At 65.9% G+C, this 228,209-nt stretch carries 205 protein-coding genes, 1 tRNA gene and 1 pseudogene (2 of these 207 running past the window's edge); 121 read left to right on the forward strand and 86 right to left on the reverse strand.

What is annotated here, in order from left to right; genetic code table 11:
• The 5 genes in view from C7H84_RS00285 to C7H84_RS00305 are tightly spaced (at most 10 nt apart) and all read left to right on the forward strand, a layout consistent with a single transcriptional unit that may run on beyond the window.
• On the forward strand, window positions 1–555 hold the end of the coding sequence (locus tag C7H84_RS00285; RefSeq protein WP_121856862.1) for a nucleotide disphospho-sugar-binding domain-containing protein. Its footprint begins 729 nt before the window's first position; the window shows 555 of its 1,284 coding nt (coding positions 730–1,284); the start codon falls outside the window, past its left edge; its stop codon occupies window positions 553–555.
• The gene (locus tag C7H84_RS00290) at window positions 552–2,144 is read left to right on the forward strand and encodes a DHA2 family efflux MFS transporter permease subunit (RefSeq protein WP_162999175.1); all 1,593 of its coding nucleotides are present in this window, start codon (window positions 552–554) and stop codon (window positions 2,142–2,144) included. The genes C7H84_RS00285 and C7H84_RS00290 overlap by 4 nt, the downstream gene beginning before the upstream one ends.
• 10 nt (window positions 2,145–2,154) lie before the next feature.
• Complete coding sequence (locus tag C7H84_RS00295; protein ID WP_121856863.1) at window positions 2,155–3,093, forward strand: glycosyltransferase family 2 protein; 939 nt, start codon at window positions 2,155–2,157, stop codon at window positions 3,091–3,093.
• An 8-nt stretch (window positions 3,094–3,101) separates the two neighbouring features.
• Window positions 3,102–4,952 carry an efflux transporter outer membrane subunit gene (locus C7H84_RS00300; protein ID WP_121856864.1) on the forward strand — a complete coding sequence of 617 codons (1,851 nt, stop codon included), beginning with the start codon at window positions 3,102–3,104 and terminating at the stop codon, window positions 4,950–4,952.
• A complete protein-coding gene (locus tag C7H84_RS00305; protein ID WP_121856865.1) occupies window positions 4,952–6,142 on the forward strand; it encodes an efflux RND transporter periplasmic adaptor subunit in 1,191 nt (396 codons plus the stop codon). The genes C7H84_RS00300 and C7H84_RS00305 overlap by 1 nt, the downstream gene beginning before the upstream one ends.
• A 250-nt stretch (window positions 6,143–6,392) precedes the next feature.
• Here C7H84_RS00305 and C7H84_RS00310 read toward each other — a convergent pair whose 3' ends face one another.
• The 6 genes from C7H84_RS00310 to C7H84_RS36125 form a co-directional block, all read right to left on the reverse strand.
• Window positions 6,393–7,835: a TolC family protein gene (locus C7H84_RS00310; protein ID WP_121856866.1), complete on the reverse strand. Its 1,443-nt coding sequence runs from the start codon at window positions 7,833–7,835 to the stop codon at window positions 6,393–6,395.
• Window positions 7,832–10,006: a peptidase domain-containing ABC transporter gene (locus tag C7H84_RS00315; protein WP_121856867.1), complete on the reverse strand. Its 2,175-nt coding sequence runs from the start codon at window positions 10,004–10,006 to the stop codon at window positions 7,832–7,834. The genes C7H84_RS00310 and C7H84_RS00315 overlap by 4 nt, the downstream gene beginning before the upstream one ends.
• A gap of 15 nt (window positions 10,007–10,021) precedes the next feature.
• Entirely contained in the window at window positions 10,022–11,299 is a 1,278-nt protein-coding gene (locus tag C7H84_RS00320; protein WP_121857863.1) for an HlyD family efflux transporter periplasmic adaptor subunit, read from the reverse strand.
• A gap of 13 nt (window positions 11,300–11,312) precedes the next feature.
• The gene (locus tag C7H84_RS36120) at window positions 11,313–12,440 is read right to left on the reverse strand and encodes a hypothetical protein (protein ID WP_162999176.1); all 1,128 of its coding nucleotides are present in this window, start codon (window positions 12,438–12,440) and stop codon (window positions 11,313–11,315) included.
• Between the two features lie 103 nt (window positions 12,441–12,543).
• Complete coding sequence (locus tag C7H84_RS00325) at window positions 12,544–13,857, reverse strand: radical SAM protein (protein WP_121856868.1); 1,314 nt, start codon at window positions 13,855–13,857, stop codon at window positions 12,544–12,546.
• Window positions 13,858–13,965: 108 nt separating this feature from the next.
• The gene (locus tag C7H84_RS36125; RefSeq protein WP_162999177.1) at window positions 13,966–14,139 is read right to left on the reverse strand and encodes a hypothetical protein; all 174 of its coding nucleotides are present in this window, start codon (window positions 14,137–14,139) and stop codon (window positions 13,966–13,968) included.
• Window positions 14,140–14,599: 460 nt separating this feature from the next.
• Between C7H84_RS36125 and C7H84_RS00330 the strand changes: the two genes are divergently transcribed.
• A complete protein-coding gene (locus C7H84_RS00330; protein ID WP_121856869.1) occupies window positions 14,600–14,851 on the forward strand; it encodes a hypothetical protein in 252 nt (83 codons plus the stop codon).
• A gap of 313 nt (window positions 14,852–15,164) precedes the next feature.
• Window positions 15,165–16,361 (forward strand): formaldehyde dehydrogenase, glutathione-independent, encoded by a 1,197-nt coding sequence (gene fdhA, locus C7H84_RS00340; protein WP_098551258.1) that lies wholly within the window; start codon window positions 15,165–15,167, stop codon window positions 16,359–16,361.
• 116 nt (window positions 16,362–16,477) lie between these two features.
• On the opposite strand, the gene C7H84_RS00345 is transcribed toward fdhA, so the two are convergent.
• On the reverse strand, window positions 16,478–17,335 hold the full coding sequence (locus C7H84_RS00345) for an ATP-dependent serine protease (protein WP_121856870.1): 858 nt from the start codon (window positions 17,333–17,335) through the stop codon (window positions 16,478–16,480).
• A 7-nt stretch (window positions 17,336–17,342) separates the two neighbouring features.
• Window positions 17,343–18,764 (reverse strand): PLP-dependent aminotransferase family protein, encoded by a 1,422-nt coding sequence (locus C7H84_RS00350; RefSeq protein ID WP_121856871.1) that lies wholly within the window; start codon window positions 18,762–18,764, stop codon window positions 17,343–17,345.
• Window positions 18,765–19,085: 321 nt separating this feature from the next.
• Between C7H84_RS00350 and C7H84_RS00355 the strand changes: the two genes are divergently transcribed.
• Entirely contained in the window at window positions 19,086–20,498 is a 1,413-nt protein-coding gene (locus C7H84_RS00355) for a discoidin domain-containing protein (RefSeq protein ID WP_121856872.1), read from the forward strand.
• Window positions 20,499–20,555: 57 nt separating this feature from the next.
• Here C7H84_RS00355 and C7H84_RS00360 read toward each other — a convergent pair whose 3' ends face one another.
• Window positions 20,556–21,671 carry a GlxA family transcriptional regulator gene (locus tag C7H84_RS00360; protein ID WP_121856873.1) on the reverse strand — a complete coding sequence of 372 codons (1,116 nt, stop codon included), beginning with the start codon at window positions 21,669–21,671 and terminating at the stop codon, window positions 20,556–20,558.
• Between the two features lie 356 nt (window positions 21,672–22,027).
• On the opposite strand from C7H84_RS00360, the gene C7H84_RS00370 reads away from it, so the two are divergent.
• The 11 genes from C7H84_RS00370 (at window position 22,028) to C7H84_RS00420 (ending at window position 36,320) form a co-directional block, all read left to right on the forward strand.
• Complete coding sequence (locus C7H84_RS00370; protein WP_121856875.1) at window positions 22,028–23,302, forward strand: serine hydroxymethyltransferase; 1,275 nt, start codon at window positions 22,028–22,030, stop codon at window positions 23,300–23,302.
• A gap of 39 nt (window positions 23,303–23,341) precedes the next feature.
• A complete protein-coding gene (locus tag C7H84_RS00375; protein ID WP_034186088.1) occupies window positions 23,342–24,313 on the forward strand; it encodes a dipeptidase in 972 nt (323 codons plus the stop codon).
• A 139-nt stretch (window positions 24,314–24,452) separates the two neighbouring features.
• On the forward strand, window positions 24,453–24,986 hold the full coding sequence (locus C7H84_RS00380; RefSeq protein ID WP_121856876.1) for a DUF5943 domain-containing protein: 534 nt from the start codon (window positions 24,453–24,455) through the stop codon (window positions 24,984–24,986).
• A 72-nt stretch (window positions 24,987–25,058) separates the two neighbouring features.
• A complete protein-coding gene (locus C7H84_RS00385) occupies window positions 25,059–27,122 on the forward strand; it encodes an NADH:flavin oxidoreductase (RefSeq protein ID WP_121856877.1) in 2,064 nt (687 codons plus the stop codon).
• Between the two features lie 3 nt (window positions 27,123–27,125).
• The gene (locus C7H84_RS00390; RefSeq protein WP_121856878.1) at window positions 27,126–29,051 is read left to right on the forward strand and encodes a (Fe-S)-binding protein; all 1,926 of its coding nucleotides are present in this window, start codon (window positions 27,126–27,128) and stop codon (window positions 29,049–29,051) included.
• A 4-nt stretch (window positions 29,052–29,055) separates the two neighbouring features.
• On the forward strand, window positions 29,056–30,225 hold the full coding sequence (locus C7H84_RS00395) for an electron transfer flavoprotein subunit alpha/FixB family protein (RefSeq protein WP_121856879.1): 1,170 nt from the start codon (window positions 29,056–29,058) through the stop codon (window positions 30,223–30,225).
• Window positions 30,222–31,007 (forward strand): electron transfer flavoprotein subunit beta/FixA family protein, encoded by a 786-nt coding sequence (locus tag C7H84_RS00400; RefSeq protein WP_121856880.1) that lies wholly within the window; start codon window positions 30,222–30,224, stop codon window positions 31,005–31,007. Before C7H84_RS00395 ends, C7H84_RS00400 begins: the two co-directional genes overlap by 4 nt.
• A 52-nt stretch (window positions 31,008–31,059) precedes the next feature.
• Entirely contained in the window at window positions 31,060–32,301 is a 1,242-nt protein-coding gene (locus tag C7H84_RS00405) for an aromatic ring-hydroxylating dioxygenase subunit alpha (RefSeq protein ID WP_121856881.1), read from the forward strand.
• Between the two features lie 36 nt (window positions 32,302–32,337).
• Window positions 32,338–33,486 carry a hybrid-cluster NAD(P)-dependent oxidoreductase gene (locus C7H84_RS00410; protein WP_121856882.1) on the forward strand — a complete coding sequence of 383 codons (1,149 nt, stop codon included), beginning with the start codon at window positions 32,338–32,340 and terminating at the stop codon, window positions 33,484–33,486.
• 135 nt (window positions 33,487–33,621) lie between these two features.
• Window positions 33,622–34,485 carry a glycine betaine ABC transporter substrate-binding protein gene (locus tag C7H84_RS00415; protein ID WP_121856883.1) on the forward strand — a complete coding sequence of 288 codons (864 nt, stop codon included), beginning with the start codon at window positions 33,622–33,624 and terminating at the stop codon, window positions 34,483–34,485.
• 179 nt (window positions 34,486–34,664) lie between these two features.
• Window positions 34,665–36,320, forward strand: a complete 1,656-nt coding sequence (locus tag C7H84_RS00420) for an APC family permease (protein ID WP_121856884.1) — start codon at window positions 34,665–34,667, stop codon at window positions 36,318–36,320.
• A gap of 148 nt (window positions 36,321–36,468) precedes the next feature.
• Here C7H84_RS00420 and C7H84_RS00425 read toward each other — a convergent pair whose 3' ends face one another.
• Together C7H84_RS00425 and C7H84_RS00430 are read right to left on the reverse strand one after the other, a co-directional pair.
• Window positions 36,469–37,356, reverse strand: coding sequence for a formyltetrahydrofolate deformylase (locus C7H84_RS00425; protein ID WP_121856885.1), 888 nt, complete (start codon window positions 37,354–37,356; stop codon window positions 36,469–36,471).
• Between the two features lie 173 nt (window positions 37,357–37,529).
• A complete protein-coding gene (locus C7H84_RS00430) occupies window positions 37,530–38,456 on the reverse strand; it encodes a LysR family transcriptional regulator (protein WP_121856886.1) in 927 nt (308 codons plus the stop codon).
• A gap of 200 nt (window positions 38,457–38,656) precedes the next feature.
• Between C7H84_RS00430 and betC the strand changes: the two genes are divergently transcribed.
• From betC to C7H84_RS00450, 3 genes are all read left to right on the forward strand, one after another.
• Window positions 38,657–40,192, forward strand: a complete 1,536-nt coding sequence (betC, locus tag C7H84_RS00440; RefSeq protein WP_121856887.1) for a choline-sulfatase — start codon at window positions 38,657–38,659, stop codon at window positions 40,190–40,192.
• A 45-nt stretch (window positions 40,193–40,237) separates the two neighbouring features.
• A complete protein-coding gene (choX, locus tag C7H84_RS00445; RefSeq protein ID WP_121856888.1) occupies window positions 40,238–41,209 on the forward strand; it encodes a choline ABC transporter substrate-binding protein in 972 nt (323 codons plus the stop codon).
• A gap of 252 nt (window positions 41,210–41,461) precedes the next feature.
• On the forward strand, window positions 41,462–42,601 hold the full coding sequence (locus C7H84_RS00450) for a porin (RefSeq protein ID WP_121856889.1): 1,140 nt from the start codon (window positions 41,462–41,464) through the stop codon (window positions 42,599–42,601).
• 154 nt (window positions 42,602–42,755) lie between these two features.
• On the opposite strand, the gene C7H84_RS00455 is transcribed toward C7H84_RS00450, so the two are convergent.
• From C7H84_RS00455 to adhP, 6 genes are all read right to left on the reverse strand, one after another.
• On the reverse strand, window positions 42,756–43,088 hold the full coding sequence (locus C7H84_RS00455) for an RNA-binding protein (RefSeq protein WP_346428364.1): 333 nt from the start codon (window positions 43,086–43,088) through the stop codon (window positions 42,756–42,758).
• Window positions 43,057–43,848, reverse strand: a complete 792-nt coding sequence (gene fabI / locus C7H84_RS00460) for an enoyl-ACP reductase FabI (RefSeq protein WP_121856891.1) — start codon at window positions 43,846–43,848, stop codon at window positions 43,057–43,059. Before fabI ends, C7H84_RS00455 begins: the two co-directional genes overlap by 32 nt.
• 3 nt (window positions 43,849–43,851) lie before the next feature.
• Window positions 43,852–45,030 carry an acetate/propionate family kinase gene (locus tag C7H84_RS00465; protein ID WP_121856892.1) on the reverse strand — a complete coding sequence of 393 codons (1,179 nt, stop codon included), beginning with the start codon at window positions 45,028–45,030 and terminating at the stop codon, window positions 43,852–43,854.
• Between the two features lie 4 nt (window positions 45,031–45,034).
• Window positions 45,035–45,988 carry a phosphate acetyltransferase gene (locus C7H84_RS00470; protein ID WP_276208391.1) on the reverse strand — a complete coding sequence of 318 codons (954 nt, stop codon included), beginning with the start codon at window positions 45,986–45,988 and terminating at the stop codon, window positions 45,035–45,037.
• A gap of 17 nt (window positions 45,989–46,005) precedes the next feature.
• Window positions 46,006–48,357 (reverse strand): DUF3141 domain-containing protein, encoded by a 2,352-nt coding sequence (locus C7H84_RS00475; RefSeq protein ID WP_121856894.1) that lies wholly within the window; start codon window positions 48,355–48,357, stop codon window positions 46,006–46,008.
• Between the two features lie 371 nt (window positions 48,358–48,728).
• Window positions 48,729–49,754 carry an alcohol dehydrogenase AdhP gene (gene adhP / locus C7H84_RS00480; protein ID WP_121856895.1) on the reverse strand — a complete coding sequence of 342 codons (1,026 nt, stop codon included), beginning with the start codon at window positions 49,752–49,754 and terminating at the stop codon, window positions 48,729–48,731.
• A gap of 230 nt (window positions 49,755–49,984) precedes the next feature.
• On the opposite strand from adhP, the gene C7H84_RS00485 reads away from it, so the two are divergent.
• Entirely contained in the window at window positions 49,985–51,235 is a 1,251-nt protein-coding gene (locus C7H84_RS00485; RefSeq protein WP_121856896.1) for an MFS transporter, read from the forward strand.
• A 4-nt stretch (window positions 51,236–51,239) separates the two neighbouring features.
• On the opposite strand, the gene C7H84_RS00490 is transcribed toward C7H84_RS00485, so the two are convergent.
• From C7H84_RS00490 to C7H84_RS00500, 3 genes are all read right to left on the reverse strand, one after another.
• A complete protein-coding gene (locus C7H84_RS00490) occupies window positions 51,240–51,602 on the reverse strand; it encodes a YbjQ family protein (protein ID WP_121856897.1) in 363 nt (120 codons plus the stop codon).
• Window positions 51,603–51,777: 175 nt separating this feature from the next.
• Window positions 51,778–52,722 (reverse strand): GlxA family transcriptional regulator, encoded by a 945-nt coding sequence (locus tag C7H84_RS00495; RefSeq protein WP_121856898.1) that lies wholly within the window; start codon window positions 52,720–52,722, stop codon window positions 51,778–51,780.
• Window positions 52,723–52,846: 124 nt separating this feature from the next.
• A complete protein-coding gene (locus C7H84_RS00500; RefSeq protein ID WP_121856899.1) occupies window positions 52,847–53,830 on the reverse strand; it encodes a helix-turn-helix domain-containing protein in 984 nt (327 codons plus the stop codon).
• Between the two features lie 240 nt (window positions 53,831–54,070).
• On the opposite strand from C7H84_RS00500, the gene C7H84_RS00505 reads away from it, so the two are divergent.
• The 6 genes from C7H84_RS00505 (at window position 54,071) to C7H84_RS00530 (ending at window position 58,049) form a co-directional block, all read left to right on the forward strand.
• A complete protein-coding gene (locus C7H84_RS00505; RefSeq protein WP_121856900.1) occupies window positions 54,071–55,228 on the forward strand; it encodes an amine dehydrogenase large subunit in 1,158 nt (385 codons plus the stop codon).
• Between the two features lie 7 nt (window positions 55,229–55,235).
• Window positions 55,236–55,790, forward strand: coding sequence for a MauE/DoxX family redox-associated membrane protein (locus tag C7H84_RS00510; RefSeq protein ID WP_121856901.1), 555 nt, complete (start codon window positions 55,236–55,238; stop codon window positions 55,788–55,790).
• Window positions 55,787–56,431, forward strand: a complete 645-nt coding sequence (gene mauD, locus C7H84_RS00515) for a methylamine dehydrogenase accessory protein MauD (protein ID WP_121856902.1) — start codon at window positions 55,787–55,789, stop codon at window positions 56,429–56,431. The genes C7H84_RS00510 and mauD overlap by 4 nt, the downstream gene beginning before the upstream one ends.
• Window positions 56,432–56,470: 39 nt before the next feature.
• Window positions 56,471–57,001, forward strand: a complete 531-nt coding sequence (locus C7H84_RS00520) for a methylamine dehydrogenase light chain (RefSeq protein ID WP_121856903.1) — start codon at window positions 56,471–56,473, stop codon at window positions 56,999–57,001.
• On the forward strand, window positions 56,998–57,501 hold the full coding sequence (locus tag C7H84_RS00525; protein WP_121856904.1) for a cytochrome c: 504 nt from the start codon (window positions 56,998–57,000) through the stop codon (window positions 57,499–57,501). The genes C7H84_RS00520 and C7H84_RS00525 overlap by 4 nt, the downstream gene beginning before the upstream one ends.
• 80 nt (window positions 57,502–57,581) lie before the next feature.
• On the forward strand, window positions 57,582–58,049 hold the full coding sequence (locus tag C7H84_RS00530) for a cytochrome c (protein WP_240461938.1): 468 nt from the start codon (window positions 57,582–57,584) through the stop codon (window positions 58,047–58,049).
• A 16-nt stretch (window positions 58,050–58,065) separates the two neighbouring features.
• Here the strand turns inward: C7H84_RS00530 and C7H84_RS00535 are convergent, their stop codons facing one another.
• The 3 genes from C7H84_RS00535 to C7H84_RS00545 form a co-directional block, all read right to left on the reverse strand.
• On the reverse strand, window positions 58,066–59,592 hold the full coding sequence (locus C7H84_RS00535) for a CYTH and CHAD domain-containing protein (protein WP_121856906.1): 1,527 nt from the start codon (window positions 59,590–59,592) through the stop codon (window positions 58,066–58,068).
• A 187-nt stretch (window positions 59,593–59,779) separates the two neighbouring features.
• Window positions 59,780–61,558: a SulP family inorganic anion transporter gene (locus C7H84_RS00540; protein WP_121856907.1), complete on the reverse strand. Its 1,779-nt coding sequence runs from the start codon at window positions 61,556–61,558 to the stop codon at window positions 59,780–59,782.
• A gap of 212 nt (window positions 61,559–61,770) precedes the next feature.
• A complete protein-coding gene (locus C7H84_RS00545) occupies window positions 61,771–62,535 on the reverse strand; it encodes an SDR family oxidoreductase (RefSeq protein WP_121856908.1) in 765 nt (254 codons plus the stop codon).
• 140 nt (window positions 62,536–62,675) lie between these two features.
• Here C7H84_RS00545 and C7H84_RS00550 point away from each other — a divergent pair, with 140 nt between their 5' ends.
• Window positions 62,676–63,584 carry a LysR family transcriptional regulator gene (locus tag C7H84_RS00550; protein ID WP_121856909.1) on the forward strand — a complete coding sequence of 303 codons (909 nt, stop codon included), beginning with the start codon at window positions 62,676–62,678 and terminating at the stop codon, window positions 63,582–63,584.
• Window positions 63,585–63,660: 76 nt separating this feature from the next.
• Here the strand turns inward: C7H84_RS00550 and C7H84_RS00555 are convergent, their stop codons facing one another.
• From C7H84_RS00555 to C7H84_RS00570, 4 genes and pseudogenes are all read right to left on the reverse strand, one after another.
• Window positions 63,661–64,635, reverse strand: coding sequence for an alpha/beta hydrolase (locus C7H84_RS00555; protein WP_121856910.1), 975 nt, complete (start codon window positions 64,633–64,635; stop codon window positions 63,661–63,663).
• An 83-nt stretch (window positions 64,636–64,718) separates the two neighbouring features.
• Window positions 64,719–65,057, reverse strand: coding sequence for a hypothetical protein (locus tag C7H84_RS00560; protein WP_121856911.1), 339 nt, complete (start codon window positions 65,055–65,057; stop codon window positions 64,719–64,721).
• A gap of 43 nt (window positions 65,058–65,100) precedes the next feature.
• Window positions 65,101–65,577 (reverse strand): hypothetical protein, encoded by a 477-nt coding sequence (locus tag C7H84_RS00565; protein ID WP_121856912.1) that lies wholly within the window; start codon window positions 65,575–65,577, stop codon window positions 65,101–65,103.
• Window positions 65,578–65,615: 38 nt separating this feature from the next.
• A pseudogene (locus C7H84_RS00570) lies at window positions 65,616–65,744 on the reverse strand (Tautomerase enzyme); the annotation flags it as partial.
• A gap of 104 nt (window positions 65,745–65,848) precedes the next feature.
• On the opposite strand from C7H84_RS00570, the gene C7H84_RS00575 reads away from it, so the two are divergent.
• The 5 genes from C7H84_RS00575 to C7H84_RS00595 all read left to right on the forward strand — a co-directional run bounded on the left by C7H84_RS00575 (window position 65,849) and on the right by C7H84_RS00595 (window position 71,679).
• Entirely contained in the window at window positions 65,849–66,886 is a 1,038-nt protein-coding gene (locus tag C7H84_RS00575; protein ID WP_121856913.1) for a helix-turn-helix domain-containing protein, read from the forward strand.
• Window positions 66,887–67,088: 202 nt separating this feature from the next.
• Window positions 67,089–68,081: a carbon-nitrogen hydrolase family protein gene (locus C7H84_RS00580; protein WP_121856914.1), complete on the forward strand. Its 993-nt coding sequence runs from the start codon at window positions 67,089–67,091 to the stop codon at window positions 68,079–68,081.
• Between the two features lie 161 nt (window positions 68,082–68,242).
• Complete coding sequence (locus C7H84_RS00585; protein WP_240461940.1) at window positions 68,243–69,547, forward strand: epoxide hydrolase family protein; 1,305 nt, start codon at window positions 68,243–68,245, stop codon at window positions 69,545–69,547.
• Window positions 69,548–69,730: 183 nt separating this feature from the next.
• Window positions 69,731–70,363 (forward strand): LysE family translocator, encoded by a 633-nt coding sequence (locus C7H84_RS00590; protein ID WP_121856916.1) that lies wholly within the window; start codon window positions 69,731–69,733, stop codon window positions 70,361–70,363.
• A 188-nt stretch (window positions 70,364–70,551) separates the two neighbouring features.
• Window positions 70,552–71,679 carry an aminotransferase class V-fold PLP-dependent enzyme gene (locus tag C7H84_RS00595; RefSeq protein WP_121856917.1) on the forward strand — a complete coding sequence of 376 codons (1,128 nt, stop codon included), beginning with the start codon at window positions 70,552–70,554 and terminating at the stop codon, window positions 71,677–71,679.
• Window positions 71,680–71,838: 159 nt separating this feature from the next.
• On the opposite strand, the gene C7H84_RS00600 is transcribed toward C7H84_RS00595, so the two are convergent.
• A complete protein-coding gene (locus tag C7H84_RS00600; protein WP_121857864.1) occupies window positions 71,839–74,139 on the reverse strand; it encodes an NADP-dependent malic enzyme in 2,301 nt (766 codons plus the stop codon).
• 135 nt (window positions 74,140–74,274) lie between these two features.
• Here C7H84_RS00600 and C7H84_RS00605 point away from each other — a divergent pair, with 135 nt between their 5' ends.
• The 7 genes from C7H84_RS00605 to C7H84_RS00640 all read left to right on the forward strand — a co-directional run bounded on the left by C7H84_RS00605 (window position 74,275) and on the right by C7H84_RS00640 (window position 81,359).
• Complete coding sequence (locus C7H84_RS00605) at window positions 74,275–75,246, forward strand: LysR substrate-binding domain-containing protein (protein WP_121856918.1); 972 nt, start codon at window positions 74,275–74,277, stop codon at window positions 75,244–75,246.
• Window positions 75,247–75,565: 319 nt separating this feature from the next.
• Entirely contained in the window at window positions 75,566–76,519 is a 954-nt protein-coding gene (locus C7H84_RS00615; protein WP_121856920.1) for a choline ABC transporter substrate-binding protein, read from the forward strand.
• A gap of 125 nt (window positions 76,520–76,644) precedes the next feature.
• Window positions 76,645–77,574: a 3-keto-5-aminohexanoate cleavage protein gene (locus C7H84_RS00620; protein WP_121856921.1), complete on the forward strand. Its 930-nt coding sequence runs from the start codon at window positions 76,645–76,647 to the stop codon at window positions 77,572–77,574.
• Window positions 77,575–77,663: 89 nt separating this feature from the next.
• Window positions 77,664–78,629 carry an L-carnitine dehydrogenase gene (locus tag C7H84_RS00625; RefSeq protein WP_121856922.1) on the forward strand — a complete coding sequence of 322 codons (966 nt, stop codon included), beginning with the start codon at window positions 77,664–77,666 and terminating at the stop codon, window positions 78,627–78,629.
• Between the two features lie 4 nt (window positions 78,630–78,633).
• Window positions 78,634–79,122, forward strand: coding sequence for a thioesterase family protein (locus C7H84_RS00630; protein ID WP_121856923.1), 489 nt, complete (start codon window positions 78,634–78,636; stop codon window positions 79,120–79,122).
• A 52-nt stretch (window positions 79,123–79,174) separates the two neighbouring features.
• The gene (locus C7H84_RS00635) at window positions 79,175–80,131 is read left to right on the forward strand and encodes an alpha/beta hydrolase (RefSeq protein WP_121856924.1); all 957 of its coding nucleotides are present in this window, start codon (window positions 79,175–79,177) and stop codon (window positions 80,129–80,131) included.
• A 22-nt stretch (window positions 80,132–80,153) separates the two neighbouring features.
• Window positions 80,154–81,359, forward strand: a complete 1,206-nt coding sequence (locus tag C7H84_RS00640; protein WP_121856925.1) for a TauD/TfdA family dioxygenase — start codon at window positions 80,154–80,156, stop codon at window positions 81,357–81,359.
• Between the two features lie 190 nt (window positions 81,360–81,549).
• Here the strand turns inward: C7H84_RS00640 and C7H84_RS00645 are convergent, their stop codons facing one another.
• The 3 genes from C7H84_RS00645 to C7H84_RS00655 all read right to left on the reverse strand — a co-directional run bounded on the left by C7H84_RS00645 (window position 81,550) and on the right by C7H84_RS00655 (window position 83,522).
• On the reverse strand, window positions 81,550–81,852 hold the full coding sequence (locus tag C7H84_RS00645; RefSeq protein WP_121856926.1) for a DUF4148 domain-containing protein: 303 nt from the start codon (window positions 81,850–81,852) through the stop codon (window positions 81,550–81,552).
• Window positions 81,853–82,067: 215 nt separating this feature from the next.
• The gene (locus C7H84_RS00650; protein WP_121856927.1) at window positions 82,068–83,054 is read right to left on the reverse strand and encodes an oxidoreductase; all 987 of its coding nucleotides are present in this window, start codon (window positions 83,052–83,054) and stop codon (window positions 82,068–82,070) included.
• A 177-nt stretch (window positions 83,055–83,231) separates the two neighbouring features.
• Window positions 83,232–83,522 carry a DUF3331 domain-containing protein gene (locus C7H84_RS00655; RefSeq protein WP_121856928.1) on the reverse strand — a complete coding sequence of 97 codons (291 nt, stop codon included), beginning with the start codon at window positions 83,520–83,522 and terminating at the stop codon, window positions 83,232–83,234.
• A gap of 678 nt (window positions 83,523–84,200) precedes the next feature.
• On the opposite strand from C7H84_RS00655, the gene C7H84_RS00660 reads away from it, so the two are divergent.
• From C7H84_RS00660 to C7H84_RS00700, 9 genes are all read left to right on the forward strand, one after another.
• Window positions 84,201–84,965, forward strand: a complete 765-nt coding sequence (locus C7H84_RS00660; RefSeq protein ID WP_121856929.1) for an SDR family oxidoreductase — start codon at window positions 84,201–84,203, stop codon at window positions 84,963–84,965.
• Window positions 84,966–85,061: 96 nt separating this feature from the next.
• Window positions 85,062–85,904, forward strand: coding sequence for an ureidoglycolate lyase (locus C7H84_RS00665; RefSeq protein WP_121856930.1), 843 nt, complete (start codon window positions 85,062–85,064; stop codon window positions 85,902–85,904).
• A 23-nt stretch (window positions 85,905–85,927) separates the two neighbouring features.
• Window positions 85,928–87,205: an L-fuconate dehydratase gene (locus C7H84_RS00670; RefSeq protein WP_121856931.1), complete on the forward strand. Its 1,278-nt coding sequence runs from the start codon at window positions 85,928–85,930 to the stop codon at window positions 87,203–87,205.
• A 74-nt stretch (window positions 87,206–87,279) separates the two neighbouring features.
• The gene (locus C7H84_RS00675) at window positions 87,280–88,056 is read left to right on the forward strand and encodes an SDR family oxidoreductase (protein ID WP_121856932.1); all 777 of its coding nucleotides are present in this window, start codon (window positions 87,280–87,282) and stop codon (window positions 88,054–88,056) included.
• A 12-nt stretch (window positions 88,057–88,068) separates the two neighbouring features.
• Window positions 88,069–89,619: a sugar ABC transporter ATP-binding protein gene (locus C7H84_RS00680; RefSeq protein WP_121856933.1), complete on the forward strand. Its 1,551-nt coding sequence runs from the start codon at window positions 88,069–88,071 to the stop codon at window positions 89,617–89,619.
• 27 nt (window positions 89,620–89,646) lie between these two features.
• Entirely contained in the window at window positions 89,647–90,684 is a 1,038-nt protein-coding gene (locus C7H84_RS00685; protein WP_121856934.1) for an ABC transporter permease, read from the forward strand.
• 134 nt (window positions 90,685–90,818) lie between these two features.
• On the forward strand, window positions 90,819–91,760 hold the full coding sequence (locus tag C7H84_RS00690) for an ABC transporter substrate-binding protein (protein WP_121856935.1): 942 nt from the start codon (window positions 90,819–90,821) through the stop codon (window positions 91,758–91,760).
• A 58-nt stretch (window positions 91,761–91,818) separates the two neighbouring features.
• Window positions 91,819–92,709 (forward strand): amidohydrolase family protein, encoded by an 891-nt coding sequence (locus C7H84_RS00695; protein ID WP_121856936.1) that lies wholly within the window; start codon window positions 91,819–91,821, stop codon window positions 92,707–92,709.
• Window positions 92,710–92,786: 77 nt separating this feature from the next.
• The gene (locus C7H84_RS00700) at window positions 92,787–93,548 is read left to right on the forward strand and encodes a FadR/GntR family transcriptional regulator (RefSeq protein ID WP_121856937.1); all 762 of its coding nucleotides are present in this window, start codon (window positions 92,787–92,789) and stop codon (window positions 93,546–93,548) included.
• A 32-nt stretch (window positions 93,549–93,580) separates the two neighbouring features.
• Here C7H84_RS00700 and C7H84_RS00705 read toward each other — a convergent pair whose 3' ends face one another.
• Window positions 93,581–94,822, reverse strand: coding sequence for an FAD-binding oxidoreductase (locus tag C7H84_RS00705; RefSeq protein WP_121856938.1), 1,242 nt, complete (start codon window positions 94,820–94,822; stop codon window positions 93,581–93,583).
• Window positions 94,823–95,183: 361 nt separating this feature from the next.
• Between C7H84_RS00705 and C7H84_RS00710 the strand changes: the two genes are divergently transcribed.
• The 3 genes from C7H84_RS00710 to C7H84_RS00720 all read left to right on the forward strand — a co-directional run bounded on the left by C7H84_RS00710 (window position 95,184) and on the right by C7H84_RS00720 (window position 97,729).
• On the forward strand, window positions 95,184–95,870 hold the full coding sequence (locus tag C7H84_RS00710) for a YfiR family protein (protein ID WP_121856939.1): 687 nt from the start codon (window positions 95,184–95,186) through the stop codon (window positions 95,868–95,870).
• The gene (locus C7H84_RS00715) at window positions 95,867–97,135 is read left to right on the forward strand and encodes a diguanylate cyclase (RefSeq protein ID WP_121856940.1); all 1,269 of its coding nucleotides are present in this window, start codon (window positions 95,867–95,869) and stop codon (window positions 97,133–97,135) included. The genes C7H84_RS00710 and C7H84_RS00715 overlap by 4 nt, the downstream gene beginning before the upstream one ends.
• Window positions 97,136–97,219: 84 nt before the next feature.
• Entirely contained in the window at window positions 97,220–97,729 is a 510-nt protein-coding gene (locus C7H84_RS00720) for an OmpA family protein (RefSeq protein WP_121856941.1), read from the forward strand.
• Window positions 97,730–97,813: 84 nt separating this feature from the next.
• Here the strand turns inward: C7H84_RS00720 and C7H84_RS00725 are convergent, their stop codons facing one another.
• From C7H84_RS00725 to C7H84_RS00740, 4 genes are read right to left on the reverse strand one after another with little or no spacing between them, the layout of a single operon-like run.
• Window positions 97,814–98,098 (reverse strand): PAAR domain-containing protein, encoded by a 285-nt coding sequence (locus C7H84_RS00725; protein ID WP_121856942.1) that lies wholly within the window; start codon window positions 98,096–98,098, stop codon window positions 97,814–97,816.
• Window positions 98,099–98,114: 16 nt separating this feature from the next.
• Window positions 98,115–99,032 (reverse strand): hypothetical protein, encoded by a 918-nt coding sequence (locus tag C7H84_RS00730; RefSeq protein WP_205611380.1) that lies wholly within the window; start codon window positions 99,030–99,032, stop codon window positions 98,115–98,117.
• 30 nt (window positions 99,033–99,062) lie between these two features.
• On the reverse strand, window positions 99,063–100,217 hold the full coding sequence (locus tag C7H84_RS00735; RefSeq protein ID WP_162999179.1) for a hypothetical protein: 1,155 nt from the start codon (window positions 100,215–100,217) through the stop codon (window positions 99,063–99,065).
• Window positions 100,218–100,227: 10 nt separating this feature from the next.
• Complete coding sequence (locus C7H84_RS00740) at window positions 100,228–102,900, reverse strand: type VI secretion system Vgr family protein (RefSeq protein WP_121856945.1); 2,673 nt, start codon at window positions 102,898–102,900, stop codon at window positions 100,228–100,230.
• 1,080 nt (window positions 102,901–103,980) lie between these two features.
• On the opposite strand from C7H84_RS00740, the gene C7H84_RS00750 reads away from it, so the two are divergent.
• A complete protein-coding gene (locus tag C7H84_RS00750; protein ID WP_121856947.1) occupies window positions 103,981–105,861 on the forward strand; it encodes an ATP-dependent endonuclease in 1,881 nt (626 codons plus the stop codon).
• Between the two features lie 356 nt (window positions 105,862–106,217).
• On the opposite strand, the gene C7H84_RS37030 is transcribed toward C7H84_RS00750, so the two are convergent.
• A complete protein-coding gene (locus C7H84_RS37030) occupies window positions 106,218–106,841 on the reverse strand; it encodes a hypothetical protein (RefSeq protein WP_121856948.1) in 624 nt (207 codons plus the stop codon).
• Window positions 106,842–107,652: 811 nt separating this feature from the next.
• Here C7H84_RS37030 and C7H84_RS00760 point away from each other — a divergent pair.
• The 5 genes from C7H84_RS00760 (at window position 107,653) to C7H84_RS00780 (ending at window position 112,637) form a co-directional block, all read left to right on the forward strand.
• The gene (locus C7H84_RS00760) at window positions 107,653–108,771 is read left to right on the forward strand and encodes a branched-chain amino acid ABC transporter substrate-binding protein (RefSeq protein WP_121856949.1); all 1,119 of its coding nucleotides are present in this window, start codon (window positions 107,653–107,655) and stop codon (window positions 108,769–108,771) included.
• Window positions 108,772–108,956: 185 nt separating this feature from the next.
• A complete protein-coding gene (gene livH / locus C7H84_RS00765) occupies window positions 108,957–109,883 on the forward strand; it encodes a high-affinity branched-chain amino acid ABC transporter permease LivH (RefSeq protein WP_006749488.1) in 927 nt (308 codons plus the stop codon).
• Between the two features lie 11 nt (window positions 109,884–109,894).
• Window positions 109,895–111,166: a high-affinity branched-chain amino acid ABC transporter permease LivM gene (locus C7H84_RS00770; RefSeq protein WP_121856950.1), complete on the forward strand. Its 1,272-nt coding sequence runs from the start codon at window positions 109,895–109,897 to the stop codon at window positions 111,164–111,166.
• A complete protein-coding gene (livG, locus tag C7H84_RS00775; protein WP_121856951.1) occupies window positions 111,163–111,936 on the forward strand; it encodes a high-affinity branched-chain amino acid ABC transporter ATP-binding protein LivG in 774 nt (257 codons plus the stop codon). Before C7H84_RS00770 ends, livG begins: the two co-directional genes overlap by 4 nt.
• Complete coding sequence (locus C7H84_RS00780; RefSeq protein ID WP_006484776.1) at window positions 111,936–112,637, forward strand: ABC transporter ATP-binding protein; 702 nt, start codon at window positions 111,936–111,938, stop codon at window positions 112,635–112,637. The genes livG and C7H84_RS00780 overlap by 1 nt, the downstream gene beginning before the upstream one ends.
• Before the next feature lie 189 nt (window positions 112,638–112,826).
• On the opposite strand, the gene C7H84_RS00785 is transcribed toward C7H84_RS00780, so the two are convergent.
• The 3 genes from C7H84_RS00785 to C7H84_RS00795 form a co-directional block, all read right to left on the reverse strand.
• Complete coding sequence (locus C7H84_RS00785; RefSeq protein ID WP_121856952.1) at window positions 112,827–113,234, reverse strand: DUF2000 domain-containing protein; 408 nt, start codon at window positions 113,232–113,234, stop codon at window positions 112,827–112,829.
• Window positions 113,235–113,278: 44 nt separating this feature from the next.
• Window positions 113,279–114,136 (reverse strand): AraC family transcriptional regulator, encoded by an 858-nt coding sequence (locus C7H84_RS00790; RefSeq protein ID WP_121856953.1) that lies wholly within the window; start codon window positions 114,134–114,136, stop codon window positions 113,279–113,281.
• A gap of 85 nt (window positions 114,137–114,221) precedes the next feature.
• Window positions 114,222–115,523 carry an aspartate aminotransferase family protein gene (locus C7H84_RS00795; RefSeq protein ID WP_121856954.1) on the reverse strand — a complete coding sequence of 434 codons (1,302 nt, stop codon included), beginning with the start codon at window positions 115,521–115,523 and terminating at the stop codon, window positions 114,222–114,224.
• A gap of 77 nt (window positions 115,524–115,600) precedes the next feature.
• On the opposite strand from C7H84_RS00795, the gene C7H84_RS00800 reads away from it, so the two are divergent.
• From C7H84_RS00800 to C7H84_RS00825, 6 genes are all read left to right on the forward strand, one after another.
• A complete protein-coding gene (locus C7H84_RS00800) occupies window positions 115,601–116,485 on the forward strand; it encodes a LysR family transcriptional regulator (RefSeq protein ID WP_205611381.1) in 885 nt (294 codons plus the stop codon).
• Window positions 116,448–117,830, forward strand: coding sequence for a M20 aminoacylase family protein (locus C7H84_RS00805; RefSeq protein WP_240461941.1), 1,383 nt, complete (start codon window positions 116,448–116,450; stop codon window positions 117,828–117,830). Before C7H84_RS00800 ends, C7H84_RS00805 begins: the two co-directional genes overlap by 38 nt.
• 69 nt (window positions 117,831–117,899) lie before the next feature.
• Window positions 117,900–119,579, forward strand: coding sequence for a cation/acetate symporter ActP (locus C7H84_RS00810; RefSeq protein ID WP_121856957.1), 1,680 nt, complete (start codon window positions 117,900–117,902; stop codon window positions 119,577–119,579).
• Between the two features lie 14 nt (window positions 119,580–119,593).
• Window positions 119,594–119,929 (forward strand): DUF485 domain-containing protein, encoded by a 336-nt coding sequence (locus C7H84_RS00815; RefSeq protein WP_121856958.1) that lies wholly within the window; start codon window positions 119,594–119,596, stop codon window positions 119,927–119,929.
• Between the two features lie 295 nt (window positions 119,930–120,224).
• Window positions 120,225–121,295, forward strand: coding sequence for a porin (locus tag C7H84_RS00820; protein WP_121856959.1), 1,071 nt, complete (start codon window positions 120,225–120,227; stop codon window positions 121,293–121,295).
• A gap of 101 nt (window positions 121,296–121,396) precedes the next feature.
• Complete coding sequence (locus tag C7H84_RS00825) at window positions 121,397–122,314, forward strand: LysR family transcriptional regulator (protein ID WP_121856960.1); 918 nt, start codon at window positions 121,397–121,399, stop codon at window positions 122,312–122,314.
• 13 nt (window positions 122,315–122,327) lie between these two features.
• On the opposite strand, the gene C7H84_RS36130 is transcribed toward C7H84_RS00825, so the two are convergent.
• Window positions 122,328–123,413, reverse strand: coding sequence for an IclR family transcriptional regulator (locus C7H84_RS36130; protein WP_162999180.1), 1,086 nt, complete (start codon window positions 123,411–123,413; stop codon window positions 122,328–122,330).
• A gap of 1 nt (window position 123,414) precedes the next feature.
• On the opposite strand from C7H84_RS36130, the gene C7H84_RS00840 reads away from it, so the two are divergent.
• From C7H84_RS00840 to C7H84_RS00875, 8 genes are all read left to right on the forward strand, one after another.
• On the forward strand, window positions 123,415–124,734 hold the full coding sequence (locus tag C7H84_RS00840) for an MFS transporter (RefSeq protein ID WP_121856962.1): 1,320 nt from the start codon (window positions 123,415–123,417) through the stop codon (window positions 124,732–124,734).
• Entirely contained in the window at window positions 124,724–125,215 is a 492-nt protein-coding gene (locus C7H84_RS00845) for a thioesterase family protein (protein WP_121856963.1), read from the forward strand. Before C7H84_RS00840 ends, C7H84_RS00845 begins: the two co-directional genes overlap by 11 nt.
• Window positions 125,216–125,279: 64 nt before the next feature.
• Complete coding sequence (locus tag C7H84_RS00850; RefSeq protein WP_121856964.1) at window positions 125,280–126,203, forward strand: 3-keto-5-aminohexanoate cleavage protein; 924 nt, start codon at window positions 125,280–125,282, stop codon at window positions 126,201–126,203.
• A gap of 220 nt (window positions 126,204–126,423) precedes the next feature.
• The gene (locus C7H84_RS00855; RefSeq protein WP_121856965.1) at window positions 126,424–127,323 is read left to right on the forward strand and encodes a LysR substrate-binding domain-containing protein; all 900 of its coding nucleotides are present in this window, start codon (window positions 126,424–126,426) and stop codon (window positions 127,321–127,323) included.
• A 162-nt stretch (window positions 127,324–127,485) separates the two neighbouring features.
• Complete coding sequence (locus C7H84_RS00860) at window positions 127,486–128,235, forward strand: glucose 1-dehydrogenase (protein WP_121856966.1); 750 nt, start codon at window positions 127,486–127,488, stop codon at window positions 128,233–128,235.
• Window positions 128,236–128,309: 74 nt separating this feature from the next.
• Window positions 128,310–129,635, forward strand: a complete 1,326-nt coding sequence (locus C7H84_RS00865) for an MFS transporter (protein ID WP_121856967.1) — start codon at window positions 128,310–128,312, stop codon at window positions 129,633–129,635.
• 45 nt (window positions 129,636–129,680) lie between these two features.
• A complete protein-coding gene (locus tag C7H84_RS00870) occupies window positions 129,681–130,526 on the forward strand; it encodes a transketolase (protein ID WP_121856968.1) in 846 nt (281 codons plus the stop codon).
• Window positions 130,523–131,521 (forward strand): transketolase family protein, encoded by a 999-nt coding sequence (locus C7H84_RS00875; protein WP_121856969.1) that lies wholly within the window; start codon window positions 130,523–130,525, stop codon window positions 131,519–131,521. The genes C7H84_RS00870 and C7H84_RS00875 overlap by 4 nt, the downstream gene beginning before the upstream one ends.
• Before the next feature lie 109 nt (window positions 131,522–131,630).
• Here C7H84_RS00875 and C7H84_RS00880 read toward each other — a convergent pair.
• Window positions 131,631–131,715: transfer RNA gene (locus C7H84_RS00880), tRNA-Leu, on the reverse strand.
• Between the two features lie 149 nt (window positions 131,716–131,864).
• Here C7H84_RS00880 and C7H84_RS00885 point away from each other — a divergent pair.
• Window positions 131,865–133,190, forward strand: coding sequence for a leucine-rich repeat-containing protein kinase family protein (locus C7H84_RS00885; RefSeq protein ID WP_121856970.1), 1,326 nt, complete (start codon window positions 131,865–131,867; stop codon window positions 133,188–133,190).
• A 55-nt stretch (window positions 133,191–133,245) separates the two neighbouring features.
• On the opposite strand, the gene C7H84_RS00890 is transcribed toward C7H84_RS00885, so the two are convergent.
• The 8 genes from C7H84_RS00890 to C7H84_RS00920 all read right to left on the reverse strand — a co-directional run bounded on the left by C7H84_RS00890 (window position 133,246) and on the right by C7H84_RS00920 (window position 138,692).
• Complete coding sequence (locus tag C7H84_RS00890; RefSeq protein ID WP_121856971.1) at window positions 133,246–133,875, reverse strand: LysE family translocator; 630 nt, start codon at window positions 133,873–133,875, stop codon at window positions 133,246–133,248.
• Between the two features lie 87 nt (window positions 133,876–133,962).
• Complete coding sequence (locus tag C7H84_RS36135) at window positions 133,963–134,139, reverse strand: hypothetical protein (RefSeq protein ID WP_162999181.1); 177 nt, start codon at window positions 134,137–134,139, stop codon at window positions 133,963–133,965.
• A 32-nt stretch (window positions 134,140–134,171) separates the two neighbouring features.
• On the reverse strand, window positions 134,172–134,627 hold the full coding sequence (locus C7H84_RS00895) for a copper chaperone PCu(A)C (RefSeq protein WP_121856972.1): 456 nt from the start codon (window positions 134,625–134,627) through the stop codon (window positions 134,172–134,174).
• A 52-nt stretch (window positions 134,628–134,679) separates the two neighbouring features.
• Entirely contained in the window at window positions 134,680–135,045 is a 366-nt protein-coding gene (copC, locus tag C7H84_RS00900; RefSeq protein WP_121856973.1) for a copper homeostasis periplasmic binding protein CopC, read from the reverse strand.
• Window positions 135,046–135,275: 230 nt separating this feature from the next.
• On the reverse strand, window positions 135,276–135,653 hold the full coding sequence (locus C7H84_RS00905) for a DUF2946 domain-containing protein (RefSeq protein WP_121857865.1): 378 nt from the start codon (window positions 135,651–135,653) through the stop codon (window positions 135,276–135,278).
• A gap of 114 nt (window positions 135,654–135,767) precedes the next feature.
• Window positions 135,768–136,262, reverse strand: coding sequence for an SRPBCC family protein (locus tag C7H84_RS00910; protein ID WP_121856974.1), 495 nt, complete (start codon window positions 136,260–136,262; stop codon window positions 135,768–135,770).
• Between the two features lie 56 nt (window positions 136,263–136,318).
• A complete protein-coding gene (locus tag C7H84_RS00915; RefSeq protein ID WP_121856975.1) occupies window positions 136,319–136,621 on the reverse strand; it encodes a 2Fe-2S iron-sulfur cluster-binding protein in 303 nt (100 codons plus the stop codon).
• Between the two features lie 178 nt (window positions 136,622–136,799).
• Window positions 136,800–138,692, reverse strand: a complete 1,893-nt coding sequence (locus C7H84_RS00920) for a sigma-54-dependent Fis family transcriptional regulator (protein ID WP_121856976.1) — start codon at window positions 138,690–138,692, stop codon at window positions 136,800–136,802.
• A 330-nt stretch (window positions 138,693–139,022) separates the two neighbouring features.
• On the opposite strand from C7H84_RS00920, the gene C7H84_RS00925 reads away from it, so the two are divergent.
• Window positions 139,023–139,214: a DUF2964 family protein gene (locus C7H84_RS00925; RefSeq protein WP_121857866.1), complete on the forward strand. Its 192-nt coding sequence runs from the start codon at window positions 139,023–139,025 to the stop codon at window positions 139,212–139,214.
• A 245-nt stretch (window positions 139,215–139,459) separates the two neighbouring features.
• A complete protein-coding gene (locus C7H84_RS00930) occupies window positions 139,460–139,747 on the forward strand; it encodes a DUF1488 domain-containing protein (RefSeq protein ID WP_121856977.1) in 288 nt (95 codons plus the stop codon).
• A gap of 309 nt (window positions 139,748–140,056) precedes the next feature.
• Here the strand turns inward: C7H84_RS00930 and C7H84_RS00940 are convergent, their stop codons facing one another.
• Window positions 140,057–141,358, reverse strand: a complete 1,302-nt coding sequence (locus C7H84_RS00940; protein WP_121856979.1) for an NCS2 family permease — start codon at window positions 141,356–141,358, stop codon at window positions 140,057–140,059.
• 777 nt (window positions 141,359–142,135) lie between these two features.
• Between C7H84_RS00940 and C7H84_RS00950 the strand changes: the two genes are divergently transcribed.
• Window positions 142,136–142,414 (forward strand): hypothetical protein, encoded by a 279-nt coding sequence (locus tag C7H84_RS00950; protein WP_121857867.1) that lies wholly within the window; start codon window positions 142,136–142,138, stop codon window positions 142,412–142,414.
• 173 nt (window positions 142,415–142,587) lie between these two features.
• Here the strand turns inward: C7H84_RS00950 and C7H84_RS00955 are convergent, their stop codons facing one another.
• The 5 genes from C7H84_RS00955 to C7H84_RS00975 form a co-directional block, all read right to left on the reverse strand.
• The gene (locus tag C7H84_RS00955; RefSeq protein ID WP_121856981.1) at window positions 142,588–142,962 is read right to left on the reverse strand and encodes a DUF2917 domain-containing protein; all 375 of its coding nucleotides are present in this window, start codon (window positions 142,960–142,962) and stop codon (window positions 142,588–142,590) included.
• Between the two features lie 251 nt (window positions 142,963–143,213).
• Window positions 143,214–143,501, reverse strand: coding sequence for a hypothetical protein (locus tag C7H84_RS00960; protein WP_121856982.1), 288 nt, complete (start codon window positions 143,499–143,501; stop codon window positions 143,214–143,216).
• Between the two features lie 125 nt (window positions 143,502–143,626).
• Window positions 143,627–144,532, reverse strand: coding sequence for a metal-dependent hydrolase (locus C7H84_RS00965; RefSeq protein ID WP_121856983.1), 906 nt, complete (start codon window positions 144,530–144,532; stop codon window positions 143,627–143,629).
• A gap of 34 nt (window positions 144,533–144,566) precedes the next feature.
• Window positions 144,567–146,354, reverse strand: coding sequence for an SDR family oxidoreductase (locus C7H84_RS00970; protein ID WP_121857868.1), 1,788 nt, complete (start codon window positions 146,352–146,354; stop codon window positions 144,567–144,569).
• Window positions 146,355–146,401: 47 nt separating this feature from the next.
• On the reverse strand, window positions 146,402–147,301 hold the full coding sequence (locus C7H84_RS00975) for a M24 family metallopeptidase (RefSeq protein ID WP_121856984.1): 900 nt from the start codon (window positions 147,299–147,301) through the stop codon (window positions 146,402–146,404).
• Window positions 147,302–147,812: 511 nt separating this feature from the next.
• Here C7H84_RS00975 and C7H84_RS00980 point away from each other — a divergent pair.
• Entirely contained in the window at window positions 147,813–149,090 is a 1,278-nt protein-coding gene (locus tag C7H84_RS00980; RefSeq protein ID WP_121856985.1) for a haloacid dehalogenase-like hydrolase, read from the forward strand.
• Between the two features lie 100 nt (window positions 149,091–149,190).
• On the opposite strand, the gene C7H84_RS00985 is transcribed toward C7H84_RS00980, so the two are convergent.
• From C7H84_RS00985 to C7H84_RS00995, 3 genes are all read right to left on the reverse strand, one after another.
• On the reverse strand, window positions 149,191–149,964 hold the full coding sequence (locus tag C7H84_RS00985) for a slipin family protein (protein ID WP_121856986.1): 774 nt from the start codon (window positions 149,962–149,964) through the stop codon (window positions 149,191–149,193).
• Window positions 149,961–151,526 (reverse strand): nodulation protein NfeD, encoded by a 1,566-nt coding sequence (locus C7H84_RS00990; protein ID WP_121856987.1) that lies wholly within the window; start codon window positions 151,524–151,526, stop codon window positions 149,961–149,963. The genes C7H84_RS00985 and C7H84_RS00990 overlap by 4 nt, the downstream gene beginning before the upstream one ends.
• A gap of 121 nt (window positions 151,527–151,647) precedes the next feature.
• Window positions 151,648–152,685 carry an AraC family transcriptional regulator gene (locus C7H84_RS00995; RefSeq protein WP_121856988.1) on the reverse strand — a complete coding sequence of 346 codons (1,038 nt, stop codon included), beginning with the start codon at window positions 152,683–152,685 and terminating at the stop codon, window positions 151,648–151,650.
• 136 nt (window positions 152,686–152,821) lie between these two features.
• Here C7H84_RS00995 and C7H84_RS01000 point away from each other — a divergent pair, with 136 nt between their 5' ends.
• The 6 genes from C7H84_RS01000 (at window position 152,822) to C7H84_RS01025 (ending at window position 160,378) form a co-directional block, all read left to right on the forward strand.
• Complete coding sequence (locus tag C7H84_RS01000; protein WP_121856989.1) at window positions 152,822–153,955, forward strand: acyl-CoA dehydrogenase family protein; 1,134 nt, start codon at window positions 152,822–152,824, stop codon at window positions 153,953–153,955.
• A gap of 225 nt (window positions 153,956–154,180) precedes the next feature.
• Window positions 154,181–155,887, forward strand: a complete 1,707-nt coding sequence (locus C7H84_RS01005; RefSeq protein WP_121856990.1) for an AMP-binding protein — start codon at window positions 154,181–154,183, stop codon at window positions 155,885–155,887.
• Window positions 155,888–156,003: 116 nt separating this feature from the next.
• Window positions 156,004–157,533 (forward strand): CoA-acylating methylmalonate-semialdehyde dehydrogenase, encoded by a 1,530-nt coding sequence (locus tag C7H84_RS01010; RefSeq protein ID WP_121856991.1) that lies wholly within the window; start codon window positions 156,004–156,006, stop codon window positions 157,531–157,533.
• Between the two features lie 18 nt (window positions 157,534–157,551).
• Entirely contained in the window at window positions 157,552–158,454 is a 903-nt protein-coding gene (mmsB, locus tag C7H84_RS01015) for a 3-hydroxyisobutyrate dehydrogenase (protein WP_121856992.1), read from the forward strand.
• Complete coding sequence (locus C7H84_RS01020) at window positions 158,451–159,242, forward strand: enoyl-CoA hydratase (protein WP_121856993.1); 792 nt, start codon at window positions 158,451–158,453, stop codon at window positions 159,240–159,242. The genes mmsB and C7H84_RS01020 overlap by 4 nt, the downstream gene beginning before the upstream one ends.
• Window positions 159,239–160,378, forward strand: a complete 1,140-nt coding sequence (locus tag C7H84_RS01025) for an enoyl-CoA hydratase/isomerase family protein (protein WP_121856994.1) — start codon at window positions 159,239–159,241, stop codon at window positions 160,376–160,378. The genes C7H84_RS01020 and C7H84_RS01025 overlap by 4 nt, the downstream gene beginning before the upstream one ends.
• Window positions 160,379–160,444: 66 nt before the next feature.
• Here C7H84_RS01025 and C7H84_RS01030 read toward each other — a convergent pair whose 3' ends face one another.
• Window positions 160,445–161,380: a LysR family transcriptional regulator gene (locus C7H84_RS01030; RefSeq protein ID WP_121856995.1), complete on the reverse strand. Its 936-nt coding sequence runs from the start codon at window positions 161,378–161,380 to the stop codon at window positions 160,445–160,447.
• Window positions 161,381–161,554: 174 nt separating this feature from the next.
• On the opposite strand from C7H84_RS01030, the gene C7H84_RS01035 reads away from it, so the two are divergent.
• Window positions 161,555–163,093, forward strand: coding sequence for an MFS transporter (locus C7H84_RS01035; RefSeq protein ID WP_121856996.1), 1,539 nt, complete (start codon window positions 161,555–161,557; stop codon window positions 163,091–163,093).
• A 103-nt stretch (window positions 163,094–163,196) separates the two neighbouring features.
• Here the strand turns inward: C7H84_RS01035 and C7H84_RS01040 are convergent, their stop codons facing one another.
• Complete coding sequence (locus tag C7H84_RS01040; protein WP_162999182.1) at window positions 163,197–163,883, reverse strand: hypothetical protein; 687 nt, start codon at window positions 163,881–163,883, stop codon at window positions 163,197–163,199.
• A gap of 274 nt (window positions 163,884–164,157) precedes the next feature.
• Here C7H84_RS01040 and C7H84_RS01045 point away from each other — a divergent pair, with 274 nt between their 5' ends.
• Complete coding sequence (locus C7H84_RS01045; RefSeq protein WP_121856998.1) at window positions 164,158–164,889, forward strand: ribonuclease T2; 732 nt, start codon at window positions 164,158–164,160, stop codon at window positions 164,887–164,889.
• Window positions 164,890–164,978: 89 nt separating this feature from the next.
• On the opposite strand, the gene C7H84_RS01050 is transcribed toward C7H84_RS01045, so the two are convergent.
• Window positions 164,979–165,614 (reverse strand): isochorismatase family cysteine hydrolase, encoded by a 636-nt coding sequence (locus C7H84_RS01050; RefSeq protein WP_121856999.1) that lies wholly within the window; start codon window positions 165,612–165,614, stop codon window positions 164,979–164,981.
• Between the two features lie 331 nt (window positions 165,615–165,945).
• On the opposite strand from C7H84_RS01050, the gene C7H84_RS01055 reads away from it, so the two are divergent.
• Window positions 165,946–166,149: a cold-shock protein gene (locus C7H84_RS01055; RefSeq protein WP_006485974.1), complete on the forward strand. Its 204-nt coding sequence runs from the start codon at window positions 165,946–165,948 to the stop codon at window positions 166,147–166,149.
• Window positions 166,150–166,429: 280 nt separating this feature from the next.
• The gene (locus tag C7H84_RS01060) at window positions 166,430–166,654 is read left to right on the forward strand and encodes a hypothetical protein (protein ID WP_121857000.1); all 225 of its coding nucleotides are present in this window, start codon (window positions 166,430–166,432) and stop codon (window positions 166,652–166,654) included.
• A gap of 149 nt (window positions 166,655–166,803) precedes the next feature.
• On the opposite strand, the gene C7H84_RS01065 is transcribed toward C7H84_RS01060, so the two are convergent.
• The gene (locus C7H84_RS01065) at window positions 166,804–167,718 is read right to left on the reverse strand and encodes a glutaminase (RefSeq protein WP_121857001.1); all 915 of its coding nucleotides are present in this window, start codon (window positions 167,716–167,718) and stop codon (window positions 166,804–166,806) included.
• A 223-nt stretch (window positions 167,719–167,941) separates the two neighbouring features.
• On the opposite strand from C7H84_RS01065, the gene C7H84_RS01070 reads away from it, so the two are divergent.
• On the forward strand, window positions 167,942–168,652 hold the full coding sequence (locus C7H84_RS01070) for a response regulator (protein ID WP_121857002.1): 711 nt from the start codon (window positions 167,942–167,944) through the stop codon (window positions 168,650–168,652).
• 43 nt (window positions 168,653–168,695) lie between these two features.
• Entirely contained in the window at window positions 168,696–169,826 is a 1,131-nt protein-coding gene (locus tag C7H84_RS01075; protein WP_121857003.1) for an ATP-binding protein, read from the forward strand.
• Window positions 169,827–169,832: 6 nt separating this feature from the next.
• On the opposite strand, the gene C7H84_RS01080 is transcribed toward C7H84_RS01075, so the two are convergent.
• Complete coding sequence (locus C7H84_RS01080) at window positions 169,833–172,277, reverse strand: patatin-like phospholipase family protein (RefSeq protein ID WP_121857004.1); 2,445 nt, start codon at window positions 172,275–172,277, stop codon at window positions 169,833–169,835.
• Window positions 172,278–172,522: 245 nt separating this feature from the next.
• Between C7H84_RS01080 and C7H84_RS01085 the strand changes: the two genes are divergently transcribed.
• Both C7H84_RS01085 and C7H84_RS01090 read left to right on the forward strand, forming a co-directional pair.
• Window positions 172,523–173,557 (forward strand): rod shape-determining protein, encoded by a 1,035-nt coding sequence (locus tag C7H84_RS01085; protein ID WP_121857005.1) that lies wholly within the window; start codon window positions 172,523–172,525, stop codon window positions 173,555–173,557.
• 197 nt (window positions 173,558–173,754) lie between these two features.
• The gene (locus C7H84_RS01090) at window positions 173,755–174,414 is read left to right on the forward strand and encodes a YdcF family protein (RefSeq protein ID WP_121857006.1); all 660 of its coding nucleotides are present in this window, start codon (window positions 173,755–173,757) and stop codon (window positions 174,412–174,414) included.
• A 146-nt stretch (window positions 174,415–174,560) separates the two neighbouring features.
• Here C7H84_RS01090 and C7H84_RS36140 read toward each other — a convergent pair whose 3' ends face one another.
• Entirely contained in the window at window positions 174,561–174,749 is a 189-nt protein-coding gene (locus tag C7H84_RS36140; RefSeq protein WP_162999183.1) for a hypothetical protein, read from the reverse strand.
• 301 nt (window positions 174,750–175,050) lie between these two features.
• Here C7H84_RS36140 and C7H84_RS01095 point away from each other — a divergent pair, with 301 nt between their 5' ends.
• From C7H84_RS01095 to C7H84_RS01105, 3 genes are all read left to right on the forward strand, one after another.
• A complete protein-coding gene (locus C7H84_RS01095; protein ID WP_121857007.1) occupies window positions 175,051–180,657 on the forward strand; it encodes an autotransporter domain-containing protein in 5,607 nt (1,868 codons plus the stop codon).
• A gap of 171 nt (window positions 180,658–180,828) precedes the next feature.
• Window positions 180,829–183,054: an amylo-alpha-1,6-glucosidase gene (locus C7H84_RS01100; RefSeq protein WP_121857008.1), complete on the forward strand. Its 2,226-nt coding sequence runs from the start codon at window positions 180,829–180,831 to the stop codon at window positions 183,052–183,054.
• A 107-nt stretch (window positions 183,055–183,161) separates the two neighbouring features.
• Window positions 183,162–183,413: a hypothetical protein gene (locus C7H84_RS01105; RefSeq protein WP_121857009.1), complete on the forward strand. Its 252-nt coding sequence runs from the start codon at window positions 183,162–183,164 to the stop codon at window positions 183,411–183,413.
• A gap of 495 nt (window positions 183,414–183,908) precedes the next feature.
• Here C7H84_RS01105 and penR read toward each other — a convergent pair whose 3' ends face one another.
• Window positions 183,909–184,799, reverse strand: a complete 891-nt coding sequence (gene penR, locus C7H84_RS01110; protein ID WP_121857010.1) for a beta-lactamase transcriptional regulator PenR — start codon at window positions 184,797–184,799, stop codon at window positions 183,909–183,911.
• A 116-nt stretch (window positions 184,800–184,915) separates the two neighbouring features.
• Here penR and blaPEN-bcc point away from each other — a divergent pair, with 116 nt between their 5' ends.
• On the forward strand, window positions 184,916–185,809 hold the full coding sequence (gene blaPEN-bcc, locus C7H84_RS01115) for a PEN family class A beta-lactamase, Bcc-type (protein WP_121857011.1): 894 nt from the start codon (window positions 184,916–184,918) through the stop codon (window positions 185,807–185,809).
• Window positions 185,810–186,315: 506 nt separating this feature from the next.
• Here the strand turns inward: blaPEN-bcc and C7H84_RS01125 are convergent.
• The 5 genes from C7H84_RS01125 to C7H84_RS01145 form a co-directional block, all read right to left on the reverse strand.
• Entirely contained in the window at window positions 186,316–186,516 is a 201-nt protein-coding gene (locus tag C7H84_RS01125; protein WP_121857013.1) for a DUF805 domain-containing protein, read from the reverse strand.
• Between the two features lie 585 nt (window positions 186,517–187,101).
• Window positions 187,102–187,470, reverse strand: a complete 369-nt coding sequence (locus tag C7H84_RS01130) for an antibiotic biosynthesis monooxygenase family protein (protein ID WP_121857014.1) — start codon at window positions 187,468–187,470, stop codon at window positions 187,102–187,104.
• Between the two features lie 37 nt (window positions 187,471–187,507).
• Window positions 187,508–187,954 carry a MarR family winged helix-turn-helix transcriptional regulator gene (locus tag C7H84_RS01135; protein WP_121857015.1) on the reverse strand — a complete coding sequence of 149 codons (447 nt, stop codon included), beginning with the start codon at window positions 187,952–187,954 and terminating at the stop codon, window positions 187,508–187,510.
• 253 nt (window positions 187,955–188,207) lie between these two features.
• The gene (locus C7H84_RS01140) at window positions 188,208–189,584 is read right to left on the reverse strand and encodes an ATP-binding protein (protein WP_121857016.1); all 1,377 of its coding nucleotides are present in this window, start codon (window positions 189,582–189,584) and stop codon (window positions 188,208–188,210) included.
• Window positions 189,581–190,243 carry a response regulator gene (locus C7H84_RS01145; RefSeq protein ID WP_121857017.1) on the reverse strand — a complete coding sequence of 221 codons (663 nt, stop codon included), beginning with the start codon at window positions 190,241–190,243 and terminating at the stop codon, window positions 189,581–189,583. The genes C7H84_RS01140 and C7H84_RS01145 overlap by 4 nt, the downstream gene beginning before the upstream one ends.
• A gap of 233 nt (window positions 190,244–190,476) precedes the next feature.
• On the opposite strand from C7H84_RS01145, the gene C7H84_RS01150 reads away from it, so the two are divergent.
• The 5 genes from C7H84_RS01150 to C7H84_RS01170 all read left to right on the forward strand — a co-directional run bounded on the left by C7H84_RS01150 (window position 190,477) and on the right by C7H84_RS01170 (window position 194,709).
• Window positions 190,477–190,830: a NirD/YgiW/YdeI family stress tolerance protein gene (locus C7H84_RS01150; RefSeq protein ID WP_121857018.1), complete on the forward strand. Its 354-nt coding sequence runs from the start codon at window positions 190,477–190,479 to the stop codon at window positions 190,828–190,830.
• Window positions 190,831–190,901: 71 nt separating this feature from the next.
• The gene (locus C7H84_RS01155) at window positions 190,902–191,762 is read left to right on the forward strand and encodes a MurR/RpiR family transcriptional regulator (protein WP_121857019.1); all 861 of its coding nucleotides are present in this window, start codon (window positions 190,902–190,904) and stop codon (window positions 191,760–191,762) included.
• Between the two features lie 164 nt (window positions 191,763–191,926).
• Complete coding sequence (locus tag C7H84_RS01160; protein ID WP_121857020.1) at window positions 191,927–192,787, forward strand: isocitrate lyase/phosphoenolpyruvate mutase family protein; 861 nt, start codon at window positions 191,927–191,929, stop codon at window positions 192,785–192,787.
• Between the two features lie 334 nt (window positions 192,788–193,121).
• Window positions 193,122–193,388, forward strand: coding sequence for a YodC family protein (locus tag C7H84_RS01165; protein WP_121857021.1), 267 nt, complete (start codon window positions 193,122–193,124; stop codon window positions 193,386–193,388).
• A gap of 154 nt (window positions 193,389–193,542) precedes the next feature.
• Entirely contained in the window at window positions 193,543–194,709 is a 1,167-nt protein-coding gene (locus tag C7H84_RS01170; protein WP_121857022.1) for a cytochrome P450, read from the forward strand.
• Window positions 194,710–194,743: 34 nt separating this feature from the next.
• Here C7H84_RS01170 and C7H84_RS01175 read toward each other — a convergent pair whose 3' ends face one another.
• Window positions 194,744–195,070: a superinfection immunity protein gene (locus C7H84_RS01175; RefSeq protein WP_121857023.1), complete on the reverse strand. Its 327-nt coding sequence runs from the start codon at window positions 195,068–195,070 to the stop codon at window positions 194,744–194,746.
• Between the two features lie 91 nt (window positions 195,071–195,161).
• The gene (locus C7H84_RS01180) at window positions 195,162–195,581 is read right to left on the reverse strand and encodes a rhodanese-like domain-containing protein (RefSeq protein ID WP_121857024.1); all 420 of its coding nucleotides are present in this window, start codon (window positions 195,579–195,581) and stop codon (window positions 195,162–195,164) included.
• Window positions 195,582–195,692: 111 nt separating this feature from the next.
• Here C7H84_RS01180 and ftrA point away from each other — a divergent pair, with 111 nt between their 5' ends.
• Window positions 195,693–196,667: a transcriptional regulator FtrA gene (gene ftrA, locus C7H84_RS01185; protein WP_121857025.1), complete on the forward strand. Its 975-nt coding sequence runs from the start codon at window positions 195,693–195,695 to the stop codon at window positions 196,665–196,667.
• Between the two features lie 241 nt (window positions 196,668–196,908).
• A complete protein-coding gene (locus C7H84_RS01190; RefSeq protein ID WP_121857869.1) occupies window positions 196,909–197,625 on the forward strand; it encodes a hypothetical protein in 717 nt (238 codons plus the stop codon).
• A gap of 69 nt (window positions 197,626–197,694) precedes the next feature.
• On the opposite strand, the gene C7H84_RS01195 is transcribed toward C7H84_RS01190, so the two are convergent.
• Window positions 197,695–200,034: an Orn/Lys/Arg decarboxylase N-terminal domain-containing protein gene (locus tag C7H84_RS01195; protein ID WP_121857026.1), complete on the reverse strand. Its 2,340-nt coding sequence runs from the start codon at window positions 200,032–200,034 to the stop codon at window positions 197,695–197,697.
• 2 nt (window positions 200,035–200,036) lie between these two features.
• Window positions 200,037–201,569: an arginine/agmatine antiporter gene (gene adiC / locus C7H84_RS01200; RefSeq protein WP_121857027.1), complete on the reverse strand. Its 1,533-nt coding sequence runs from the start codon at window positions 201,567–201,569 to the stop codon at window positions 200,037–200,039.
• A gap of 154 nt (window positions 201,570–201,723) precedes the next feature.
• On the opposite strand from adiC, the gene C7H84_RS36145 reads away from it, so the two are divergent.
• The 6 genes from C7H84_RS36145 (at window position 201,724) to C7H84_RS01225 (ending at window position 207,466) form a co-directional block, all read left to right on the forward strand.
• Entirely contained in the window at window positions 201,724–201,873 is a 150-nt protein-coding gene (locus C7H84_RS36145) for a hypothetical protein (RefSeq protein WP_162999184.1), read from the forward strand.
• A gap of 129 nt (window positions 201,874–202,002) precedes the next feature.
• Entirely contained in the window at window positions 202,003–203,073 is a 1,071-nt protein-coding gene (locus tag C7H84_RS01205) for a nitronate monooxygenase (protein WP_121857028.1), read from the forward strand.
• Window positions 203,074–203,211: 138 nt separating this feature from the next.
• Entirely contained in the window at window positions 203,212–204,666 is a 1,455-nt protein-coding gene (locus tag C7H84_RS01210) for a M20 family metallopeptidase (protein ID WP_121857029.1), read from the forward strand.
• A gap of 83 nt (window positions 204,667–204,749) precedes the next feature.
• Window positions 204,750–205,859: a malate/lactate/ureidoglycolate dehydrogenase gene (locus C7H84_RS01215; RefSeq protein WP_121857030.1), complete on the forward strand. Its 1,110-nt coding sequence runs from the start codon at window positions 204,750–204,752 to the stop codon at window positions 205,857–205,859.
• Window positions 205,860–205,883: 24 nt separating this feature from the next.
• Window positions 205,884–206,588: a TfoX/Sxy family protein gene (locus tag C7H84_RS01220; RefSeq protein ID WP_121857031.1), complete on the forward strand. Its 705-nt coding sequence runs from the start codon at window positions 205,884–205,886 to the stop codon at window positions 206,586–206,588.
• A gap of 299 nt (window positions 206,589–206,887) precedes the next feature.
• Window positions 206,888–207,466 (forward strand): NnrU family protein, encoded by a 579-nt coding sequence (locus tag C7H84_RS01225; protein ID WP_121857032.1) that lies wholly within the window; start codon window positions 206,888–206,890, stop codon window positions 207,464–207,466.
• Window positions 207,467–207,598: 132 nt separating this feature from the next.
• On the opposite strand, the gene C7H84_RS01230 is transcribed toward C7H84_RS01225, so the two are convergent.
• The 3 genes from C7H84_RS01230 to C7H84_RS01240 form a co-directional block, all read right to left on the reverse strand.
• Window positions 207,599–208,336 carry a sulfite exporter TauE/SafE family protein gene (locus C7H84_RS01230; protein WP_121857033.1) on the reverse strand — a complete coding sequence of 246 codons (738 nt, stop codon included), beginning with the start codon at window positions 208,334–208,336 and terminating at the stop codon, window positions 207,599–207,601.
• Window positions 208,337–208,555: 219 nt separating this feature from the next.
• Complete coding sequence (locus tag C7H84_RS01235) at window positions 208,556–209,134, reverse strand: DUF488 domain-containing protein (RefSeq protein WP_121857034.1); 579 nt, start codon at window positions 209,132–209,134, stop codon at window positions 208,556–208,558.
• Window positions 209,131–209,358 carry a DUF2945 domain-containing protein gene (locus C7H84_RS01240; RefSeq protein WP_121857035.1) on the reverse strand — a complete coding sequence of 76 codons (228 nt, stop codon included), beginning with the start codon at window positions 209,356–209,358 and terminating at the stop codon, window positions 209,131–209,133. Before C7H84_RS01240 ends, C7H84_RS01235 begins: the two co-directional genes overlap by 4 nt.
• A gap of 247 nt (window positions 209,359–209,605) precedes the next feature.
• Between C7H84_RS01240 and C7H84_RS01245 the strand changes: the two genes are divergently transcribed.
• From C7H84_RS01245 to C7H84_RS01255, 3 genes are all read left to right on the forward strand, one after another.
• Window positions 209,606–210,895, forward strand: a complete 1,290-nt coding sequence (locus tag C7H84_RS01245; protein ID WP_121857036.1) for an FAD-binding oxidoreductase — start codon at window positions 209,606–209,608, stop codon at window positions 210,893–210,895.
• Window positions 210,896–210,911: 16 nt separating this feature from the next.
• Entirely contained in the window at window positions 210,912–211,469 is a 558-nt protein-coding gene (locus C7H84_RS01250; protein WP_121857037.1) for an XRE family transcriptional regulator, read from the forward strand.
• Between the two features lie 145 nt (window positions 211,470–211,614).
• Complete coding sequence (locus tag C7H84_RS01255) at window positions 211,615–212,961, forward strand: glutamine synthetase family protein (protein ID WP_121857038.1); 1,347 nt, start codon at window positions 211,615–211,617, stop codon at window positions 212,959–212,961.
• A gap of 41 nt (window positions 212,962–213,002) precedes the next feature.
• Here the strand turns inward: C7H84_RS01255 and C7H84_RS01260 are convergent, their stop codons facing one another.
• The 4 genes from C7H84_RS01260 to C7H84_RS01275 all read right to left on the reverse strand — a co-directional run bounded on the left by C7H84_RS01260 (window position 213,003) and on the right by C7H84_RS01275 (window position 217,494).
• On the reverse strand, window positions 213,003–213,392 hold the full coding sequence (locus C7H84_RS01260; protein WP_121857039.1) for a lysozyme inhibitor LprI family protein: 390 nt from the start codon (window positions 213,390–213,392) through the stop codon (window positions 213,003–213,005).
• A gap of 49 nt (window positions 213,393–213,441) precedes the next feature.
• On the reverse strand, window positions 213,442–214,203 hold the full coding sequence (locus C7H84_RS01265; protein ID WP_121857040.1) for an N-acetylmuramoyl-L-alanine amidase: 762 nt from the start codon (window positions 214,201–214,203) through the stop codon (window positions 213,442–213,444).
• A 157-nt stretch (window positions 214,204–214,360) separates the two neighbouring features.
• Window positions 214,361–215,980: an FAD-dependent oxidoreductase gene (locus C7H84_RS01270; protein WP_121857041.1), complete on the reverse strand. Its 1,620-nt coding sequence runs from the start codon at window positions 215,978–215,980 to the stop codon at window positions 214,361–214,363.
• Entirely contained in the window at window positions 215,980–217,494 is a 1,515-nt protein-coding gene (locus tag C7H84_RS01275) for a polyamine aminopropyltransferase (RefSeq protein WP_121857042.1), read from the reverse strand. The genes C7H84_RS01270 and C7H84_RS01275 overlap by 1 nt, the downstream gene beginning before the upstream one ends.
• Window positions 217,495–217,615: 121 nt before the next feature.
• On the opposite strand from C7H84_RS01275, the gene C7H84_RS01280 reads away from it, so the two are divergent.
• From C7H84_RS01280 to speD, 5 genes are read left to right on the forward strand one after another with little or no spacing between them, the layout of a single operon-like run.
• Entirely contained in the window at window positions 217,616–218,002 is a 387-nt protein-coding gene (locus C7H84_RS01280; RefSeq protein ID WP_121857043.1) for a DUF350 domain-containing protein, read from the forward strand.
• A gap of 26 nt (window positions 218,003–218,028) precedes the next feature.
• The gene (locus C7H84_RS01285) at window positions 218,029–219,090 is read left to right on the forward strand and encodes an SPFH domain-containing protein (protein WP_121857044.1); all 1,062 of its coding nucleotides are present in this window, start codon (window positions 218,029–218,031) and stop codon (window positions 219,088–219,090) included.
• Window positions 219,091–219,099: 9 nt separating this feature from the next.
• Window positions 219,100–220,620: a DUF4178 domain-containing protein gene (locus tag C7H84_RS01290; RefSeq protein WP_121857045.1), complete on the forward strand. Its 1,521-nt coding sequence runs from the start codon at window positions 219,100–219,102 to the stop codon at window positions 220,618–220,620.
• A complete protein-coding gene (locus C7H84_RS36150; RefSeq protein ID WP_162999185.1) occupies window positions 220,620–220,766 on the forward strand; it encodes a hypothetical protein in 147 nt (48 codons plus the stop codon). Before C7H84_RS01290 ends, C7H84_RS36150 begins: the two co-directional genes overlap by 1 nt.
• Window positions 220,763–221,137, forward strand: a complete 375-nt coding sequence (gene speD / locus C7H84_RS01295) for an adenosylmethionine decarboxylase (protein ID WP_121857046.1) — start codon at window positions 220,763–220,765, stop codon at window positions 221,135–221,137. Before C7H84_RS36150 ends, speD begins: the two co-directional genes overlap by 4 nt.
• 7 nt (window positions 221,138–221,144) lie before the next feature.
• Here the strand turns inward: speD and C7H84_RS01300 are convergent, their stop codons facing one another.
• Window positions 221,145–221,600 carry an SRPBCC family protein gene (locus C7H84_RS01300; RefSeq protein ID WP_121857870.1) on the reverse strand — a complete coding sequence of 152 codons (456 nt, stop codon included), beginning with the start codon at window positions 221,598–221,600 and terminating at the stop codon, window positions 221,145–221,147.
• A gap of 185 nt (window positions 221,601–221,785) precedes the next feature.
• Here C7H84_RS01300 and C7H84_RS01305 point away from each other — a divergent pair, with 185 nt between their 5' ends.
• Window positions 221,786–222,826 (forward strand): bifunctional nicotinamide-nucleotide adenylyltransferase/Nudix hydroxylase, encoded by a 1,041-nt coding sequence (locus C7H84_RS01305; RefSeq protein WP_121857047.1) that lies wholly within the window; start codon window positions 221,786–221,788, stop codon window positions 222,824–222,826.
• A gap of 74 nt (window positions 222,827–222,900) precedes the next feature.
• The gene (locus tag C7H84_RS01310; RefSeq protein ID WP_121857048.1) at window positions 222,901–224,334 is read left to right on the forward strand and encodes a nicotinate phosphoribosyltransferase; all 1,434 of its coding nucleotides are present in this window, start codon (window positions 222,901–222,903) and stop codon (window positions 224,332–224,334) included.
• A 43-nt stretch (window positions 224,335–224,377) separates the two neighbouring features.
• On the opposite strand, the gene C7H84_RS01315 is transcribed toward C7H84_RS01310, so the two are convergent.
• A complete protein-coding gene (locus C7H84_RS01315; protein ID WP_121857049.1) occupies window positions 224,378–225,835 on the reverse strand; it encodes a PLP-dependent aminotransferase family protein in 1,458 nt (485 codons plus the stop codon).
• Between the two features lie 126 nt (window positions 225,836–225,961).
• On the opposite strand from C7H84_RS01315, the gene C7H84_RS01320 reads away from it, so the two are divergent.
• Window positions 225,962–226,849 carry a DMT family transporter gene (locus C7H84_RS01320; protein ID WP_121857050.1) on the forward strand — a complete coding sequence of 296 codons (888 nt, stop codon included), beginning with the start codon at window positions 225,962–225,964 and terminating at the stop codon, window positions 226,847–226,849.
• Between the two features lie 63 nt (window positions 226,850–226,912).
• Here C7H84_RS01320 and C7H84_RS01325 read toward each other — a convergent pair whose 3' ends face one another.
• Window positions 226,913–227,530, reverse strand: a complete 618-nt coding sequence (locus C7H84_RS01325) for a hypothetical protein (protein WP_121857051.1) — start codon at window positions 227,528–227,530, stop codon at window positions 226,913–226,915.
• A 70-nt stretch (window positions 227,531–227,600) separates the two neighbouring features.
• A protein-coding gene (locus tag C7H84_RS01330) for a hypothetical protein (RefSeq protein WP_121857052.1) crosses the window boundary here: on the reverse strand, window positions 227,601–228,209 show its 3' portion. It continues 9 nt past the right edge of the window; only the last 609 of its 618 coding nucleotides appear in the window; its start codon lies beyond the right edge, outside the window; the stop codon is at window positions 227,601–227,603.

Here is a 228,209-nt window from a genome sequence, read left to right on the forward strand (position 1 = left end):
GAGTTTCTCCCGGCCGGCGAGCCGCCCGTGGTGTTCACGGCCGGCTCGACGCGCGTCGATCACGCCGCGTATGCGGATGCGGTTGTGCACGCACTGCGCGCCACCGGCGCGCGCGGCATCCTGCTGAGCCCGCACGATGCAGCACCGGACAGCGATCGACTGCTGGTGCGTCGCTTCGTGCCGATGCGCACGCTGCTGCCGCGCTGCCGCGCGCTCGTGCATCATGGCGGGATCGGCACCGCGGCGCTCGCGTTCGAAGCCGGGATTCCGCAGGTGGTGACGCCGTTCGCGCACGACCAGTTCGACAATGCGCAGCGCGTCGCGGCGAGTGGGGCCGGCGTGCGTGTCGATGGGCCGGTCAACGGTGCGCGGCTCGGCGCGGCGCTCGCGCGCGTGCTGGACGAACCCGAGTTCGCGGTGCATGCGGAACGCACGCGTGCGCTGATTCACGCTGCTCCGGACGGTTGCGAGACGGCCGCCGACTACATCGAGCGCTTCGTGCCGAAGCGCGGACGCGCACCCACGCCGGCTCACGTCGCGACGGCGGGCACATGAGCACCGCATCACCGCTTCAGGACACGCCCGCCTTTGATGCGAACGCATCCGTACCCGTGCCCGCCGCCACACAGCCGGTGCGCGGCGCGCGGCTTGCGCTGCTGACGTTCGCGCTGTCGCTCGCCACCTTCATCGAAGTGCTCGATTCGACCGTGACGAACGTCGCGGTGCCGGCGATCTCCGGCAGTCTCGGCGTGTCGAACAGCCAGGGGACGTGGGTGATCAGCTCGTATTCGGTCGCGGCCGCGATCGCCGTGCCGCTGACCGGCTGGCTCGCGCGGCGCGTCGGCGAGCTGCGGCTGTTCGTCGGCGCGGTGCTGCTGTTCACGCTGACGTCGCTGCTGTGCGGGCTCGCGCGCGACCTGCACGTGCTGGTGATCTGCCGCGCGCTGCAGGGGCTGTGCTCGGGACCGATGGTGCCGCTGTCGCAGACGATCCTGTTGCGCACGTTCCCGCCCGACAAGCGCACCGTCGCGCTCGCGCTATGGGCGATGACGGTGTTGCTCGCGCCGATCTTCGGGCCGGTGGTCGGCGGCTGGATCGTCGACAGCTTCTCGTGGCCGTGGATCTTCCTGATCAACCTGCCGATCGGGCTGTTCTCGTTCGCGGTGTGCACCGCGATGCTGCGCCCCGATGCGCAGCGCGGCGAGGCCGGCCCGATCGACGTTCCGGGCATCGTGCTGCTCGTGATCGGCGTCGGCTCGCTGCAGGCGATGCTCGATCTCGGTCACGACAAGGGCTGGTTCGGTTCGCCGCTGATCGTCACGCTCGCGGTGGTCGCGGCGCTCGCGATCGTGTCGCTGCTGATCTGGGAGGCCGGCGAGGCTCATCCGGTCGTCGACCTGAGCCTGTTTCGCGACCGCACGTTCTCGTTCTGTGTACTGATCATCTCGCTCGGGATGATGAGCTTCTCGGTGGTGGGCGTCGTGTTTCCGCTGTGGATGCAGGCGGTGATGGGCTACAACGCGTTCCATGCGGGGCTTGCCACCGCGTCGCTCGGCGTGCTCGCGCTCGTGTTCTCGATCCTCGTCGGCCTGCATGCGCACCGCTTCGACGCGCGCGTGCTCGCGACGTTCGGCTTCGTCGTGTTCGCGGCCGTGCTCGCGTGGGACGCGCATTTCACGCTGAACATGACGTTCGCGCAGATCGCCGCGCCGGGGCTGATCCAGGGGATCGGACTGCCGTGCTTCTTCATTCCGCTCACGGCCGCGACGCTGTCGCGCATTCCGGACGACCGGCTCGCTGCCGCGTCGAGCCTGTCGAATTTCCTGCGCACGCTGTCCGCCGCATTCGGCACCGCGATGAGCGTGACGCTGTGGGACAACCGCGCGACCTATCACTACGACGTCGTGTCGCAATCGGTCACGCACGCATCGGCGAATACGCAGCGCTTCGTGCATACGCTGAACGCGATGGGCGTGGACGGCGTGCGCGAGCTGTCGACGCTGCACCAGGTCGTGATGCAGCAGGCGTACATGATGGCGACGGGCGACATGTTCTGGATGGCAAGCATGACTTGCGTCGTGCTCGCCGCGATGATGTGGCTCACGCGGCCCAAGCGCGGCGCGGCCGCTTCGTTCGGACATTGAGGAGAACGGCATGACGACACTCGGCGCACTCGTGATCCTGTATCACCCGACCGACGCGCAGCTCGCGGCGCTCGACGCGTGGCGGCATGCGTGCGACGCGCTGCTCGTCGTCGACAACACGCCGCAGCCCGATGCGCGGGCCCGCGAGCTGTGTACACGCGACGGCATCGCGCTGCTGCATCACGGCAATCGCGGCGGGATCGCGGGCGCGTACAACGCGGGGCTCGCCGCGCTGTTTCGTGACGGCGCCGATGCGGTCGCGCTGTTCGACCAGGATTCGTCGGTGCCGGCCGCGTATTTCCCGACGATGCGCGATGTCTGCGCGGGGCTCGCCGGGCGCGCATTCCTCGCCGGCCCGCGCATCTTCGACGAGAACGCGCGCAGCTTCCTGCCCGAGCTCGCGACGAACGGCATCGGCTTGCGCCGCCTGCGCATCGAGCCGGGCACGCCGATGCAGCGCTGCGCATTCCTGATTTCGTCGGGCTGCGTCGTGTCGCGCGACGCGTTCGACGTGCTCGGCCGCTTCGACGAGACGCTCTTCATCGATCACGTCGACACCGAGTACAGCTTCCGCGCGCTCGCGCGCAACGTGCCGCTCTATGTCGTGCCGTCGCTGGTGCTGCCGCACCGGATCGGCGCGAAGCAGCGTCACGCGTTCGGCCCTTTCGAAATGACGTCGATGAATCATTCGTGGCAACGGCGCTACTACAGCGCGCGCAATGCGGTGCAGCTCGGCATGCAGTACGGGTTGCGATTTCCGGTGGCGGTCGTGCCGAACCTGCTGACCGTGTGGCAGGTCGTGCAGATTGCGCTCGTCGAGCGCGACAAGCGCGACAAGCTCGCCGCCATCCTGTTCGGCATCGCGGACGGCCTGTTCGGCCGGCTCGGTCCGCTCGAGCGCACGCGGCCGCGTCTGGCCGCGCGCGCGCAGCGCGCGCAGCAGGGGTGAGGGCGGCGATGGAGCGCATCACGAAGACGGCGCGACCGGGACGACCGACGCATCGCGGACAAGCTGGCTGGACGATCGTCGCGACGGCCGCGCTGCTGGCGCTGGGCGGCTGCGTGCCGTCAGGGTTCCTGCCGTCGCTGTCGCTGCGCGCACCGGCCGGCGATGCGCTCGCCCGTACCGCCGGGCCGGGCGCGGAGGGCGCATGGCCCGCGCCCGACTGGGTGAAGCAACTGCAGGATCCGCAGCTCGACGAGTTGGTCGCGGAGGCATCGCAGCACAATCCCGATCTGCAGGTCGCACAGGCGCGGCTGCGGATCGCGCAGTCGCAGCTGCAGCAATTCGATGCGCTGACGGGGCTGACCGGCACGGCCGGCGCGACGGTCAGCCGCGCGCGGATGCCGAAGCCGGGCGACATCGCCGACGTGACGGCCGGCGGATATCGCGTGCCGGTGGAGATCTTCGGCGATCCGGTCGTGTCGCCGTCGTCGGTGTTCGTCGGGCTGAACTACCAGCTCGACCTGTGGGGCAAGAACCGCGCGGCGACGAAGAGCCTGATGTCGCTGCGTGATGCGGCGGGCGTCGAGGCCGAGCAGGTGCGGCTCACGCTCGCCGTCGCGATCGTCACCGTGTACTGCCAGCTCGACCAGGCGTACGCAGCGCGCGACCTGCTGCAGCAGAAGCTGAACATCAGCCAGCGCGTGACGGCCGTGCTGCGCGAGCGCACCGCGCGCGGCCTCGACAACGCTTACGACGCGAGCGACGCGTCGATCAAGCGCAGCCGCCTGCTCGAACAGATCGCGCTGAACGCCGAACAGATCAAGCTCGCGCAATTGCAGCTCGGCGTGCTGTCCGGCCGCGGGCCCGAACGCGGCCTCACTTTGCAGCGGCCGCGCGTCGGCGCGTTCTCCGGTGGCGCGCTGCCGGCGCGGTTGCCAGCCGATCTGCTCGGCCGCCGGCCCGACATCGTCGCCGCGCGATTGCGCGTCGAAGCCGCGTTCGCGAATGCCGATTCGACCCGCGCGCAGTTCTATCCGGACGTGAACCTCGTCGCGCTCGGCGGCGTGTTTGCGTTGACGCCCGCATCGCTGTTCTCGCGCGACGCACTGGCCGGCTCCGTCGGCCCGGCCATCTCGCTGCCGATTTTCGATCGCGGCCGGCTGAAGGCGAAGCTCGGTGCGGACGTCGCGCAGGCCGACGTCGCGATCGGGTTGTACAACAAGACCGTCGACGATGCGCTCGGGCAGGTCGCCCAGATCGTCACGTCGCTGCAGACCGCGCAGACGCTCGTCGCGCAGCAGCAGGACGCCGTTGCCGCCGCGCAGAAGATCGTGCAGATCGCTGCCGACCGCCATCGTCGCGGCGTGCTGATGCAGAAGGACGTCGACGTCGCGGATCTCACGCTGATCGACGAGCGCGCGCAGCTGATCGCGTTGCTCGGCCGGCAGCGAACGCTGCGCGTCGGGCTGGTTGGCGCACTGGGCGGCGGATTCGATGCGGGCGCAACGATCGGATCGGCTTCAGCGTCGGCGCCCGTTGCGCGTACCGCGCAAGCCACCCGGACGAAGCGCGGCGTGCCGGCGAACACCGTTGCCCGCAACGCGACGAACGCGAGCGCGGAAGCGCATCGCGCGACGGGGGCGGCGGCCGGTAACGGCGTCGTGCCGCGAGCCGCACCCAGCGACCCGCCGATCGTGCGTGTGACATCGCGCACTGCGACGGCCGATTCCGCAAGCGTGAGCGCCGGCACCGGCACCAGCACCGGCGCGCGCAGCGCGGTGCCCACCGTCGCCGCCGACGCACGCGCTGCCGCGATCCCGATGTTCCGGCATGACCGTTTGATCGTTACGCAAAGCGACTGATGCACCACGACAATCTCCATACCGCCGCGCAGCCGGCCGCCCTGAACGACCCGGCACTCGACGCGCGCCGCGCGACGCGCCGCAAGCGTTTCATGCTGTTCTTCGCGGTCGTGGCGTTCGCCGCGCTCGTCTGGATCGCGTTCTGGCTGTTGCGCGACCGCTATTACGAGGACACCGACGACGCGTACGTCGCCGGCAGCATCGTGCAGGTTGCTGCGCAGATCCCGGGCGCCGTGACCGACGTGCTGGTCGCCGATACGCAGGCCGTGCGCGCCGGGCAGACGCTCGTGCGGCTCGACGACACCGAAGCGTCCGTCGCGTTCGCGCAGGCGCAGGCGCAGCTCGTGCAGGCCGTGCGGCAGGTCGCGAACGCGAGGATCTCGAACACGATGTACGTGGCGGCCGTGACCGCGCGCCAGGCCGACTTGGCGCTCGCGCAGCGCGCGCTCGCCGCGCGTTCGGGCGCGTCGGTCGAGATCGTCGCGCCGGAAGAACTGGCGCGCGCTCGGGCGGCCGTCGCCGGCGCGCAGGCGAACCTCGCGGCCGCACAGGCGCAGCTCGATGCCGCGCGCGCGCTCGGCAGCAAGCTGCCGATCGATCAGAGCCCGGCGGTCGTGCAGGCGGCCGCGCAGTTCAAGCTCGCGTACCGGAACCTGAAGCGCACGACGATCGTCGCGCCCGTCGACGGCACGATCGGCCAGCGCTCGGTGCAGGTCGGACAGCAGGTCGGGCCCGGCGTGCCGCTGATGTCGATCGTGCAGCTGAACCGGCTGTGGATCGAAGCGAACTTCAAGGAAGGGCAGATCCGTCACATGCGGGTCGGCCAGCCGGTCGACGTGGTGTCGGACCTGTACGGCTCGCGCGTCGTCTATCGCGGTCGCGTGCAGGGCTTCTCGGCAGGCACCGGCAGCGCGTTCTCGATGCTGCCGTCGCAGAACGCGGCCGGCAACTGGATCAAGGTCGTGCAGCGCGTGCCGGTCGTGATCGCGATCGAGCCCGGCGATCTGGCCGCGCATCCGCTGCGCGTCGGGTTGTCGATGCGCGCGACGGTCGACACGCGCAACCGCGACGGCCATGCGCTCGACAGCGAGCCGCCGACGCCGGGTGTCAGCACGCGTATGCACGACGGCGTGGCGAGCGACGCGGAAGCGGCTGCTGCTGCGATCGTTCGCGAGAATCAGGGCGGGTAGTACGCGATCGACCGGCGCGACTGATCGCGTCACCCCGCCGGGCTCCGTGTCTGCGTGTTCCTGCCTTGCACGTTGCCGCCCTCCAGCCTCTTTCCCGCCCCGATTTTCGTGTTTCCGCCATCGATGTCGGCGCCGATCTCATCCGAACGATACGGCGAGCAGGAAGATGCGTCCCATTCTGTGAGGTTTTAAATTTTTCGGGCCAAATATCTCCATCGCCAATGTGGGTTGACGGGAGGATTGGAAATTGTTAAGGACTTTTATCCTCTAATGTCAGCCTACCAAGGCTCGCCGCGAGCTTGAGGCGAGCCGTTCGCCATTTTGATACGGCAGAGACCCTCTGCTTTTCCGCATCGGCGAGTGCCACCTGTGCATTCAACAGTTCCGTGAACGTTCCGACGCCTTCCCTGTAGCGGCCTCGTGCGATATCGAGCGCTCGTTCTGCGTCGTTGAGCAAGTCCCGCGAGTTGGCGAGGTTGGCTGCATTGGTCTGCACGCCGTGATAGCTCTGCCACACGTCAAGTGACACTTCCAGTTCGGCGTCGCGAAGCGCCGCCTCCCGTGCATCGGCCTGCGCCTGTGCCTGCTCGGTGCGATAGCCAGACGCAAAGCCTTCAAACAAGGGAATCGTCAACTGCACGCCAATCATGCTGCTACGGCTGCGTGTTACAGGGATCGACTGCGGCTGCTGTTGATACGACGGATTGTTTTGTGTCAGGCTCGCAACCAGCGAGATGGTTGGACGACCCAGCGCACGGGCGGCGTCGATATTTGCACGGGCGGCATCAAGCATTGCGCTGGCGGCGGCGAGTTTGGGTTGAAACTGCTTTGCTTCGTTGATCAATTGATCGATGCCGGTAGCGATCGCGGCCTGCGCATCCGGATCGCGCTCCGGCGACGCGATCTGCATCGCGGTATTTGCGTCAAGCCCCATTGCGACGGCGAGCCTGCCCGTTGCTCTGTGCACGTCACCTTCTGCGCTGACGCGATCGAGCATCGCACGACGATAGCTCGTACGCGCCTGTAGTTCGTCAGCTAGAGTGCCGGCGCCCGCCGTGTGCTTCGCGCTCGCTTCCGAGAGGCTTTCACTCGCGATTGACTCGCTGCGCTGTGCGGCAGCGAGCGACGCCTGCATGTCGTGCAACGCGTAGAACGCCTGTGCCGTGTTGAAGATCACGGTCTGCAGTGTGTTGTTTTGCGTTGCATTCGCGGCGGCTAGCAACGCGCGCACTTGCCGATGTGTAGCGCTACGCTTGCCGAAGTCGAACAGTACCCAACTCAAATTCAGCATTCTGTACTTGCTAGATGCGTTCTGCGACTGGCTGATCGAATCCGAGCCGAGCGCACTGTAGTCGTAGGTAGTGGATAAAGTGTCGCGTTCAATACCCGCGGTCGCGCTTAGCGTGGGCAGGTATGCGGCACCGACGACGCCGAGCGCGGCCGCCTGCTCCCTCACTTCGCTCCACGCTTGGCGCACGCGCGGGTTTATGCAGATCGCCTGGATGATCGCGTCCTCGAGTTCGAATGGGCGCCCGGCTGGCAGGGCGCGACACGACATACCGTGAAGTAAGGGCGAGGCAGGCGCTTCCGACACGTCACCACGTGTGTCGAACACATCGAGCACTTGTGCGTCGGCTCGATGATGACCAACCAGCGCTATGGCAGATGCAGTGAGCAGCAGGCAGTATTTCATTTGCGGACCTGTTCCGCGAAGTCAGGTGCACGGGTGCTCGCGTCTGGAATACCTGTTACAGGCTGGTCGAGCACGATTCGCCCGTTTTTCAACATTACGACACGTTTGGCCGATGCAATGGTTTCAGGCCGATGCGCGACGATTACACGGGTCATTCGCAATGCGTCCACTGCCGAGTTGACCTGCTGCTCGCGCTGCAGGTCGAGATGGCTTGTGGCTTCGTCGAGCACGAGGATCTTCGGCCGCTTGTAGAGCGCGCGCGCGAGCAGCACCCGCTGCTTCTGCCCGCCCGACAGCACGGTGCCCATATCGCCGACCAACGTGTCATAGCCCATTGGCATAGCGACAATGTCCTCGTGTACGGCAGCGAGTTGCGCGCACTCGGCGATCCACTGTGCGTTCGAGTCCGGATCGAAGAAGCTGATGTTATCGGCGATAGAACCGGCGAAAAGCATGTCATCCTGTAATACGGTACCGACGAGCGCGCGTAGCCGGTCAAGGCCGATCCGGTCGACGTCGACGCCGCCGATCCACACCTTTCCGGTCGTCGGTTTGAGTACCCCGAGCAGCACATTGACGAGCGTCGTCTTGCCGCAACCTGATGCCCCGACGAGCGCAACTGATTCGCCCGAAGCGATCGTAAGCGACACACCGTCGAGTATCGCCGGTTCGCCATCCGCATAACGGAAGCCGATCGCGTCGAATTCGATGCTGGCGGCCAATTTGTCCGTTTTGCCTGGCACGTGGCGCGGACTTGCATCGGGTTCGCGTTGTTCGAACACGATGTCAGCCAGTCGCTCGCCTTGCAATTGCAGCATTTTGACTTCGACGTATTTGTCAATGAGGCTCGCGACTCGGCTGTCGAACTGGCCCTTGTATGCGTTGAACGCCATCAGCACGCCGACTGTAAACTGACCGTCCATTACCATCCGTGCTCCGAGCCAGACGATAATGATGCCCTCGATGCCGAACAAGAGTCCGTTGACCTGTTGGTATAACAATTGCAGCTTCTGTATATGCAGGCCGGCATTGACTTGCTCAACAAGCATCGACAACCAGCTTGCACGGCGCTCATTCTGACGGTTGAACAGCTTGATCGTCTTTACGCCGCGTATCGTCTCGAGAAAATGACTCTCCTGCTTGGCGGCCCGCACGATTTGTTCTTCCGTTGCATGACGCAGCGGGCGATACGAGAGCCATCGCAGTAGTGCGTACAGGGCCATCGTGACGATCGCGACGAGGCCAAGCGTGCTGCTGTAGACGAACATCATCGCGAGTGTGACGATTGTCATCAAGCCGTCGATCACCGCACTCAGGAAAGACGTGGTGAGCGTCTGCTGAATCGTATCGATCGACCCGAATCGAGACATGACGTCGCCGAGATGGCGCCGCTCGAAGTAGCGTACAGGCAGGCTCAGCAGTTGCGTGAACATGTTTGCGCGCCACTGTACGTTGAGTGTCGTGCCGAAATACATCAGTACCCACGCGCGGATTGCGCTCGTCGCCTGCTGCATCAGAAGCAGCAGGCCGAAGCCGAGCGCGAGTACGGTGAGCAGGTCTCGGTCTGCGCTGACAATTACCTCATCGATGACCCACTGCAAGAAGAAAGGGTGCACGAGCGCGAATACTTCGAGCGCGAGAGCAAGTATCAGTATCTGGCCAAGCGAGCGCGAAATGCCCGTCACCGGTCCAACTAGCGTGCGTAGCCTGACGGCAGGCGCCGCTTTACGCGGCTCGAAGCAACTTGTTGGCCACAGCTCCAGCGCGACGCCGGTGAACGAGCGCGATACTACGTCGAGCGGAAGCGTGCGGATGCCTTGTGCGGGATCGTGGATCACTGCGCTTCGGCCACTTACTCCCTTCAACACGACGAAATGGTTGAAGTTCCAATGCAGGATGCACGGTACGCGCAGTTTGGCGAGCTGGTCGAGATCAAGTTTCAGTGCGCGGGCGCCGAGATCAAGTCGCTGCGCGATGTCTACCACGCGGGAGAGATCCGTGCCTTTGAGGGATACTGGAAAGCGACTGCGAAGTGTTGCGACATCTACATGATGGCCGTGGTATCCGGCGATCATCGCGAGGCACGCGAGCCCGCATTCGGTCGCTTCGGTTTGCAGCAGCATCGGCAATTTGCGGCCGATATCGAGCGAGAGACGGTCGAGAATTGACATAGGTAGACAACGGAATCAGAGTTTGCCGGTGACGCTGTAGAGCGGCTCGAGAACCCATTCAAACAAGCGCCGGCGTTCCTGCAATATGTCGGCCTGAAGGGCCACGCCGGATTGCAGCGGTTGCGGCTTGCCGTATACCGTTACTGTTTGTACGTCGAGTGAGGCAGTGACGCGGTAAAACGCACCACCGCCGCGAGCGTCGATAGCCTGTATGCCGCTTGTCGACAGTTCGCCAACGGATAGGGCGGTGCGCGCAATCGACGATACGCGCGCGTGGTACTGACCGAATTTCTGATAGGGATAGGCCCGGTAACGAATCCGTACGGGATCTCCAGGGTGTACGAAGCCGACGGCTGCGCTTGGCACGAATAGGTGGACTTGCCAACGGGCACCATCCGGTACGATGCTTGCGGCCGGACTTGCGCTATCGATCATTTGGCCGGGTTCTGCGATTACGGCAGTCGCTAGGCCGGGTTCGGGCGCGGTGACGAAAAATTCACGCTGAGCTTCGCTCGCGATCATCGACTGCCTGACGTCGATCAGGCTCCGGCTGATCTGCGAGAGTTGATTCTGTTGTTTGAGTGCGAGGCCAGCGAGATCGTTGGCGGTTTCCTTGAGCACTTGGATCACGTTGGTACGCTCGCGCTGCAAGCCGAGAAGTTTCGACTGCTGATCAAGCATGTCGGCCTGCCGCTGCTGCAATTGATCGGTCGAGATATAGTCCTGGGCAAGCAAACGGCGATAGCGGGCCACCCCGTCGGCAGCAATCGACGCGCGTTCGTGCTGAGTCGCGAGCTGAGCGTCGAGACGCGTGACGTCCGCACGCAGGCTGGCAAACTTTGCTTGCAAGGTGTCGCGTTCGTCCCGCTGGAGCAAGCGTGTCTTGTCTATTTCCTGCCGCAGTAAATTCTGGCGTTGGTGCGCTTGTTCGATCAATGCCGCCTGCGTACGACCCTCGGCGGCGCTCTGTAGATCGGCAGAAATAGAATAAAGCACCGTCCCGCGCGTCACATGCTGACCCTCGGTCACGGCCTTGCGCAGCACGACGCCCGAATGCTGTGCATAAACCTTGATGAGACCTGTATCGGGTACGATCACGCCCTCGACCGTAGTGCGCCGTGTGTAGCTACCGAACGTAAACAGTAAAGCCACACCGACTGCCATGAAAGCCATGGTGAATGCGAGTACGGTAAACGAAACGGGGCGCACCAGGAGGATCTTCCCAAGTGTCGATCCACGCTGTGCCGCGAGAGCGTCTGGCCGAAACGGCGATTGTTTGGTATCGCTTGCCACGTTGGTTGACAAACTACTTTGACGGTGAAGGATTGAACGACGCCGCAAAAATGCTTTGCACTCGTGCGGTCAAGAACCATTCCATACCACGCTCGATGATTCCTTGAAGATTTTTAGGCTCTCCTTGGTCGTCTGGGCACGCCAAGAAATGGTCGCCGCATGGAAAATATTCTGTTACAAAAGGGCGATCATGTGCCACGAGGTATGCAATCCCGGCCTCATAGTCAATTGCAGACGCGCTTTGATCGCGTCCTCCTTGAACCAGGTAAAGCTGCGCCTTGGATGCAAGCACGTCTTCTGCCGGCGATGCCTTGCCAATTGTTTGCCAATAGGTTCCATCGTATCCTGCAATTGTCCGGTTTGACTCTTGCCCTAAACCCCGGTGCGCATGCTCCCAACTCGTCAATGTAGACTGTAAACGGTCAAGATAATTATTTGATCCGGTTTCTGGCGCAAAGCTCCAGTTTCCCCAATAAGTTAACGCGGCATGAATCGTCGACAAGGTTTGTCCAATTCCGAATCCGGAAATTAACAGAAGATGGGATACTTCACTCGTTGATTTTGCCAAGCGTGATGCGATAGAAACTCCTTCGGAGCCGGCGACTACCATGAGCGGTTGGCGATTGATCCATCCACGATCTCGCATGTCATCAATGGCGGCTTTTAGTGCATTCAGGCGATCTTGCATATTGGCCATCTTTTTGAATTCCGATGAACATTCAGAGTTTGTTTCGCGGGAAAAGCGCTCATCGATACCTGGATTCTCAAAGACAATCAGGCGGGCTTTTTCTCTAAACTGCAGGGCAAACCCTTCCGGTCCCATCGAGTGCCCTTCGTCAGGCAGTGCAGGAAACGCTCCTGTGCATCCGCTACCCGGTAAAAAAATCACTAATGGCTTGTCCTTTTTCGATATGTCGGACGAGTAATAGCGGATCTTCTGTCCCTCGGGCATGGTGATTTCACTACCGGAGAATGGAAATACAGAAGATATCCCTGTTGGGACTGTAAAATCAACTCTTGGAGTGATGGAGTGAGGGCGGCCATTGATGTTCGTATTTTGACCGTGGGTTAAAATCGGCAACGAAAGAAAGATGGTTATGAATATTTTTATTGCCATGTTATTTGATTGATTGGAGTACATGTCGCCGCCATATGGACGTGTTTGGAGAAAAGGGGAGTCGGTCTCAGATATTGAGCTTTGTAATTTAATGTGGGCTGGATTCGAGGCAATTGGTGGTGTGCTTTTAAATTCGATTCCCGGTCATGTTTTCCTCGATTGTCGCCCAGGGCATGCCGTGTGAAAGCGCAAACTTCCCCAATTCAATGATGACAGCCTGATGACTTGTGCAAAATAGACTTGCATTGCGAAATTTGTTGATGAAGCTGTATCTGTGGAGAACGGATTCTCCAAGGCCGGCTCCGCTTTGGCAGATTCCCTTTGCCCCGCACTGCGAGCAAAATGGTGGTACTTCATCGCAGGCCCGATGAAAATCTGCCACTTTGGGGTGGTTGATGAAATCTGCCAATGTGCTATTCGAAACATTCAATCCAAGATTGAAAAGAGATGGTAGGGTATTGCGAAAATCATCGTCGACGGCGATCTCGCCATTTGCCCGGACCGTCATAGCGACAAACCGGTGCGGAGGTGATTCCGATGCATCGGAGGCACAAATGCGTTTTAGAGGATCGGTAAACTGTCTTACATAGATATTTCGGTCGCTATCGTTGATCCATTCACTTAGTGTGTCCAGTAAAAATTTACTGGTTCCCTCGGTCAGTTTGATATCGGCTGCATCCCTGGTTTGATTGGGCTTCAAGAAGTGGATTCTTTCAATTCCCAGATCGTCTACGAAGTGTCGATATGTCTTGCTGCCATCAAAATCTGGATTTATCACACAAATAACCCCCGCAAATACCCCTTCACACGTTTTGTTTTTTTCTATCAGCATTGCGATTGCCTTCGAAACTGCGGAGTGAGTGCCATTTCCTTTTTTGTCGACTCTGTGAAGATCGTTTTCCCGCGGAGGGCCGTCTAAACTGACGCCTACGGAGACATTGTATTTGGCGAAGATGGAAAGCCATTCTTCATCAAGCAATGTTGCATTTGTCTGAATGCTGATCCTTAGATCGGTTTGGTCAGAGATGCTGTTTCTGAATATTTCGAGCATGTCGCTCATTCGCGACTTTTTCATCAAAAGAGGTTCCCCGCCGTGCAGATCGATTTGTATTTCATCAATCGAATGCGCGCGGGTTGCATCCCGCAAATAGCCGGCAAGAGATTTTGCTGTGTCGATGTTCAGATAAGGAGGTTGACTTGTGTAGTCATGGTTGCTGCCATTGAAGTAGTAGCAGTAAGTGCAGTCGATATTGCATCGCTCGGTAACCTTGAGTATTACTTCCAGTCTGTTTATTTTGTCTATGTTTTTCATTTCTTTGCTGATTTTTAAAAGCGTGGACTCGGTCCAGAATTGATGTCCCAAAGATGCGTCGTTGCGTGGTGCAAGCTTTCGTGCCAGCAGTGATGTGACATGGGATTTCGTAGAAAACGAAATAAACATCGTTATCGACGAATATATCGGTACCGCATGGTGCAGTCACGATTGGTGGCGATACGCCGCAAGGCGTATCGCGCAAGACGTTACCCTAATGGGGTAACGGGATGTCGATTATCGCCAAGCTTTCGACCAGGTGGCGTTGGCGAACCAACCGCGAGAATTGGCTTGCGATGAGGCGCCACCCCCGACCAGGGCAAGCAATTCGGAATCGAGCTCGACGGGAGCCTCGCGTTCTACTTGCTGCGCACCAACCATCATTTCATTTTTGAAAGCATGCAGATCCATTGGATTACCTTTTATCTATGAAAAATTCACACGACTTCAGGCGGAATCAATCCGTTGCGCGCACATCAAGAACGAGGATTGTCACCGCCCGCCTTGTTTCCCGTCAATAAAGAGATGTGCAATTAAGGTGCAATATCATTTATAAGACGGTTCCTTACGTTAGCATTTCAATTTCATTGAGGTCAAGAGTTTTTTTATGGAATTAACGGATATATATGAGATAATATAATCTCGAAATTGACTGGTCGACGCGGGGCGGCTCCCAATTGAATGTCAGTTGACTTGGTCAGGCCGCATGGTGAATGGGAAAATACTCAAAATATTTTCCGAATATTCGGAATGGTATTGGGTCGGCGGTTGTAATTATGAAAGGCGGTGTTGCATAAATTGAATGTGACGATGTGGTAGTCGCCGTGTTCACTACCGCAGACAATGCGAATGGAACATCCGAGTCCGCCATGTGGTCGACCAGAGCCGGGCCGTCGTGCAGGCGGCCGCACAGTTCGCGCTCGCACTCCGGAACCGAAGCGCGACGATCGTCGTGTCGGTCAATAAACGATCGGCCAGCAACCAGATCAAGGTCGTGCAGCGCGTGCCGGTCGAGATTGCGATCGATTTCCGCGATCTGGTTGTGCGTCCGCTCGGGGCGGACGGTCGGTCGCGCGATGGTTGGTACGCGCACCGGGACGCCACTCGGGACAGTCATCGGTGAGAATCAGCGCGAGTAACGGGAATTGGGCCGGCCGGGCGGCCGATCGCGACGATTGGCCTGGAACGCGAGCCCCGGAGCCACGCCCGGCACCTAAAGGCCGCCGCGCCGCTCAGCAAGCCTTCCCGTTTTTGCCACTGTCCCGCCCACCCAACTTTCGCATTTCCGCCATCGATGTCGGCGCCGATCAAACGCATGTCGGGTTTGAGACATCGACGCCCCCGCCTCCGGGACTAATCTCGAACAGCACGTTGCGTGCGTGTCCGCATCCGCCGACGCAGCGCGACGCGATCAAACGAGACATGGAGACAATACGATGAGCAGCAATCGAGGTGTCGTCTATCTTGGGCCGGGCCAGGTCGAGGTCCAGAAGATCGATTATCCGAAGATGGTCGATCCGACCGGCCGCGCGATCGGCCACGGCGTGATCCTGAAAGTGGTCAGCACGAACATCTGCGGTTCCGATCAACATATGGTGCGCGGCCGCACGACCGCCCCGGTCGGTCTCGTGCTCGGTCACGAGATCACGGGCGAAGTGGTCGAAGTGGGCCGCGACGTCGAGACGCTGAAGCTCGGCGATCTCGTGTCGGTGCCGTTCAACGTCGCGTGCGGCCGCTGCGCGATGTGCAAGGACACGCATACGGGCGTCTGCCTGAACGTGAACCCGTCGCGTGCCGGCGGCGCATACGGCTACGTCGACATGGGCGGCTGGATCGGCGGCCAGGCCGAATACGTGCTCGTGCCGTACGCCGACTTCAACCTGCTGAAATTCCCGGATCGCGACCAGGCTATGGCGAAGATCCGCGACCTGACCTGCCTGTCCGACATTCTGCCGACCGGTTATCACGGCGCGGTGAGCGCGGGCGTGAAGCCGGGCTCGACGGTCTACATCGCGGGCGCGGGCCCGGTCGGGATGGCGGCGGCCGCATCGGCGCGCCTGCTCGGCGCGGCGGTGACGATCGTCGGCGACATGAACGCGGAACGCCTCGCGCACGCGCGGGCGATGGGCTTCGAGACGGTCGACCTGTCGAAGGATGCGTCGCTCGGCGAGCAGATCGAACAGATCCTCGGCGTGCCGGAGATCGACTGCGCGGTCGACTGCGTCGGCTTCGAGGCGCACGGCCACGGTTCGTCGGGCCATTCCGAGGAAGCACCCGCGACGGTGCTGAACTCGCTGATGGAAATCACGCGCCCGGCCGGCGCGATCGGCATCCCGGGCCTGTACGTGACGGACGATCCGGGCGCGAAGGACAAGGCCGCGCAGCACGGCAGCCTGAGCATCCGCTTCGGCCTCGGCTGGGCGAAGTCGCACTCGTTCTTCACGGGCCAGACGCCGGTGCTGAAGTACAACCGCAACCTGATGCAGGCCATCCTGTTCGACCGTCTGCCGATCGCGAAGATCGTCAACGTCGAGGTGATCTCGCTCGATCAGGCGCCGGAAGGCTACAAGAAGTTCGATGGCGGCGCACCGCGCAAATTCGTGATCGATCCGCACGGGTTGCTCGCGGCCTGACGCACGAACGGCACGCAAGCAGCGGGCGGCACCGGAAACGGCGCCGCCCGTTTTTTCTGTGGGCATCCGCGACGCGCAGCGCGATCAGCGGGATCGCGCCGAATTCCTGCGCGCGCTCAGTGCCCGCGATAGAGGTCGGCCAATTGAGTCTCGGTCGCGGCAGCCCGGCGCCCGTGATGCGCATGCGCGCTCACGCGGCGGACCGCATGCGGGCGCCGGGCCGGCACTCCGCCTTTCCAGTCGGCCACGCGAATGCCGCTGCGCGCGCTGGCCGGTTCGCGCGCGGGCGGCGCGTGCCGTGCGAGCGTCGTCGTCGCGTGTCCTCCGGTTGCGCGCCCGCTCGCGCGCCGGCTCGTGCCCGTATCGGTGTCGCGCGGTTGCGCGGCTGCGACCGCGACCTGCGTGTCGTCGCTCGGCTGAAGTGCGTCGGCCGGCGCGCGTACGACCGGCGCCGTCGGTGCGTCGCTCCGCTGGAGCGCGTAGGCCTGCGCGGGCGCGACCCCCACCGTCGGTGCGTTGACCGGATGCACGCCGGCGTCGATCGTCGCCGGGCCCGGCGCGCCTTGTCCGCGACAGACGGGATCCGACCGGCACGTCCGGTCGAACGTCACATAGCCGCCGACCAGCAGCACGACGGTAAGAATGCTGAGCAGCGGCGCGCTCGATGGGCGCGGCCGCCGGATCGCCGCGCCGCGTACCGCGGCCGCGATGCGCGACGACCAGTTCGGAACGGGCTGCTCCGAGTGCGGCGGATGGGCGGCATGCGATGACCGTGCCTCGCCGGATCGGTTGTCCAATCGCATGAACGGCCAGTCGCCCAGCCCGCAGACGGGGCACTGCTCGGTGGCGCGGAACGCCATGAAGCCGCATTGCCGGCAGCGCTGGCTGATGGCATCGCGCGACTCCACACGCTGGTTCAGTACGCCGCGCAGCGTATCGCGCGGGCGGACTCTCTGACTGAGCAGGACTCGCATGGTGTTGCTACCTCGTCTGTCGTTGCCGCCCCACGAGCATCCCGATGGTCTGCATCGCGTTCTCGACGGCTGGGGTCCACGGCCGGCCATAGTTCAGCCGGACGTAACGGTGAAAGGCGCCGGTCGCAGAAAAGATCGGCCCGGGCGCGACGCTCACGCCGTGCTCCAGCGCTTCGCTGAACAACTGCATCGCGTCCACGTGTGGCGGCAATTCAATCCACAGGAAATACCCGCCGCGCGGGGCGTACACCTGCGTGTCGGGCGGAAAGTACGCGCGCACGGCGGCCAGCATCTGCGCCTGGTGCGCGGCCAGGTTGCGCCGGAGCCTGCGCAGGAAGCGGTCGTACCCGCCGTTGCGCAAGTAGCTGCAGAGGGCCAGCTGCGCGGGCACGTCGGCGGCCGGCGCGCTCGCGTTCTTCACGGCCCGGATCTGCTTCGCATAGCGTCCGGCCGCGACCCAGCCGATCCGGAAGCCGGGCGCGAGGCACTTCGAGAACGAGCTGCAATGGAGCACGAGCCCGCTGTCGTCGTACAGCTTCGCGGGGCGCGTCGGGGTCGGGCCGAAATGCAGTTCGCCGAATACGTCGTCCTCGATCAGCGGCACCTGGCGCGACGCGAGCAGCTCGATCAGCGCGCGCTTGCGCTCGTCCGACAGTGTCGCGCCGGTCGGGTTGTGGAATGAGGTCATGAACCAGCACGCGCGCACCGGATGCGAGTCGAGCGCTTCGGCGAGTGCATCGAGATCGAGGCCGGTGCGCGGATCGACGGGGATTTCGACGGCGGTCAGATGCAGCTGCTGCACGGCCTGCAGCGCTGCAGGGAACGCAGGGCGTTCGATCGCGACGATGTCGCCGGGGCGCGTGAGCGCCTGCAGGCACAGCGTCAGCGCTTCGGCGGCACCGGTCGTGATGACGATCTCGTCCATCGGCAACGACGCGCCCGCATTCAGGTAGCGCAACGCAATCTGGCGGCGCAGCGCTTCATGGCCCGGCGGCAAGCCGGCCAGCAGTTTCGCGCGGTCCATGCCGCGGGCCGCCGCCGCCATGTATCGCCACAGGCTGCTCATCGGAAACAACGAATAGCTGGCGAACGCGGAGCCGAGCGGCACGATGTCGTCGCGCTTGAGCGAGTCGACCAACTGGAACAGCGTACCGTCGTCGCCGGTCTGCGATGCGCCCGGTTGGCGCGGCACGTCGGGGGCAGCGCGCAGGCGCTTGTCATGAAGGTTCGAAACGAAATAACCGGAACGGGCGCGCGCGGTGATCAGGCCCTCGCTTTCGAGCGTGTAGTACGCGCGAAAAACGGTGGAAGGACTTACACGGTAAGCACGGCATGCCGAACGCACCGTAGGGATGCGTGCACCTGCCGCCAGGTCGCCGCGACGAATCGCGTCGGCAATCGTCTGTGCAAGCTCCGCGTATCGCTTCATGCCTGCCCTCCGGCCGACCGCGGCCGTCGCTAAAAAAAGAGTAGCACGGCCTCCGCCGGGTTCAATCCCGCCCCCCAAACACCGCTGCCTCTTCGCTGATCCGCAAACTATCTGAACAATCTGAGTCTTTTCATCAGACAAGCGAACGGGCATGCTGCGCAAGTTTCATTCCCGAAGCCTGCGCAAGCTTTGTTCCTGCTCCGTGCGCAAGCTTCATTCCCGATGCCTGATCGATACGGAGTCCAACCGGATCAGTGACACCGCGCACCGTGCGCGGAGCCTTGTCTGCGGCGTCTTCACCTTTATCCGGAAGCAACCAGCGTGAAATCGAAGTTTTTGGCCGCGAGCCTCGTGGCCGGCGTCACCCTCAGCATGTTCAGCGGTACCGCAGCAGCAGCCTGCGTCAGCAATCCCCCGACTCAGTCCAACGCATCGTTCCCCGCCGCACTCACCGGCAAACTCGTCTATCACAGCTACGTCACGTACGGCGACGGCACGAGCCAGTTGTTCCTGTACGATTTTTCTGCGCGTACGCTCACGCAGCTGAGCAAGAGCACGTGGGGCATCACTGACCCGATGAACGGCGTGTTCAGCCCCGACGGCAAGTGGCTCGCGTTCATGGGTATCAGCAACGGCGCATGGAACGTGTTCATGCTGCAACTCGGCGCCGGCACGCCGCCCGTCAACCTGACGAACAGCACGGGCGCGACGCGCAACGAGGATCCGAAGTTCAGCAGCGACGGCAAGACGCTCGTGTTCAAGCAGAACGGCGACGTGAAGCAGGGCACGCTGTCGTACACGAGCGCGGGCCCGGTGTTCACGTCGGTCGTGAGCCTGACCAACGCACCGGCCGGCGCGGAATACTCGATGCCGTTCCTCGCGCCCGACGCGAGCGCCGTGTATTACGCGACCGGCACCGGCGCGAACATGGGGCTGATGAAGCGCACGATCGCGACCGGCCAGACCGCCACGTTCGATCATCCGGCCGGGTTGCAGACCTACTATCCGATCGTGCGCGGCGACGGCATGGTGTTCTACGCGCGCTGGAAGGACACGGGCGGCGCCGATCAGATCTATGCGAAGACCGCAGATCCCGCATCGACGCCGAATGCGCTGCCGATCAACGACTGCATCAGCAACAACTCGGATCCGGCACCGGTGACCGGCACGAACTACGTGTTCTTCTCGTCGACGACGGCGGGCGGCTACCAGCTCTACGTCGGCGATGTGACGACCGGCCAGCGCTGGAGCCTGTCGCAGTTCGGCGTGAACGCGGATACGACCAAGGCGAAGCTCGGCTCGAGCTACTACGGCGGCCCGGCTGCCGCGCAGCCGACGCTGCTGTCGCAAGGGCGTCCGGCCAGCGCATCGGCGAGCTACAACGCAACGCTGACGGCGGACAAGGCGTTCGACGGCAACACGACCAGCACGCGCTGGGATTCGCCTGAAGGTACCGGCGTCGATCCGCAGTGGCTCTCCGTCGATCTCGGCGCCGTGAAGAAGATCAGCAGCGTCGATCTCTACTGGGACGCGGGCGCGCTCGTCTACCAGATCCAGACGTCGAACGACAACGCGACATGGACCACGGTCTACTCGACGAACAACGGCGTGTCGTACGGTCACGTCACGCTGCCGAACCTGAACGCGCAGGGGCGCTACGTGCGGATGCTCGGCACGAAGCGCGCGACGCAGTGGGGGTATTCGCTCGACGAGATGCAGGTCTGGGGATCGTAAGCACCCAAGAAAAAGGCGACCTCGAAGGTCGCCTTTTTTATTTTCGCCGCGCGTATTTCACGCATGGATCACATGCGCCGGAAACGCCGGCCCCGCAGCCACCGTGCTCTGCGCGAGCGGCGCGACCTGCTTGCGGCGTTCGCGCGTCGGCGCGACGCCGAACGCATCGCGATAGCTCTTGCTGAAGTGGCACGCCGACTGGAAGCCGCACGCCATCGTGATGTGCATGATCGACATGTCGGTCTGCAGCAGCAGCTCACGCGCGCGGCGCAGCCGAAGCGTCAGGTAATAGTGCGTGGGCGTCATCCCGAGATGCTCGCGGAACAGGCGCTGCAACTGGCGCTGCGACATGTTCGCCAGCCGCGCGAGTTCTTCGCGCGACAGCGGCTCCTCGATGTTGTTCTCCATCAGCGAAATCACTTCGAACAGCGACTTGTTCGCCGAGCCGAGCCGCGCGACGAGCGGCATGCGCTGTTGCGCGCTCGTGTCGCGCACGTGTTCGACGATGAACTGCTCGGCGATCTGCGTGACGCGCGCGGTGCCCACGCGCGCGGCGATCAGGTTCAGCATCATGTCGAGCGGCGCGACGCCGCCCGTGCACGTGATGCGGTCGCGATCGACGACGAACAGTTCCTTCAGGAAGCGCGTGCCCGGAAACTCTTCCTTCAGCGCAGACATGTTTTCCCAGTGAATCGCACACGCATAGCCCTCGAGGAGCCCCGACTTCGCGAGTGCGTACGTGCCCGTGCACAGGCTGCCGAGCGGAAGCCCCATGCGTGCGAAGCGACGCAGCGTCGACAGATGCGCAGGCGTGGTTGCACGCTGCACCTCGATGCCGCCGCACACGAATACGATGTCGGGCTGGCCCACGCATTCGGCGGGGCCCGTGTCGACCGTGAGGCCGTTGCTCGCCGTGACCGGGCCGCCTTCCGGGCTGATCACCGACCAGCGGTAGAGCGGCTGTCCGCTCAGGTAGTTCGCCATCCGAAGCACCTCGATCGCATTGGTGAACGCGATCATCGTGAAGTTCGGTAAGGGCATGAACGCGAAGTGGGACAGCGACGCTGTGCGGTCGGGCGACATGGGGGGCGTTCCTTGAATCTCTAATAGCTTTTGGCCCGAGGCACGGATCGGGCTGCCGTATTGTGTGAGCGAGCGCAACAAGCGTGCCATACGGCTAAACCCTAGCTCCATACGTTGTATGGGCGTCAGAGCGATGTTGCACTGCACCGTAACCGTGACACGTGCACCCCGGACGCGCACCGGGAGCACCGACGGAGTGCCTGTCCATAGGTGAATCGTGCATGCCGTTTTGCTCGGTCATCCAGAAAAGCACGACCGGTCACTTGTACAAAACGGACGCGCATGGCGGAAAAGGCAAAGAACGCGTCTAAATTCATCAATCCGCCGAAAATCCGAACGACAAGAATAGAGCCGTCGGCAGCCTTGCACTGGAAGCACTGGAAACCCAGGTATGGCGGGCCTCGAGCTTCGGTTGCACGCCCCTTATTCTTCGTCACGGACGCACTATGTCGAACACCCAGCCTTTCTTCTCGCAGCCCCTCGCCGAGCGCGACGCGCCGGTGCGCGGCGCCATCCTGAAGGAGCTCGAGCGCCAGCAGTCGCAGGTCGAGCTGATCGCGTCGGAAAACATCGTGTCGCGCGCGGTGCTGGAGGCACAAGGCTCGGTGCTGACCAACAAGTATGCGGAAGGCTATCCGGGCAAGCGTTACTACGGCGGCTGCGAGTTCGCGGACGAAGTCGAGGCGCTGGCGATCGAGCGCGTGAAGCAGATCTTCAACGCCGGCTATGCGAACGTGCAGCCGCACTCGGGCGCGCAGGCGAACGGCTCGGTGATGCTCGCGCTGGCGAAGCCGGGCGACACGGTGCTCGGCATGTCGCTGGACGCCGGCGGCCACCTGACGCACGGCGCGAAGCCGGCGCTGTCGGGCAAGTGGTTCAACGCGGTGCAGTACGGCGTGAACCGCGACACGCTGCGAATCGACTACGAACAGGTTGAAGAACTCGCGCACCAGCACAAGCCGAACCTGATCATCGCCGGCTTCTCGGCATACCCGCGCGCGCTGGACTTCGCACGCTTTCGCGCGATCGCCGACAGCGTCGGCGCGAAGCTGATGGTCGACATGGCGCACATCGCGGGCGTGATTGCCGCGGGCCGTCATGCGAACCCGGTCGAGCATGCGCACGTCGTCACGTCGACCACCCACAAGACGCTGCGCGGCCCGCGCGGCGGCTTCGTGCTGACCAACGACGAAGAGATCGCCAAGAAGATCAACTCGGCCGTGTTCCCCGGCCTGCAGGGCGGCCCGCTGATGCACGTGATCGCCGGCAAGGCCGTCGCGTTCGGCGAAGTGCTGCACGCGGACTTCAAGACCTACATCGACAACGTGCTCGCGAACGCGCAGGCGCTCGGCGAAGTGCTGAAGGCAGGCGGCGTGGATCTCGTGACCGGCGGCACCGACAACCACCTGCTGCTGGTCGACCTGCGCCCGAAGGGCCTGAAGGGTGCGCCGGTCGAGCAGGCGCTGGAACGCGCGGGCATCACCTGCAACAAGAACGGCATTCCGTTCGACACCGAGAAGCCGACCGTCACGTCGGGCATCCGCCTCGGCACGCCGGCCGGCACGACGCGCGGCTTCGGCGTCGCGGAGTTCCGCGAGATCGGCCGCCTGATCCTCGAAGTGTTCGACGCGCTGCGCGCGAACCCGGAAGGCGACCGCGCGACCGAACAGCGCGTGCGCCGCGAGATTTTCGCGCTTTGCGAGCGCTTCCCGATCTACTGATCGACCCCACAAGAACAGTCACACGAGCGAGAGGCAGATATGAGCACGCTGCACCAGGACAGCATCATCATCGACGGCTTGAACATCTCGAAGTTCGAGAAGCCGGTGTTCGAAGACATGCGCAAGGGTGGCATCACCGCCGCGAACTGCACGGTATCGGTGTGGGAGAACTTCACCAAGACCGTCGACAACATCGGCGTGATGAAGAAGAAGATCCGCGACAACGGCGAGCTGCTGACGCTGGTGCGCACGACGGACGACATCTTCCGCGCGAAGAAGGAAGGCAAGACGGGGATCATCCTCGGCTTCCAGAACGCGCACGCGTTCGAGGACAACCTCGGCTACATCGAGGCGTTCGCCGACATGGGCGTGCGCGTCGTGCAGCTCTGCTACAACACGCAGAACCTGGTCGGCACCGGCTGCTACGAGCGCGACGGCGGCCTGTCGGACTTCGGCCGCGAAGTGATCACCGAGATGAACCGCGTCGGCATCATGGTCGACCTGTCGCATGTGGGCGGCAACACGTCGTCGGAAGCGATCGCGTTCTCGAAGAAGCCGGTGTGCTACTCGCACTGCCTGCCGTCGGGCCTGAAGGAACATCCGCGCAACAAGAGCGACGCGCAGCTGAAGGAAATCGCCGACGCGGGCGGCTTCGTCGGCGTGACGATGTTCGCGCCGTTCCTGAAGCGCGGGATCGAAGCGAACATCGACGACTACATCGAGGCGATCGACTACGTCGTGAACCTGATCGGCGAAGACGCGGTCGGCATCGGCACGGACTTCACGCAGGATTTCGCGAAGGAATTCTTCGACATGCTGACGCATGACAAGGGCCGCTATCGCCAGCTGACGAACTTCGGCAAGGTGATCAACCCGGACGGCATCCGCACGATCGGTGAATTCCCGAACCTGACCGCGGCGATGGAACGCCACGGCTGGAAGGAGTCGCGCATCCGCAAGATCATGGGCGAGAACTGGGTGCGCGTGTTCAAGGACGTGTGGGGCGCGTAAGCGCCTGCCGGCCCGACCCGCCAACAGCGATTCAACATTAGAAAAATCGGGACGTGCCCGCGCAAGCCGCGCGGGCACGCGGACGATATCGCGCCTGCGCCTGAGTCGCGCGGCGAATTTTCCTCACGGAGTCACCACGATGCAACCGCAACTGCCGATCAACGTCGATCCCGATACCGGCGTCTGGACCACCGACGCGCTGCCGATGCTGTACGTGCCGCGTCACTTCTTCACGAACAACCACGTCGCCGTCGAGGAAGCGCTCGGCGTCGAAGCGTATGCCGAGATCCTCTACAAGGCCGGCTACAAGTCCGCGTACCACTGGTGCGACAAGGAAGCGAAGCAGCACGGCATCACCGGCATGGCGGTGTTCGAGCACTACCTGAAGCGCCTGTCGCAACGCGGCTGGGGCCTGTTCTCGATCATCGAAGCCGATCCGGCCAGCGCGCGCGCGAAGATCGAACTGCGCCACTCGTCGTTCGTGCTCCAGCAGCCGGGCAAGGAAGGCAAGCTCTGCTACATGTTCGCGGGCTGGTTCGCCGGTGCGATGGACTGGGTCAACGACACGACGCCGGAAGGCAAGAACGCGCCGCGCGCGCAATCGAAGGAAGTGCAGTGTGCGGCCGAGCATCACGACCACTGCGTCTTCGAAGTGTCGCCCATCGCGCACTGACGCTGACGTCACGACACAGCTGCACAACAACACCCGCAACACGAGACATTCGAACGCCAGAGGTCGCCTGCGATGCGTTATCCCCACCTGTTCAAACCCATGCAGCTGAACCAGCTGACGCTGCGCAACCGGATCGTCAGCACCGCGCACGCCGAGGTGTATGCCGAGCCGGGCGGCCTGCCGGGCGACCGCTACATCCGCTATTACGAAGAGAAGGCGAAGGGTGGCGTCGGCCTCGCGATCTGCGGCGGCTCGAGCCCCGTGTCGATCGACAGCCCGCAAGGCTGGTGGAAGTCGGTGAACCTGTCGAACGACAAGATCATCGACCCGCTCACGCGTCTGGCCGACACGATGCACAAGCACGGCGCCAAGATCATGATCCAGGCGACGCACATGGGCCGCCGCTCGTCGTTCCACGGCGAGCACTGGCCGCATCTGATGTCGCCGTCGGGCGTGCGCGAGCCGGTGCACCGCGGCAACGCGAAGATCATCGAGATCGAGGAAATCCGCCGCATCATCGGCGACTTCGCGGCCGCCGCGAAGCGCGTGAAGGCGGCCGGCATGGACGGCATCGAAATCTCGGCCGCGCACCAGCACCTGATCGACCAGTTCTGGAGCAAGCGTTCGAACCATCGCACCGACGAGTGGGGCGGCAGCCTGGAGAACCGTCTGCGCTTCGGCATCGAAGTGCTGACGGCCGTGCGCGAAGCGGTCGGCAAGGACTTCTGCGTCGGCTTGCGGATGTGCGGCGACGAATTCCACGAGGACGGCCTCGATCACGAAGCGCTGAAGGAAATCGCGCAGGCGATGTCCGAGACGGGCCTGGTCGACTACCTGAGCGTGGTCGGCTCGGGCGGCGATACGCACAACACGATCGCCAACTGCATGCCGCCGATGGCGCTGCCGCCGGAGCCGTTCGTGCACCTCGCGGCCGGCATCAAGTCGGTGGTGAAGATCCCCGTGATGCACGCACAGAGCATCCGCGATGCGGGCCAGGCCGAACGCCTGCTCGCGAACGGCATGATCGACCTGGTCGGCATGACGCGCGCGCAGATCGCCGATCCGCACATGGTGATCAAGATCCGCGACGGCCGCGAAGACGAAATCAAGCAGTGCGTGGGCGCGAACTACTGCATCGACCGCCAGTACAACGGCCTCGACGTGCTGTGCATCCAGAACGCCGCGACGTCGCGCGAAGCGACGATGCCGCACATCATCGAGAAGTCGCGCGGCCCGAAGCGCAAGGTGGTGGTGGTCGGCGCCGGCCCCGCGGGCCTCGAGGCCGCACGCGTCGCGAAGCTGCGCGGCCACGACGTCGTGCTGTTCGAGAAGAACACTGAAGTGGGCGGCCAGGTGATGATCGCCGCGAAAGCGCCGCAGCGCGAGCAGATGTCGGGGATCATCCGCTGGTTCGATATGGAAACGAAGCGCCTCGGCGTCGACCGGCGCCTCGGCGTCGCCGCCGACGAGAAGATGATCATGGCCGAGAAGCCGGACATCGTCGTGCTCGCCACCGGCGGTTCGAGCTTCACGTGGCAGGTGCCGGCGTGGGGCGTCGCCGAGGGCCTCGCCGTCAGCTCGTGGGACATCCTGACCGGCAAGGTCGAGCCGAAGCAGAACGTGCTGCTGTTCGACGGCGTGAGCACGCATGCGGGCGCAGGCGTGGCCGACTTCATGGCGAGCCGCGGCTCGAAGGTCGAGGTGGTGACGCCCGACGTGAAGGTCGCCGACGATTGCGGCGGCACGACGTTCCCGATCTTCTATCGCCGCCTGTATGCGCTCGGCGTGATCCCGACGCCGAACACCATGCTCGACCGCGTGTACGAGGAAGACGGCAAGATCATCGCCGTGCTGCGCAACGAATACACCGAAGAGCTCGAAGAGCGCGCGGTCGACCAGGTGGTGATCGAGAACGGTTCGTCGCCGAACGACGAGCTGTACTGGAAGCTGAAGCCGGAGTCGGTGAACCGCGGCCAGATCGATCCGCACACGCTGTTCGCGGCCGAGCCGCAGCCGTGCCTGTCGGAAGAACTGGGCAACGGCCGCTTCCTGCTGTTCCGTGTCGGCGACTGCATCTCGATGCACAACGTCCACGGTGCGATCTACGACTCGCTGCGTCTCGTGAAGGATTTCTAAAAAATGAATCCGGCTTTCCTCATTACCGCACTGCTGTGGCTGTCGGTGGCGGGGCTCGCGTTCGCGGTCGCGAAGCGCTCGTCCTACTGGCGTCTCGGGCGCGCGACGGCGCCCGGCTCGTTCGGCGTCGCGAACCTGTTCGCGATCCCGAAGCGCTACTTCGTCGACCTGCACCACGTGGTGGCCCGCGATCCGTACATCGCGAAGACCCACGTCGCGACCGCCGGCGGCGCGATCGCCGCGCTCGCGCTGGTGTTCGTCAACTACGGCCTCGCGATCTACTCGCCGTGGCTCGACAAGCTGATCTTCCTCGCGGCGCTCGCGATGCTCGTCGGCGTGGTGTTCGTCTGGCGCCGCCGCGCGGCCAAGGACGTGCCGGCCCGCCTGTCGCGCGGCCCGTGGAACGCGCTGCCCTGGCTGCTCGGCTCGTTCGCGCTCGGCCTCGTGCTGTTCATGGTCGTGCCGACCGGTGCGATGTCGGGTGCGTTCGCGGTGCTCTGCGCGCTGTTGATCGGCGCCGGCGCGTTCACGATGACGGTCGGTGCCGCGAAGGGCGGCCCGATGAAGCACGCGATCGCCGGCCTGCTGCACCTCGCGTTCCACCCGCGCCAGGAGCGTTTCGCGGCGACCCGCGATTCGTTCACGGGTAACGGCACGGCCACGCCGCCGACCGCGCTGAAGCTGCCGGACATCCAGCACGAAGAGTACGGCGTCGCGAAGCCGGTCGAATTCCGCTGGAACCAGCTGCTCAGCTTCGATGCGTGCGTGCAGTGCGGCAAGTGCGAAGCCGCGTGCCCCGCGTTCGCGTCGGGCCAGCCGCTGAATCCGAAGAAACTGATCCAGGATCTCGTCGTCGGGATGGCGGGCGGCACCGACGCCGCGTACGCCGGCAGCCCGACGCCGGGCCTCGCGGTCGGCCAGCATCGCGGCGAGCCGAACGGCCCGATCGTGTCCGGCCTGATCGAGGAACAGACGCTGTGGTCGTGCACCACCTGCCGCGCATGCGTGCAGGAGTGCCCGATGCTGATCGAGCACGTCGACGCGATCGTCGACATGCGCCGCAACCGCACGCTGGTGCACGGCACGGTGCCGGGCAAGGGCCAGGAAGTACTCGCGAACCTGCGCGAGACCGGCACGATGGGCGGTTACGACACGGCCGCACGCTACGACTGGTCGGTCGACCTGAACGCACCGGTCGCGCAGCCCGGCAAGCCGGTCGACGTGCTGATCGTCGCGGGTGAAGGCGCGTTCGACATGCGCTATCAGCGCACGCTGCGGGCCTTCATCAAGGTACTGAACAAGGCGGGCGTCGACTATGCGGTGCTCGGCGGAACCGAGACCGACACGGGCGACGTCGCACGCCGCCTCGGCGACGAAGCGACGTTCCAGCAGATGGCGAAGCGCCTGATCGGCACGCTCGGCTCGCTGTCGTACAAGCAGATCGTGACGGCCGACCCGCACGTGATGCACAGCCTGCGCAACGAATACCGCGCGCTCGGCCTGCGCGTGACGGTCAAGCACCACACGACCTACATGGCGGAACTGGCCGACAGCGGCAAGATCGCGCCGAAGGCCGTCGAAGCGCTGAGCGAGAGGCGCACCACGTATCACGATCCGTGCTACCTCGGCCGCTACAACGGCGAGACGGAATCGCCGCGCAAGCTGCTGAAGACGATCGGCATCCAGGTCGTCGAGATGGAGCGCAACGGCATGCGCGGCCGCTGCTGCGGCGGTGGCGGCGGTGCGCCGCTGACCGACATCCCGGGCAAGCAGCGGATTCCCGACATCCGCATCGCCGACGCCCGCGCGATCGGCGCCGACGTGGTCGCGGTCGGTTGCCCGAACTGCACGGCGATGCTCGAAGGCGTCGTGGGCCCGCGCCCCGACGTGCTCGACGTGGCCGAACTCGTTGCCGCCTCGCTGGAGTGAATCGATGAACACGATCAAACGAATCGATCCGCGCCGGCCGTTCATCATCACGGCCGCCGGCCTGAAGCGCATCACGCTCGGCCAGGAAGGCAGCGCCGATGCGAGCGCCGCGCAGTGGTCCGCGCATGGCCACGGCGCCGCGGCCGCGAAGCCGCGCCGCGCGGTGCAGGACCCGAAGCACGTGATGCTGGTGGTCGCGCACACCGAGCGCGGCGCGCTCGACGATCATGCGCGGCAGGCGATCGCCGCCGCCGCGGTGCTCGCCGATGCGCAGACGGAGGTCGCGCTGCTGGCGTTCGGCGAATTGAAGGATGACGCCGCGGAACTCGGCGTCGACAAGCTGATCGAGCTGGTCGACTTCGACCGTCGCTCGTTTGCGCCGGAAAGCGAATTGCAGGCATTGCAGGCATGTGCCGCGGCGCTCGCGCCGAAGCACGTGTTCGTGCCCGACAACGCGACCGGCGACGGCGATCTCGGCCGGCGTTACGCGGCGGCCGCAGGCGCGAGCGTCGCGACCCACGTGGTCGAGATCGACGCGAAGCATGTCGGCGCGTATGCGCAGGCCGGCCGCGCGTTCGCGACGCGCGGGCTGCCCGACGTGATCCTGCTCGCGCAGAACGCGGTCGAAGCCAAACTGCCGTTCGTCGGCGCGGGCGATCGCCTGGCCGCCGACTTCATCCGCCCGGCTGCCGATGCGTCGCAACCGTACCGCGATCTGGGCCTCGAGGAAATCGACGCGGCGCAGGTCGCGCTGGAGGAAGCCGATTTCATCGTGTCGGCCGGCAACGGCGTGTCCGACATCGGCGCGTTCGAACAGCTCGCCGGCGCGTTCGGCGCCGCGATCGGCGCGAGCCGTGTCGCGGTCGACAACGGGCACTTCACGCGCGACAAGCAGGTGGGCGCGACCGGCAAGACCGTCGAGGCGAGCGTGTACATCGCGTTCGGCATCTCCGGCGCGGTGCAGCACTTGCAGGGGATCAAGGATTGCCGTCACGTGATCGCGGTGAACCTCGACGGCAGCGCGCCGATCGCGAAGCGCGCGAACCTGACGGTGGTGGGCGACGCGCAGGCGACGATCGCCGCGCTGATCGAACAGGTGCAGGCCGCGCGCGCGTCGCGCGGACAATCGCCGACCGCGGTCGGCGCCCGTGAAACGGAAGGAGTCGCAGCATGAACGCCCCCCGCCAGTTGCAACGCATCGCGGTGCTCGTGTCCGTGGGCCGGCACCCGGTCAGCGGCACGGCGCGCTACAGCCGCAACGACGCGGCCGCGCTCGAAGTCGGCCGCCAGCTCGCGGAACGGCATCGCGCGCAGCTCGACGTGATCCATGCGGGCGATCCCGCCAATGAAGCGCTCGCCGAATACCTCGCGCTCGGCGCACGCCAGGTCGAGGTGCTGGCGTGCCGCGACGGCGACGATGCCGCGCAGGCGCTCGCCGCGCGCGTCGAAGGCTACGACCTCGTGCTGACCGGCACCCGCGCCGAAGGCGCGTACGACACCGGGATGCTGCCGTATCGCGTCGCTGCGGCGCTCGGCTATCCGCTCGTCGGCTCGGCCGTCGACGTGACGGTCGACGGCGGCCGCGCGGCAGTCCGGCAATTCTTGCCGAAAGGGCTGCGGCGGCGTGTCGACGCGGCGTTGCCGGCGGTCGTCGCGGTCCATCCGCTCGCGAACGTGGCGCCGCTGTACGCGTATGCGCGGCTGCGCGCCGGTGCGATCCGCCCGGCGCTCACGTCGGCCGGCGCGGACGCCGACGCGGGTGCATGGAAGGTCGGTCCGATCGAGCGTAAACCCGTAAAGCTGGTCGCCGCGGAGAAGCGCTCGGGGCATGCCCGGATGCTGTCCGCGACCACGACCGAAAGCCGCGGCGGCAACGTCGTAAATGAAGGGAGTTCAGTCGAAAAAGCACAAGTGATCCTCGCGTATTTGCGCGAGCATCAGCTCATCGACTACTGATTTTGATGCCTGTCGGCAACAACACTGGGACGCAAGGAATCCGGAGCAAACGATGAAAGTATCGGCAGACATTCGCGCACTGATCGAACGCCGCAAGGAAGGCTACAGCCTCGAGGCGCCGTTCTACACGAGCGAGGAAATTTTCGCCCTCGACATGGAGGCGATTTTCCGGCAGCACTGGATCCAGGTCGCGGTCGAACCGGACATTCCCGAGCCGGGCGACTACGTGACCGTGGAACTGGGCAGCGACTCGATCCTGATCGTGCGCGACGACGACATGGAAATCCGCGCGTTCCACAACGTGTGCCGTCACCGCGGCGCGCGTCTGTGCAACGAGGACAAAGGCTCGGTCGGCAACATCGTGTGCCCGTACCACAGCTGGACCTACAACCTCACCGGCCAGCTGATGTTCGCCGAGCACATGGGCGAGAAGTTCGACCGCTGCAAGCACAGCCTGAAGTCGGTGCACCTGCAGAACCTCGCGGGGCTGATCTTCGTGTGCCTCGCCGAGGAGCCGCCGGTCGACTTCGCGCAGCTGCGCGCCGAGATGGAGCCGTACCTGCTGCCGCACGATCTGCCGAACACGAAGATCGCCGCGCAGATCGACATCATCGAGGAAGGCAACTGGAAGCTCACGATGGAGAACAACCGCGAGTGCTATCACTGCGTCGCGAACCATCCGGAGCTGACGATCTCGCTGTACGAATACGGCTTCGGCTACCAGCGTTCCGACGCGAACGCCGAAGGCATGGACGCATTCGCCGAAACCTGCGTGCGCCGCGGCAAGGAGTGGGCCGAGATGGGCCTGCCGTCCGCCGAAATCGAAAAGCTGCTCGACGTGACGGGTTTCCGCACGCAGCGCCTGCCGCTCGATCGTCACGGCGAATCGCAGACGCTCGACGCGAAGGTCGCATCGAAGAAGCTACTCGGCAAGTTCGACCAGGCCGACCTCGGCGGCCTGTCGTTCTGGACGCAGCCGAACTCGTGGCACCACTTCATGAGCGATCACATCGTGACGTTCTCGGTGATTCCGCTGTCGGCCGGCAAGACGCTCGTGCGCACCAAGTGGCTCGTGCACAAGGACGCGAAGGAAGGCATCGACTACGACGTGAAGAACCTGACGGCCGTGTGGAACGCGACCAACGACCAGGATCGCGCGCTCGTCGAGTTCTCGCAGCGCGGCGCGACCAGCAGCGCATACGAGCCGGGCCCGTATTCGCCGTACACGGAAGGTCTCGTCGAAAAATTCTCGGCCTGGTACATCGGCCGGCTCGCCGAAAAAACCGGCGCGTAGTACCCAGCACCACCCAGTACTGAAGCGGAGCTACAGATGATGCGAGATGCGGCCAATTTCGAGCCGGCGGACAGCCGGGTGACCCACCCGGCGTTCTGGAACGCGCTGCCCGAGCGCTGGACGAGCGACGTCGAGGAAACGCTGGTGTGCTGCCACGTTCGGCAGGAAACCCACGACGTGAAGAGCTTCTTCTTCCGTTCGCCGCAAGGCCGTGCGTTCTCGTTCGAGCCGGGGCAGTTCATCACGCTCGAGCTCGACATCGACGGCGAGACGATCAACCGGTGCTACACGATCTCGTCGTCGCCGGCGCGGCCGCACACGATCTCGATCACGGTCAAGCGCGTGCCGGGCGGCAAGGTGTCGAACTGGCTGCACGACAACCTGCAGCCCGGCGCGTCGGTGCGCGTGCTCGGCCCCGCCGGCGAATTCACGTGCGCCCGCCATCCGGCGCGCAAGTACCTGTTCCTGTCGGCCGGTTCGGGCGTCACGCCGCTGATGTCGATGAGCCGCGCGCACCATGATCTCGCCGAGGATCGCGACATCCTGTTCGTGCACAGCGCGCGCACGCCGGACGACATCATCTTCGCGCGCGAGCTCGACCTGATCGCGTCGAACCATACGAACTTCCGCACGTCGTTCGTCGTCGAGCGCGTCGGTGCGCGTACCAACTGGCCGGGCGTCACGGGCTTCCTGACGCTGCCGCTGCTGAAGCTGATCGCCCCTGATTTCATGGAGCGCGAGATCTTCACGTGCGGTCCCGCGCCGTACATGAAGGCCGTGCGCGACCTGCTCGACGAAGCCGGCTTCGATCGCAAGCAGTATCACGAGGAAAGCTTCTCGTTCGAAACGCTCGCGCAGACCGCGAGCGACGAGGTGCTCGCCGAACTCGTGCCGGCCGCCAACGATGGCGACGTCGCGACCCGGCAGTACACGGTCAGCTTCGCGAAGAGCAATCGCGAGATCGCGTGCGGCTCCGAGCAGCACGTGCTCGATGCGGCGCGCCAGTCGGGCGTGCGGCTGCCGGCGTCGTGCACGCAGGGCATGTGTGGCACTTGCAAGGTGAAGCTCGTGTCGGGGCAGGTCGAGATGAAGCACAACGGCGGCATCCGCCAGCGCGAGATCGATCAGGGGATGGTGCTGCTGTGCTGCAGCAAGCCGCTGTCGGATCTCGTGATCGACAAGTAAGTCGCAACAAGCCATCGGCTGTCTGGACGCGTCGCGTCCAGACAAGCATCCGTCGGAAAACAACGATACCGCGGATTTGTGGTTGAAGAACCTAGAGAGGCAACGCGCGGTTTGCGCATATCAAGGAGATCGACCATGAAGCTGTTCGGAAAACTGCTGTGGACTGGCGCCGTGTCGGCGATGGTGGCACTGAGCGCGTCGGCGCTCGCCGATACGAAACCGACGTTGAAGATCGGCTACGTCGAAGGCTGGGACGACAGCGTCGCGACGTCGAACGTCGCGGCCCGCGTGATCGAGAAGAAGCTCGGTTATCAAGTTCAGCTCGTGCCGGTGGCTGCCGGGATCATGTGGCAGGGCGTCGCGCGCGGCGATCTCGACGCAACGCTGTCGGCCTGGCTGCCGGTCACGCACGGCTCCTACTGGAGCGAATACAAGAGCAAGGTCGTCGACGTCGGCGCGAACTTTCCCGACGCGAAGATCGGCCTGATCGTTCCCGATTACGTGAAGGCGAAGAGCATCGAGGATCTGAACGCCGAGAAGAGCAGCTTCGGCGGCCGGATCGTCGGCATCGATGCCGGTGCGGGCGTGATGCGCAAGACCGACGAAGCGATCAAGAACTACGGGCTGAGCTACACGCTGATGCCGAGCTCGGGCAGTGCGATGACGGCCGAACTGTCGCGCTCGGTCGGCGCGAACAAGCCGGTGATCGTGACCGGCTGGGCGCCGCACTGGATGTTCGCGAAGTGGAAGCTGCGCTTCCTCGAGGATCCGAAGAAGGTGTTCGGCGGTGCGGAGCACGTCGACAGCGTCGTGAACCCGCAGCTCGAGACGAAGGCGAAGCCGGTCATCACGTTCCTGAAGAAATTCCAGTGGAAGCCGGGCGAAATCGACAGCGTGATGCTCGCGATCCAGAACGGCTCGAAGCCGGAAGCGGCCGCTGATGCATGGATCGCCGCGCATGCGGACCGCGTGAATTCGTGGACTGAAGGCGCACAGTAATCACCGCGGCGATTCGTCGCGAGAAGCACCATAAAAATACGCCGGGAATGGAACGCAGGAATCCGAAATAATCGTGACTTCATGCGGCCATATCCCGGTTTTCTTTTACTGATTCTGCAAAAAAGCCCGTAAGTTGTTACACTACGGCCCTTGTGCGGAGTCATCACAGGAGGAATTGGATGAGTCAGGCAGGACTGCGTGCGAACCGCACCAGTGATGTTGGAACACCCATCTCACATGATTCGACGGGCCACACGCTGCAGCGTGGCCTGACTTGGAAAGACGCATTCTGGGTAACGAGCGGCGTGCCGGCAGGCGTGCTGTTCACGATCGGCGGCGTATGCACGACGATCGGCCAGCCCGCGTGGGCGATCTGGATCGCCGCGATCACGATGGGGCTGATTCAAAGCGCGACTTATGCGGAAATATCGGGGCTATTTCCCCATAAATCGGGCGGCGCGTCGGTGTATGGCGCGATCGGCTGGGTCCGTTACAGCAAGCTGATTGCCCCGGTTTCCGTGTGGTGCAACTGGCTCGCGTGGTCGCCGATGCTCGCGCTCGGCTGCGGCCTCGCGGCGAGCTATGCGCTCACGAGTCTCTTTCCCGCCAACGCGGCGGTGCTGCAATGGCAGCTCAGGATCGCGGATCTCGGTTTCATCAAGCCGGGTCTGTCTCTGCGAATCAACGCGACGTTCGTCATCGCGACGATTCTGCTTCTCATCACGTTCAAGCTTCAGCATAGCGGCGCATCGAAGGCTGCGCGTACCCAGCGCATTCTCGGCATTGCCTCGCTCACGCCGCTCCTGATTGTCGGCATCGTGCCGTTCATCACCGGCGACGTGCCGATGTCGAACCTGCTGCCGCTGCTGCCGCTCGGTCACGACGCGCAGGGCAATCTCACGGCCGCGACGTTCGGCTCGTGGAACGGGCAGGGCGTGACGATGGCGCTCGGCGCGATGTTCATGGCCGGCTGGGCATCGTACGGTTTCGAAACGGCCGTCTGCTACACGCGTGAATTCCGCGATCCGCGGCGCGACACCGCGAAGGCGATTTTCTGGTCGGGCGCGCTGTGCCTGGTCGTGATGACGCTCGTGCCGATGGCGTTCCAGGGCGCGCTCGGCACGCAGGCGATGCTCGATCCGGCGATCGGCGACGGCACCGGTGTCGCGGCCGCGATGGCGAAGATCGTCGGCGGCGGCGCGTGGGTCGCGAATGCGGTCGTCGTGATGCTGATGCTGTCGATCCTGCTGATCGTGATGACGTCGATGATGGGCTCGTCGCGCACGCTGTACCAGGCATCGGTCGACGGCTGGCTGCCGAAGTACCTGTCGCACGTGAACGAGCACGGCTCGCCCACGCGCGCGATGTGGACCGATCTCGGCTTCAACCTCGTGTTGCTGATGATGTCGGACTACATGACGGTGCTGTCGATCTCGAACGTCTGCTACATGTTGTTCGTATTCCTGAATCTCCAGTCGGGCTGGATCCACCGGATGGATCGCGGCAACTGGGATCGGCCGTTCCGCTGCCCGACCTGGCTGCTCGTCGCCGGTTCGATCTGCGGCTACGCGAACCTCGTCTATGTCGGCGCCGGTGCGAACCTGCAGGGCGAGGGCACGCTGCGCAACGGGCTGATCGCGATGCTGCTGATCGTGCCCGTGTTCCTGTTCCGCCACTACTGGCAGGATCGCGGCCGGTTCCCCGCGCAGATGCAGCACGACATGGAGCTCGAAGTGCCGAAGCGCGCGATGTGGCTGAACCTGATGCCGTATGCGGCGCTGGTTGGCGCCGGGCTCACGATCTGGCTGTCGTATTACTTCGCGTGGGTGAAATAGAAACAAGCGCGTGACGCTTCGCGCGGCAAACCCGGCCACCGCACCCGGGCCGCCGCGCGAAGCGTGTGATGGATGCGATAAAAAAACCGACCGGCTGATGCCGGTCGGTTTTTTTGTTGGCTGCGCGCCGAATGGAAGCGGCGAACGCTTACGGAAACACCACCGTCCGGTCGCCGTTCAGGAACACGCGGCGCTCGATGAATGCCTTCACCGCGCGCGCGAGCGTGATGGACTCGACGTCGCGGCCGACCGCAAGCAGCTGCTCGGGACGCAGCGCATGATCGACGCGCTCGACCACTTGCTCGATGATCGGACCTTCGTCGAGATCGTCGGTCACGAAGTGAGCCGTCGCGCCGATCAGCTTCACGCCGCGCGCATGCGCCTGGTGATACGGCTTCGCGCCCTTGAAGCCGGGCAGGAACGAGTGATGGATGTTGATCGCGCGGTTCGCGAGCTTCGCGCTAGTTTCCAGCGACAGCACCTGCATGTAACGCGCGAGGATCACGAGCTCGGCGCCGCTCGATTCGAAGAAGTCGAGCCACTGCGCTTCCTGCTGCGCCTTGGTGTCGGCCGTGATCGGGAAGTGGCGGAACGGCAGCCCGTGCTGCACGGCGAGCGGCTCGAAGTCGGGATGGTTCGACACGATGCCGACGATGTCCATCTTCAGCTCGCCCATCCGCCAGCGGAACAGCAGGTCGGCGAGGCAGTGCTCGAGCTTCGACACCATGATCAGCACCTTCGGGCGCGCGTTCACGTCGTGGATCGCCCATTGCGCAGCGCCTGCGCCGCCGCCGGCGAGCGCGGCCGCGATCGGCCCGAATTCCTGGCGCAGCGCGTCGATCTGTAGCGTTTCATCCGTCGGATGAAACACGCAGCGCACGAAGAAGTGGTTGCTGAGATCGTCGTCGAACACGTTCAGCGCATCGACATAGCAGCGATGGCGCTCGAGAAAGCCGACGACGGCGGCGACCTGGCCGGCCGCGCTCGGGCACGACAGCGTCAGGACGAATTGATCGGGGCGTGAGTCGGCGGTCATGAGATTCCTCGGATGTCATGGGGCGCGAACCCGCGCGGCGGCGCAGCGGGGCGCCAGGCTACGCGGGTAGCGGGAGGCTCAAGTAAATCAGGACGATTTGGGCGCGGATAGAACCAACGCGCCGTGTGGCTGGTATCGGCGCGCCAGCGCGGCCGGGCCGGCCAGCCCACCCCTCACGCCGGCGCGCACGCATCGAGCAGCCAGCGCCGGAACACGTGGGTCGCGTCCGGCTCGGGCCGCTGCGGCGGCCGCACGAGGAAGTACCCGCGCGACGTGACGACGGGCGCGTCGACGAGCTTCACGAGCTGCCCGGACGCGACGAGCTCGTCGACGAGCGGCGCCCAGCCGAGCGCGACACCCTCGCCGAGCAGCGCCGCATGGATCACCAGCGCATAGCTGTTGAAGGTCACGCCGCGCGCGGCGGCCAGCGCGTCGAGGCCGTGCGCGTCGAACCAGGCGGCCCACGACAGCCAGCGCTCGGGCCGGGTCGCTTGCACGTGCAGCAGCGGCAGCGCGTGCAGATGGTCGGGCCGCGCGACGTGCGGATGCGCATCGCGGAACGCGGGCGAGCAGACGGGCGTGACCGATTCGGGAAAGAGGCGCGCGGCGGTGCACGACGGCCAGTGTCCGTCGCCGAACAGGACCGCGATGTCCGCGTGGTCGCGCTGCGCGTCGTAATCCTGTGACGTGACGACCCGCACGTCGACGTCCGGCATCACGCGCTTCAGGCCCGCGAGGCGCGGCATCAGCCAGTAGGTCGCGAACCCGAAATCCGTGACGATCGTCAGCGTGCCGTGCTCGCGGCGCGCGCGCAGCGTCGCCGTGGCGCCGCGCAACGTGTCGAGGCTCACCCGCACGGCTTCGTACAGGCACTGGCCGTCGCTCGTCAGCGTGACGCCGCGCGGGCTGCGCTCGAACAGCGGCACGCCGAGTTCCGCCTCCAGCTGGAACACCTGCTGGCTCACGGCCGGCTGCGTGGAGCCGAGCTCGCGCGCGGCGGCGGTGAAGCTCTGCAGACGCGCGGCCGATTCGAACGCGCGCAGCGCCTGCATCGACGGTAACGGTTCGGATTTCGACATAAGTCTCTCTAATGGCCCCATAAGGGCCGGACGCCTTCCCGCGCGAATTCGGGCGGGCGATAGTGCTTCGGACGGCACGGCGTTGCAGCCGCCCTTCCGCGATTCTGCCAGTCGCGGAACGTGCGCGCGGCACTTTCTGCAGGCCGCGTCCGTCATGCCGGCTGCGTCGCTGCACGAGCGTCGCGCCGCTCCGTTCCAACACCGATTTCCCCGCGACCGCGATGACGAACCCGACTCCCAACATCCTGATCCTGATGGCCGACCAGCTGACGCCGTTCGCGCTGCCGGCGTACGGCAACCGCGTGGCGCGCACGCCGACGCTCGATCGCCTCGCCGGGCAAGGCGTGGTGTTCGACGCCGCGTACTGCGCGAGCCCGCTGTGCGCGCCGTCGCGTTTCTCGCTGCTGACCGGCAAGCTGCCGTCGGGTATCGGCGCGTACGATAACGCCGCCGAATTACCCGCGCAAACGCTGACCTTCGCGCACTACCTGCGCGCGGGCGGCTACCGGACGATGCTGTCCGGCAAGATGCATTTCTGCGGGCCCGACCAGCTGCACGGTTTCGAGGAGCGGCTCACCACCGACATCTATCCGGCCGACTTCGGCTGGGTGCCCGACTGGGATCGGCCGACCGAGCGGCCGAGCTGGTATCACAACATGAGCTCGGTGCTCGAGGCCGGCCCGTGCGTGCGCACGAACCAGCTCGACTTCGACGACGAGGTCACGTTCGCGGCGAAGCAGAAGCTGTACGACGTCGCGCGCGAACGGGCGGCCGGGCACGATGCGCGGCCGTTCTGCATGGTCGTGTCGCTCACGCATCCGCACGATCCGTACGCGATCACGCGCGAATACTGGGATCTGTACAGCGACGATGAGATCGACATGCCGGCCGTGCGGCTCGATGCCGAGGAAAGCGATCCCCATTCGCAGCGGCTGCGCTTCGTCTGCGAAAACGACCGCACGCCGCCGACCGACGCGCAAATCCGCGCCGCGCGCCGCGCATACTACGGGGCGACGTCCTACGTCGACGCGCAGTTCGGCAGCGTGCTGGCCGCCCTCGAGCAATGCGGATTCGCCGACGACACGATCGTGATCGTCACGTCCGACCACGGCGACATGCTCGGCGAGCGCGGGCTCTGGTACAAGATGACGTTCTTCGAAGGCGGCTGCCGCGTGCCGCTGATCGTCCACGCGCCGAACCGCTTCGACGCCGCGCGCGTGCGCGGGCCCGTGTCGCACGTCGACCTGCTGCCGACGCTCGTCGACCTGGCCGGTGCGGCGCCGGCCGACGGCTGGCCCGACCCGGTCGACGGCGCGAGCCTCGTCCCGCATCTGCAAGGTGCGCCCGCGCACGACGTCGCGCTCGGCGAATATCTCGCGGAAGGCGCGGTCGCGCCGGTCGTGATGATCCGCCGCGGCGACTGGAAGTACGTGCATTGCCCGGCCGACCCCGACCAGCTGTACAACCTGACCGACGATCCGCGCGAGCGCACGAACCTGGCCGGCCAGCCCGAAGCTGCCGACATACTTGCCGCGTTCCGCGACGAGGCCGCGCGGCGCTGGAACCTGCGGGAACTCGATGCGCAGGTGCGCGCGAGCCAGCGGCGGCGCCGCTTCCATTACGCGGCGACGACGCAGGGCCGCATCCAGGCGTGGGACTGGCAGCCGTTCACCGACGCGAGCCAGCGCTACATGCGCAATCACATCGAACTCGACACGCTCGAAGCGATGGCGCGCTTTCCGCGCGTCGGGCGCTGAACGCACCGCATCGCGGACCTTGACGAACGACGGAGGAAGCAGACCATGAAACCGCAATCCCAGGCAGTAATCCGCAGGCTCGGCACGGCGTTCGCCGCGGCCGCGTGCGTGCTGGCGGCGCAGGCGCCCGCACACGCGGCCGATCCGCAGACGTGTCGCGACGTGAAGATGGCCGCGCCCGGCTGGACCGACATCGACGCGACGAACGCGATGGCGGGCGTCGTGCTGAAGGCGCTCGGCTATCGGCAGGACGTCGCGAACCTGTCGGTGCCGATCACGTACCAGGGCTTGAAGAAAGGGCAGGTCGACGTGTTCCTCGGCAACTGGATGCCCGCGCAGGCGCCGCTCGTGAAGCCGTTCGTCGACGAGAAATCGATCGACGTGCTGCACGCGAACCTGAGCGGCGCGAAATTCACGCTGGCCGTGCCCGACTACGTCGCTGCCGCGGGCGTGCACACGTTCGCCGATCTCGCGCGCTACGCGGACCGCTTCGGCGGCAAGATCTACGGGATCGAGCCCGGCGCGCCCGCGAACCAGAACATCAAGCGGATGCTGTCCGACCATGTGCTCGGTTCGGCGAACTGGTCGCTCGTCGAATCGAGCGAGACGGGGATGCTCACGCAGGTCGAGCGCGCGGTGCGCGACAAGCGCTGGATCGTGTTTCTGGCATGGGAGCCGCATCTGATGAACACGAAGTTCCACCTGTCCTACCTGTCGGGCGGCGACGCGTATTTCGGGCCGAACTACGGCGGCGCGACGGTCAACACGGTCGCGCGCACGGGCTTTGCCGACCAGTGCGCGAATCTCGCGCGGCTGTTCAGGCAGATGACGTTCTCCGTCGACGTCGAGAACCGGATGATCGCCGACATGCTCGACCACAAGACGCCGCCCGCGCTCGCGGCGCAGCACGTGCTGAAGGCCGACCCGGCGCTCGTCGAAGCCTGGCTGGACGGCGTGACGACCGCGTCCGGCACGCCCGCGCTGCCGGCCGTGCGCGCCGCGCTCGACGGCCGCTGACCCGCCTTCGGGCGGCCTTTTTACGCGGCCGCCCGTCTACGTGTTTTCCCGAACAGTCGCATCGAGACCATTTGGTGTCGCCTTCAGACGGGTGACCCGAAATATGGGTTTGTATTTTTCGCCAATGGCTCCGTTATTGCGGAAATCGAAATACCGAAGCCAGCGGATGTACCGAATTCGAATCAGCCGGCGTATTGCGGCGCGCGTCAGGCCACGGTTCTTTCCATCGAACGGTTCAGGGGGTAGTCGACAATGAAGCAAAAGAAAGTTGCCGTAGCCGCCGCGCTCGCATGCGCGGCCTGTATCCCGGCCATCGGCCACGCGCAGAGCAGCGTGACGCTGTACGGGATTCTCGATGCTGGCATCACGTACGTGAACAACACGGGCGGTTCGCACGTGGTCAAGTTCGATGACGGCGTCGCCTACGGGAACCGTTTCGGCCTGAAGGGCACGGAAGACCTCGGCGGCGGCCTGAAGGCCGTGTTCACGATCGAAAGCGGGTTCCACCTCGGCAACGGGCAGCTCGGCTTCGGTGGGGCGGAGTTCGGGCGTCAGGCTTATGTCGGCCTGCAGAACGACTGGGGCACGCTGTCGTTCGGTAACCAGCTCGACATCACCAACGAGCTGGTGTCGATCTACAACATCTCCGCGTGGGGCAGCGGCTATGCGATCCACCAGGGCGACTTCGACCGCTTCAACGGCGACCGCCTGCCGAACTCGGTCAAGTTCCTGTCGAACGACCTGAGCGGCTTCAAGTTCGGCGCGATGTACTCGTTCGGCAACGTCGCCGGCAACTTCCACCGCAACAGCGCATGGAGCGCGGGCGCGAGCTTCACGAAGGGCGACTTCTCGATCGGCGCCGCGTACACGCGCCTGAACAACCCGAACGGCATCTATGCGTACGACCCGTATGCGATGATCGGTACGCACACGTTCCTCGGCCAGCAGACCGTCACCGTCGATCCGGCGACCGGCGCGCGCACCGACCTGTTCTCGAACACGGCGATGGACGTCGACAGCCAGGGCACGTTCGGCATCGGCACGAGCTACACGATCGGCAATCTGTCGCTCGACGCGAACTTTTCGTACACGACGATCAAGGGCTTCGGCCAGTCGTCGCACATGCAGGTGTATGAAGGCGGCGGCATGTACCAGTTCACGCCGGCGCTGAGCCTGATCGCGGGCTACCAGCACACGCGCTTCGAAGGCCACCACTGGAACCAGGGTACGGCCGGCCTGCACTACCTGCTGTCGAAGCGCACCGACGTGTACATCTCCGGCGATTACCTGCGCGCGTCGCAGGGCGTCGATGCGGTCATCGGCTACAGCTTCACGCCGTCGACCACGCAGACGCAGGCCGACGTGCGGATCGGGATGCGGCATTCTTTCTGAATGGGGTGAGTGGATCCTTCGACGTCTTCAGCGAGGTCTCTCTTTGGCGCGAACTGCGGTTCGCGCTTTTTTTTATTCTTGAAGGATGTCGCCGCGCATTAGTCGGCTGGTCGCGTTGATTGCTTTTCGCTAAAGCGACTTGACAAAGGACTGCTCATGAAAGGGCATCCCTATAGTCGGAAAGCCACGCGTGCTGCACGGTGATCGCATCGATCGTGTGACCGTTCCAGAACACGTGGTGAATCCTGGCCTGAAGCGTTCGCAGCGCTTCGGGCTGCAGGTCATGAAACCCAAGCAGCACAGCGGGCCGGATTCCGGCACCTGCCATGCGCTCGATGGAGACAAACGGCGGGAAGCCATAGCGGCTCAAAAACCCCTGGATGTCTTCGTCGGAAACAGTGTCTTCGACGGGTTGCAGCAATAGCATAGTCACGATGTCCTTCTCCTGTTCTGTGTCACGCCATGATGTTGACGCCGCCATCGACATACAGCGTTTCTCCGGACACTCTCCGTGCGTACGGCGTGGCGAGGAAAGCGCAGGTGTATCCGACGTCCATGATGTCGACGAGTTCGCCGAGCGGCGCACGATGGGCTGCTTCGTTGAGCAGCAGACCAAAGTCCTTGAGGCCGGAAGCGGCCCGCGTCATGAGCGGACCCGGTGAGATGGCGTGAACGCGGATGCCCTGCGGACCCAGTTCATGGGCGAGGTAACGCGCGCACGCTTCGAGCGCGGCCTTCACCGGCCCCATGACGCTATAGTTCGGCACGACCTTGCTCGCGCCGTGATAGCTCATGGTGAGCAGCGTGCCGCCTTTATCCATGAGAGGCGCGGCAAGCGCGGCCATACGCACGAAGGAATGGCACGAAATGTCCATTGCTTGCGCGAAGCCCCCGCTCGAGCAGTGCAGGAGGCCGCCCTGAAGGTCGTCCTTCGGTGCCCACGCAATCGAGTGCAGCATGATGTCGAGGCGTCCCCAACGCTCACCTATCTCGGCAAACACCGCGTTGAGCTGGTTCGCATCGGCGACGTCGAGCGGCAGGAGCATGTCGGCGTTCAGTTCCTGCGCGATCGGCTCGACCCAGGCTTTCGCCTTTTCCGTGGCATACGTAATCGCAAGGTCAGCGCCGAGTTCGCGAAACGCCTTCGCGCACCCGTATGCAATCGAGTGTTCGTTGGCGATGCCCGTGACGAGCGCCTTCATGCCTTTGAGCGGTGGCCCTGCCTGTCCGCTGTTTTCCGTTGACATCGCTCACTCCACGACCGCGCGTGTATGGCGCGCAATCATCAGTTCTTCGTTGGTCGGAATGACCCACACCGGTATGCCGCTTGAAGCGGTGGTCACGATCGGTCCGCCCTGGAGATTGGCAGCGACGTCCAGTTCGACACCGAGCCACTTCGCTCGCCGCACGACAGCCTCGCGGACCGCCGCCGCATGCTCACCGATACCGCCGGTAAAAACGAGCGCGTCGATGCCGTTCATGGCGGCGGCCAGCGAGCCCAGTTCACGCGAGATGCGATAGACGAAAAGATCGATCGCGAAGCGGGCCCGAGGATCATCGCTTTCGAGCAGCGTGCGCATGTCCGCGGAGACGCCCGATACGCCGAGCAATCCGGACCGGTGATACAGGAGATCCTCCAGCGCACGCGCATCCATGCCACGCTCTTCCATCAGGTACAGCACCACGCCGGGGTCGAGATTGCCGCAGCGGGTGCCCATCGGCAAGCCATCGAGGGCAGTAAAGCCCATCGTGCTGGCCACGCTCGCGCCCGCCACGAGGGCGCACATGCTCGCGCCGTTGCCGAGGTGCGCAACCACGGTGCGCCCCGAGGCCGCCGCGGGTGCGACGTGGGGCAACACGCTGGCGATGTACTCGTACGACAAGCCGTGAAAGCCGTAGCGCCGCACGCCGAGATCCGTGATCGCCGCCGGGAGCGCGAACGCCTGGGCCACGTCGGGCTGCGTGCGGTGGAACGCCGTATCGAAGCACGCCACCTGCGGCACGTCCGGCTGCATCTGGTCGAAAAGACGTATTGACTTCAGGTTATGCGGCTGATGCAGTGGTGCCAGCGGCGTCAGCTTGTCCAGTTCGTCGACCACCGCGGCGGTCACGCGAACCGGCCCGCTGAAGCGCTGCCCGCCGTGTACCACACGATGGCCGACGGCCACCAGCGTGTGTCCTTCGCGGTGCTCCTCGAGGAACCCACCGATGTGTTCGAGCCCGTGCCGATGGTCGAGCGCCGTACCGGCGGTCCACTCCTTCGCGTGGTGCTCGCCGTGACGGTCCAATGCTTCGAATCTTGCGTGCGGCGTATAGAGTCCATCGACCTGGCCATGCACGACCAGCTCCAGCGCACTGCCGTGCTCTTCGAATGCCGAGAACTTGATACTCGACGAGCCGGCGTTGAGGACGAGAATCACGTCTGCCATGGCATCACCCCTCGATCTTCGCCGCCTCGCGCCGCGCGAGGGCAACGAGCGCGGCCACCGCGCACGAGGCGAGGCGGGTAATGAGCGAATCGGCCCGGCTCGTCAGGATGATGGGCACGCGCGCGCCCAGCACGATACCGGCCGCGTCCGCGCCCGCGAGGAAAGACAGGCTTTTGGCCAGCATGTTGCCCGCTTCGAGGTCGGGCACCATGAGCACATTGGCGCGTCCAGCCACCGGCGACTCGATGTGCTTGATGCGTGCCGCCTCGATGTCGATGGCGTTGTCGAGCGCCAGCGGACCGTCGACGAGTGCCCCGGTTACCTGCCCGCGGTCCATCATCTTGCATAGCGCGGCAGCGTCGATCGTGGACGGCACTTTCGGGTTGACTGTCTCCATAGCCGAAAGAATCGCCACCCGCACTTCCGGAAACCGCAAGGCGTGCGCAAGATCGATCGCGTTCTGCAGGATGTCGACTTTATCCTCGAGCGTCGGAGCGATGTTGATCGCCGCGTCGGTCACGATCAGCGGATCCGCATGTCCCGGCACATCCATCACGAAGCAGTGGCTGATGCGCCGGCCCGTGCGCAGCCCCGCATCGCGGCGGACCACCTCGGCCATCAGTTCGTCGGTGTGAAGGCTGCCCTTCATCAGCGCTTCGGCCTTGCCTTCGCGCACGAGCCGGACGGCCGCGGCCGCCGAAGCTTCGCTGAACGGTGTGTCGACGATCGGGTAGTCGGCGATCGGAAGACCGCATTCCGCAGCGACCGAGACGATGCGCGCGCGCGGACCGACGAGCGTGGGCGCGATCAGCCCTTGCCGCGCGGCCTCGACCGCCCCCTGCAAGGAACTCCTGTCGCAGGGGTGAACGACGGCAAGCGGCATGGGCGCGAGGTGACGGCATTGCGCAATGAGCTCGTGATACTTGACGTGTCTGGATTCCATGTCGGGTTCCCTCACTGACGGGTTGGCGGCACTCACGATGCCGTGGCCCGAACGCGCGGTGCGCGGGTCTTTTGGGGCTGCGACTCGAGCGCGATTGTCACGCCGAGCACTGACCGGATGGCGCGCAGCGCCTCTTCCTGCGCGGGTGTCGGCGGGATGCGCAGCACCCGCCGGTCGGCCAGCAGCTTGTCGAGCAAGGTGAGGAGCCGGTTTCGGTCTTCCGGGGTGGCGAGCAGATCGGGCAACGTCCGGATAGCCTGTTGCGGCTCGAAAGTCGCGATGAGTTCCTGCTCCCCGCGAATGCGCCGCCACTCGGCAGGAGGCAAATCCGGCAGGTAGTCGGCATATTCGTCGACCAGTTGCTTGACTGTCTCGATGCGCGATAGCGGCAGCGGCTCGCCCTTCGGTGCGAGGAGGAACGCGGTGCGCGCGACTGCCTCGTTGTAGCCGCCTTGCCGCAGCGAGGCGAGCGCCGCCTGGACGAACGGCAGGCTGCGAGGATCGGCGCCGGCGGACGTGCCGGCCCCCTGCTCGCCGAGGCGGTCCGGGTCGTGCATTGCGAAGAGATTCGCGTAGATGGAGAAGAACAGTGCTTCGACGCCGGCGTCTCGTACCGCCCGGAAGTGGTCGAGCGAGGCGCTGATCAGTTCCGAGCCGCGCTGCTCCACCTTGCGCCAGGGTTCGAGGTCGCTCGAAGGCTGCCGGCCGGCTCTGACGGCATCGGCCGTCGGACCAAGCGCGGCGAGCCACGGGTTCAGATCCGAGAATGCCCAGCGCTGGAGACGCAACGGATGAAAGTCGCGCAACAACCGCGCGGTCGTCTCGTTCGACGCAAACTGAACAAAGGGTTGAACGAACAGCTCGTAGGCTCGCTGGTTGAACTCGGACACCGCCGCCACGGCCTTGAACGGCTTTTCGTCCTCGCGCCGCCACTCGTTCAAATGCTCGACGGCTACTTCCAGCCGGTGCTCGGTGAGCGAGACCTCGTATTCGGTTTTGCCGTCTGCGCCCTTTCCCTCCTTGATCGACATGCCATAGAGGCCCGGCGCAAGCGTCTCGATTGTCTCCAGCACGTTGAAGATCTGCGTGTATTCCTTCTTCGCCACCTTGCCGGAAACGAAGATGCCGAGATGGCCGACGTCCGCGTGCATCAGGGCGACGATGACCTGGCCGCGCGCCTTGATCTCCTCGGTGCTGCTGTATGTGTCGGCGACCCAGTTGAACGCCTGTTGCGGCGGCGTGATGTTGTCGCCCATCGATGCGAAAAGGATGATGGGCGAGCGGATCGCGCGCAGATCGAAGGATTGGCCCGACGGGCCGGACACTTCGCCGGACCACAGCTTGTTGCCGATAAAGAGGTTACGGGTGATCCACTCGATCTCTTCCCGGTTCATCAGGTAGTAGCTGCCCCACCACCGCTCGAACTCGATAAAGCGCGGCGCTTCCGTATCGATGTTGGCGAACACGTTGTAGTACTTGTCCCAGAACGTGTTGGCGGGGTTCAGATACTCGAAGTTGTTCACGAGATGTGCGCCGTCGAACTTGCCGTTGCCAAGATCGGCCGACAGGGACGAGAGCCACGTGCCGCCCAGAATGCCTCCGGCATAACGCATTGGATTGGGCGCCTCATTCTCGCTCCACGCCCCGCTCCAGTAAGACATGGGCGCGCCGTTGACCAGAATGGGACCGGTGTCTTCGGGCGACGAACTGGCAAGCATCATCGCGGCCCAGCCGCCCTGGCAATTTCCGACGATCGCCGGCTTGGGGCTGTCCGGATGCAGTTCGCGCACCTTGCGTACGAACTGCTGCTCGGCCGCGCACACGTCGAGCAGGGTCTGGCCGGGCTCCGGCTCCTGGAAGAACACGACGAAATAGACGGGATGACCCGCGCGCAGCGCAACGCCGACCTGCGAATCGTCCTTGAAGCCCCCGATGCCGGGACCGTGCCCGGCGCGCGGATCGATGATCAGATACGGGCGCTTCTTCACATCGACCACGACACCCTCCGGCGGCCGTATCGACAGGAGCGCGTAGTTGACGGGCCGCTCAAAGTGCCTCGCGTCGAGTACGACGTCATAGTCGAAATGCAACGCCGGCTTGATCCCGGCCTTGTTGCGCTCGATGAACTCGTTGCCGCGTTGACGCAAGGCATCCCAGAACAGGACGGAGCGCTGCGCGAAATCGACCGTATAGTGCCAGGCACCCCATGGTGTGAACTGCGCGAGGTTGGGAAGGGTGAGCGCGGACGTGCCATCACTCCCCTTGATTGCGTCGCTCGTCCTCTGCCCGAACCGTTGCCGCGCCTCTTCCAGGCGATGGTGCAACAGGCGCAGGATCTTCAATGCGATCTCGTGATTGCGTGTCAGCTGTGTAACCTGGTCCATCTCATGAATCTCCTCGAGCGAAGCGACTTAACCTGGCACAACTGCTCATTGCGTTGCCGGGTTGCAGAGAGGCTTGGATGCCGACTGGATTACGGGCAGCATCAAGCACGAACAATCCGTCATCTGACAAATGTGTCATTTATGACAATGACGTCATTGTAAGCCCGCTTGATGACAGGACGGTCGAGTTCAGCGGGTTGCGTCGTTACGCCGCAGCGCGGGAAAATTGCTTGGGAAAACGATCGCGGGGCGTCGCGAAAGGCAGTCCGAGTCGTCGACGATGACCCGATCCCACCGGCCGACAAAATAGCCGCGAGGAGTGATGCGATGCCCGCGAAATCGCGGGCATCGCAAAGCGGACTGTTAGCAGGTCAATCGAACGTCAATACCATTCGGCCGCTGACATTTCCGTTCCGCAGGTCGGTGAAGACCGTGTTGATGTTGTCGAGCCGCTCGCGCTGGATATGGGCGCGGATCTTGCCCTCCGCGGCGAAGTCCAGCGACTCTTGCAGATCGCGCCGCGTTCCCACGATCGAGCCGCGAACCGTGATGCCGTTCAGTACCGTCGAGAAGATAGGCAGTGGAAAATCGCCCGGCGGCAGGCCGTTAAGCGCAACCGTGCCGCCGCGGCGCACCATGCCGAGCGCCTGCGCGAAGGCGCTGCGAGAGACCGCGGTGACGAGCACGCCGTGCACGCCGCCGAGTTCCTTCTGGATGACGGCGGCGGGATCGGTCTTGGATGCGTCGATCGCGAGATGCGCGCCGAGTTCGCGCGCAAGCGCGAGCTTGTCCTCGCTCACGTCGACCGCGACCACGTGAAGCCCCATCGCGATCGCATATTGCACGGCCACGTGGCCGAGACCGCCGATGCCGGAGATCGCCAGCCATTGCCCTGGCCGGGTATCCGTCACGCGGATACCTTTGTAGACCGTGACGCCGGCGCAGAGGATCGGCGCGATTTCGTCGAAGGCGATCTGCTGCGGCAGATGGCCGACGTAGTTGGGATCGGCGAGCACATATTCGGCGTAGGCGCCGTTCACGGAATAGCCGGTGTTCTGTTGGGCATGGCAGAGCGTTTCCCAGCCGCTCTGGCAATGTTCGCAGTAACCGCACGCGGTATAGAGCCACGGCACGCCAACCCGGTCGCCTTCCTTGACGTTCGTGACGCCGCTGCCCGCCGCCGCGACGAAACCCACACCTTCGTGGCCGGGGATGAATGGCAGCGTCGGCTTGACGGGCCAGTCGCCGTCGGCAGCGTGCAGGTCCGTGTGACACACGCCGGACGCCTGGATGCTGACCAGAATCTGTCCCGGCCCTGGCGTGGGTACGGGCACTTCTTCGATACGAAGCGGTTCCCCAAAGGCGTGCACGACGGCCGCCTTCATCGACTGAGCCATGACGTTCTCCTGTGGCGTTGGCATTGCTGCCAGTATTCCCGGAGTACGGCAAAGCGACTTAACGTAGATCAATAGGGCGCATCGAAGCGCAACGGTCCGGCACCACAAGGATGCGTATCTGATGAGCCGGCGCCTGCACCCACAGCCGGCGGGGTTCCGGCGGTTGGCGATATCATCGCGGTTTGACCCGCATTGCGTCCCGCCGATTGCCCGTCTCACACCGCCCGCCGATGACCGCCCCGTTACCCGAATCCGCTTCGCCGCTGCCGTTACCCGCCAACCTGTTCCGTCACGCGCCGTTCCAGCGCTTCTGGGGCACCCGCGTGATGTCGTCGCTTGCGTTCCAGATCCTGTCGGTCGCGATCGGCTGGTACGTCTATGCACTCACGCACAGCGCGTTCGCGCTCGGCCTCGTCGGGCTTGCGCAGTTCGTGCCGATGTTTGCGCTGACGCTCGTCGTCGGGCAGGTGGCCGACCGCTACGACCGCCGTCGCATCGCGACGATCTGCCAGAGCGTCGAGGCGCTGGCCGCCGGCGTGTTCCTGTTCGGCGCGGCGAAAGGCGGGCTCACCGCACCGGGCGTGTATGCGCTCGCGGCGATCGTCGGCACCGCGCGCGCGTTCGAATCGCCGTCGGTGTCGTCGCTGCTGCCGGCCGTCGTGCCGCGCAGCGAGCTGCCGCGCGCGACCGCGTTGTCGACGTCCGCGAACCAGGCCGCGCAGATTCTCGGGCCCGCGTTCGGCGGGCTGCTGTATGGCGTCGGTGCGCCCGTCGCGTTCGGCACGAGCGTGGTCGCGTTCGCGCTCGCGGCCATGCTGAGCGGCACGATTCCGCTGCGCGGCGCGCCGCCGGCACGCGAACCCGTCACGTTGCGTTCGGTGTTTTCCGGCATCGCGTTCATCCGGCGGGAACCGGCCATCCTCGGCGCGCTGTCGCTCGACCTGTTCGCGGTGCTGTTTGGTGGGGCGACCGCGCTGCTGCCGATCTATGCGCGCGACATCCTCCAGGTCGGTCCGTGGGGACTCGGCGCATTGCGCGCGGCGCCGGCCGTCGGTGCGCTCACGGGCACGCTGTGGCTCACGCGGTTTCCGTTGAAAGGGCGGCCGGGCCGCGCGATGTTCGGCGGCGTGATCGCATTCGGCATCGCGACGATCGTGTTCGGGCTGTCGAGCAATTTCGTGCTGTCGCTCGTCGCGCTGGCGGCATTGGGCGCCGCGGACGTGGTGAGCGTCGTCGTGCGACTGTCGCTCGTGCAGCTGCGCACGCCCGACGACATGCTCGGCCGCGTGAGCGCGGTCAACTCGCTGTTCATCGGCACGTCCAACCAGCTCGGCGAATTCGAATCGGGTGTGACGGCTGCGTGGTGGGGCGCGCCGGGCGCGATCGTCGTCGGCGGGGTGGCGACGATCGCCGTCGCGCTGACGTGGATGAAGCTGTTCCCGCAGCTGACGAACATGAAGTCGCTCGAACGCGACGTGTGACGCGTCAGGCGTCCTGCGTCACGCGCACGGCCGTGCCGTAGCAGATGACTTCCGTGACGCCCGAGCCGATCTCGGTCGAGTCGTAGCGCATCGCGACGATCGCATTCGCGCCGAGCTTGCGCGCATCGGCGAGCATCTTGTCGAATGCCTGCTGGCGCGCCTTCTCGCACAGCGACGTATAGAGCGTGATGTTGCCGCCGAAGATCGTCTGCAGCGCCGCGCCGAACGAGCCGACGATCGAGCGCGAGCGCACGATGATGCCCTGCGCGACGCCGAGCGAGCGGACGGTCGTATGGCCGGGCAGGTCGAACGCGGTCGTGACGCGCTCGGGCGACAGCGCGTCGGCGGAGCGGGAGAAATCGGACATGGCGGGGCACCGTGAAGCGGAAGTGATCGAACGACGATTCTATCCGGAACGGGAACCGCGCTCGAACGGGCGCGCGTGACGTCCCGGCCCGCATACCTGCCGCGACGTGCCGAAGCGCGAGGCCGCCACGCGCGTGTTCCGCGCGGTGCGCCGCAGCGTGCGATAGCGAGGGTGTTCAGCGCGTTGCGCGGCGGTCGCTGCGCGGGGTCACGCCGAACCGCGCGCGATACGTGCGCGAGAAATGCGACGGCGATTCGAAGCCGCACGCGACGCACACAGAGGTGATGCTCATGTCGGTCTGCTGCAATAGCTCGCGCGCACGATCGAGGCGCAGGTTCAGGTAGAAGCGCGTCGGCGTGTCGTTCAGCGTCGCGCTGAAGAGGCGCTCGAGCTGGCGCCGCGTGATCGACACGTCCTGCGCGAGCGCGTCGGAGCCGAGCGGGTTTTCCATGTGCCGCTGCATCGTGTCGATCACCTGGATCAGCTTGCGGTTGTGCACGCCATAGCGCGCGGCGATCTCGAGCCGCTGGCTGTCCGAACGCTGGCGGATGCGGCTGACGACGAACTGCTCGGAGATCACGGCCGCGAGCTCGGCGCCGTGCCGCCGGCCGATCAGGTCGAGCATCATGTCGATCGATGCGGTGCCGCCCGCACACGTGATGCGCCGTTCGTCGATCTCGAACAGTTCCTGCGTCGCGTTCAGGCCCGGGTAACGTTCGCGGAAAGCGGCGAGCGCTTCCCAATGCAGCGTGAGCGTTTGCGATGCGTCGAACAGCCCGGCTTCCGCGAGCACGAAACTGCCTGTGTCGATGCCGCCGAGCGTCGCGCCGTGCCGGTTCTGGCGGCGCAGCCAGTCGGCGAGCGCGCGGTCGTAGCATACGAGCGGATCGAAGCCCGCGACGACGAACACCGTCTCGACCTGCGCGACGTCCGCGTATGCGGCTTCGGCGGCGACCGGGATGCCGTTGCTCGCGGCGACGGGCGCGCCGTCCGCGCTGATCACGTGCCAGCGGTACAGCTCGGTGCGGAACCGGTTCGCGACGCGCAGCGGTTCGACCGCCGACATGAAGCCGAGCGCGGAGAAGCCGGGCAGCAACAGGAAATGGAAATCCTCTGGCATCGGAGCGTGGGGTGGAATCGGGATAGTTGTCGCGTGCCGCGCGATGCAGCGCGGCGCGGCGAGCGGTCGGGCAGGCACGCGAGCACCGCGCCCGGCTCGCGCGAGCCGAACGTTCAGAACGGGATTATCGCGGGTTTTGCCCGCGCTCAGCGGTTTTTGCGCCGTACGCCGTCCGGCGCGCGGTGGTCGAAGGCAGTTCGCCGAACTGGGCCTTGTACGCGTTCGCGAAATGCCCGAGGTGGATGAAGCCCCAGCGCGCGGCCGCTTCGCTGATCGGCAGGTCCGACTGCCGCGTGTCGAGCAGCAGGCGGCGCACCTGCGCGAGGCGCAGCGAGCGCGTGTAATTCAGCGGGCCGGTCTGCGCGACCGACTGGAAGCTGTTCTGCATCGTGCGCCGGCTCACGCGCAGCTGCGTGCACAGGCTCAGGATGTCGACGGGTGCTTCCGGATGTTCGATCACGTAGTCGTGTACGCGCCGCACGATGTCCGCATGGCACGCGTGCGTGAGCCGGTTCGGCGGCTCCGGCATCCGGTACGTGAGGAGATCGACGAGCACGTTGCCGACTTCGCCGCGCAGTTCCGACTGCGCACGAGCCGTGTCGAACGTATCGGGTGCCGACAACACGCCTTCGAGCAGCGTCGCGAAGTGCACGCTCGCGCGTTCGCATGCGGCGGCCGGCACGTCGACGACGCCGCGCCGCAGCGTGCGTTCGTCGAACCGTACGTCGGCGGCATCCTCGATCTGCTGCGTCAGCTCGTGATCGACGACCACGCCGATCAGCGACATGTCGTCCGGTGAATGGAGTTCGAAAGGTGCGCCGCCGCGCGCCATCACGATCGTGCCGCGCCCGATGCGCGCATCGCCGAATGCGAACGTGCCGGCACCGGTGAGCGGCATCCCGAACACCGTATGGCCGGGCGGCAGGCGTCCGCGCTGGATGATGCGCACGTTCGCCGCTTCCTGGAACAGCTGCACGCCGTCGAGTTCGACGTGCTTGACTGCGCTGCGATACGAGCCGCAGCCGATCTGGTCGTAACGCTGCTCCCAGCCGCGCAGCGCCTCGGCGTGCCGGTCTGCGTCGTCGAACATCTGATGAAACACGAGCACGGCGCCTCCGGCGATCGTTCGGACCGCGCAAGATTAAACCGACCGCGCGGTCGGTGCAATACGGATGAGCGCCATTCCTCCGAGGGTTTTGGAGGGGAGGGATGGCGCGCGCACGCGGTGCCTTTCAGGCGGTTTTCCAATATCCCGATTCGGCACGCACGCGTTGCCGGTCCGGGTGCTGAACGGATTTATTGTCGAACTACAGTCGCCCCACACAACGTGAATCCAACTGGAGGCGACATGATGACAAGGCGACGCACCGCGGCTTTCGCGGCGACGCTGGCGTTCGCGGCGGCGTGGGGCGGCAGCGCGTACGCGACGGAAAGGCCCGAGGAACTGGTCGTGCAGAAGATGCCGCCGTGGCATCCGCACGAGGTCTACGTCGTCGATATCGCGATGCCGAACATGACCGACGGGCGCATCTACGTATACGACGCCGACGCGAAGAAGCTGCTCGGCCAGATCGACGGCGGCTTCGCGCCGGGCCTCGCGATCTCGCCCGACCACAAGACGAGCTTCATCGCGACGACGTATTTTTCGCGCGGTTCGCACGGCGCGCGCACCGACGTCGTCGAGATGACCGACAACACGACGCTCGATCACGCCGGCGAGATCGCGATTCCGGCGAAGCACGGGCAGCACGTGCCGTCGCCGTACAACACCGCGTTCAGCGCGGACGGCAAGCGGCTGTACGTCGCGAACATCACGCCGGCCGCGTCGGTGACGGTCATCGACGCGGTGTCGAAGCAGGTGCTGTCGGAGATCGACACCGCCGCCTGCGTGCTCGCGTATCCGGCGGGGAACGACCGCTTCGCCGCGCTGTGCGAAAGCGGCAAGGCGCTCACCGTGACGCTCGATGCGAACGGCAAGGAGGTGAAGCGCACGATGTCCGACGCGTTCATCGACGTCGACAACGATCCGGCCTTCATCAACGCGTCGCGCTACCACGGCGGTTATCTGTTCACGACGTATCACGGCAACGTGCGCAGCGCCGATTTCAGCGGCGACAAGCCGGTGTTCGGCAAGTCGTGGTCGTTGCTGAGCGATGCCGAGCGCGCCGAAGGCTGGCGCCCGGGCGGCATGCAGCAGACGGCCGTGCAGGTGAAGCAGAGCCGCTACTACGTGCTGATGCACAAGGGCGGCGACGGCACGCACAAGGATCCCGGCACGCAGGTGTGGGTGTACGACCTGAAGACGAAGCAGCGTGTCGCGCGCTGGGATCTCGCGCAGCTGAAGGTCGATCCGCTCGTGTCGATCCAGGTCAGCGAGGACGACAAGCCGCTGTTCTACGGGCTGACGGGTACGTCCGACCTCGTCGTGATGGACGCGCACAGCGGCAAGCCGCAGCACGTCGAGAAGCAGATCGGCAGTACGCCGACGCTGCTCGTGAACCCGTGAGACCGCGATGACGCTCGATCCCGTACTTGCCACCAGCGCACAGGCAGGCGCTGCCGTCGTCGTGCTGCTCGGTGCCTTCGCGAAGATGCGCCGGCCTGCCGCGTTCCGCCAGGCGCTCGCCGGTTATCGCCTGCTGCCCGATGCGCTCACCGCGCCCGCCGCGTTTGCCATTCCGCTCGCGGAAGTGGTTTGCGCCGCCGCGCTGCTGTTTCCCGATACGCGCATGACCGGTGCGCTCGGCCTGATCGCGTTGCTGCTCGTGTTCGCGGCCGGCATGGCGATCAACATCGTGCGTGGCCATACCGACATCGACTGCGGGTGTTCCGGCTTTGCTGCCGCGCGCGCCGATGCGCCGCGCGGCATCGGCTGGCTGCATGTCGCACGCGCGCTGCTGCTCGTCGCGCTGGCCGCGACCGCGCTCGTCGAGCCGGGCAGCCGCGCGGTCGTGTGGTTCGACTACCTGACGCTGTTCTCTTCCGTATTGCTGATCGTTTGCGCGCTGCTCACCGTCGACGTGCTGCTTGCCAACGGTCCGCGCCTTTCCCACCTGAGGAATTCATGATGCAAACCGCTCTCACCGTTTCCACCGCGCTGCTGTGGGTCGCCGTGCTCGCGCTCGGCGCGATCTGCCTCGCGCTCGTCCGCCAGATCGGCATCCTGTACGAACGCATCATGCCGGCTGGCGCGCTGATGATCGACAAGGGGCCGGCGGTCGGCGCGATCGCCCCGACGTTCGAGCTCACCGATATTCGCGGCTCGCGGCTGAAGGTTGGCGGCATCGATGCAGCGGGCAAGGCGACGCTGCTGTTCTTCCTGTCGCCGACGTGCCCGGTCTGCAAGAAGCTGCTGCCGCTGTTGCCGTCGCTGCAGGCGAGCGAATCGACGCCGGTGAACATCGTGCTCGCCAGCGACGGCGATCTCGACGAGCACACGCGCTTTGCGCAAAAGCACGACCTCGCGCGTTTCCCGTATGTGCTGTCGCAGGAACTCGGCCTCGCGTACCAGATCGGCAAGCTGCCGTACGCGGTGCTGCTCGACGACACCGGCACCGTGCGCGCGAAGGGGCTCGTCAATACCCGCGAGCATCTCGAAAGCCTGTTCGAAGCGAAGGAGCGTGGCGTTGCATCGCTGCAGCAGTTCGTGCACGGCGATCACGACCACGGCGGCCACGGCGGTCGCGAAGAGCACGCGCAGCACGCGTGATCGGCCGACTCTCTTTCAACGTCAACGGAGAACAACGACATGGGCCTGTTTGATTCATGGTTCGAACGGTCGGCACGCGGCGTCGCGCAGCATAGTTCGCGGCGCAGCGCGATGGCGAAGCTCGGCAAGGTGCTGGTGGGATCGGCGATGCTGCCGCTGCTGCCGGTCGATCGCACTGCGTACGCAGCCGATGCGGCGGCTGGTGCATCGGCGGCTTCCGGCGCCAGCGACGATCCACTGAGCTGCGATTACTGGAAATACTGCGCGATCGACGGCTGGCTGTGCAGCTGCTGCGGCGGCACGTCGAGCAGTTGCCCGCCCGGCACGACGCCGTCGCCGATCACGTGGATCGGCACCTGCCGCAATCCGCACGACGGGTCGGACTACATCGTGTCGTACAACGACTGCTGCGGCAAGACGTCGTGTGGCAAGTGCTTCTGCAACCGCAACGAGCGCGAGAAGCCGCTGTACAAGCTGTCGCTGAACAACGACATCAACTGGTGCATGGCGAACGGCAATTCGAATTACCACTGTTCGGTTTCGGTCCTGCTCGGAGCGGCAAAGCAATGAAAGTGAAGCAAGCTGGAAAGATCGTGGCCGCATGCATGGCGGCGGCCGGCGCGTTTTTCGTGCTGCCGGGCGTGGCTGCTGCGCAGCAGGTCGCTCATTACCCGGCCGGCAGGAGCCTGTTCGACGCGCAGTGCGCCGTGTGTCACCAGGCGGGCGGCAAGGGGCAGGACGGCCTTGCGCCGCCGCTGACCGAGTATCCGGGCAAGTACGCGACGGCCGACGCGGGCCGCGCGCAACTCGTCGCGACGCTGTTGCACGGGATGTTCGGCGAGATCAACGTGCACGACAAGCGCTACAACTTCAAGATGCCGTCGTTCGCGAGCGCGAGCGATGACGACATCGCGAACGTGCTCAACTACGTCGTGTTCGACCTCAACGACAAGCATGGCGACGCGAAGCCCTTCACCGCGGCGGATATCCGCGCGGCGCGTGCGAAGGAGATGGACGGTACGGCCGTTCACGCGCAACGTGCGGTCGTGACGAAGGGGCTGGGGTTGTGAATGCCCTTCGGTGCGTGCCGCGCCGCGACGGGGCAGGGCGAGGCGTCCGATATGCGGTGGCGTCGCGGATCGGCCCGATCATGCAGCGTCGTCTATCGTCGTGGCTGGCGGCGGTCGCGGCCGCCGCATCGGCGATTGCCGTTCCCGCACATGCCGACGGCGTGATCGACGCGACGCTCGCACGGCAGCACTGGGTGCTCAACTGCATGGGCTGCCACACGGCGACGGGCGGCGGTATTCCGGGCAAGGTGCCACCGCTCGCGAATTCGCTCGGCTACTTCACGCATCTGCCGGCCGGGCGCGAGTACGTGATGCGTGTGCCCGGCGCGTCGAACTCGGCGCTGTCGGATCAGGATCTCGCCGACGTGCTCAACTGGGTGCTTACGACGATGAACCGCGATGCGCTGCCGCGCGATTTCAAGCCTTATACGGCGGCCGAGATCGCCGCGCATCGGCGCCCAGCGTTTTCCGATGTCGCGACCGTGCGTGCCGGCTTGGTCCGCGCGCTGCATGAGCGCGGGATCGACGCTGTGTCGGAGCGGTACTGATCAGCCTTGTGCCGCTTCAGTGCGGTGGCGCCAGACGTTTGAAGCGCTTCCACAGCTTCTTCAATGGCTGATGATCGGCTGCGACGCGCGCGGCCAGAAAGCCGCGTGCAAAACTCGCGCCCGGTGCGGTGTCGGGTGACCTGCGAGGCAGTGCCTTCAGAAACTGCTCCGCGACGACGGCGTCGTTACGCCAACCGAGGTCGTCCTGAAGCGCGGTCAGCGCGTCGACATACGATCGGACTGCGCGCTTGCGGCACAGCGACGCGAAAAATTCCGTCGCGTATCGAACCTTCTTCGCCGCGATGCGGGCACGGTGACGACGGTGATCGTCCAGATCGGCCAGCCGCTTGCCGCGTTTGATCAGTTTGCGGTGCCGGCGACGCAGCACATCCTCGGCAAACGGCTTCGCTGGCCGCATGATCGCGTCGCGCTGTTGGTCGGACAGCTCGTCTCGCCAACCCTTTCGGTGCAACCATGAAGCAAGCTGCAACGCGAGCCGCGTGTAGCGAACCGACTTGACTGCGTCCGCCGCGCGCTGCCGGTTGTCGGCGGCAATGTGCTCGCACGTGTCGCGCACTGCACGGATCTCGTCCGGCGTGCCGTTCGTGCCGGCATGGTCGAGCGTCGTTCCAGCCAGCACCTCCCAGTCGCGCGCCGCGCCGAGCTCGGAGGCAATCCAGCGCAGTTCGTCGTCAAGGCCGGGATACGCGGGAATCGCCTTCGCGAACAGGTCGAGCGCCGAGCGCAGGCGACGAAGCCCGACACGCATCTGATGGACACTCGACGGATCGTCGCCGGACTCGACGCCGCGCTCATTGGCGTGGACCTGATCCAGGCAATTGCGCGCGATTTCGCAGAATGCGGATTCGATCGAATCGCGTTTCGTCAGTTGTACCGGTTGCGCCTTGACGGCCGGGTGGTGCTCGGCAGCGAGCAGGCCGTAGCCGAGATCGGCCTTGCTTGCGCGATCGATGCGCAAGGGCGCGATTTCCAGTAGTTCGAGTGCGACGCCGTACAGGCTTTCAGGCCGGCCATGTTTGAGCTCCAGTTCGACGGCGGCGATCGGGACCGAATTCGATCCCGCGTCGATCGTCCCCTTGTCGAGCGCAACCTCGATTTCATCGCCGGACGGCAGGCGCAGCGGTAAAACCGTACGCTTGATCCGCGTGACGAATACGGGCTGGAGCCGGGATGCCGTCGCGTCGTCGTGAATCAGCCTGCCGAGATCGCTGTCAGCGGGAATCTGATCGTGCAGCAGCGTCAGATCGGGCACGTCGCCGTCGACGGACATCTCGAACTCATCCCTGTCGAACAGGCCGGCCTGTGTGGATCCTTCCCGCTTCAATGTCTGGATCCTGTCGTTGCCGACCGCGCGTACGCGCAGAGAAGCCGTGCACCGGTGAAATGCCAGCGCGGCCGTATCGAAGTACGTGCTCGTCAGCAGTTGACGTGCCTGACCGCCATCGGCGTTCGCGAGCAATGGCGCATGACGAAACTTCTCCAGGTCCCTGACGGAAACCCGCAGCTTCAACTCTCGTTCCATATCGCCTCCGATGTGGCGCATGACTATCAGACTACACCGGATCGATGAGGTTGCCGACGCGTGCCGATTCACGCATGCGCATCGATTGGCATGCGCGCACCGAGCGCGACGTCATGCGCTGAATCGTCCCTTTTCCGTTTCACGCGTGTGCGCTAGCCCGGCGGTGGCGATCGGTTCCGATCCGTGCTCATCCCGAGGCTTCGTCTTCCCAGTCGTGCCACTCGATCTGATGCGTTTTCAGATATCCGCTTACCGCCTCGCCGACCGTCGGAAAGAAGTTGCCGTCGCCGAACATGCTCAACATTCCGTAATGCTTGAGGCTATCCTTCACGGGACCTTTCAGTTCCGCGAAAACCAGCTTGACCTGCCGCGCCGCCAGCTCGCCATGCAGACGTTCGAGTACATCGGCCGCCGTGAGATCGATATCGGTCACGGGCTCGGCCGCGATGACGATCCAGCGCGCGGGCTCGGGCGACTCGTCGACGGCGCGCAGCACGCGTTCGCGAAAGATCTCGCCATTGGCGAAGAAGAGCGGCGCATCCCAGCGCAGCAGCACGAGCCCGGGCACGCGCCGCGCTTCCGGATGGCGCGACACGTCGTGATAGCCCTTCCTGCCGTCGACCCGCCCGAGCACGGCATCGTAAGGCCGCCACGCGCGCCATAGAAACGCGAGCACCGTGAGCAGCAGCGCGAGTGCAATGCCGTTCACGACACCGAGGGCCGCGACGCCCGCGAAGCACGCCACCGCCTGCACGAACTCGCTCTTGCGCAGCCGATAAAGCCGCACGATGCCGCGCACCTCGACCATGTTGATGCATGCGGCAATCACGACGGCGGCCAGTGCGGATTGCGGCGTGTGCGAAAGCGCGTGCGGCGCGAACAGCAGCAGCGCGGCAACCACGGCGGCAGCCACCACGCCCGTCACCTGCGTCTTCGCGCCCGCCGCCTCCGCGACGGGCGTGCGCGAGCTGCTCGCGCTCACCGCGAACCCTTGCACCAAACCGGCGGCGAGGTTCGCCAGCCCCAGCGCGATGCATTCCTGGTTCCGGTCCACGCGGGTGTCGTTGCGCAATTCGTAGGTACGGGACAGCACGCTGATATCGGTGAACGAAACGAGCGCGATCGCCGCCGCGCTGCCCGCGAGATGCAGCCAGTCGCCGAGGCTCACATTCGGGATGTGCGGCACGGGCAGCCCTTGCGGGACGGCGCCGACGGTCGCGACGCCGGCGCGGCGGGACAGATCGAACCACATCACCGCCACGGTCGCGCCCGCCACCGCAAGCAGCACGCCCGGCACCTTGGGCCAGATTCGCTTGCAGACGAGTATCAGCACGAGTGCGGCGACGCCAAGTGCGAGCGATGTCGCGTTGACCTTCGATGCCGCGATGCCTTCGACGACGTCGCGCACCTGCTCGACGAACGATTCGCCCTTGCCCTTGTAGCCAAGCAGCTTGGGCAACTGTCCGATGCTGATGGTCAGCATGATGCCGTTCAGAAAACCGTACCGGATGGGCAGCGACAGAAGCTCGGTGACGAATCCGAGCCTGAGCGTCCCGACCGCGATGCAGATCGCGCCCGCGAGAACCGCGAGCGCGCCGGCCAGGGCCAGTGCATGGGTGGCGTTGCCGCGCGCAAGCGGCACGATGCTTGCGGCGATCAACGCGACCAGCGCGGAGTCGGGGCCGAGAACGAGGATGCGGCTTGGGCCGAACAGTGCATACGCAAGCATTGCGGCAAACGATGCATAGAGCCCGTTGACGGCGGGCAGGCCGGCTGCTTCCGCGTACGCCATGCCGGCTGGCACGAGGACGGCACTGAGCGTGACGCCGGCAAACAGATCGTGCGGCAACCACGGCAATCGATAGCCACGCACGACGGCGAGCCCGTTGATCCACCGCAGCGGGCCGGCGGCAGGCTTGCGGGGCGGGTGGGCCGTGTGCTGACGGGCTCGGCTTTTGAGGTTCATCGCAGGGCATCAAGGAACCCGGGCGAGTCGTTCGCCAGTTCGCCACGTCCGCCCGTGCCGTTCAGATTACGTTCCCATGTCGCCGGAGCGCAAGCGCGGTTTCACGATATTGCGTTTCAACGCGCAGACCCCGGACGCGGGGACGCGCGGGTGCGCCGGGCGCGACGCGATCGTCCAGACCGCCTCCGTGCCCGGCTCACGTCGCGCCGCGTTCAGATCTGTTGCTGGCCGCCGTCGACGAACAGTTCGATCCCGTTCACGAAGCTCGCATCGTCCGACGCGAGGAACAGTGCCGCGCCCGCAATCTCTTCCGGCTCGCCGAGGCGCCCCGTCGGGATCAGCGAAGCCAGGTAATCGGCGAGACCTTGCCGTTGCGCTTCGTCCTGACCGGCGAGGTCGAGCAGGCCCGGCGTGCGGGTCGCGCCCGGGCTGATCGTGTTCACGCGGATGCGGCGTTCCTTCAGATCGAGAATCCAGTTGCGTGCAAACGCGCGCACCGCCGCCTTCGAAGCCGAATACACGCTGAATGCCGCGGTGCCCGCGCTGCCGGCCGTCGAGCCGGTGAGGATCACCGATGCGCCGTCGGCGAGCAGCGGCAGCGCCTTTTGCACCGTGAACAGCACACCCTTCACGTTGCGATTGAAGGTGTCGTCGAAGTGCTCTTCCGTGATGCTGCCGAACGGGAGCATCGAACCGCCGCCGGCGTTCGCGAACAGCACGTCGAGGCGCCCCTGTTCTTCCTTGATCTGCGCATACAGCGCGTCGAGTTCGTCGAGCTTCGTGGAGTCCACGCGGACGCCCGTCGCGGTGCCACCGGCTGCGCGGATCGCGTCGACCGCGGCAGCGAGTTCGGCCTGGCGGCGGCCGGTGATGTATACGTGTGCGCCTTCGGCGGCGAAGCGCTGTGCGGTGGCGAGGCCGATGCCGCTGGTTGCGCCAGTGACGAGTGCGATCTTGTTGTCGAGCTTGCGTGCCATGGTGTTTCTCCTTGGGTTCGGTACGTGGATGAGGTGTTCGGTGTTACGTGCTGCGATGTAAGGAGAATATCGACGCGGCCGTCTTTTCGAAATAGAATTGATCGCAATCCAACGTTGCAAAAATGAAAAGATGAGGGGAAATGGCCAAGCTGCCTGACTTCGAAGGGCTCGCGATGTTCGCGAAGGTTGCCGAGGAGGGATCGTTCGCGGCGGCGGCGCGCGCGATGGGCGTGTCGGTGGCCACGGTGTCGCGCGGCGTCGCGCGTCTGGAAGACCGCCTGGGCGGCAGGCTGTTCAACCGGACTTCCCGGCAACTCGCGCTCACCGAGTTCGGCAGGACGATCTGTGAAAAGGCCGGCGAGGTGTATCGACATGCCGAGGAGGCGGAAAGCGCGGCGCGCGAGATGGCCGTGCAGCCGCGCGGGCTGGTGCGCCTCGCCGTGCCGATGTCGTTCGGGTTGCGCTGGGTCGCGCCGCTGCTGCCCGGCTTCTTTCGTGCGTACCCCGATGTGTCGATCGACCTGCATCTGTCGGATGCGTCGGTCGACCTGATCGCCGACGGGTTCGATGCCGCGTTGCGGATCGCCGCGCTGCCCGATTCATCGCTGGTCGCGCGGCGGTTGTGCGCGGTGACGCAATACGTGGTGGCGTCGCCCGAGTATCTGAAGCGCGAAGGGCGCCCCGCGCATCCGCGCGAGCTGGTGGAGCGGCCGTGCCTGTCGTACGCGTTTCGTGCGCATAGCGATGTGTGGCGCTTCACGAACGACGCGGGCGACGAGGAGCCGATCATGCCGAGCGGTCCGCTGCGCGTGACGAATGCCGATGCGTTATTGCCGACGCTGCTCGCGGGGCTGGCGATCGCCGAACTGCCCGAGTTCATCGCCGGCGAGTACCTGGCCGACGGCCGTCTTGAAGCGCTCCTGCCCGACTGGTCGCTGACGAAGGGCGGGCTGTATTTCGTCACGCCGTCCGCGCGCGCCCGTCCGGCGAAGGTGGCCGCGCTGTCCGACTATTTCGCCGAACACCTGTCCGAGCCGTCGTGGCGATGACCGAAGTGATCGGTCGGTCGCGATTGAATCGGTTGGCCGGACAGGTGTGTTCTTCCGCAGCGGCGGCGCTTCCGCTCTACTTGATCCCGCAAGCGCGCGCTGCACCGAACGCGGCACGCACTTCGTTCACCGTCTGGTCGGGTGCCTGCAGATGCGGAAAGTGGCCGAGTTCAGGCAGAATCGAGATCTTCGCGCCGGTACGGTCCGCGTACTCGAGGCCCATTTCCTTCTTGATGTAGATATCCTTCTCGCCCCACACGACCTTCACGGGCACTTTCAGCTGCGCCATATTGGCCTCGAAGTCATCCTGGTCTCGCGTAAAGCACGCGTAGTAGTGGAAGAATGCGTCGGCCGCCGTCACGTCACCGTCCCACCCTTTCGCCATATCATCGGTGAATTCCTTGGGCAGCGCGTAGCGCGCTTCGTCCGACATGCCGCGGAAGAACGTGTTTGCGAGGATCTCGTCGCGATTCTTGTTCATTGCAGCACGCACGATGTCGGATGAAGGCGCCGACTTCAGGCCCTGCAGGCTTTCGTACATATATTGCGGCCGGTTGAACGGGGCGAAATCGCCCACGATGATCTCCCTGGCGATATCCGGTTGTTCCAGTGCGGCCAGCAGCGCGGGCAGTGCACCGATATCCGTCGCATAAATCACCAGTTTCGAACCGTCGATACCGGACGCGTGGATATAGTCCGCCAGCACACGCGCATAGTCCTTCGGCGCGTACGAGAAGCGATCGGCGGGCGGCCGCGACGATTGCCCGTAGCCCGGCCAGTCGAACGCATGCACGTCGTAGTCGCTGGAAAGCGATTCGGCGATAGGTGTCCACGCATGCATCGTCTCGGGGAAGCCGTGCAGGAACAGTACGGTGCCCTTCGGGTCGGCAGCACGGTAGACCATATGGCGCAGCGTGATGTCGGCGTTGACCTGCACCTCGCCGACGTAGACCTTTGGTGCCGACGACGATGACGCAGGCACGTTCGGGGAAGCCGGAGTACCCGCTGCTGCTGCGGGGGAGAGGATCGCTTTCGTGGCGGGATTGGACATGATCGTGGTTCTCGTTCAGTGCGGAATTGCGCGGGCAAGGTGCGCTTCGCTGTTTCGGGTTTGGCGGGTGTGCCGGATGCGTTCTACTGACCCACCGGTGGATTCAGAAGCTTGCTCAATGGTTTCAGTGGGCCGATCGGAAGTAGCGAGAACGTCATCAGGTGCGCCTTTCCCAACGGCAATGCCTCCAGCATTTCATGCGCTTGACCGACGTCGGTCACGTTCAGGATGAACGCCACTCCGGCCCGGTCCTGCAGCGAATACCACTGATCGATCTTGCCCTCGAGATACAGCTGGGCCGTCTCGCGGGCTTCGGTCGGAAGAATGGTCTGGACGTATTGCATGTCCGTACCCGGCGAAAAGGTGCCAATCGCCAGTATCTTCGTGGTGGGCGTCGTTGGCATCGGCGCTGAATGTGCCATGGAGACTCCTGCGCAAGCGAGCAGCAAGAATGCTGTCGTCAATTCAAGAAGAGGGCGTTTCATCATGCGCCCCCGGTCGGGCTGGTGGCACGGATGCCGCGTGCAGCGCGGCGGCTTCCGATTCCGACAGATAGAAAGCGCGGAAGCGCTCGTCGACGCGCTCGCGCATCAATTGCGAGAACAGCAGCGCGGCACCGAGCGGACGGTGATTGATGACGACGGAATCCGTCTGGCCCTGATCATTCCTGTGAGCGACGACGACTGTCTCGATCGGCAAGCCGCGAACGCTGGACCGATAGGATTCCAGATAAAGATGGTCGCTGACCATGCCTTTGTAAGCATGCTGCTGGAATTCGTAGAGCGACACCGCATGCTTGATCACGGAGAGAATATCGGCCCGTCCGTCGATCGGGCGTTTCAGCACGGTGGCTTCCAGCGTCGCGTGGTCGGCGAGGTTCGCCAGCCACAGCGGCAGACCGCCAGCGGGCGTCATCGTGGGGGCCGTGTCATTGAATTTCATGCTGGTTACTCCTTGCCCGCGTCGAGCGCGATGCCCGGCTGAACCAGCGGGTTGGCGGGATCGTACCCTTCCGCCCGGATGAGGATGTCGGTCAGCTCCCTGATGAGGCGCGCTTCGGCGTCGGGTGTCAATGCGTGTTCGGGCCACATGGCGTCGATCATCGGCATGGGGTGCTCCTGTCTGCAGTTGATTGGATGTCGCCATCGTCGCCGTTTACGCGCACGCCAGAAAGTGGCAGCATCGCCACTATTCAAGGAAATTCGGACATACGATGGCAATCATCCGCATCTGGGTCTATGACGGCATTCTCGCGTCCGGTGTCGCGGGCCCGGTTGACGTATTCAGTGCCGCGAATCAGTTCCATGCGCGCAGGGCGGCGCCGGGCACGACCGCCGCGCCGGTGTTCGTCTGGCGCGTGGAGTCGCTCGACGGGCTGCCCGTCAAGGCGGCGTCAGGTCAGATCATTCCGGTCGACGGCAAGATCGACCCGCGCAAGCGAGCGGACGCCGTGCTGCTGACGGCGCCTTTCTTTTCGCAGATCGACGAATTCATCGGGCGTCGCGAGCAGTTGAACGAACTGACTTCCGCGCTGCGACGCCAACGCAAGGCCGGCGCGATGCTCGCCGCCTATTGCACTGCCAATTACCTGCTTGCCGAGGCCGGCCTGCTGGATGGCCGCGCTGCTACGACGCACTGGGCGAGAGCGGCGGACTTCGCGCGCCGCTATCCGCGTGTGGAAGTCCGCGCGAACGAACTGCTGCTCGCGCAAGACGGGATCATCTCGGGCGGCTCCGTGACGTCCTATCTGAATCTCGCCGTGCACCTCGTCGAAGCATGCGCCGGCGAACAGCTTGCGACGATGACCGCGAAGGCGCTGTTGATCGACATGAACCGGACATCGCAGGCGTCCTTTGCCACGCTGCTCGACGAACACGGGCATACCGATACACTCGTCGCGCGCGCGCAGCAGCGGATGGAGGCGACCTTGCAGCAAGGATTCCGGCTCGGCGATCTCGCGGCATCGCTTGCCGTCAGCGAACGCACGCTCAATCGTCGTTTCAAGGAAGCCGTCGGGCTCGCGCCGTTGGCGTATCTGCAGAACCTGCGTGTCGAGGTGGCGAAACGTCTGCTGGAAACCCGGCCGATCGGGCTCGAGGATGTGAGTCAGCGCGTGGGTTATGGCGATGTCAGCACGTTCCGGCAGTTGTTCAAGCGCAAGACCGGGTTATCGCCGAGCGAATATCAGATGCAGTTTGCGCGTGCGGCGGCGAAACGCAGCGGAGCCGAGCCAGGCGATCAACGTAGTTGACGCATCGCGACGCCGTGTTACTGCTCGCGTCATTTCCCGGCCGCTCCCTTTTTTGTTTTGGTATCCGGACGTATCGGATACAGACGCAGATACGTAGGCATACATATCGCCGACTTTCGGACACGAACCGGATACGTTCGCCTGCTCCAATGCGCCTGTCGCGAGCGGAACGCCGCTGCGCGCACTCATCAAGGAGCAGAGCATGAAAGTCGTCAAGGCCGCCGCGGTTCAGTTCAGCCCGGTGCTCTACAGTCGTGAAGCGACCGTCGCCAAGGTCGTGCAGAAGATCCACCAGCTCGGCCAGCAAGGCGTGCAGTTCGCCACCTTTCCCGAAACGGTCATCCCCTATTACCCGTACTTCGCGGCCGTTCAGACGGGCATCGAACTGCTGTCCGGTACCGAGCACCTTCGGCTGCTGGAACAGGCCGTGACCGTGCCGTCCGCTGCGACCGACGCAATCGGCGAAGCCGCACGCAAGGCCGGCATGGTCGTGTCCATCGGCGTCAACGAGCGCGATGGCGGTACGCTGTACAACACGCAGTTGCTGTTCGACGCGGACGGGAAACTGATCCAGCGCCGCCGCAAGATCACGCCGACGCATTTCGAGCGCATGATCTGGGGGCAGGGCGATGGCTCGGGCCTGCGCGCCGTCGACAGCGCCGTCGGTCGCATCGGCCAGCTTGCGTGCTTCGAGCACAACAATCCGCTCGCGCGCTACGCGATGATCGCCGACGGCGAGCAGATTCATTCGGCGATGTATCCGGGTTCGGCCTTCGGCGAGGGCTTCGCGCAGCGCATGGAGATCAACATCCGACAGCATGCGCTCGAGTCCGGCGCGTTCGTCGTCAATGCAACGGCGTGGCTGGATGCCGACCAGCAGGCGCAAATCATGAAGGACACCGGTTGCGCTATCGGCCCGATCTCGGGCGGCTGCTTCACGACGATCGTCTCCCCCGACGGCATGCTGATGGCCGAGCCGCTCCGAACTGGCGAGGGCGAAGTCATCGTCGACCTCGACTTCACGCAGATCGACCGCCGCAAGCTGCTGATGGATGCGGCCGGCCACTATAACCGTTCCGAACTGCTCAGCTTGATGATCGACCGTACGCCGACCGCGCATGTCCATGAACGCGTCGCGCACCCGATGAGCAATCACGAGCAGGCCGCGGACGAGACGCGCGCGCTGGTTGCGTGATGCGGCGACCTCGGCGCATGAAGGCGCTTTTTTTTGATTCAAACATGTGCATATGCATAAAGCAATGCCGTGAAGTTTCTCTTTGAAAGGTGTGCGATATGACAGCGAATGCTTCCCCCGATCGACCCCTGCAATCCTCGTCACGCCGGCACTTTGTCGGTATGGCCGCCGCCGCACTTGCAGCCGGGTCGCTGCCCCGTCTCGCCTTCGCGGATGCCAGTCCGGCGCTCGGCACCGTTACGGAGCCCGCGAACGGCGACAGGTCCGCGATTCGCCCGTTCCGCGTTCATGTGCCCGATGCGCAACTTGCCGACATGCGGCATCGCATCAACGCGACGCGCTGGCCGGACCGCGAGACCGTGGCCGACGAGTCGCAGGGGATTCAGCTTGCGACCATTCAGGGGCTCGCGCAGTACTGGGCGACCGGCTATGACTGGCGCAAATGCGAAGCGCGGCTGAATTCGTATCCGCAGTTCGTGACCGAGATCGACGGGCTGGACATTCATTTCATCCATGTGCGATCGAAGCATGAGAATGCGATGCCGTTGATCGTGACCCACGGCTGGCCGGGCTCCATCATCGAGCAGTTCAAGATCATCGGGCCGCTCGTCGATCCGACGGCGTACGGTGCGCCGGCGTCGGATGCGTTCCACCTCGTGATCCCGTCGCTGCCCGGCTATGGCTTTTCGGCGAGACCCACGACAACGGGATGGGGCCCCGAGCGCACGGCGCGCGCCTGGGTCACGCTGATGAAGCGGCTCGGCTACGCGCGCTTTGCGTCGCAGGGCGGCGATCTCGGCGGCATCGTCACGAACATCATGGCGAAACAGGCGCCGCCCGAGCTGATGGGCATTCATGTGAATTTCCCGGCGTCCGTGCCGGCGGAGATCCTGAAGTCGCTGACGGCCGGCGATCCGGCGCCTGCCGGCTCGTCGGACGAGGAGCGGCACGCGTATGAGCAGCTGAGCGCCAATTTCAAGCGGAAGCGCGGCTACGCGATTGAAATGGGCACGCGGCCGCAGACGCTGTACGGACTCGCCGATTCGCCCGTCGCGCTGGCTTCCTGGCTGCTCGACCACGGCGACGGTTACGGCCAGCCCGCGGCGGCCCTGAGCGCGGCCGTGCTCGGTCGCGCGGTCAACGGCCACTCGGCCGGCGCGCTGACGCGCGACGACGTACTCGACGACATCACGCTTTACTGGCTGACCAACACGGGTATCTCGGCGGCGCGCTTCTATTGGGAGTCCCATGCGAACTTCTTCCTCGCGGCCGATGTGAGCGTGCCTGCCGCCGTGAGCGCGTTCCCGGGAGAAAATTACCAGGCGCCGAGAAGCTGGACCGAGCGGGCTTATCGCAACCTGATTTACTTCAACAAGCCTGAGACGGGTGGCCACTTCGCGGCATGGGAGGAACCGACGATCTTCGCGAACGAAGTGCGCGCCGGGTTGAGATCGTTGCGTTCCTGACGTGCGAAGCGCTCCGCCGCGCTTGCGGTGGAGCGCGTCGACAACGGCGCGATCGCGCACCGAGCATATCGACGCGGTCTCGCCAGCTTGTCTGAAATTCAGCGAAAGATGGCCATATTGCCACTTCCACGGGATTCGCCCGTATCCGATCATCCGGCGAACTTCCGTTGCTGGAACTCGAACATGACGACCAATACCTACTTCGCGACGAACCTGCTGCTCGCCTACGCAGCGTATTTCATCGGTACCGCGAGCCCCGGGCCGAGCAATCTCGCCATCATGTCGATCGCTGCCAATCACGGCCGAAAGGCGGCGTTGACGTTCTCGCTCGGCGTCTTGTCGGGCTCGATGTTCTGGGCGACGGTGGCCATGCTGGGCGTATCGGCCGCGCTGATCGCGTGTTCCCAATTCATCATCGCAGTCAGGATTTTCGGCGGCTTGTATCTGTTGTGGCTCGCGTTCAAGTCGGCACGCAGTGCGCTCGATTGCGCGCCGCACTCCGTACCGGGAACGGCGCGAGCGCCGACGTCGACGAGCATTTACTGCCGCGGTGCGCTGCTCCATCTCACCAATCCGAAAGCGATCCTCGTGTGGGTTTCGATCGTCGCGCTGTCGTCGAACGGCACGCGGCCGGCCCATGGTGCACTGATCGCGGGTTGCGCGGCGATCGGATGCGGGGTGTTCGCCGGTTATGCATTGCTGTTTTCGATGGAGTCGGTTCGAAGGATCTACATGCGAACCCACCGCGCGCTGGATGGATGTCTGGCCGTCGTGTTCGGGGTCGTCGGTATCAGGTTGCTGGTGACGCGCCCGTAGCGAGCGTCTACCCGCCGCTCGAACGACACGGGATGTGCCGTGAATGAGGCAACCGCCGAAATTCCCACGAGCGAACAGCTTTCGTTAGAATCGTTCGTCTATCAGAAGAAAGAAGCGTTGCCTCAGCGCGGCGGCATCGGTCACGAATGCCGCTCGCGCCCATCCCACGTCCTTTACCGGAGACGAACGTGCCAGGATTACTCCCCGATGTCGACCGCGACGGGCTTCTCGAATACTCGGTCGTGTACACCGACCGGTCGATCAATCACATGTCGCAGCGCTTTCAACGCGTGATGCGCGATATTTCCGCCGCGCTGAAAAAGGTCTACAACGCGAAGGCCGTTGCTATCGTGCCGGGCAGCGGGACATTCGGCATGGAAGCCGTGGCCCGGCAGTTCGCGACGAACAAGAAGTGCCTGGTCATCCGCAACGGCTGGTTCAGCTTCCGCTGGTCGCAGATTTTCGACATGGGCAGCATTCCGTCCGAGTCGATCGTGTTGAAGGCGCGTCCGGTCGAAGCGGGCAGGCAGGCCGCGTTTGCGCCGGCGCCGATCGACGAAGTCGTCGCCGCGATTCGCGAGCACAAGCCGGATCTGGTGTTTGCGCCGCACGTCGAAACCGCATCCGGAATAATGCTGCCCGATGGCTACCTGCGTGCGGTGGCCGACGCCGTGCACGCGGTCGGCGGCATGTTCGTGCTCGACTGCATCGCGTCCGGCACGATCTGGGTCGACATGGAGGCGAGCGGCGTCGACGTGCTGATCAGCGCGCCGCAGAAGGGCTGGAGTGCTTCGCCCGGTTGCGCGCTGGTGATGCTGGGCGCGCTCGCGCGCGAGCGAATCGATGCGACGACCAGCACCAGCTTCGCATGCGATCTGCGCAAGTGGCTACAGATCATGGAAGCGTACGAGAGCGGCGGGTTCGCGTACCACGCGACGATGCCCACCGACAGCCTCGCGACGCTGCGCGATGTCATCCAGGAAACGGAAGCGTACGGTTTCGACAAGGTGAGGGCGGAACAGCTCGAACTCGGCACGCGGATTCGCGCGTTGCTGGCGGAGAAGGGGTTCAGGAGCGTGGCGGCTCAGGGCTTCGAGGCACCGGGCGTCGTCGTGAGTTACACGGACGACGACGACATCCGGTCCGGCAAGAAATTCGTCGATGTCGGCATGCAGATCGCGGCCGGCGTGCCGTTGCAGTGCGACGAGCCGGCCGATTTCAAGACATTCCGGATTGGCTTGTTCGGGCTCGACAAGCTGCATGATGTCGATGCGGCGGTCGCGCGGTTTGCGAGTGCGCTGGAGCGGGTGCTGTAGCGCGTTTTTGGTCAGAGCGGACGTTGCGGCGCATGACGTGACGAGATCGATCCGATCAAGAACATCGATGCGCCGTGCGTTCTGAATGTCGAATCCAGTGCTCTCCGCAGAACAGGGCCGGCCGCAGCCGGCCCCGTCAAGCGATTACACCGACCGCACTCAACCCGCGACGTTCCGATTCGCCTCGATCACCGTCAACGCCGTCATGTTCACGATCCGTCGCACGGTCGCGCTCGACGTGAGGATGTTCACCGGCGCATTGACGCCCAGCAGGAACGGCCCGACCGCGACGTTGCTGCCGGCCTCGGTCTTCAGCAGGTTATAGGCGATATTCCCCGCGTCGACGTTCGGACACACGAGCAGGTTCGCCGCGCCCTTCAGCGGCGACATCGGCAGCAACCGCGCGCGCAGTGCTTCGTCGAGCGCGCAGTCGCCGTGCATCTCGCCATCGGCCTCGATATCCGGCGCCTGTGTGCGAATGATCTCCAGCGCCCGGCGCATCTTCACGCCCGACGCCGCGCTCCCCGACCCGAAGTTCGAGCGCGACAGCAGCGCCGCCTTCGGCGTGAGATTCAGCCATTCCATCTGACGCGCGGCCGCGATCGTGAATTCGGCGATCTGCTCGGCATCCGGATTGTCGTTCACGTGCGTATCCACCAGCGCGACGGTCCGCTGATTGAGCAGCAGGATGTTCATCGCCGCGTAGGTCGATGCATCGGGTTTCCTGCCGATCACTTCGTCGACGAAGCGCAGGTGATTGTGATACTCGCCAACCGTTCCGCAGATCATCCCGTCCGCATCGCCGAGCCGCACCATCATCGCGCCGATCAGCGTCAGGCGACGCCGCATTTCGACGCGCGCCATTTCCTTCGAGATGCCGTCGCGGCAGCGCAGCTCCCAATACGTGGTCCAGTATTGCGGGAAGCGCTCGTCGTATTCCGGATTGGTCACCTCGACGTCCTGACCGAGCCGCAGACGCAGGCCGAAGCGCTCGATGCGCGCGAGCAGCACCTCCGGACGACCGACCAGGATCGGACGCGCGAGCTTCTCGTCGACGATCACCTGCACCGCGCGCAGCACGCGCTCGTCTTCGCCTTCGGTGAACACGATGCGCGCCTTGCCGCCGTCGCGCACGAGCTGGCGCGCGGTCGCGAACAGCGGCTTCATGAACGCGCCCGAGTGGTAGACGAACTGCTGCAACTGCTCGACATACGCGTCGAGATCCGCGAGCGGGCGCGTTGCCACGCCGCCTTCGATCGCCGCCTTCGCCACGGCCGGTGCGATACGCACGATCAGGCGCGGATCGAACGGCTTCGGAATCAGGTATTGCGGACCGAACGACACCTCGTCGCCACCGTAGGCCGCCGCGACGATATCGTTCTGCTCTTCCTGAGCGAGGCCGGCGATCGCGTGCACCGCGGCGATTTCCATTTCGCGGGTGATGGTCGTTGCACCCACATCGAGTGCGCCGCGGAAGATGTATGGAAAGCACAGGACGTTGTTGACCTGGTTCGGGAAGTCCGAGCGGCCGGTCGCGATCACGACGTCGTCGCGCGTTGCATGCGCGAGTTCCGGGAAGATTTCCGGCGTCGGGTTGGCGAGCGCGAGAATCAGCGGACGCGGGCCCATCGCCTTCAGCATCTCGGCGCTCAGGATGCCGCCGACCGACAGCCCGAGGAACACGTCGGCGCCGCCGATAACTTCGGACAGCTTGCGCGCATCGGTGTCCTGCGCGAAGCGTTCCTTGGCCGGGTCCATCAGCGTGGTCCGGCCGCGATAGACGACGCCTTCGATATCGGTCGCCCACACGTTTTCGATCGGCAGCCCGAGGTCGACGAGCAGGTCGAGGCAGGCGAGCGCCGCCGCGCCGGCACCCGACGTCACGACCTTCACTTCCTTGATCGACTTGCCGACCACCTTCAGCCCGTTGATGAACGCGGCGGCCACGGTGATCGCGGTGCCGTGCTGGTCGTCGTGGAAGACGGGAATCTTCATCCGCTCGCGCAGCTTGCGCTCGACGGTGAAGCACTCCGGCGCCTTGATGTCCTCGAGGTTGATCCCGCCGAACGTCGGTTCGAGGCCGGCGATGATGTCGACGAGCTTGTCCGGATCGGTCTCGTTGATCTCGATGTCGAACACGTCGATGCCGGCGAACTTCTTGAACAGCACGGCCTTGCCTTCCATGACCGGCTTCGACGCGAGCGCGCCGATGTTGCCCAGACCCAGCACGGCGGTGCCGTTGGTGATGACGCCCACCAGATTCCCGCGGCTCGTGAAGCGGTGCGCGTTCAGCGGCTCGGCCGCGATCGACTCGCAGACGCTTGCGACGCCGGGCGTGTAGGCCAGCGCGAGATCGCGCTGGGTCACGAGCGGCTTGCTGGCGACGACGGAGATCTTCCCCGGGGTCGGAAACTCGTGATAGTCGTACGCGGCCTGCTGCTGGGTCTCTGTCTGTTTCATGTTCTTGGGTCCGGGCGTGCGCGCCAGGCCAGTCCCGACGCGATCCATGAAGCCATTCTAGGGATCGGCCATAACGCGATGATTCTGTTTTAATATCGGCCCATCACTTTTTCATGATGGTATGGCCGTCCGGCAATGACATTCGACGCAAACGACGTGGTCCGGCGCCTTGGCGCGCGCCTGAAGATGCGGCACCTGATGCTGTTGCTGCAGATCCAGCAGCACGGGTCGCTGACGCGCGTCGCCGAGCACATGGCCAGCAGCCAGCCGGCGGTCACGAACGCGCTGTCCGAGCTGGAAAGCATGTTCGGCACGCCGCTGTTCGAGCGCTCGTCGCGCGGAATGCGGCCGACCGCGCTCGGCGCGGTCGTGCTGGAGCGCGCCAAGGCGATGCTCAAGGATCTCGACCATCTCGCCCGCGAGATGGAGGCGGTCGCGGCCGGCCATGCGGCCCACCTGCATATCGGCGTGATTCCGTTTATTTCGGGCCAGATGCTGTCGGCGGCGTTGAAGCGGCTGCAATCACGGATGGAGCGGCGCCTGACGGTGACGATCCACGAAGGCACCAGCGACCAGTTGCTGCTGCAGTTGAAGGACCACAGCGTCGACCTCGTGATCGGGCGCGCATCGTCGACCGTCGAACTGGGGCAGGTGTCGTTCGAGGTGCTGTACCAGCAGCAGCCGCGGATGATTGCGAGCCGCCGGCTTGCCGCGAAACTGGCGCGCACGAAGCTCGACTGGGAGAAGCTGCACGCGCTGGACTGGATTCTCGGCGCGCCGCATACGCCGATGCGCGAGCAGGTGACCGACCTGTTCCTGTCGGCCGGGATCCCGCCGCCCGTGCCGATCGTCGAAAGCTACTCGTCGAAGCTGATCGGCGAAATGATCGCGTCGAGCGACGACGCGGTGTCGATCGTGCCGGCCGATATCGCGGAAGAAATGGTGCGCATTGCCGGCGTCGCGATCGTGCCGTATTCGCTGGTCTGGACGCTGCCGCCGATCGCGCTGTTCACGCGTTCCGCCGAAGCGCACGCGCCGACGCGGGATTTGCTGGTCCAGGCGCTGCGCGAGATCTGCCGGGAAACCTACGTCGAAGTGCCGCGATAGTGCTGCACGAGCCGGTTCGAACCCGAGTGGCCGGCAGCCGCATCGCACACGCTCGAATCCCGCAGCCGGCGCGCGCCCGCCTTACATTCCCGACGCCGCATCCGGACAAACCCGTCTCCGTGGACGCCCGCCACAAACCCAGGCCCTGCAAGCCCTGGCCCGCGCATAGTGGTTTCCACCCATAGTCGCAAATAGTCAAGAACAGGTCGCCGGCGGTCGTCTTGCGGCCAATATGGCTCGTTACTTTTACTCCCACGATGCAGGCCGGGACGCACTCCGCGAATCCGCCGGACATCGGTCCAACCGAAAAGGGGAAACCATGAAGTCGACAAAGATCGCCGCGTTCGTCGCGGCCGTACTGGCGACCGGCGCATTTGCGACCGCGGCGCAGGCCGAAACGGATGCAGCGACCTGCCGCAACGTGCGTTTCGCGGACATCGGCTGGACCGACATCACGTCGACCACGGCGCTCGCGTCGACGGTATTCGAAGGGCTCGGCTACAAGCCGACGACGACCATCGCGTCGGTGCCGATCTCGTTCGCCGGCCTGAAGAGCAAGCAGCTCGACATCTCGCTCGGCTACTGGTGGCCGGTGCAGCAAAAGCAGCTTCAGCCGTTCCTCGACAGCAAGTCGATCAACGTGGTCGAGCCGCCGAACCTGTCGGGCGCGAAGGCGACGCTCGCGGTGCCGAGCTATGAATACCAGGCCGGCCTGAAGTCCTTCGACGACATCGCGAAGCACCGCGCGGAGCTCGACGGCAAGATCTACGGGATCGAGCCGGGCAGCAGCGCGAACGCGACGATCCAGAAGATGATCGACACGAACCAGTACGGCCTGGGCGGCTTCAAGCTGGTGGAATCGAGCGAGGCGGGGATGCTCGTCACGGTCGAGCGTGCGATCCGCGAGAAGAAGTGGGTCGTGTTTCTCGGCTGGGAGCCGCATCCGATGAACATCCAGATCAGCATGAACTACCTGTCGGGCGGCGACGCGTCGTTCGGCCCGAACTACGGCGAAGCGCGCGTGTACACGCTGACGGCACCCGACTTCATCACGCGCTGCCCGAATGCGGGCAAGCTCGTCGAGAACCTGCGCTTCTCGACGCAGCTCGAGAACCAGCTGATGCAGTCGGTGATGAACAAGACGAAGCCGGCGGACGCCGCGAAGGCGTACCTGAAGAAGAATCCGCAGGTGCTCGACGCATGGCTCGCCGGCGTCAAGACCTTCGACGGCAAGGACGGCCTGCCTGCCGTGAAGTCCTACCTCGGCCTGTAACGTCCCGCGCGCGCCGCAAGCAGGCGGCGCGCAGTGACGAATCATCTGCAGTGCGACATAAATAGCGCGGCACGAACAGAATCAAGCAGCGAATCAAGCACCTGAATCAAACGAGGGCTCTCAGCATGAACAACGAAGTCATCATCACCTGCGCGGTCACCGGCGCGGGCGACACGGTCGGCAAGCATCCGGCGATTCCGGTCACGCCGAAGGAAATCGCCGCGGCGGCGATCGAAGCCGCGAAGGGCGGCGCGACGGTCGCGCACTGCCACGTGCGCGATCCGCAGACGGGCCGCGGCAGTCGCGATCCGAACCTGTACCGCGAAGTGGTCGATCGGATCCGCTCGGCCGACGTCGACGTGATCATCAACCTGACGGCCGGCATGGGCGGCGATCTGGAAATCGGCCCGGGCGAAGACCCGATGCGCTTCGGCAAGGGCACCGATCTCGTCGGCGGCCTGACGCGCCTCGCGCACGTCGAGGAACTGCTGCCGGAAATCTGCACGCTCGACTGCGGCACGCTGAATTTCGGCGACGGCGACTACATCTACGTGTCGACGCCCGCGCAACTGCGCGCCGGCGCCAAGCGCATCCAGGAGCTCGGCGTGAAGCCGGAGCTGGAAATCTTCGATACGGGCCACCTGTGGTTCGCGAAGCAATTGCTGAAGGAAGGGCTCCTCGACGATCCGCCGCTGTTCCAGCTGTGCCTCGGCATTCCGTGGGGCGCGCCGGCCGACACCGGCACGATGAAGGCGATGGTCGACAACCTGCCGCCGGGCGCGCACTGGGCCGGCTTCGGGATCGGCCGCATGCAGATGCCGATGGTCGCGCAGGCGATGCTGCTCGGCGGGCACGTGCGCGTCGGCCTCGAAGACAACATCTGGCTCGATCGCGGCGTGCATGCGACCAACGGCACGCTCGTCGAGCGTGCGCGTGAAATCATCGAGCGCCTCGGCGCCCGCGTGCTGACGCCGGCCGAAGGGCGCCGCAAGCTCGGCCTGCCGGCGCGCGGCGAGCGTCTGCTCGAACGCCGCGCGGTGGCCGAGTTCGCGTGAGTTCGAACGCCTGATTCCGATTCAAAGCGGCGGTGCGCGCACGAGCGCGAGCGCCGCCCGATTCCCCTCGATTTGAAGGATGCGTTGACATGGCAGTGAAGACCGACATCAAGACGTTCGCCGCGATCGGCACCGGCGTGATCGGCAGCGGATGGATTTGCCGTGCGCTCGCGCACGGTCTGGACGTGGTCGTGTGGGACCCGGCGCCGGGCGCGGAAGAGCGGTTGCGCGCGAGCGTCGCGAATGCGTGGCCCGCGCTGGAGCGCGTCGGCCTCGCGCCGGGCGCCGATCGCGCGCGCCTGCGTTTCGAAGCGACGATCGAAGCTTGCGTCGCTGACGCGGACTTCATCCAGGAAAGCGCGCCCGAGCGCGAGGCGCTGAAGCTCGAACTGCACGAGCAGATCAGCCGCGCGGCGAAGCCGGACGCGATCATTGCGTCGTCGACGTCGGGGCTGCTGCCGACCGACTTCTATGCGCGTGCGGTGCATCCGGAGCGCTGCGTGGTCGGCCATCCGTTCAATCCGGTCTACCTGCTGCCGCTCGTCGAGGTGCTCGGCGGCGCGCGCACGTCGCCCGAAGCGGTCGAGGCCGCGATGGAGATCTATCGCAAGCTCGGCATGCGGCCGCTGCACGTGCGCAAGGAAGTGCCGGGCTTCATCGCGGACCGGCTGCTCGAGGCGTTGTGGCGCGAGGCGCTGCATCTCGTCAACGAAGGCGTTGCGACGACCGGCGAGATCGACGACGCGATCCGCTTCGGCGCGGGCATCCGCTGGTCGTTCATGGGCACGTTCCTGACCTATACGCTGGCCGGCGGCGACGCGGGCATGCGACACTTCATGCAGCAGTTCGGCCCCGCGCTCGAACTGCCGTGGACGAAGCTGGTCGCGCCCACGCTGACCGACGAACTGATCGACAGCGTCGTCGAAGGCACGAGCGAACAGCAGGGCACGCGCAGCATCAAGGAACTCGAACGCTATCGCGACGAGTGCATTACCGAGGTGCTGAAGGCGGTCGCCGCGGTGAAGGCGCGGCACGGTATGCGATTCGAGGACTGAGAACATGACCGGCGATACCCCGCTGACGATCTACCGCGACGTCGTGCGGCCCGAATGGGTCGACTACAACGGGCACCTGCGCGATGCGTTCTATCTGCTGATCTTCAGCTTCGCGACCGATGCGCTGCTGGACCGCATCGGTCTCGACGACGCCACGCGCCGCGAGCGGGGCCGCTCGGTCTATACGCTCGAAGCGCACGTGAACTATCTGCAGGAAATCAAGGAAGGCGCGCGCGTGCGGGTCGATGCGCGGGTGTTCGCGCACGACGCGAAGCGCGTGCACCTTTATCTCGAACTGTTCGCGGACGGGCACGACGGCGCGGTGTCGGCGAGCGAGCAGATGCTGCTGCACGTCGACACGCGCGACGGCGCGAAATCGGCGCCGTTCGATGAAGACGTCGCCGCGCGCGTGGCCGAGCTGCATGCGTTGCAGCGCGATTGCGCGGCACCCGCGTATGCGGGGCGCGTAATCGGATTGCCGCCGCGCCGTTAGTGCGGCCACGTTCTACGTCAAACGTTCAACTCTCGACCGCGGAGCGCCCACGATGCTCGAACCGGAAATCGCGGCGTTCGTCGCAGCCGTCGACGCGTGGTATCCGGCCGACACGGCGGTGCATTCGCCCGACGAACAGCGCCGTGTCTACGATCGCTTCGCGACCGCCTGGACACCCGCGGAACTGCCGGCCGGCATCGTGCAGCACGACGCGGTATGGCACGCACCCGACGGACACGCGATCGCGTTGCGGCGCTACGCGCCTGCACACGGTGAGCCGCGCGGCACCGTGCTGTTCTTTCATGGCGGCGGCTTCGTCGTCGGTTCTCTCGACAGCCACGCACTGATCACCGCGCAACTGGCGGCCGACACGGGGCTGGCCGTGATCGCGGTCGACTACCGGCTCGCGCCCGAGCACCGCGCACCGGCCGCGCTCGAGGATTGCCTGGCCGTCACGCGCGCCGCGCGCGACGCGGCGCACTGGCCGTTCGACGCCTGCGCACGACCGCTGACGCTCGTGGGCGACAGCGCGGGCGGCAATCTCGCCGCGGCCGTTGCGACAGCGCTGCGCGATGCCGGAGAAGGCGGCATCGACGGGATCGCACTCGTGTATCCGATGCTCGGCCTCGAACCGCAATCGCCGGCGCGCGAAACGGAAGCGCATGCGCCGATGCTGACGCTCGACGACGTCCGTCGCTATCGCGCGTTGTACTGGGGTGAGGCGGCCGAAGCCGCGTTGCACGACGATCCGCTGCTGCGCGCGTCGGTGCCGCTCGCGGCGTCGCGTTTCGACGGGCTGCCGCCGATGCTCGCGATCGGTGCGGAACACGATCCGCTGCGCGACGATGCGCGTGTCTATGTCGAACGCATCCGCGCGGCCGGCGGTGCCGCGCGTTACTGGATGGGAGAGGGTCTGGTGCACGGCTGCTGGCGCGCGCTCGGAACGAGCCCGCAGGCTGCGCGGATGCACCGGATGATCGGCGGGTTTCTGCTCGCACCACACGGGTAGCGGGCATTTCCGGGAGGCAACGATGCAGGCAGCGCAACAGCGTATCGAGGACTGGCGGACGTTTTCCGCCGATGCGGCCATCGCGGCGGCGACGATCGGCGATGGAGCGGTGGACGTCGAGTGGAGCGACGCGCGACGATCGCCGTTTCACTTCGACTGGTTGCGCGACAACTGCGCGTGTTCCGCGTGCGTGCATGTGCTCACGCGCGAACAGGTGTTCGAGATCGCCGATGCACGTGACGATCTGTCCGCCGTTGCCGCGCATGTCGAAACCGATGGCGCACTGCACGTCGAGTGGAACGACGGGCATCGCAGCACATGGTCGCCCGGATGGTTGCGTGCGCATGCCTACGACGATGCGTCGCGCGCCGAGCGCCACGCGGCACACGCGCGGCACGTGTGGACCGGCGACGATCCGACGGCGATCGGCGTGTTCGCGTGGCGCGACGTGATCGAGGACGACGGCGCGTTGCTCGCATGGCTCTCCGCGCTGCAGCGCACCGGGCTGACGCTCGTCGAAGGCGTGCCTGCCGAGCGCGGGCGGGTCGACGAGATCGCGCGCCGTATCGGCCTGATCCGCGAAAGCAATTTCGGCGTGCTGTTCGACGTCGAATCGAAACCGCGTCCGAACAGCAATGCCTACACGTCGCTCAATCTGCCGCCGCACACTGACCTGCCGACGCGCGAGTTGCAGCCCGGCGTGCAGTTCCTGCATTGCCTCGCGAACGATGCGACCGGTGGCGACAGCATCTTCCTCGACGGCTTCGCGCTCACCGATGCATTGCGGCGCGAGCATCCGGCCGATTTCGAGCACCTTGCGTCGACCCCGTTCGAGTTCTGGAACAAGAGCGCGACCAGCGACTACCGCTGTTCGGCGCCGGTGATCGGGCTCGATGCGCGCGGCAACGTGACCGAGGTGCGGGTCGCGAACTTCCTGCGCGGCCCGCTCGATGCGCCGGCCGGATCGGTCGCGGCCGTCTACCGCGCGTACCGGCGGTTTCTCGCGCTCGCGCGCGAGCCGCGTTTCCGCGTGCAGCGCCGGCTGCGCGCGGGCGACATGTGGGCATTCGACAACCGGCGCGTGCTGCATGCGCGTACCGAGTTCGATCCGTCGACGGGCCGCCGGCATCTGCAGGGCTGCTACGTCGATCGCGATGAATTGCTGTCGCGGTGGCGCGTGCTGTCGCGCGGCAAGCTTGCCGCGCCTGCGCCCGCCATGCCGCGCTGAGCGGCCGCGCACGCCTGTCGCCTTCCGTATGCGAAAAAGCGCCCGGACGCAGCGCGCCCGGGCGAAGCCTCCCGTTGCCGGGCGGCGGAGGTATGCGTGTCACAAAAAAAGACGAGCCCGCATGACGGGCTCGTCCGGATACAGCTTCGTCGCGCGATGCGCGGTGCGCCCCCGTTCAGGGCGCGTCGGCTTACTGGCCGAAGAAGACCGAGTCGCGAGCGTTCGACGACGCTGCGGCAGCCGGGGCGCCCGAGTGGACGACCGGCGCCGGTTGTGCGCCGTAGCCGCTGGCGTCGGCACCATGAACACGCGCTTCCGCCGACTGGATGTCGTTCGGGTAGTACGGGCTCGACACGCCCGGCTTGTAGCCGGCTTGTTCGAGTTGAACCAGTTCGTTGCGCACTTGTGCGCGGGTCACGGTGCTTTGCGCGAAAGCGCTGAACGAAGCGGACAGGGCGACAGCGGCAATAACTGCGGAAACGAGCGATTTCATGATGACCTCCGGTGTTTTATTGGGTTCGCTTGCGACACCATGTCTGCAGCGATTGACTAAATCTTAGTCACCGGGTCGTTCAGGGTAAACGCTGGTTTTGACGATAGATTGTTTCCAGACTGGTAACAGTGGGCGGCCGAATCAAGCTTTCATCGAGCTTTCGTTTTCGTAATTGTAATAAGTATGAGGAATGCGAACGCAACGAAGCACGCGGTTCAGCGCAGCTCGGCTGCCGTGTCGAACGGCTTCGCCAGCGATCGCCCGGCCGGTATCTCCGAACTCAGGAAACGCACGCCGGTTGCGGCTTCCGACGCTTCCCACAGCAACGCTGCGACGGCCACGTCGCGCGCCGCACGCGGCACGCTCGCGGGCGCCGGCAGGCCGCGCGACTCGAACCAGCCGGACGGTCCGATATATGAGCCGCCGGTCAGGTCGGGCGACGTCGCCGCATGAATTGCCGGCAGCGCGCCCTGGTCGGCCGGTTGCGCGAGATAACGGTTCGCCGCGCGCATCAGCGCGGCACGGGTCGGTGAACTGTCCATCGCGGGGCCCGCGAACTGCAGGTTGGTCGCCGCGTAGCCGGGATGCGCGGCGACGCTGATCCCCGCGAACGCCGCGCGCTGGAAGCGGCGCTGCAGTTCGATCGCGAACACGAGGTTCGCGAGCTTGCTGTCGCAGTACGCGAGATAGCGGTTGTAGCGCTGCTCGGCGCGCAGGTCGTCGACGCGGATCCGGCCGCCGCGGTTGAAGCCGCTCGACATCGTCACGACACGAGCCCGGCGCGCGGCGCGCAGCGCGGGCAGCAGGTGGCCGGTCAGCGCGAAATGGCCGAGGTGATTGGTGCCGAACTGCATCTCGAAGCCGTCGCGCGTGTGCCGCAGCGGCAGGAACATCACGCCGGCGTTGTTGCAGAGGATGTCGACGCGCCCGTGGCGCTCGGAGACGTCGGCGGCGAAGCGCTGGATCGACGCGAGATCGGCGAGGTCGAGCGGATCGACTTCGACCCGGGCGGCGGGATGGAGCCGGCGGATTGCAGCGGCGGCCTGCGCGGCGCGGGCGGCATCGCGGCAGCCCATCACGACGGTCGCGCCCTTGGCGGCCAGTGTTTCCGCAATATGCCAGCCGAGGCCGCTGTTGGCGCCGGTCACGACCGCGACCTTGCCGCCTTGCGCCGGGACGTGGCGCGCGCTCCATGCATGCATGTCTGCCTCCATCGGCGTGGCCGGGCGCCACGACGCGTGATCGTTACATTGAGTGGTGTAACGATAGTCCGCGCAGACGGGTCAGACAAGCAGGGGAATTAGACCGGCGCTTCTAGGGCGGGCATGCAGCGCATGCAGAGCGTGCAGCCGGTCCCCGCGCGCATCAGCCGATGGGTGTCAGCGGCTGCCGGCCAGCGCGAGCACTTCGGCGGCGGAGATCATTGCGGCGGCGTTCGCGGGCGCCGGGCGCTCGGCCGGGCGGAAGACTTCATCGCCGCGCTGGATGACCTGGCGCGACAGCGCGCAAGTGCCGGTGCGCTGCGCGAAGCGGCGCCGCCAGCGCTGTTCGCCGTAATGGCAGCGGCCGGGTTCAACCCAGCGAACGACGAGCAGCGTATCGGAACGTTCGAGAATTTCGACGTGAACGTCGGCGGAATCGAGCGCAGGCAGGGATTTGGAGGCCTTCATTTTGCCGTTTCCTAAAGCTCGTGCGGTTTCGGCCGTGGCAGTGGATGTCACTACCCGAGGGCGAATCCGTAGCGGTTTCCATGAGTGGTGCGCTAAATGTAAGCGTCTGTGACCGGAAAAAACATCCTGTCTGGCTCAAATTACCTTTTGCCGATTTAGAAACAATCGCCGCGCATTTTCTTGAAAAAGCAGCGACAAAAGTGCCCCGGACGCGAACGTCCGGGGCACGAAACGGGCCCAAGCCCCCGTGGCTGCTCGCTCAGCCACGTGGACACCGCGGGGGACGGAGGTGCCCGTCAGAGATCGGCGACGGGCGGGGTGCGGTGTGCCGGGAAGCGCGGGCCGGCAACACCATGATCGCGCGCGCACCCCGTTGAGATCCTGACGGGAACATGACATTTTGGTCAGTTTCGACGGTCGAGGTGTCACTGCGTCGCGTGTGCGTTCCGCGCAGACCCGCGCCAGTATTGGCGTTGCGGAACAAAACGCTGATCGGCCGAACTTGAAAAAGACGGACATGGAAGCCGCCCCATCGTCTTTCCGCCCGATTCTCCCGCTCGGGAAAACACTGAATCCCGCGATCGTGACAAATGCGGAATCTGTCCTATTATTGGTTGGACCTTTGGTCCTTTGTGCCAATCGGCCGCCGGGTGGGCCGCATTTTCGGGAGACGTGCTCATGAGATTGCAGGGCAAGCGCGCACTGGTGACGGCGGCCGGGCAGGGTATCGGCCGCGCGACCGCGTTGCGGTTCGCGAGCGAGGGCGCCGACGTGCTGGCGACCGACATCAACGAAGCCGCGCTCGCGCAGCTCGCGACCGACGCCGAACGCGCGGGCGGCCGGCTGCGCACGCGGCGGCTCGACGTGACGGACGCGGGCGAGGTCGCGGCGCTCGCCGCGCAGGAACGCGCGTTCGACGTGCTGTTCAACTGCGCGGGCTTCGTGCACCACGGCTCGATCCTCGACTGCGACGACGACGCATGGGCGTTCTCGCTGAACCTGAACGTCACGTCGATGTACCGGCTGATCCGCGCGCTGCTGCCGGCGATGCTGGACGCGGGCGGCGCGTCGATCATCAACATGGCGTCGGCCGCGTCGAGCGTGAAGGGCGTGCCGAACCGCTTCGTCTACGGCACGACCAAGGCGGCCGTGATCGGCCTGACCAAGTCGGTTGCCGCCGATTTCGTCGAGCAGCGCATTCGCTGCAACGCGATCTGCCCGGGCACGATCGAATCGCCGTCGCTGGAGCAGCGCATCGCCGAACAGGCGCGCACGCGTCAGGTGTCGATCGACACCGTGCGCCAGGCGTTCGTCGCGCGCCAGCCGATGGGCCGGATCGGCACCGCGGACGAAGTCGCCGCGCTCGCGCTGTATCTCGCGTCCGACGAAGCGGCGTTCACCACCGGCGCGATTCACCTGATCGATGGCGGCTGGTCAAACTGACCGTGTCTAGCCGACCGCGTCTAGCCGACCGCGTCTAGCCGACCGCGTCAAACTGACCACGCGTCCCCATTCACTTTCCGATTCCGCTAAGACGACATGAAACTGCTGAGATTTGGCGACAAACACCATGAAAAGCCGGGCCTGCTCGATGCGCAGGGGAACATCCGCGACCTGTCGGGCGTGATCGACGACGTCGCCGGCGAGGCGCTCACGCCTGCGTCGCTCGCACGGCTGCGCGACATCGCCCCGGCGTCGCTGCCGATCGTCCAAGGCACGCCGCGGCTCGGCCCATGCGTGGGCCGCGTCGGCAAGTTCATCTGCATCGGGCTCAACTATTCCGACCACGCGGCCGAATCGGGGATGGAAGTCCCGAAGGAGCCGGTCGTGTTCGGCAAATGGACGAGCGCGATCTCGGGGCCGAACGACGATGTCGAGATTCCGCGCGGCTCGGAGAAGACCGACTGGGAAGTCGAGCTCGGCGTGGTGATCGGCCAGGGCGGCCGCTATATCGACGAAGCCGACGCGCTGTCGCACGTTGCCGGCTACTGCGTGGTGAACGACGTGTCGGAGCGCGAATACCAGCTCGAGCGCGGCGGCACGTGGGACAAGGGCAAGGGCAACGACACGTTCGGCCCGCTCGGGCCCTGGCTCGTGACGGCGGACGAAGTGCCCGATCCGCACGCGCTGCGGTTGTGGCTGGAAGTGGACGGCCACCGCTACCAGAACGGCACGACCGCGACGATGGTGTTCCGCGTGCCGCACCTGATCAGCTACCTGAGCCGCTTCATGAGCCTGCAGCCGGGCGACGTGATCTCGACCGGCACGCCGCCGGGCGTGGGCCTCGGCCAGAAGCCGCCCGTCTATCTGCGCGCCGGGCAGGTGATCACGCTCGGCATCGACGGGCTCGGCGAGCAGCGCCAGCGCACCGTGCAGGCCTGATTCCCTTTAACGGACCGTTCGCCATGCCTATCATTCGATCGATGCGCGTCCTCGACGTGCGCTTCCCGACCTCGCGCCAGCTCGACGGCTCCGATGCGATGAATCCGGACCCCGACTATTCGGCCGCGTACGTCGTGCTCGAAACCGACCACGACGGCCTCGAAGGTCACGGGCTCACGTTCACCATCGGGCGCGGCAACGAAATCTGCTGCGCGGCAATCGACGCGATGCGTCACCTCGTCGTCGGCCTCGACCTCGACTGGATCCGCGAGGACATGGGCCGCTTCTGGCGGCACGTGACGTCGGACAGCCAGTTGCGCTGGATCGGCCCCGACAAGGGCGCGATCCACCTGGCGACGGGCGCCGTCGTCAACGCGGTGTGGGATCTAAGGGCGAAGGCCGTCGGCAAGCCGCTGTGGCGGCTCGTCGCCGACATGAGCCCCGAGGAAATCGTGCGCGCGATCGATTTCCGCTACCTGACCGACTGCCTGACGCAGGACGAGGCGCTCGAGCTGCTGCGCCGGCAGGCACCGGGCAAGGCGGCGCGGATCGCGGCGCTCGAGCGCGACGGCTACCCGTGCTACACGACGTCGGCCGGCTGGCTCGGCTACAGCGACGACAAGCTGCGCCGGTTGTGCCACGAGGCAGTGGACGCCGGGTTCGAGTACGTGAAGCTGAAGGTCGGCGCGAACCTGGACGACGACATCCGCCGCGTGACGATCGCGCGCGAGGTGATCGGCCCCGATCGCAAGCTGATGATCGACGCGAACCAGGTGTGGGAAGTCGATGAAGCGATCGACTGGGTGCGTGAGCTCTCGTTCGCGAAGCCGTGGTTCATCGAGGAGCCGACGAGCCCCGACGACGTCGAAGGGCATCGCAAGATCCGCGAGGCGATCGGCCCCGTGCAGGTCGCGACCGGCGAGATGTGCCAGAACCGCGTGCTGTTCAAGCAGTTCATCGAGCGCGGCGCGATCGACGTCGTGCAGATCGATGCATGCCGGCTCGGCGGCGTGAACGAGATTCTCGCGGTGCTGCTGCTGGCCGCGAAGTACGGGCTTCCCGTGTGTCCGCACGCGGGCGGCGTCGGGCTGTGCGAGTACGTGCAGCATCTGTCGATGATCGACTACGTGTGCATTTCCGGCACGAAGGAAGGGCGCGTGACCGAATACGTCGATCACCTGCACGAGCATTTCGTCGAGCCGTGCGTCGTGCGCGGCGCGGCGTACATGCCGCCGACGGCGCCCGGCTTCTCGATCGAGATGAAGCCCGAATCGCTCGAGCAGTACCGGTTCCGCGGCTGAAGCACGCAGCACGCGGCACGGCGATGCACCGCGCGCGGCGTGCGCGGCGACAACATGAACGACGGAGACGCGAAGTGGATTTGAATCTGCAAGACAAGGTCGTGATCGTGACCGGCGGCGCGTCGGGCATCGGCGCCGCGATCTCGATGCGGCTGGCCGGCGAAGGCGCGATTCCGGTGGTGTTCGCGCGTCACGCACCGGACGACGGCTTCTGGCGCGAACTCACGCAGAAACAGCCGCGCGCCGCATGCGTGACCGTCGAACTGCAGGACGACGCGCAATGCCGCGACGGCGTCGCGCAGACCATCGCACGTTTCGGCCGCATCGACGGGCTCGTCAACAACGCGGGCATCAACGACAGCATCGGGCTCGATGCCGGCCGCGACGCGTTCGTCGCCTCGCTCGAACGCAACCTGATCCACTACTACGTGATGGCGCATTACTGCGTGCCGCATCTGAAAGCCACACGCGGCGCGATCGTCAACATCTCTTCGAAAACGGCCGTGACCGGGCAGGGCAACACGAGCGGCTATTGCGCGTCGAAGGGCGCGCAGCTCGCGCTGACGCGCGAATGGGCAGTCGCGTTGCGCAACGACGGCGTGCGCGTGAACGCGGTGATCCCGGCCGAAGTGATGACACCGCTCTATCAGAGCTGGATCGCCGGCTTCGACGATCCGCACGCGAAGGTCGCGGAAATCGCCGGCAAGGTGCCGCTCGGCAAGCGCTTCACGACCGCCGACGAGATTGCCGACACGGCCGTGTTCCTGCTGTCGGAGCGTGCATCGCACACGACGGGCCAGTGGCTGTTCGTCGACGGTGGCTACACGCATCTCGATCGCGCGATCGGCTGAGGGCGGCGAGCCATGCAACCCGACCTGAACCCGACGACCGCCGCATCCGCCGCCGCCGCGTTGATCGAACTGACCGGCGTCAGCAAGCGCTTTCCCGGCGTGCAGGCGCTCGACGACTGCCACTTCGACCTGCGCGCCGGTGAAGTGCATGCGCTGATGGGCGAGAACGGCGCCGGCAAATCGACGCTGATGAAGATCCTCGCAGGCGTGTACCAGAAGGATGAAGGCGAGATCCGGATGGACGGCCGCGCGGTGGAGATCGCCGATCCGCGCGCCGCGCAGGCGCTCGGGATCGGCATCATCCATCAGGAACTGAACCTGATGAACCACCTGAGCGTCGCGCAGAACATCTTCATCGGCCGCGAGCCGCGCGGCCGCTTCGGCGTGTTCGTCGACGAAGAGAAACTCAACCGCGACGCCGCCGCGATCTTCGCGCGGATGCGGCTCGATCTCGATCCGCGTACGCAGGTCGGCCGGCTGACGGTCGCGAAGCAGCAGATGGTCGAGATCGCGAAGGCGCTGTCGTTCGATTCGCGCGTGCTGATCATGGATGAGCCGACCGCCGCGCTGAACAACGCGGAAATCGCCGAGCTGTTCCGGATCATCCGCGACCTGCGCGCGCACGGTGTCGGCATCGTCTACATCTCGCACAAGATGGACGAACTGCGCCAGATCGCCGATCGCGTGACGGTGATGCGCGACGGCAAGTACGTCGCGACGGTGCCGATGGCCGACACGTCGATGGACGCGATCATCGCGATGATGGTCGGCCGTCAGCTCGATACGCAGTACCGCACGCCGCCCGATACGTCGCAACACGACATCGCGCTCGAGGTGCGCGGCCTGTCGCGCGGCCGCGCGATTCGCGACGTCGGCTTCACGCTGCGGCGCGGCGAGATTCTTGGCTTCGCCGGATTGATGGGCGCGGGCCGCACCGAGGTCGCGCGTGCGGTGTTCGGCGCGGACCCGGTCGACGCGGGCGAGATCCGCGTGCATGGCAAGACCGTGACGATCCGCACGCCGGCCGACGCGGTCAGGCACGGCATCGGCTACCTGTCGGAGGATCGCAAGCATTTCGGGCTCGCGGTCGGGATGGACGTGCAGAACAACATCGCGCTGTCGAGCATGCGGCGTTTCGTGCGCCGCGGGCTGTTCCTCGATGCGCGCGAGATGCGCGACACCGCGCAGTCGTATGTGCGGCAGCTCGCGATCCGCACGCCGTCGGTCGCGCAGCCCGCGCGGCTGCTGTCGGGCGGCAACCAGCAGAAGATCGTGATCGCGAAGTGGCTGTTGCGCGACTGCGACATCCTGTTCTTCGACGAGCCGACGCGCGGCATCGACGTCGGCGCGAAAAGCGAGATCTACAAGCTGCTCGACGCGCTCGCCGCCGACGGCAAGGCGATCGTGATGATCTCGTCGGAGTTGTCCGAGGTCCTCCGGATGAGCCACCGGATTCTCGTGATGTGCGAAGGGCGTGTGACGGGGGAATTGCGCGCGGCCGACGCCACGCAGGAAAAGATCATGCAGCTCGCGACGCAGCGCGAGTCGACCGTATTGTCCTGAATCAGACGCTCAGACGCTTACCCGACCATGCCGAACGATACGCATCCCGTCCCGCCCCTGGCCACCGGCGACACGCCGGCCGGCGCACCGGGCCTACGTGCCCGCTTCTTCAACCCGGCCGCGCGGCAGAAGCTCCTCGCATTCGCGAGCCTCGTGCTGCTGATCGTGTTCTTCAGCTTCGCGTCGTCGAACTTCCTCGAAGTCGACAACCTCGTGTCGATCCTGCAGGCCACCGCCGTCAACGGCGTGCTGGCCGTCGCATGTACCTACGTGATCATCACGTCGGGCATCGACCTGTCGGTCGGCACGCTGATGACGTTCTGCGCGGTGATGGCCGGCGTCGTGCTGACCAAGTGGGGCATGCCGCTGCCGCTCGGGATCCTGGCCGCGCTGTGCTTCGGCGCGTTGTCGGGCAGCGTGTCGGGCTTCGTGATCGCGAAGATGAAGGTGCCGCCGTTCATCGCGACGCTCGGCATGATGATGCTGCTCAAGGGGCTGTCGCTCGTGATCTCCGGTACGCGGCCGATCTACTTCAACGACACGCCGGGCTTCACGTCGATCGCGCAGGATTCGCTGATCGGCAACCTGATTCCCGCGCTGCCGATTCCGAACGCGGTGCTGATCCTGTTCCTCGTCGCGATCGGCGCGTCGATCGTGCTGAACCGCACCATCTTCGGCCGCTACACGTTCGCGCTCGGCAGCAACGAGGAAGCGCTGCGGCTGTCCGGCGTGAACGTCGACGCGTGGAAGATCGCGGTGTACACATTCAGCGGCGCGGTGTGCGGGATCGCCGGGCTGCTGATCGCGTCGCGGCTGAACTCCGCGCAGCCCGCGCTCGGGCAGGGCTACGAGCTCGATGCGATCGCGGCCGTCGTGATCGGCGGCACGTCGCTGTCGGGCGGCGCGGGCAGCATCGTCGGCACCATCATCGGCGCGTTCATCATGAGCGTGCTGACCAACGGCCTGCGCATCATGTCGGTTGCGCAGGAATGGCAGACGGTCGTGACCGGCGTGATCATCATCCTGGCCGTCTACGTGGACATCCTGCGCCGGCGCCGCCGCTGACGCATGCACGCTTGCACGCATGCACGCTCGCACGCTCGCACGCTCGCACGCAAGAAGGAACGAACTCAGACACAAAGGCGCTTCACCGCCGGCCGGGCCGGCATCTCAGTCGATACCAACCAAGGAGACGCGAAGTGATCAGGAGCAAGGTGTTGAACGCGATCGTCGGGCTGACGTTCGCCGTCGGCGTGACGGCCGGTGCGCAGGCGCAGGAAACCTACATCCCGCTGATCTCGAAGGGCTTCCAGCATCAGTTCTGGCAGGCCGTGAAATCCGGCGCGACGCAGGCGGCGAAAGATTACAAGGTGAGGGTGACGTTCGAAGGCCCTGAGACCGAGGCGATGGTCGACAAGCAGATCGACATGCTGTCCGCCGCGATCGCGAAGAAGCCGGCCGCGGTCGGCTTCGCTGCGCTCGACAGCAAGGCCGCGCTGCCGCTGCTGAAGAAGGCGCAGGCCGAGAAGATCCCGGTGATCGCGTTCGACTCGGGCGTCGACAGCGACATCCCGGTGACCACCGCCACGACCAACAACAAGGCCGCCGCGTCGCTCGCCGCCGACAAGCTTGCCGCGCTGATCGGCGACGAAGGCGAGGTCGCCGTGGTCGCGCACGACCAGACGAGCCGCACCGGCATTGATCGACGCGACGGTTTTCTCGAACGGATGAAGTCCGCGCACCCGAAGGTGCAGATCGTGACCGTTCAGTACGGCGAGGGCGATCAGCTGAAGTCCACCGAAGTGACGAAGTCGATCCTGCAGGGGTATCCGAAGCTCAAGGGCATCTTCGGCACCAACGAAGGCTCGGCGATCGGCGTGGTGAACGGCGTGCGCGAGATGAAGCGCAAGGTCGTGATCGTCGGCTACGATTCGGGCAAGCAGCAGAAGGACGCGATCCGCAGCGGGCTGATGGCCGGCGCGATCACGCAGAACCCGGTCGGGATCGGCTACAAGACCGTCGAAGCGGCCGTGAAGGCGATCAAGGGCGAGAAGCTGCCGAAGGTCATCGATACCGGTTTCTATTGGTACGACAAGACCAACATCGACGACCCGAAGATCACGGCGGTGCTTTACGACTGAGCGTGACGCGGCGTGATGTGACGCGACACGGCGCGTGACGGCGAAACACGAGGACACCATGGGCGCAGTGCGTATCGATTCCCATCAGCACTTCTGGCGTTACCGCGCGGCCGACTACCCGTGGATCGGCGCGGGGATGGGCGTGCTCGCCCGCGACTACCTGCCCGACGCGCTGTGGCCGCAGATGCATGCGCAGGCGCTCGATGCATCGATCGCGGTGCAGGCGCGCGCCGGGCGCGACGAGACGGCGTTTCTGCTCGATCTCGCCCGCGACGATGCGCGCATCGCGGCCGTGGTCGGCTGGGAGGATCTCGGTGCGCCGGAACTCGCCGATCGTGTTGCCGAATGGGCGAGCCCGAAGCTGCGCGGCTTTCGTCACCAGGTGCAGGACGAAGCCGATGTCGCCGCGTTCGTCGAGGCGCCCGCGTTCAATCGCGGCGTCGCGTGGCTGCAGAAGAACGGCTACGTGTACGACGTGCTCGTGTTCGAACGTCAGTTGCCGGACGTGCGTGCGTTCTGCGCGCGGCACGATGCGCATTGGCTCGTGCTCGATCATGCGGGCAAGCCTGCGCTCGCCGAATTCGACCGCGACGCCAGCGCGCTCTCTCGCTGGCGTGCCGGATTACGCGAGCTGGGCGCGCTGCCGCACGTGGTGTGCAAGCTGTCGGGGCTCGTGACCGAGGCGGACTGGCGACGAGGTTTGCGCGAGCGGGACATCCGGCACATCGAGCAATGCCTCGATGCGGCGCTCGACGCGTTCGGTCCGCAGCGGCTGATGTTCGGGTCCGACTGGCCCGTGTGCCTGCTCGCGGCGTCGTATGACGAAGTGGCATCGCTGGTCGAACGCTGGGCCGCGGCGCGGTTGTCGGTGGCCGAGCGCAACGCGTTGTGGGGTGGCACCGCCGCGCGTTGTTATGCGGTGCCGGGCGCTTCGAAGCCCGGCATATAGAATAGGCGCGAACGGCCTGACACACGCGCGTCTTTCGTCACACCGTCCGCAACGCAACCGCTTACCTGTATCAACGTATGTCCATCCAGCCGATTCAGAACCGCCGCCTGTACCAGCAGATCGCCGACAAGCTCAGCACGATGATCGAGTCCGGCGATTTCCCGCCGGGCAGCTACCTGCCGCCCGAGCGTGAACTGGCCGAGCGGTTCGGCGTGTCGCGCACATCGGTGCGCGAGGCGCTGATCGCGCTCGAGGTGAACGGGCTCGTCAGCGTGCGCGTCGGCGACGGCGTGAAGGTGCGTCAACCCGAGGCAGCCGCCGCACCGGTGCCGCAGATCGATACGAAGGTCGCGCCGTTCTCGATCGTCGAGATCGATCCGGAGCTCGGCATCGAGCTCGACCTCGATACTGAAATCCCGCCGTTCGCGCTGTTGCAGGCGCGCCGGCTGATCGAGCCGGAGGCCGCGGCGCTCGCCGCGCAGCATGGTTCGGACGCGCAGATCGAAGGGATCCGCGACGCGTTCCTGCGCAACCAGGAAGACAACCGCAGCGGTTCGCTCACGCATCCGGGCGACCGGCTGTTTCATATCCGTATCGCGGAAGCGAGCGACAACCCCGCGTATGCGCTGATGATCAAACAGTTGCTCGCGCACAAGTACGACCCGATGTTCCAGCGGCTGCAATCGCTGTACATGCCGAACGACATGCCGCACCGGTCGGAGCTCGAACACCGCGCGATTCTCGATGCGATCCGCGCGCGCGACCCCGAGGCCGCGCGCCGCGCGATGGCCGAGCATCTTGATGAAGTGATCGAGATCTTCGGCCGCGCGCTCGACTGAGCGCGGGCGGCCAGGCGTTCAGACGTCAAGGATCAGAAGCGGTCCGCGCGGTAGGGCGTCGGGTCGGTGAACGGTGTGTCGCCCGTCATCATTTCGGCGAGCAGGCGGCCGGAGACGGGGCCGAGCGTCAGCCCGTGATGGTTGTGCCCGAACGAGAACCACAGCCCGCGATGCGCGGGCGCGGGGCCGATCACCGGCCGCATGTCGGGCGTGCAGGGGCGGAAGCCGAGCCACGGTTGCGGATCGAGCCGCTCGCCGAAGCCGAACACCGGGCGCGCGATGCGCTCCGCGCGATCGAGCTGCACACCCGTCGGTGGCAGGCCGCGCCGCGCGATTTCCACACCGGTGGTCAGCCGCAAGCCGCGCCGCATCGGCGCGATCACGTAGCCGTATTCGCGATCGACGATCGGCGCCGATGGCGTGCCGCGTTCGGACGGCGCGTAGTGCATGTGATAGCCGCGTTTCTCGCGCAGCGGAATCTTGTAGCCGAACTTGCCGAACACCGTGTCGGACCACGGGCCGAGCGCGACGACCACGGCCGGCGCGGCGATCTTGCCGTCGTCCGTCGTGACCTGCCAGCCGGGCGACAGCGCGTCGAGGCTCGCGGCATCGCCGGTGAGCAGCGTGCCGCCGCCTTGCACGAACAGTTGCGCGTAGGTTTTGACCAGCGCGGACGGATCGACGACGCTTTTCGGATCGAGCCAGTGCAGCGCGCCGCAGAAGCCCGGTGCGAGGCTCGGCTCCTGCGCGCGGAGTGCGGCGGCATCGAGCGGCGTGATGCCGAGCCCGTGGCGGCGCGCGGTGAGCCCTGCATCGGCGACCGCACGCTCGAACGCGGCCGCCGTGCGGAACGCTTCCATCCAGCCGCTTGCGCGCACCAGTTCGCCGGCGCCGGCGCGGGCGATCAGCGCGTCGTGCTCGACGATGCAGCGCTCGATCAGCGGCAGCATGTCGCGCGACGCTGCTGCGTGACGCATCGGCGCCGACTCCCACCAGAAACGCGCGAGCCAGGGCGCGAATGCCGGCAGCGACGTGCTGTGCCAGTAGAGATCGGTCGAGCGGTTCAGCGCGTAGCGCATCAGCGTGAACGGGCTGCGCGGGAACGGATACGGTTCGATCGACGAGCGCTCGATCAGCCCGGCATTGCCGAAGCTGGTTCCTTCGCCGGGCGCGCTGCGATCGACGAGAGCGACCTTGCGGCCGCGATCCTGCAGGTGCAGCGCGGCGGAGACGCCGACGATGCCCGCGCCCAGAACGATTACGTCGAAGTCCATCGTGTGAGTGGCCGGTAGCGGGGCGCTTGGCCGCGGTGCGGTGTGTGCGCCCAGGTTGGAGATCGTATGAAGTGAAAGCATACTCGCGGCGGCGTGACGTACCAAGAGGTGCGCGCTGTCGACATAGCGCGGGTGGCCCGTGCGCGATGGTTCGCGGCCAGCCGACAAGCGGCGATGTCACGCACGCGATATCGCGCATCTTTTCCGCGTACCGTATGACGTAAATAGCGGGTGTATCCCACTGGTTTCGGATACGAACTTCTACCTAAGATGGAAGGAATTCATGCGTGCGATAGGGTGCGGGCACGCGCATGACAAGTAGGCAGCCGCACCGGGAACGACGGCAGCACATGTTTCGATCATGGATGCGAGTGTGTGCGCGGCGGCTGCGAGTCCTGCAGCCGCATCGACGCCAGCGGGCGCGGCGGCAGTTGCTGCGCGGAAGGCGTCCGGCCGATCTGGCCGAGTCGCCACGCTACGCCACGCGCTCGTCGCAATCGTTTGCGCTCTGAGTGCTTCGCCGGCCGTCCTCGCGGCGCCGGCCGATGCGGATGTGCCGGTCGACACGCTGCGGATCTCCAAGCCGACAAGTCCCGCGTTTTCGTCACACGACTCAGCCGTGCGTCAGGTCGTGCTCGGCATCGTCAGCTTCACGCGCTGGCCGACGACACCCGTTCGCCTGCATCTGTGCGTGACGGGCCGCCCCGACTACGCGGGCGGACTGACCGACACGTTGCAAGCCGGCTCGACCGTGCTCGACGTGGAGCGCGTCAGTTCCGACGATCCCGCGCTCGGTCTGGCATGCGACGTCGTCTATCTCGGCGCCCTCGGCAACGATGAGCGAATGCGGGTGCGGGCCGCGGTGGCCGGCCACCCGGTCTTGACCATCGCCGAACACGATATGTCGTGCACCGCGGGTGCGATGTTCTGCCTCACGGTCGAAGGCGATCACGTGACGTTCGACATCAATCTCGACGCCGTCGCGCGCAGCGGTGTGCGCGTGCATCCGAATGTGCTCGGTCTCGCGCGGCGGACCCTGACGCCATGACACGCTTCGCTCCCCGCATCTCGCCTTCCCGTGTGCCGCGCCCGACGCTGCAAAGCGTGCTGCGCCGCGCGCATTTGCGCCTCGCGTTCGTCGCGGTCACGATGGCTGCGGTGTCGTTGATCGTCGTTGCCGTGATCGCGTTGCGCGCGTATGCCGGCAACAACCTGACCCTGCTGGCCCGCTCACTCGGTTATACCGTCGAGGCTGCGCTCGTGTTCGGCGACCACGTCGCGGCGCACGAGGCCATTGCAACCATCGCGAACGACGAGGACGTCGCGCGGATCGTCGTCACCGACGGCAAAGGCCGGTTGTTCACGATGTGGACGCTGCCCGCCGCAGACCGGATTGCCCGGCTCGAGCGCGGCGTCGCCAATCTTGCGCTGCCCGGGCCCGTGACCGTTCCGGTGATGCACGACGGTGTCGTCGTCGGTCAGGTCGTCGTGCGTGGCCGCGGGCATCAGTTCTTCGGATTCCTGCTCGGTGGTATCGGCGGCATTCTCGGCTGTCTGACCGTCAGCGTGATCGGCGCTTACGTGAGTTCGAAGCGTTTGCTGCGCAACATCGTCGCGCCGCTGCGCGCGCTCGCCGGCGTCGCGCACGCCGTGCGGCGCGAGCGGGCGTTCGCGCGGCGCGTGGAGCCCGCGATGATCGCGGAATTGAACCAGCTCGGCGACGACTTCAATGCGCTGCTCGACGAATTGGAAGACTGGCAGAACACGCTGCGCGACGAGAACGCCTCGCTCGAATACAAGGCGACGCACGACGCGCTCACCGGGTTGCCGAACCGCGTGCAGTTCGAGTCGCGTCTGTCGCTTGCGCTGTGCGACGCCGTGGTGACGGGGCAGCGGGTCGCCGTCCTGTATCTCGATTGCGACCGCTTCAAGGAGATCAACGATTGTCTCGGGCACGATGCGGGCGATGCGGTGCTGGTTGGCGTCGCGAAGCGGTTGCGCATGCAAGTGCGCGAGACCGATCTCGTCGCGCGCCTGGGCGGCGATGAATTTGCGGTGATGCTGGCGGCAGTGCGCGAAGCGGACGCCGTGAGCCGGATCGCCGACGCGATTGTGTCCGGCATGGTGCTGTCGATCGAGCTTTCTGACGGACGCATGGTGGCCACCATGATGAGTGCCGGCGTTGCACTGTATCCCGACCATGCGTCCGACGCGATCGGCTTGCTGCGGGCGGCCGATGCCGCGATGTACCGCGCCAAGCGTGCGCGACCGGGGTCGTGGCAGTTGGCGGAAGGCGTGGTCGGGCGGGTTTGATGTGTATCGTTTCGCGCCGCGGGCGAGGCCGCGGCGGCGGGATAAAAAGCGCACGCGACGCGGGCGCATGGGAAGGGGACCGTTATGAAAAGCACGTTGCCTGTGAGCATTGGGAGAATGTGCGTCGGGAGCGCGGTGTTGCTGTGCCTGCTGCTTGCCGGGTGCCATACGCCGCCGCTGCATCGGGGGCTCACGCAGACGCAGGTCACGGCGCTGAAGTCGGCCGGGTTTCAGGAGACTGAGCAGGGGTTCGAGTTCGGGTCAGCCGGGCCGATTTTGTTCGATTTCGATCGGTATAACCTGAAGCCGGATGTCAGGCGGATCGTTGAGCGGATCGGCAAGACGTTGAAGTCGGCAGGGATCAACGGGGTCCGGGTTTATGGGTACTCGGATGACGAGGGGATTGCTGCTTATGACCTCGAGTTGTCGAAGCGGCGGGCGGAAGTGGTGGCGGTCGAATTGGTGGATGTGGGGCTGGACGGAAAGCAGATTGCGGTCGTCGGGAAGGGGAAGAGCGATCCGGTGGGGGATAACCGGACGCCAGCCGGGAGGATGCAGAATCGGAGGGCGGCGATTGTGGTTTCGCCGCGGTGAGGGATTCAGTCAGGGCGCCGCAAGTTCGATCGATACTCGGACTTCCTCCGGAGAGAAAGCAGTCCGGAAAACGAACATGGTCAATCAGTCACCTGGAGCAGGCTGCGCAATGAGAATAGCGCCACAGGTCGTTTTATGCCCTTCCAAGGCCATCGGCTGCCCGAAATCCTCGCACCCGTCGAGCCCCTCGGCGATTTCAAAGAGATGTGGCGGGCAAAGCGGGCAGGTCACCTGATCCCCTTTGCGTGCAATCGCAACCTTGGCCTCGCTCCAAGTGGAGGACGGGCTGCCTGAAATCACCTTGCCGCCGTGGCTTGTCGTATCGCCGACCACGATCTGCGCTCTTCCGTGCAAGTTCGCTCGTTGCATCTCCTAGCCCTCCCGATCATTGAGTGTCGCCAGCTTTGGCCGAAAAGTCGGGGGCTTCAAACGGCGGCGGCAGATATGTCGTGTCGATCGTGTAGCCCAGAGCCGTTAATTCCGCTTCATGTTTCGCGCGTTCCGCCCTTGCCGGCGTCAATTCATCAGACAGGTATTTCTTCCATTGCCTCCGGCGTTCAACGCTATCAGCAAAATATGGCGTGTAATTGTCAGATGCGGTGCTTATCTGAATATCTGTCAAGTAATATCCCGTGTCATGAGTCGACGATTGATACGACAGAGATAGTGTCAAAAATACGCCGTCGGTATAAAAAAGCCACCTCGGCTCAGACGCAATCAATTTCTTCCATTCTTCTACGGTCGGCGTATAGGTCGAATCGATCGAATAAAGGCCCCCGGGTTTTGCCAAGGCATAAACCGTTGCCTCTTTGCCGACGAGCCGCGGATCGGAGGTTTCGATATACCTCTTCCATCCCGCGGCTCTCAGTTTTGCCAGCAGGGCCGCAATCTTGTCGCGCGCGTCTTCATACGAGGTCGTGCCCGAAGGCGAGATGTTGAAATTGACATCCCAATTATCAACTCCGCTTTCCGGACTGTCTTTGTCTCCCAACCCTGTTGCGATCGTGACATTGTCAAGATCAAAGGAGTGCTGTCCTTGACTGTATTTCACCCGTCCCAGCTGCTTTGGATCGTCCCAGTGCATCTGATACGCATAGACGCCGGACGGGTGATTCATTGTAGAAAATCCTTGAGCAACGGCATCCGATTTTCCGTCTGCACCGAATTTAATAGTGACAACCTGAGGCGACATCGTTTTGTCCTTTCCATTTCGAGCGGCTGTTGATGCATAAATTGCAGCGCACAAAGCGACTGCTGCAAAAATACACCACCAGATTCTCATTGATCTGCGTTTAAGCAACATAGGCATTGTCGCCTTTATATGAAAAATCAATCATGTCAGGCCGCCCATGGCAGCGATTGCCTTCAGCTCGCTCATCATGTAGGCACGCTGCTTTTGCATCAAAAAGTGGAATAACTTGCCAGTATCTTTGATCCATGCCATTCGTTGTGCGTAATCCTCGAGGATAAGCTCCTTCGGCGCGTTCGAGCGATATTGCATGTCGGACGTTTCGTCCTTCGCCGTGAAGCTGAGCTGCAGAGGTGGAATCAGCGCGTGAAATGCACGTGCTGGCGCGGCCCACCACTTATCAGAACTGGTTGCCTCATCCATCGTTCTTTGGAATTTTAGCTTGCTGATAAATGCTTTGTCGTTATAGATCAACCCTTGCAACACCTCGCCCTGTTCATGCTGTGCCATAACCCACAGATGGTTGAACGCAAAGGAAGCCTTCTTCTTTTCACTTGCGGTCTCTTCCCATTGCTTGACAAGGTCGAATCCGATGGACACGCGCGGAGTCCATTTGAAGTAACCCGGATTCTCGGCGTCGGAACCAAGAAATTTACCGGTTCCTGCGTCGTCCATTGAGGCGCTGGCTTCATTGACCACCGGGCACTTGGGCACGACGTCGCTTGCCCACTGCTGGCGCATCAAGTTCTTCTGGACCGTGGGATGGTACTGCCGGCTATCGCGCTGTTTCGCACACGCCTGGAACGCAGCTGGATCCGCCGCATATCCGTAGCACCAGGTCAACAGGTCGTTATATATCCACAGGTTGCCTTTGCCGAGTCCCTCGTGGACGATGCCCATGCCGGGCACCTTGTCCACCTGCCAGCTTTCCAGATTGGCCGAAACCTGTTTGGCAGCGAACGCCCCCAGCCCCGTCCAATAGAACCGACCAACCTTGTCTTTTTCCCCGAGGTGAAAATCTTCGAGGAACATGCGCGCGTAGCTTGACGCTACCCGGCGGGCTCGCGCGCCATAGTTCTTCCCCACAAACGATGCATCGCCGGGCTCGATCTTGGTGTCAGAAATGGTGTGTGAACTGAATCGATAGTCGGGCGTTCCGTCTTTCAGGATGGGCGTACGGGTATCCAACTGGGCCATCGCATATTGATGGGCGAGCGACCAGATGATTTTGCAATCACAATTCGCATCGATACACGTGTTGCTTTGCGGATTCGTCGTGTTTTCTGCAAGATTAGCCATTGCCGAGCCTTTATTTTTCTGCGTCCGTGAAGAGTTCGTCCCAGTGGATGCCGAACTTTACGTTCTCTTCCTGTTTGGTATTCAGGGTCGCCGAACGGCCCAGATGATTGGTTTGGAACACATGTTCCCCGGAGTCGCTCGTCATTCGGTAGGCGACGCCTGGCAACGATCGCCCTGACGGCGTCAGCATCCTGAACGTCTGGTCGTTTGCCTCGACGGCAGGTGTACCGTTCGGCGCTACTCCCATCGGCTTGGGTGGCATGTTGCTTACCTGCGCGTTGACCTCGTACATTCCGCCGCCCACCGTAATCTTGCCGGTCTTGAGGCTGATATAGCTGTCGCCGCCATGCAGCATCACTTCCTCAGTTGCCTTGATCGTAATTCGGTTTGCCGTCTGGGTGATCTCAAGTTTTGCTAGCAGATTGAGGTTTTTCTGCAGAGCCTTGATGTCAATGTCTCCGGCATAGGACACCATCCGGATGCCGAGCTTGTATGCAAACAGGCGGATTGCATTTCGCGCAGTAGCCAACAGGCTGCTGCCGCTACTCATGCTGAGATGTGCGCCACTCGTGAGCGCCGTATGTTCTCCGCTCGCGAGATGGGTAGTGCCTGCCGTTGTCGCTTCAATCCCGACGGGAGAGGCGAAAACCAGATGGGGCTTCGATAGTTCGGGAAACGCCTCTGCTCCTTGCGTCCCGCCTGAGCCCCTGATTTCGTCACTCTGCTTCTGAAGCGCCTTGGCGACCTCGGGCTGGTCCTGTCCGTCTTGCGCCTGTGCCTGAATCGCGGCGTTGGCAAGCGTGTCATGTAGATCCCGTGCCTGTACCAGACGCTGCACGGTCTCGCCCATATCTTTGACGGCGGCTGTCGCGCCCGAGCGTGTCTCGGTCGTGACTAACATTCCCTGGTTCGCCCGCAGCACGCCCCACGAATCGGTTGCGAGCTCCCAGCCGATGCCGCGCGCTTCCGCACGTCCGGCATGGCCATCAATTCGGGTGTTGTAGCCGACGACCAGCCGGGATTGTTGATGGTCGCTCGCGACCTGTACCTGAAGCTTGCCCGGCGTGTCGTCGGCTACGATCTGGTTCGCCATCGTGCTGGCCAGATCGCGTGAGCGCAGCCCCGAAAGAGCATGGTTATCCGGTAGCTTCCATTGCACAACGTTGATGCCGTTCGGCACCCGGCCAGTGACGAGAGGGCGATCCGGACATCCGTCCAGGAACGACACAACGACCTCGTCGCCGATGCGCGGGAGGTGAATCATGCCGAACCCATGACTCGCCCACGGCTGACTCACGCGTACCCAGCACGAGCTGCGCGTGTCGCGTTGGCCGATACGATCCCAGTGGAATTGAACCTTGATCCGACCCAACTCGTCCGTATAAACGCTTTGCTCTTTCGGGCCGACCACCGTGGCCGTTTGCATTTGCATGACTGGCTTGTGGTGCTCGAACGGACTGCGGTAGGGCACGGATTTGCGTTGCGCCTCTAGCTCAATCAGAAAGAAGCCTTCTGAGCCATCGTGATGCAATATCCGCGATGGGCGTCCTCCGTCCCGAGTCGCCGACGCTTGAGCCAACTGGTCTTGCAAACTTCCCGGAAGGTTTGCGTGATGGTCTGATGCCGGGAGATTGTTCTCGATCAGCCAAACCACTTCGACAATGGCGAACACGTTGCGGTCGGTGGCGTCGCGATCGTGCTCCGGATGTCCGACGAGCGAAAACGATCGTCCTGCATCGGCTTCGCGGAGGCCTCCTTTGCCATGGAATCGCTTCGCGCGGGACTCCCACTCTTCCATATGCACTTTGGACAAGTGATCGCCGCGCTCCTGCTCCAGATACGTGTACGAGCCGGTGTACTCATACATCTCCAACTGCGCCGGCAACTCGTGCGATACCGTCGGGATGTGAGTGCCTTTTGGATTGGCAAGCGGCGATGGATTCTTGTAGTCGTACGTGCGCGTGGCCAGCGCTGCACTATGGAGGGTTCGCTCGCTGGACCAGTGAACCAGCGCGTCGACCTCACTGTTCGTTCCGTCGCGGGAGAAATGCACCGATTGTGCCGCGAGCGGCTCGCACGTATCGAGCCGGTCAGTGATAGTCAGCGTATGGGATTTCCCGTCCTCGGCCTGCTTCCAGATCGTGAACAGGCCTTCCTCCTCCATCAAGCGATGGGCGAAGTTCCAGTCGTTCTCGTACTGAGTGCAATACGACCTGGGCGGCAGCTGTTTCGACAGCGCAAAGTCGAACCGGCCTTTGGCTTGCGCATGGGCGTTGAATACATCCCTGAGAATTTCATCGACAGGCTTGTCCTGCCAGATACGCTGATCGCGACGAAATTTCAGGAAATGCATCCATGAGGCGAAGCTGATCTGGTAGCTGGTCAGGCCGCCTTCCGATCCCAGCCGTCGCACCGCGTAGGCGTAGCCGTGCCGGGGAAGGTAGGAGCGGTTGGTTTGCTGGATCCAGAGGGTAACGGGTTTGCCGATCAGCTCTTTCAGCTTGAGGTCGCTGCGCGTTGATACGACATCAACCGTGAAATCGAAATGCCGACCAAGCCGTGAACGGCCCACAGCGCGCTGCGGCAGCAATTCGTTGTCCCCCAGCGGGGTGTCGAGTTTCAGTAGGCGGTCCTGCTGGATCAGCCCGCCTTGAATCGCCCTCACGATATCTTGCACACTCATCCCAATCCCTCTTTATTGCTTTTGTGTGCCTGTTGCCGAGACGGCGCAGGCTCTCTCAGCTGCGATTCTACAGGGGAATGAGTAGGGATTAGCTCGGGGAGGAGACTCTCCAGCCCATGGCGCTGAACGGATACCGAACTTTGAGAACTGGCCGGAACTGATCCCAGGGAAGGTAGCGGCGCGGGTTTGTCGGCATCTATCACGAGGATACGTCGGCAATCGGTTGCGAGTTTAACCGGACGATGCAACTGAGCTCAGCATCCCTCCTGGTTCACAGAATTTTGCTTCGCTGTTCCCGCGGCGATAGTCGAAAACCGGGTACATGACATAGTTATTGGCGTCTTGGCTAGACGATGCGCCGACAGTACTTCGGTCCTTCGATGTGGCCCGACAGGGGCTCGCTGGTCGCTGTGGAGCGATCGACCGCGACTTCATATGAACTTCCCCGTGAACCTTCCCTAAATGTCCTATCCTTCTATCGGCAATTACGCCATGCTGGCGGAGATGGAGGTAAAAAATGCCTGTTTATCTGAATCTAAACGGCGGCTCGGGGATTTCGTCGTATGAAACGGGGCCCGACTTTATCAATGTGACATTTGCGGAGGGAATATTCCGAACCTACTCGTACACCCATGCTAGGCCTGGTGCCACACACGTCGAGGCAATGAAGAGACTAGCAATTCAAGGCTATGGGCTTAACGCATACATCAACAGCAATCCTGCGGTGAAACACGGTTACGCGTCCAGGGCCTAGGGGAAAACGCGCCGGGAACGACCGGCGCGCAGTTCGTTGCGTTTGCTGAACACGGCCGCAGCCTTGATAAGGCGGAGAGGCGCCAACACCCGAGCCTAATCGGAAGTTGACCGCGGCACTGCGCAGCTTCCAAACGTGCGGATCGTCGAAGGGAAGGCCCCGCAGAAACTCGCACCCGGTCGGTTTTTTGCCACGATGGTAAAGCATGTCCTTCGCCGCGCCGGTCAACATGCACGAGGAAGTGCGACGGCGTCGTCATTCGCCTGAGTTCCAATAACGACTGTCTCTGTAGTCTTCGGAAAAGATACAAGGAGCCGGAATCAGCAATGAAGATCCAATCCGTTCGCATAAGAAACTTCCGCACCTTGAAGGACGTGACGATCCCCTTCGATTCCGTCACGACATTCATCGGACCGAACGGTACCGGGAAGTCAACTGTGCTTCGCGCGCTCGACTGGTACTTTAACGGTAAGCCTGTCTCACTGACGGACAAGGACTGTTCCTTCGGGGTCACTACTGAGAACATCGAGGTTCAAGTCACGTTCACCGATCTAACCGCGAAGGACCACGAAGCACTTGGCAAGTACGCGCCGGAGGGTGTTGCCACATTCACGGCATGGAAGCGCCGATCACCTGACGGCTCAGAGGTGCTTTCGGCGAATGCGAAGGGCTTTCCAGAATTCAACGCAATCAAAGCAGCAGGTGGTGCGGCAGCAAAAAAGGAACTGTATGCAGATCTCCGCAGTAGCCGTTCGGATCTGAACCTCCCCCCAGCCAATACAGGTACAGCCGTCGATCAGGCGATGACGGCCTGGGAGTCCTCCCATACGGGTCAGCTTGTCGACGCCCCCGAGGCGCTGCAAACCAATTTCTTCGGCTTCAACAGCGGGGGCAAGATGAGCGGCCTCTTTGACTTCGTCCTAGTCACTGCCGATCTTCGCGCAAGTGAGGAATCTACCGACGGCAAAGCAAGCATCATTGGTCGAATCCTTGAGCGTTCAGTTGATCGTGCTGCTGCTGACGATGAGATCGCAACGATCGTCGAAGAGTCGCGCGCGAAGCAGCAGAAAGTCTACGAGGAAAAGTTTAAGGCACAGCTGGAAGTCATGACGACGCAGCTCAACGGGGTACTCACTTCTTACACGCCAGGTCGGGCTGTCACGGTTTCTCCTGCCGAAGTCGAACTCAAGGCCCCACGGACCACGTTCGAAGTGGCCGTGCTCGATGGTGAAACCGAGACAGCTGTGGAGCGACAGGGGCATGGCTTTCAGCGCACGCTTTTGATCTCCGCGCTCCAACTCTTGGCGCAGTCAGGTGCAGCGTCGGCAGAGGGTGTGATCTGCCTAGCGATCGAGGAGCCGGAACTTTATCAGCACCCGATACAAGCCCAAACCTTTGCGAAGGTACTGAGGTCGCTCGCCGAGAATGCCAGCAAGCGTATCCAAGTAACCTATGCAACTCATAGCCCGTACTTCCTCGAGGCTCGATATTTCAACCAGATCAGGCGATTGACGAGGTCGTCCGAGGCGACGCCGGTGGTCACTGTCCATTTCGCCACGATCGACGAGGTGAAGACGAAACTCGATGGAACGGTAGATGCCGATCAGGTTGGTCGTCAACTCGATGGCATCGTCACGAATCGCCTCTCTGTCGCGTTGTTCGCAGCACGAGTTCTGCTAGTCGAGGGGGATACAGAGGGGGCCGTGTTCTACGGAATCGGCGATCGGGACGCCGTGGGGCGCCTCGAATCCCAGGGACTGTCGATTATCTCGGCCGGAGGCAAAGGTGGAATCCCGCTTGCTCATGCCATTCTTACCTGTCTTGGGATTCCGACCTACGTACTCTTCGACGGAGACAGCGGCTTCGAAGCGCGGGCGAAAGCTGCGGGCAAAAATCAGACCGCTATAGATGGTGATCGCAAGAAGTTTTCGACGGAGAACCGTCGACTACTGAAATACCTCGGTGAAACAGAGGTTGATTTCCCATCGGAACAGGTCGGGGATCGCGTGGCGACGCTAAGCGACCACCTTGAGACCTATCTGGAGTCCAACTGGGCCGAGTGGGTCACGTCGTGTGCGGCGATTGAGGCCGCTGCCGGAATCCAACTCGCAAAAAGTCAATATGCTTACCGGACTGCGACGCTTGAGGCGAGCGGAGCTGTTCCGGAGATGCTCAAACAAATTCTCACAAAGGCGAGAGGCGCGTAGGCATGAATGAAATCATCTGCCGCACACTGCGGGAAAGCATTCAAGCTTGATGAAGCTCGTTAGCGGTCGAGCCGGGGAGGCTGGTCATTACGACGATGTGAGATGCGGCCGCCGCGCTGCATATCGGTGCGATTCGTCTGGAGGCGAATCGGCCGATCGGCTAGTGTGGCGGAACAACTACATCCCGGCCATGATCGTCGTTGAGCCGGCGATAGAAAAGGCCGCGCAGAAAGCACCGCTCGGCCTAGTCGAATTTCGACACGCTCAAATACGAGTCCCAAATCTGCGTGCGTCCGTGCCGCGCAAAGCCGCACATCAAGCCGGGTAGGGCAGCCGCCACCGGCCACCACTAAACATCACCAAGCGATATTGCAAGACGACCGCGCCGTCCCCGCACCGCCAGTAGCCGTGCAATGCGACCCCGCGCCGTCGTCATAGAACGTTCGCGCTTCGGGCTGCGGCACTGACGGATCGTACGGATTCGGCGCACCGTGTGGCCCACGCGCGGCATCGAAAGGCCGCGTCGGCGCATACGAATTCCACCCGCCAGGCGCATGCGACCCATTGGCCCGCAGATATTCATTCCAGTTCAACTCACGCTGTTCGTGCCTCGGCAACATGCGACCGAAGCCATCGCTCCCGCCCGCGCCGAGTTCGACACGATTCGAAGGCCATACAGAATCTCGAGATTGATGTTCCGCCGACGGTAGCGGCTCGAGCGTGTCGCCCGAAACCCGCAACGGCCGCGTGTCCGGCGTATCGAACGGACTACGTTCGACCGGCGCCGCGTACTTCACACGCCGCGTCGTTCTAGGAACCGCTCGCCCATCATCCCGAGCCACAGCTCGGCGTTCCGAACGAAACACGTTGGCGCCGCCCGCACGATCGACCAGCGAATCGTGGCTCGAAGCGTTGGCAGTGGAAACAGCAAGCGCACAAGCAAGCGCGGCGGCAGAAGAAATGCGAAAAGGATGATTCATCGGCGATCCGAACCAGGTGATAAGCGATGGGAAAAAACGGCAGATCACTGGCTGGCGGCTGGGCGACGGATGGGCGTCGAAGCGGCCCTGAAGCGACTACGAAGTGCGGTGGACGCGACTCGCAGGGAGGCTGGCTGGATTGCAGAGGCGAGTTCGCATTATTTCACAAACATAACAATGAGCTTTCGTCATCTCCGTAAACGTTGGCATACAGAAGGATTCCCGGCTCCACCCCGGTGCCCCGCATCGGTGCACGCCCACACAACCCTCAGCCAACTGATTTAAATAGATCCGGCCCTTTAAAACAAAAACCCGTACACCACATGACCACAAATCTCCAAAAGCCATACGCAGAAAGGAGTCAATCCACAACCGCGGCAAAAATCGCAACCCAATTGCACCCGCCGCAAACGTTCCCGCCCGGATAGGTTGCTCCCCAATCGCCACCCACTCCACCACCCAGTTTCTCCGTGTTTTCCCTCATAGAAGCGGCATTTTTGACAGACGATTTAAAAACCCCCATATAATTTCGGCTGCCTTGCCAACAGCTGTCGGACCATCCCTCCGAACGAGCGATTTGGCAAGCGGGGCAGGCGAAACGCTTGCGCAATGCAAGACGCATCACGATGTCTTTCCGAACCAGACGTCCCCTTTGGGGGACTGCAAGAGCCGGGCCCCGCTACGCATCATCCATCCGCAGGTCCGTCTTCATGTGTCTCGGGCGTGTCCCATGTCCTCGCCCCGGGTGCTGTTCGATTGCGCAAGTCATGCCGCCTTTGCCCGTATGACTAACAACATCGAGGAGCTCCTGATGACGCTGTCCCGTCTTACGTCCATTTCCGTCGCCGCCGTGCTGTTCGCCGCCGGCGCCGCCGCCGCGCAAGCGGACACCGTGAAGATCGCCATCGCTGGTCCGATGAGCGGCTCGGTCGCCCAATACGGCGACATGGTGAAGGCCGGCGCACTGACCGCGATCGAACAGATCAACGCAGCCGGCGGTGCGGGCGGCAACAAGTTTGAAGTCGTGATGATGGACGACGCATGCGAACCGAAGCAGGCCGTTGCCGTCGCCAACAAGATCGTCAGCCAGAAGATCAAGTACGTGATCGGCCATGTGTGCTCGGGTTCGACGATCCCCGCATCCGACATCTACGAAAACGAAGGCATCGTGATGGTCACGCCGTCGGCCACCGCGCCGCAGCTGACGGAAGGCAAGAAGCGCCACTTCGTGTTCCGCACGATCGGCCGTGACGACCAGCAAGGCCCGGCCGCCGCGCACTACATCATCAACAGCGTGAAGCCGAAGAAGGTCGCGGTCCTGCACGACAAGCAGTCGTACGGCCAGGGCATCGCATCGTCGGTGAAGAAGGACCTCGAAGCCGCGAAGATCCCGGTCGTGCTGTTCGAAGGCGTCAACGCCGGCGATTCGGACTACTCGGCGATCATCACGAAGCTGAAGTCGCAAGGCGTCGACTTCGTCTACTTCGGCGGCTACCACCCGGAAATGGGCCTGCTGATGCGCCAGGCGCGCGAGCAGGGCGTGAAGGCGACGTTCATGGGCCCTGAAGGCGTGGGCAACAAGGACGTGACGGCGATCGCCGGCCCGGCTTCGGAAGGCATGCTGGTCACGCTGCCGGCCGACTTCTCGGCCGACCCGGCCAACGCAGCGCTCGTGAAGGCGTTCGCGGACAAGAAGCGCGACGCGAACGGCCCGTTCCAGATGCCGTCGTACGCAGCGGTGAAGATCATCGCCGACGCGATCGCCGGCGCGAAGACGACGGACCCGACGAAGGTCGCCGCGTACATGCACAAGACGACGTTCGACACGCCGATCGGCAAGGTCGCGTATGACGCCCAGGGCGACCTGAAGGCGTTCAAGTTCGTCGTCTACACGTGGCACAAGGACGCGACGAAGACCGCCGCCCGGTAATAACGAAGTACCCGCCCGCGCACCCGCCCTGTCCGCGACCCGGACGGGGCGCGTGCGCATTTGACCGCGCATTCCCCGTGTGCGGCCAAAGCAGGCGGCCCGAGACGACACCGTGCGTTGCGCGCGGGCGAACGCCGTGATCCGGCGACGGCCTGCGACACAGCGCCAACGGGAGCTTCCCGCACATGACTGACTTCTTTCCTCAATTCGCCCAGCAGCTGGTCAACGGCCTGACGCTGGGTGCGATCTATGCGTTGATCGCCATCGGCTATTCGATGGTCTACGGCATCATCGGCATGATCAACTTCGCCCACGGCGAGATCTACATGATCGGCGCGTACGTGGGTCTCGTTACCCTCACGGCCATCGGCATCTCCGCCGGCTATCCGCTGCCGCTCGTGCTCGGCGCCGCACTGATCGTGTCGGTGATCGTCACGGGCCTGTACGGCTTCGCGGTCGAGCGCGTCGCGTATCGGCCGCTGCGCGGCGGCCCGCGCCTCGTGCCGCTGATATCCGCGATCGGCATGTCGATCTTCCTGCAGAACTACGTGCAGATCGGCCAGGGCGCGCGCGACGTATCGGTGCCGGTGCTGATCTCCGGCGCATTCGAGATCCATCTCGGCGGCGACTTCGACGTGACGATTCCGTATGCGCGTCTGCTGATCGTATGCGTGACGCTCGTGCTGATGATCGCGCTCACGCTGTTCATCTCGCATTCGCGGATGGGCCGCGCGTGCCGCGCGTGCGCCGAAGACATGAAGATGGCGAACCTGCTCGGCATCGACACGAACCGCGTGATCTCGTTCACGTTCGTGCTCGGCGCGATGCTGGCGGCCGTCGGCGGCGTGCTGATCGGGCTGACGATCGGCAAGCTGAATCCGTATATCGGCTTCGTCGCGGGCATCAAGGCGTTCACCGCCGCGGTGCTCGGCGGGATCGGCAGCATCCCGGGCGCGATGCTCGGCGGCGTGCTGCTGGGCCTCGCTGAAACCTTCGCCGCAGGTTACATGCCGGCCGAGTACAAGGACGTGGTCGCGTTCGGCCTGCTCGTGCTGATCCTGCTCTTCCGCCCGACCGGCCTGCTCGGCAAGTCGGACATCGAAAAGGTCTGAGGGAGACGCAGATGAGTCAAGTCATTTCCATTCGCCGCCCGGCCGCCGACGCTTCGGTCGGTCAGGCGCTGAAGAATGCCGTGGCCGCCGCGTTGCTGACGGCGATCCTCACGATTCCGGTGCTCGGCCTGCAGCTGAAGCTCGACGGGTATCAGGTGGTGCTGACGCCGCACTGGCGTCCGGTGTGGATCGCGGTCGCGGCGGTGTTCCTGTTCCAGCTGTTCAAGCCGTGGCTCGTGCGTGCGAAAACGGCGGTGAAGTTGCCGGCGATGCCCGCGATGGGCGCGCAGCAGCAGCGCGTGATCATCTGGGTGATGCTCGCGGTCGGGTTCGTGTGGCCGTTCTTCGGTTCGCGCGGCGCCGTGGACGTCGCGACGCTCGCGCTGATCTACGTGATCCTCGGCCTCGGGCTGAACATCGTGGTGGGTTTCGCGGGGCTGCTGGATCTCGGCTATGTCGGGTTCTACGCGGTCGGCGGCTATACGTACGCGATGCTGAACCAGTATTTCGGGCTGTCGTTCTGGGAGTGTCTGCCGATCGCCGCGATCGCCGCGGCGACCTTCGGCTTCCTGCTCGGTTTCCCGGTGCTGCGCCTGCGCGGCGACTATCTGGCGATCGTCACGCTCGGCTTCGGCGAAATCATCCGCCTGCTCGCGAACAACCTGACGAGCTTCACCGGCGGCCCGGACGGCATCTCGAGCATTCCGAAGCCGACGGTGTTCGGCTTCGAGATGGCGCGCTCGGCGAGCGTCGAAGGCGCGAAGACCTTCCATGAGCTGATCGGGCTGGAATACAGCGGCGAGCACATGGTGATCTTCCTGTACCTGATCGCGCTGGTGCTGGTCGGCTTCACGCTGTTCGTGACGAGCCGCCTGATCCGCATGCCGATGGGCCGCGCATGGGAAGCGCTGCGCGACGACGAGATCGCGTGCCGTTCGCTCGGCCTGAACCCGACGCGGATCAAGCTGTCGGCGTTCACGCTCGGCGCGGCGTTCGCGGGCATCGGTGGCGCGTTCTTCGCGGCGCGTCAGGGCCTCGTGAATCCTGAATCGTTCACCTTCATCGAATCGGCGCTGATCCTCGCGATCGTCGTGCTCGGCGGGATGGGTTCGCAGCTCGGCGTGATTCTCGCGGCGATCCTGCTGACCGTGCTGCCGGAAGTCGCACGCGGCTTTGCCGAGTACCGGATGCTGATCTTCGGTCTGGTGATGGTGTTGATGATGATGTGGCGTCCGCAGGGCCTGCTGCCCGCGAGCCGTCCCCACGTGGAGCTGCCGCAATGAGCGCGAATGCAGAATTGTTGAAGGTCGCCGGGCTGCAGATGCGCTTCGGCGGGTTGCTCGCGGTGGACGGCATCGATTTCGACGTGCGTCGCAACGAGGTGTTCGCGATCATCGGGCCGAACGGCGCGGGCAAGACCACGGTGTTCAACTGCGTCGGCGGCTTCTACAAGCCGACCGGCGGCGACGTCGTGCTCGACGGCCACGCGATCGCCGGGCTGCCGAGCCACCAGATCGCGTTGAAGGGCCTGGTGCGCACGTTCCAGAACATCCGGCTGTTCAAGTCGCTGACGGTCGTTGAGAACCTGCTCGTCGCGCAGCATCGCAAGGTGAAGGCCGGGCTGCTGCCGGGCCTGTTCTCGACGCCCGCGTATCGTCGCGCCGAGAAGGAAGCGCTCGAACGCGCGGCCGTGTGGCTCGACCGGATGGGGCTGAGGTCGGTCGCCAACCGGCAGGCCGGCACGCTGTCGTACGGGCACCAGCGGCGTCTGGAGATCGCGCGCTGCATGATCACCGAGCCGCGGTTGTTGATGCTCGACGAGCCGGCGGCCGGCCTCAACCCGCAGGAAAAGATCGAGCTGCAGCACCTGATCGACAAGCTGCGCCACGAGTTCGGCGTGTCGGTACTGCTGATCGAACACGACATGAGCCTCGTGATGGGCGTGTCGGACCGCATCCTCGTGATGGAGCACGGCCGGCCGATCGTGATCGGCACGCCGGAAGCGGTCCGCAACGACCCGCGCGTGATCAAGGCGTATCTGGGGGAAGAGTGATGTTGAAGCTGGAACAGGTCCATACGCACTACGGCGCGGTCGAGGCGCTCGCGGGCGTGTCGATCGAGGTGAACAAGGGCGAGATCGTCACGCTGATCGGCAGCAACGGCGCCGGCAAGACGACGCTGATGATGACCGTATGCGGCACGCCGCGCGCATCGTCGGGCCGCGTGCTGTTCGAGGGCAACGACATCACCGCGATGTCGACGCACCAGATCATGCGGCAGGGGATGGCGATCTCGCCGGAAGGGCGGCGCGTGTTCCCGAGTTTGACCGTGCTCGAGAACCTGAAGATGGGCGGCTTCTTCGCGAGCCGTCACGAGATCGACGACGGCATCGAGCACGTGTTCAAGCTGTTTCCGCGTTTGAAGGAACGCGCGGCGCAGCGGGCCGGCACGATGTCGGGCGGCGAGCAGCAGATGCTGGCGATCGGCCGTGCGCTGATGAGCAAGCCGCGTTTGCTGCTGCTCGACGAGCCGACGCTCGGCCTCGCGCCGCTCGTGATCGCGCAGATCTTCGACATCATCCGCACGATCCGCGACGAAGGCGTCACGGTGTTCCTGGTCGAGCAGAACGCGAACAAGGCGCTCGGCGTGGCCGATCGCGGTTATGTGCTCGAAACGGGGCGCGTGGTGCTGGCCGACACGGGGGCGAACCTGCTCGCGAACGATCGGATCAAGCAGGCGTACCTCGGCGGTTGACGAAGGAAGCCGCCGGCCTGCAATAGGCCGGCGGCCGACTGTGGTCTTGTAGCCGATTTGGCTTCGATCGTAGCAAATTCGGCTACATTCGGCGGGGGATGTGGTTCATGCCTCTGCGGTGAACGAGTGCTTTGTCAGCGCAACCATCGCTGATGGTGGACCTTCAGCAGCGGCATTGCACGTCGCTGTTCACGCGTGCAGCGCCAACCCCTTCACGGCCTTGTCCACGGCCTTCTTCGGCCCGTGCAACGCAAGGCCGACCAAATCCAGATTCGCTGCATCCTCTGCGCGAAACACGTCGCGGTTGGCCGCGTCGTGCCCGGTCGAAAACATCGCGCGCACGTACGGCACGATCCTGACGTCGCGCGCCAACGCATGCCGATGCGCGGCCTGCAAACCGTTCAAATCGGCCGCGAACACCAGCATCGGCTGGCCGAACATGCGGCCGTAGCGATTCCCCGCGGCATCTTCGTAAGGCTCGCCGAGCGCTTCGGGCGCGCCGGCCGCGACGCCCGTCGCGAGAAACGCGACCACGTTGAGTTTCTGCCACGCCGCGAGATCGTCGCGCACGATCAATGCCACCTTCGTATCGAACATGAGTGCTCCTCGTTGAAGCACTCATGATCGGCTGGTGCGCGCGATCAGTCTGGAACGTTTGTGCACATCTGCCGATAGGCGGCGGGCGTCATCCGGTACGCGCGGCGGAACCAGCGGCCGAGATGGCTCTGGTCGGCGAAGCCGACATCGGCGGCGGCCTGTGCGGGCGTGCGGCCGGCTGCGAGCAGTCTGCGTGCCGCGCGTAACCGCAAGCGCACGAGGTACGCGTGTGGCGACGTACCGAACGCGCGCTGGAACATCCGTGTGAGCCGGAACCGGTCGATGCCGGCGACGCTCGCGAGTTCGTCGAGGCCGATGTTGCCTTCCATGTGTTCGTGCAGCAGGTCGCGCACGCGTGCGATCGCGGGCGGCACGACGCCGCTTTCCAGCGCGAGCGGGCCGCCCAGCTGGCTGCCGAGGCGCATCAGCAGGCGGTCGAGCGTCTGGTCGCGCGCGAGCCGGCCTTCGTTGTCGTGGATCGCGAAGAAAGCGTTCCGGATCGCATCGACGAGGCCGCGATCGTCGACGAGCGTGTGGCCGAACGTGGCTTCGACGCTACCGAGGCCCGGCAGGTCGAGCCGGCGCGCGGCGCGCTCGACCCACGTTTGCGGCAGGTACAGCATCCCGTACGTGAAGCCGCCGGCTTCGGGCGCATGGCCGTCGTGCATCGCGCCGGGTTCGATCAGGATCGCGCGCCCCGGCACGCTCGTGTGCAGCGACCGATGGCACTGGAAGCGCTGGACGCCTTGTTCCGTGAAGCCGATCAGCATGTCGTCGTGGTCGTGCGGATCGTACGCATGGCCGCTGAAATGCGCGCGCAGGCTTTCGATCCCCGTTTCCGCATCGCGGCGCGCGACGAGCCAGTGCTCGTTCGTGCCGGTGTCGTTCGCCGCGCTTGTCATCGTTCGCCTCGCTGCCCGTCGTTGCCTGCCGGACAGTGTACGCAGTTCGTGCGCGCACCGTGCGGCACCGACGGGGTAGACGCGGTTACAGCGCGCGCGTAATCGCCTGCTCAAGCAGCGACAGCCCGAGATCGATTTCCGCGTCACTGACGGTCAGCGGCGGCGCGATCCGGAACACGCCGCCCATCCCGGGCAGTTGCACGATGTTCATGCTGAGCCCGAGGTTCATGCACTCGCGCGTGATCTTCGCGCCGAGGCCGTCGGCCGGTTCCTTCGTGCGCCGATCCTTGACGATCTCGACGCCGAGCAGCAGCCCGCGTCCGCGCACGTCGCCGATGCAGTCGAAGCGCTCCATCAGGTCGAGCAGCCCGCGTCGCAGCCGGTCGCCCATCACGTTCGCGCGCTGCACGAGGCCGTCGCGCTGCACCACGTCGAGCACGCGCAGGCCAACCGCGGCCGGCAGCGGGTCCGACACGTGCGTCGTGTAGAACAGGTAGCCAAGTTCGTGCGCGCGTTCCTCGATGGCCGCGGACGTGACCATCGCCGCGAGCGGCAGCCCGGCGCCGAGCGTCTTCGACAGCGTGAGGATGTCGGGCGTCACGCCGTCGTGCTGGCACGCGAACATCGTGCCGGTGCGGCCGACGCCCGTCTGCGCTTCGTCGAGGATCAGCAGCATCCCGCGTTCTTCGCACTTGCGCTTGAGCGCCGCCATGTAGCCTTCCGGCAATTCGATGATGCCGCCCGAGCTGAGGATCGGCTCCGCGATGAACGCGGCGAGGTTGCCGCTCGACTGGCGATCGATCAGGTCGAATGCGTAGTCGAGCTCGGCGAGGTAGTCGTAGCTGCCGTTGCGCTCGAAGCGCGGCCGGTACGTGAACGGCGCCGGAATCGCGAACGAGCCGACGGCGGCCGGGCCGACGCCCTTGCGGCCCGCGCTGTACGTGGCGGACGCCGCCGCGCCCGTCATCCCGTGCCACGACTGCGCGAAGCCGACGATCTCGTACTTGCCGGTGACGAGCTTCGCCATCCGGATCGCCGCTTCGTTCGATTCCGCGCCGGTGCTCAGCAGCAATGCGCGATCGAGCCCGGGCGGCGTGATGTCGGCGAGGCGCGTCGCGAGATCGACGACCGGGCGCGACAGCATCCCGCTGAACAGGTGATCGAGCTTGGCCGCGTATTCGCCGATGACGGCAACGATCTCCGGATGGCTGTGCCCGAGCACCGCGCTCATCTGTCCCGACGTGAAATCGAGGATCGCGCGGCCGTCGGCATCGTAGACGAAGCTGCCTTGCGCGCGCTCGATGATCATCGGCTCGAACGTGCCGCCGTAGCGGACCAGATGCTGCCTGGCGTTGTGCCAGAAGGTTGCGTCGTCGTTCAGGGACATCGGGCTTCTCCGCACAAGGGCCAGGGATCGCTTGCAGTCTAGGCGCCGGTCTGGTTTTATGGAAACGAATAGTTCTTATGCAAGGTAGAAAAGGAGCTAATACCTTGGCACGTTCGCTCGATATCGACCTGCTGCGCTCGTTCGTCGTGATAGCCGAAGTGCGCGCGCTCAGCCGCGCGGCGGCGCGGGTCGGCCGTACGCAATCCGCGCTGAGCCAGCAAATGCGGCGGCTCGAGGAAATCGTCGACCAGCCGCTGTTCCAGCGCACCGGGCGCGGCGTCGTGCTGACGCATCCCGGCGAGCGGCTGCTCGTGCATGCGCAGCGCATCCTGCGGCAGCACGACGAGGCAATGGCCGATCTGTGCGGCACCGGGCTGTCGGGCACCATCCGGTTCGGTTGTCCGGACGATTACGCGGAGGTCTGGCTGCCGTCGCTGCTGCGCCAGTTCTCGAGCCAGCATCCACAGGCGATCGTCGAGGTCGTGTGCGGGCCGACGCCGCGGCTGATCGAACAACTCGACAAGCGGGCGGTGGATCTCGCGATGATTTCCGTGCCGGACGACGGTTCGAGCAACGACTTCATCCGCCGCGAGCAACTGGTGTGGATCGGTTATCCGGGGCTCGATGCCGCACAGTTCGATCCGTTGCCGCTCGCGTTGTCCGATCCCGATACGCTCGATCACATCGCCGCGTGCGACGCGCTGGATCACGCGGGGCGCGGTTATCGCGTCGCGTATGCGAGCAGCAGCCTCGCGGGGCTGATCGCGCTGGTCCGTTCGGGGCAGGCGTTCGCGGTGATGACGCAAACGGCCGTGCCGGGCGATCTGGCGATCGTCGCCGGGGATCGTGGGCTCCCGCCGCTGCCGGCGGTGAGCATCACGCTACGGTTCGACCGCAAGCGGCCGTCGCATCTGACGGCGGCGTTTGCCGAGCATATCCGCGCGGTATTGCCGGGGCTGTGACCAGGAGGGCGCGACGCGGGTCCCGCCATCGTCGCGTCTATGCACGCTTTGCATAGGAAATGCCGCAACTTTGCATTGGACCGCATATTTTGCGGTTTCTAGAATCGGGCGAACGTTGAGCCTTGTTCGAAAGGTTCATTCCGCAACACCGCGCGTGCCGCGCGGCAGCAACCCGAGGAATAGCCCGATGCAGATCAGTTCACCCGTCGCCGCCCTGTCCGAGGACATGAAAGTGTGGCGCCGACAGATTCACAGTCGCCCGGAAATCGCGTTTCAGGAAACCGGCACCGCTGCGTTCGTTACCGAGTTGCTGCGATCGTTCGGCATCGAAACGCACACGGGAATCGGCCGCACCGGCGTGGTGGGCGTGATTGACGGCAACGGCGGGCCGGGGCCCACGATTGCGCTGCGCGCCGACATGGACGCGCTGCCGATCCAGGAAGAAGGCCGGCCGGTTTATCGTTCGGTCCATCACGGACTGTTTCATGGTTGCGGTCACGATGGACACACCGCGATTCTGCTCGGCACAGCGAAGCTGCTTGCGGGTCATCGTCAGTTCAAGGGGCGCGTGGTGCTGGTATTCCAGCCGGCCGAGGAAATCGTTAAAGGCAGTCAGGCGATGCTGGACGATCAGTTGCTCGAGCGTTTCCCGTTCGATGAAATCTACGGGTTGCACAATCATCCGGCGCTTCAACCGGGACAAATCGGCGTGCGCATCGGATCGCAACTTGCCGCGGTGGACTTCTTCTCGATCGGGATTCACGGTACCGGGAGCCATGGCGGAACGCCGCATCGCAGCGTCGATCCAATCGCCATCGGCGCGTTGCTCGTCACGGCATTGCAGACCATCGTCAGTCGCTCGATCGACCCGCTTGACAGCGCGGTTCTGAGTATCTGCCAGTTCATCGCGGGTGCGACGGCCAACGTCATTCCCGACCGCGCGTCGCTGCAGGGCACCACGCGCGCGCTATCCCCGTCGGCGCGCGAACGCGTGCACCGCCGTCTGCGCGAGATCTGCGAGGGCGTCGCGCTGTCGCATGGCTGCACGATCGATCTCGACATTTCTCACGGCACGCCACCCACGATCAACGCGGAAGCGCCGGCACGATGCGTCATCGCGGCCGCCGATACCGTGGTCGGTGCCGCGAACGTGCTGACCGACGTCGCGCCGCTGATGGCGGGCGACGACGTCGCGCGCTTTCTCGAGGCACGGCCCGGTTGCTACTTCTTTCTCGGGCAGGGCGGCCCCATGTGCCATCACCCGGAATACGACTTCAACGATGACGTGGCGCCGATCGGTGTCGCGATCTTCGACGAGGTCGTCCGGCGTCGTATCGGCGTCTGAAAGAAGGGGCGCGCGGCCGAATCGATGCTGCGCGACCGGAACATTCATAAAAGACTGGAGGAGAACATCATGGGACACGGATCGTTTCGCGTCCGGCGGCTGGCGTCCGCCCTGCCGGCAGGTGTGTGCGCCGTGCTTGCGCCAGGCGCTGCAAGTGCGGCCAATGCGCCGGCGCGGAGTGTCGCAAGCGGATATACGCTTGCGCCGTTCTTGATCTTCGTCGCGTTGACGCTCGGTATCACGTATTGGGCATCGCGTCGCAACCGCTCGGTGTCGCAGTTTTATACGGCAGGCGGCGGCATCACGCCGCTGCAGAACGGCTTCGCGCTCGCTGGCGACTATATGTCCGCATCGTCGTTCCTCGGCGCGGTCGGCATGATGGCCGGTTCCGGCTATGACTCGATCATCTACGGTGTCGGCACGCTGATCGGCTGGCCGATTCTGTTGTTTCTCGTCGCGGAACCGCTGCGCAATCTCGGGCGCTTCACGCTGGCGGACGTCGTCGCATTTCGTCTTGAAGAACGTCCGGTACGGATGCTGGCCGCGGTGAATTCGCTGGTAATCGTCCTGTTCTATCTCGTCATCCAGCTCGTGGGCGCCGGCAAACTGATCCAGCTGTTGTTCGGCGTGCCTTACACGGTCGCGATGCTGGCGGTCGGAGTGCTGGTGCTGGTTTATGTACTGATCGGCGGTATGCTGGCCACGACCTGGGTGCAGATCGTGAAGGCGGGACTGATGATCGCGATCGGGACTTATCTGTCATTCAAGGTGTTGCAGGCGACCGGCTTCAGCGCGAACCGGCTGATCGACGCGGTCGTGCAGTCCCATCCGGCCGGCGCGGCCGTGCTGGCGCCCAGCCGTCTCGTGACGAACCCCATTGACGCGATTTCGCTCGGCATGTCGCTGATATTCGGCATGGTGGGCCTGCCGCATATCCTGAGCCGCCTGTTCACGGTGCGCGATGGCGCCGCGGCCCGGCAATCGGCTTTCTATGCGACGGGACTCATCGCGTGGTTCTATACCGCGGTCGTTGTGATCGGTGCCGGTGCGATCGTGTTCGTGCTCGGCAATCCGGCATTTCTCGACTCGCAGACGCACATGCTGATCGGTGGCGGGAACATGGCAGCGATGCATCTGAGCCATTATTTCGGCGGCGATGTATTCCTCGGCATCATGTCCGCGGTGGCGTTCGCCACGATCCTGGCGGTCGTCTCGGGGCTCACGATCTCGGGCGCGTCGGCGGTCGGACACGATCTGTACAAGCGAATCATATGCAGGGGATCCGCCGATCCGGTGCGCGAGCTGACGGTATCGCGCTGGGCGACGTTCGCGTTGGTGGCGACTGCATTGTTGCTGTCGCATCTCGTGCAGAACCTCAACATCAGTTTCATGGTCGGACTCGCGTTCTCCATTTCAGCGAGCACCAACTTCCCGATCCTGATGCTGTCGATGTTCTGGCGGGGGCTGACGACGCGCGGCGTACTGGCCGGCGGGATCGTCGGATTGTCGTCGTCGGTCGGGCTCCTCGTCACCGGTCCGACGATCTGGGTCGGTATTCTGAAGCACGACCACGCGCTCTTTCCATACGCGAATCCCACGTTGTTCTCGATGACGTTGGCATTCGGCGTCGCGTGGCTCGCGTCGATCGCCGATTCATCCGCTCGCGGGGCCGCGGAACGTGCACGCTTCGATGCGCAGATGTTCCGCAGCGCGACCGGCATTGGCATCAGCGCCGCCCAAAATCACTGACCGCCGGAGCCAACATGTCGAACGTCAATCATCCGACAGCGATTTCAGACAGCCTTGCTGCAAACGCCGATGCAGACATGCCTGCACCTGACGTGCTCCGTCTGGTTCGGCGCCGTACGTGCTTGAGCATGGGCATGAGCGTGCTCGTGTTGGGCGTCTACTTTGCATTCATCCTGATCGTCGCGTTTGCGCCGAAACTGCTGACACGATCCGTCGCGGCGGGCTCGCCGATGACGACCGGGATCGTCGTCGGCATCGGGCTTTACTGGTTTTGCGCGATCGCGACGGGCCTATACGTCTGGATTGCGGATCGATGGATCGATCCGCTCGTTTGCCGTATGGCGCGATGAGCGCGATGCCGGCCCGCTCGAAGGCATCGCCGCCGCGGGGTGCTTCGCCATAGTGCGCGGCCGAATCCGCATGGCTCATGCCATCGGCAGTAAAACCGTGTCTCCTTGAGCGCGTCTCGGTCATCGAACTGATACGCGCTTTTTTTGATGACGAGATGTTGGAAACAATGTCCGTATCGGCGTATTTCATCGAGAAGTCAGCATGAAGATGATTCGTCGTGCGAATTGAAACGGCCGGAATGATCTCATCCGGCGGATTGTGTGCCCGATTCCGGGAAAATTTCAAAACCAGGTGATGGAAGAGATGGATCATAAAAAATCAATGAGGAGACTGGCCGCCGCCACCCTGGCGCTTGTATGCGCAATGAGCGCTGATGATGCTTGCGCGCAGAGCTCGGTGGTCATGTACGGCATTCTGGACATCGGCATGCAGAGCCTGACGAACGCCGGAACGAGCGGAAAATCTTCGTTTGGCATGCTGGGCAGTGCGTTCCTGCCTTCACGTTTCGGCTTCAAGGGCGACGAGGATCTCGGCGGCGGGTATGGTGCGATCTTTCAACTTGAAAACGGCTTCGATCTCGGCAAGGGCACGCTCGTGACGCCGGGCACGTTGTTCAACCGGCTGTCCAGCGTCGGGCTGCGTTCGCCTTATGGGCGGCTGACGTTCGGGCGCCAGTACAGCGTGCAGTTCGACAAGACGGTGCTCTACGATCCGACGTATTTCGCGAACGATTCGGCGCTTTCGCTGAACCTGATCCCGCTTGCGACGCTGAGGCTGAACAATTCCGTGAAGTTTCAGTCCGATCCGTTTTACGGATTCAATATCGAGGCCGAATATGGTTTCGGGCAGCAGTTGCCCGGCAACGCGCTCGCAGGGCGCTACGTCGGCGCGGCTCTGGAATATGTCCGGGGAGCGCTTGCCGCTCGCGTGTTGTATGAGCAGAGCCGGGGTGCGAACATCGGCGGTGTCGATGCATCCGGGCGGGTCGACGAGCGTTATGGTGCGGCGTTCCGTTATACGGTTGGCGGCGTGACGCTTTCCGCAGGCGTCACGCGTGTGCTGGGAGATCTGCAGTTGACACCGCGCGGCACGGCTTACTGGGGTAGTGCGAAGGGTTTTGCGACACCGACGATCCAATGGTACGTGCTCGGCGGCCGTTACGATTATCAGCGTGCGCCGGAACATCCGATGCTGTTCGTGGTTGGCAGCGAGTATTTGCTGTCGAAGGCGACGTTTCTGTACGCGCATGTCGGCACGGCCTGGAATTCCGGGGAGAGCGCGTTCGGTGTCAACAGCTTTTCGAGTGTGGGCCAGCCTGGCAAGAGCCAGGTCGGGGTGAGCGTCGGTATCCATCACAGGTTCTGACCCGTGCGTGCGCGGCCGTCGCGATCGAGCCGGACGCGCACACGCTGCGACTATACTTGCCGCTTCCGGGCAGGGCGCTGCCCTTGAATGCCGGGCTTCCAATGAATCTTCGCAAACTGCAACACGTCCTCGCGCTCGCTCAACACCAGACTTTCAGTCGCGCTTGCGCGGAAGTGCACCTGAGTCAATCCGCGTTGTCTCGCAGCATTCAGTCGATCGAAACGGAGTTCGGTTTTGCGCTGTTCGACCGCGGTGCACAACGCATCACGTTGACGCCGTTCGGCAAGGTATTCGTCGAGCGGGCACGCCGGATCGATTTCGAGGTACGCGAACTCAGGCGCGACCTTGCACTGCTCGAGCGTGGGGAGTTCGGCGATATCTGCATCGGCCTGGGCGCGACACCGGCCGCCTTGCTCAGGCAACCGATCCTGACTTTCGGCGCCGTCAATGCGCCCGACGTTCGCGTGGTGCTCAAGCGAGGCAATACCGCCGACTTGCTCGGCATGTTGCTGGCCGAGCGCATCGACATGTTCGTCGGCGATATCGCATCACTGACGCCGCAGCCGGATATCGCGATCACGCCGCTGCCGAGATGGCGGGCTGCATTCTTTTGTGGCCGGGCGCATCCGCTCGGTGGCTTGGCCTGCGTGTCGCCGGGAGCGTTGCTGGACTACCCGATCGGATGCACGCACCTGTCGAAGTATGCACTCGAGGATCTTCATCAGCATCTCGGATTTTCGATCGGCGATCGAATCAAGCTTCAGAGCGACGATTTCGGTGAACTGGAAGCGGCGGCGGCCGTCAGCGATGTCGTCATTCTCGGCAGCCTGCCGGTGTTCGACGAAGCGGTCCGGGCAGGGAGGCTGCACGCGATACCGCTCAATCCGCCACTGGCCGGGTCGGCTCGTTTCGGGATCGTCGTGCTCGCGGGCCGGACCCAGTCGGTCACGATGCTCAGAATCAATTCGCTGGTGCAGGACGTGTTCGATAAATTTGCGGAGGAGTCGGCTTCGAAGTGAGGCCTGCTCCCGGTTACGCACGTTCCTGAAACGCCTGCGCGATTTGCTGCGCATGCTTCTGCATCGAACGGACGAAGCGTTTGATGTTGCCGTCGGTCATGCGCGACGCGATGGCGCCGAGGCCGATTGCGCCGATCGTCTCGCCGGTATCGGTGACGATCGGAACACTGATGCCGCGATAGTGCGTGTTCTGGAGATCGACGTCGAGGCAGCCGAACCCGTAGCGGCGGCAATGGGCGACGCGTGCGCGAATCTCCTGCACCGTGGTGCCGAACGCGGCGAAGCGCCGGGCGTTGCGGGCGAGAAGTGCATCGAGCTCCGCGCGCGACATCGTATGCATCAGCGCGATGCCGCCGATACTGACGCCGAGCGGGCGCCGGTTGCCGACATCCACGTAGAGAATTTTCGCCGGGTTATCGCCCGCACGGCGGTCGACGCAGATCGAATCGAGCGCGTTGCGCGCGGTCAGGAATACCGTTTCGCCGAAGCTGCTGCGCAATGCGTCCAGATGCGGTGATGCAAGGGTCCTGACGGGAAAGCGATTGCGGCGTGACAACGCGAGCAGGAACACCTCCTGGCCCACGTAGTAACGGCGCTCTCCCGGCGGCTTTTCCACGAGCCCCTGGTCGACGAGCGTTGCGAGCAGGCGATGCACGGTAGCCGGCGCCAGCGCGAGTTCCTCGGCGATTTCACTCAGCCGTCTTCCCTGATCCTGGCCGATCGCCACCGCGCCGAGGATTTGCGCGACCCGCTCCGTGCTGCGCACGATTTCGTGTCTGCCCGATACAGGGCCGTCGTCGTCACCGGCACGCTCCGGTCTGACCGCTCTCTCCACTTTCCGTCCCGTCGTCATTGCCGTTGCCCGAATTGCATGATCGCCTGCACCCGTTTGCCGCGGAAGCCGCTTTTTCGCGCCGCTCTTTCGGCATGCGTGATTTTTCCGACAGGCGGAATTTTGCGTCGTTCCCGGATTGTTGCACGGTTCCCGCGTTACTACACTGAGCCTGCCGATGACCGAACGAAAACAACGTGGTCGGCACGATATCCAGACATTCGATCCGGCATGCGTGCTCGTGCGCAAGGCCGGAAGAGGAGACAAGATGCAATCGACCATTGCCGTGCCGGACGCGGTGCCGTCCGACCGTGCCGACCGGGTATTTCGCAAGATCATGTGGCGCGTGATGCCGTTGGTCTTCCTCGGCTACATGTGTGCTTTCCTGGACCGCATCAACATCGGCTATGCGCAGCTGCAGATGAAGGACGCGCTGGGCTTTTCCGATTCCGTGTACGGGCTGGGCGCCGGCATCTTCTTCGTGAGTTATCTGTTGTGCGAAGTACCGAGCAACATGTTGTTCGAGCGGCTGGGAGCGCGCAGGACGTTCCTGCGCATCATGCTGCTTTGGGGGCTGACGTCGGCCGCCACGATGTTCGTTCGAACGCCGCTGCAGTTCTATGTGATGCGCTTCCTGCTCGGCGTGTTCGAGGCCGGTTTTTTCCCGGGCGTGATTCTTTATCTCGGCTACTGGTTCACGCCCGAATGGCGCGGGCGCGCGACCAGCGCGTTTCTGTTCGCGTTGCCGGTGGCGGGTGTCGTGGGCGGTCCGTTGTCCGGCACCATCATCCGCGGCATGAACGGCATCGGCGGGCTGGCCGGCTGGCAATGGTGTTTCCTGCTCGAAGGGTTGCCGACGGTGTTCGTCGGCCTGCTTTGCTATCGATTCCTGTCCGACACACCGGAAGCGGCGCGATGGCTGAGCGCCGACGAAAAGCGTGTCGTCGCGGCGGCGCTGCCTCCCAGGAACGCGGGCAGGCACGGCGGGTGGCCGGCGATTCGCGACGCGCTGTCCGATGTGCGCGTGTACTCGCTCGGCTTGGTCTATTTCGCGATCGCGTGCGGCTCGTATGCATTCACCTTCTGGCTGCCGATGCTGATCAAGGGGCTCGGCGTGAACGATCCGGCGACGATCGGCTGGTATGCGCTGCCGCCGTATGCCGCGGGTGCGATCGGCACGTGGGCCGTCGCGGCCCGCTCGGACGGACGGCACGAGCGGCGCACGTACATCGTCGCGTCGATGCTGATCGCGGCCGTTGCGTTGGCGGCGACCACGCTGGCAAGCCATTCGCTGGTCGTGTCGCTCGCGCTCCTGTGTGCGACCAATTTCTTCCTGATGGGCGCCGGCGTGGTGTTCTGGGCCGTGCCGTCCGCCGTGCTGCCGGCGCAAAGCGCGGCGGCGGGCATCGCGCTCGTCAGCAGCATCGGCATTCTCGGCGGATTTTTCAGTCCGGCGCTGATCGGCCTGACGCGCGATCTCACCGGCAGCCTGTCGGGCGGATTGCAGTTGATGAGCGTGATTCTCGTCGTCGGCGCGGGCATCGCGCGAGTGGCGATCAAACGAGGCATTGCGCACGATGTTCGATGATCGAGGAGCCATCTTGAACCCTTCCCGCGACACCGCGTTCCGACGCGAACGCATCATCCGCTTTCACCACTGCGACCCCGCGGGGATCGTGTTCTATCCGCAATATCTGGTGATGCTCCACGCGTTCATCGAATCCTGGTTCGACGAGGGCCTGGAAGAGCCGTACGGGCATTTCATCGGACAGCAGCGCCTGGGCATTCCCGTCGTACAGCTCGAATGCGCGTTCCTCGCGCCGAGCCGCCTCGGCGACCGGGTCGATTTCTCGCTCGCGGTCGGGCGGCTGGGAACGAGTTCGATCGAACTCCTGCTGGAAGTGTGCGGGCGCGCGCGGGACGGCACGCCGGAGGTGCGCATGAAGGCGCACCAGACCGTCGTCCTGGTGTCGCTCGATACGCACCGTCCCGTGCCGCTGCCGCCGTCGCTGCGCGAGCGTATGTCCGGCTTTCTTCGCCCGGCCGGCGTGGTGGACGGTTGCGGGTAGGCATGGGCCCGCTCCAGCGGTCGCAATGCAATCAAATTTCAAACGAAGCGGAAAGGAAACGAAGATGGCAAACCGAAAAGTAATCGTGCTCGTCGCGCCGACGGGCGGCATGGCGTTCAAGTCGCAGAATCCGAAGCTGCCGACCCAGCCCGAGGAAATCGCGCGGGACGTCTACGACTGCTACAACGCGGGCGCCAGCGTCGCGGCGATCCATGCCCGCCTGCCGAACGATCTCGCGACCTGCAACGCGGAGATCTACCGCGACATCAATACGCGCATTCGCGCGAAATGCGACATCGTGATCAACAATTCGACGGGCGGCGGCATCCATGGCGACATGGTGAAGCCGTTCGAGGACGGCCTGCTCGATACCGTGTGGAGCGAGCGCCTGAAGGGAATGGATGCAGGGGCGGAGATGTGTACGCTCGACGCGTGCACGATGAACGCGACGTTCAACGGCACCGAAGTGCTGCTCAACACGCCGCCGTCGCGTTGTCGCGAACTCGCCGAAGGGATGAAGCAACGCGGGATCAAGCCGGAATGGGAGGTGTTCAATCCGGCCCATATTCTGCAGGACGTCGCGAGCCTGATCGAACAGGGGTTTGACGAACCGCCTTATATCGTGAACATGGTGCTCAACGCGCATCGCGGGTTCCAGAACGCGATGCCGTACACGCCGCGCGTGCTGCAGTCGATGGTCGATCTGCTGCCGAAGGACAGCCTGTTCTGCGTGAGCGGGATCGGCCCCGCTCAACTGCCGGCCGGGATCAATGCGCTGCTGCTCGGCGGGGCGATCATCCGGGTCGGCCTCGAAGACAATCTCTATTACCGGCAGGGCGAATTGACGACCAACGTTGCGCTGGTCGAGCGAACCGTGCGGCTGCTGAGGGAAATGGACTACGACGTCGCGTCGCCGGCCGAAGCGCGTCAGATGCTCGGCCTGCCGCGCAAGGACACGCGCGCACGTCCGCAATTCTCGGTGGTCTGACGATTTGCCGGGTTTCCGTTGATGGCCGTGGTGCTGACGTCTCCCGGCAAGCTCCAGCGCATTGCGGCGCTGCGAAGCGCCGGGTCGTGCCGGGCGCGATGGTCGCACCACGTCTGGATCTAGAATTGATGCCTGATCGCCCGACATGCCGCTGCCCGGACGATGTTCCGATATCGCAGCCGGCCTGTCGGGCGTACCGCTCTCTTCAACGGATTCCAACATGCGCATTCCACCGCTCAAGGCGATCATCGCGTTCGAAAGCGTGGCCCGGACCAAAAGCGTCAATCGCGCGGCGGACGAGCTGGGCCTGACCGCGTCCGCCGTGAGTCACCAGCTCAGCAACCTCGAATCGCAGATCGGTCAGCCGTTGTTCCAGCGCTCGGGGCGCGGCCTCGTCCTCACACCGACCGGTGAACGCTACCTGGCCGACGTCACGGGCTCGCTCGCCGACCTGAGCCGCGCGACCGAGCGCGCATCGAGCCGCACCGAGGTCGATATCCTGCGCGTGCATTCGAGCCCGAGCTTCGGGCTGATGTGGCTGCTGCCGCGGCTGTCGTCGTTTCAGGAGGCGAACGGCGATATCCAGCTGAACCTCGCGTGTTCTTACGAAAACGTGTCGTTCTCGAACGGCTTCTACGATATCGATGTGCGGCACGGCTACGGGAACTGGGACAACCTCGAGGTGAAGACGGTCCGCGGCGAATTCATCGCGCCGCTAGCGTCGCCGCAGTACCTCGAACGGCATCCGGTGAACGCGCCGGAAGACCTGCTCGCACATCGTCTGATCTATTCCGAAACGCCGCTGGTGCAGTGGAAGCAGTGGTTCGGCCGCACGGGCGTGCCGCTTGCCGCGCAGAAGACGTTCGACTTCTCGTTCGATCGCTCGTACATGTCGCTCGAAACCGCCGCGCTTGGCCTCGGCATCGCGCTCGAAAGCCTGATGCTCGCGTCGGTGAAGATCCGCGAAGGGCTGCTGGTGCCGGTGTTCGACGACACCCATGCGGTGGAAGTCAGCGCGCATCACCTCGTTTACCCGCGGCAGAACGCGGAGCTGCCGCGCGTGAAGCGCTTCCTCGCGTGGATCGAGCGCGAGGTCGCCACGCAGGGCCGGGCGGGCTGAACGCCGCGCATCCGGCCTGCGCGCGATATTGCGTTGCAGCACGCCGCGATGGCCCGCGGCGACATCTGAAATTTTCTCAACTATGGCTGAGCGTTTCCGCGTTGATGCGGGTGTCGGGCGAGCCGACACTCTGCACACACACATCAATACAGGAGACGAACGATGTTGCTCGACCACAAGACCATCATCGTGACCGGTGCCGCGTCGCCACGCGGAATCGGCAAGGCCACGGCCCGCGCACTGGCCGCCCAAGGCGCCCACATTGCGATTCTCGATCTGCGCCGGGAAGACGCGGAGGCCGCCGCCGCCGACCTCGGCCCGGGCCACCTCGGCCTGGCCTGCGACGTGACCGACCGCGACGCGTGCGTGGCGGCAGCCCGGGCAACGCTGGAGCGCTTCGGCCGCATCGACGGCCTCGTGAACAACGCCGGCATCACCCAGCCGGTGCGGACGCTGGACATTGCGGCGCGCGACTTCGATGCGATCGTCGACGTGAACCTGCGCGGCACGCTGTACATGTCGCAGGCGGTGCTGCCGGCGATGAAGGAGCAGCGCGGCGGCAGCATCGTGTGCATGTCGTCGGTGTCCGCGCAGCGCGGCGGCGGCATCTTCGGCGGCCCGCACTACAGCGCCGCGAAGGCCGGCGTGCTCGGCCTCGCGAAGGCGATGGCGCGCGAATTCGGCGCCGATCATATCCGCATCAATTCGATCACGCCGGGCCTGATCCAGACCGACATCACCGGCGACAAGCTGACGCCCGCGATGCGCGAGGACATCATCAAGGGCATTCCGCTCGGCCGCCTCGGCGATGCCGACGACGTCGCCAATGCGTGCCTGTTCCTGCTGAGCGACCTGTCGAGCTACCTGACCGGCATCACGCTCGACGTCAATGGCGGGATGCTGATCCACTGACAACGGCGCCGCGACACGCGCGGCGCCGCCCATCATGCACCCGGGACAACCCGGGGCCGTGGCAGGAGACAAACATGAGAGCAAAGTACCCCGCATCGCCGGCTCAGGCCGAGATGCTGCAACGGGACGACGCGCAGACGTTCGAAGCGGCGACCTATGCGAAGGTCGCGCGCCGGCTGATCCCGTTCCTGATGTTGTGCTATCTCGGCGCCTATCTCGACCGCGTCAACGTCGGATTCGCGAAGCTGCAGATGCTGAGCGACCTGCGTTTCAGCGAGACGGTGTACGGGATGGGCGCAGGCATTTTCTTTCTCGGCTACTTTCTGTTCGAAGTGCCAAGCAACCTGATCCTGCATCGAGTCGGCGCGCGCCGCTGGCTCGCGCGCATCATGCTGACCTGGGCGGTGATCTCGGCGAGCTTCGTGTTCGTCAAGTCGCCCACCGCGTTCTACGTGCTGCGATTTCTGCTCGGCGTCGCCGAAGCCGGCTTCGCGCCGGGCGTGATTCTGTACCTCACGTACTGGTTCCCGTCGGCGCGGCGCGCGAAGGCGCTGTCGCTGTTTTTCATGGCGATTCCGCTCGCCGGGATCATCGGCGGGCCGCTGTCCGGCGCGATCATGCACTCGCTGCACGGCGCAATGTCGCTGGCCGGCTGGAAATGGCTGTTCCTGCTCGAAGCGCTGCCGTCGCTCGTGCTGGGCGTCGCGATCCTGCTGTATCTCGACGACGGCATTGACCGCGCGAAGTGGCTCACCGACGCAGAAAAGGCCTTGCTGACGCGCAATGTGACGGCCGACGCGGAGCACACGACCGCGCACCTGTCGATTCGCGCGTTCGCCGCCGACCGTCGTCTGTGGCTGATGGCCGCGATCTACTTCTGCGTCGTGCTCGGGCAGTACGGCCTCACGTTCTGGCTGCCGACGATCATTCGCAAGGCCGGTGTCGCCGATCCGTTGTGGGTGGGGCTGTTCACTGCGATTCCGTATGCGTGCGCGATCGTCGCGCTGCCGCTGATCGGCATGAGCGCGGATCGCCGTCGCGAGCGCCGCTTCCATCTCGCGGTGCCGATGCTGGTCGCGGCGGCCGGCTTCGCGACGTTGCCGATGCTCGGCAGCGTCGGCGCGTCGATCGTGTGCCTGAGCATTGCGTCGGCCGGCATCCTCGCGTCGTCGTCGCAGTTCTGGTCGCTGCCGACGGCGCTGCTGGGCGGAATGTCGGCGGCAGCCGGAATCGCCGCGGTCAACTGCTTCGCGAACCTGGCGGGCTTCTTCTCGCCGGCGATCGTCGGCTGGCTGAACGACCTGACCGGCAAGTCCACCGCGGGGCTGCTCTTCATCTCCGTCGCGATCACGGTCGGCGCACTGCTGGTGTTCTTCGTGCCCCGATCCGTCAATCGCTGATTCGTTTTCCTACCCATTCCTTCCGACCCGATACTGGAGTTATCGATGGATACCGAAACCGTCCATGAAGCGGTCACGCTCGCCGAGCGCGCGTACCGCATCCGCAGAAACGCCGTGCTGATGGGTGAAGTGCAGGGCCAGGGCTATGTCGGCCAGGCGCTCGACATCGCCGACGTGCTGGCCGTCGCGTACTTCGGCGCGATGCGCTATCGCCCCGAGGATCCCGAGTGGGAAGGGCGCGACCGCTTCCTGCTGTCGAACGGCCACTACGCGATCGCGCTGTACGCGGCGCTGTTCGAAGCCGGCATCCTGCCGGCCGACGAACTCGAAACCTACGGCAGCGACGACAGTCGTTTGCCGATGTCCGGGATGGCGAGTTATACGCCCGGGATGGAGATGTCCGGCGGCTCGCTCGGGCAGGGGCTGACGATTGCGGTCGGTCGTTGTCTCGGCCTCAAGCGAAACGGCTCGGATGCATTCGTCTATACGCTGTTCTCGGACGGCGAACTCGACGAAGGCGCGATCTGGGAAGGGTTGATGTCGGCCGCGCACTGGAAGCTCGACAACCTGATCGCGATCGTCGACGTGAACAACCAGCAGGCCGACGGTCCGTCGACGCAAGTCATGGCGTTCGAGCCGCTGGTCGACAAGCTGGAAGCGTTCGGGTGGTACACGCAACGCGTGGACGGCAACGACGTCGACGCGGTGAAGCGCGCGTTCGACAATGCGCGCCGGCACGACAAGCCGCAGCCGCGCATCATCGTCTGCGACACGAAGATGGGGTGCGGCGTGCCGTTCCTCGAAGCACGCGAGAAGAGCCATTTCATTCGCGTCGATGCGCACGAGTGGAAGCTCGCGCTCGACGCACTCGAAGCAGGGAGACACGCATGAGCACCGTCGACAACAAGCCGCGCCTGAAGACTTCCGCGATGATCGCGTCCATCGCGGCCGACGGGCAGGCGACCCGCGCCGCGCCGTTCGGCCATGCGCTCGCGAAACTCGCGCGCACGAACGGCAACGTGATCGGCATGACGGCCGATCTCGGCAAGTACACCGACCTGCATATATTCGCGAAGGAATTTCCCGAGCGTTACTACCAGATGGGGATGGCCGAGCAACTGCTGATGGGGGCCGCTGCCGGATTCGCGCACGAAGGCGCGCAGCCGTTCGTCACGACCTACGCGGTATTCGCGACGCGCCGCGCGTACGACTTCATTCACCAGGCGATCGCCGAGGACAACCTCGACGTGAAGCTGGTGTGCGCGTTGCCGGGCCTCACGACCGGTTACGGGCCGAGCCATCAGGCGGCCGAGGATCTCGCGCTGATGCGTGCGATGCCGAACATGACCGTGATCGATCCGTGCGACGCGCTGGACATCGAGCAGATGGTGCCGGCGATCGCGGCGCACAAGGGGCCGGTGTACGCGCGGCTGCTGCGTGGCAACGTGCCGGCCGTGCTCGACGAATACGATTACCGGTTCGAACTCGGCAAGGCCAAGCTGCTGCGCGACGGCAACGATGTGCTGCTGATCTCGTCCGGGATCATGACGATGCGCGCGCTGGAGGTTGCGAAGGCGCTGGAGGCCGATCGCGTCGATGTGGCGGTGCTGCACGTGCCGACGATCAAGCCGCTCGATACGGCGACCATCGTTCGCGAGGCGGCGCGCAGCGGGCGCATGGTGATCGTCGCCGAAAATCATACGACGATCGGCGGGCTCGGCGAAGCCGTCGCGACTGCGTTGCTCGGGGCCGGCGTCATCGTGCCGTTCCGCCAGATCGCGCTGCCGGATGCGTATCTCGCCGCAGGCGCGTTGCCGACGCTGCACGATCGTTACGGGATCTCGACGGGGGCGATGCGGGCGAACATCAAGTCGTGGCTCGGGTGATCGCTTGACGTGCCAGCGGATCGTCCGCAGCGCACCGTAAACAAAAAAAACCGCGAAGCCTTACGCTGTCGCGGTTTTTTTATGCCCGAAATACGGTAAAAACCGCATTTGGTGCCGACGGCGAGACTCGAACTCGCACAGCTTTCGCCACTACCCCCTCAAGATAGCGTGTCTACCAATTTCACCACGTCGGCACTTCGGTACTGCAAGGGCCGCAATTCTAGCGTTACATGACGCGTTTGTGAAGGGGGCATGACACGATTGTCGGGTCGGCGCACGCGATCCCGGTAAAATTCGTCGGATCGATCGGCCCGCGATCGCAATCGCAACCCGCTTTCTCCCCGTGACGACGACCCTCGAACAACTGCAGGCCGGCCAACTGTCGGGTGCCCGCCAACTCAAGCTCGCGTGCGGGCTGACCGAATTTCCGCGCGAAATCTTTGATCTGGCGGACACGCTCGAAGTGCTCGACCTGTCCGGCAATGCGCTGTCCGCGCTGCCGGACGACCTGCCGCGGCTGCATCGCCTGCGCATCCTGTTCGCGTCCGGTAATCGCTTTACCGAATTTCCGGAGGTGCTCGGCGCGTGCGCGCAACTCGACATGATCGGCTTCAAGGCGAACCGGATTCGCACGGTGCCGCGCGGCTCGCTGCCGCGCGCGCTGCGCTGGCTGATCCTGACCGACAATGAAATCGACGCACTGCCCGCCGAGATCGGCGCTTGCTCGCGCCTGCAGAAACTGATGCTCGCAGGCAACCAATTGCGTGCGTTGCCGGCGGAAATGGCCGCATGCCGTTCGCTGGAACTGGTGCGGCTGTCGGCGAACCGGCTCGATGCGTTGCCGGACTGGCTGTTGCGCCTGCCGCGCCTCGCGTGGCTCGCGTGTGCGGGCAATCCGTTCGGCGCCGCGCCGGAGGCGGCCGCATCGGCCGAGCCGAACGTGGTGGACATCGACTGGACGTCGCTCAACTGCGACGAGAAGCTCGGCGAAGGCGCATCGGGCGTGATCTACCGCGCGCAGTGGCGGGCGGACGGGCAGCCGGCGCGAGCGGTCGCGGTCAAGCTGTTCAAGGGCGCGGTGACGAGCGACGGCCTGCCCGACTGCGAAATGGCCGCATGCCTGCACGCGGGGCGCCACCCGAACATGATTCCGGTGATCGGCAAGGTGCGCGGTCATCCGGACGGCACGCACGGCCTCGTGATGGAACTCGTCGATCCGGCACTGACGAATCTCGCGGGGCCGCCGAGCTTCGCGTCCTGCACACGCGACGTGTATGCGGCCGATGCGCGGTTCGCGCCGGCCGACGCCGCGCGGATCGCGCTTGGCATCGCGTCGGTGGCCGCGCATCTGCATGCGCGCGGCATCATGCACGGCGACCTGTACGCGCACAACATCCTGCACGACGGCGCGGGCGGCGCGCTGCTCGGCGATTTCGGCGCGGCTTCGCTCTACGACGTGAACGACCGCGTGCGTGCGGCGCGGCTCGAGCGGCTGGAAGTCAGGGCGTTCGGTTATCTGCTGTGCGAGTTGCGGGAACGCTGCGAGCCGCGGGCGTGGGAAGGCTCGGACGCGCTGGAAAAGCTGGTTGCCGCTTGCCTGAACGAGGAGATCGATGCGCGGCCGTCGTTCGACCAGATTGTGGCCACGCTGGCCGCATCGATCGACTGACGGTCTGGTCCGCGCCGCGGCGCCGGCAGTCGCCGTGCCGGCGCGGCGTTTGCGCTTACGCTTGTCGCGCGGTCAGCAGCTTGATCCCGAGCCCGACGAACAGCAGCCCGCTCGCGCGCTTGGCCGCGCGTACCCACGGACTGACGCCGAAGCCGCGATGCAGCCGGCGCACGCCGAACGAATAGACGCTGTGCACCACGACGACGGTGCACGCAATCGTCGCGTACATCACGACGAACTGCATCGCGAGCGGGTGATCATGCGCGATGAATTGCGGCATGAACGCCGACAAAAAGATCATCGTCTTCGGATTGCTGCCCGACACGAACAGCGCTTCGCGGAACAGCTTCGTACGATCGGGCTCGACGAGCGCGGCGGCGCTGTCCGGCGAACGTCCGCGACGATCGCCGCGCAGTTGCCGGATGCCCAAAAAGATCAGATACGCGGCACCGACGATTTTCATCGCGACGAACAGCGGCGGCATCGCGACCAGCACCGCGCCGACGCCGAGCGCGACCAGCATGACGACCACGCCCTGCGCGACGAGATTGCCGGCGATCGTCGCGGCGGTGCCGCGCGAGCCGTAGCGCACCGTGTTGCGGATCACGAGCAGCACGTTCGGGCCCGGCGACAGCGTCGTCGCGAGATAGGCTGCGGCAAACAACATCCAGGTCTGAACGGACATGCGGCGCTCCGGGAAGGCGGGTTATGCGGTCGGGGTGAATCCGTGCATGATGCCACGGCTGTGCGCTGCTCACCCCGACGCATCGCGTCAACGCGCGTCGCGCACGCAGTATGCGGCGATCGACGCCGGCGAATCGATCGCGGACGGCCGTGTCATCCACGCAATCCACGCCGCCCATAATCCGCAGGCGATCAACACGGCGATATTCAGCGGCGTCCGATAGCGGACGATCAGGTCGGACAGCGGCAAGCGTTCGTTGCTCATGTGCGTCTCCGTCGGTGGTTGCGCAGGCCGCGTTACAGGCCGGTGTAGGACGGCGCCTTCGCGTCGCAGGTCACGGACACCGTCGAGCCGTCGGCGAAATGCAGCTTGAACGGCACCTTCGCGCCCGGCGCGACAGGCTTGCGCGCATCCTCCAGCATCACGTGATAGCTCTTCGGCTTGAAGGTCACCGCGCCGTGCGCGGGTACGTCGACCGCGTCGACGTGAACCATCTTCGCGGTGCTGGCGGCCGTCTGCGTTTGGTGAATCATCGCCATTCCGTACGCGGGCGTGTCGATGCCCGTGAGCGTGACGGGCTTGTCGCCGTCGTTCTTCAGCGTGAAGTAGCCGGACGACGGCACCGCAGCCGGCATCGTGCGGATCCAGCACGCATCGGCGTGGACGGGCGATGCGGCGAACGTGGCGGGCGCCTGCAGCGCCAGCAGTGCCAGCAGTGCGAAAAGCAGACTGGTCGGAATCGAACGTTTCATTGATTTTTTTCCTGATCGGGTATCGAAGTGCGCCGCACGGGCAGCGTGCGCGTTACTTCACCGTGAACGTGTAGTGGCCTTGCGTGCGATGGCCGTCGCTGGCCACCGCGATCCACGTGACCGTGTACGTGCCGGCCGCGAGGTTCGTCAGCCCGACATGCATCCGCTTCCGGTTGCCGGCATCGACCGCGGATTTCCCATCGGCGACCGACTGGCCGTGGCCGTCGGTGACGGCGATCGAGCTGAATGCCGGCTCGAGCGTTTCGCTGAAGTCGAGCGTGACCGCGTGCGGCGCGCTCGACAGCGCGGCGTCGGCGGCCGGGTCGAGGGTTTTCAGGTGCGCATGCGCGTGGGCGGCCTGGGCGATGACGAAGCCGAGTGCGACGAGTGCGCCGCGAAGGAAAGCAGTGGTTTTCATGACGGAATAGCCCGATTGAGAATGGCAAGGAGAACGATTCGTTCGACGATCGAGCGCGCGTTCGCGTGTGTGTTCGCGCTACCGCCGGAAGCGGGCGAGCGCACGCACGGCACGACGCCGCGAGCAAGACGGTCGAACATGAGGGTCCTTCGAAACGTGGCACGGCATGCACGCGCATGGCGCGTGCGGACCGCGCGATGCGTTACGGCATCACGCGCGGTGACGACGAATCAGGATTCGAACGGCGGGGCGCGCGGTTGCGCGGCCGTCAGCGGCAGTGCGCGGCGCAGGCTGTCGAAGCGGGTCGCTGCGCGATGCTGCAGAGGGTGAATGTTGGCCGCGAACGTGAGTTCGGGCACGGGCAGGGCGGGCGTATGGGCAAGCAGGTTGCAATAGCCGCAAGCCTGCAGATGGGCGTGCAGGCTCTTCGATGATGTATCGCCGGCGTGGTCGCCGTCAGCCGGCGCGGCGGTGCAGTAACCGGAGAGCAGCGCGTCGACGCGGCCTTGCGTCGTCAGCGCCTGCGAGATCGTCGGCGCGAGCGCCGTCATCAGGATGGCGAGCATCCCGATCAGACTGACGATCTTCCGGAGACGACGACTCAGCATGCGTTGCGCGGCGGCGTAGGAACGGCGATGGAGCGGATTATGCCACGCAGCCGCCGCGCGGGCATGCGGGCGCATCGATACCGGGCATGACGCGCGGCGCGGGCGGTGGCGTGCTTACGCGTGCTTCGCCAGATATTTCGTGATCAGCATCATCTGCGCGGCCCAGCCGTGATCGTTCATCTCGCGCGCTTTCGCGCGACGCGCTTCGATCAGCTGGTCGAAGCCCGTTTCGGTGATCGTCAGCTGCGTGCCGCCGTGTGTTTCCGCGAGCGCGAACGTGACGAGCGTCATCGGCTCGGATGTGTAGTCGAAGTTCGGATCGATCGCGAACGGATGCCAGCGAAAGGCGAACAGTTGCTTCGGCTCGATCCGATCGACGACGATTTCGAACACCGCGCCCGCATACGGCTCCTGCGCCTTGGCGACGTCGTCGTCGACGCGCGTCGGCGTAATGCGGCCGAACAGCGACTGGCCGGCCACGAACGGTCCGTCGAAATTCACGCCGAACCAGGTGCCGAATTCCCCCGCATTGCTGACTGCATCCCACACGCGCGCCAGCGGCGCGGCGAGCACCGCTTCCTTCTCGATGCGATCGGTTGATTGGGTCATCACGTTCTCCAGGCAGGCAGCATCGTTGCAGAGCGACGCGCGGGCGCGCGCCGCGTTCAGTCAATCATTTCCGCGTCCGGCACGTCGAGCACGACGTCGGAGGTCGCGACGGCCACGCACGGCAGCGTATAGCCATCGGCCTTTTCCTCGCGGCTCAGCCCCGGCCATTCGATCGTGTAGCGTACGCTGCCGCTGACGATCCTGCACAGGCAGCTGCGGCACGTGCCGTTGCGGCACGAACGCGGCAGCCGGATGTTGGCGAACGCGGCGGCTTCGAGCAACGTCAGCGAATCGGGGGCGTCGAACGTCGCACCGAGCGGCTCGATGCGCACGAGAGGCGGGTGGTCGGGATCGGTCATGGGTCGAGGCGGGGGCGGCGAATCGGCGGCAAGGAATCGGGGGCAAGGAATCGGCGGCAAGCGATCGGCCGCAAGACAAGGCAAGACGAGCCAACGCGAAGCAAGGCAACGCGAAGCAAGCGCCAAGCATACCCGAAGCCGCATGCGGCCGGCGCCCGCGGGCAGCCGGTCCGCGACGTCAGTGCCGCCGCAGGTAGCGGTACACGGTATTACGTGCGAGCCCGAGCTCGCGCGCGGCGGCCGACACGTTGCCGCCGTGCCGCGCGAGCACCGCGTCGATTACCGCGGCCTGGTGGCTTTGCAGCGTCGTCGCTTCGCGCGTGTCGGCCGGTGCGGCTTGCGCTGCCGGCGCGTCGTCGCAATCGAGCCAGAAATCGTCGGGCAGATGCGCGAGCGTGATTTCGGCTTCGTCTTCGGCGAGCATGCCGGCCGTGCGCAGCACGTTGGTCATTTGCCGCAGGTTGCCGGGCCAGCGGTGCCGCATGAACGCGTCGAGCACGTCCGTCGACAGGCGGGTCGGCATCGGCTCGCTGCGCGCGAGCCGCGCGAGGATCCGCTCGACCAGCGCGGACAGGTCGGTGCGCGCGGCGAGCGGGGGAAGCGTGACCGCGAGCCCGTTGATCCGGTAGAACAGGTCTTCGCGGAACGTGCCTTCGGCGATCATCGCGCGCAGATCGCGGTGGGTCGCGCACACCACGCGCACGTCCACCGGCACCGCGCGTGCGCCGCCGAGCGGCATCACCGCGCGCTCCTGCAGCACGCGCATCAGCCTGACCTGCTGCGCGAGCGGCATGTCGCCGATTTCGTCGAGGAACAGCGTGCCGCCGTCGGCCTGCACGATCTTGCCCGGGCTGCCGCGCTTGCGCGCGCCGGTGAACGCGCCATCCTCGTAGCCGAACAATTCGGCCTCGATCAGCGAATCCGGCAGCGCCGCGCAGTTGACGGCGACGAACGGGCCGTCCGCGCGCGGGGAGGCCTGGTGCAGCGCCCGCGCGAGCCATTCCTTGCCGGTGCCGGTCTGGCCGAGGATCAGCAGCGGCAAGTCGCGTCCGCGGATCTTCGCGACGCGTTCGAGCACGGCGGCCATCCGCGCGTCGCCGGTGTCGAGCGTCGCGAACGTGATCGCGTCAGGGTCCGGCGCCCGCGTGCGCAACGCGGCAGGCGCGGGCGGCGTGACGGCGACGGTCGTCTTGTGCGTTTCCGCGAATTCGCAGCGTGCGAGCACGCGTACGCCGGTCGACAGCGTGAGCCGGAACGGCGCGCCGGGTGCGCGGGCCGCCTGCTGCGCGAGCTGGCCGAAATGCATCCCGAACAGCGCATCGCAGCCTTGATGCTGCAATGCATCGAAGGTCGCGCCGAGCTGGAATTGTGCGCTGCGGTTCGCGGCGATCAGTCCGCCGTCGGGGCCGAACGCGACGAGCCCGGCGAACAGCGAGTCGACGCAGTCCTCGTGCGCGTGAAAGCGCAGGCGCAGCGCTTCCGCGCACTGGTTCGCGAACAGGTGGTTCTCGATCAGCTGCGCGGACATGCGCACGAGCGCGAGCGTATGGGGGCTGAAGCCGCGCGGGTCGCCGCTCACGTCGAGCGTGCCGAGCGTCCGGCCGAACGAGTCGATGATCGGTGCGCACGAGCAGGTGAGGATATGGTTCGCGCGCAGGAAATGTTCGGCACCGTGCACGGCGACGGCCTGGCCGGAGGCGAGCGCGGTGCCGATCGCGTTGGTGCCGCGTGCGCCTTCGGCCCACGATACGCCGGTGCAGAGCGCGACGCGGTTCGCCTTCTCGATGAAGTCCGCGTCGCCGATGCTGTGCAGGATCACGCCGGCGGCGTCGGTGAGCAGCACGAGGCTTTGCGTATCGGCGATCTGCGCGTGGAGGTCCTCCATCACGGGGCGCGCGTGCGCGAACAGCGCGTGGTTCGTGTCGAGCAGTTCGCGCAGCGCGAGTCGCGACAGCGGCGAGAAATCGGGGCGCTCGTGTGCGCGCAGGCCGACCGCCGTCGAACGCGCATGCGCCTGCGCGAGCAGGTCGATGCGGCCCGCCGTCGCGGGCAGCACGAAAGATTGAGGCATGTGTTGTCTCCTGTCGGCCGCGTCGGCGCTTCAGCGCCGACTACGGCCCCATGCTTCGCGGTCGGCCCCGGTTGGCCCGTTGGCCCTGACTCCGGCACCCGACGCTTCGCGGCCGCACCACCTTGCCGCTCCGCACCGCATCACCGGCCACCCGGCCGCCGCGATGGCTATCGCGTCATCATACAAGCGCCGCGCGCGTTGCGCGACCGCGTATAAAAACCCCTTGCTTTTAAACGGCCGCCTGCAATGATGGAATTGGAACGCGCACGCGCCGTGTTCCGCATCGCAACATGCATGCGACGCGACATGCATCCGTTCGGGAGACGCATCATGGTTCGGACGGAACTGAGAGTCGTGCTGGCGGCCATCGCCACCTTCATCATGCTCGCCGGCATCGCCGTGGCGATCCACGGTCTGCTGTTCGACTTGATCACGGCAGTGCAATACGGAGCGGCCGCGATCGCGGTCGGCGCCACGACCGCCGCGATCGCGCTGAACGTGTGGCCGACCGATCCTCACTGACGCTGCTCCAAAAAACGGTGCCGAATGTCGCGCTGGTCTGATGAAAATGCGCGTCGGAACGACGCACCTCGCAAAATTTGCCTCCTGCGCGAAACCGTCTAAAGTGGAATGCAACCGGCATGCATTGTCCGCGCCATAACCCCGTGGATCGTGCCTCTGCCGGCGAGCCCGCGTACATTTTCGTCCGGCCGGTGGCGGACGACGGACGCGGTCATTTGCTTTCTACCGGACGAAAGGCGGCTCCCATGCAGATTCATTTCACGGATGAGAAACCCGAGTATTCGGGGCGCGACCTGATGCTTGGGTTTACGGCGCTGGTCAATGGCGAGCGCGTCCAATGTCAGATTACCGCCGAGGCGCTGGAGGACCATTTCGGTGCGGCATCGCCGCGCTTCGAGGACATGGTCGGTGCATACGACACGCACCGCGAGCGCATCGAGGCGGCCGCACGGCGGCTGTTGTCCGAGACGCGCGCGCAATGCGTGACGCTGCGCAGCGGCTACGTGCGCTTCTACGAGGCGAACTGGCGCTGAAACGGACGACCGGCAGCGACGGAGCGGGCGCCGAATACCGGCGCCCGTGTCATATCCGGACGGGCGTCGCAGCGAGCGGCGCGCATGCGCGCGGCGCTTCGCGGGTTCGAGCGCGTTCGTCATTGGCTTGCCCGATCTCGCTGGCTATCGTTCGAACGTGCCCGCACCGTGCAATCCGGTCAATCGATTCGGATCGCGTGACGATTCCGTCGAGCACGATCGCCGCATCGCGCGTGCGGTACCCGCAAACAAAAACGCCACCCGAAGGTGGCGTGTTTTCATCGGGCCGAGCGCGCCGAAGCGCGAGCGTCACTCGCTGCCGAGATAGAAGAAGCGGAACAGGAACACCGCCGCGATGACCCATACGATCGGTTTGACCGTGCGGGCCTGGCCCGTCAGCAGCTTCAGCCCGCCGTATGCGATGAAGCCGAACGCGACGCCGTTCGCGATCGAGTAGGTGAACGGCATCAGCAGCGCGGTCAACGCGGCCGGCACGGCTTCGGTCGCATCGTCCCACGGCACGTCGACCATCTCGCGCAGCATCAGGCACGACACGTACAGCAGCGCGGGCGCGGTCGCGTAGCCCGGCACGACGCCGGCAAGCGGCGCGATGAACAGGCACGCGAGGAACAGCACGGCGACCGTGATCGCCGTCACGCCGGTGCGGCCGCCGGCCTGCACGCCCGATGCGCTTTCGATATACGCGGTGGTCGACGACGTGCCGAGCACCGAGCCCGCGACGATCGCGGTGCTGTCGGCGAGCAGCGCCTTGTTCAGGCGGTTCATCTTGCCTTCGACGAGCAGGCCCGCGCGGTTCGCGACGCCCATCAGCGTGCCGGTCGCATCGAACAGCTCGACGAGGAAGAACACGAGGATCACGTTGATGACGCCGGTCGACAGCGCGGCGCCGATGTCGAGCTTGAACAGCGTCGCGTCGATCGACGGCGGTGCGGAGAACACGCCGTGGAACTGGTTGCCGCCGAAGAAGAACGACAGGACCGTGACGCCGATGATGCCGATCAGGATCGCGCCGCGCACGCGCAGGTGGTCGAGCGTGACGATCGTGAAGAAGCCGATGATCGCGAGGATCGTCGTGGGCTTGTGCAGGTCGCCGAGCGTGACGAGCGTGGCCGGGCTGCCGACGATCACGCCCGACGTCTTCAGCGAGATGATGCCGAGGAACAGGCCGATGCCGGCGGTGATCGAGATGCGCAGCGATTTCGGAATGCCGTTGACGATCGCTTCGCGCACGCGGAACAGCGTGACGAGCAGGAACAGGCAGCCGGAGATGAACACCGCGCCGAGCGCGGCCTGCCACGTGAAACCCATTCCCTTGACGACGGTGTACGCGAAATACGCGTTCAGGCCCATGCCGGGTGCGCACGCGATCGGGTAGTTCGCGTAGAGCCCCATGATGATCGATGCCAGTGCCGCGACGAGGCAGGTCGCGACGAACACGGATTCCTTCGGCATGCCGGCGTCGCCGAGGATCGCGGGGTTCACGAAGATGATGTAGGCCATCGTCAGGAACGTGGTGACGCCCGCGAGTATTTCGGTGCGGAAGTCGGTGCCGGCTTCAGCGAAGCCGAAATACCGCTTGATGGATTCCATGAAGGCGTTTCTCCGGTCAGGTTGTCGTGTTGCTTGTTGTTTGGGCCGAATTGTTATAAGGCCAGCGCGCGGCGGGGCTACTGTAACCAGCCACTAATGTCACGCTATCGGCGGATTGTAATAGCGCGGATAGCTCCGACGATATAGTCGCGGGGCGCGATCGGCGTGTTCGCGCGAACGGTCGGACCGGCCGGCCGCGCGACGACGGCGCGCATTTTACCGGTTCGGACGAAGCGGGCAGGAAGAAACGACGGAAGCGAGGATGGAAACGTTTCGATGACGCGCGGGCCATGCCGGCCGATGCGGGCGCAACGGCATCGCGCACGCCGCGGACGAAGCCGCCACGCGAAGACATGCGACTGAGCATCCGCATGCACGACGGATTCCAGGCTGGACGCCACGCGCACGCATGTGCGAACGCGCGCACAAGGCCGGTGCAGCTGCGCGGCGGCGTGCGGCGGACCTTCATCAGCCCGGGGCGATCCCAGATATCGGGCTATCCTGCTCCGAAGCCGTCCCGTCCGCAACCATCATTTTGCGATGCGGGGCCGACTGTGGTTTCTGTGTAAAAGAATGCAAGACGTCATCGCGTAAACCGGCAAGTGTTTCTACGATAGATACACCGCGCACACACGCCGGCCGGTTGTTGCCGACGCGGGGGAGTCGCAGTCCGTGCGGGCCATGCGGTGAAGTGCGGTGACGGTCGTGGCGCATGCGGGCAGGCGCGACCGATTGCGATTGCCCGATGCGGGTTCGTCCGTAATCACGGAGGTCAGCATGTTGAACTGGATCAGCCGTTGGGCAATGCGGCACGCCCCTACGCCGGAAAAAACCGCTGCATCGATGCTCGTGACGGCGCGCATGGAATTGTTCTCAGCCGAACAGCGCGTCATCGATGCCAAATTACAAGCGGATTACTGGCGCACACGTGTGTCATTTCTCGAGGAGGTGCAGAAGCAAGGCATCGACCCGTGGGTGACCTCGCAGGCGGCGCAACGCCCCGACCTCGATTCCACGCCTCGTAGCACGGGCCCGCGTCTCGCCGCCAGCACCTGATGCACATGATGCATGTGAAGGTTGCGCACGGCGCGCGATCGCTCGCGGCACGCATGCGCGTGCCGCGACTTTCGATGCGCACCCGCGACGCAGGGCGCCGCGGGTGCGTCTGTTTCCGGATGCGTTGATTCCGCGCGTTCCGGCTTCCCGGTGCGCGCGGGCTTCGCGCATCGTCAATCCCTTCTTCGCCATCGTCCGACGAGCAAACGTTTCACTTGCGCGAGCGTGCGCTTCAGTCGTTCGCCGCGCCGCACGTACGCCGTCGTGATCGACGCTTCGGCCGGCCGGTCGTCATCGGTGCCGAGCCAGATCCGATCGCCGCGCGCGATGCGCAGCACGTCGCCGGGTTGCACCCAGTAGTCGTCGACGCTCGGCGGACGCGTGATCCACAGCGGCGCGCCGTGCGCACGAATTTCCGCATCGCTCGGCGCGCGCCACGTGAGGGTCGTGCGCGGCGCGACCGCGAAACGGATCACGACGGTCGGTAACGTGATCGCGCCGGCGCGGCGCGAAGCGGGACGTTCGAACAACGGGCTTGCCTGGTCCATCGTCTTCTCCATTCGTTAGCCGGACGGATGACGCGCACCAGAACAAAAAGGCCTCATCCGTTTCCGGTGAGGCCTTGTGTGACATGCGGTACTGCTCGGATGCTAACGCACAAGCGCCTCCCGTGACTCATTCTTTCGAATGTTCACCGGGCAATGATTCGCGATGGCGATGAGCTTGAACGTAGGCATGCGAACGAGTTTGTCGATGTCGTACGGCGTTGTCAACGACTATTTTCGAGATACGTCGCGGATCACGCGTCGCGCTGCGCGAGGCCGTTCACGAGCAGTTCGGACAGCAGGCCCGTCATCCCGTCCGGATGCGTGGCGGCGCGAGCCTTCAGCTGTTCGACGAGTTCGGCGTTGAGCTTGCACGCGAACGGCACGAGGCCCTGTTCCTGGTCGAGCTTGCGCTGCGCGCGGCGATCGAGCTTCGCCGCGTCCTCTGCGCCCTTGCCGAAGCGCGCGGAGCTGGACTGCTTCAGCGCGTGCGTCAGCTTGAGCGCCTTGTTCTTTTCGAGATCGGTTTTCTTCATGGCCATCGCGGCACCTCCGGGAAATGAAGCCGCGATTGTACGCATTTCGGCGGGCGATGCCCGCCGGGGCCGCTACCAACCCGCCGGCGACATCGCTCAGGCAGCCGCTCATGCAGTTATCCAGGAGCCCCTTACGCACCCTTCGCCGTGCCCCAGTTGCCGCCGTGCGCGGCCGCCTGCGCGGCCGGCGAGCGCGCCAGATACGCGAGCGCCTGTTCGGTCGAGCCTTCGTGGTGCGGCGTATAGCCCGGCTTGAAATAGCGCAGCGCCGCGCCGATCACCTTCCAGAACGACGGCAGATGCCCGCGCCGCGATCCCTTCCACCAGGACAGCACGAAACCCGGATAGCGGCCGGCGGCGGGATCGCGCCGATACATGAACTTCGCGCCGCTCGTGATGAAGTAGAGCAGCAGCACGATCACGAACGCCATGTGCAGGCAGCGCTCGGCGTATCTGCCGCCCATGTGGTTGTAGATGTCGAACGCGACGGTCCGGTGCTCGACTTCCTCCGCGCCGTGCCAGCGCAGCAGGTCGACCATCGTCGGGTCCGCACGGCCTTCGTCGAGCCCGTGCGCGTTGAGCACCCAGTTGCCGAGATAGCCGAAGAAATGCTCGAGCGACGCGATCACCGCGAGCTGCTGCCGCAGCCAGAAGCGCGTGTGGCCGATCTTCAGCCCGAACGGCGCTTCGCCGAGCACGCGCGTGAACAGCCAGTTGAGCTTCCGCGTGAACGGCTTGGTGTCGATTCCGTGCCGGTCGTAGTAGTGCTTGAGCACGCCGCCGTGCGAGCGCGAATGCACGGCTTCCTGGCGCAGGAAGCCCTCGGCCTCGTCGCGCAGGCGCGCATCGGTGATGTGCGGCAGCGCCTTGTTGTACACGCGGCAGAACCACAGCTCGCCTTCCGGGAACAGCAGGTTCAGCGTGTTGATGATGTGCGTGCTGCCCGGGTCGTTCGGCACCCAGGTGATCGGCGTGTCGCTGAAGTCGAACTTCACGTGCCGGGCCTTGATCTTGTGATAGTCGGCGGTATCGGTCATCTGTGTCTCCGTTCCTGTGCGGCGGCCTGTGCCGTCAATGCGATGCCATGCTGATGCGGGCGAGCATCCGGCCGAGCCACGGCATGAAGCGGCCGACGAAGCGCAGCGCATGCGCCTCCGTGCCCACCGCGACGACCGGCCGGTTGCGCAGCACGCCGTCGACCATCGCCCGCGCGACGGTTTCCGGCTTCAGGCCGCGCATCTGGTACAGCTTCGTCGCGCGTTTGCGCAGCCGTGCCTCGTCCTGGGCGTTGGCGCCCGCGTATTGCGTCGACGCCATGATCCCGGTCTCCGCGAAGCCCGGGCATACGGCCGTCACGCCGATGCCTTGCTCCGCCAGTTCCGCGCGCATGCATTCGCTGAGCATCAGCACGGCGGCCTTGGTCGTCGCGTACGCGGGCAGGTCGCGCGACGGCCCGAACGCGGCGGCCGACGCGGTGTTGACGATGTGGCCGCCGGTGCCGCGCGCGGCCATCTGCTGCGCGAACAGCCGCGAGCCGTGGATCACGCCCCACAGGTTCACGTGCAGGATGCGCTCCCAATGCCGCGCGCTCGTGTCGAGGATGCCGCCGGCCATGCCGATGCCCGCGTTGTTGATCACGATGTCCGCGCCGCCGAGCGCGCTGCCGACCCACGCGGCGAGCGCTTCCATCTCGTCGGCGGAGCCGACGTCCACGCGTTTCGCATGCGCTTGCGCGCCGGTCAGCCCGAGCAGCAGCGCGGTGCGCTCCGCGCTCGCGAGATCGATGTCGCACGCGACGACGGTTGCGCCTTCGCGCGCGAACGCGAGCGCCGCGCAGCGGCCGATGCCGCTGCCCGCGCCGGTGACGACCGCGACCTTGCCGCTGAAGCGGCCGCTGGTCGCGCGGCGGCGTGCATTCGCGAGCGCGGGCGGTTCGTCGCCCGACTCGACTGCATCGATCAGCTGCTCGGCGAGGCTCGCGAAGCGCGCGGGATCGGCGAGCGGCAGCCAGTGGCCCGCCGCGACTTCACGGCGGTAGTACTGCGGCACCCAGCGCGACAGGTTCTCGGACAGCGCCGGGCTCACGTACTTGTCGCCGAGCGGCACGATCGTCTGCACCGGCGCATGCGCGTAGCGCTCGCGCGGCGCGAACAGGCAGCGGATGAAGTTCGCGCGATAGAGACGCACACCGCGCGCGCCGTCGTCGGCCTGCGTCGCGCGCGGTGTGGCCGGCGTCTTCTCGATCCGGCGCAGCAGGCGCGGCCATGCGCGGCCGAGCCACAGCCGCCAGCCGAGTTCGGGGATGAACGGCAGGTGGAACAGGTACACGTACCACGAGCGCACGAGCTGACCGCCGAGTTTGCCGAGCGACGCGGGCGTCGGGCGCAGCACGCGTTCGCGCAGCCAGAAGCCGACGTGATCGAGGCACGGCCCCGAGCATGACGTGTACGACGCGATGCGGCCGGCAAGCCGCGGATCCGTGACGAATTCCCAGCCCTGGATCGAGCCCCAGTCATGGGCGATCAGGTGCACCGCGCGGCCGGGGCAGAGCGTATCGATCACCGCGATGAAATCGTCGGTCAGCTTCGCGAGGTGATAGTCGGCCGTGCGCTTCGGCACGCCGGACAGGCCCGCGCCGCGCACGTCGTACGCGATCACGTAGTGCTTGCGCGCGAGCAGCGGCGCGACCTGCTGCCACACGCTGCTGTCGTCCGGGTAGCCGTGCACGAGCACGACCGGCGAGCGGGCCGGGTCGCCCCAGGTGCGGACCGCGAGCGTCAGGTCGCCGGAGGCGACGGCCGTCTCGCTGTGAACCGATTCGAACAGGGCCAGCGGCGCTTCGTCGGATAGAGGCTGCATCGTGAGTCCGTCGTTCAGGGATTCGGGTGGAGGGCGTGTGGAATGCGTCAGGCGGCGGCCGGCGCGTTCGCCGCGGCCGGCGTGCATTCGGCCTGGCGGCGCTGCCAGCGGCGCACGTGCGGCAGGTCGTCGTCGAGCCAGTACGCGTCATCGTCGGTGATCACCAGCAGTTCCTCGAATTTGGCGCCGACGCCGGCGAAGCCGAGATGCGGCTCGACGGCCCACAGGCCGGGCACCGGCGCGTGCTCGGAGCGGCGGTCGATCGACCACAGCGGCGACCAGCCCTGCTGCTTCGCCGCGCGGCCCTGGTCGAGCAGCAGGTTGCGCGTCGCGTTCAGCCCGAAGCGCGCGACGAAGCGCGGCTTCGACAGCTTGTGGATCTTCGCGACGCGATGTGCGAGCACCTTGAACGGATACGCCTTGTGGCGCGGTTCGACGCCCTGGCGGCGGCACAGCGCGTCGACTGCCTGCGCGACCTCGGCCATCGAGCGGCGCTCCTTCACGAGCCGCACGATCAGGTCGCGGTGGTCCATCAGGTCGTCCTGCAACTGTTCGAGGATCGGGTTGTGACCGAGGCAGTGCGCGTAGCCGACGTCCGCCACGATGCCGTCGAGCACGGGCGCGACGTCGAGGATCACGGGCATGTCGGCTTCGAGCTGGCGGTTGCTCGGGAAGAACGCGAGGTTGAAGCCAGCCATGTGTTTGAGGCCGGAGAAGCCTTCGAACGCGGTGCGATCGCCGAACCACGCGAACGGCTTGTGCAGCCAGTCGTGCACGCCGTTGTCCTGCAGCCATTCGGTCAGGAGGCGCGCGGCTTCCTTCTCGGTGATGCCGGGGTAGAGCATTGCGCCGACGGTTTCGACGCAGCGGTACGCCAGCTGCTGCACCGCGCGGAATTGCGGCAGCTCGTCGAGGTGGACTTCCGGCAACGGGTGGTGGGCGGTCATGAGGCGTCTCCATATGTCGGCCCGCGCTTGCGTCTCGGTGCGACGCGGGTCCTGTGCAAGGCTCGGGTGCCGATCCAGAATCCCATCCGCCGGTAATCCTTTGGGCAGATTATTCAGTCAGCATTTAATGTGCCATTGAGTGATGTAATCATCATAGCCGGTTCGACGCCGTGCGCCAGCCCCCGGAGGTGAGGGCTTCTCCTAATGAAGGGTCGAAATGGAGGGGAAGCTCTAGTTTCCGGGGCGCGGGGCCGGATGGCCGTCGTTGCGCACGCGTCTCGAGCGAGGAGAGCCGGCCCGGCAGCGGCCCGCGAAGGTCCGGCGCGGGCCCGGGATGTCGCGCCGAATCAACTCCCCGTCGCGTCGCGGCGCGACGCTGTCAAATTGCCGAAATATTTTCGTCACATCATTCGTCCCCGATTCGAAGCCGTTGCGGCCTCGCGGGACGGGTGTGCCGCGCGTCGCGCGGGGCAGCGCCCAAGCCGATTCGACATTTCAACGGAGAGAGACCATGCAACGCCGCCAGTTCATGAACACCCTTGCCGCGGCGACCGCTGCGACGCCGCTGATGCTCAAGGCCGGCATCGCCGGCGCGAAGAGCGCGACCGCGCCGGACGCGCTGGACCCGGGCCGCTGGTCGTCGTTCAACGCCGCGCGCCTGCAGGCGGTGCTCGACCAGCATGGCGTCGCGAGCGCGCGCTACAACCCGAAGCGCCGCCCGTATGCGGTGTTCGACTGGGACAACACGTGCATCATGAACGACTGCGAAGAGGCGTTGCTGATGTACCAGATCAACCATCTGCAGTACAAGCTGACGCCGGACGAGTTCGTCGCCGTGATGTGGAAGGACGTGCCGAAGGGCGCGTTCATGAAGGACTACACGACCGTCGACGGCAAGCCGGTGACGATGGAGGACCTCGCCGCCGACGTCGAATCCGACTACCGCTGGCTGCATGCGAACTACAAGGGCTTCGCCGGCGACAAGAGCCTCGACGAGATTCGCGAGACCGACCAGTTCAAGGATTTTCGCGCGAAGCTGTACTTCATGTACGACGCGATCTGCGACACGCATCCGCTCGAAGTCGGCTACAAGTGGATCATCTACTTCTACAAGAACATGACGACCGCCGAGCTGCAGGCGATGGCGGAAGCGTCGAACAACTACGGGATCGGCGACGCGCTGCGCAAGGTCCGCTACGAAAGCCCGAAGGCGCTGCCGGGCAAGGCCGGCGTGGTGGCCGATACGCATTTCCACGGCATCCGCATTCACGAGGAAATCCGCGCGGTGATGCATACGCTGCGTGCGAACGGCATCGACGTGTACGTGAGCACCGCGTCGCTCGACGATGTCGTGCGCGTATTCGCAGGCAATCCGAACTATGGCTACGGCGTGCCGCCCGAGAACGTGATCGGCCTGCGGCTCGACATGCAGGACGGCAAGTACACGAGCACCTATCCGGCCGGCTGGCATTTCAACTGGGGGCCCGGCAAGACGGTGGGCATCCGCAACGTCCTCGCGTCGCAGAAGGGCTACGGCCCGCTGCTGGTGTTCGGCGACAGCGACGGCGACGCATGGATGCTGCGCGATTTCAAGGACACGGCGGCCGGCGTGATCGTCAACCGGATGAAGAAGGGCGAGATCGGCGCGGACAGCAAGCTCGCGGCCGAACAGATCGGCAACCCGGACGCGCGCTTCCTGCTGCAGGGTCGCGACGAGCACACGGGCCTGATGATCCCGGACGAGAAGTCGATCAAGTACGGCAAGGCCGAGCGCAAGCTGCTGGCCTGACGCGGGCCGGGCGACGGGCGACGGCACCCGGCCGCCGCGGCCCCGCGCCCATCGGCCTCGGCCTCGGCCGGCGCCCCGTGCGGGCCGCCACGCGCGCGTCTCAATGCTCGCGCGGCGCCCCCAACCGTTCCAGCAACGCGCCCAGCAGATCGACCGGCAGCGGAAACACGATCGTCGAATTCTTGTCCGCCGCGATCGTCGTCAGCGTCTGCAGGTAGCGCAGCTGCATCGCCTGCGGCTGCTGCGCGAGCCGCTGCGCGGCCTGCAGCAGCTTCTCCGACGCCTGCAGCTCGCCTTCCGCGTGTATCACCTTCGCGCGCCGCTCGCGTTCGGCTTCGGCCTGCCGCGCGATCGCGCGGATCATCGTCTCGTTCAGGTCGACGTGCTTGATCTCGACGGTCGATACCTTGATCCCCCATGCATCGGTCTGCGCGTCGAGCGTCTTCTGGATATCGGCGTTCAATTGCTCGCGCTCGGCCAGCAGCGCGTCGAGTTCGTGCTTGCCGAGCACCGCGCGCAGCGTCGTCTGCGCGAGCTGGCTGGTCGCCTCGACGTAGCGCGCGACCTGGATCACGGCCTTCTCCGGATCGACGACGCGGAAATACACGACCGCATTGACCTTCACCGACACGTTGTCGCGCGTGATCACGTCCTGCGACGGCACGTCGAACACGACGGTGCGCAGGTCGATCCGCACGACCTGCTGCACGATCGGGATGATCAGCACGAGCCCCGGCCCCTTCACCTTCCAGAACCGGCCGAGCATGAACACGACGCCGCGCTCGTATTCGCGGAAGATGCGGATCGCCGACGCGGCGAGCACCACGACGAAAACGATCAGGACCCCGCTGAAACCGAACGTGTAACCGATCATGAAGTTTCTCCTTGGTGGGGTTCGAGCGGCCGCGCGTCGTACAGCGGCGCGACGGTGAGCGTCAGTCCGTGCCGGCCGGTCACCCGCACGCGGCAGCCGGCGGCGAGCGGCTCGCTGCTCGCGACGCGCCAGCGTTCGCCGTGCACCAGCGCCCAGCCGGCCGCCGACGGCGCGGGGCCGGCGGAGCCGTGCGGCTGGTCCGGATGCAGGCCGTCGTCGAGCACTTCGCCGACACTGCCGAGCATCGCCTCGGCGCCCGTCACGACCGGCCGCCGCCGCGCGCGCAGCGCGACGCCCGACACGACGGCGACGAGCAGCCCGCCGCCGACCGCAAGGCCCGCGATCACCGGCCACGGAATGCCGTAGCCGGGCACGTCGGTGTCGATCAGCATCAGCGCGCCGATCGTGAACGACACGATTCCGCCGAAACCGAGCACGCCGAAGGTCGGCAGGAACGCCTCGGCGACGAGGCAGCCGAGCCCGAGCAGCACGAGCCCGAGGCCCGCATAGCTGATCGGCAGCAACTGCATCGCGAACAGCCCGACCAGCAGGCAGATCGTGCCGGCCACGCCCGGCAGCACGAAGCCCGGGTTCGCGAATTCGAAGAACAGCCCGTAGATGCCGATCGTCAGCAGGATCAGCGCGACGTTGGGATCCGCGATGATCGACAGGAAGCGGCTGCGCCAGTCGGGCATGAGCACGACGAGCGGCGCGTGCGCGGTCGCGAGGCGCAGCGTGCCGGCGGTCGTCGTCACGCTGCGGCCGTCGAGCTGGCGCGCGAGATCGGCCGGATCCTGCGCGATCACATCGACGACATGCTGCGCCCGCGCCTCGTTCGCCGACAGGCTCACGGCTTCGCGCACCGCGCGCTCGGCCCAGTCGGCATTGCGGCCGCGCAACTGCGCGAGGCCGCGGATGTATGCGGCGGCGTCCTGAGTCGCCTTGCGGATTTCGGTCGATTGCGTGTCGTTCGGCAACTCGGCGGGTGTCGAGGGCGCGCCGGATGCGCCCGATGCACCGGCAGCGCCCGAGGTCCCGGCAGGCGAAGGCTTCGGCGTCCCCGGTGTACCCGGCGTCCCGCCGATCCCGAACTGCACCGGCGAAGCCGCACCGAGGTTGGTGCCGGGCGCCATCGCGGCGACGTGGCTCGCATAGACGATATAGGTGCCCGCACTCGCCGCCCGCGCGCCGCCGGGCGCGACGAACGCCGCCACGGGCACCGGCGAGCCGAGGATCGCCTTGATGATCTGCCGCATCGACGTGTCGAGGCCGCCGGGTGTATCGAGCTGCAGGATGGCGAGGGGCGCGTGCTCGTGGGCCGCGCGGTCGAGCGAGCGCACGATGAAGTCGGCGCTGGCCGGCCCGATCGCGCCGTTGACCGGAATCACGACCACCGGCGGCGCGGCGGCGGGCGCGGCGGGGCCCGGAGCGGCAACCGCCGCGCATACGACGAGCAGCGCCGCGAACAGCGCGGCGCGGGCGACCCGCGCGGAAAGCGGGTGACGGGGACGGCCGCCGGGCGAGACAGACGCTGGCGGCGGCCCATGACGGTGAATGCGCATCGGGGCGTCCGGGCGGCGCGCGGGCGCGCGCCGTCCGGCCCGCGGAAAGGGCGTTGGCCCGATATTTGAAGATTAGGCGGTTTCGGCGGAAAGCGCGAAGGCGGGGCAGGAACGGCTGCGCTCAGCCGCCGGCGCCGCCGCCCCGTGCCAGCGCTTCTTCCCGGTACTCGGCCGGGCTGCGCCCGCTCCATTTGCGAAACGCGCGGTAGAACGCGCTCGGTTCGGCGAAGCCGGCGGCGGCCGCGACGTCGGCGATCGTGCGCGACGGATCGGCCAGCGCCTCGAACGCGAGGTCGCGCCGCAGCGTGTCCTTGATCGACTGATACGCATGGCCTTCCTGGTGCAGCTTGCGGCGCAGCGTCGCCTCGGCCACGTGCAGCCGCGCGGCCATTCCGCCGGCGCCGGGCCACGAGGCGGGCGGCATCCCGCGCAGCACCGTGCGTACGCGCTGCGCGAGCGCGTTCGGGTTGCGGTACTTGACGATGAAGCTGGCCGGCGCGTTGCGCAGGAACGTCTTCAGCGTCTTCGCGGTCTGCACGACCGGCAGCGTCGCGAATTCGGGATCGAAGTCGACATACGAATCGGGCTGGTTGAAACGCATGTCGTCGCACAGCATCGACGGATATTCGTGATCGGCCGGCGGCGTGTCGCAGCGGAAGCTCGCATGCAGCACCGGAATGCGCCGCCCGATCAGCCAGCACGTGAGTCCGTACACGATGATGAAATAGGTCGCGTACGTGAACATCGCGGGCGCTGCCGCGCTGTTGCGGTGCACGAAGCGCAGCCGCACGCGCTGCGGATTGGCGTCGAGCTCCGCGTGCAGGTCGTCCAGCACGCAGTGCATGAAATTCACCGCACGCGCCATCGCATGGAGCCCGTCCTGCGCGGACAGCGCGGCCTGGCTCATCGCGATGAAGCTGCCGCTGCGCATCGGATGGCGATCCTGGCCGAAAAACTCGTCGTCGAGCGCGCGTGCGATCGCATTCCACAACGCGCCGTATTGCTGCGCGGACACGCGCGCACGCGGCTGCTCGAGCAGCGCCGGCGCGATGCCGGCCTGCGCGAGCAGCGGCTCGGCCGCGACGCCGCGCCGGGTGGCGAGCGCGACGCTGTAAGCGACGAGACTGATCGCGACGGTTCCCTTGTCTTCCTGCTTCATCGAAGCCGCCGGTATGGCAAAAACGCTCAGTGTAAATGAGCGGCGCGAGCATCGAACAGTCGTGCATGCTTGCCTACACTTGTTGCATCGAAACGAAAGGTCGGTCGCGGCAGCGGCCGCGGGAGACAGCAGCGCCATGGACGAGCTTTACACCGAAGACCAGCGGATGATCCGCGACGCCGCACGCGCATTTGCCACCGAGGTGCTGGCACCGAACGCCGCGCAGTGGGATCACGACGCGCACCTGCCCGACGCGGTCGTCGCGCAGCTCGGCGAACTCGGCCTGCTCGGGATGATCGTGCCGCAGGAGCTGGGCGGCGCGTATACGGATTACGTCGCCTACGCGCTGGCGATGGAAGAGATCGCTGCCGGCGACGCCGCCTGCGCGACGATGATGAGCGTGCACAACTCGGTCGGCTGCGGGCCGATCCTCGGCTTCGGCACGCCCGCGCAGAAGGATCGCTGGCTGGCCGAGATGGCGGCGGGCCGCGTGATCGGCGCGTTCTGCCTGACCGAGCCGCAGGCCGGCTCCGAGGCGCACAACCTGCGCACGCGGGCGGAGCTGCGCGACGGCAAGTGGGTGCTCAACGGCGCGAAGCAGTTCGTGACCAACGGCCAGCGTGCCGGCGTCGCGATCGTTTTTGCCATGACCGACCCGGAAGCCGGCAAGCGCGGCATTTCCGCGTTCCTGGTGCCGACCGACACGCCGGGCTTCATCGTCGGCAAGCCCGAGAAGAAGATGGGCATCCGCGCGTCCGACACGTGCCCGATCACGTTCGAGAACTGCGCGATTCCGGAAGAAAACCTGCTCGGCAATCGCGGCGAAGGGCTGAAGATCGCACTGTCGAACCTCGAAGGCGGGCGCATCGGCATCGCCGCGCAGGCGCTCGGCATCGCGCGCGCCGCGTTCGACAAGGCGCGCCGCTATGCGGGCGAGCGCGTGCAGTTCGGCAAGCCGATCGCCGAGCACCAGGCGATCCAGCAGAAGCTCGCCGACATGGCCACGCAGATCAACGCGGCGCGCCTGCTCGTGCATCACGCGGCGAAGCTGCGCACGGCCGGGCTGCCGTGCCTGTCGGAAGCGTCGCAGGCGAAGCTGTTCGCATCCGAGATGGCCGAGCGCGTGTGTTCGGACGCGATCCAGATCCACGGCGGCTACGGCTACCTCGCCGATTACGAAGTCGAGCGACATTATCGCGATGCGCGCATCACGCAGATTTACGAAGGCACCAGCGAAGTGCAGCGGATGGTGATCGCGCGACAGCAGTGAGTCGCGGTGCGCGCCATCCGGAACCACGCAAATCAACAAACCGGCAAGCGAAGCCGGCGACCGAAGCAGGCAAACGAAGCAGGCAAACGAAGCAGGCACGAGGGCAGCGCGGCAAACGCGGCACGCAACGACGTGACCGTGCGCCGCGGCAACACGGAACCGGGCATGCGCTGCAGCACATGCGCCGGTTGACCGCTGGGCATGGAGACTGGACGGAGACGACACATGACGGTACAGGCATTCCTGGACGCACGCGACTTCCTGCTGCGCCATCGCACCGACTACGAAACCGCTTACCGCGATTTCGAATGGCCGGTGCTCGAGGCGTTCAACTGGGCGCTCGACTACTTCGACCCGATGGCGCGCGGCAACGACCAGCCCGCGCTATGGATCGTCGATGCGGCAACCGGTACGGGCGACCCGTATTCGTTCGCGCAGATGTCCGAGCGCTCGTCGCGGATCGCGAACTGGCTGCGCGGCATCGGCGTCGTGCGCGGCGACCGGATGCTGCTGATGCTGCCGAACCGTGTCGAGCTGTGGGACGCGATGCTCGCCGCGATGAAGCTCGGCGCGATCGTGCTGCCCGCCACCACGCAACTGTCGGCCGACGACGTGCGCGATCGCGTGCAGATCGGCGGCGCGACCTACGCGATCGTCGACGAAAACGAAACCGCGAAATTCGAGCAGGACGGCCTCGGCCTCAAGCAGAAGATCGTCGCCGGCGCGCCGCGCGAAGGCTGGCTCGCGATGAACGACGGCTACGCGGCGAGCGCCATATTCGAGCCGGACGCCGTCACGCACGCGAACGATCCGATGCTGCTGTACTTCACGTCGGGCACGACGTCGAAGCCGAAGCTCGTCGAGCACACGCATCGCACCTACCCGGTCGGGCACCTGTCGACGATGTACTGGGTCGGCCTGCAGCCGGGCGACATCCACTGGAACATCAGCTCGCCGGGTTGGGCGAAGCATGCGTGGAGCTGCTTCTTCGCGCCGTGGAATGCGCAGGCGTGCGTGTTCGCATTCAACTACGCGCGCTTCGAGCCGAAGGTCGTGCTCGACGCGCTCGTCAAATACCGGGTGACCACGCTGTGCGCGCCGCCGACCGTGTGGCGCATGCTCGTGCAGCAGCCGCTCGCGTCGTTCGACGTGAAGCTGCGCGAGATCGTCGGCGCGGGCGAGCCGCTGAATCCCGAGGTCATCGAGCGCGTGAAGAAGGCGTGGGGCATCACGATTCGCGACGGCTACGGCCAGACCGAGACGACCTGCCTGATCGGCAACTCGCCGGGGCAGCCGGTCGTCGCCGGCTCGATGGGCCGGCCGCTGCCCGGCTACCGGATCGCGCTGCTCGATCCGGACGGCGCGCCCGTCAGCGAAGGCGAAGTCGCGCTGCCGATCGGCGATGGCGCGACGCGCCCGGTCGGGCTGATGAAAGGCTATGCGAACAACCCCGACGCGACGGCCCACGCGATGCGCGACGGCCACTACCGCACGTCGGACATCGCGATGCGCGGCGACGACGGCTACTACGTGTACATCGGCCGCGCGGACGACGTGTTCAAGTCGTCCGACTACCGGCTGAGCCCGTTCGAACTCGAAAGCGTGCTGATCGAGCATCCGGCGATCGCGGAAGCGGCCGTCGTGCCGAGCCCGGACCCGCTGCGGCTGTCGGTGCCGAAGACTTTCATCACGCTGCGCCAGGGCTACGAGGAAAGCCCGGCGCTCGCGCTGGAGATCTTCCGCTTCTCGCGCGAGAAGCTCGCGCCGTACAAGCGCATCCGCCGGCTGCAATTCGCGGAACTGCCGAAGACCATCTCGGGGAAGATCCGCCGCGTCGAGCTGCGCCGCCGCGAGATCGAGCGCGGCGACGATGCAACCACGCGAATGCCTGGCGAATACTGGGAAGAGGATTTCGCCAGCGAACTGAAATGACCGGTCGCGGGCCGTGTGCGCCACCTTTTCCGGCGCGCGCTCCGCAGCCTGTGACTGAACCGAACCGGCCGCGCGTGGCATCACGCCACGCGGCCCACTGCAAGGAGACTGCACTGATGAACGCGAATCCGACGCCCCGTTCGGGGCAAGACGTGCCGACGGTCAAGCTGCTGATCGACGGCGCCTTCGTCGAGTCCACCACGAGCGAGTGGCGCGACATCGTCAACCCGGCGACGCAGCAGGTACTGGCGCGCGTGCCGTTCGCGACCGTTGCGGAAGTCGACGCGGCCGTGCAGGCCGCGCACGCCGCATACGCAACGTGGAAGAACACGCCGATCGCCGCGCGCATGCGCATCATGCTGAAGTTCCAGGATCTCGTGCGCGCGAACCAGCAGCGCATCGCGAAGACGCTGACCGCCGAGCAGGGCAAGACGATTCCCGACGCGGAAGGCGACATCTTCCGCGGCCTCGAAGTCGTCGAACACGCCTGCTCGATCGGCACGCTGCAGCTCGGCGAATTCGCGGAGAACGTCGCGGGCGGCGTCGACACCTACACGCTGCGCCAGCCGCTCGGCGTGTGTGCCGGCATCACGCCGTTCAACTTCCCCGCGATGATTCCGCTGTGGATGTTCCCGATGGCGATCGTGTGCGGCAACACGTTCGTGCTGAAGCCGTCGGAGCAGGATCCGCTGTCGACGATGGAGCTCGTCGAACTGGCGATCGAAGCCGGCGTGCCGAAGGGCGTGCTGAACGTCGTGCACGGCGGCAAGGAAGTCGTCGATGCGATCTGCACGCATCCGCTCGTGAAGGCGATCTCGTTCGTCGGCTCGACCGCCGTCGGCACGCACGTGTACAACCTCGGCAGCCAGCACGGCAAGCGCGTGCAGTCGATGATGGGCGCGAAGAATCACGCGGTCGTGTTGCCCGACGCGCACCGCGAGCAGGCGGTCAACGCGCTGGTTGGCGCCGGCTTCGGCGCGGCCGGCCAGCGCTGCATGGCGACGTCGGTCGTCGTGCTCGTCGGCAAGGCCCGCGAATGGCTGCCGGACATCGTCGCGAAGGCCAAGACGCTGAAGGTCAACGCCGGCTCGGAAGCCGGCACCGACGTCGGCCCGGTCGTGTCGCGCGGCGCGAAGGCGCGCATCCTGTCGCTGATCGACGCGGGCATCAAGGAAGGCGCGAAGCTCGAACTCGACGGCCGCGACGTGAAGGTCGCCGGCTTCGACGAAGGCAACTTCATCGGGCCGACGATTTTCTCCGGCGTGACGCCCGACATGACGGTCTACACGCATGAAATCTTCGGGCCCGTGCTGGTCGTGATGGAAGTCGACACGCTCGACGAAGCGATCGCGCTGGTCAACGCGAACCCGATGGGCAACGGCGTGGGCATCTTCACGCAGAGCGGCGCGGCCGCGCGCAAGTTCCAGAGCGAGATCGACGTCGGCCAGGTCGGCATCAACATCCCGATTCCGGTGCCGGTACCGTTCTTCAGCTTCACCGGTTCGCGCGGCTCCAAGCTTGGCGATCTCGGCCCGTACGGCAAGCAGGTCGTGCAGTTCTATACGCAGACGAAGACGGTCACCGCGCGCTGGTTCGACGACGACACGACGGCCGCCCCGGTGAACACGACGATCCGGCTGCATTGAGCCGAGAAGGAGACGAACATGAAGATCGGTTTTATCGGACTGGGTCACATGGGTGCGCCGATGGCGCTGAACCTGCTGAAGGCCGGCCATGACGTGCATGCGTTCGACCTGAGCGCCGATGCATTGCGCGCGTTGCAGGACGCCGGCGCGCAGGTGGCCGCGTCGCCGCGCGATGCGGCGTCGGGCGCGACGTTCGTGATCACGATGCTGCCGGCCGCACCGCACGTGCGCTCGGTGCTCGCCGGCGAGAACGGCGTGCTGGCCGGTCTCGGCGCCGGCGCGACCGTGATCGATTCGAGCACGATCGACCCGGCGAGCGCGCAGGCATTCGGCGCGCTCGTGCGCGAGCACGGCGGTGCGTTCGTCGATGCGCCGGTGTCGGGCGGCACGGGCGGCGCGGCGGCCGGCACGCTGACCTTCATGGTCGGCGGCAGCGACGCGGATTTCGAGCGCGTGAAGCCGGTGCTCGCCGGGATGGGCAAGAACATCGTCCATTGCGGCGCGACGGGCATGGGGCAGGTCGCGAAGGTCTGCAACAACCTCGTGCTGGGCATCTCGATGGCGGCCGTGTCGGAGGCGATGTCGCTCGGCGTCGCGCTCGGCATCGACCCGAAGGTGCTGGCCGGCATCGTCAACACGTCGACGGGCCGCTGCTGGAGCTCGGACACCTACAACCCGTATCCGGGCGTGATCGACACCGCGCCATCGTCGCGCGGCTACAGCGGCGGCTTCGGCACCGACCTGATGCTGAAGGATCTCGGCCTCGCGAACGACGCCGCGAAGCAGGCGCGCCAGCCCGTCTATCTCGGCGCGCTCGCGCAGCAGCTGTACCAGACGATGAGCAGCCGCGGCGACGGGCAACTCGATTTCTCGGCGGTGATCCGCCTGTACCAACCGGCCACGAAGAAGGACGCGTCATGATCGAACTGGACTACGTCGACGACGGCGAGATCGCGTGCGCGACGCTCAAGCGTCCGCCCGCGAACGCCTTTACCGCCGACGGGCTGCAGCAGCTGCAGGAAATCGTTGCTGCCCTGAACGCGAACCCGCGCGTGCGCGCGCTGGTGATCACCGGCGACGGCCCGAAGTTCTTCAGCGCGGGCGCCGATCTCAACACGTTCGCCGACGGCGACCGCGCGGTCGCGCGTGCGATGGCCGCGCGCTTCGGTGCGGCATTCGAGGCGCTGCATGATGCACGCGTCGTGACGATCGCGGCGATCAACGGCTATGCGATGGGCGGCGGGCTCGAATGCGCGCTCGCGTGCGACCTGCGGATCGCCGAGACGCACGCGCAGATGGCGCTGCCCGAGCCGTCGGTCGGCCTGCTGCCGTGCGGGCTCGGCACGCAGACGCTGCCCTGGCTCGTCGGCGAAGGCTGGGCGAAGAAGATCATCCTGGCCGGCACGCGTGTCGATGCCGCTACCGCGCTGCGAATCGGCCTCGTCGAGGACGTGGTCGAAAGCGGCAAAGCACGCGATGCGGCGCTGGCGCTCGCGCGCAACGTCGCGCGGCAGAGCCCGCACGCGGTTGCGTACAGCAAGGAGCTGATCGGCCTCGCGCGCCGCGGCGTGCCGCGCAGCGCGGCGCTCGCGGTCGAGCGCGAGCGTTTCGTCGACCTGTTCGACACGAACGATCCGCGCGAAGGCGTGGCCGCGTTTCTTGGCAAGCGCGCGCCGCAATGGCACACCGACGGGGAGTCGCAACGATGAGCACGCCTGCCATGACTCAAGACAGCTTCGCGCAACCGGCACCGGAGGTGCTGTTCCGCGTCGTCAACCGCGTCGCGCTCATTACGCTGAACCGGCCGGCCGCGCTCAACGCGTTGTCGTATCCGATGATCGGCGAGCTGGCCGCGCTCCTCGAGCGCTGCCGCACCGATGACCAGATCGTTGCCGTCGTGTTGCGCGGCGCGGGCGAGAAGGGTTTCTGCGCGGGCGGCGACGTGCGCGCGCTTTACAAGATGGTCGCGCAGCGCGAGACGTGGCTGCCGTTCTTCGTCGACGAATACCGGCTCGACTACGCGATCCATACGTTTCCGAAACCGGTCGTCGCGCTGATGGACGGCGTGACGATGGGCGGCGGGATGGGGCTCGCGCAAGGTTCGGCGCTGCGCGTCGCGACCGAGCGCAGCAAGATCGCGATGCCCGAGACGCGCATCGGCCTCGTGCCCGACGTCGGCGCGACGCATTTCCTGTCGCGCATGCCGGTCGAACTCGAGCTGTACATCGGGCTGACGGGCGCCATGCTGTCGGGCGCCGACGCGCTGAGCGCGAAGCTCGCGGACCTGTGCGTGCCGTCGTCGTGGCTCGATACGTTCGAGACGCGCATCGAGAGCGTCAAGTGGGACGGCGACGTGCTGCCGGCGCTGCGCAAGGTGTTCGAGCCGCCGTGCAACGTCGTGCCGCATGCGGCGCTCGACACGCAGATGGCGTGGATCGTCCGGCACTTCGACAAGCGCTCGACCGTCGAGCGGATCGTCGCGACGCTGAAGCAGGAGCTCGCGCGCGACGAGCTGTCGCGCGAGCATCGCCAGTGGCTGCAGGCCACGCTCGATGCGCTTGCCGGCCATTCGCCGACGATGCTGTGCGTGACGCGCGAAGCGCTGTTGCGCGGCCGCCAGATGACGCTCGCCGAGTCGTTCCGGATGGAGCTCGGCATCGTCGCGCGTGCGATCGAGGAGGGCGATTTCTGCGAAGGCGTGCGCGCGCATCTCGTCGACAAGGATCGCAAGCCGCGCTGGGCACCGGCGTCGCTCGTCGAACTGCGCGCCGAGCGCGTGCGGCATTTCCTGACGTCACCGTGGAAGCTGTTCGCGCATCCGCTCGCCGATCTCGGCGCGGCGTGACGTGACGTGCAGTGATGTGATGTGATGTGATGTGATGATCCGGCGCGCCCGTGCGGCGCGTCGGTTTCAACCTGCTTTCTTGATGCTTGCGTGCTCCGGACGCTCGATCATCGGCGGCACCGCCTGTACGAGCGCATCGATCACGCAGCGCGTCTTGCGCGGCAGGTAGCGCGTTTTCGGCCAGATCGCGTGAATGTCGCCTTCGCAGACGAAGCAGCGGTCGAGCACGACCACCATCTCGCCGCGCTTCACGTACTGATCGAGCAGCCAGCTCGGCAGCCACGCGATGCCGAACCCCGATGCGCCTGCCGCGGCGATCGCCTGCACGTCGTCGAAACTGAGCTGGTGCGGCATGTCGATGTGAACCGCCGAGCCGTCCGGCGCACGCAGGTACCACGGCTGCACGACGCCCGAGCGTGAATACGCGATCGTGCGGTGGTTTTTCAGATCGTCGAGCGATTGCGGTATGCCGTAGCGCGCGAGATACGACGGCGCCGCGCCGAGACTCCCGTATTGCGTGCCGAGCCGGCGCACGGCGAGGCTCGTGCTGTCCGCGAGCGTGCCGATCCGCACCGCGAGATCGATTCCTTCTTCAACCAGATCGACGAACCGGTCGGTGATCGACACGTCGATTCGCAGATGCGGATAGGTGCGCGCGAGATCGAGCACGATCGGCGTCACGCAGTGATGCCCGAACGCGAGCGGCACGCTGAGCCGCAGCTTGCCGCGCGCTTCGTTGCGGCCGCAATCGAGATCGGCTTCGGCCGCTTCGAGTTCCGACAACGCGCGCACGCAGCGGTCGTAATACGCCTGACCGTCGTCGGTCAGGCTCTGGCTGCGTGTCGTGCGCTGCAGCAGCCGCGCGCCCAGGCGCTTCTCGAGCCGCGCGATCGCCTTGCCGACCGCCGAGCGCGTCATGTCGAGCCGTTCCGCGGCGAGCGCGAAGCTGCCGGATTCCACTACCTGGACGAAGGTCGTCACGCCGTCGAGTCTGTCGGTCATAGCGGTTTGTGCGGATTGTGTCCTGGGATTCCCCAGTCTGGAGACGGCGGTGCGTCAATGGGGACGGAAGTTCTCACTATAGTACCGATTCCCGCCTAGCGCGCATCGCCGGCCTGCCGGCCGCACGCGGCGCATCACACTCATCAGGAGGCGCGCGGCCCGCGCGCAATACACATGACGCTATCGGACTCCCGCAGGAATGCGGTCGCGCTCGCGGCCGTCTGTCTCACGTCGCTGCTGTTCGGCCTCGAGATCTCGAGCGTGCCGGTGATCCTGCCGACGCTCGAACACGTGCTGCATGGCGACTTCAACGGCATGCAGTGGATCATGAACGCGTACACGATCGCGTGCACGACGGTGCTGATGGCCGCCGGCACGCTCGCCGACCGGTTCGGCCGCAAGCGCGTGTACGTGATCGGCACCGTGCTGTTCGGCGCGACGTCGTTGCTGTGCGGGCTCGCGCCGAACGTGCCGGTGCTGGTCGCCGGCCGGCTGCTGCAGGGCGCGAGCGGCGGCGCGATGCTGATCTGCCAGATCGCGGTGCTGTCGCACCAGTTCCGCGAAGGGCGCGAGCGCGGCCGTGCGTTCGGGATCTGGGGCATCGTGTTCGGGATCGGTCTTGGCTTCGGACCGATCGTCGGCGGTGCGATCGTTGCGCTCGCGAGCTGGCCGTGGGTGTTCCTCGTTCACGCGCCGCTCGCGGCCGTCGCGCTCGTGCTGATCGGCGGCGCGGTGCAGGAGTCGCGCGATCCGCATGCGGGCTCGCTCGACGTCGCGGGCATCGTCACGCTGTCGCTCGCGGTGCTCGGCTTCGCGTTCTACATCACGCAGAGCGCGGAGCTGGGGCTCACGAGCGCGGCCGGCTTGGGCGTGCTCGGCGCGACCGTGCTCGCACTCGCCGGCTTCTTCGTTGCGGAACGCACGAGCGCGCGGCCGATGTTCGACTTCTCCGTGTTCCGGATTCGCGCGTTCACCGGCGCGATCTTCGGCTCGATGGGGATGAACTTCAGCTTCTGGCCGTTCATGATCTACCTGCCGATCTGGTTCCAGGTCGCGCTCGGTTACGACAGCGTGACGGCCGGCCTCGCGCTGCTCGCGTACACGCTGCCGACGCTCGTCGCGCCGCCGTTCGGCGAGCGGCTCGCGCTGCGCTACGGGCCCGGCGTCGTGATTCCGGGCGGCCTATTTACGATCGCCGCAGGATTCGCGCTGATGCGGATCGGCAGCGGCATCGAGCATGCGAGCTGGATCACGATGCTGCCGGGCTGCGTCGTCGCCGGCATCGGGCTCGGGCTCACCAACACACCGGTCACGAACACGACCACGGGCGCGGTGCCGAGTTCGCGCGCCGGGATGGCGTCGGGCATCGACATGAGCGCGCGGATGATCTCGCTCGCGCTGAACATCGCGACGATGGGTTTCGTGCTGGTCGCGGGAATCGTCGCGAGCCTGAAGGGCGGTGTTGCGGGTGCGATCGATGCGGGGACGCTGCGCACGCTCGCGCAGCAGATCGCGTCGGGTCGCACCGACGGGCTGCAGGCGATCGCACCGGCGCTTGCGCAAGCGGATCCGACCGGCGCGGCGCTGCACGCGGCACTCGTGCAGGGGTTCGGCTGGGTGATGGTCTATGGCGCGGCCGGCGTGGCCGTGCTTGCAACCGCGAGTGCGGTGGCGTTTGCGCCGGCGCGGCGCCGGGCGACGGTGTGCGAGTGATGGAGCGGGTCGGAGTGCCGCTTCCGCGCGGACGATTTCCGGCGACGCATAGCGCCCGGCGGCTTGCCGAGCAGCCGCGTTGCGCAATGAACGAAAGGGGCAGTCATTCCCGTGATGCCTGGATCACGAAGAGCGCGACCGGGACCAGCTTCGCGCCGTCAAGGGCAAGCTCGCCGTCGTCGGTGACGGTGATCGGCGTCGACTGCATCGCGAGATTCAAGCCTGCGATCGCCATCGTCACGTGCCGCGCGTAGATCGTGTACGGTCGCTCGAGCAGTTGCGCGGTCATCCCGGATGGCACGTCGAAACCTTGTGTGGAATAGCGCATTCCGCCGATCCGGCCTTCGAGTGCGAGACCGTCCTGCGCGTCGGCGAATCCGTCGACGGCCGCAGCCAGCCGGTCGCCCGTCGTAGCGCCGCCCGGCAGCACGACGCGGTAGTGGCCTGCGACATGGCCGCCTACGGCCCGGAATCCGGCAAACGTCCAGCGCAGCGATGTCCGGTAGCTGGACGACAGCGCTGAACGCAATGTGTCCGGGAGGGTGAGGACGAAGTGGACGGGCCGACCGAGCACGATCAGCTTGGTCCGGTCTTCCGTGATCATGAAACCGGATACCGCTTCGTCGTATGGCTGTTCCCGGATCATCTCCGTCTCGAGTAACCGATCCAACGGATCCTCGTGAGACTGTGGTTCAGCGCGGGACTGCGGCGTGTGGCAGCCCGACAGCGACACGAAACCCGCGGCCAAAGCGGCGGCGAGCCAGTATCGGCATGCGATCGATGTGGTCATTGATTTGTCCCGTCTCGTGCGGTTCACTTTATGGCGCCCTCGTTGCTGGATTCTGGCGTATCCACTGCGCGTTGTCGAATGGGAAATCCTCCGCGGCGCGGCCGAGCGCAAGTTGCTCGCACCGGTTCGTGATCCTGCGGTAACAAGCGCGGCACTACGAATTCCTTCGTGCACCTTCATATTCATGCCACGTTGCGTCGGCAACAATCGCGGGCAGACATTCGACAATCTTGCGGCGCATCCCGCGACCGCAAGCCTTTTCCGAGGAAACGCCATGCTCAAGACGCTCGCCCGCGCCGCGGCCGTACTCGCCGTCGCATCCGCCTCGCTGCCCGCCGGCGCACAGACCAGCTACGACTACCTGTTGCTCGCCGCGTCGTGGGAACCCGGCTTCTGCGCGTCGCACGACACGCCGGAGTGCACGAACCTCGCCGGCACGTACGCGGCGACGAGCCTGTCGCTGCACGGCCTGTGGCCGGACAAGTACGACGGCAACCAGCCGTTCTACTGCGGGGTGCCGCAGAGCGACGTCGATCTCGACAACGCGCACCAGTGGTGCAGCATGGACGCGTATCCGATCAGCACGTCGACCCGCAACACGCTGTCGACGTACATGCCGGGCGTGGCGTCGTGTCTCGACAAGCACGAATGGTTCAAGCACGGCACGTGCTCGAACTCGGCGTCGCCGGATACGTACTGGAACGACGCGACCGGCATGATCAGCCGGCTCGGCAACACGTCGTTCAACGCGTTCCTGCAGGCGAACGCGGGCAAGACGGTCACGCGTAACCAGTTGCTGTCGGCGTTCGAGGGCGCGTTCGGCAGCAATACGCGCAGCGCCGTGTCGCTGAAGTGCACGAAGACCAACGGCGTCAGCTATTTCACCGAAGCGTGGATCGCGGTGAAGACGAGCGCGACCGCGCAGTTCCCGAGCGCGGCATCGGTCGTGACGGACGGGAATACGCAGGGGACGTGTCCGACGTCGGGCGTGTTCATCGCGAAGTAACGCGCGAACTCGTGCGGTATGCGCCGGCCGGAAGCGTTCCGGCCGGCGTTGCCATGGGGCTGCGCGGACGTGATGCGGACGTTGCGCGGCTACGCGAGCAACCGCAGTGCGTCGGCGAGCGACAGCACCGTCGTGCGCGTCTCGAACGCCGTTGCGAACAGATGTTCGTGCACGACCTGATCCGGGTCGTAGCAGCAGTCCTTCACCGTGTACAGCCGGAAATCCGCATCGCTTGCGTGCGCAACCGACGACAGCACCACGCCGGTCGACGCAATCCCGACCAGGATCAGCGTATCGATACCGCGGGCAATCAGCCGCGCCTGCAGGTCGGTGCGGAAGAACACGCTGGCGCGATGCGCGATAGTCAGCGGCTCGCTGTCGAGCCGGCCGAGCTCCGGGCACGGGCCGTCGTCGACGAACAGGCCGAGCTGCTTGATCCCTTGCCCGTTCTTGTTGCGCGGGCTCACTTCCGGATAGCCGGGGCTGAAGTGCAGATTCGCGAAACAGACGTGGACGCCGCTGGCTCGCGCCGCGTCGCACAGCTTGCGCGTGTTGGCGAGCAGCGCAGGGGCGACCGACGGGAAGAGGCCGAGGATGTCGGTCTGGTAGTGCATCACGATCAGCGCCGTTTGCGCCGGCACGATCGGGGGAATCGGCGCGGGCGTGCGGCTGTCCGCGCCTGCGTGGTGAGTCGTTGCGAGATCTGAAGCGTGATCCGGATGCATGACTGATGCTCTCCCATGAGTCACTTCGGTATTTTCAGGAAATCGACTGCGCCGCGTGCGGCGTCAATCATTCGAATTTACAGCTACGGGGCCATATCGCGTCGGCCCCCGCATCGCCCCCAAGCGGACCGCCGAGCGACACAGTTACAAGATAACCATTGACTCCGCGCTTCCTGGCCGTTAGTGTGTAGGTCGAAGTCCAAGAAGTCCGATTGCTGTTCATCAATTGCTCGCTCCCCCAAGCGGTATTCGTTGTCCTCTCCCTCCTTGACGCTTCAAGCGCTCTCTTCATCAGAGCAAATTTTCCTATTTTTTTCTTCAAGGATTCATCATGGATACCGGTATCGTTAAGTGGTTCAACGACAGCAAAGGCTTTGGCTTCATCACCCCGGACAACGGCGGCGACGATCTTTTCGCGCACTTCTCGGAAATCCGTGCCGACGGCTTCAAGACGCTCGCTGAAAACCAGAAAGTGAGCTTCGAAACGAAGCAAGGCCCGAAGGGTCTGCAAGCGGCCAACATCAAGCCGCTGTAAGTCAAGTTTGAAGGGCCCGGCCTCCCAATACGGACGCCGGGTCGCAGCGACACCCTCACGGAGCGTAGTCTCCTAAAGTTGGCGCGATCCCCGCTGGCTGCATCGGTTTATTCCGCAGCTTGCCGCGCGCCACATGCCTCGTTGCACTTCAATCTCCCCTCCGGCAGCAACGCCTTTTCGCGCTTTCCGACTGCTTCAGATTCAGCTCGCAATGGCTTTGAATCGGTGCACATCGTGCACGGCACGCGCGCACTCGAACATCATTAAAATTAAAATGCAAATGCAACACAACCGAATTCAACAGTACAACGGCTATGCCGTCCAACCCTCGGCGCATCGCTTGCCCGACGGTAGTTTTTCATCCAACCTGCTGCTCGAACGCATCGATAGCGCACGCGCGGAAGGCCGCTACCAGTTCTATTCGCTCGATTACTTCCGCAGCGAACGACAGGCGCTGCAGCACTCGGCACGCTGGGCGCGCAACTGGATCGACACGCGCGGTTAAACGCGACGTCCGGCAGCGTAGTCTTGCGCGAGCGCCATTGCGCTCGTGCTTTCCTTTCGATGGTCCGGTGCTGACGATCGACCGAGGTCGGTGAGGTGAAGGCCTGCCGCGTTGCGCCTCATGAGGCGCGCGAGGCTTCATTCACCGCGTCAGAAAATCGACCGCTCGGTATACGTCGTCAACCACTCCAGCGCCAGCGTCCCCGCCAACGAGTTCCCGTTCGCGTCGAGCCCCGGCGCCCACACGCACACGGCCATTTCGCCCGGCAGCACCGCGACGATCCCGCCGCCGACACCGCTCTTGGCGGGCAATCCCACGCGATAAACGAAGTCGCCCGCCGCGTCATAAGTGCCGCAGGTCAGCATCAGTGCCGAGAGCCGCTTCGCCGAGCTTGCATCGACGATCCGCTCGCCGGTAACGGGCGCGACACCACCATTTGCAAGAAACAGCGCGGCTTGCGCGAGCTCGACGCAGTTCATCTCGATCGCGCACTGCCGGCAGTACGCGTCCACCACGGTATCGGGCGGCATCTGCATGTTGCCGAAGCTCGCCATGAAATGCGCCATCGCGCGGTTGCGTTCCGCGTGCTGCAGCTCCGACTGCGCCACGCGCGAATCGTAGTCGAGCTCGGTCGAGCCGATCAGCCGCCGCACGAATTCGACGAGCGCGGTTTCCGCTTTGACGAAACGCCGGCACAGCACGTCGGTGACGACCAGCGCGCCGGCATTGATGAACGGGTTGCGCGGCTTGCCGCGTTCGCTTTCGAGCTGCACCAGCGAATTGAACGCGGTGCCCGACGGCTCGCGGCCGACCCGCTCCCAAAGCGCATCGCCGAGCATCTGGAAGGCCAGCGTGCACGCGAACAGCTTCGAGATGCTCTGGATCGAAAAGCGCTCGCGCGCGTCGCCGACCGTGTAAACGTTTCCGTCGAGCGTCACGACGGCCATCCCGAACTTGTCGGCGGGCACTTTCGCGAGCTCGGGAATGTAGTCGGCGACGCGTCCCTGGCCGATCCAGGGGGCGAGTTCGGTATGAATGCGTTCGAGGATCGGCTGGTAGTTCATTGCGTGCGAGGCAGGGCGGGCGCGCGGCCCGGATTTCGGAGAGCCCGTATGGAACCGTTTCGGCGCCGGTTCGTCAAGCGCGACATCAATCGCGCCCTTATTTCTCAAGTCGCCAAACGGGCAATCGGCGGGCGCAGTATCATGCGGTACGTTTCGGCCGCTGGCCGGCAGCCGGCGCAAGCCGCCGCCGCCGCGGTCTCCTCGTCCGATCCGACCGTTACCCATGTCTTTTCGCATCCTGCTCGTCGAAGACGACACCCGCTTGTCCACGCTGATCGCCGGCTACCTGCGCAAGAACGACTATGAAGTCGACACTGTGCTGCACGGTGACGCCGCCGTGCCGGCGATCCTGTCCACGCGCCCGGATCTCGTCATTCTCGACGTGAACCTGCCGGGCAAGGACGGCTTCGAGATCTGCCGCGAGGCGCGCAAGGAGTACGACGGCGTGATCATCATGGTGACGGCGCGCGACGAGCCGTTCGACGAGCTGCTCGGCCTCGAGTTCGGCGCCGACGACTACGTGCACAAGCCGGTCGAGCCGCGCATCCTGCTTGCACGAATCAAGGCGCAGCTGCGCCGCGTCCCCGCGCGCACGGCCGAAGGTGCCGCGCCGCAGCCGGAGCGCTACACGTTCGGCCAGTTCTCGATCGATCGCACCGACCGCTCGGTGGTGCTGCCCGGCGGCGCCTCGCCCGACCTCACGTCGGCCGAGTTCGACCTGCTGTGGGTGCTGGTGTGCCATGCCGGGGAAGTCGTCAGCCGCGACGACCTGATGCTGCAACTGCGCGGCGTCGAGTTCGACGGCCTCGACCGCACGATCGACGGACGCATCTCGAAGCTGCGCCGCAAGCTGCACGACGATGCGGGCAACCCGCAACGGATCAAGACGATCCGCAGCAAGGGTTACCAGTTCAGCAAACATGCGTGGGAATGACATCGCGTCGTCCCCGCGCGTTGCACGATAGCCGGAAGCCGCGATGATCCGACGCACCCCTTCACACCCCGATGCCGCGCCGCTTTCGCCGCCGCGCTATGTCAAATGGCGCTGGCTGCATTTCCGCCGCGCGTGGACGGACACGCGCGCCGACCGCATTCCGAGCTGGTCGCGCCTGTACGTGCGCACCTACCTGCACCTGCTTGGCCTCGTGCTGCTGACCGCGCTGGTGCCGGCGCTCGCGCTGTGCGTCGTGTTGTCGCCGCAAGTGGTGTGGCATGCGTTCGACGCGCTGCCGGGCGATATCTGGATCGTGCTCGCGTTCGTGTTCGCCGCGCCGGCGCTCGCCGCGTACCGGTGGATGCGGCCGGTCTGGTCCGATCTGGTGATGGTGCGCGAGCGCGCGATCGACTTCACCGGCGGGCGCTTCAACACGCGCGCGCGGGAGTCGCACAGCGTGATCATCGGGCCGCTGGCGCGCACGCTGAATGCGCTCGCGATGCGCATGGAGCGGCTGATCGCCGCGCAGCGCGACCTGACGAACGGGATTTCGCACGAGCTGCGCACGCCGCTCGCGCGCGTGCGCTTCGCGCTGGAGATGCTGCGCGAACCGGGTTCCGCCGCCGAATACCACGGTGCGCTGGAGAGCATCGCGCAGGACGTGACCGAGCTCGAGGAACTGATCGACATGAGCCTCACGTACGCGCGGCTCGAATACAGTTCGCTGCAGTCGAACCTCGAGCTGACCGCGCCGGTCGCGTGGTTCGAGCACCAGGTCAGCGACGCGCAACTGCTGTATCCGGAGCGCGCGATCGAGTCGCGCATCGCGATCGCGTCGGACCTGCGCGTGAAGATGGACCGGCGGCTGATGTCGTACGCGATGCGCAACCTGCTGCGCAATGCGAGCAAATATGCGGCATCGCGGATCATCGTAGGGATCGCGATCGAGCACGGCAACATCGCGATCTTCGTCGAGGACGACGGCCCCGGCGTGCCGGAGAGCGAACGCGAACGGATCTTCGATGCGTTCGTGCGGCTCGACCGCCGCACCGGCGGCTACGGGCTCGGCCTCGCGATCACGCGGCAGGTGCTGCACGCGCACAACGGCCGGATCGCGGTCGTCGATCCGGTCGAACTCGGCGGCGCACGCTTCGAGATCAGCTGGCCGATCTGAGCGCCGTCAATACGTGCGGCCCAGCTGCAGGTAGATGTTGCGCCTGCCGCCCGGGGCGAGCGCGATTCCCATGTACACCGGCCCGAACGCGGTCGACAGGCTCGTGAAGAACGTATAGCTCTGCTTGAGCGTGCCGCCGCCGACCTTCTCGCCGCTCGACCACACGTTGCCGATCTCCGCGCTGGCGCCGATCGACAGCGCCTTGACCGGCGACGCGTTGAACGTCATCAGCTGGTTCATGTACGTCACGTTGCCGTACGCGAGCTCGTTGCCGTTCAGCTGGTCCGCCGCATAGGCGGCCAGATGCTGGAAGCCGCCGAGCGTGAAGTTGAACGCGTTGATCAGGTTGGTGCCGCCGATGCTCTTGCCGCCCTCGATCGTCGCGCTGACGCTGTGCCGCCCGAACTGCTGCGCGATCATCGCCTTGCCGTAGATGTCGGTATAGGGCGTGTTGGAGATCGCACTGTCGAACTCCTGCGCCGACTGGCTGTTGTGCGACAGCAGCGAGCGTTCGACGCGGAACTCGGTGTAGTAGCCGCGGCGCGGGAACATCGGGTCGTCGAGCTGGTCGATGACGAGCCGCGCGCGGGCGATCAGCGCCTGCGACGTGAAACTCGGCCACAGCAGCGTCGAGACGGTGCCGTCGTCGTTCGTGAACGGCAGGTTGTAGTTCGGCGAGCCGTGTCCGCTCGCATAGCCGAGGCCGATCCGGAAATCGCCGAGCCGCCCGATCGGCAAGCCGAAGTCGAGCCCGGCGCGTGCCGTCTGCATCAGGTACTGGTTCAGCTTCACGTCGCCGCTGTTGTCGTAGAGGTTCGCGTAGCGGCGCTGATATTCGGCGTACGGCGACACGTAGTAGCCATACGTCGACGACAACGGCTGGCGCAGCTCGACCCGCGCCGACTGCAGGTCGCTGCCGATCGTCGTATCCGCGCGGAATTCGAGCCCCGACTCGGTGAGCCACGGCCGCCGGTAGCCGATCCGCAGGCGGAAGCCGCCCTCGTCGGTCGAACTGCTCGACATCCCGAGGCCGAACAGCAGGAAATTCGGCCCCCAGTATTTCTCGCGCGCATCGATCTCGAGCACGTTCTCGTTGCCGTGGCTCACGATCTGCTGCGTCACGCTCTCGAAATTGCCGCCGGTGGTCAGCCCGAGCAGGTCCTGGCTGACGGTCGCCGGATCGTACGTGTCGCCCGGCTTCACGTGCAGCGCGTCGCTCACCACGCGCTTCGGCACGCCGCCGTTCGTACGGATCTCGACGCGCGTGATGCGGATCGGCGGCGGCAGCGGCTGCGCGTGTGCGGACCGGTAGGCCGCGTACTGTTCCGGCGTGAGCGCAAAGCGCTTGAGCCGCGGCAGCGCGGCGGTCGCGGCGGCCGCGCCGGCGGCGATCGCCTGCTTCGCGTTCTGGAAATCGGTGAACGCGAGCGCGCCGAGGTCGGGCGTGAGCAACACGTCCTGCGCGGCGAGCTGCTTGCGCTGCGACGCGACGTTCTGGCGGATCAGGATGCCGACCATCTGCTGCATCACGTCGGCCGGCGACGCGAGTGCGTCGAGCGGACGCAACTGCGAGCCGATGTCGACCGCGATCACCACCTTCGCCCCCATCTGCCGCGCGGTGTCCACCGGCAGGTTGCTGACGAGCCCGCCGTCGACGAGCGCGCGGCCGTTGATCTCGGCCGGCGCGAACAGGCCGGGCATCGCCATGCTCGCGCGAATCGCGAGCGGCAGCGAACCGCGCTCGAGCACGACCATCTGGCCCGTCTGCAGGTCGGTCGCGACCGCGCGGTACGGGATCGGCAACTGGTCGAACGGCTGGTTGGTCGGCACGGCGGCCGTCCAGTTCGCGAGCAGTGCCTGCAGCCGGTTGCCCTGCACGAGGCCGACCGGCGCCTTCACGCCTTTCTTGCCGAAGCCGAGCGTCAGGCCATTGATGTACAGGCGTTCGTCCTCGCGGCTGCTTTGCGGCAGCTCCGCGCGATCGGTCACGTCGAACGCGATGTCGGCGAGGTTCACCTCCGACAGCTTCGTTTGCATCTCGTCGGCGGCCATCCCGCTCGCATACAGGCCGCCGACCACGGCGCCCATGCTGGTGCCGGCGATGCAGTCGATCGGGATGCGGTTCTCCTCGAGCACCTTCAGCACGCCCAGATGCGCGTAGCCGCGCGCGCCGCCGCCGGACAGCACGAGGCCGATCGGCGGCCGGCCGGCCGGACCGCCGTCGGCGTTGCAGGTCGGCACGGATGCGGCGGCGGGCGCAGCCGACGCGGCGGGAGCGGCGGCCGTCATGGCGGTCGCGGCCGGTGCGGCGGCAGGGGCCATCGGTGCGGCCTGGGTGGCGGTGTCGGCGGCCGGCAAGGGCTGCGCGGCAGCGGTGCAGCACCAGAGCGCAACGAGCGTAGCGCCGACCTGGCGCACTCCCAGCCAGCGGAGAGAAGCGGTCGCTGTCATGTGGAATACCTGGGGTGATCGAGCGTCGGACGCCTGCCGGGAGCAGGCAAGACCGAGAGATTACCGTGTTTTACAAGCGCAGCGCGAGAGCCCGATGCGTAGCCGTACGCAGCCCGAAATGCATTGTCGGCAATTTCGTCGCGAAAAAATCACGGGAATTGCCTAAAGTATCGGAACGATTTGCCGCTAAATCCGTGATGGGGCGGCGCGGCCGCTTCGGCCGGTTTGTTCAAAAAAGGCTTGATATGTCGACACCGCTGTTCGGAAAGTTGTTTGCGCAACCCGTTGCGATCGACCCTGGAACGGCGAGTACGCGGATTTATACGCACGAGCGCGGCGTGGTGCTGAACCAGCCGTCGGTTGTCTGCTTCCGCAAGGCCGGCGCGTCCGACGCGCGCCCGACGCTCGAAGCGGTCGGCGAACGCGCGAAGGCGCTGCTCGGCCGCGAGCCGGGGCATCTCGAGGCCGTGCGGCCCATGCAGCACGGCGTGATCGCCGATGCGCACGCCGCCGAGCAGATGATTCGCAGCTTCATCGACATGTCGCGCACGCGTTCGCGCTTCAGCCGCCGGGTCGAGGTCACGCTGTGCGTGCCGTCGGATGCGACGCCGGTCGAGCGCCGCGCGATTCGCGAGGCCGCGTTCGCGGCCGGTGTATCGGACGTCGAACTGATCGAGGAAGCGCTCGCCGCCGGCCTCGGCGCCGGCTTGCCGGTGACCGAGCCGGTCGGTTCGATGGTCGTCGACATCGGCGGCGGCACGACCGAAGTCGCGGTGATCTCGCTCGGCGGCATCGTCTATCGCGAGTCGATCCGCGTCGGCGGCAACCAGTTCGACGCGGCGATCGTCAACCACGTGCGCAACCTGTACGGTGTGCTGCTCGGCGAGCAGACCGCCGAGCGCGTGAAGAAAACCATCGGCTCGGCCACCAGCGCCGTGCCGCGCACGTCGACGCGCGCGATCGGGCGCGGCGTCAAGGACGGCCTGCCGCGCTCGATCGAGCTGTCGAACCACGACGTGGCGGACGCGCTGGCCGCGCCGCTCAAGCAGGTGATCGGCGCGGTGAAGTCGGTGCTGGAAAACGCGCCGGCCGAACTCGTGACCGACATCGCGCATCGCGGGGTGGTGCTGACCGGCGGCGGCGCGTTGCTCGCGGATCTCGAACGGCTGCTGCGCGACGAGACCGGGCTGACCGCGCGGATCGCCGACGAGCCGGCCACCTGCGCGGTGCGCGGCGCCGGCGAGGCGATGGGTCGGCTCGCGATGTGTCCGGCGGACTGAGGTCCGCCACGCACAGCGACATTTCTTCAAAGTTTCTCGAACCCCGAACCGCTCGCATTCCGACTGTCGCCTGATGGCGCCGGACCCCGCGCGACACATGGTGCCGGAGTCGCTGCCTGGACAGGCCCGCGTACGCCGTGGCAGCATGCCGGGCCGCGTGCCGCACTCGCGGCCGCTTCTCCTGGAGTCGGACCAAATTGAACCAGCGTTTCAAGCGGGGCCCGGCGGCCCGCATCGGCCGTGTGCTGGCCGCGTTCGCGTGCCTGTGGATCGTCGCGGCCATCGCGCTCGTCGCCGCCGGGATGCGGATGCCGAGCGCGCCGGCCGACGTCGCGGTGATCTTCGGCAATGCGCTCGACGACAACGGTGCGCCGAAGCCCGTGCTCGCGGCGCGGCTCGACGTGGGCGTGCGCTGCTATCGCAGTGGCCAGTGTCCGGCGTTTCTCGTCAGCGGCGCGATCGACGGCCCGGGCCTGAACGAGGCGACCGCGATGCGCGACTATCTGGTCGCGCGCGGCGTGCCGGCCGAGCGGATCACCGTCGACGACCGGGGCGACAACACGCTCGCGACCGCGCAGCACACGTACGCGTACCTGCAGGCGCATCGGCTGTCGCGCGTGCTGATCGTCAGCCAGTATTACCACCTCGCGCGGGCGCGCCTCGCGTTCGAGCGGGTCGGCATCGCGCGCGCGAACATTTCCGCCGCGTATCCGCGCCAATTCCAGTTGCGCGATATTTATTCGAGCTGGCGGGAAGTGCCCGCCTACGCGATTTATGCGCTGCGTCTGTGGCTTGATCCGGACGCGCGGCCGATGTCGTTCCGGCCAATGCTTTATTTGATGCGCCTTTTTTCGTAATCCGGCGAGGTGCCCGGGAATCGCTCGGCTCGACGATTTTCACTCGTATTTGCCAGTGGCGACGGCATGCGCTCCGAATTCGAAAGCGTCTTTCGGGGATTCTGAGAAAGTGTGAAACCGGTTCGGCGAACAACGACAAATCCGGATTATTTGCGCTGACTGCCGTTATCGTCATCGATATTGCGGTGCGACAATCCGCCGTGTGATTCGGCAAAAATCATCGGTATTTTCGCGGGTCTCGCCGCATCGGTAGCTTTTGCCCAGAATTCGCCCCGATTGCCGGAGAATCCCCCAATCTCGATCGTTTCGCGTCTTTGCCTGAGTAAAAAATACATATTTCATCGGCCGCGCTCGGATTGCTGAACATCGACTGGAAAACCGTGTTCTTTTGATATAGCCTTGTCTGACAAAAAGCAGGGCGGTAATCAAATCAACAGAAAGTCGCTGCATAAAAACCAAGGGGCCACGGTCATGTCATCCGGTTAGTTTTGCGTTCGCAAACGAGAATCGATTAAACCGCAGTTCGTCCACGAATAAACCGACGTCGTTCCGCGACCGCCGGAGGGCACGCTTTCGTCCCGCATTTTCCGCCGTCGCCGGTCCGATTCAGCGGTCATGCTGATGACGAGGGGAAGCATGAACATTGCGCATTCGAATTCGAAGAAGAGCGGAGAGCCGTTGCCGAGATTCCTGTTGCCGACCGGCGTGTTCCTGGCACTGTCGGGGGCGGGCATCGTGCCGGCGTACGCGACCTGCAGCCAGGCGGGCACCACCGTGACCTGCTCGGGCGTCGCGAATCCGCTGGCGCCGAGCTTTTCGAGCAACGCGAACAACATCAACGCGACCGTCAACCCGGGCGCGAGCGTCGGCGTGCTGCTCGGCGTCGGCGGCACGGCGATGTCGCTGACGGGCAACAACGCCACGCTGACCAACAACGGCACGATCGACCCGTCGGCGCTTGGCTCCGGGCTCGGCATACTGTCGAGCGGCGCGGTGGTCGGCAACGCGGCGGCGAGCACCACGACCGTGACCAACAACGGCACGATGTTCGGCTCCACCGGCGTCGCGATCAGCGGCGTGACGGGCATGGCGCTGTCGGTCCAGAACGGCACGGGCGGCGTGTCCAACATCAGCAACACAGGCACGATCGGCTCCACTCCGCTGGTCGGAGCAACGCTCACCGGTGCCGATGCGCCCGTGGTGGCCGCCTACGGCGGCGGCCAGGTGAACATGTCGAACAGCGGGACGATCACCGGGCGCGTTTCGTTCGGCTCGAACGGCACGCCTGGACAGGGCAATACGTTCACCAACTCGGGCGTGATCAACGGCAGCGTGTCGATGGGCGCGAACAGCACCAACACGTTCAATGCGGTGACGGGCTCGCAGGTCAACACGGCGGGCGGCACCGGCGGCGCGTTCAACATCACGGTCGGGCCGGTCACGCTCGGCATCGCGGCGACGGGCATCGTCGACGGCGGCGCGGGCGGCAACAACACCCTCAACCTGCAGCAGGGGGCCGCCGCGAACGGCACGATCGCGGTCAACAACTACATCAACTTCAATCACCTGAACGTCCAGACCGGCAACTGGACGATCAACGGCGCGTCCACCGCGCAGGACGCGACGCTGTCGGGCGGCGTCGCGATCGTCAACGACAACGCGTCGCTCGGCACCGGCACCATCACCGGCAATGGCGGCGCGCTGCAGGCTGGCACGCCCGCGCTCGACCTCTCCAACAACGTGTCGCTCGCCGGCGGACTGACGGTGCAGGGCACGACCGGGATCACGCTGTCGGGCACGGTGTCGGGCGGTGGCGCGCTGACGAAGAACGACAGCGGCACGCTGACGCTGTCGGGCGCGAACAGCTACACGGGCGGCACGAACCTGAACGCCGGCGGCCTGGTGGTCGGCAATAACGCGGCGCTCGGCGCGGGCGCGCTGAACGTCAATGCACCGGCGTCGCTCGATGCGAGCGCAAACGTGACGCTCGCCAACATGGTCAATCTCGGCACCGGCGCGGCGCTGACGATCGGCGGCAGCAACGATCTCGGGCTGATCGGGACGATCGCCGGGGCGGGCGGCCTCGTGAAGAGCGGTGCGGCGACGCTTACGCTGAGCGGCGTGAACACCTACACGGGCGGCACGACGATCAACAGCGGCACGCTCGCACTGAGCGGCGCCGGCAGCCTCGCGGCGAACGGCACGGTGAACCTGACCGGCGCGGGCGCGACGTTCGATCTGACCGGCGCGGCGGTCGCGCAGACGATCGGCTCGCTGGCCGGTGCGGCTGGCACGAACGTGAATCTGGGCAGCAATTCGCTCACCCTCGGCGGGACGGGTAACGCGACCTACGCGGGCACGATCGGCGGTGCGGGCAGCGTGACGCTGTCGGGCACCGGCACGCAGGCGCTGACCGGCACGAACGTCTATACCGGCGGCACGAACCTGAACGGCGGCAACCTCGTCGTCGGCAACAGCGCGGCACTGGGCATCGGCGCGGTGAACGTCAACGGCTCCTCGACGCTCGATGCGACCGCCAACGTGTCGCTCGCGAACGGCGTCAACATCGCCACCGGCACGACGCTGACGGTCGTTGGCAGCACCAGCCTCGGGCTTGGTGGCACGGTCTCGGGCGGGGGCGGCCTCGTGAAGAACGGCGCGGCGACGCTGACGCTGAACGGCGCGAACAATTACACGGGCGGTACGACGCTGAACGCGGGCGCGCTCGTGCTCGGCAATGCGTCGGCGCTCGGCACCGGCGCGCTGAACGTGGGCGGCGCGGCGACGCTCGATGCGAACACGAACGTGTCGGTTGCGAACGCAATCAATCTCGGCACGGGCACGGCGCTTACGCTCGGGGGCAGCAACGCGCTCGGGTTGAGCGGCGCGATTTCCGGCGCGGGCGCGCTCGTTAAGGATGGCGCGGCGACCGTGACGCTGACCGGCGCGAACACCTACACGGGCGGCACGACGATCAATGCGGGCACGCTGGCGATCGGCGCGGGCGGCAGCGTCGCTGCAACCGGCGCGGTGAACCTCGCGAACGCCGGTGCGGCGCTCGACGTGGGCGGCGCGTCGGCTGCGCAGTCGATCGGCGCGTTGACCGGCGTGGCGGGCACGACGGTGAATCTCGGTGCCAATGCGCTGACGCTGGGCGGGACGGCCAGCGGCACGTTCAGCGGTGCGATCGGCGGCACCGGCAGCCTGACGCTCGCCGGCACCGGCACGCAGACGCTGAACGGCGCGAGCACCTATTCGGGCGGCACGACGCTGAACAGCGGCGCACTGGTACTCGGCAACGCCGCAGCACTCGGCACCGGCTCGTTGAACGTCGGCGGCGCGGCGACGCTCGATACGAATACGAGCCTCGCGGTCGGCAACGCGATCGCGCTCGGCGCGGGCGCGACGCTCACGCTCGGCGGCAGCAATGCGCTCGGGCTGAGCGGGCCAATCTCCGGCGCGGGCGCGCTCGTGAAGGACGGCGCCACGACGACCACGTTGACGGGCGCGAGCACCGCCACCGGCAGCACGACGATCAACGCAGGCACGCTGGCGCTCGGCGCGGGCGGCAGTTTCGCGTCGACCGGCGCGATGAACCTTGCGAGCGCGGGGGCAACGCTCGACCTGAGCGGTGCGTCGGGCGCGCAGACGTTCGGTGCGTTGTCGGGTGTGGCCGGCAGCAACGTGAACCTCGGCGCCAACGCGCTGACGCTGGGCGGGACGGCCAGCGGCACGTTCGGTGGCACGATCGGCGGCACCGGCAGCCTGACGGTGGCCGGCACCGGTACGCAGACGCTGACCGGCGCGAACACCTATTCGGGCGGCACGACGCTGAACAGCGGCGCCCTGGTACTCGGCAACGCGGCCGCACTCGGCACCGGCGCGCTGAACGTCGGCGGCGCGGCGACGCTCGATACGAACGCGAACCTGGCGGTGGCGAACGCAGTCGATCTCGGCACCGGCGCGACGCTCACGCTCGGCGGCAGCAACGCACTCGGGCTGAGCGGGGCAATCTCGGGCGCGGGCGCGCTCGTGAAGGACGGCGCGGCGACCACGACGCTGACCGGCGCGAACACCTACACGGGCGGCACGACGATCAACGCCGGCACGCTCGCGCTTGGCGCGGGCGGCAGCCTCGCGTCGACCGGCCCGATGAATCTCGCGGGCACCGGCACGACGCTCGATCTCAGCGGCGCGTCGGGCGCGCAGACGCTCGGTGCGCTGTCGGGCGTGGCCGGCAGCACCGTGAGCCTCGGCAGCAACGCGCTGACGCTGGGCGGGACGGCCAGCGGCACGTTCGCCGGCGTGATCGGCGGCAGCGGCGGGCTGACGGTCGCGGGCACCGGCATCCAGACGCTGACCGGCAGCAACACGTACACGGGCGGTACGACGATCGCGTCGGGCGGCACGCTGCAGCTCGGCAACGGCGGCACGTCGGGCAGCGTGGTCGGCAACGTCGTCGACAACGGCGCGCTGATCGTCAACCAGTCCGCCAACGTGACGCTCGCGAGCGTGCTGTCCGGCACCGGTTCGCTGACGCAGGCGGGCAGCGGCCAGTTGACGCTGACCGGCACGAACACGCTGAGCGGGCCGACCACCGTTGCCGCGGGCACGCTGGCCGTCGACGGCTCGCTCGGCCAGTCGACCGTGACCGTGCAGAGCGGCGCGACGCTGACGGGCACCGGTACGGTCGGCGGCCTCATCGTGCAGAGCGGCGCGTTCGCGGCCGCGGCGCAACCGGGCGCGGCGCTGAACGTCGCGGGCAACGTGACGTTCCAGCCCGGCTCGACGCTGCAGGTCGCGGTCACGCCGCAGCAGGCCGGCAGTGTGGCCGCGGGCGGTACGGCCACGCTGAACGGCGGCACCGTGCAGGTGCTCGCGAACCAGGCGAGCTACCAGCCGACCACGAAGTACACGATCCTCAGCGCGTCGTCGGGCGTGCAGGGCACCTTCAGCCAGGTGAATTCGAACTACGCGTTCCTGATGCCGACGCTCAGCTACGATCCGAACCACGTGTACCTGCAGCTCGTCGCGAACGGCACGTCGCTGCCGGATGTCGCGACGTCGCCGAACCAGCGCGCGGTCGCGACCGCGATCGGTGCGCTCGGTGCGGGCAATCCGCTGTACGACACGGTGCTGACGACCGATGCGACCACCGCGCGCCGAGCCTACGGGCTGCTCGACGGCGAACTGCAGGCGAGCATGAAGAGCATGCTGCTGCTCGACAGCCGCTACGTGCGCGATGCCGTGACCGATCGCGTGCGCCAGGGCCTCGCGCCCGGATCGGGGCCGCTCGCCGCGCTGTCGTCCGGCGGTGCCGCGCTGTGCGGCGACAACACGGCCGGCGCGACCGACCCGACGCTGCCGCCGGAGCGCCGGATCGGCTCGCGCGAAGGCTGCTACGGCGGCACGCCGTATCAGCCGGTGGTGTGGGGGCAGGCATTCGGCGGCCGCAGCCGACTCGCGGGCGACGGCAACGCGTCGTCGATCAACCGCAGCATGACGGGCTTCATCGCCGGTGCCGACATGGCGCTCAGCGACAAGTGGCGCGCCGGCCTCGCCGCGGGCGTCACGCACAGCTCGCTCGACAACGACCAGAGCGCGTCGGCGGCGGTCAACAGCTACTACCTGTCGCTGTACGGCGGCGCGCAGTACGGCGCGCTCGGCGTGCGCGGCGGCGCGTCGTACACGTGGTACCGGATCAACAGCGACCGCTATCCGGGCTTCGCGGGCTTCTCCGATCACGATTCGGCCGGCTACAACGCGCATTCGGCGCAGGTGTTCGGCGAAGTCGGCTATGCGGTGCCGGTCGGGCCGGTCGCGCTTGAACCGTTCGCGGGGCTGGCGTACGTGAACCTGCACACCGACGGTTATACGGAAAGCGGCGGTGCGGCCGCGCTGCAGGCCGGCGGCCAGACGACCCACGTCGGCTTCTCGACGCTCGGCCTGCGCGCCGCGTCGCAGCTCGGCGCGATCGCGAGCGGCACGTTCACCGCACGCGGGACGGTTGGCTGGCGGCATGCGTTCGGCAACGTGCGGCCGTCGTCAGCGTTCACGTTCGCGCACGGCGGCACGTCGTTCCAGGTGTCGGGCGTGCCGATTGCGCGCGACAGCGCGGTGCTCGAAGCGGGCATCGACGCGACCATCACGAAACGCCTGACGCTCGGCCTCACGCTCAGCGGCCAGTACGGCAGCGGCGTGCGCGACAACGCGGTGCTCGGCAATCTCTTGTGGAAATTCTGACCGGCATGTAACCCGCGTTGATCCGTGCCTGCATGGATGCGGCGCGATGCGACGATTCGATGGTCGCATCGCGCCGTATCGCTTCGTCGCTGCGCGCGCGCCCCGTTCTGTCCTATCCTGTGCGAAACAGGCGACGCGCACCGCGCGTTGCGCCTCGACACAGGAGCATCGATGCCGAATCACGCCGAAGCCACCACGACGCAGGCGCCGCAAGTCGCGCCTGTCCCCGCGAACCGGGCTACAGGCCCGGCCTTCATCGCGCCCGAAGCCGATCCGCACGCGCTGGCGCGCAACAACCAGTACGTGCTCAAATCCGGCGACGCATTCGTCGTCAGCGACGCGCTCGGCGACATCGGCGGTCATGACGACGGCCTGTTCGTCGACGACATGCGGGTGCTGTCGACCTGGCGCCTGACCTTCGGCGGCCGCGCGCCGTCGCTGCTGTCGGGCGCGACGAGCGCGGACAACGCGTCGTTCACGGCGCACCTGACGAACCGCCCGCTGCCGCCGCTCGGCGGCCGCGAGACGCCCGAGGGCGTGATCCACATCGAACGGGAGCGCGTGCTCGCGGGCGACGTGCTGTACGAAGCGCTGACACTGACGAACTACGGTGAGAGCGACGCCGAGGTGCCGCTGTCGCTGTCGTTCGCGGCGGATTTCAAGGACATGTTCGAAGTGCGCGGCACGCAGCGTCCGAAGCGCGGCACGGTGGCGGCGCCGCGCGTCGACGCCGGCGCGGTGCGGTTGCGCTACGACGGCCTCGACGAAGTCGAGCGCAACGTGACCGTGCATTTCTCGCCGGCGCCCGACGCGCTGTCGGTCGATCGTGCCGATTATTCGCTGACGATCGCCGCGCAGGCGTGCGTGTCGATCTACCTGACCGTCGACGCGACGCTCGGCTCGACGCACGCCGGCGCCGGCGCGGGATGCGGCCGTGTCGCGCTGCGCACCGCGCTGGTCGGCGTGCATCGCGAGATGCGCGCGCGCCGCGAGTCGATGGCGCGCGTGCACACCGGCAATCCGCTGTTCGACGCGTGGCTCGACCGCTCGCTCGCGGATCTCGGGCTGCTCACGACCCAGCTCGACACCGGGCCGTATCCGTATGCGGGCATTCCGTGGTTCTCGACGCCGTTCGGCCGCGACGCGATCATCACGTCGCTGCAGATGCTGTGGCTGCAGCCGTCGCTCGCGCGCGGCGTGCTGCGTTTTCTCGCCGAGCACCAGGCGCGCGAGACGTCCGCGTTCCGCGATGCGGAGCCGGGCAAGATCATGCACGAATTCCGCCGCAGCGAGATGGCCGCGACGGGCGAGGTGCCGTTCGCGCTGTATTACGGCGGCGTCGACACGACTCCGCTGTTCATCGTGCTCGCGGGCGCGTACGTCGAACATACCGGCGACGATGCGCTGATCGACGAACTGTGGCCCGCGCTCGAGCGCGCCGCGCAGTGGTTGAGCGACAAGTGCGACCGCAATCCGTACGGGCTGCTCGATTACCAGCGCACGTCGGAGCGCGGCCTTGCGAACCAGGGCTGGAAGGACAGCCAGGATTCGGTGTTCCACGCGGACGGCCGTTTCCCCGACGGGCCGATCGCGCTCGTCGAAGTGCAGGCCTATGCGTGCGCGGCGTTCGATGCGATGGCGATGTGTTCGCACCGGCGCGGCCACGCGGTCGAGGCGACGCGCTACGCATTGCGCGCGAGGGCGCTGCGCGATCAGGTCGAAGCGCTGTTCTGGATGCCGGAAGGGCAGTTCTACGGGATCGCGCTCGACGGTCACGGCGACCTGTGCCGCGTGTTCGCGTCGAACGCCGGCCATCTGCTCGCATTCGGTCTGCCCGACCCGGAACGCGGCGCGGCGATCGCCGCCGTGCTCGGCTCGGCGCTGTTCCAGACGGGCTGGGGCATCCGCACGCTCGCGGCCGGCCAGCCGCGCTTCAACCCGATGGCTTATCACAACGGTTCGGTGTGGCCGCACGACAATGCGCTGATCGCGCGCGGGCTCGCGCGCTACGGCGACAAGACGGCGTCGGTGAACCTGCTGCGCGCGCTGTTCGAAGCGGCGGTGAGCTTCGAGATGCGGCTGCCGGAGCTGTTCTGCGGGTTCCCGCGCCGGCGCGGCGAGCCGCCGACCGCCTATCCGGTCGCGTGCCTGCCGCAGGCGTGGGCGGCCGGTGCGCCGTTCATGATGCTGCAGGCGTGTCTCGGCGTGAGCGTCGACGCGGCGCGCCGCGAGGTGCGGGTCGAGCGCCCGGCGCTGCCGGAAGGCGTCGACTGGCTGCGCATCGACGACCTGCGGGTCGGCGACGAAACCGTCACGCTGACGTTCCGTCGCGTCGATGGCCAGGTGGTCGCGGCGGCGGAGCAGCCCGGCCGCGTGAAGGTGGTCGCGGTGTTGTGATGCAGCTGGCGTGTGGCTGCGCGGATCTTGCGCGATGTCGCGCCACGGCCGCGCACAGCGGCATAGAATCGTGACATGACCCTTGAACGATGGCGGAGGCACCTACGATGACGACCGACAATCGGCCCGACGACGGCGAGCACAAGCTCGAGCATCTGGAAGCGGCGGTCGACCACCTGCACAAGTCGATCGAGTCGCAGAGCATCGCGGCGGGCGCGGCGAAGGGCATCCTGTTCAGCCTGATCGAAACGCTCGGCGCGCTGATCGGCGATCCCGACCTGCCCGAACATGCGCGCTCCGGTTACGAGGCGCTGCGCGACAAGGCGAGCGAATTGCGCCGCGGGCTCGACCGGCATTGACGAACCGGCGGGGCCGGCGTCGGCCGCACGGCCCGCGCCGGTGCTGCCCGATCCTGCGCAGCGCACACAAAACCCCGTGCGCTCAACGAGTTAGCTATCTGGTGCGCAGGATATCCACAAGCTTGCCAACACAATCTGTGGAGAACTGGCGGGCGCCGAACCGGCCCCGCCGAGCGTGCCGCGAGGGCACTCGAGGTGCCGCGCCGTTGACCTGCCGCGGCCGATCTACTGAATCTCCTTTTGTATCAATGTGTTACGTGTCACATTGGTGGAATATCCACAGGCTTGCCAACAAAATCTGTGGATAAGTATGACGTGATTGCTTCCTGAGGGTTGTGGATCGCGCGTGCCGCGGCCGGTCCGCCGACGCCCGTCCACCCTGGCTGCCCGCCGCGTGCATCGGCACGGTAATGCGTGCCCGATCAACGAGTTAGGCTCCGGGTACCCAGGATATCCACATCCTTGCCAACAAAATCTGTGGACAAGCGGGGGCCGTCATTCGAGCGGTGCCGCATCGGCCGCTTCCGCGACGATCCAGTCGCGAAACAGCGTCATCGCCGGCGTGAGCGGCTTCGACTTCAGCGACGTGAGCCAATAGCCGCCCGCGCGTACGTCGATGTCGAGCGGCCGCGCGAGCAGGCCGAGCTGCAGCTCGCGCGCGAACATGCAGGCCGGCGCGAGCGCGACGCCGGCGCCTTGCATCGCGGCTTCGACCATCAGCCGCGACGAATCGAACACGGGCCCGTTGACCGACCACGGTTTGAGCTGCGCGGCGTCGAACCAGCCGAGCCATTCGTCGGTGCGGTATGAGCGCAGCAGCGTTTCGTTCGCGAGATCGGCCGGCCGCGCGAGGCGCCGCGCGATTTCCGGCGCGCACAGCGCGGTGAGCGGGGCGTCGAGCAGACGCTCGTTGCGCGTTGCCGGCCAGTTGCCTTCGCCGAAGCGGATCGCGAAATCGAGGCCCTCGGCCGCGAGGTCGACGACGTTGTTGTTGGTCCGCAGCCGCAGCTCGACGAACGGGTGCGTGTCGCCGAACCGTTTCAGCCGTGGCATTAGCCAGCCTATGGCAAAGGTGCCGACCGCGCCGAGCGTCAGCACCTCGTGAAAGCGTCCGCCTTCGAACTGCTTGAGCACGGTTTCGATCCGGCTGAATGCGTCGCTGAGCACGGGCAGCAACGCGCGTCCTTCGTCGGTGAGCCCGAGGCCGCGCGGCAGCCGCGTGAACAGCGTACAGCCGAGGCGTTCCTCGAGCGAGCGCACCTGCTGGCTGACGGCGGCCTGCGTGACGCTCAGCTCGAGGCCGGCGCGCGTGAAGTTCAGGTGGCGCGCCGACGATTCGAACGCGCGCAGCGCATTCAGCGGAAGATGAGGACGGAGCTTCGTCATAAGAATTTCTTGTATCAGCGCTCAATTATCGTTGCTTGTCAGGCAACCGTAAAGTCACGATAGTGCTGTCTCGCCGGCCGGCCGTCTTGCATCCATTCCATCACGAGAGACATCACATGACCTACTCATCGCACCGTCGAACCCTGTTGCTGGCCGCCGCGATGGCGCCGCTCGTCCTGACCGTCACCGCATGCGCGTCGCCGCGGACCGCCGCGCAGGAGGTTGCGTCCGCGAAGTCGTTTGCCTCGCTCGAACGCGCGGCCGGCGGCCGTCTCGGCGTGTGCGCGATCGACACCGCGAGCGGCCGGCGTGCGCTGCATCGCGCGGACGAACGCTTCCCGTTCTGCAGCACGTTCAAGGCGATGCTGAGTGCGGCGGTGCTCGCGCAGAGCGTCGAGCATCCGGGGCTGCTGCAGCAGCGCGTGACGTACGGGCAGGCGGATCTCGTCAACTATTCGCCGGTGTCGAGCAAGCATGTCGGCACCGGGATGACCGTCGCCGAATTATGCGAGGCGGCGATCCAGTACAGCGACAACGCGGCTGCCAACCTCGCAATGAAGCTGCTCGGCGGACCGGCGGCGGTGACCGCGTATGCGCGCACGATCGGCGACGACACGTTCCGGCTCGATCGCTGGGAGACCGAACTGAACACCGCGTTGCCGGGCGACCTGCGCGACACGACGACGCCGGCCGCGATGGCCGCGAGCCTGCGCGTGCTCACGCTCGGCGATGCGCTGCCGCCCGCGCAGCGTGCGCAGCTCGTCGCATGGCTGCGCGGCAACAAGGTTGGCGACAAGCGGATTCGCGCGGGCGTGCCGGCCGGGTCGCAGGTGGCCGACAAGACCGGCACCGGCGACTACGGGACGACGAACGACGCAGGCGTGATCTGGCTGCCGTCGCGCGCGCCGATCGTGCTCGCCGTGTATTACACGCAGACGCGTGCCGATGCGAAGGCGAAGGACGACGTGATCGCGGCTGCCGCGCGTATCGCGGTCGCGACGTTCGCCTGAGCGGGCGGCGCGGTGTGCTGTATCGACGAATAATGCACGCCGTGCCGCAGTCGTGATCGGGATGTCGAAACGTTGCGCGATCAACGACTTAGGTCACGCATGCTCAGGATATCCACATCCTTGCCAACAAAAATTGTGGACAAGCCTGCGAGCGTTCGCATTCATGGCGAAGCGCGTGCGGCGATGGCATCCCGCAGGCCGCGCGCAGCCCTGTCTGCACGGTTCGAATCGGCGCCGACAAAGCCTTTCGGATCAAGCGCTTGAGCACGGTATGCGCAGGCTATCCACACGCTTGCCAACAAAATCTGTGGACAAGCGGCGCGCGCGACGTGCAACGCGGCGCAGCGCATGACGTTGCGCGAGCAGCGTTTTGCCGGTCGCCTGCCGCATTCGAAGCGGCGGCGACAAAGCCTTTCGGATCAAGCGCTTGATCGCGGTATGCGCAGGCTATCCACATGCTTGCCAACAAAATCTGTGGACAAGCCGGCGCGGCGCGTGCGCGATGTTCAGCCGTGCCGATCGTCGAGCGCGGGCCAGCGTGCGAACGCGAACACCCACAACATCACGAAGTTCAGGATCGGAACGAACATCGTCAGGATCCACCAGCCCGAATGTCCGGTACGCCGAACGATCCGGGCATACGGATAAAGGACGATCGCGACGAGCACGAGCGACACGAGCAACTGCCATGCGGTGACGTGTTCCATGGTCTTCCCCGAAATGGTGCGGCGTGGTCCGATGCGGGCGGAATGGCTTGGCCCGAAGTGCCGTCGCGTGACCTCTGGTGAAGCATGGTCGCGTGCGGCTCGTGTGATCGTGACGCGTCGCGTGGCCGGCCGTCAAGGCGTCGACATGCATCGACGGTGGGGCGGGCAAGTGCCGCCGTTGCGCCGGATCATCCGTCGGCGCACGCACGCGAACGTCGCGCTGCCGAAACGGTGACGCGGCGCGTGAATCATTGGCCGATCAACGGGTTAGCCGATGCGTGCGCAGGATATCCACAAGCTTGCCAACAAAATCTGTGGGTAAGTGGCGCGACGCTCACGTTGTCCATTGCCGCGGCGCCGACGTGGCATCGTGATGCGTTCCGCGGCGAAGCGGCGCGTGTGATCGCTCGACCAGCGCCGCATCTGCATCACGCGTGCCAAAGTCCGCCGGATCAAGGGCTTAGCGTTGCGGTGCGCAGGATATCCACAAGCTTGCCAACATTTTCTGTGGAGAACTTCCGCGTGGCGTTCGCGCCGCGCGGCACAGGGTGCAAACCGTGCGCCGCGCGCGCTTCGCGCGTGGGTTCACGCGGTACAAATGCCGGCCACGGCGACCTTCTGGAACAAGTGCGGGCTCGCGACGGCGGACGAAGGATACGCCGACAGTTTCGCGACGAAGTCCGGATGCGTGAAGGCCGCGCGGAACGCGTCGGTCGATTCCCAGACCGCATAGTTGAAGTAGGTCGGGCTATCGCCGAGCGCGCGATGCAGTTGCGTCGAGATGAATCCCGGCTGCCGTTTCATGAACGCGGCGTCGTCCTTCCACACGGCCAGGAAGTCGGCTTCGTCGGCCGGATCCAGCGTGAAGACGTTGACGAGCACGGCGGGTTCCGCGGCGATGCCGAGCTGCTGCTGGATCGGAAAGGCCGGGTCCATCGGTTTGAAATGAGGCATGGGGCACTCCTTGTGGATGAAGGGGGCGATGGCGCGATCACGCTTGCCCGTTCGGCGCATGCGCGTCGCACATGGCCGACAGCACGCGAATTGCCGCATCCAGATCGGCCGCACCGAACTGGCCGGAGATGTCGCGGACATGCTGCTGCCATTGCCCGACCACCGCTTCATAGGCGGCCGCGCCGCGCGTGGTCAGTGCATACAGCGGCGAGCGCTTGTGCGTCGGGTTCGGCAGCGGCTGCACCAGCCCTTCTTCGGTGAGCACGTTGATCTGCTTCAGGACGGCCTGCCGCGTGATGCCCATCGCTTCGGCGATCTGCGGGATGTTGGGGGCTTCCGGCGCCAGCGAGATGGCGCCCAACACTTGCCAGCGCGCGCTGGTCAGGCCGTGCGGCGCGGCAAAGGTATTGCCCCATTCGATCAGCAGGCCGTTCAGCCGGAAGACGGACAGCGCGACGGCAGTCAACTTGGCGGGTTTCGTCATGATCGAGATACGGGATGAATTGACAACTACTTTACGTAATCGACAACTGGTTGTCAGTGTGGATTGAACCTCGCCGTGACTGAGGGCCGGAAGTCGCGCCGACGCGGGCGCCTTTCTGACCTGGATTGGCGCATTCGCTGCGCACGCGTGCCAAACCCTTTCGGATCAACGGCTTGTCGCCGTTAGCGGGCGGTTGTCCACAAGCTTGCCAACACAATCTGTGGAAAAGCCGGCCCGCCGGCGAATGTGAATGTCAGGCCGGCACGGGAAAGCGCACCGTCACGGTCAGTCCGCGCCCGCCCTGCGTCGTGCCGAGCGCGACCGTCGCGCCGTGCTGCTCGGCGATTCGCTTGACGATCGACAGCCCGAGCCCGCTGCCCGACGACGTGACCGCCTGCGCGCCTTCGCCGCGATAGAAGCGCTCCCAGACGTCCGTGCGTTCGGCTTCCGGGATGCCGGGGCCGTCGTCGGCGACTTCGAGCACGGGCGTCGCGCCGTCGAAGCGCGCCGATACGTCGACGCGCGCGCCGTCGCCCGCATAGCGGATCGCGTTGTCGACCAGGTTGTTCAGCAGCACGCGCAACGTGTCGAGATTGCCGGCGGCCATCACCGGCGACGATACGATCGCGCCGAGGTCGATCCGGTGCGCATCGGCGACGCGCGTTCGATCGGCGACCACCGAGCGGCACAGCGCGGCGAGATCGACGGGCGCGGATGCCGACGCGGACGCTTGCGCATCGGGTTCGAGACGCGCGAGCGTCAGCAACTGTTCGGCGAGGTGGGCGAGGCGCGTCGTGCCCGCGTGAATCTGCGCGAGGATCTGCTCGCGTTCGTCGGACGTCGCCGCGCGCCGCAGCAGTTGCGACTGGATCGACAGCCCCATGATCGGCGTGCGCAATTCGTGCGCGGCATCGGCGATGAAGTGGCGCTGCAGCGTGAATGAGCGGTCGAGCCGCGCGAGCAGGTCGTTGATCGCTTCGGCGAGCGGGCGCACCTCGTTCGGCATCGACGCGACGTCGACCGGTTCCAGATTGTTCGCATTCCTGCGCTTCAGGCCGGATGCGATCGTGCGCAGCGGCCGCAGCCCCGCGCCGATGCCGAACCACAGCCCGATCGCGAGCACCGGCAGCATCGAGAACACCGGCCACAGCAGGTGCACCGCGATGCCCGCGATCGCTTCCCAGCGCGCATGGCGCGCCTGTGCGAGCCGGATCGTCGTGCCGCCGCGTTCGGTCACATAGGTGCGCCACGGCTGGCCGCCGACGTCGATGCTCGCGATGCCGGTTCGCGCGGGCGGCGGCAGCGCCGATTCGCGATCGGTCGAATACACCAGCGTGCCGTTGCGCCAGACCTGCAGCAGCACGGCGTCGGGATCGCTGGCCTCGAAACCGTGCTTGCCGTTGTCGTTATTGCGGAACGACAGCTCGCCGTTCGGGCCGACGGCGATCTGCTTCGACATGCTGCGCATCTGGTCGTCCAGCAGATCGTCGAGTTCGCGCAGCGCGCCCCAGTAGGTGCCCGCGCTCGCGACCAGCCCGATCACGCACGCGGCGGGCAGCAGCCACATCAGCAGGCGCCGTCGCAGCGACGCGCTGCGCCAGCGCGCGATCGCATGTTCCATGCTCGTCATGCGCCGTCACCGATCCGGTAGCCGACGCCGCGCACCGTGCGAATCATGTCGTGGCCAAGCTTCTTGCGCAGGTTGTGGATGTGCACCTGCACGGCGTTGCTCTCGATTTCCTCGCCCCAGCTGTACAGCCGTTCCTCGAACTGTTCGCGCGAGATCACCGCGCCCGGGTCGCGCATCAGTTCGTGCAGCAGCACGAATTCCTTCGGCGACAGCGTGACTTCGTCGTCGTTGAGCCAGACCAGGTGCTTGATCGGATCGAGCCGCAGCGGGCCGATCGCGAGCGTGGTTTGCGCGCGGCCCGCATGGCGGCGGTTGACCGCGCGGATGCGGGCGAGCAGTTCCTCGAGCACGAACGGCTTCACGAGGTAGTCGTCGGCGCCGCTGTCGAGGCCCGCGATGCGCTCGGACACGCCGTCGCGCGCGGTGATGATGATCGCGGGCAGGGTTTCGTCGCGGCGGCGCAGCGACGCGAGCACCGACAGGCCGTCGCGGTTCGGCAGCCCGAGGTCGAGCAGCAGCAGGCCGTAGCCGGTCGAGCGCAGTGCGAGCGACGCGGCGTCGCCGTCCTTCACCCAGTCGACCGCGAAGCCTTCCTGTTTGAGGCCCTGTTCGAGCCCGCTGCCGATCAGCGGATCGTCCTCGACGAGCAGTACGCGCATGGATTCGTGTCTGTTGGCGGGCGTGGTGCCCGGGGGTTCCCATGATAAGCGCAGGTGTCTTAGGCGGAGCTTAAACGGCCGAGGCCGCTCGCGCTTTCGTACACGTCCGATGCGGCACCGTGTCGCCTCGGCGCGGTCTTCAGGTTTGCTTAATCTTACGGTCCGTAATCTGGGCCCGCCGCGTTCAACGGAGCGCGGCATCCCATCGAAGAAAAGGAACGAGGAACGCCATCATGAAACACCTGACCAGAATCCTGACGATCGCGCTCGCGCTGCTGCCGGCCGCCGTCTACGCGCAGTACACCGGGCCGTCAGCGCTAACGACCACCACCGTGAAGGAGCTCCTCGCGAACGGCAAGGACGATCAGCACGTGCAGTTGCAAGGGCGCATCGTCAAGCACGTCGGCGGCGAGGATTACGAGTTCGCCGATGCGACGGGCACGATTCGCGTCGAGATCGACCACAAGCTGTGGGCAGCCGGCCAGCCCGTCAGCGACAAGAACGAAGTAAAGCTGACCGGCGAGTTCGAGCGCAAATGGTCGGGCCGCGTGAAGGTCGACGCCGACCATGTCGAAGTGGTGCGCTGACCGACGTACCGGTACACCGGTGCGGACGGGGCCGGTGATACCATGGACGACCGGTTCCCGTTCCCACCAAGATGGCTGCCAATTTCGATGAACTCGCGTCCCGGATCCGGGCACAATTTTCCGAACTGAGCCCGCAATTCCAGGCGGGCGCTGCATTTCTGCTCGATCATCCCGACGAAGTCGCCACCTCGTCGATGCGCAAGGTCGCGCAGCGCGCGCAGGTTCAACCCGCGTCGCTCGTGCGGCTCGCGCAGCAATTCGGTTTTCCCGGCTGGAACGAGCTGCGCGACCTGTGCGTCGCGCGCGTGCGCACGCGTCCGGAACCGCTCACGCAGCGTGCGCGTTCGCTCGTGCGGCCCGACGCGAAAGCAACGCTCGCGCACGACCTGCTTGCCGCCCAGCAACACAATCTTGCCGCGACCGCCGCGCAGAACGAGCACACGCTCGTCGAGGCCGCGAAGCTGCTCCGCAAGGCACCGCACGTGCATGTCGCGGGCTTCCGGTCGTGTTATCCGGTCGCGTTCGGGTTCGTGTACGGCTACCGGTTGTTCCGGCCGACGGTGTCGCTGCTCAACGGCGTCGCCGGCTCGCTCGAGATGGAGCTGCGCACGATCGCGAAGCAGAGCGTGACCGTGATCATCAGCTTCGCGCCGTATTCCGCGGAAGCGCAGCGCGTCGCGCAAGCGGCGAAGACGCAGGGCAGCAAGATCGTCGCGATCACCGACAGCGCGGTGTCGCCGATCGCGCTGCATGCGGATGCGCAGCTGATCTTCACGCACGAGAGCCCGTCGTTCTTCCCGTCGCTGGTCGCCGCGCATGCGATGGCCGAGGCGCTGGTCGCGCAGTTGCTCGCGCTCGAAGGCAGCGATGCAATCGCGACGCTCGAGCGCACGGAAGCGGAGCTGCATGCGAAGGGCGCGTATGTCGTGTAGCCGCGCGTGCGGCCTGGCGTTTCGTTCCCGGCTGTGACGAAGAAGCTTGGTGCCTGACGAGCCCGAACGGCCGCGTGCCGCCGACATCGACATTTCGCTGCACCCTGAACCGTTCCGGTATCGCACGCGCGTATGCTGGCGTCTCCAGTCCCGAGGAGACGACGATGTCCGCATCCAACCTGCAATTCCGCCAAGCCGAAGCGTTCCGGGCGCTGCATGCGCGCCCCGGCGCGTTCATCATCCCGAACCCGTGGGATGCCGGTTCCGCGCGGCTGCTCGCGATGGCCGGCTTCGAATCGCTCGCTACCACGAGCGCCGGTTTTGCCTATACGAGGGGACTGCCCGACAACGCGATCGGCCGTGACGAGATGCTCGCTCACATCGCCGAGATCGTCGCCGCCGGCGGCCTGCCGGTCAGCGCCGATCTCGAGAACGGTTTCGGCGACGCGCCCGACATGGTTGCGGAGACGATCCGGCTCGCCGCGCAAGCCGGCGCGGTGGGCGGCTCGATCGAGGACGCGACCGGCCGAGCCGACGCACCGATCTATCCGCACGCTGCGGCGGTCGAGCGCATTGCGGCGGCGGTCGACGCGGCGCGCGCGTTGTCGTTTCCGTTCACGCTGACCGCGCGCTGCGAGAACTACCTGCACGGCCGCCGCGACCTCGCCGACACGATCGCGCGGCTGGTCGCCTATCGCGACGCGGGCGCCGACGTGCTGTACGCGCCGGGCCTGACCGATCCCGACGACATCGCGGCAGTCACGCGCGCGGTCGGCGCGCCGGTCAATGTCGTGATGGGGCTGCAGGGCGGATTGCTGAGCCTCGACGCGCTGGCGGCGCTCGGCGTGAAGCGCGTCAGCGTCGGCGGCGCGCTGGCGCGGACCGCGCTCGGCGCGTTCCTGCGCGCGGCGACCGAAATGGCGCGCGACGGCACGTTCACGTTCGCGCAAGATGCGGTGCCGGGTCGCGATCTCGACCGCTGGTTTTCGGGGTCGGATAATTCGCCGGTTTCGTTTGCGCGATGACCCCGAAAAATGGGAACGTTTCCAGCTGAAACCTGATTGATCGTAATCAATCGAAATCGCCGGCGATTTAAACTCCGCTGACGGCGCGAAATACTTCGTATATTCTCCGCATTCCGGCCGTTCGACCGGAACCGGCGCGCGAGCCGCGCCGGTTCTGGCGATCGGCCATCCGCCAGATGCACCGATCCCGCGTATTGTTGCGATTCTCCGACCGCGTCATTTTTCGGTTTTATGGAGTTGCCGATTATTTTTCGAATTGGTAATCTGCTGCACCGTCAAAACGACGGTATCGGCGGGCCGCCGAAAAATGAATATATAAAATATCGAGAGTGCGATGACGATCCGAGCTAATCACCGCAGTGGCTTTCGCGTCGGCGATGTCGTGACGCTGAAAACCGGAGGACCGCGCATGACCGTCACCTACGCCGGGCCGGTCGTGTTCGACGATGCCGACTGGCTGATCTGCCAGTGGTTCGACGACAGCGGCCATTTCCGGCAGGAAATGTTTCATCACGAAACGGTCGTGCCGGAGCCGCGGGCGATTTCCGCGGGGCGCGTCCGCTTGCGCATGCAGGCGCACCGGTACCGTTCAGCCGCCTGATACCACGTTGATCAACGGTCGGCGCCCTCTGCCGGCCGTGCACTGCTGCGCCACTGCAGTCTTTCGTACTCGCATCACCGCGACGTCCGCGACGTCCGCGACATTTCACGTCATCCCGAAACATCCGGCCGCCCCGCGCCCCGATACTGCACGCATGAACCCGACCGATCCGATTGCCGCGGTCACGCACCGCGATCCCTATCCCTATTACGCGACGCTCGTCGACGGGCCGCCGCTCGCGTTCGACGCCACGCTCGGCCTGTGGGTCGCGAGCCGGGCGGCGAGCGTGACGGCCGTGCTCGGCCACCCGGCGTGCCGCGTCAGGCCGCTCGATGCGCCGGTGCCGCCCGCGTTGCGCGGCACGACCGCGGGTGCGCTGTTCGGCGAACTGGTGCGCATGAACGATGGCGCGCTACGGCACGACGCGCCGAAAGCGGCGCTGCGCGCGGCGTGCGCGCCGATCGACGCGAACGCGTTGCGCGAGCGTGCCGCGCAACTCGCCGGCAGCCGGCTGCGCGCGCCGTACGACGCGCAGGCGTTGAACGCATGGTGTCTGACGGTGCCCGTGTGCGCGGTCGCCGATCTGCTCGGCTTCGACGACGCGCAGCTCGACGACATTGCCGCGCTGGTCGTCGATTTCGTCGCCGCGCTGTCACCGTTGTCGGATGCGGCCGCACTGGCGCGGGCGAGCGAAGCCGCGCGGCAACTGCTCGACCGGATGACGGAACGCGTCGCGCGCACGCGCGCGCAGGACGGTTCATGGGTTGCGGCGATTCAGCAGGCGGCCCATGCCGCGGGCTGGCACGCGAGCGGTGCGCTCGTCGCGAATCTCGTCGGGTTGCTGTCGCAGACGTGCGAGGCCACGGCCGCCTGGCTCGGCAACGTGCTGGTCGCGTGCGACGGTGCGGGCGGCGAGCGCGCGTTGCCGGATGCCGCGGCGCTCGACGCATTCGTCGCCGAGGTCGGCCGATTCGATGCGCCGGTGCAGAACACGCGCCGTTTCGTCGCGTTGCGCACGACGATCGAAGGCGTGACCGTCGAGGCCGGTGCGGCGATCCTGGTCGTGCTGGCAGCGGCGAACCGCGATCCGGCCGTGCATCGCGAGCCGGATCGGCTGCTGCCCGACCGCGCGGCGGGGCCGAACTTCGGTTTCGGCACGGGGCCGCACGCCTGCCCGGGCGAGCGGATCGCGCGGGCGGTGACGGCGGGGGCGTTCGCGGCGTGGTTGCGCGCGGGCGGTGACGCGCCGCGCGGCAGGCTGGTGTGGGACTACCGGGCGTCGACCAACGTCAGGATGCCGAAGTTCGGCGCGGCGGCGTAAGCGAAAAAAACGGAATGGCGGGGAATCGTGGCACTCAGCGGCAGCCTTGCTTCTCGGCCCATTGCTGCTGGGCCGCGACGCGCCGCTGCTCGCGTTCGACGAGACCGGTCGAAAAGGTCCGCATGCTGATGCCGCGCCGCTTCGCGAGGATGGTTTGCGCGACGTCGGTTTGCGGGTTCGGCTGGCATGCCCAGTACAGTGTCATCAGCCAGCCGATGCCCGTCCACGCGAACAGGGCGTTGAACATCGCGATCATCAGCTTGTCGTGCCGGCCGCGCCGGTCGGCGATGACGGCCGGGAGAAAATAGAGCGCGATCGCTGCGACCGAACCGGCCATCTGAATCAGAACTGCGTGTTGCATGTTGCTGCTCCCGTCTGAACTACAGTGAGACCGATTGTCGCGCTTTTTCTGTTGGTGTGCCGGAAATTGATTGTTGCGTTATTAACGACGATCAGCGCACGACAGCGTCCTCCCGCTGCACATCGTTGCTCAGCGCGAAACCTTCGTCGAGCCAGCCGGTGACGCCGCCGATCATCAGCTTCACCGGACGGCCGAGGCGCGCGAGCCGGATCGCGCCGCGCGCCGCGCCGTTGCAGTGCGGGCCTGCGCAGTAGACGACGAACAGCGTGTCGGCCGGATAGTCGGCGAGCTTGCCGGCGACGATCTTGCGGTGCGGCAGGTTGCGCGCGCCCGGCACGTGGCCGGCGGCAAATTGCTCCGGACTCCGGACGTCGAGCAGCACGAAGTCGGGCGCGCCGGACGCCAGCGCGTCGTGGGTGTCCCAGCAATCGGTCTCGAAGCGCAGCAACGCTTCGAAGTGCGCGAGGGCGGCGGCGCTGTCGGCGGCCGGGACGTCGGTAACGTATGACATGAAAGGCGCTCCTGAAGGGCGGCGCGGAATGCGCCGGAATGAAGGGCAGTATCGCGGTTCGGCGGCCGTCGTGGCAGTGGCGCGATCGACAAGTTCCGGTAACATCGCGCCATGAACGATCATCTCGTCGTCGCGCTCGCCTACGATCGCCTCTGCACCTTCGAATTCGGCTGCGTGGTCGAACTGTTCGCGCTCGAGCGCCCGGAACTCGGCGTCGACTGGTATCGCTTCGCCGTCTGCGCGAGCGAGCCGGGGCCGGTGCGCGCGGCGGGCGGCATCACGGTCGCCGCGCCATACCGCCTTGCGACCCTCGATCGCGCGGACACCATCGTGATTCCCGGCTGGCGCGATCCCGACGAACTGCCGCCCGAACCGCTGCTGAAGAAGTTGCGGGCCGCGCATCGCCGCGGCGCGCGGCTCTGTTCGATCTGCTCGGGCGTGTTCGTGCTTGCGGCGGCCGGCGTGCTCGACGGGCTCACCGTGACGACGCACTGGCGCTACGCGGAGCGCCTGCAGGCACGCTATCCGGCGCTGCGCGTGAATCCCGATGCGCTGTACGTCGACGAAGGGCAGATCGTCACGTCGGCGGGCTCGGCGGCGGGGCTCGACATGCTGCTGCATCTCGTGCGCCGCGATCACGGCGGCGCGATCGCGAACCGCGTCGCGCAACGCCTCGTGCTGCCGCCGCATCGCGACGGCGGCCAGGCGCAGTTCGTGCCGCGCCCGGTGGCGCCGGGCGGCAGCGACCGGCTCGCAAAGCTGATCGACTGGATGCGCGCGCATGCGGCCGAGCCGCACACGCTCGCGTCGCTGGCCGCGCAGGCCGCTATGAGCACGCGCACGCTGCAGCGGCAGTTCGCGGACGCGACGGGGATGTCGCCGCTCGCGTGGCTGATCCGCGAACGCGTGAACGTCGCGAAGGACATGCTCGAAGCGCATCCCGCGCTGTCGCTCGCGCAGATCGCCGCGCGTGCGGGGTTCGGCTCCGAAGAGTCGTTGCGCCGGCATTTCCGGCGCGTCGCGGCGACGAGCCCTGCCGCATATCGGCGCGGGATGGATCGCGGCGTGAGGCCCACGGACGCGTGAGCGCAAGCGCACGCGCGCCTTGGCACCACCACCGGTTGCCGGCGCGCGTCGACCAACCAACCGAACGATCGATTCGGGTCGACCTCTATAGCAGCGGCGCCCGGCCGCCGCTCACTTCTGGCTGACTTCAAGCGCGCGTAAGATGGCGGTCGCCGTGCGTCATCCTGTTCACGCGGGCCGCGCGTCGCGCGCCGCTGCAGGAAGCCGCCATTCATCCATTACAACGACAAGGACAATGATCATGGGCCTGCTGGGCAAGCTGTTCGGAAAGAAACCACGAGACGAAGCGGAATCGCCCGCGCCTGCCGGGAACGACGCATCGGACGACGCGAACGGGCAAAGCGGCCCCGACATCGCGCCGGAACTCGCCCCCGCACTGCAGGCATTCCAGGCCGGCCGGCACGAGGCCGCGATCGCGGCCGCCGCGCCGCATGCGGAGCGGCTGGCCGATGCGGCGCGCCTGTGCGCGCTGTCGTATTCGGCGATGAAGCGTTATTCGGAGGCATTTCCGTACTGGCTCGCGCTGTTCGGCCATGAGCCGAGCGCGCACAACGCGGTGCAGCTCGCGACGACGTCCGTGATGTGCGACGAGGTGGAGCGCGGCGAAGCGTGGATGCAGAAGGCCGCGGAGGTCAATCACGACACGCACGAGCAATCGGACGTCGCCGCGCGCGTGAACTTCATTTCCGCGCTGATGCAAAGCGGCCACCTGCGCGAAGCGCTGCCGCATCTCGCGTGGGTGCGCGACGTGTACGGCCACGTGTGCATCACCGATTCGACCTTCCTCTACATGCGCGGCATTCCGCTCTTTTCCGCGTTCCTCGAAAACAGCCTCGAGATCCTGAAGGCCACGCAGCCGGCCGACGCGATCGTGGCCTGGTACGGCGAACTGACGGGCAAGCTCGACGAGGAAGGGGAAGCGCAGCTGGCCGCGTGGGTCGGTCAGTTGCCGGCGTAACCGGCCGTGCTTCATGATGGGTTGCGACGCCGGCCGTAACGTGCCGGCGCGGCGTCGCAACGCGCACGCTCAGCGCGTGTTGGCCTTGCGGTCGGCCTGCCGGATACACGCGATCCGGTACACGCCGTCGTCCACTTCGACGCCGTGCGTATCGTGCGTGAAGCCGGGGAAGCGCAGGTCGTATTGCTCGAGCGCCTTCAGGTAGCCGAGCAGCGGGCCGTCGGCCGGGCCCGCGTTCTCGCCGGGCATCAGCAGCGGAATGCCGGGCGGGTAGGGCACGACGCCCGTCGCGACGGTGCGGCCCGCCATCTCGGAGAGCTCGAGCATCTCGATGTCGTTGTGCACCAGATGTTCGAACGCCTCGGCCGGGCTGAAGTCGGGCTGCGGCAGCGTCGAGAAGCCGCGCGACATCATCTCGGTCGTCTTCAGGTCGCTCATCGCGCTGAACATCAGGTCGCACAGCTCGCGCAGCCCTAGCTTGCCGTAGCGGTCCGGATAGCGCGCGACGAGCGCCGGCAGCGCCTGTTCGAGCGGCGCGTTGGCGTCGTAGTCGCGCTTGAAGTCGAGCAGCGTGTTGACGAGCGTGCCCCACTTGCCCTTCGTCACGCCGAGCGAGAACAGGAACAGGATCGTGAAGTCGGTCGTCTTCTCGACCACGATCCCGTGCCGGTCCAGATACGCGGTGACGACCGACGCCGGAATGCCGACCGGCATCAGGCTGCCGTTCGGCGCGACGCCCGGCGTGACGATCGACACCTTGATCGGATCCAGCATGCAGTAGTTGTCTTCGATGTTGCCGAAACCGTGCCACGCATCGCCCGGATGCAGCACCCAGCACGACGGATCGGTGGCGAGCAGCGTTTCGTCGGCCTCGTGGAAGCGCACGCGCCGGCCGGTCTTGCGATCGACGACGGTGTCCGGCTGCCAGCCGTTGAAGAACCAGTCGTCGTTCTCGTCGCACTCCGCGTGCAGCCGCGCGAGCATCCGGCGGAACGATACGGCCTCGCGGATCGCGTCGGTCGTCAGCGCCTCGCCGCCGGGGCCATCCATCATCGCGGCGCTCACGTCGTTCGACGCGATGATCGCGTAGTTCGGCGACGTCGACGCATGCATCATGTACGCCTCGTTGAAGCGCGCATGCTCGATCGGGTTGCGGCCGTCGCGCACGTGAATGAACGATGCCTGCGACAGCGCGGCGAGCAGCTTGTGGGTCGACTGCGTCGCGAACACGGTCGGCTTGCTCGCGTCGTGCTGCGACGGATCGCCGTGCATCGCGTGACGATCGCGGTAGATCGGGTTGAAGCGCGCGTAGCCGTACCACGCTTCGTCGAAATGCAACCGGTCGACGCTCTGGCCGAGCAGTTCCTCGACGCGCGCGACGTTGTAGCAGAGGCCGTCGTACGTCGAGTTCGTGATCAGCGCATGCACGGGCGTCGGATCGATGCCGTCGCGGCCGCACACGAGCGGGTTCGCGTCGATCGCGAGCCGCACGGCCGCGGCAGTGAGGCGTTCCGGCATGATCGGCCCGATGATCCCGTAGTGGTTGCGCGACGGGATCAGGTAGGTCGGAATCGCGCCGGACATCGTCATCGCATGCTCGGCCGACTTGTGGCAGTTGCGGTCGCACAGCGCGACCTGGTTGCGCGTGACGCTCGCCATCAGGATCACGCGGTTCGACATCGACGAACCATTCGTTACGTGATACGTGCGGTGTGCGCCGAACACGCGCGCCGCGTAGCGTTCGCTTTCGCCGATCGGGCCCGAGTGGTCGAGCAGCGAGCCGAGTTCGCCGACCGAGATCGACAGGTCCGAGCGGAACAGCGCTTCACCGAAGAACTCGAAGTATGCGCGGCCGACCGGCGATTTCAGGAACGCGGTGCCGCCCGTGTGGCCGGGTGTGTGCCACGAGTATTCGTACACGCGCGAGAACTGCGCGAGCGCGCGGAACATCGGCGGCAGCACCGTCTCGCGATAGCGCTCGATCGCCGCGACGATCCGGCCGCCGATGAACGCGGTTGTGTCCTCCAGCATCCAGATGAAGTCGTCGGCCTTGCGCATCGCGTCGACCGGAATCGCGGCCGCGCTCGCGCGGCTCGCGAGCAGGAACACCGGCACCGTCGCATTGCGCGCGCGCATCGCGTCGAGTACGGCCTGCGCGGGTGCGTGATCCGGATCGTTGTCGAGTTCCCAGTTGAGCAGCAGGCACTGGATCGCGGGATCGGCGTCGACCACCGCGCGCGCGTCTTCGGCCGAGGTCGCGATCACGACGTCGACGAGCCGCGCGCGTAATTCCTCGGCGAGCGCGGTGGCCGCGCGTCCGGTGGCCGTGCGTTCGTCGATGTCGTGCTGCACGAGCAGTGCCTTCATGCCGAGGCGGCGGAATGCCGGTTGGGTCAAGGAAGCGGTCATGGTTATTCCCCCGTTTGCTGGGTTGCCTGGACGTTCGCGGCCGCGGCCGGCGAGCGTGCGTGAAGGATGTCGGCCTCGTGTCGGCCCACGGAGATCCAGAAGGTCGCGACGAGTGCGACGATGGTCACGCCGAGCGCGAAGTAACGCACCCAGCGCGGCGAGCGGCCGCCCGGATGGATGTGGGTTTCCTCGATCTCGCGCTGGCGGTTGATCGACAGCTCGTAGAACACGATCGTCGCGATCACGAAGATCAGCGACCAGCGCGTCTGCTGGCCGTCGGAGCCGACCATCGCCCATAGTGCGTAGACCGCGCCGATCAGGCCGACGATCGTGTAGAAGGTGAACTGGTGCGACGGCATCTTGCCGTAGCCGAGCACCTTGATCGCGATGCACGAGTAGATGTACGGCAACAGCGTCATGATCACGGCGATCGACGCGATCTTGCCGAACTGCTCGCTCGCGCTCGGCGACATCGTCGCGAGCACCTGCACCGACATGATGACCGCGACGATCGCGAGGCCCGCCGACGGCACGTTCTTCGAATTGACGCGCGCGAACACGCCGGCGAACAGGCCGTCGTCGGCGGCGGCCTTCGCGGTCTGGCCGACCAGCAGCGTCCAGCCTGCGAGCGAGCCGAGGCAGCCGAGCGCCGCGCAGATTGCCACTGCATTGGCGGCGGTGTCGCCGAGCGCGAGGCGCGCGGCATCCGCGAACGGCGCGCTGGACGCGAGCAGCGCCTTGTTCGGGATCATCCCCATGATCACGGTCGAGCTGAGCACGTAGCAGACGGCCGCGAGCACGACGCCGCCGACGGTCGCGATCGGCACGTTGCGCGACGGGTTCTCGACCACGCCGGCCGACACCGACGCGCTCTCGACGCCGATGAACGCCCACAGCGTGAAGTTCAGCGTCGCGCCGATCGCGCTGAAGCTGCTCGCGCCCGACACGTTCCAGCCGGCGAAATACACGTCCTTGCTGAACCAGAACCAGCCGAACACGGCCATCCCGAGGATCGGCACGAGCGCGAAGATCGTCGTGACGGACTGCACGCGGCCGACCACGGTCGGCCCGAGGATGTTCGCGTACGTGAACAGCCAGATCACGAAGATCTGCGCAAGCGCGAACACGAGCGGGTCGTGCAGGACCGGGAAGAAGTGCGTCAGGTAACCGAGGCCGGCGACCGCGAGCCCGACGTTGCCGAGCACGTTCGCGAGCCAGTAGATCAGGTTGGTCTGGTAGCCCATGTACGGGCCGAACGACTTGCGCGCATACGCGTAGGGCCCGCCGGCGGCCGGGTCGATCGCGGCGAGCTTCGCGAACACCAGCGCGAGCGACACGGCGCCGACCACGGTGATCAGCCAGCCGAAGATCGCGATGCCGCCGGTCGCCGCGAGGTTCGCGGGCAGCATGAAGACGCCGGAGCCCATCATGTTGCCGGCGACCATCAGCGTGGCCGGAATGACGCCGATTTTCGGCGCGGAAGCCGCGGCTGGCGCGGCGGCGGAACGGGAAGAGGACGAGCTGGCATCGGACATGCGAGGCTCCTTGACAAGACGTGATGCGGTTGAGGTGGCGCGGCCCTGCGCCGGTCGACGATTCCGGAATGGATTGCCGTTTTATTAAACGAGGGTCATGTTATATCGTTAATTGGTTGGGTAATGGTGTTGATGAACTTTAATGAGTTAAATATTGACGGAGATCATTGAGATTGGTGAAATGGTTTGTCGAAATGGCATTGTTTTCGGGCGATCGGTCGGTCTGGCTGAAGTGACCGACAGGCGCGATGATGGAAAATCGAGAATGACTGAATCGTTATTGCTGGGGAATCCGGATTTTTGAGGCTGTTAAATGGACTCGTGAGGTAAATAGCGCGTCCACTCATTATCGAATTTCTCGGTTATTATCTGGCGCGTTAAAGCTCGAAGTGCGTCGCCGACGTGCTTGACGGTTCTTTTGTTCCGAGGAGTGATGTCGATGCTGCCTTCCCGTTTGCCACTGATCCAGGCCCCGATGGTGGGTTCGTCGAGCGCGCTTGCGATTGCCGTCTGCGAAGCGGGCGGGCTCGGCTCGCTCGCATGCGCGGCGCTTGGCCCGCAGCAATTGCGCGACGAGATCGCGGCGATTCGCGCGAACACGCCGGCGCCGTTCAACGTCAACTTCTTCTGTCATACGCCGCCCGCGCCGGACGCCGCGGCCGACGCGCGCTGGCGCGCGGCGCTAGCCGGCTACTATGTGGAAGCCGGGCTCGATCCGGCGGACGCGAAAAGCGGCGCAGGTCGCGCACCGTTCGATGACGCGATGTGTGCGGTCGTCGAGGAGCTGCGGCCGGCCGTCGTGAGCTTTCATTTCGGGTTGCCGGACGACGCGCTTCTGGAGCGCGTGCGCCGCACCGGGGCGCAGGTCGTGTCGTCGGCGACGACCGTCGAGGAGGCGCGCTGGCTCGATACGCGCGGCGTCGATGCGATCGTCGCGCAGGGCGCCGAGGCAGGCGGGCATCGCGGGATGTTCCTGACCGACGACATCCACGCGCAGCCCGGCCTCTTCGCGCTGCTGCCGCAGATCGTCGACGCGGTGCGCGCGCCGGTGATCGCTGCTGGCGCGATTGCCGACGGCCGCGGCATCGCGGCCGCGTTCGCGCTCGGCGCACGCGTGGTGCAGATCGGCACCGGCTACCTGCTGACGCCGCAGGCCGGCCGCTCGGCGCAGCATCGCGCGGCGGTGCGGGCCGCGCGCGACGACGGTACACGCTTGACCAACCTGTACACGGGCCGCCCCGCGCGCGGCCTGCTGACCCGCTTCATGCGCGAGCAGGGGCCGATGAGCGCACTGGCGCCCACGTTCCCCCTCGCGACGGCCGCTGTCGATCCGCTGCGCGGCGCGTTCGAGCGGCAAGGGCGCGACGATTTCTCGCTGCTGTGGTCCGGCGAGGCAGCGGCGCTCGCGCGGGAAGAGGATGCCGGCGCGTTGACCCGGCGCCTGTGGGATGACGCGCTGACGTGTGCGGCGGCGCTGCGCGCCGCATTGCCGGCCGGCGACTGAACCGAAGCGGAACGGGCTCCGGAAAGGACGGCGAAAGCCTGCCTGCGGCGGCCCTCGCGAACGGGATCGGAAACGACCCCGGGCCCGCGCCCATCGGCGTATCATCCGGTTTTCGTCAGCCCTATCCAGGCCCCCACCATGACCTCCGTCGACACTACCCCCGTCCTCGACCATGACAAGCTCGTTACCTTCGTCGAGCGCAAGTGGAACGATGAAATCCTCCACGCACTGACCGACTACATCGCGATCCCCGCGAAGAGTCCCGCATTCGACCCCGACTGGGCGAAACGCGGGTATCTCGATCGGGTCGTCACCGACGCCGCGCAGTGGGCCGAACGCCAGCCGGTGAAAGGCCTGAAGCTCGAGATCGTGCGCCTGCCCGGCCGCACGCCGGTGATCTTCTTCGAAACCCCCGCCACGCGCTCCGGCAGCACCGACACGATCCTGCTGTACGGCCACCTCGACAAGCAGCCCGAATTCGACGGCTGGCGCGCGGACCTCGGCCCGTGGACCCCGAAGTTCGAGAACGGCAAGCTGTACGGCCGCGGCGGCGCGGACGACGGCTACGCGATCTACGCGAGCCTCGCGGCGCTCGGCGCGCTCGACGAGCAGGGCGTCGAACGGCCGCGCTGCGTCGGCCTGATCGAGACCTGCGAGGAGTCGGGCAGCTACGACCTGCTGCCGTACGTCGACGCGCTGCGCGACCGGCTCGGCCAGGTGTCGCTCGTCGTGTGCCTCGATTCGGGCGCCGGCAACTATGACCAGATGTGGCTTACGACGTCGCTGCGCGGGCTGGTGTCCGGCGACCTGCAGGTCGAGGTGCTCGAGGAAGGCGTTCACTCGGGCGTGTTCGGCGGCATCGCGCCGTCGAGCTTCCGCGTGATGCGCCAGCTGTTCGAGCGTCTGGAAGACGCGAAGAACGGCAACCTGTTGCCGGGCGTGTTCCATTGCGAGATTCCCGACAGCCGCGTGCGTGAAGCCGATGCGGCAGCCGCGATTCTCGGCGACGCCGTGTGGAAGGGCCTGCCGTGGGCATGCGGCGCGGATGGCAAGCCGGTGTTGCCGACCACGACCGATCCGCGCGAATCGCTGCTGAATTCGACGTGGCGTCCGTCGCTGTCGGTGACCGGCGCGTCGGGCCTGCCGGCACTCGCCGACGCGGGCAACGTGCTGCGTCCGCGCACCGCGTTCAAGCTGTCGCTGCGACTGCCGCCGCTCGTCGATGCCGCGCAGGCCGTGCAGCAACTGAAGGAACTGCTCGAACTCGATCCGCCGTACAACGCGAAGGTCACGTTCAAGCCGGACCCGGGCGCCGCGACCGGCTGGAGCGCACCCGATCTCGCGCCGTGGCTCGCGTCGTCGCTCGATGCCGCGTCGCGCCGCCACTTCGGCGCGGACTGTGCATACATGGGCCTCGGCGGCACGATCCCGCTGATGAACGTGTTGCAGGCCGGCTTTCCGGCCGCGCAGTTCATGGTGTGCGGCGTGCTTGGGCCGAAGTCGAATGCGCACGGTCCGAACGAGTTCCTGCACGTGCCGTACGCAAAGAAGCTGACCGCCGCGGTGGCGGACGTGATTGCGTCCGCGCGCTGAGCGTTCGCGCGGGTCGTGCCGATCAGTTGTGTCGATTCGCGCCGACCCGACCGGATTCCACTTGACCTGATGGAGCCTTGCCGATGACCGCACTGCCGACACCCGCTACCGAAGCGCTGCGCATGCGCGCCGAACCGCTGCATGCATTCGTCGCGGCACTGTGGGAGCGGGCCGGCAGCAGCGAGCGCGAGGCGCGGCTCGTCGCCGATCACCTGGTCGGCGCGAATCTGGCCGGTCACGATTCGCACGGGATCGGGATGATCCCGAACTACGTCGCATCGTGGCGGGAAGCGCAGTTGCAGTTGAACGGGCACGCGTCGATCGTTCGCGACTGCGGCGCGGTGCTCAGCATCGACGGCGGGCGCGGCTTCGGCCAGGTGATCGCGTTCGAGGCGATGGTCGAAGGGATCGAGCGCGCACGCCGCATGGGCATCTGCGCGATCGGGCTGCGCGACGTCCATCACCTCGGCCGCATCGGGCACTGGGCCGAGCAATGCGCGCGCTCGGGGCTCGTGTCGTTCCATTTCGTCAACGTGCCGGGCGACTTGCTCGTCGCGCCGCTGCACGGCACCGATCCGCGCTTCGGCACGAATCCGTTTTGCGCCGCGTATCCGCGCGCGGGCCAATCGCCGCTGCTGCTCGATTTCGCGACGAGCGCGATCGCGTACGGCAAGACGCGCGTCGCGTACAACCAGGGCAAGCGCGTGCCGGCCGGGTCGCTGATCGATCATCGTGGCCAGCCGACCGACGACCCGGCCGTGATGCACGAGCAGCCGTTCGGCTCGCTGCTGCCGTTCGGTCTGCACAAGGGCTATGCGCTGGCCGCGATGTGCGAGATCTTCGGCGGCGCGCTGGTCGGCGGCCATACGACCTACGGCGACACGCTGCAGAAGACGAGCGCGATCGTCAACGGGATGCTGTCGGTGCTGATCGATCCGAACGCGTTCGATGCGGCCGATGCGCAGCGTGAGGCCGATGCGTTCGTTGCGTGGGCGAAGGCGTCGCCGCGAGCGGGCGATGCGCCGGTGCAGATGCCCGGCGAGGCGGAGGAAGCGAGCCGAGCCGCACGCGGGGCGGACGGCATTCCGGTCGATCGTGCGACGTGGCGGCAGATTCGCGAGAGCGCCACGGTGGTCGGGTTCGACGATGCGCAACTCGATGTGTGGACGCAGCGCTGTATCGACGCTGCCTGACCGACCCGCGAACGAGGGCAAGCGATGAGTTGGCAGGCGGACAAGGCGCACGGCGAAGAGATCGCCTATCAGATCGCGAGCCTCGGCCGTGTCGAGGTCACGCGGTTCTTCAGCGGCGCGGCGATGCGGCTCGACGGCGTGATGTTCGGGTTTCTCGCGCGCGGGTCGCTGTTTCTGCGTGTCGATGACGTGAACCGGCCCGCGTTCGTCGCGGCGGGGATGGGGCCGTTTTCGTACACGGGGCGCACGCGTACGGTCGCGCTCGAAGGCTATTACGAAACGCCGGCCGACGTGCTCGAGGATGCGGGCGCACTGTTCGACTGGTGTCGCGGTGCGTATCGCGCGGCGCTGCTGGCGGGGGCGCCGAAGCGCAAGGCGAAGGCGGTGCGGGCGCAGGAACCGGGAGTGTCGTCGAGCACCGCGCGGAAGCGCTCGGCGAAGGCGGCGTCGACACCGGTGCATGCGCTGGAATCCGAAGCGGTCGCGACGCCCGCGCCGAAGCCCGCGAAGAAGAACGCAGCGTTGAAGCCCGCGAAAGCGCCGGAATCCGAACCGGTATCAAAACCTGCGGCGAAGCGTCGGACCACGGCGAAAGCGGCGCCCAAGCCACCGTCCGAGTCGAAAACGGCTGCGGCCTCGAAACCGGCACCGAAGCGGCGCGCAAAACCGCCCGTAAAGGCGGCATCGAAAGCCGCCGCGCAATCCGCGCCGAAGCGCGAGCGTCCGTAGTCCGGTCAGAGCGTCGCCACGGCGTCGGGATTTCCGTCGTCTTTTCATTCCGATTCACCGGTCACGCGCAACGCACAACGCGTGCGAAACGCGCCACCGCCTCTCGATACACGAAAACAGCAACCCGGCCGCCCGCATATTCCCCAAGCTTCACAACGGCGGCCGTGGCGTTTATGATCGGCGCGGATCGCGCCCGCGTCCGGCGCGACCCGTGCCGGCCCTGACAGCGGCTCCGCGAACGGCGCATCGAACGCCGCGCGGCATACCTCCCCCCTCATCGTTCCAGACGGAGACAATCGATGCTCGTCCTGATTCTCGGTTTAGCGATCTTTCTCGGCGTGCACTCGATCCGGATCGTGGCCGACGGCTGGCGTGCCGCGATGATCGCGCGCGTCGGCGAGAAGAGCTGGAAGGCGGGCTATTCGATTGCGTCGATCGTCGGCGTCGTGCTGATCATCCTCGGCTACGCGGTCGCGCGCGGGAACGCGACGCTGCTGTGGGTGTCGCCCGTCGGCGTCCGTCACCTGACCGGCATGCTCACCGCGGTCGCGTTCGTGCTGATCGCCGCGTCGCACGTGCCGCGCAACCGGATCAAGGCGCTCGCCGGACATCCGATGGTGGCCGGCGTGATGGTGTGGGCAGTCGCGCATCTGCTCGTCAACGGCACCGTGCATGCGGCCGTGCTGTTCGGCGCGTTCTTCGTATGGTCGCTCATCCAGTTCATCGTGTCGCGCACGCGCGATCGTCGCGACGGCGTCCGCTATCCTGCCGGACGTCTGTCCGGCGACCTCATCGCCGTCGTGGCCGGCCTCGTCGCATGGGCGGTATTTGCGCTGTTCCTGCACGGCCCGTTGATCGGCGTGCGACCGTTCGGTTGAGCGCGCATGCCATGCAGTGCGGCATGGCGGAGATAGCAGAACGGCACCTTGCGGATTGCTGATCCGGATTGCTGATCAATCGAGATCGTTGCGGAGGAACGTATCCCGCGACGGCGGCGCGATGCGCGTGCGTCAGATCGGCTTGACGAACAACCCGATGGTCAGCGCGACACCGATGCAGACGATCGCGATGCGCAGCACGCGTTCGTTCACGCGGTGCAGCGCCCATGCGCCGAGCAGGCCCCCGACGATTGCGCCACCGCCGAGCGCGATCGCCTCACGCCAGTGCAACTGCGGCGAAGTCACGAACAACACGACGGCCGATGCGTTCATCACGCCCGCGAGCGCGTTCTTGGTCGACATCGCGTGGCGCGGCGACAGGCCGGCCATCGTCAGCGCGGCCATCATCAGGAACCCGATGCCGCCGCCGAAGTAGCCGCCGTAGATCGCGATCAGGAACTGCGAGACCGCGGCCGTGACGGGGCCGAGATGTTGGTTACCGGCGCCGGGCTTGCGGAAGAAGCTGCCCCACGCGAACACGACCGTCGCGAACAGCACGAGCCACGGCACGAGGTGCGAGAAGATCGACGACGGGGTTTTCAGCAGCAGCAGCCCGCCGAGTGCGCCGCCGACCACGCTGATCGCGAACAGCGCGCGAAACGACAGCTTGCCCGCGCCGGTCACCATGTTCCGGCTGGCCCAGCCCGTCGTGACCTGGCCGGGGAACAGCGCGACCGTCGATGTGATGTTTGCTGCGAGCGGCGACATTCCCGATACGATCAGCGCGGGCAGCGTGACGAACGAGCCGCCGCCCGCAAGGGCGTTCTGCAGGCCGGCCCACAGGCCGGCGACGATGATGAGGGCGAGCATCGGAGGGGGAGCGGAGAGGTGGCGGGGCGCGCGGGCCGGCGAGGGCACGTGCGGCGGTCGCAAGATGGTAATGCAGGATCGTGGCGCCGCAAAGCCTCGCGAACGATGGGGGTTTGGGGCCTGCGCGGCGCGCTTCCACGGCTCTCAGGCGTTGTGGGGGGCATTGCGTGTTTCATCGCATCACGTCATCGCCGCGCCGCACGCATCGCTGATGTCGCATCACTCGTCCGGCTGCGCGGCAGCTTCTTCCGTTGCCGCATCGCCTTCGACGTCCGGATAGACGATCGTGCCGTCGTCGCGAATTACCGCGCCGGCCGTCAGGCGCGCGGGCTCCACGCGGTTCTTGCCCATGATGTGCAGCACCGTTTCGCCGCGCGCGATCAGGTAGTCGGACACGATGCGCCGATGACAGCGCCACCACACGGCTTCCGAACACATGATCGCGCAGCGCTGCGCGTGCCCTTGCGCGATCAACTGGCCGAGGCCCGTTCGAAACTCGGGTGACAGCGCGTAGTCGGCGTAGCGGTGGAAGCTGCGATTGGTCCAGAAGCCGTTGACCTCGTCGGGCAAGCCGCGCGACTTGCCGCGCAGGCCGCCGAGTTCCGCGATGTGCGCGTAGCGGATGTCGGCCGTGGCTAGTGCGTCGGGCAGCGTCGCTTCGTTGAACTGCGGATTCGTGCGCGAGCGCGTCATCTTGCGGATATCGGCGAGCAGCGCGATGTCGACCGCGTCGAGCATCTCGACGAACTCGTCGAGCGTGCGGTTCGAATGACCGATCGTGTAGAACGGGAGCGTCACGTGTCGTCCTTGCCGGCAATGCGCTCGAGCACGCGGCCGCGGTGTGCTGCGATGTGGTCGGTGCGGTCGCTCTTGATCTCGTATTGCGGATCGCCGGGCGACGCGCGGTGGCGATGGCCCTTGTAGTCGAAATCCTGCGTGTGGATCGCGATGATCGTGCCCGTCACGTAGCCGGCTTCCGAATTCCAGCGGACGTGGTCGCCGAGCTTGAATGGCGTCGACATGCGGGGAACCTCCTTGCATCGATGCGGGGTGGTCGGTCATTGCCGGATTCATTATCGGCGCTGGCCACGCACGGGAAAAGATGCAGACGGCCGAGTCGTGCCGGGCTGCGGGTGCAAGCGTCGTGCCGGCGGCCGAAGCGCTTTCGTTCCCCCAACAGTGACGGTTTTTGTTCCGTCGCTTGCCTCCGTGAAATTGCCGTGCTAATTTTTCATGAAATTCACCGGAAAAAATTTCACGGGAGTCCGCATGTTCGTGCAGTCCGACCGTCACGTCGCGAGCTACTACGCCGGTACCTACCCGGCGCCGATTCCGCAGCGTCCCGAGCTGGACGAGCGCATCGACGCCGACGTGCTGGTCGTCGGCGCCGGCTTCAGCGGGCTACACACGGCGTTGCGCCTCGCGCTCGCGGGCAAGCGCGTGGTCGTGCTCGAAGCGAGCCGCGTCGCGTGGGCGGCATCGGGCCGCAACGGCGGGCAGGCGCTGCTCGGCTGGTCGTGCGACATGCAGCCGCTCGAGGATGCGCTCGGCCGCGACGGCGCGCGCGTGCTGTGGGACAGCATGCGCTGGGCCGCGGCCGAAGTGCGCGAACTGCCCGCGCGTCACGGCTTCGACATCGACTACCGGCCCGGCAGCCTGTGGGCAGCGGTGCGTCCGCGTCGCGTCGCGATGCTCGCGCACGCCCGCGACGAAGCCGCGCAGCGCTGGGGCTACGACCGGTTGCGCGTGATCGGGCAGGACGAGATGCCCGAATGGATCGGCAGCGCGCGCTATCGCGCGGCACTCTACGATCCCGAGGCCGGGCACCTGAATCCGCTGAAGCTCGCGCTCGGTCTCGCGCAGACGATCGAACGGGCGGGTGGCCGCATCTTCGAGCAGAGCCGCGTGCTCGACTGTCGTGAATCGGCCGGCGGCCATGTCGCACGCACCGCACACGGCGAAGTGCGCGCGGATGTGGTGGTGCTCGCGTGCAACGCGTACGTCGACCGGCTCGATCCCGAACTGTCGCGCCGGCTGCTGCCGGTCGGCACCTACCAGGTCGCGACCGCGCCGCTTCCACCGGACGTCGCTCGCTCGCTGCTGCCGCAGAACAGTTGCGTGATCGACAACCAGTTCGTGCCCGACTACTTCCGCGTGAGCCCCGACAACCGCCTGCTGTTCGGCGGCGGCTGTACGTATCTCGGCGGGATTCCGGCCGACATCGCCGCCGCGACGCGTCCGCATCTCGAACGCGTATTCCCGCAGTTGAGCGGCGTGCCGCTCGACTACGTGTGGGGCGGCCACATCGACATCAGCATGCGTCGCACACCCGACATCGGCCGCCGCGGCCAGCGCTTCTGGCTGCAGGGCTTCTCGGGGCACGGCGTGCTGCCGACGCTCGCCGGCGCGCGTGCGGTCGCCGATGCCGTACTCGGCGACGATCGGCTGCTCGCGCAGTACCAGCGCATCCGCAATCCGCGCTTCCCCGGCGGCGATCGCCTCGCCGCGCCGCTGGAAGCGCTCGGCAAGGCCTGGTACCGTTTGCGCGATACCGTCTGACGCACCGGAATTCATCATGAACGAACAGGAAGAAATAGAAAGTCTGGCGATCCTGATCCGCGACCTGCGCAAGCATCGCAAGGTCACGCTCAACGATCTCGCGGAACGGATCGGCCGCTCGGTCGGCTTTCTGTCGCAGGTCGAGCGCGGGCTGTCGCGCCCGACGGTCGCGGATCTCACTGCGATCGGCGAGGCGCTCGGCGTGCCGACCACGTATTTCTACAGCTTGAGCAAGCCGCGCAGCGTGCCGTGGGTCACGCGGCCCGACGAGCGGCGCACCGTGTATTACGCGGCCGGCATCACGGACATCCTCGTGTCGCCGAACATGCGTTCGCGCTTCTCGATCCTCGAGAGTCATCTCGCGCCCGGCGCGAGCAGCGGTGAACGCTCCGTCGACGACAGTGACGAGCAGGGCGGTTTCGTGCTCGAAGGCGAGCTGACGATCTGGATCGACGGCGACGACACGCCCGTCACGCTCGGCCCCAACGACGCGTTTCAGCTTCCGGCGCACCAGCGGTTTCGTTACGCGAACCTGGGTGACGTGCCGACGCGCGTGATCTGGGTGTTCACCTGAGTTAGCGGGGCGGCCTGACGGCCGCTTCAGCGACATGCTGGTTTGCAGTACTGATCGACATCGTACATGCGACAGGCCGCATGACGATGAGTCCGGTTCGCCGCGCCGCGGCACCGCCATACAAAGACATGGAAAAGGATGAGACATGGCTGACGTCGTTCCCGTGCTGGTCGATGAAGTCCGCGCATTCCGGCAGGCGCATCCCGAGATCCGTTACGTCGACCTGATCTGTCTCGACCTGCCCGGCCATTTCTACGGCAAGCGCTATCCGATCGATGCGCTCGAGAAGGTCGCGTCGGGCTCGCTGCTGAAGCTGCCGCAGAACTGCGTGCTGCTCGGCACGCAGGGCGGTCTCTACAAGATCGGCGATTACTGCTTCAACGATGGCGACCCCGATGCGCCGCGCCGGCTGATTCCCGGCACGCTGAAGCTGGTGCGCTGGGAGCGGCAGCCGCTCGCGCAGATGCTGATCAGCTCCGACGGCACGGACGCCCCGATCGAATTCGAGCCGCGCGAGGTGCTCGCGCGCGTGCTGCGGCGGTTCGCGGCGCGCGGGATCCGGCCGGTCGTCGCGTTCGAGCTCGAGTTCTACCTGTTCGCCGCGCAGCTCGCGGACGGGATGCCGCAGTATCCGCGCGATCGCCTGAGCGACGACCGCGACGACCAGCCGAACATGCATATCGAACGCCTGTCGCGGTTCTCCGACGTGCTGCACGAGATGGTCGAGGCCGCGTGCGAGCAGGGCGTCGACGCGACGGTGATCACGGCCGAGCTCGGGCCCGGTCAGTTCGAGATCAACTTCGGCCATACCGACGACGCGTTGCGCGCGGCCGACTGGTCGGCGCTGTTCTGCCGCAGCACGCGCGGCGTCGCGTTGCAGCACGGCTATCGCGCAAGCTTCATGGGCAAGCCGTATCTGCACGCGCCGGGCAGCGGGATGCACGTGCACGTGAGCCTGTACGACGATGCGGGCCGCAACCTGCTCGCCGCGGACGAACAGCGGCCGCTGCGGCACGCGGTGGCCGGCTGCCTTGCGCTGCTGCCGCATTGCATGCCGGTGTTCGCACCGAATCACAATGCGTTCCGCCGCTACGGGTCGATGGTGAATGCGGCGAGCCGGGCAAGCTGGGGCTTCGAGGATCGCGACGCGTGCATCCGGATTCCGGAATCGGATGCGCGCAACCTGCGCATCGAGCATCGCCTCGCGAGCGCGGATGCGAATCCATACCTGGTGCTCGCGGCGATTCTCGCCGGCATGGAGCATGGGCTCGATGCGCGGCGCGAGCCGATCGCGCCGCTCAACGACGATCGCGGCAGCGGGATCGATTTCCCGAAGGAGATGCTGTCGGCGGTCGCCGAGATGCAGGATCACGCGGCCGTGCGCGATGGCCTCGGCAGCGAGTTCGTGATGGTGTATTGCGAGAACAAACGGCAGGAGGAACTGGATTTTCGCAACGAGATCGGTGCGCGGGAGTATCGATGGTTTCTGTGACGTGCCGCGAAGCGATTCGCGGCACGTCACGCGGGACGCGTTTACTGGCCCAGCTTCGCCGTCACACAGCCCGTGCTCGAACATTCGCGCTCGCGTTCGCGCAGGAACGACAGGCGCGATTGCGTCAGGTCGATCGCGCACTGCAGGTTCACGAGATAGCCATCGTCGCGCGTTTCGCTGCAGCGGTCGTCGCGCTGCTTCATCCATGCGAGCTGGCCCGTCTTCAGCTTCGCCTGCTGGTCGCCGCTCAGTTGCTTGCGCACGCGGCCGTACTCGTCGTTCAGTTCGCGGTCGACCTGCGAGAACTCGTTGCTGCTGCAGTACACCTGGTCGAACGCGCTGCGCGGTTTCCCGCAACCGGCCGCCTGCGCGGCGAACGGCACGGCAAGCGCGACCAGCGCGCAGGATACGAGCAGATTCTTCTTCTTCATGATGATGCTCCTCACTGGGTGAAAAACGTTGAAACCGATCGGCGTCGCGTTACTTGGCCGCCGTACACGCATCGATCCCCCCCGCGATCGCAGTGGCGAGACGCTGGATCGTCTCGCGCTGCGCGAGACGCTTTTCCTCGTCGGGATTGACGATCACGCCGGCCTCGACCAGCACGGCCGGGATCGGCGCGGTACGCAGCACGACGAGATCGTCGAAGCGGTGGATGCCGAGTTGCGGATCGATCAGCGGGCGGTTCTCGCCCTTGATCGCCTGCGCGTGATACAGCGACGGCCGTTCGCCGGCCGCGACCAGCCGCTCGGCGATCGCCTTCGCGCAACGCAGGCTTTCCGCGTAGTGCGGATTGCGCTCCGACACGAACACGGCGAAGCCGCGGAATTCGCGTTGCCGGCCCGCGTCGATGAACTGCTGCTGCATCGAATCGTGATGGATCGACACGAACAGGTTCGCGTCGGGCGCCTGCGTCGAACGCTGGTCGAGCGCGATCTCGCGGCCGTCGGCCGACGTGCGCAGCACGCGATCGCCGTGCGCGGCGAGCTTCTCGGCAACAGCGGCGGACAGGTCGAGGTTGTACCGGTATTCGACGCGGCCGCTCGCGCCGGTTGCGCCGGGATGGGCCGGCGTATGGCCGGTGTCGACGACGATGTAGCGGGCCGACGCCGGTTGCGCGTCGACACTTGCGGCCTCGGCCGCATGCAGTGCCAGCGGCGCGCCCAGCAGCGGCGCGCATGCGAGCAGGCGCACGGCGGCACGCACGAACGGGCGAAGGCGTCGAACGGTTCGGTTTGTCATTGTTGTTGTCGAGGAGGGCGTTGCTGCGCTGCGAAGCGTGGAGCGTGCGGTGCAGCCGGCCTGCTCAATGCAGTCGGAATGTCGCGCGATTATAGCGGTTGCCGGCGGCGGCGCAATGACGGAATGCGCGCTGCCGCGCGCGTCGAAAAACCCGCGCTCAGGCGAGCACGCGCCGGGCCGCGAGCATGCCCCAGTACGATGCTTCCTCGAACAGCGACAGCCCGGACAGGTCCGCATGCGCGAATACCACCGGGCCGTCGGCGTCGCGCAGCGCGAGCAGCCCCGGCCGGCTCAGGAAGCCGACGTCGGGCGTCGCCATCGCGTGGCCGCGCACGGTAATCTCGAGCGCGGTTGCATGCTTCCACAACTCGCGTCCGTACACGGCTTGCAGGTCGCTCGCTGCCTGCTCGCGCAGCGCGTCGGGCTGCGCCTGCGCGAGCCAGCGGCGCGTGTCGTCCGGCGTGCGCGTGCTCAGCGCCTGATAGGCGGAGAACACGGAACGGGTCGGCGGCGACATCCGGATCGACTGGTGCGTCGACACGACGTAGCCGAGCCCCGCACCGTCGTAGACGACGTTGTCCCACGCGAGCGGCACACCGGCTTCCTCGGCCGGCATCCCGTCGAGCAGGAAGTTGGACACGAGCCACGGCGCGCGCGGCGGCAGGTCGCGCGCGGGCTCGAAGCCGTATGCGGACAACTGCGGAAACACGCGTGCCGCGACGAACAGCGGCATCGCGCTGACGACGCGCCGCGCTTTCAGCATGAACGTCGACAACGTGCCGTCGTCGGCGACGCGCGCGCACAGCACGTCGACGCCGCCCGCGCGTTCGCTGGCACGAACGGCGAAGCCGTCTCGCGACCACGCATTCGAACCGGTGCGCGCGCTGATCGAACCGCCCAGCTTCGTCACCATCGTGTGCAGCCCGTCGGGCCAGGTCAGCACCGCGCCGTCGCTCGCATTGCGCGCGCGGCCGCCGCGCGACGAGAAGTAGTGAAGCCCCGCCCACGCGGACACATGCTCGTAGCCCGCGCCGTAGTCGTCGCGGCAGCAGTAGTTCAGATACCAGTGCAGCGCGGCGGCGGTGTAGCCTTCGTCGAGCAGCCACTGTCTGAACGAACGCCGGTCGAGCGCGCGCCAGCGCGGGTCGCGCGACGATTCCGCGATCGGGATGCAGAACACCTTGCGGCCGTCCGCGCCGCGCGCGGTGCGCAAGCCTTCCGTGTACGCGAAGAAGCGCGTCTGCTGCGCGAGCGCGTCGGCGTCGAGGCCGGCGCTGGGCACGATGCCGTCCTGCCACTGCCCGCCGATGAACAGGCGTTCGTCGGGCGCGTGCACGAGCGCGCGCTCGTCGTACACGGGTTGGGCGGAGAACGGCGCGGATTCGATCACGCCGAGATCGGCGAGCATGTCGCGCAGATGCGCGGATTCGAGCGACGGCAGCGGCAGGTAGTGCGCACCCTTCGGATAGCCGAGCTCGCCGAAACGGCCGCCGGCCGCATTGCCGCCGAATTCCGGGCCGGCGAGCACGACGAAACGTTTGTGACCGGCGCGCGCGAGTTGCCACGCACACGACAAACCGGCCACGCCGGCGCCGAGGATCGCGACGTCGGTCTCGATCGTGCCGGACGGCGGCGGCAGCGTTGCGTGGTCGCGCAGTGCGTGGCCTTCGCGCATGCCGGGGTAGCCTACGCGCGGCGTCGTCTCGATCCAGCCGGTGCGGCCGCATGCGGCGAGCGACGCGGCCGCGGACGCGACGAGGAACGTGCGGCGATCCATCAGCGCAGCACGTGCTTCCAGTCGTCGTCGAAGCGGCGCACGAGCGGCTGGTCGTTGAGTTCGTTCGGCGACATCGGCAGCGCCGGCATGTCGGCCGGGAAGTGGAACATCTCGGCGGCCGTCTGCGCGTCGAGCCAGCGCGTCGGCACCGAGTAATGCGTCGGCACGGTGAAGTCGCGGCGCTTGCCGGCGATCACGAAGCCCCAGTCGCCGAACGACGGCACGTAGCAGTGGTACGGCCAGGTGTTGAGCCCGGCTTCGTGCAGCGTCGCGATGATCGTCCAGTACGCATGCGGCGCGAAATACGGCGACGTCGACTGGATCACCGCATAGCCGTTCTCCGACAGGTGACGCGCCAGCAGCCGGAACACGGGCACCGAATACAGCCGGCCGAGCCCGAAGTTGGTCGGATCGGGGAAGTCGACGACGATCGCGTCGTACACGTCGGCGTTCGATTCGAGCCAGCGCACGGCGTCGTCGTTGATCACCTGCACGCGCGGGTCCTTCAGCGCGCCCTGGTTCAGCTTCACGAGCGGCGCCGAAGTCGAGAACAGCTTCGTCATCGCGGGATCGAGATCGACGAGCGTGATCCGCTCGAGGTTGCGGTGCTTGAGCAGTTCATGCACCGCGAGGCCGTCGCCGCCGCCGAGCACGAGCACGCGCTTCGCCCACGGCAGCGCGTCGATCGTCGGATGAATCAGCGCCTCGTGATAGCGATGCTCGTCGCGCGACGAGAACTGCAGGTTGCCGTTCAGGTACAGCCGCATGTCGTCGTGCCACTGCGTGAGCACGATCCGCTGGTACGGCGTGGTTTCGGAATAGATCGTCTCGTCGCCGTACACGCCCTGCTCGGCCCAGTGCGTGATGCGGTCCGACAGCGCGAAGCCGGCCACGAGCAGCCCGATCACGAGCGACGCGCGCATCAGCTTGCCGCGCACGTTGCGGATCTCGTCGCGGAACAGGTGCGTGGTCCACAGCGCGACGAACGCGTTCAGCAGCCCGAACAGGAAGCTCGTGCGCAACAGGCCGAGGCGCGGCGCGAGCACGAGCGGGAAGATCAGCGATACGGCGAGCGAGCCGAGATAGTCGAACGTCAGCACTTCGCTGACGGTATGGCGGAACGCCTGGCGGCGCTGCTGGAACGCGCGCATCACGAGCGGGATCTCCATCCCGATCAGCAGGCCGAGCGCGAGCACGAGCGCGTAGAGCGCCGCGCGGAACGGCGCGGCCAGCCACGCGAACACCGCGAACAGGAGCGCTGCCGACACGCCGCCGAGCAGGCCGACGAGCAGCTCGATGTCGACGAAGCGGTCGAGCACGTCGTCGTCCTCGACGAATTTCGCGAGCCACGAGCCGATCCCCATCGCGAACAGATAGCAGCCGATCACCGACGAGAACTGCAGGATCGAGTCGCCGAGCAGGTAGCTCGACAATGCGCTGCTGATCAGTTCGTAGCCGAGCCCGCACGACGCGAGCACGAGGATCGACAGGACGAGCGCGCGCTTATGCGGCATGGCGCGTCCGTTGTGCAGTGTTCGTCAATGTGGATATACTGGCGCGGATTTTCGCGGGGCGGCCTGCCGTGGGCCGACCTGCGACGGGGCGGCGAACCGAGCACAAAATCCGAGGAAAAGAATGAATAGTGCCTATCTTTATGCGGTTCATTTACTGTCGGCGTTCGTGCTGCTTTTTGTGTTCGCGGCAGTGTACCTGAAGGTCACCCCGTTCGACGAACTGGCGCTGATCCGCGACGGCAACGCGGCCGCCACGCTGTCGTTCGGCGGCGCGTTGGTCGGCTTCTGCCTGACGCTCGCGTCCAGCATCGCGCACAACTCGACGCTCGGCGAAGTCGTGCTGTGGGCCGTCGGCGCGATGGCCGTGCAGCTCGTCACCTATGCGGTGCTGACCCGCCTGATTTCCGGCATGAATCATGCAATCGAGGATCGCAACGTCGCGATGGGCGGCCTGATGGGCACCGCGTCGCTCGTCGTCGGCATCATCAATGCCGCCTGCCTGACCTGACGCGCCACGCGCTCGAGGAGACCGACATGAGTCTGGGTTCGTTTATCCGCAAGCAGTTCATCGACGTCCTGCAATGGACGGAAGACACCGACGGCGTGCTGGTCTGGCGCTATCCGATGGAAGACCAGGAGATCCAGTACGGCGGCCAGCTGACCGTGCGCGAGACGCAGGTCGCGATCTTCGTCAACGAAGGCAAGGTCGCCGACGTGTTCCAGCCCGGGCTGTACAAGCTGGAAACGCGCACGCTGCCGGTGCTCACGTACCTGAAGAACTGGGACAAGTTCTTTCAGTCGCCTTTCAAGTCGGACGTCTACTTCTTCAGCACGCGGCTGCAGCTCGGCCGCCGCTGGGGCACCGCACAGCCGGTGACGATCCGCGATCGCGAATTCGGCTTCGTACAGGTGCGCGCGTTCGGCATCTACTCGTACCGGATCGTCGATGCGGCCGCGTTCCACCGCGAGGTGAGCGGCACGCGCGCACAGTACACGGTCGACGATCTCGAGCAACAGCTGCGCAACCTGGTCGTGACCGCGATGAGCACGACGTTCGGCTCGGCCGACGTGCCGTTCGTCGACATGGCCGCGAACCAGACACTGCTGTCGCAGCGCGTCGCCGACGCGCTGGTGCCGGTGTTCACGCGCTACGGGCTCGCGCTCGATGCGTTCGCGGTCGAAAGCGTGTCGCTGCCGGCCGAGCTGCAGAAGGCGCTCGACCTGCGGATCGGTGCGGGGATGGCCGGCGATCTCGCCCGCGCGACGCAATACCAGACCGCACAGGCGATCCCGCTCGCCGCGCAGAACCCCGGCGGCATCGCGGGCGTCGGCGCAGGGCTGGCTGCCGGCGCGGCGATCGGGCAGGCGATGGCCGGTCAGATCGCGGGCGCCGCGCAACCGGCACAGGCCGCACCGCCCGCGCCCGTCGCGGCACCGGTTGCCGCCGCGCAGCCGGCCGCTCCGGCCGCCCAGGCCGAGACGACGGATTACGTGCAACGCCTCGAACAGCTGAAGGCGCTGCTCGACAAGGGCCTCGTGACCGAAGAAGACTACTCGCGCGCGAAGGCGGAAATCCTCGCGAAGCTCACCCGGTAAGCGTCGCGCATGTTCAGTACTTCGTGCCCCCAGTGCGGCGCGCCGGTCGAGTTTCGCTCGGCGGCGGCGGTCATGGCCGTCTGTGCGTTCTGCCGCAGCACGCTGCTCAAGCGTGGTGCCGACGTCGAACGTATCGGCGAGCTCGCCACGGTGCTCGACGATGCATCGCCGATCCAGATCGGCACGGCCGGACGCTACGGCAAGCGCACGTTCACCGTGCTCGGCCGCATCCAGATGACCTACGACGCCGGCGTGTGGAGCGAGTGGTACGTCGTATTCGACGACGGCGCGTTCGGTTGGTTGTCCGATGCGTCGGGCCAGTACGCAGTCACCGTGCGCGAGCCCGACGATGCGTCGGGCGGCGCGTGGCCCGCGTTCAACACGCTCGAACCCGGCATGCGGATCGATCACGGCGGCCGCGCGTACCTCGTGTCCGACGTGCGTACCGCACGCTGCACGGGCGGCGACGGCGAGTTGCCGTTCCGCGTCGATGCGGGCTGGGAAGCGCGCGTGGTCGACCTGCGCACCGGCAACGCATTCGCGACCTACGACTATTCGGATGCCGACGCGAATGGCGGGAGCCCGGCCGTCTATACGGGCGAGGCGATTGAGTTCGACGCACTCGCGTTCACGGGGCTGCGCGATGCCGACACCGACACGCGCGAGCCACGCGGCGCGCAGATGGTGCCGTTCGCGTGCCCGAGCTGCGGCGCGTCGCTGTCGTATGCGCCGAACGTGGCCGACTACGTCGTATGCGGCAGCTGTCACACGGGCGTGCAGTGCACGGCCGAGCAGCAGACTGTGTTCGCCGCGCAGCGCAAGCTCGATGCGGTGAAGGGCGCGCTGGAACTCGGCGCGATCGGCACGTTCGACGGCGTGAAGTACACGGTGATCGGCATGATGCGTTGCCGCGTGCCGGATGACGACGGCACGTGGGACGAATACCTGCTGCTGAATCCGAAGCGCGGCTTCCTGTGGCTCGTGCAGAGCGAAGGGCGCTGGGAGCGCGTGCAGGTGCTCGATCACTGGCCGACGATCGGCGGCGAGTCCGACATCGTCGACGGCGGCAAGACGTATCGGCTGCGCGAAGCGTACGACGCCGAAGTGGTGTACGTGGTCGGCGCGTTCAACTGGCGTGTGCAGGTCGGCGACCGCACGGCGATTGCCGACTACGGCTGGCAGAAGGACAAGCTCACGCGCGAGCGCAGCGCCGCTGAAATCGTCTGGTCGCGTGCGCGGCCGCTGTCGGCGAGCGCGCTGGCCGAACGCTTCGCGACACCGGCGCTCGCCAAGGAAGCGGTTGCGGGCGCAACGGGTTCGGCCGGTGCGTCGACTGGCCTGTTCGGCACGAAACATCCGCACAGCTTCGCGCCGCTGCCGATCGTGTTCAGCGCGCTGCTGGTGATCTTCAACATGGGTTCGCTGTTCTCGTTCAGCGGCCGTTCCGTCTACGTGCTGGTCGGCCTGCTCGTACTGTGGCTGCCCGAATGGCTGTGGAAGAGCTTCGCATCGGACGGGGGCAACGCGTAATGCGCTACATCGTCTACGGTCTGTACGGGCTGATCGTCGTCACGTTGTTCAGCTGCGCGTCGATCGGCGGCAGCGGCTCGGGCGGCGGCGGGTGGGGCAGTTCGTCGGCGCGCAGCGGCTACTCGTCGTACGGGGCGCACAAGTGACGGCGCGCGACGGTCTCGTTGCGCCGCACGCGACGCTCGGCTCGCACGTGCTGGCCGATCTCGCCGGCATCGACGCGGCGCTGCTGCGCGATGCCGCGCGGCTCGAGGCGATTCTCACCGACGCTGCGCGGCAGGCCGGCGCGCGCGTGATCGGCGCGCATTTTCATCATTTCGGTGGCGAGCATGGCGTGACGGGCGTCGTGCTCCTCGCTGAATCGCACATCACGATTCATACGTGGCCCGAGCACGGCTTCGCGGCCGTCGACGCGTTCATGTGCGGCGCCGCGCGCGCGGCCGATGCGGTCGATGCGATCGCCGCCGCGCTCGGCACGCACGCGCAGGTACGGCAGCAGGTGGCGCGCGGCGCGTGAGCGACGCTCAATAGTGCGGCAACGCTTCGGCTTCGGCCCAGCGCTTGAACGAGTCGAGACGCCGGCGCGTGTGTACGAGATAGAACGCGCCGATCAGCGGTTCGAGCAGCCAGCGCAGCCACGTCGGCTGCGCGCGGAAGTGGTACGTAAACTTCACCTCGGTCGTGTCCGCCGTGCGCTCGGTGAAATTCCAGCTGCCGCTGAAGCGTTCGAGCACCTTCGGCCCGTCGACCATTTCGACGGCCGCGACCTGCGGCGGGCGGTACGAGGTGTAGCGCGACACCATCGTCGCGCCCGACTGGCTGCGGCAGAACGCATCGACGCCGACGTCGGCCGCCATTCCGTCGAGCAGATACGCGTCGGAGAGGAAACTGTCCCACACGAGCCGCCGCGCGTAGTCCTGCGACCACGTGAAGAGGCGTCTGCGATCGACGCCGACGATCCGGCTGACTGAGATCCTCATGATGGGTGGCAGGCGCAACGGCATGGATTGGGATGAAATCGAGTGTACCGCGCCAAAACTGCGCATTTCTTCAGACTTCGTCAAGTCGAGCGCATGCTCGATTGATCTTCTCCGGGAATTCCCCTACGATTGATTCCATGCCTTCGGGAAAGACCCGAAGCGTTTCAATCTCTTGAGGGAGCCTCATGAGTACGCAACAGAACCGGCGCTTCGACGCGCTCGTTTTCATTGGTCGTTTCCAGCCCCCGCATCGTGGTCACCTGAACGTGCTGAAGTCGGCACTGAGCCGGGCCGAGCGCGTGTGCGTGCTGATCGGGTCGACCGACAAGCCGCGCACCATCAAGGATCCGTTCTCGTTCGACGAGCGCCGCCAGATGCTGGCTTCGCTGCTCGATCCGTCCGAGCGCGACCGCGTGACGGTCGCGCCCGTGCAGGATTCGACGTACAACGACGGCGACTGGGTGCGCTGGGTGCAGGATGCCGTGGCCGCCGCGCTCGGCGACGTCGCGCAACGCAAGGTCGGGCTGATCGGCCACGAGAAGGACGCCACATCGTATTACCTGCGGATGTTCCCGCAATGGGAGCTCGTCGACGTCGATGCGACCGAAGACATCTCCGCCACCGAAATCCGCGACCAGTATTTCGCCGAACGCACGAACAGCTTCGTGCAGTGGGCGGTGCCGGAACCGGTGTTCGGCTGGCTCGAACGTTTCCGCACGCAGCCGGAATTCGCGCAGCTGAAGGCCGAGGCCGAATTCATCGCGGGTTATCGCAAGGCCTGGTCGGCCGCGCCGTACCCGGTCACGTTCGTGACGGTCGATGCGGTGGTCGTGCATTCGGGCCATATCCTGCTCGTGCGCCGGCGCAGCGAACCGGGCCGCGGCCTGTGGGCGCTGCCGGGCGGGTTCGTGAATCAGGACGAGCGGCTCGACGCGGCGTGCATCCGCGAACTGCGCGAGGAAACCGGCCTGAAGCTGCCGGAGCCCGTGCTGCGCGGCTCGATCAAGGATCGCCAGGTGTTCGATCATCCGACCCGCTCGCTGCGCGGCCGCACGATCACGCACGCGTGCCTGTTCAACTTCCCGACCGGCGAGCTGCCGCGCGTGAAGGGCAGCGACGACGCCGACAAGGCGCGCTGGGTGCCGCTCAACGAATTCGCGCAGATGCGCAACGTGATGTTCGAGGATCACTTCGAGATCGCGTATCACTTCCTGGGGAAGCTGTGATCTGCTGATTCCCCGGATTCCGGTCCGCCGCGACAGACGCGGCGGCACATCAACGGCCTAGAGGAGCTCTAGCCATGCAAAACGATCCCGGCGGCTTTGCCGCGGTTCTCGCCAATCCGATCCTCAATACGGATTCGTACAAGGCTTCCCACTTCCTGCAATATCCGCCCGACGCGCAGGCGATGTTCTCGTACATCGAATCGCGCGGCGGCCGCTACGACCGTACGCTGTTCTTCGGCCTACAGATGCTGCTGAAGGAATATCTGTGCCGCCCGATCACGCACGCGATGATCGATGACGCGCGCGACTTCTTCGCGGTGCATGGCGAACCGTTCAACGAGGACGGGTGGCGGTATATCGTCGCGCACTACGACGGCTACCTGCCGGTGAGGATTCGCGCGGTGCCGGAAGGGTCGATCGTGCCCGTGCACAACGTGCTGATGACCGTCGAATGCGATGACTCTAAGGTGTTCTGGCTTGCGTCGTATCTCGAGACGATGCTGTTGCGTGTGTGGTACCCGGTGACGGTCGCGACGCGCAGCTGGCACCTGCGGCAGACGATCCGCCGTTTTCTCGAGAAGACCGACGACGATCTCGCGCTGTTGCCGTTCAAGCTGCACGACTTCGGCGCGCGCGGCGTGTCGAGCGCGGAATCGGCCGCGATCGGCGGCGCGGCGCATCTCGTGAGTTTCATGGGTTCGGATACGGTGCTCGGCGTGCTCGCCGCGAACCGCTTCTACCGCGAGCCGATGGCAGCGTACTCGGTGCCGGCGGCCGAGCACAGCACGATCACGTCGTGGGGGCGTGAGGGCGAGATCGACGCTTACCGGAATATGATCAGTCGCTTCGGTTTGCCGGGTGCGATCGTATCAGTCGTGTCGGACTCCTATGATCTGTTCGCCGCGCTTGAAATGTGGGGTGGCCCGCTGCGTCAGGCGGTGCTCGCTTCGGGCGCGACGCTCGTCGTGCGTCCCGATTCGGGCGACCCGGTCGCGATCGTGCTGCAGACCGTGCGCGCGCTCGATGCATCGTTCGGCTCCACCGTGAACGGCAAGGCGCGGCGCGTGCTGAACCGCGTGCGCGTGATCCAGGGCGACGGCGTCGACGAGCAATCGATCGACGCGATTCTCGCCGCGCTCGACGACGCTGGTTATGCGGCCGGCAACGTCGTATTCGGGATGGGCGGCGCGCTGCTGCAGCGGGTGAATCGCGATACCCAGCGCTTCGCGATGAAGTGCTCGGCGATCCGGCGTGGCGACGTGTGGCACGACGTTCGCAAGGACCCGGTCACCGATCTGGGCAAGCGTTCGAAGCAGGGGCGGCTGACGTTGCTGCGCAACCGGCGCACCGGTGAGTATCGGACGGTCGCGTTGCCGGTCGCATGGGACGATCGTGCGCTCGAAGGCGAGTGGGACGATGCGCTCGAAACGGTGTTCGATACGGGGCGGTTGTTGGTCGATGCCACGTTCGCCGAAGTTCGGGCGAGGGCGCACGCGGCGGAGGCTTGACGATGGGCGGCGGGGCGATCGCTCACCCCGCCGCCTTCGGTGGTCATCGTTCGCTGGCCAGTGTGCGGCCGCTTCGCTCCGCCATCCGTACCGCCTCCATCGCCCGCGCCAACGCATCGAACACGGCCGGCCCCTTGCAGCGCGACACGTTGAAGCGCATGAACGACGTCGCGCTGTGCGACGCACTGAACACGTTGCCGGGCGCAAGCACTACGTCGTGGTCCAGCGCATGGCGCGCGACGCGCGCGGCATCGAGCCCGTCCGGGAACTCGGCCCACACGAACAATCCGCCGCGCGGCTCCGTCCAGATCCCGAGTCCGGCACGCGCAAGCCGCCGGATCGTTTCGCCCATCGCGTCAGCAAGCTGCGCGCGCAGGCTGTCGAGATGACGCCGGTACGTGCCGTCGACCAGCAGTCGGTGCACGAAGTTCGCGCCGATCTGCGCGTTGCCGAACGACGTTGCGAGCTTCAGGTCGACGAGCGCGTCGATCCATTCAGGGCGCGCGGCAATATAGCCGCAGCGGATCGCGGCCGACAGCGTCTTCGAGAAACTGCCGATCGACACCACGCGCGACAACCCGTCGAATGCCGCGAGGCGCGGCGCGGGCGTGCTCTCGAAATCCGCGAAGATGTCGTCCTCGACGATCAGCAGGCCGTGCTCGGCCGCGAGCGTCAGCAGCCGATGCGCGACGGGCGGCGCGAGCGTCGCGCCGGTCGGGTTGTGCAGCGCCGCGTTCGTGATGTACAGGCGCGGCCGGTGTTCGGCGAGTACCTGCTCGAAGCGCGCGAGATCGGGGCCGTTCGGCGTATACGGCACGCTCACGATCCGCGCGCGATGCGCGCGCAGCAACGCCTGGAAATTGAAATAGCACGGGTCGTCGAGCACGACGGTGTCGCCGGGCTCAAGCAGCAGCCGGCACACGAGATCGAGCGCATGCGTACCGCCGTCGGTCAGCATGATCTGCGTCGGTTCCGCATGGACGCCGTGCTGCGCGAGCCGCCACGCGAGCTGCTGGCGCAACGCGGGCAGGCCGAGCGGCGTCGCGTAGTCGGTCAGCGCATCGGGCTCGTCGCGCGACACCGCACGCAATGCGCGACGCAGGCTTTCGTCCGGCAGCCACGACGACGGCAGCCAGCCGCAGCCGGGCTTCACGGAACTCGGCGCCGCCTCGAGCGACTGGCGCGACAGCCACAGCGGATCGAGTTCGCGATCGAGGCGCGGGCCGAGTTCGGCGAGCGCGAGCGGCGGCGCGTGGCCCGACACGTAGAAGCCGGAGCCGCGCCGCGCGACGAGCACGCCTTCGCTCGCCAGCCGCTCGTAGGCGTCGACGACGGTCGACTTCGACACGTGCAGCGCGTCGGCCATCATCCGGATCGAAGGCACGCGCGCGCCGGGCATCAGCGCGCGGCTCGCGATCCGCGCGCGCAGCGTGTCCATCACGGTTTCCACGCGCGTACGCGACGGCGCGGGCGGGGCAGGGGTCGGCACGGAACGGCTCATGGCGAGAAGGAACTGTACGGCCGCTTGTCCAGTACAGTTTGTCCGAATTGTATTGGGCTGTAGCTTACGCGCTTTTCGCGCGCGGCGGATCATCGGGCATCAACCTTTTCTCGACCAGGATTTCCCGTGCAAAAGACGACCGACGGATGGCTCAGCGGCCTGCTGGGCGTGATCATCTTCAGCGGCTCGCTGCCGGCGACGCGTGTCGCCGTGCAAGGGCTCGACCCGCTGTTCCTCACGTTCGCACGCGCGACGATCGCCGGCGTGCTCGGCCTGAGCTTGCTCGTCGCGCTCAAGCAGAGGCGGCCGACGCGTGCCGAGACGGCATCGCTCGTGATCGTCGCGCTCGGGGTCGTGGTCGGTTTTCCGTTGCTGACCGCGCTGGCGCTGAAGCACGTGACGTCCGCGCACGCGATCGTGTTCGTCGGGCTGCTGCCGCTCGCGACCGCGCTGTTCGGCGTATGGCGCGGCGGCGAACGGCCGCGGCTGCCGTTCTGGATCTTCTCGCTGCTCGGCAGCGGCGCGGTGGCCGCGTTCGCGCTGCGCAACGGCGGTCAGGCGTCGGTCGTCGGCGATGCGCTGATGCTGGCCGCGATCGTCGCGTGCGGGCTCGGCTATGCGGAAGGCGCGCGCCTGTCGCGCCAGCTCGGTGGCTGGCAGGTGATCTCGTGGGCGCTCGTGCTGTCGCTGCCGGTGATGCTGCCGCTCACATGGTTCACGTGGCCGGCGACGTTCGACGGCGTCGACGCCGCCGCGCTGTGGGGCCTCGCGTACGTGTCGCTGTTCAGCATGCTGATCGGCTTCGTGTTCTGGTACCGCGGCCTCGCGCTCGGCGGGATCGCGGGCGTCGGCCAGCTGCAGCTGCTGCAGCCGTTCTTCGGCTTCCTGCTCGCGGCCGGCCTGCTGCACGAGACGGTGCCGCCGTCGATGCTCGTCGTGACGGTCGTCGTGGTTGGCTGCGTGGCGGGTGCGAAGTACTTCTCGAAGATGGCGCCGGTGCGGCGCGCGAGCTGATTCATGCATCGCGCACGCGCGACGACGTGACGGGTGCCCCGTTCGCCGTCGCGCGTACGCCGTTTACCCCATCACCACGTTCGCGAGCCGGAACTGGTACGCGGTCGCGGTCGTGCCGCTGCCGCCACCCGTCATTACGATGTCGGCGCTCTTGATCCCGAGCAGCGACAGTTCGGTGTTGATGTCGGACAGCACGGCCGAATTCATCACCGCGCCCTGCTCGATCTGCGATGCGGTGCCGATCCACAGTGTCGGCTTGAACTCGAACACGGCCTTCTGGCCCGGCACGATGCCCGTCTTGTGCGCGAGCAGCCGGTTGTCCTTGAATACCGACGCGGTGATCGCCCCCTGGCTCAGGTCGTTGCGCAGCTGGATCTCGCGCGAAGTCGGCGCCGGCCCGGCCAGCGCGAGCACGTTGCCCGACGTCGAGCGCGATACGTTGAAGACCTGTCCGTTGTCCGCGCGCTTTTGCGGCATGTAGTTGCCGTCGGCATCGCTCGCGGAGACGGTCGTCAGCATCGGGAACACGAACGGATGGTTGTCGCCGCGTCCGCAGTTGGTGATGACTTTCCACGCGATCGCGAGTTCGTCGAAGTCCGTCGACACGTTCTTCTGGAAGAGCACGATCTGGCTGTTGTTGACGTCGTTCGACAGGTTGACGAAGTTGAGATTGATGTCCATGAGTCACCTTGATTCGATTCGGATACCTGATTGAAAAGGCGCCGGCCGTGCATCGCCGGCGCACGGACCGTTACGCCATCACCACGTTCTCGAGCCGGAACGTGAACGGCGTCGAGCGCGGGCCAGGGCCGCCGCCGGTCATCACGATGTCGGCGCTCGCGATGCCGAGCAGCGACAGTTCCGTGTTGATGTCGGAGATCACCGCGGAATTCATCAGCGCGCCCTGTTCGATCTGCGATGCGACGCCGATCCAGATCGTCGGCTTGAACTGGAACACGGCTTTCTGGCCCGGTGCGACGGACGTCTTGCGCGCGAGCGCGCTGCCGTCCTTGTAGATCGTCGCGTTGATCGCGCCGGCCGGCAGGTCGTTGCGCACCTGCACCTCCGAGCTCGCACCCGGGTCGCCGCCGAGCTGCAGCACGTCGCCGGAGCTGGAGCGCACGACCTGGAACACCTGGCCGTTGGCCGCGATCTGCTGCGGCATGTAGTTGCCCCAGCTGTCGCTCGCGCTCACGCTCATCGTCATCGGAAACTTGAACGGATGGTTGTCGCCCTGGCCGCAATTGCGGATCACCTTCCATGCGATCGCGAGTTCGTCGAAGTCGGTCGCCACGTTCTTCTGGAAGATCACGACGCTCGAGTTGTTCGCGTCGTTCGAGCGGTTGATCAGGTTCAGTTG

The sequence above is a fragment of the Burkholderia sp. Nafp2/4-1b genome (genome assembly GCF_003635165.1).
In the GTDB taxonomy this organism is placed as follows: Bacteria; Pseudomonadota; Gammaproteobacteria; order Burkholderiales; family Burkholderiaceae; genus Burkholderia.

Coding starts and splice junctions, on each gene's coding strand:
- C7H84_RS01260 (WP_121857039.1), bottom strand. CDS start 213,392: ATGAAGAAGAAGAATCTGCTCGTATCCTGCGCGCTGGTCGCGCTTGCC.
- C7H84_RS00825 (WP_121856960.1), top strand. CDS start 121,397: ATGAATCTTCGCAAACTGCAACACGTCCTCGCGCTCGCTCAACACCAG.
- mauD (WP_121856902.1), top strand. CDS start 55,787: ATGATGCAAACCGCTCTCACCGTTTCCACCGCGCTGCTGTGGGTCGCC.
- C7H84_RS00525 (WP_121856904.1), top strand. CDS start 56,998: ATGAAAGTGAAGCAAGCTGGAAAGATCGTGGCCGCATGCATGGCGGCG.
- C7H84_RS01095 (WP_121857007.1), top strand. CDS start 175,051: ATGAACATTGCGCATTCGAATTCGAAGAAGAGCGGAGAGCCGTTGCCG.
- C7H84_RS00970 (WP_121857868.1), bottom strand. CDS start 146,354: ATGCAGCCTCTATCCGACGAAGCGCCGCTGGCCCTGTTCGAATCGGTT.
- C7H84_RS01190 (WP_121857869.1), top strand. CDS start 196,909: ATGGGCCTGCTGGGCAAGCTGTTCGGAAAGAAACCACGAGACGAAGCG.
- C7H84_RS01150 (WP_121857018.1), top strand. CDS start 190,477: ATGAAACACCTGACCAGAATCCTGACGATCGCGCTCGCGCTGCTGCCG.
- C7H84_RS01250 (WP_121857037.1), top strand. CDS start 210,912: ATGAACGAACAGGAAGAAATAGAAAGTCTGGCGATCCTGATCCGCGAC.
- C7H84_RS36120 (WP_162999176.1), bottom strand. CDS start 12,440: ATGTACTCCAATCAATCAAATAACATGGCAATAAAAATATTCATAACC.
- C7H84_RS01040 (WP_162999182.1), bottom strand. CDS start 163,883: ATGACCACATCGATCGCATGCCGATACTGGCTCGCCGCCGCTTTGGCC.
- C7H84_RS00360 (WP_121856873.1), bottom strand. CDS start 21,671: ATGGCACGCTTGTTGCGCTCGCTCACACAATACGGCAGCCCGATCCGT.
- C7H84_RS00345 (WP_121856870.1), bottom strand. CDS start 17,335: ATGCGAGTCCTGCTCAGTCAGAGAGTCCGCCCGCGCGATACGCTGCGC.
- C7H84_RS00555 (WP_121856910.1), bottom strand. CDS start 64,635: ATGTCCAATCCCGCCACGAAAGCGATCCTCTCCCCCGCAGCAGCAGCG.
- C7H84_RS00390 (WP_121856878.1), top strand. CDS start 27,126: ATGAATCCGGCTTTCCTCATTACCGCACTGCTGTGGCTGTCGGTGGCG.
- C7H84_RS01050 (WP_121856999.1), bottom strand. CDS start 165,614: ATGCATCCGGATCACGCTTCAGATCTCGCAACGACTCACCACGCAGGC.
- C7H84_RS36140 (WP_162999183.1), bottom strand. CDS start 174,749: ATGTATTTTTTACTCAGGCAAAGACGCGAAACGATCGAGATTGGGGGA.
- C7H84_RS00670 (WP_121856931.1), top strand. CDS start 85,928: ATGCCTATCATTCGATCGATGCGCGTCCTCGACGTGCGCTTCCCGACC.
- C7H84_RS01135 (WP_121857015.1), bottom strand. CDS start 187,954: ATGACGAAACCCGCCAAGTTGACTGCCGTCGCGCTGTCCGTCTTCCGG.
- livH (WP_006749488.1), top strand. CDS start 108,957: ATGACTGACTTCTTTCCTCAATTCGCCCAGCAGCTGGTCAACGGCCTG.
- livG (WP_121856951.1), top strand. CDS start 111,163: ATGAGCGCGAATGCAGAATTGTTGAAGGTCGCCGGGCTGCAGATGCGC.
- C7H84_RS00740 (WP_121856945.1), bottom strand. CDS start 102,900: ATGAGTGTGCAAGATATCGTGAGGGCGATTCAAGGCGGGCTGATCCAG.
- C7H84_RS37030 (WP_121856948.1), bottom strand. CDS start 106,841: ATGAATCATCCTTTTCGCATTTCTTCTGCCGCCGCGCTTGCTTGTGCG.
- C7H84_RS00305 (WP_121856865.1), top strand. CDS start 4,952: ATGCACCACGACAATCTCCATACCGCCGCGCAGCCGGCCGCCCTGAAC.
- copC (WP_121856973.1), bottom strand. CDS start 135,045: ATGAAAACCACTGCTTTCCTTCGCGGCGCACTCGTCGCACTCGGCTTC.
- C7H84_RS00475 (WP_121856894.1), bottom strand. CDS start 48,357: ATGGACCAGGTTACACAGCTGACACGCAATCACGAGATCGCATTGAAG.
- C7H84_RS00535 (WP_121856906.1), bottom strand. CDS start 59,592: ATGGAACGAGAGTTGAAGCTGCGGGTTTCCGTCAGGGACCTGGAGAAG.
- C7H84_RS01255 (WP_121857038.1), top strand. CDS start 211,615: ATGGCTGACGTCGTTCCCGTGCTGGTCGATGAAGTCCGCGCATTCCGG.
- C7H84_RS01080 (WP_121857004.1), bottom strand. CDS start 172,277: ATGACAGCGACCGCTTCTCTCCGCTGGCTGGGAGTGCGCCAGGTCGGC.
- C7H84_RS00465 (WP_121856892.1), bottom strand. CDS start 45,030: ATGGCAGACGTGATTCTCGTCCTCAACGCCGGCTCGTCGAGTATCAAG.
- C7H84_RS01155 (WP_121857019.1), top strand. CDS start 190,902: ATGGCTGCCAATTTCGATGAACTCGCGTCCCGGATCCGGGCACAATTT.
- C7H84_RS00325 (WP_121856868.1), bottom strand. CDS start 13,857: ATGTTTATTTCGTTTTCTACGAAATCCCATGTCACATCACTGCTGGCA.
- C7H84_RS01280 (WP_121857043.1), top strand. CDS start 217,616: ATGAATAGTGCCTATCTTTATGCGGTTCATTTACTGTCGGCGTTCGTG.
- C7H84_RS00665 (WP_121856930.1), top strand. CDS start 85,062: ATGAAACTGCTGAGATTTGGCGACAAACACCATGAAAAGCCGGGCCTG.
- C7H84_RS00505 (WP_121856900.1), top strand. CDS start 54,071: ATGATGACAAGGCGACGCACCGCGGCTTTCGCGGCGACGCTGGCGTTC.
- C7H84_RS00855 (WP_121856965.1), top strand. CDS start 126,424: ATGCGCATTCCACCGCTCAAGGCGATCATCGCGTTCGAAAGCGTGGCC.
- C7H84_RS00750 (WP_121856947.1), top strand. CDS start 103,981: ATGAAGATCCAATCCGTTCGCATAAGAAACTTCCGCACCTTGAAGGAC.
- C7H84_RS01290 (WP_121857045.1), top strand. CDS start 219,100: ATGTTCAGTACTTCGTGCCCCCAGTGCGGCGCGCCGGTCGAGTTTCGC.
- C7H84_RS00925 (WP_121857866.1), top strand. CDS start 139,023: ATGGTTCGGACGGAACTGAGAGTCGTGCTGGCGGCCATCGCCACCTTC.
- C7H84_RS00895 (WP_121856972.1), bottom strand. CDS start 134,627: ATGAAACGTTCGATTCCGACCAGTCTGCTTTTCGCACTGCTGGCACTG.
- C7H84_RS00975 (WP_121856984.1), bottom strand. CDS start 147,301: ATGACCGCCCACCACCCGTTGCCGGAAGTCCACCTCGACGAGCTGCCG.
- C7H84_RS01225 (WP_121857032.1), top strand. CDS start 206,888: ATGCTCGTCCTGATTCTCGGTTTAGCGATCTTTCTCGGCGTGCACTCG.
- C7H84_RS00920 (WP_121856976.1), bottom strand. CDS start 138,692: ATGCCTCAATCTTTCGTGCTGCCCGCGACGGCGGGCCGCATCGACCTG.
- C7H84_RS00375 (WP_034186088.1), top strand. CDS start 23,342: ATGAGCACGCTGCACCAGGACAGCATCATCATCGACGGCTTGAACATC.
- C7H84_RS01285 (WP_121857044.1), top strand. CDS start 218,029: ATGAGTCTGGGTTCGTTTATCCGCAAGCAGTTCATCGACGTCCTGCAA.
- C7H84_RS00930 (WP_121856977.1), top strand. CDS start 139,460: ATGCAGATTCATTTCACGGATGAGAAACCCGAGTATTCGGGGCGCGAC.
- C7H84_RS01085 (WP_121857005.1), top strand. CDS start 172,523: ATGTCGACACCGCTGTTCGGAAAGTTGTTTGCGCAACCCGTTGCGATC.
- C7H84_RS00600 (WP_121857864.1), bottom strand. CDS start 74,139: ATGAAACAGACAGAGACCCAGCAGCAGGCCGCGTACGACTATCACGAG.
- C7H84_RS01070 (WP_121857002.1), top strand. CDS start 167,942: ATGTCTTTTCGCATCCTGCTCGTCGAAGACGACACCCGCTTGTCCACG.
- C7H84_RS00985 (WP_121856986.1), bottom strand. CDS start 149,964: ATGATCGGTTACACGTTCGGTTTCAGCGGGGTCCTGATCGTTTTCGTC.
- C7H84_RS00580 (WP_121856914.1), top strand. CDS start 67,089: ATGAAAGTCGTCAAGGCCGCCGCGGTTCAGTTCAGCCCGGTGCTCTAC.
- C7H84_RS00955 (WP_121856981.1), bottom strand. CDS start 142,962: ATGGACCAGGCAAGCCCGTTGTTCGAACGTCCCGCTTCGCGCCGCGCC.
- C7H84_RS01310 (WP_121857048.1), top strand. CDS start 222,901: ATGCAAAACGATCCCGGCGGCTTTGCCGCGGTTCTCGCCAATCCGATC.
- C7H84_RS00405 (WP_121856881.1), top strand. CDS start 31,060: ATGAAAGTATCGGCAGACATTCGCGCACTGATCGAACGCCGCAAGGAA.
- C7H84_RS00530 (WP_240461938.1), top strand. CDS start 57,582: ATGCAGCGTCGTCTATCGTCGTGGCTGGCGGCGGTCGCGGCCGCCGCA.
- C7H84_RS00645 (WP_121856926.1), bottom strand. CDS start 81,852: ATGAAATCGCTCGTTTCCGCAGTTATTGCCGCTGTCGCCCTGTCCGCT.
- C7H84_RS00705 (WP_121856938.1), bottom strand. CDS start 94,822: ATGGACTTCGACGTAATCGTTCTGGGCGCGGGCATCGTCGGCGTCTCC.
- C7H84_RS01240 (WP_121857035.1), bottom strand. CDS start 209,358: ATGTCGACGCCATTCAAGCTCGGCGACCACGTCCGCTGGAATTCGGAA.
- C7H84_RS00860 (WP_121856966.1), top strand. CDS start 127,486: ATGTTGCTCGACCACAAGACCATCATCGTGACCGGTGCCGCGTCGCCA.
- C7H84_RS01100 (WP_121857008.1), top strand. CDS start 180,829: ATGCCGAATCACGCCGAAGCCACCACGACGCAGGCGCCGCAAGTCGCG.
- C7H84_RS01275 (WP_121857042.1), bottom strand. CDS start 217,494: ATGCCGCATAAGCGCGCGCTCGTCCTGTCGATCCTCGTGCTCGCGTCG.
- fdhA (WP_098551258.1), top strand. CDS start 15,165: ATGAGCAGCAATCGAGGTGTCGTCTATCTTGGGCCGGGCCAGGTCGAG.
- C7H84_RS00990 (WP_121856987.1), bottom strand. CDS start 151,526: ATGCGCATTCACCGTCATGGGCCGCCGCCAGCGTCTGTCTCGCCCGGC.
- C7H84_RS00660 (WP_121856929.1), top strand. CDS start 84,201: ATGAGATTGCAGGGCAAGCGCGCACTGGTGACGGCGGCCGGGCAGGGT.
- C7H84_RS00410 (WP_121856882.1), top strand. CDS start 32,338: ATGATGCGAGATGCGGCCAATTTCGAGCCGGCGGACAGCCGGGTGACC.
- penR (WP_121857010.1), bottom strand. CDS start 184,799: ATGACGAAGCTCCGTCCTCATCTTCCGCTGAATGCGCTGCGCGCGTTC.
- C7H84_RS00725 (WP_121856942.1), bottom strand. CDS start 98,098: ATGCAACGAGCGAACTTGCACGGAAGAGCGCAGATCGTGGTCGGCGAT.
- C7H84_RS00685 (WP_121856934.1), top strand. CDS start 89,647: ATGCCGAACGATACGCATCCCGTCCCGCCCCTGGCCACCGGCGACACG.
- adhP (WP_121856895.1), bottom strand. CDS start 49,754: ATGGCTCAGTCGATGAAGGCGGCCGTCGTGCACGCCTTTGGGGAACCG.
- C7H84_RS00780 (WP_006484776.1), top strand. CDS start 111,936: ATGTTGAAGCTGGAACAGGTCCATACGCACTACGGCGCGGTCGAGGCG.
- C7H84_RS00940 (WP_121856979.1), bottom strand. CDS start 141,358: ATGGAATCCATCAAGCGGTATTTCGGCTTCGCTGAAGCCGGCACCGAC.
- C7H84_RS01055 (WP_006485974.1), top strand. CDS start 165,946: ATGGATACCGGTATCGTTAAGTGGTTCAACGACAGCAAAGGCTTTGGC.
- C7H84_RS01125 (WP_121857013.1), bottom strand. CDS start 186,516: ATGGAACACGTCACCGCATGGCAGTTGCTCGTGTCGCTCGTGCTCGTC.
- C7H84_RS01010 (WP_121856991.1), top strand. CDS start 156,004: ATGAACGCGAATCCGACGCCCCGTTCGGGGCAAGACGTGCCGACGGTC.
- C7H84_RS00875 (WP_121856969.1), top strand. CDS start 130,523: ATGAGCACCGTCGACAACAAGCCGCGCCTGAAGACTTCCGCGATGATC.
- C7H84_RS36125 (WP_162999177.1), bottom strand. CDS start 14,139: ATGGATCTGCATGCTTTCAAAAATGAAATGATGGTTGGTGCGCAGCAA.
- C7H84_RS01180 (WP_121857024.1), bottom strand. CDS start 195,581: ATGTCATACGTTACCGACGTCCCGGCCGCCGACAGCGCCGCCGCCCTC.
- C7H84_RS00680 (WP_121856933.1), top strand. CDS start 88,069: ATGCAACCCGACCTGAACCCGACGACCGCCGCATCCGCCGCCGCCGCG.
- C7H84_RS00980 (WP_121856985.1), top strand. CDS start 147,813: ATGCAACGCCGCCAGTTCATGAACACCCTTGCCGCGGCGACCGCTGCG.
- C7H84_RS01230 (WP_121857033.1), bottom strand. CDS start 208,336: ATGCTCGCCCTCATCATCGTCGCCGGCCTGTGGGCCGGCCTGCAGAAC.
- C7H84_RS01065 (WP_121857001.1), bottom strand. CDS start 167,718: ATGAACTACCAGCCGATCCTCGAACGCATTCATACCGAACTCGCCCCC.
- C7H84_RS00655 (WP_121856928.1), bottom strand. CDS start 83,522: ATGAAGGCCTCCAAATCCCTGCCTGCGCTCGATTCCGCCGACGTTCAC.
- C7H84_RS00700 (WP_121856937.1), top strand. CDS start 92,787: ATGTCCATCCAGCCGATTCAGAACCGCCGCCTGTACCAGCAGATCGCC.
- C7H84_RS00950 (WP_121857867.1), top strand. CDS start 142,136: ATGTTGAACTGGATCAGCCGTTGGGCAATGCGGCACGCCCCTACGCCG.
- C7H84_RS00905 (WP_121857865.1), bottom strand. CDS start 135,653: ATGCTGAGTCGTCGTCTCCGGAAGATCGTCAGTCTGATCGGGATGCTC.
- C7H84_RS00960 (WP_121856982.1), bottom strand. CDS start 143,501: ATGGCCATGAAGAAAACCGATCTCGAAAAGAACAAGGCGCTCAAGCTG.
- C7H84_RS01305 (WP_121857047.1), top strand. CDS start 221,786: ATGAGTACGCAACAGAACCGGCGCTTCGACGCGCTCGTTTTCATTGGT.
- adiC (WP_121857027.1), bottom strand. CDS start 201,569: ATGTCCGATGCCAGCTCGTCCTCTTCCCGTTCCGCCGCCGCGCCAGCC.
- C7H84_RS01045 (WP_121856998.1), top strand. CDS start 164,158: ATGCTCAAGACGCTCGCCCGCGCCGCGGCCGTACTCGCCGTCGCATCC.
- C7H84_RS00815 (WP_121856958.1), top strand. CDS start 119,594: ATGTCGAACGTCAATCATCCGACAGCGATTTCAGACAGCCTTGCTGCA.
- C7H84_RS00385 (WP_121856877.1), top strand. CDS start 25,059: ATGCGTTATCCCCACCTGTTCAAACCCATGCAGCTGAACCAGCTGACG.
- C7H84_RS01005 (WP_121856990.1), top strand. CDS start 154,181: ATGACGGTACAGGCATTCCTGGACGCACGCGACTTCCTGCTGCGCCAT.
- C7H84_RS00890 (WP_121856971.1), bottom strand. CDS start 133,875: ATGTCCGTTCAGACCTGGATGTTGTTTGCCGCAGCCTATCTCGCGACG.
- C7H84_RS00455 (WP_346428364.1), bottom strand. CDS start 43,088: ATGTCGATGGCGGCGTCAACATCATGGCGTGACACAGAACAGGAGAAG.
- C7H84_RS00485 (WP_121856896.1), top strand. CDS start 49,985: ATGACCGCCCCGTTACCCGAATCCGCTTCGCCGCTGCCGTTACCCGCC.
- C7H84_RS00615 (WP_121856920.1), top strand. CDS start 75,566: ATGAAGTCGACAAAGATCGCCGCGTTCGTCGCGGCCGTACTGGCGACC.
- C7H84_RS00845 (WP_121856963.1), top strand. CDS start 124,724: ATGTTCGATGATCGAGGAGCCATCTTGAACCCTTCCCGCGACACCGCG.
- C7H84_RS01325 (WP_121857051.1), bottom strand. CDS start 227,530: ATGGACATCAATCTCAACTTCGTCAACCTGTCGAACGACGTCAACAAC.
- ftrA (WP_121857025.1), top strand. CDS start 195,693: ATGAACGATCATCTCGTCGTCGCGCTCGCCTACGATCGCCTCTGCACC.
- C7H84_RS36150 (WP_162999185.1), top strand. CDS start 220,620: ATGCGCTACATCGTCTACGGTCTGTACGGGCTGATCGTCGTCACGTTG.
- C7H84_RS01210 (WP_121857029.1), top strand. CDS start 203,212: ATGACCTCCGTCGACACTACCCCCGTCCTCGACCATGACAAGCTCGTT.
- C7H84_RS00715 (WP_121856940.1), top strand. CDS start 95,867: ATGACACGCTTCGCTCCCCGCATCTCGCCTTCCCGTGTGCCGCGCCCG.
- C7H84_RS01300 (WP_121857870.1), bottom strand. CDS start 221,600: ATGAGGATCTCAGTCAGCCGGATCGTCGGCGTCGATCGCAGACGCCTC.
- C7H84_RS01175 (WP_121857023.1), bottom strand. CDS start 195,070: ATGCAACACGCAGTTCTGATTCAGATGGCCGGTTCGGTCGCAGCGATC.
- C7H84_RS00910 (WP_121856974.1), bottom strand. CDS start 136,262: ATGACCCAATCAACCGATCGCATCGAGAAGGAAGCGGTGCTCGCCGCG.
- C7H84_RS00430 (WP_121856886.1), bottom strand. CDS start 38,456: ATGGGGCCATTAGAGAGACTTATGTCGAAATCCGAACCGTTACCGTCG.
- C7H84_RS00720 (WP_121856941.1), top strand. CDS start 97,220: ATGAAAAGCACGTTGCCTGTGAGCATTGGGAGAATGTGCGTCGGGAGC.
- C7H84_RS00490 (WP_121856897.1), bottom strand. CDS start 51,602: ATGTCCGATTTCTCCCGCTCCGCCGACGCGCTGTCGCCCGAGCGCGTC.
- C7H84_RS00850 (WP_121856964.1), top strand. CDS start 125,280: ATGGCAAACCGAAAAGTAATCGTGCTCGTCGCGCCGACGGGCGGCATG.
- C7H84_RS00770 (WP_121856950.1), top strand. CDS start 109,895: ATGAGTCAAGTCATTTCCATTCGCCGCCCGGCCGCCGACGCTTCGGTC.
- C7H84_RS00395 (WP_121856879.1), top strand. CDS start 29,056: ATGAACACGATCAAACGAATCGATCCGCGCCGGCCGTTCATCATCACG.
- C7H84_RS01060 (WP_121857000.1), top strand. CDS start 166,430: ATGCAACACAACCGAATTCAACAGTACAACGGCTATGCCGTCCAACCC.
- C7H84_RS00315 (WP_121856867.1), bottom strand. CDS start 10,006: ATGTCAATTCTCGACCGTCTCTCGCTCGATATCGGCCGCAAATTGCCG.
- C7H84_RS00625 (WP_121856922.1), top strand. CDS start 77,664: ATGGCAGTGAAGACCGACATCAAGACGTTCGCCGCGATCGGCACCGGC.
- C7H84_RS00295 (WP_121856863.1), top strand. CDS start 2,155: ATGACGACACTCGGCGCACTCGTGATCCTGTATCACCCGACCGACGCG.
- C7H84_RS01270 (WP_121857041.1), bottom strand. CDS start 215,980: ATGGATCGCCGCACGTTCCTCGTCGCGTCCGCGGCCGCGTCGCTCGCC.
- C7H84_RS01160 (WP_121857020.1), top strand. CDS start 191,927: ATGTCCGCATCCAACCTGCAATTCCGCCAAGCCGAAGCGTTCCGGGCG.
- C7H84_RS00425 (WP_121856885.1), bottom strand. CDS start 37,356: ATGACCGCCGACTCACGCCCCGATCAATTCGTCCTGACGCTGTCGTGC.
- C7H84_RS01075 (WP_121857003.1), top strand. CDS start 168,696: ATGATCCGACGCACCCCTTCACACCCCGATGCCGCGCCGCTTTCGCCG.
- fabI (WP_121856891.1), bottom strand. CDS start 43,848: ATGTCAACGGAAAACAGCGGACAGGCAGGGCCACCGCTCAAAGGCATG.
- C7H84_RS00545 (WP_121856908.1), bottom strand. CDS start 62,535: ATGGCACGCAAGCTCGACAACAAGATCGCACTCGTCACTGGCGCAACC.
- C7H84_RS00620 (WP_121856921.1), top strand. CDS start 76,645: ATGAACAACGAAGTCATCATCACCTGCGCGGTCACCGGCGCGGGCGAC.
- C7H84_RS01030 (WP_121856995.1), bottom strand. CDS start 161,380: ATGACCGACAGACTCGACGGCGTGACGACCTTCGTCCAGGTAGTGGAA.
- C7H84_RS00565 (WP_121856912.1), bottom strand. CDS start 65,577: ATGAAATTCAATGACACGGCCCCCACGATGACGCCCGCTGGCGGTCTG.
- C7H84_RS01145 (WP_121857017.1), bottom strand. CDS start 190,243: ATGCGCGTACTGCTCGTCGAGGACGATCCGCTGATCGGCAGCGGGCTC.
- C7H84_RS00450 (WP_121856889.1), top strand. CDS start 41,462: ATGAAGCAAAAGAAAGTTGCCGTAGCCGCCGCGCTCGCATGCGCGGCC.
- C7H84_RS00310 (WP_121856866.1), bottom strand. CDS start 7,835: ATGAAATACTGCCTGCTGCTCACTGCATCTGCCATAGCGCTGGTTGGT.
- C7H84_RS00400 (WP_121856880.1), top strand. CDS start 30,222: ATGAACGCCCCCCGCCAGTTGCAACGCATCGCGGTGCTCGTGTCCGTG.
- C7H84_RS00965 (WP_121856983.1), bottom strand. CDS start 144,532: ATGACCGATACCGCCGACTATCACAAGATCAAGGCCCGGCACGTGAAG.
- C7H84_RS00415 (WP_121856883.1), top strand. CDS start 33,622: ATGAAGCTGTTCGGAAAACTGCTGTGGACTGGCGCCGTGTCGGCGATG.
- C7H84_RS00575 (WP_121856913.1), top strand. CDS start 65,849: ATGGCAATCATCCGCATCTGGGTCTATGACGGCATTCTCGCGTCCGGT.
- C7H84_RS00760 (WP_121856949.1), top strand. CDS start 107,653: ATGACGCTGTCCCGTCTTACGTCCATTTCCGTCGCCGCCGTGCTGTTC.
- C7H84_RS00510 (WP_121856901.1), top strand. CDS start 55,236: ATGACGCTCGATCCCGTACTTGCCACCAGCGCACAGGCAGGCGCTGCC.
- C7H84_RS00550 (WP_121856909.1), top strand. CDS start 62,676: ATGGCCAAGCTGCCTGACTTCGAAGGGCTCGCGATGTTCGCGAAGGTT.
- C7H84_RS00350 (WP_121856871.1), bottom strand. CDS start 18,764: ATGAAGCGATACGCGGAGCTTGCACAGACGATTGCCGACGCGATTCGT.
- mmsB (WP_121856992.1), top strand. CDS start 157,552: ATGAAGATCGGTTTTATCGGACTGGGTCACATGGGTGCGCCGATGGCG.
- C7H84_RS00420 (WP_121856884.1), top strand. CDS start 34,665: ATGAGTCAGGCAGGACTGCGTGCGAACCGCACCAGTGATGTTGGAACA.
- C7H84_RS00650 (WP_121856927.1), bottom strand. CDS start 83,054: ATGCATGCATGGAGCGCGCGCCACGTCCCGGCGCAAGGCGGCAAGGTC.
- C7H84_RS00635 (WP_121856924.1), top strand. CDS start 79,175: ATGCTCGAACCGGAAATCGCGGCGTTCGTCGCAGCCGTCGACGCGTGG.
- C7H84_RS00800 (WP_205611381.1), top strand. CDS start 115,601: ATGCAAGGTAGAAAAGGAGCTAATACCTTGGCACGTTCGCTCGATATC.
- C7H84_RS01170 (WP_121857022.1), top strand. CDS start 193,543: ATGAACCCGACCGATCCGATTGCCGCGGTCACGCACCGCGATCCCTAT.
- blaPEN-bcc (WP_121857011.1), top strand. CDS start 184,916: ATGACCTACTCATCGCACCGTCGAACCCTGTTGCTGGCCGCCGCGATG.
- C7H84_RS01140 (WP_121857016.1), bottom strand. CDS start 189,584: ATGACGAGCATGGAACATGCGATCGCGCGCTGGCGCAGCGCGTCGCTG.
- C7H84_RS00520 (WP_121856903.1), top strand. CDS start 56,471: ATGGGCCTGTTTGATTCATGGTTCGAACGGTCGGCACGCGGCGTCGCG.
- C7H84_RS00995 (WP_121856988.1), bottom strand. CDS start 152,685: ATGAAGCAGGAAGACAAGGGAACCGTCGCGATCAGTCTCGTCGCTTAC.
- betC (WP_121856887.1), top strand. CDS start 38,657: ATGACGAACCCGACTCCCAACATCCTGATCCTGATGGCCGACCAGCTG.
- C7H84_RS00820 (WP_121856959.1), top strand. CDS start 120,225: ATGGAAGAGATGGATCATAAAAAATCAATGAGGAGACTGGCCGCCGCC.
- C7H84_RS00785 (WP_121856952.1), bottom strand. CDS start 113,234: ATGTTCGATACGAAGGTGGCATTGATCGTGCGCGACGATCTCGCGGCG.
- C7H84_RS00290 (WP_162999175.1), top strand. CDS start 552: ATGAGCACCGCATCACCGCTTCAGGACACGCCCGCCTTTGATGCGAAC.
- choX (WP_121856888.1), top strand. CDS start 40,238: ATGAAACCGCAATCCCAGGCAGTAATCCGCAGGCTCGGCACGGCGTTC.
- C7H84_RS00795 (WP_121856954.1), bottom strand. CDS start 115,523: ATGTCCCTGAACGACGACGCAACCTTCTGGCACAACGCCAGGCAGCAT.
- C7H84_RS01105 (WP_121857009.1), top strand. CDS start 183,162: ATGACGACCGACAATCGGCCCGACGACGGCGAGCACAAGCTCGAGCAT.
- C7H84_RS00870 (WP_121856968.1), top strand. CDS start 129,681: ATGGATACCGAAACCGTCCATGAAGCGGTCACGCTCGCCGAGCGCGCG.
- C7H84_RS01265 (WP_121857040.1), bottom strand. CDS start 214,203: ATGACAAACCGAACCGTTCGACGCCTTCGCCCGTTCGTGCGTGCCGCC.
- C7H84_RS00560 (WP_121856911.1), bottom strand. CDS start 65,057: ATGGCACATTCAGCGCCGATGCCAACGACGCCCACCACGAAGATACTG.
- C7H84_RS00790 (WP_121856953.1), bottom strand. CDS start 114,136: ATGACAAGCGCGGCGAACGACACCGGCACGAACGAGCACTGGCTCGTC.
- C7H84_RS01000 (WP_121856989.1), top strand. CDS start 152,822: ATGGACGAGCTTTACACCGAAGACCAGCGGATGATCCGCGACGCCGCA.
- C7H84_RS00540 (WP_121856907.1), bottom strand. CDS start 61,558: ATGAACCTCAAAAGCCGAGCCCGTCAGCACACGGCCCACCCGCCCCGC.
- C7H84_RS00630 (WP_121856923.1), top strand. CDS start 78,634: ATGACCGGCGATACCCCGCTGACGATCTACCGCGACGTCGTGCGGCCC.
- C7H84_RS00915 (WP_121856975.1), bottom strand. CDS start 136,621: ATGACCGATCCCGACCACCCGCCTCTCGTGCGCATCGAGCCGCTCGGT.
- C7H84_RS00735 (WP_162999179.1), bottom strand. CDS start 100,217: ATGGCTAATCTTGCAGAAAACACGACGAATCCGCAAAGCAACACGTGT.
- C7H84_RS00865 (WP_121856967.1), top strand. CDS start 128,310: ATGAGAGCAAAGTACCCCGCATCGCCGGCTCAGGCCGAGATGCTGCAA.
- C7H84_RS00370 (WP_121856875.1), top strand. CDS start 22,028: ATGTCGAACACCCAGCCTTTCTTCTCGCAGCCCCTCGCCGAGCGCGAC.
- C7H84_RS00710 (WP_121856939.1), top strand. CDS start 95,184: ATGGATGCGAGTGTGTGCGCGGCGGCTGCGAGTCCTGCAGCCGCATCG.
- C7H84_RS01245 (WP_121857036.1), top strand. CDS start 209,606: ATGTTCGTGCAGTCCGACCGTCACGTCGCGAGCTACTACGCCGGTACC.
- C7H84_RS00640 (WP_121856925.1), top strand. CDS start 80,154: ATGCAGGCAGCGCAACAGCGTATCGAGGACTGGCGGACGTTTTCCGCC.
- C7H84_RS01020 (WP_121856993.1), top strand. CDS start 158,451: ATGATCGAACTGGACTACGTCGACGACGGCGAGATCGCGTGCGCGACG.
- C7H84_RS01130 (WP_121857014.1), bottom strand. CDS start 187,470: ATGCCTCATTTCAAACCGATGGACCCGGCCTTTCCGATCCAGCAGCAG.
- C7H84_RS00730 (WP_205611380.1), bottom strand. CDS start 99,032: ATGTTGCTTAAACGCAGATCAATGAGAATCTGGTGGTGTATTTTTGCA.
- C7H84_RS36135 (WP_162999181.1), bottom strand. CDS start 134,139: ATGAGCAACGAACGCTTGCCGCTGTCCGACCTGATCGTCCGCTATCGG.
- C7H84_RS00300 (WP_121856864.1), top strand. CDS start 3,102: ATGGAGCGCATCACGAAGACGGCGCGACCGGGACGACCGACGCATCGC.
- C7H84_RS01205 (WP_121857028.1), top strand. CDS start 202,003: ATGTCGATGCTGCCTTCCCGTTTGCCACTGATCCAGGCCCCGATGGTG.
- C7H84_RS00495 (WP_121856898.1), bottom strand. CDS start 52,722: ATGCCAGAGGATTTCCATTTCCTGTTGCTGCCCGGCTTCTCCGCGCTC.
- C7H84_RS00590 (WP_121856916.1), top strand. CDS start 69,731: ATGACGACCAATACCTACTTCGCGACGAACCTGCTGCTCGCCTACGCA.
- C7H84_RS01315 (WP_121857049.1), bottom strand. CDS start 225,835: ATGAGCCGTTCCGTGCCGACCCCTGCCCCGCCCGCGCCGTCGCGTACG.
- C7H84_RS00605 (WP_121856918.1), top strand. CDS start 74,275: ATGACATTCGACGCAAACGACGTGGTCCGGCGCCTTGGCGCGCGCCTG.
- C7H84_RS01215 (WP_121857030.1), top strand. CDS start 204,750: ATGACCGCACTGCCGACACCCGCTACCGAAGCGCTGCGCATGCGCGCC.
- C7H84_RS01195 (WP_121857026.1), bottom strand. CDS start 200,034: ATGACCGCTTCCTTGACCCAACCGGCATTCCGCCGCCTCGGCATGAAG.
- C7H84_RS00695 (WP_121856936.1), top strand. CDS start 91,819: ATGGGCGCAGTGCGTATCGATTCCCATCAGCACTTCTGGCGTTACCGC.
- C7H84_RS00585 (WP_240461940.1), top strand. CDS start 68,243: ATGGCCGCCGCCGCACTTGCAGCCGGGTCGCTGCCCCGTCTCGCCTTC.
- C7H84_RS00840 (WP_121856962.1), top strand. CDS start 123,415: ATGCAATCGACCATTGCCGTGCCGGACGCGGTGCCGTCCGACCGTGCC.
- C7H84_RS01165 (WP_121857021.1), top strand. CDS start 193,122: ATGACGATCCGAGCTAATCACCGCAGTGGCTTTCGCGTCGGCGATGTC.
- C7H84_RS01035 (WP_121856996.1), top strand. CDS start 161,555: ATGACGCTATCGGACTCCCGCAGGAATGCGGTCGCGCTCGCGGCCGTC.
- C7H84_RS01025 (WP_121856994.1), top strand. CDS start 159,239: ATGAGCACGCCTGCCATGACTCAAGACAGCTTCGCGCAACCGGCACCG.
- C7H84_RS01220 (WP_121857031.1), top strand. CDS start 205,884: ATGAGTTGGCAGGCGGACAAGGCGCACGGCGAAGAGATCGCCTATCAG.
- C7H84_RS00810 (WP_121856957.1), top strand. CDS start 117,900: ATGGGACACGGATCGTTTCGCGTCCGGCGGCTGGCGTCCGCCCTGCCG.
- C7H84_RS00380 (WP_121856876.1), top strand. CDS start 24,453: ATGCAACCGCAACTGCCGATCAACGTCGATCCCGATACCGGCGTCTGG.